A 230,686-nucleotide genomic window follows, 5' to 3' on the forward strand; every position below is an offset into this window, starting at 1 on the left:
TAGAAAAATAAAGGCTGCCGGGCGCCCGGCAGCCTTTATTTTGCCTAAACCGGTACAGCTTCCGCTCTCGCCTTAGAAGTTAGCCAAATATATTTGATTAATCAACTTACGTCAATTATTATATAAACAAGTCGTTTATTTTCAATAGTTAAAGAAACGCGATATGTCGATCTCTCAACACTGTACTCGAAAATGTTAATCATCTATGAAAGTTTGGTGGGTATTTACGATGGCAAAAGTGGATCGGAGAATTCTTAAAACACAGGAAGCTATGAAAAAGGCTGTCATTGAGCTGATGACTGAAAAAAATTTCGATGAAATTACAATTCAGGATATTGCCGACCGGGCAAACATAAACCGTGGAACCATTTATCTTCATTACCAGGACAAATTTGATTTATTGGATAAACTCATAGAATCTCACATTAACGAATTAGCGGAGATGGGTGAATGGGCATGCAAGCTGGATTGGAGCAATGCTCTTTTACCTTTTTTCGAATATTTTGAGAAAAATTATTTATTCTTTTCGACCATGTTAGCGAGTAAAGGGGCCCCTTCTTTTAGAACACGGCTGCTTGATTTTATTACGGAAGGATTCAAAGGAGAGATTGACAGAGAAAGCGGAAGAAATACGGATTTAAGCGAAGACGTTATGTTGCAATATTCTGGGACCGCTTATGTAGGTATAATTGAATGGTGGATCAGAAATGGAATGCCATACCCTCCTCAAGCAATGGCCAAACAAGTTGGGGCCTTATTAGAAAGAAGTCTATAGTCCATGTATAACAAGAGCGTCCTGCTTCATTGTCAGGACGCTCTTGACGCGTAATATTCCAATAACACCCATTTATGTATTTATAATTCCGAAAACTCCAATGGTCAAAATAAATATAAGTAAATTATTTCGTTTAGCCCCCAAAAAAACCTCCTGGATAGTTTACCTCCACTTGCCAGTTAATACCTCTGTTCGATCTGTAGCGGGGCATGGCGTTCTTGATAAATTCGAAATTTCAACGTACATCTCTGCTGTCATTTTAAAATCGGCTGCCGCCAACGAGTCCTCCAATTGGTTTAAATTGCGGGCACCTATGATCGGCGCAGTAACAGCAGGGTTTGCCATAACCCAAGCAACAGCTAAAGTTGCAGGATTCACATGATGTGATTGCGCATACTTGGTGATTTCTTCAGCCGTAACAAAATCCTCATCGGCACCATAACGATCTTTGTAGCGGGCATCCTCTACAAGACGACCCTGTTCAGGACGTTTGTTTACCCCATATTTACCGGTTAATAACCCCCCGCCAAGCGGGTTGTACGTAATGACTCCAATTTGTTCGGACTTCGCCATGGGTAAAATTTCGACTTCAGCCTGACGCTTAACCAAGCTGTACATCGGTTCGATTAATTCGAAACGAGCCAATTGCTCTTTTGCAGAAATTCCAAGAGCTTTGGTGATTTGCCACGCTGCCCAATTGCTTGCAGCAGGGTAAAGAATCTTGCCTTGCCGCTGCAAATCGTCCAATGCTCGTAACATTTCTTCCATTGCTGTACTTTCATCGAAGTCGTGAAGAAAATAAAAATCAATATAGTCCGTTTTTAAGCGTCTTAGGCTGGCTTCAACATTTTGTATAATGTTTCGTCTTGAGGTGCCCAATGCGTTGACATCAGGACGGAATGACCAAAAGACTTTCGTAGTTATAATGACGTTTTCCCGCTCGTGGGCGATACATTCCCCTAAAATTTCTTCAGAACGTCCCTCACCATAACCATAGCTGTATCAAAGAAGTTGATACCCGCTTCCCGGCAGCGTTTATACATGTCTTTCGATGTTTTTTCATCGGCATTTGCACCAAAAGACATAGTACCGAAACATAAATTAGAAACCTTGATTCCTGTTTTTCCTACAGTACGATATTCTATAATAACATCTCCTTTTTAGGGGATAATTTCATTTATACAATGTAAAGCGTTGAGTGTTCTCGGAAATCCCATATAAGGAAGGCAGTGTGTAATGGCGGTGATCAATGTTTCCTTGTCATTGCCCACATTTTTGTTACCCTGCACATGTGCTTTAACTTGACCATCAGCACCACCCAATGCACTAACAATGCAGAGTGTCAGCAGCTCCCTTGTTTTCAAGTCAAGCCCGCTACGAGTATAAAAGTCCCCGAAACAGAAAGCAGAAAGATAATCCTGTATGTGTTTTTGGTTTGCCGGAGCACTTTCGCGCATTTTTGCAATGATATCACCAAAAATCTCTGCCTGCACCGCAAGTCCCTTGTCAAAACGATTCTCTTCACCAGCACTCCATCACCAAATAGCTGTTTGTATTTTTCCTTGCTCTTTTCAATTCGATTCATGACTATGCCTCCTTCCTGCATTCATTAGATATTATCATGTAAATTGATTAGTTGCTTATAATATTCGACAATGATTGATTTTTCAACTCATGTCTATATTTTAAACGTAATCAGGACAATTGCAATCGTCAAATCCGCGTGATGTGTGGATTACTCAACAAGCCATCAACAATTGTTGAATTAAAACCATTCCCCACCCCAAAATGCCGAAAACATTGATTTTCCGGGCGTTTCAAGGTGGGTTTCTGAAGGGAACCTCAATTGTAAAAACAAAAATACCATTCTTATGCGTTAGTGTTAAAGTTCCTCCATGCAGTTCGATAATATTTCTGGCGATGGAAAGTCCTAATCCGGTCCCGTTCTGAATGCCTTCACTGCTCCGCGAATGATCAACTTTATAAAAACGATCAAACAGTTTGTCTTCTTGTTCTTGCGTAAGGGGTTGTCCTTTATTTTCGACCTCGATGTAAAATCGTTGATTATCCGTCCTTAATAATATGTGAATAGTACCCGGCTTAACGGAATACTTGAGAGCGTTCATCAGCAGATTATCGATAGCTCTGGCAAATTTACCACCGTCAATCAAGGCAATAACAGGGGAATGACCTGTCTTTTTAACGATTTGAATTCCGTTTTCCTGAGCAAGCGGTTCGAATTCAAACAGCATCTGGTCGAGTAGTTGATGTACATCAATCGTTTCCAAATGTAATTGGATGTCGGAAGTTATAAGACGCGTATATTCAAACAAATCATCGATTAGCTTTTTTAAATGAACGGCTTTGTTGTACGTGTTTTGAACAAACCGTGTATATTCAACTCTGTTTTGAAATGAATCCGTTCTTAACAGTTCCAAATAGCCAATAATACTCGTAAGCGGCGTGCGCAAATCGTGGGAAACGCCCGTAATCAGCTCCATTTTGGAGCTTTCGATTTTACGTTCCTTTTCGATCTGCCGCTGCAACCGTTCCGTCATCAAATTGATGTTAAGCGCGACCCGTCCGAGTTCATCTTTGCGAATGACAGGAACCCGAAATGACAAATTACCTTCGGAGATGGTTTGAAGCCCATCAGCCAAAGCAATGATGTACTTAACCATGCGACGGGTCAGTTTATAAAAAGAAAAAATGAAGGCTATTACAAAAGAAACAGGGGCAAGATTAAAAAAGTAGTATCCCGTTTGAAATCGATTTACAAAAAAACTGACACTAATGTCTACAATGACGAAGCAGAATATTGCAATGACAAAACTAAATGCGGACGCCCAAAATAATTCAAAGCGAATGCTTCTTTTACCGCTTATCAGATGGGACCAATTATTTTTCAATTTTGTACCCAACTCCCCAAACGGTTTTAATATATCGCGGCTCTCTTGGGAGATCCTCTATTTTTTCGCGCAAATTCCGAATGTGAACCATTACCGTATTATTTGTATATCCGGACGGTTCATTCCACACGCTTTCGTAAATTTTATCCGCGCTAAATACTTGCCCCGGGTGGCTTACGAGTAATTCCAGTATGGAAAACTCTAGCGGCGTCAGCGAAATTTCGGTTCCTTTCATCGTTACGGAATGCTTAGCTTTGTCGATAACGAGGTCTTGGATACGGATTAGAGAATCGTTTGGTTCGTTTGGTTCTTTCTCCGCGAACGTTTGCCGCCTTAGCTGAGCTTTGACTCGCGCCAGCAGTTCTAATGGATTAAAGGGCTTCGTAACGTAATCGTCGGCACCGGTAGTGAGACCTGTAATTTTGTCAATATCTTCTTCCTTTGCCGAGAGCATGATTATAGGGAGCTTTGAAGTTTCCCTGATTTTGAAGCAAGTTGTAATGCCATCCATTCGGGGCATCATCACATCCAAGATCACCAGATGGACAGAATTTGACTTTAATACCTCTAACGCTTCCAGACCGTCTGCAGCCTCTAGAACGCAATATCCTTCGTTTCGTAAATATACATGAATAACATCCCTAATTTCCGAATCGTCATCGACGACAAGCACTGTAATCATTACGCTTTGCTCCTTTTACGGCATATATAAACAAAAGCCGGAGGGAAATTGAGCGGCACGAAATCGATTTTATCAATAATGAAATTTTGGGATAAATGTTTCTTCATCTGGAGGGAGTATTGAAAAGCGATAAAATAGCCCCCCGGTTTTAATGCTTCGGTAATTTGATTAATTAAAGTTTCTCTTAGATCGCTCGTAAAATTAAAAAAGGGTAATCCGCTAATCACGCAGTCCAATTGATTGATGCCTTTCTGCTTCATGATTTCAGTTAAATGGCAGGCGTTTGAATGACATCCGAAATTGGGGTAATTTGTTTGCAAATCGCTCTTCATCTTATCGTCCATTTCAAACAATAATACCTTAGTAGATCCATTTACTCGCGGTTTGATAAAGCGTGTGATAGCTCCTGTGCCGGAACCGAGCTCAGCGATTGCGGTTACATCATTCCATGGCACAGATTGAACCATTTTACCGGCCAGAAACCGTGAACTGGGAATGACACTTCCGACTCGCCTTGGATTGTTAATAAATCGTTGGAAGAACGTTACATACTGATTTGAAGTCAAATGACTCCCCCCCATTTCCCTTATTTTCTTCATTTATGGATTAGCTCATGCAGCAAAGAACGATTTAAAACTTTTATGTGATTATATTAATGGATAAATCTAAGGAACCTGTGGGGATATTTTTTAAGAAAATCTGAAGAAATGCATACAAAAATCTCTTTGAACTTTTTGTCACGCAGAATGCAGGAAAGGCCTGGTTAGCTTTTAAGCAAGCTAATCAGGCCTTAACTTTTCCATCCTAAGAATTTCTTTAGAAAGATCCCCCTGGAATCTTCAATAGTTCGCCCTATACTCTACCTATACATTTAGGGACTGGGGGGCATGCCGTTGAAACGGGTAGGGTTTGCCTTTGTTGTTACACTGGTGCTGTGTATCAGCTATTACATCAGCAAATAGACGCAGCACGTTTTATATGGGTATCGTATTAACAAATCATTCAGGAGGAATTCAACATGAATATACAACGGATCAAACCGCTTTTGCTTACTTTAAGTTCGCTATTGATTATTCCGCTGATCGGCACGATTTACGTTTATCTCAATCATGCCGGAGGAGCCGCGCATAGCTTGGTTACCGATTTGGATCGTCAGCTTCCTTTTTTGAAAATTTTCATTCTTCCCTATATGGGTTGGTACGCTTTCCTTATTCTTGCCTTCATCTATTTGGCTGTGAAGCAGCGCGAGGCTTATTACGAAACATTGCTCCATTTCGTCTTCGGCCTTCTTGCGTGCTATGCCATCTACGCTCTCTATCAAACTTATGTACCGCGGCCTGAGCTTGTCGGAGACGACTTCCTGACAAAAGCTGTCCGCTACGTATACAGCAAAGATGAGCCAATCAACTGTTTTCCCAGCACGCATGTGCTGACGTCTTACTTGATGATGAAAGCCTATCTTCGATCTACATCGGTCGCTAGGCCCATCCGCATTGCGGTTGCCATCATGTCTCTGCTGATCATCGCCTCCACCCAATTCGTCAAACAGCACGTCCTGCTTGACATTGCAGGCGCCATTGCCGTAGCCGAAACGGTGATCTATGCGCTAGGCCGCGTACGGCAGCTTTGGTTCGGCAGTACCTATACGCCAGGTATGTTGAAGCAAAGCGAGGTGCTTAAGTAATGCAGCGCGAAAAAATATTGCTGTTGACAGGATCCCTGGGCGACGGTCACATCCAGGCCGCGAAAGCCATTATGGAGGCGGCGAAGCTGCGCTGCCCGGAAGCGGAGATCGTCACCGTCGATTTTATGGAATGGGTCCATCCGCGTCTGCATGCAGTCGGCCAGTTCTGCTACTTGCAGTGGATGAAGAACCTGCCTTCCATGTACGGATACTTATACCGCAAAACGCGCAGTGACAACAAATGGTCCACCTTGTTCAAAAAAATCCGCTCCTTCCGTACCTATCGGATGATGGAGCTGCTGCGAAGCGTGCAGCCGACGAAGGTTGTCAGCACGTTCCCTGGAGCCGCGGCCGCGATGTCCTTCCTCCGTTCCAACGGGCTTACGGGATTGCCGACAGCCACTATAATAACTGATTATACCGATCATAGTTATTGGGTCCATCCTTTTACCGACCGCTATCTGGTAGGAGCCGAGCATGTGAAGGAAGCGCTTCTGCAGCACGGAGTACCGGGATCCCAGATCGAAGTGACCGGCATTCCGATCCGTCACTCCTTCTCCAATGCTTATGACCGCGATCAACTTCGCGGGAAATATGGGTTACAACCGAATCAGTCTGTCGTTCTTGTCATGGGAGGAGGCTGCGGTTTGATCGGCAAAGAATTGTTGTCTCAATTGCAAAGCAGCGGTCTTCCGGGAAATGTACAGTTCGTTATTGTCTGCGGACGCAACAAGAAACTGCAGACGACGCTGGAGGAAGAAGTACAGCGGCTGGAAGAGTCGGGAGCTAATCTGCACAACTATCGGATTACCGGCTATGTGAACGAAGTCCATGAGCTTATGGCCTTATCCGATCTGATCGTGACGAAGCCGGGTGGCCTCACCGTTACCGAAGCGCTTTCGCTGGAGCTTCCGATGCTGCTGTTTAAACCGCTGCCGGGTCAAGAGCGGGACAATGCCGCTTACCTTGTCGGTGCCGGCGCCGCGCTGGAGGCATCCGACGAGAGCGAGTTAGCGGATTATCTGCAGCTGCTGTTGGCCAACAGATCGCATCTAAGCCGCATGAAGCTGGCAGCCCGGCGGATCAGCCGTAAACATAGCGCCGCGACTGCCTTGGAGGCGATTATGGAGATGGAAAACCAATACGTTCCCACGCAAAGCGGCGGCAGGCCGTTAATCGCTGCTGCGAATGCGTAAGAGCCGCCTTTGAAAGGATGAAGCTTTCCTTGATAAATATAAATAGACCTGTTTTTATAATTATTACCGGTATCCTTATTTTGTATGTGATCGTCCCATTCGTTCTTACCCGCATCCTCGGCATAGGCGTTATCCGCAAAGGCGCAGTTCCGCGGGAAGTCGCTTTCACCTTTGACGACGGGCCGAATCCGGTTTACACGCCGTTCCTTCTCGATTTGCTGCACAAATACGGGGTCAAAGCCACTTTCTTCGTGCTCGGAGAAAAAGCTGCAGCCCACCCGGACCTGATCCGGCGCATGTGGCGTGAAGGGCATCTCATCGGCATCCATAACTACACACACCGGATGAACATCCTAATGCCCCCATGGGCGGTACGACGCGATGTTGAACGGTCCGCAGACACAGTCGAGTCCATCACCGGCGTACGCCCCTGCTATTACCGTCCTCCATGGGGGCTCTTCTCCCTTTGCGATCTGTTTCTCGCCAAACGGTATACATTCGCACTATGGTCTGTGATGGGCTTCGATTGGCGCCGAAACACTGCGGAGAACAATCTGAAGGACAAGCTGATGCGCCAAATAACCTCCGCTTCCGCTCCAGACGGAGAAGGCGCCATTGTGCTGCTTCACGACTGCGGAAATACTTGGGGTGCAGATCCCGAAGCGCCGAAATACATGCTTCTCGCCTTGGAGGGAGTATTATCCGAGCTCAAGGACGCCAATCTTCGTTACGTCCGGCTGGAAGAGATGACATTGGCTTCAAGCATAGCGCACTCCGCGGATGACTCAGGTTGATTCAAAACACATTTACCTATACGTCGCGTAATCTAAAAATCTCTGTGCTAGCCTTTTTGAGAAATCCTTCATTAACTCCGGGTGTTCGGCAGCGATGTTGATTGTTTCGTCTGGATCGTTAAGTAAGTCATACAGCTCCGGCTTATCGTTAATGTTTTGAATATACTTATATCGATCTGTACGGATACATTTAAAGTTCTCTCCGCAGGTTACGGCATCTTTGCGGTGCGTCTCTCCTTTTCCCTGAAGAACGTGCAAAAATGATTGGGAATCGTACAATCGTCCATCTGGGGGGAGATTAGCCAGTTCGCAACACGTGGCGTTAAGATCGATCAATTCAATCATCGCGTCAGAAATTTTGCCTGCTTCGATTCCAGATCCCGATATAATTAGGGGTACATGAATCGATGACTCATACGCCAACGACTTCGTATACATCCCGTGATCACCGAGCATCTCGCCATGGTCGCTAGTGAATATCATATATGTGTTATCCAGCATCCCTCTCCTCTCCAAGCTATCCAAAATCAGCCCGATCTGGTCGTCTATCGCTTCCATGGATGCACAGTATTGGCGGCGAGTTTCGGCTATTTTTTCCGGATCCTCCGTCTTCACACGTCCTTGAACCCAACCCGGCTTACCTTCGCGAACCAGCTTAATTGCCTCTGGCATTACCGCGGCTCTATACCGATTAGCATACTTTGAGGGGGGATCATATGGATCATGCGGACCAACAAAGCTGACAAAATGAAACCATGGAAAGTCATCGGGCACATTGTCTATCCAGGCAGCTCCCCGTCTCCCGATATAACAATCTGCGAAGGCTTCGGTAGGAAGCACCGAGTCTCTACAATCAAGCGCAAACCCATTTTTTCGGCGTATATGGTAATAGTCCTCGTGGAACGCATCGTACAAACCTAATTCTTGCAAATAGAAGCCGTACGGTCCTTGCGGTTGTGGGTATAAGCCGGCATGCATCTTTCCTTCCACTTCCTCAGGATGCGTGAAACCCCATTGATAGACGCACGGTCGGTCCCCATAACGCCCGTTATACGGATCCGGTTTTGCCAAATCAAGTTTCCCGACACAGCCAACGCGGTAACCGTTGTCGCGAAATCGTTGGTAGAATGTCGGAGTATGCGGTTGCAGATAGGATTCATTGTTCAAAGCACCGAGACGGCCGGGGTGCACTCCTGCGGCCAGACCTATCCGGGAAGGCACACAAAGAGGAGAATTTGTAAAACAATTTGTAAATAAAGTTCCCCTCGAAGCGATTCGATCCACGTTTGGCGTACGGATAAAATCGGCTCCCGCACATCCTAAATAATCAAAACGCAGCTGGTCTACCATAATAAATAAAAGGTTTGGTTTCACTTCAGAAGTCCCTTCCTTTTTCCTCAATTAATCCGCTATCCTAACCTCTGCAAAAAACTCTCTGTCATTCCCTACAACCGTCCGTTTCCCCACAATTTCAAAGGTATCTTCCAAGCGGATATCTGTTGAGGAAGAACCTATCATAAGAGACATCATTCCGGGCTCAATGATCCATTCCATCTTACGATCCAAGAAAGATAGCTGACTCATTGCTATATGGAAGGTTACATGCTTCTCTTCCCCGGCTTGAAGATGAATTCGCCCAAATCCGGCCAGTTCTTTGACAGGGCGTGCGATAGACGCAATTAAATCTGCAATATATAATTGGATAACTTCATCCCCGGCTTTAGAACCGGAGTTTTTAACCTTACACGAAACCGTCAGAACCTCTTCAGGCCTCACCTCTTTACTCGACAATTCCAGATGCGAGTAGGAAAATTGTGTATAAGACAGGCCATGGCCGAAAGGATAAAGCGGATCCAAAGATTCGTTTACGTATCCCTCCTTGGTGACAAACATGTCCACCCCGCGTCCTTCGTAACCGCTCCCGTTTCGATGGGCATAGTAGACTGGTATTTGCCCCGCGCTTCTGGCAACGCTGACCGGCAGCTTTCCTCCTGGAGTATAATCGCCGAGGAGGATGTCCGCGATGGCACGTCCCCCTGATTGCCCGGGATGCCAAACTTCTAAAATCGCAGGAATATGCTCGGCTATCCAAGGACTGCTGAGCGGACGGGCACTCATATGAACGAGAACGATAGGCGTACCGGAAGCATAGACGGCCTTCACAAGGTTTTCCTGTATTCCGGATAGGCCGATCTGGGAGGAATCATTCCCTTCTCCTGTAGTACACGGCTTACCGAAGCCATCCTTCCCGCCGATTGCCATGATGACGATATCTGCTTTTTGTGCATGCCGAACCGCTTCTTCAACATCCGTTTGATTATGGCTGTCGAGATCGCAACCTTTGCTGTACGTTACTTCCGCATGTTGCAGCCTGTTTTTCAGTTCGCTGTAAATCGAAGAAATATAAGGATAAGCTTTTGGTAAATATGCCGTTTCCAGCTCATGCAATTGTTCTTCGTAAGGTACGTTGGAATTCCCTGTTACTTCGACGCCAACCATTTTCGCCATGCCAAAAAATAACTCTTTACTTGCAGGATGGGAGTAGCCGCCGAATAAATTACGCAAGGTGTGAGCGTTGGGACCAATGACGGCCACCTTGCTGCAGTTTTTGGCCAAAGGCAACAATTCCCCTTCATTCTTGATGAGAACCACCGATTCCCGCGCCATCTTCAGCGCCAACTCTTCGTCACCCTGTTGATGAAAAACAGATTCAATCCGTTCCATTTCAGGGTACGGGTTCTCGAATATCCCTAACCGGAACTTGATTTCGAGCACTCTTCGTACGGATCTGTCTACGTATGACATCTCTACTTCTCCGGCTATTATCGCCTCAAGTAACAGGGTGCCGTATCCGTTTGTGTGCGGAAGCTCCATATCCATACCCGCTTTAATCGCCTGAATGCCTGCGTCCTGCATATCCTTCGCCGTTTTGAAAGAAGTGACCAGCTTATCGATAGACCTGTAATCCGATACGGTAAGCCCCGGGAAGCCCAGCTCTCCGCGTAAAAAGTCCGACAGAACGGCCTCCGATGCAATAATCGGTTCTCCGTCCAGCGTACTGTAGGAGTTCATGACGGAGGCGATATCCGCTTTGCGGATTACGGCTTCAAACGGTTTGGCATAGACCTCGCGAAGAGTGCGTGGAGGAATTTGTTCCTCCGTCATATTGAGTGCGCCCTCTGTCATGGAGTAGCCCAGGATCGCGAAGAGTGCGTGGAGGAATTTGTTCCTCCGTCATATTGAGTGCGCCCTCTGTCATGGAGTAGCCCAGGAAATGCTTGGCTGTAGCCGCGACGCCTTCCTTTAGGTTTTGTCCCTGTACTCCCGTAACATAAGCGACCCCCAAGCTGGAAATTAACGTCGGGTCCTCGCCGTATGTTTCACCTATCCGCCCCCAGCGCGGATCGCGTCCCACATCCAGAACTGGCGAAAGTGCTTGCCGGATTCCCAGGGATCGGAGCTGCTTCTTAACTACCTCTGCCATCCCGCGCATATTTTCCGGATTCCATGCAGCCCCCAAACCGATAGCTAACGGGAAGCTTGTAGCGCCCGGAACCATGGCCCCGGACAACGCCTCTCCATGAAAAAGGGCCGGAATCCCCAGTCTGTTTGTTTCCACGCAAAGGTTCTGAATCCATGTAATGAGCTCCGCAATAGTACGGGGGCTATCCAATTTTCCAAATAAAATGGTTGATATTTGTCCGATTCCGTTACTTATCGCCTGTTCCTGCCGATCATCGGTAAGATGTGGATTCCACATGATACAGCCTAATTGTGCGATTTTTTCTTCAAGCGTCATTCTTGACAGTAAATCGTCTATCCGTTCTTCAACAGGCAGACTGCTGTTTTGATAGGGAAGATTATTGGGATTCATATTGATTTCTCTCCTAATGGGCTCGAGGCGTACATTCCGGAATACGCCGCGGTTACTTCCTTGCTGTCTTTATATCCGATGCGGGATGCTCGCGCTCTGATCATTGTCTCTCCATTTTTCAATAGGATGGGTTCGGTATAGAGCTTCCAACGCGGCTCAGTAGCCCCCTCTGTTTCTATAGAATAGGCAATGGACGCGCCCTGCGTTGCGCAATGAAGCATAATAACCGTTGGCTCGGAAAATTCCCCTTCCGCCGAGGCATCCGTACCACGTAATTGATTGTTTATCGGAATGAAGATCGGAGCCGCTGTTTGAGGCTGTACCCCTCCGGGCCACATTCCTGCCACCATCCGGTCTTCAGGGATATCCCCCCACTTATCATACATTTCCCGCCATTCATCCAGTGCATTGCTCAAGCGCTCCAACTCATCCCGATAATCAGGGTCATCGGCCAAATTGTGCAATTCGTAAGGATCATTCACGCAGTCATACAGTTCTTCCGCGGGACGTTTGTTTGCCATTAGCAGCTCCTGCTCCGGGCTTAGAGTTCCATTCAACTTCAGTTGCCATAGATCATGATACATCGGATGCGAGTGGCTGAAAGGAATCCAGAGCAGATATGGCTTCTCAGGGTAATAATTGCGAATATATTTATATCTTTGATCTCGCACGGCACGCACCATATCATAGGACTCGTCATAACGGTCGCGAGTGGCGTATATATATTCCCGGCGTTTCGATCGCTCGCCCAGGAACACGTTCCCCTGAAGATGCTGCGGTGCAGGGGCGCCGGTCAAGGATAGGACCGTTGGCGCTAAATCAATAAGGCTGACCATTTGTTCATCAATCCCATGTTTCGGCCCATTAGGCTGCCGAACAATGAGGGGAATACGAATTCCGGCATCGTAAGGCCAGCGTTTGGCACGCGGGAGTCCCTCGCCGTGATCGCTCCAAAGGAACACGATCGTGTTTTCCGCCAATCCGTCCTCATCAAGCTGACGAAGCAGTTCCCCTACATAAGCATCGGCCTCTTCAATAAGATCATAATATTTGGCGAGTGCCAGCCGGGACTCAGGCGTGTCCGGCAGGTATGGAGGAATCACCACCCGAGCAGGGTCTGTCCTAACCTCTTTATCGAAATCCCCGTTCGGATAATACTTTTTCCTGATCATTTCCGACCACATCATGCTTTCATGAGTACAAATGAAATTAAAGACTGCGAAGAAGGGCTGATCAGGCTCCCGGTTCCTCCAGTGAGCTTGCATACCGTTTTCGTCCCAGGCGGTTAATGGCGGATCAAACTGATAGTCTGTCTTGAAATTATTCGTACAATAATACCCTTCCGCGCGTAAATATTCCGTAAAGGTCTTCACATAAGGCTGTGGAACCGCTTGATAAGGAGTAGGCAATTCTGGCGTATATTCATTCGTATGTTCTGTCCTCATATGGTGCGTTCCAATAAAAGTTTGATACATGCCGGTGATAATAGCCGAGCGGCTTGGTGCGCATACACCGGCCGTGCAGTATGCGTTAGTATAGACGATCCCGTCTTCCGCAAGCTTATCGATGTTTGGAGTTCTTGCTAACCGATCGCCATAGCAGCCGAATCGCGGGCTGGTGTCCTCAAGAGAGATCCACAAAATATTAGGTTTTCTGGTTCCCGTTTGCATTCACTTCAACTCCTTCATTAGTGTAATAAATCAAGCTGCTCAAGAAGACAATTTAAACGTTCTTCCGCTTCTCTTCCTTTCATTTGTCTAACTTCGTTGATCACTCTTCTGGCTACCGGGGCTTTGATCTTTTGCGTGTCCAAGCGGTTTAAAGTAGCATCCGCGTATTCGTGATAATACTGAACATCCATCAAATCCGCCCGCCAGGTTAACAATGCTTGCAGCATGCGATTGCGAATCTCTGCGTAATTCTCGTCATCAAAAAGACTGTTTCTCTCCAATGGATCAGACACGCGATCGAACAACTGCCCCGCCGCCTCGTCAAAATAATACGTAAGCTTCCAACGATTTGTCGCGATCGCAGCCGATTTGAACAAAGTTGCCGCCGCGTACTTGCGTGGCGATGCTTCGCCTTGCTTCAGCGGGCTAAACAAATCGAAACCCTGCATCGTTTCAGATTGTATACCTGCGGCCCCTAATATCGTTGTCGGTATATCGTTCCACGTCACAAAGTCTCGAACTTCATCCGCCGGCAAGGTACCCGGCATACTCATAATAAAAGGTACGCGCCATGAAGCGTCGAAATAATTGTGCTTATCATTAAATCCGTGGTCGAACAACTGCAATCCATGATCGGAAGAAAAAATAACGAGAGTGTTCTCGCGCAGCCCGGATTCGTCCAGATATCGCAGCAGTCGTCCGACCTGTTCGTCACAATAAGCGGCTAAACCGTAGTAAAGTTTGCGAAGCTGATCCACCTTTTCTTTCAATTCTTCCCGGTATACGACGCCTTTTGCTGTCTCTAGCTGTTCAAGCGCATGATTAAAGTTCTCATTTTGATAAGAGACTGAGTCCCTCAATCCGAGAAGAGCCTTCATTTGCTTCGGAAACCCGTCGATTTCTCCCGGAACGAAGTTGGCCTCAGGCAAACTTATGTTTTCGTACAATTCCGCCCACTTGCCCGGGGGATCTATCGGTTCATGCGGACTCACCATGGAGCAGTAGGCAAAGAACGGCTCACTCTGCTCTTGTTCCCATCTATCCAACTCCTGGATGGTCTTATCGACCAAAAAGGCCTCCATAAACAAATGGTCCGGCACCGGATTCGGATGATGGCTTATCCGACTGTAACCGTGCTTTGCAATATGCTCCGCATAACAATCGGAGGCATTAACCATTTTTTCAGTCACAATATGCTTGACATCAAAAGAGTCAGGCACCGGTCCGAAGTGGGCCTTCCCAATGATCATATTGTAGTACCCGGCTTTTTTCAGCAAATCCGGCAGCGTTGGAAAATGTGTTCTTCTTTCCACACCGTTTTCAATGCAGCCATGGACAGGCGTATGTAATCCCGTGATCAGGCTGCATCTTGCCGGCATACACACAGGCGAAGATGTGTGCCCTTGTTTAAAAAGCACGCCTTCCTTGGCAAGTTTGTCCAAATTGGGCGAAACGGCAAATGAGCTGCCCATGCAGGCTAACGTATCCCATCGCTGGGAGTCCGTCGTAATCAACAAAATGTTCGGTTTACTCATGTTCTCACCCTCACGAATCCGTTATATACCGCTATACCATACTTGCTCCGGAAGTTCGAACTGATCCCCGGTTTTGGCAATCCAATCCTTCAACATTCCGTGAAGCCTCTCCAAATGCCTGCGATTAAACTTACTGTAAGCAAGATTGACCATCTCATACGGATCAGAGTTCAAGTTGTACAGCAGCCATGGTTGATGCTCCAAAGCGATGTACTTCCAACCGTCGCGGGTAACTACACCTCTAAAAGGGCGATCGATCCCTTCCTCGAAGGGCCCTGGCTGCATGGCTTGCGGCAGCGGCAAGCTGATGTAGGCGCTTTCAGGCATAGCTGCCGAATCGGAATTGAGAGCAGGATCCAAAATAACGGATGAATAATCAAAGCCCTCCATATCCTCAGGCACCGGAATGCCGCACAAACCAAGTGTTGTCGGGGCTATGTCAACGTGATTGACCAGCGCATTCGACCGCTTTGGCTTGTAGCTTCGGCGGGTCGGTCCGCTGACCAGAAAAGGAATGCGGATGGATTCCTCCCAAGGCGCCATCTTTCGAAATTGACCGTGTGCTCCATGCATATCTCCGTGATCGCTGAAAAAGATCACATACGTCTCTTGATCGATGCCAAGCTTCAATAACGCATCTCTTATTCGCCCGACGTTGAAGTCAATCCGCTCAATGGCTGCATAATAACCCGCCAATTCTAAACGGGCGCGTTCCTCGATGTCTTTGACGGCGGGGACGTTGGGATTCAGCCGAATGTTGGCAGGGCGGTGCCTTTTCATATCCTCCTCAGGCGCAACATAGGGGTCATGCGGAGGTTGTACGGATAGAACGCCGAAGAAAGGCTTTTTTGCATAATCTTGTGCGCCCCCTGCCTGCCGCTTCATCCACTCGATGAACAAATCGGTCAACGCATCGGTCTCATAACCGGGAAGCCTCAATGATAAAGGCCGTCCGTCTTCCCCGTCCGTATGAACATAGCCGTGAAAAGGCTGATTATTATTCTCGTATGCCCACCAATCTTCAAATCCTCCTCTTCTTTCCGGGGGGATATACCGGGTGCTGGCGTGATTTTTGGAATCTTTAAGATCCAGCTCCGGGCGGTTTCCATCCAGATGCCATTTTCCAAACCATCCGGTCCGGTATCCATGCTCCCGAAACGCATGCGCTACCGTTTTAGCTTCAGTTGACATTGGCGAGTGAAGAGCAGGAACGGTGGAACGGTGCGGATACTTTCCCGTCACAAGAGAACCTCGAAACGGCGAACAAAGAGGAGTTCCCGAGATCGCATGTGTAAAGTTGACCCCTTCAATCGCCATTCTGTCGAGATTAGGTGTGCTGACATTCGGATCTAAGCGGTGGCTCATCGCTTGGGCACGCATCTGATCGACCAAGATCCAAATTACATTGGGCTGCTTCAAGGTACCTCCATCCTTTCAACTCTCGTCCGCAATCAGCAGTCTTATTTCACTTCTTTAAAGTTGCTGCTTCCGTCCCATTTCGGGAAATGGAAATCCTCCATATCTACTTTGGCGCCCTCAGCTTTTGATTTATTTATGGCATCTTGCAGGTTTTTATTCAACTTATCGGAATGTTCCTTCAGCGTTGCTTCCACATTGGTTGCTTTACCGTTCAAAATCATCTGAAGCACTTCACCCGTGTTCGGCTTCATCTTGTCTTGCACCAAATTGCCGATTTTATTGGATACAGGAACTAATTCCGGATTGCGGGCAATGGCGTCAGGTCCGAGTATCCAAGCATCGTTATGAACTTTGACAAACTCCTTTAATTCGGGGAACGGATAATTGCTTTCGTCCGCGTTTACATCCGGCATAGGTGTTAAAGAGATCCCTTTTTTCATGTATAAATTATAATATTCTTTGGAAGTAAATGCTTCCTCGATAAATTTCCCCACCTCTTTGGCGTGCTTTGTGTTCTTGGAAACGACATAGCCACGTTCGGGAACAGCCAACGTATATCCAAATTTAGGTGTGCTTCCATCCGGCGTAGGTACATAGGCCGAGCCGAAATTAAGCTTTGGATTCAAATTTTTTAGATTAGCAAGCGACCAGCGGCCGTTTAAAAGAAAAGCCGCCTTGCCTTCCGCAAACAACGCCTCGGATTCTGATGTTTTAAACATAAAGGAAGATGGCAGAATGCTCCCTTCCTTCTTTAAAGTTAACAAGAAATTGACCGAATCTACCCAAGCCTTGGAGGCAAGGTCATATTTACCTTCAATAAAATTGAATCCGTCGAAAGGACTTTCCCCTTTACTGGCTCCGACAGCGAAGCCGGCTACAACGAGTTGAGTAAAGCGTGCCGGCGTTCCGCCTGCAAACGTTACTCCGTAAACATCCCCTTTTCCTTGCGCTGTAACTTTTTGAGCCATTTCTCTTAGCTCATCCCACGTTTTTGGGGCTTTAGGCTCCAGCCCGGCATTTTTCAAAACATCTTTATTGTAGTACAGCATATAACTGAGAGACGGACCTGAACTCGGCCAAGTATAGATTTGACCATTGAATTGGTTAACCCCTTCTTGGAACGACCCTTCATAAAAATTCTGTTTCCATTTATCTGATACTAATCCTGTAATCGGTTGAATTAAGTGCTTATCTACATAATCGGAAACTTGAGAGCCTAACGGCAGTTGGAACAAATCGGGTTCATCCCCGGAAGCAAAAGCTGCCTGTACCGCTGTGTTATGTCCTTCCCACGGAGTATATTTGGCCTCTACTCGAATTTGCCCTTTATACTTCTCGTTAAAAGTTTTGACGACCTGCTGTCCCGGACTGTCTTCCCCATCCCAACTAGATTGGTCAGCGCCCCAAACCTTTAACACGACCTCTTTGGCTCGGTTATTAGCGCTTCCATCTTTCGCTCCTTGTTTGCTGCTTTCTTGCGAACATCCGGAGAGCGCAACCGAAAATGCCATTGCTGCTGCAATCGTGACTGAACCTGTACGTTTTAACATGTTAGTTCCCCCTTGTGAAATTGCAATATCCGTTTTTACATCCTTATTGTAAACGCTTACTCTATGCATATTAAGACGCCCATTTTTTACTTTAGAGGGTCTATTTTTTACTTTGATGCTTATCGCGGTATTCTCCCGGCGTCATCCCAAAATCCTTTTTAAAGGTTCTTCTAAAATGTTTTTCGTCCCAATAGCCAACCTGTTTAGCAATTTCTATATTTGTCAAGCTTGTCTCCTTAAGCATTCTGCATGCGTGCCTCATCCTCACATCTCTCAAATACTGGACAAAGCCTTTACCTGTTTCTATTTTAAATAACCGGCTAAGATAGGAAGAGTTAAAGCCTGCCTGATCGGCCAGCAGGGAAAGTGACAGGTCTTCCATATACAAACGCTCCATCGTTTTCAAGACCGATTGAACAAGCTCTACGCCACCGACCAAACCGGTGAGACCGATAGCCGTTTCCTTCTCAGTTGACGGCGCTTCCGTACGCCGGGACAATAATTCCTGCAGGTTGGTCAATACGGCGGAAAGCTCCTCGTTGTTGACAGGCTTTATCAAGTAATCAATCGCACCCAAGCGCATAGTCGTCCTGGCATATTCAAATTCGTCGTATGCTGAAACAATAATTACCTGCTGCTTGAACTGCCGCTCCCGCATTTCCTTCATCATCTCCAGCCCGTTCATGCCCGGCATGTTGATGTCCGTAATAATCGCATCAAAATTCCCTTGTTCAAGCTTGGCCAGTGCCTCCCTGCCGTCCCGAGCCGAATCCGTAACCGTAAATTGAACGCCTAGCCGGGCTATAATTTTTTTCAGCCCTTCGCACATCCAAAACTCGTCATCCACTACTAATAAGTTATGCATAGCTGCCGTCCTCTCTGTCTTCATCCAATGGTATACGAATTTCTGCAATCGTTCCGGTTAACGGACTATAATCGATTCCAAGCCTTCCTTGCCCGCCATAGTTTAAAAATAATCGTTGGCTCACATTAAACAACCCGACATGGCCGGCCAACGGCTCCTCACCGTCGACAGCTTCGTCTGCTTGTCTGGCAAGCCTGCGCTTAATCTCCTGCAAACGCTCAGCCGCAATACCTACTCCGTTATCCGCAACACGTAAAACAAGCTCGTTATCATCCGCTTCAACGGCTGTTATCCAAATATCCCCTACTGACGACTTGGGGATCAAGCCGTGTTCGATCGCATTTTCAACTAGAGGTTGAAGGATTAATTTAAGCACCGGCTGTTCTTCAAGGTGTGCCGCAATATCAAAATGGCAGCGAATTCGTCCGGGATACCGAACTTGAATAATTTGTATATAGGCTGCTACATGATCAATTTCTTGCCGCAGCGTTTTATATTTCTCGGTATCGATGCTGTACCTGAACATTCCTGCCAGGCCCTCACTCATAATCGCGACTTCCTTCACGTCATAGACTTCACCGACACACTTTATCGTATTTAACGTATTGTGCAAAAAGTGCGGATTAATCTGCATTTGCAGCGCTTTCAATTCGGACTCCCGCTTTAATAACTGGAGCCTGGTCTCCCTAATTTCCGACAAATACACTTCTTCTTTTAATTCCTGAACTTGTTCTAGCATACGGTTAAAGCGCCGTGTCAATAAGCCCAGCTCATCCCCTCTATCGATAGGCACCCTGGCGGATAAATCTCCTTTTTCGACACGCTTCATATATTCGGCAAGCCGGATCATAGGGTTAGTGATAGCTTGACTCAAATATTTGGCAAAAAGGACGATAAACCCAAGAGCTACGCAGACGATGATCAAGATGGCCCATTTGAGGGCTTCAATCTTTCCAGACACCTCTCGAAACGGGACAGCCGCGACAATTTTCCAACCCGTCGCCTTAGAGGTTGAGAAGCCTACAAGCGTATTTACTCCATGAACCTCAGTAAACAAATAGCCTTGGTCCTGCTTAAATTCCGGCAGCAAGTTGATTTCCTTGATCAGGTCTTCCGATTCGCCCTCCCCGCTTTGATTAACGACAGACTTCCCTTCCTGTGAAATCATAAATACGGAACCTGTATTCCCAACCTGGATGGTATCAATCATACCGGATAAAAATCTCGCATCATAATCCAGCAGCAGCGTACCGCTTTCCTTCAGATCGGAAACTTTGAATATTCTGCCTGCAAACGTAACAACCGATTCCCCTTGGGCATAGTTTTGCGCATGCGCGGGAAATAAACGAAAGCCCTTTTGCTTGATGACCTCGCCATACCAAGGGTCGTTTAGAAAATCAAACCCTATTTTCGAAAAATCCTTACCGTCAGAAATGAAATTACCGTGATCGTTAACAACATAAACACCGCGTATATGAGTGTTTTGATTTGAAATGGTAGAAATGAGGTTTCTAAGGGCCTGAAGATTCGGAATCAGGGACAAATCGGCGGGATCTTTCCAATCCAGGAAAGCCTGGGTATCCGAATCAAACTGTATTAATTTGATCAAATGGGTCGTTTCTTCCGTAAAAGAACTTATTCGTTCATCAACTTGCCTAGTTGTTTGCACCATAGATGCCCCTACCTCTTCCCCAAGCGATTGAGTTAAGGTCATATAAAAGAAAGCCGCTGTAACAATAAGCGGCACAATACTTATAAAATAAAAAGTGATCAACAATTTAGGTCGAAGCTCAATATGATTCGTCCATTGATCCAACATATCGACAAATCTATTCACATGCTGTCTCTCCTATCCTTTTACGGCACCGGCAATCCCCTCTACGAAATAACGTTGAAAGAAGACGAATATGAAGATGATTGGAATGAGGGAGATGCTCGCCGCTGCAGCGGCTCCGGTCCAGTCGACGGAATGCTCGCCGACAAACTGATACATTCCGACACCAAGCGTTCTTAATTCCGGTTTATTTAAAGTAAATACTAACGGAATTAAGAAGGAATTCCAAGAGTACATAAACTGTAAAATTCCGGTTGTCGCGATCGTCGGCCTCGAAAGGGGCAGCATGACCTGAAGAAAGGTGCGCAGAAATCCCGCCCCGTCAATCTGCGCCGCCTCTTCCAACTCTCTCGGCACTCCCCGAAAAAATGCTGTAAACAATAAGATAAATAACACATGCGCTCCGCCGGCTTCTGCAAGTATAACCCCTGCAAGCGTATTATTTAATCCGAGTGAATTAACTAACGTATAGACTGGAATAATCGTATAGCCTTTAGGCAAGAACAACGTTGCCGCAACTAATACTAATATCAATTTCCGCCCCGGGAATTCGAACCGCCCTAACACATAGCCTGTCATGGCACATAGTAAGATAACAACTAGAACAACGGATACCGAAATGATCGCGGTATTGTAAAAATAAATGGAGAATTTAGCCGTCTCCCAGGCTCTAACATAGTTTTCAAATTGAAACGATTTCGGCAAGACGGACAATCCGCCCGAAATGTACTCGGAGTTCGTTTTAAACGACGCCGTTACCATCCAAATAAATGGATAAATCCAAATCAGGCCTACACCAATTAACAATAGGTGTGTAATGGGAATAACCAGCTTTTTCACAGATTTTGCAGCTTCCATATCTAATCCCTTCCTCATCAAAGATGTATGAACTTGCAGTTCTAGTGCTGCGCTCCTCGCTTTTTCCCGCCCGCCATACGGGAGAGTAAACCAAAGGCCAGCGATACGAACAAGATAGCAAAGCCGTATACGACCCCGGCTGCCGAAGCGAATCCGATTCTAGATTCCCCGCCGCCGCCGAAAGCATACCGGTAAATATAAACGTCAACCATATCCGTTGAGAAGGATGGGCCACCGCCCGTCATGGACTGGACCAAATCGAACACATGTAGCGCATTCACCGCTGACAAAAGAACAATCACGGTTCCTACAGGAATCAACAGCGGGATCGTAATGAGCCGGAAGCTTTGGAATGCCGAGGCACCGTCCACTTTTGCAGCTTCGTATAAATCTTTCGGCAGCGTGGAAATGCCCGATAACCAGTAAATCACTTTAATCCCAAAATACTTCCAGATCCCTACAAATGTCACGATCAGCAGTGCCGTATCGGCGCTGCCAAGCCAGTCGATCGGAGCATCAATCAATCCGATTGCTATAAAAACTTCGTTAACCAATCCTTTATAAGCTCCGAATATAAACTTCATAACAAGGCCAACGATAGCTGTCGTCGTAACCACAGGCAAAAAAAAGATCGTCCGATAAGCAGCGGAGCCTTTCAACCAGGAGGCACTTAATAACAGAGCCAGCAGCAATGCAAGCGGTACTTGAATAAGAACGAGTGCCCCCATGAATATAAAGCTGTTTTTAAAAGCGTTCCAAAATAACGGGTCCAAGAGGGTTTCCTTAAAGTTGTCAAGACCGACAAATTCATCTATAGGACCAATGCCGCTCCACTCGTAAAAGGCATATACATAGCTCATAATCATAGGATATAACGTAAAAGAAACATACAATAATGCTTGTGGCAGTAAGAATAAATAACACCATAGCCACCTTTTTGTTTTTAATGAATTGTTTCTTGTTGTCTTCATTACAGCCGCATGACTTATCCTGTTAGCAATCACTACAACCCCTCCTCTTTGTAGTTTAAATTGTAACCGCTACCACGAAAGCCTTAAACGCTCCATTTTTGACTTTTGAAAGGGCTTTTTTTGATGTTCGGAAACGAGACGGGTAAGGAAAAAGACAACTCTCACGCCCATACATCGGGAATGGTAGTTGTCTTTAGTGTCCTCGGGACCTCGGGAAGATTCCGCCGGAACTTTGTATGGAAGGATCGTTTGCCGCTATGGAGCTTTAGTTGATCTCCAAATAATCAATGTAAGCATCCCATGTCCCGTTATCGGCTGTTACAACGAGCTCGATCTCTTGATTTCCGGTTCCATGGCTGACATTGTTTAGGGTATAGACCGCAGGACTGCTCCCGCCGAAGTAGAAGGCGCCCTTTGTCTGGCCGCCGATTTTCAAATCGACTCTGGCCATGTTGGAGTTGTTCGAAGCACCGCGGAGTGAAAAATTATGGGTGCCGCTCGCGAAATTCTGTGTATATTTCACCGAATCATTGTTGGCGTATAAAGCGACTCCGTTGAACGGCGAGCTGATATTCCCGGTGTACTGGCCGCCTTTGGTCATACTCTCGGCTTCTGTTTTCGCACCTGTGTTACCACCGCTGCTTCCGCCGTCAGGCGCGACCGCCCGGCCGGTGCCCGGCGAGATCATGCCGGAGCAAAGATTCCGGCTCTTGAGGTTCTGCGCGATCTGCGGGATTGCTTGGAGCGTAGTCTGGTATTGGTCGTGCATCAGGATCACATCGCCGTTTTGCATCCTGCCCGCGGCGGCTGCGATCTGGGCGGCGGTAGCGCCGTTCCAGTCCTGGGAGTCAACGCTCCATAGCACTTCGGTAAGACCGTTCTGGGCCTCGATGGACTTCAAGGTCGCGTTGGTCTCGCCGTACGGCGGACGGAACAGCTTCGGCGCCGTGCCGGTAATGGACTGCAGCGTTTGCTGCGTGCGTGTAATTTCCGATGACATCTGCGAGGCGCTCAACTGCGTCATGTGCGGATGCGACCATGAATGGCTGCCGATCCACATGCCTGCCGCCTGCTGGTCGCGTACGAGTGACGGGTAATTCTGCGCATTCTGCCCAACATTGAAGAACGTCGCGCGCAAGCCGTTTTGCTTCAGTGTGTTAAGCAGCGTTGTCGTATTGTTGGGATTCGGACCATCGTCGAAGGTTAATGCTACATAGCCGTTCGAACAATCGGCCGCAAGCGCCTCGCTGCCCAACATCACCAGCGAGCCCGTGAACAAAGATACGACGAGCGACCCGATCGCCGCCCATTTTCCTGCTTTCGCTTTAAACATGGTTCTACCTCCTTCCGCTCTTTTAGTTGATCTCCAAATAATCAATATAAGCATCCCATGTCCCGTTATCGGCTGTTACAATGAGCTCAATCTCTTGATTTCCGGTTCCATGGCTGACATTGTTTAAGGTATAAACCGCAGGACTGCTCCCGCCGAAGTAGAAGGCGCCCTTTGTCTGGCCGCCGATTTTCAAATCGACTCTGGCCATGTTGGAGTTATTCGAAGCGCCACGGAGTGAAAAATTATGGGTGCCGCTCGTGAAATTCTGTGTATATTTCACCGAATCATTGTTGGCGTATAAAGCGACTCCGTTGAACGGCGAGCTGATATTCCCGGTGTACTGACCGCTTTTGGTCATACTTTCGGCTTCTATTTTCGTACCTGTAGTACCACCGCCACTGCTTCCGCCGATCGTAAGTGTATTGCTAGTCACATTAGCGCTCCCGCTGCTTTGATACCCCTCTATCGTAAGCGAAACTTCATTCATTTTCCCCATTTGCATTCCCATGTTCTCCCACGCATTAAAGTGTTGGCTAACAGATATGGTTCCGCTCGTGCGTTTCGACGTCCGGACACTCCAATACTGCTTAAAAGTTGTATTGCCTTTAATGGAAGGTTGGTTGACTCTGATGGTCTCATAAACGTCATATGTCCCCCCGTCAACGGTAATGGTGCCTTTTGACGTTGCTCCAGGCGGACGCCAGCTGCCCCAGCTATCGACGATGTAATATTCGACTAGCGGGTCAACCATCCACCCATAGACGCATAAATACGAATTGCCGTTTGGCTGGTAGTCGGCACTGTAGTTGACGGATATGTTTCCGATTTGCTTGTGTGTCTGGGTCTCGTCGAATTTCTTGCCTTTACGGAATAACGCATTTCCGATGTTGCTCCACTGTGCGCTGAACGCGCCGCCGCTATTGAGCGTCATACTCGTCGTTCCGGAATCCTTCCACAGTTCATAATAGTAGCCGTCATGGGTGCCGGTTTCATTGGAAGTGATCGTTGTTGCCGCTTGCGCGGTTACTGCAGGCAATGTAAGCGTAAAACAAATTAAAATCGCAAAAAATAACCTCATTCTTTTTTGCTTCATTTCGCATTCCTCCTTATTAGGTTAAATTGCATGTAGTTTTACTATGATGCTGTGCTGCTCGTAGCAGGCCGTCGTCTCCACTTCCTTCCAATATTAAAATTGTAAGCGATTACATTTACTATTTTATCAAACCATTCCTTCATATTTCACCCGAAAAGATTTAGTTTTTACTGTAAAAAGCTTAGTTCTTTTGGAAACGGAAATAGCATCAGGGATAGCGGTTCGTTTAAACGAAAAAAACAAACGCCCCTGTTTCGAAAGCGAAACAGGGGCGTTTGTTCATAATCGGGACGGTGCCGACCGCGCCGTTCTTTGCGGATTCATGCGGCGCCACACTGCGAGTTGGGAACTGCGCGCGTTGCGACCGAAGCTATTTAAGCTTGACCACGATATTTCCTTTCCTACTATCGTCTGTCTCGTCAATGACATTTACTTTGATGCCATACAACGGCAAAATAACTCCTGCATCCGGCATTTCCTGCGTAAAATAAGTCCGTTTATCCTCGAAAGTAGGATTTTTGGAATTGGTGGTGTCTGTTATGGTGCGCACTACAGTATCCGTACTGTAATCGATGAACATTTTCTTGTCCTTATTTGTGCTAAAGGTTGCATCGTGAACTTGGTACCTGGTGGCCGCTGCGCTGCCGTCGTTCCACCTCATCAATTTTTGCTCCGCATCGACAACATTTAAAAAGCCGTGACCGGGATGAACAGCTGTCCAGTTATCGGTGTACTGTTCGTCCGCGTACCAGATCAAGAGGCCCGGTTTATAAGCCATAAGGCTTTTGCCGCGTAAAATATGGCTGAGTCCTGCGTCAACACCGGAATGGTTCCTCATCTCGAGCAAGTAATAGTGATCCGAATACTTGTAACCATCGTCTTTCGTGAAGCCGTTCAATGTGAAGCTGGAGGCAGTTCCTTCCGCGTCATCAAATAAAGACACCTTGCCGTCTGTTACTAACGAAATGTCATCTACATATAAGCCCGCCATTGCAGCGGCAACGTCGGTCCAATAGTTGATTTTCAGGTTGACCTTTTTACCCGCGTAATCGTTCAGGCTAAATTTGGCGTCAATCCAGCCGTCGGATTTGCCGGTTATGCCGTTTCCGGGATTTTGCTGATTGGGATTGGCAGCGGTTGTAATGTTGCCGGGGATGCTTGACCAAGTATTCGTGCCGTATACCTGCACTTGCACAGAGCCATAATCCCAATCCTTTTCGATATCGTACCAAGTCTTGAAGTTCAGGTCTGCTGAGGTCGCATTGGTCAAGTCGATGGAAGTAAACATGGAATTATTCAAATTATTGCCTGAGCCGCTAAAGTAAGCGTATTTACCGCTGGGCGGCGTGGTTACGAGCGTTCCCTTTTTCGGAAGAGTGATCTTGACTACGTCGTTGTTGGCTGCTTTGATGCTGGCTGCGTCCAAAGTGTATTCCTTGCCTTTGGTCGTCAGCTCCGACAAGTCTACTGTATTGCCGTGGAGCCAGTTGCCGCCATAGGTATTTTGGAAAAATTGCTTGGCGTACGGACTGAAACCTACAGGCTCGGTTCCCGGTATAGTTCCCGCCCAGCTTCCGGCTGACATAATGGACCAGTAGGCGATGGAATCGCCTTGGCCGGTATATTCCGTATCGTATTCGTCAGGAAGTCCGAGATCGTGGCCGAATTCATGGCTAAACACACCGGCCGCCCCATCCTCGGGCATAACAGTATAGGAATAAGCGGAAATTTCCGTGCCCGGTATTTTCCACGGAATGGCGGAACCGTTCACGATGTCATAGACCTTTGAGCTATGGGACCATATTGCGTCCGTTCCCAGCGTGCCGCCACCCGCCTCCTGGCCCATTCCCGAGTGGATAATCATGAGGTGATCAATAATGCCGTCTGGCTCGTTAAGGTCACCGTCACCGTCCAAATCATTAGGGTCCTTCAGGTCGTAGTCTTGAAGATTCACATCCTTGGAAGCGGCAATTAAAGCCTCCTTGACAAGCTCTCGAATGTTCACATTTTTGCTGCTGCCGCTGTCTGCGCCATAGTAGGCCGCCGGTTTGGAGGCTTTGTACCAGCCCAGAGCTCTGCCTTCCACGTCATAACTGCCGCCGGATTGCTGGTCATAGAATTGCTTTAAGGAAACGAAATTTTCGCCGTTAGGGCCGGCATATCCGTTACTCCCAAATATCATATTCTGATAATGCGACGGGGTGTAATCCTTGTAATACATTGCCGTTTCTTTCGGTGCTAGCGAATTATGCGGAAAGTCCGGGAACTCGATCAAAAGAACAAGCGCTTTATCCTTGGTAACACTTCCGTCCCAAGAGGTTTGGGGATCATTCTTTTTCTTCTTGTGGGTGTCTGAGTTTTTATTCAAAAATCCTCTGGCAGCGGCGGATTTGCCGTACTTCTTCAAGTCTTGGGCCGACTTGATATCGGATTGGGAACGGTTCTTAATGTCCTTATCCGCATTTTGGCTTAAGTACTGCCTGATAATTTTTTCGGCTTGTTCCGGCGTTGCATCCTTTGGAATCGTTCCATTCTTCGTCAAAATTTCATTCAGCTTTTCATCGTTGGCGACTATCAGATGTTCATCGATGCCGAGCGTAGGGTCGGCATTTGGGTATTGTGCGCCTGCTGCAAAGGCGCTGGTGCCAAAGCTTGCAGTTGTCATGACCGCGGCTGTTAATAAGCCTATGATTCTACTTTTTCCCATAATTAATTACCTCCTTTTGGTATAGGTTATACATAAACTACCATATAAAGGATTAAGTGTAAATACATATTTTCCATAATTTATATGAAATTAGTTTGGTAGAATAAAACATAATTAAAAGAAAAAAGGGCCGCTCATAAGTCATAAAATAACTTACGGGCGGCCCTAAAAAAAATTGTTGAACAAATGAAGCTCATCCTATTTTAAATTGGAAGTGTCGAGCGACCGTTCAAAGGAGTGCTTTTGGGGGACATTCGCGCCAGTTCCCCTTCTCCCCGCTCTGAAGTCAAACCTCTTCGGCGCCGGAAAGATCATCGAATCCGACAATGCGCGCATAGTGGAAATTCACCATCACGCCGTAAGGCTCACAGATATCCAGACTCCCCTCGGCGAACAGGATGGACCAGTCCAAGCCGCCCCAGAATGTGAATTCCGGGTCGGCAATAAACGGTACCTCGCCCTCCGCTTCGGGATCAAGGCCCAGCTCGGAGATTAAGAACTCCCTAGCCATATTGGTATAGGCCTTAATCCCGGCGATCCTCGTACGAATGAACTCGAAATCGACTTCTCCCAGACGATCGCGAGCGGGCAACTTGATGGAGAAGAACACAGAATTTCCAGAAGCCGCATATCGCCCCTGGGCGAACACTTCGCCTTCATCGCTCTCGTTGATACGCAGATCGCCGATAGGCGAATTCAAAATCTCTTTCATCATTTCCCGCCCCCTCGTCCGGCGATAGAAACCGGCATCCGATTATTTACCTTCATTTGCCGCATCACAAAATTGTTTCAGCGCCTGCTCCAATATCGATCTGGGGCATGCAAGGTTAATACGCAGCCATCCTTCGCCCTCGGTTCCGAAAATCGACCCTTCATTAAAGGCCACCTTCGCCCGATGGTACATCAAATCCTTTAACCCGTTACGATCCAAGCCAAGCTGACGGCAGTCTATCCATAACAAATACGTACCCTCCGGCCGCAGCGGCTTGACTTCCGGTAAATGCGATGCCAGGTACTCAATTGCATATTCAAGATTGCCTTTCACATACGCCATCATCTCGTCAAGCCACTCAGCCCCTTCACGATAAGCAGCCTCCACTGCGTCCTGAGCGAAATGCTGAGCCATGTCTAAGCTGAGCGTTTTGAGCCGCTGCTCCATTTTTCTTCTTAAGCCCGCATTGGAAGCAACGATGAACGATGTATGTAACCCCGGCAAATTGAATGTTTTGGTCGCAGCCAAGCAGGTAACTGTTATATTAGCGAGTTCAGGAGATAGCGTGGCGAACGGCGTATGCGCATGTCCCGGGAAAGTTAAGTCGCAATGGATTTCATCGGAGATGACAGTGACTTGATATTTCAAGCAGAGCTCGCCAAGCTTCAGCAGTTCTTCCCGCTCCCATACGCGTCCGCCCGGGTTGTGAGGACTGCAAAGCAGCATAAGCTTGGCGCCGTCTTTAAATAAGGACTCCAAATGCTCGTAATCCATCTCGAAGCGGCCGTTGCGCAACAGCAGCGAATTTTTGGCCACTTTCCGGCCGTTGCCTTCGATCACATGATAAAACGGATAGTAAACAGGCGTCTGTATAACAACCGGTGCGCTTGGCTCGCTGAACAATTCTACAGCCAAACTTAAGGAAGTGACTATACTCGGCGAGTCCGTGATCCAACCGGGTTGAATTTCCCAGTGATGACGGTTACGAAACCATTGGATAATGGCGTTAAAATAATCGTCTGTACGAATGGCATAACCATAAAGCCCTAATTCGGCACGTTTCTTCAAAGCTTCCGCAACTGCAGGCGGACTTGGAAAGTCCATATCTGCAACCCATAAAGAAAGTACATCCGCTTGGCCGAACAGCTTTTCGTTTTGATCCCATTTGTAAGAACGGGTGTTGCGGCGGTCAATGAAACGATCAAAAGAGTAACTCAAGACTTACCACCTCATATTATTTTCTGCGAGTTCAGTAATATATGGAATCGTACCTTATGATGAACTTTTACGACGTATTTGTCAATTCATCGGTACATAGCAAAGCACATGCCAACGACAGCATGCGCTTCTAAAAGTTTTTTATTCTTCTCTAGTATTTTCCACATATTTTTTGAAATTGTTTAAAATCGCTTGCCATCCGGACTGCTGCATCTCGATGGCGTTGGTCTCTTCCGCTTCGAACGATTCGATGATTTTCGTGTTGTTGTCTTGACGTATAAAAACGATCTTCACTTTTCTACCGTCGGCGATCGTATAGGAGATGCTCTCGTTAACGCTCACTTCGTCGTATACTCCGCCGAAATCAAATCCAAAGCTACCGTCTTTGGCTTCCATTCTCGAGGCGAATTTACCGCCGACCTTCAGATCATTCTCGGCGTATGGCGTGTGCCAGTCATCGGAAGCCGTACTCCATTGCGTGATATGCTTCGGATCCGTCCAATACTTCCACACGCTTTCAACGGGAGAATGAACGATCGTTTCTACTGTTATCGTTACCGGTTTACCTGTTCCCATTACATAACCTCCATAAATGAATATATTATTCTCAAATATTGCCGTCAGTCATTCGCTGAAAAACGATTTACCTACAACTATTATATCATGTAAGTGGCGACTAGATTTCTTTTAGATTGCTATTGTACAAATCTGCCAGTTTTAAACCTCATGCCTTAGAATCGCACCCGGATACCATCCTGAATCGGTTCGCTACTGTCGACGATAACTTGGTCGTACTCGCAGATACCGCTGCTTACAGCGATGGTATGGTCATCGGGGTGTCCATTGATTCGATGCTTGTAATCCGGGCAGTGATCAAACATTTATCCGCCGCGGCCAGTGCTTTTCCCGTGAAATTAATACCCCGCAAACGATCCAACGGCCGAGATCTTCGGATGAAGATCTCGGCCGTTGGAAGCCAATGCTATGGGAGGGTGTTTCATGATTGAAGCGCAGCCTTCAATCAAACTAGCGGGCGATTCCCGTCACTTTCCACTCCAGAATTCCGGTCGAAGCCGGATTCTTCGCTACGATTTCGAGACGCACCGCCGTTGTGCTGACCGGATCGAAGCGAGTTGTGTTATACGCATCGGCTTTCGTGCCCAAGCCCTGTGCATTGGGAACATTCCTCCAGGTTGTGCCATCCAGGTATTGGACCCGGTACGAAGCCGGTACGTCGATGCCTCCGCCATCCTTGAACCAGTACACGTCCGTCTGCGAGACGGTATACGCGCGGTCAAAATCGTATTGGACCCATTGTGTCCCAATTTGCGGCCAGTTGCCGTATACCGACTGGGTGCGGTCATTGGAATGGGCGGGGTCCAGTCCGTCATTCAGTGCTTGAATGGTCTCCCATGGAGACACATAGCTCGTAGTGGCTTTGGCCGTCAAAGCCGCATTCACGGATTCATTGCCCGCCGGAGTCGTAGGGAAACGTCGGGTATCTTTCTTAATCTGGCTCCATGTGTAGCGAAGCAGCCATACATCCCAATTGGTTATGGTAGCTGAGTTGCCCGCCCACATAATAGTTGGCTGAGGGAAACCACCCGGCGGCCGGTCCTTATCTTCGTAGAAATCGGGCATGCCGAATCCATGGCCAATCTCATGTTCCGTAATATGAACTTCATTGTTATTGACGGTGCTCAGAATATAGTCGTCCGATACACGCTGTCCCCAGTCGCCTCCGGCGCCTCCGCCAAAATTGGTCGTCCCCCACAGATACATGTCAAACCGCTTATCCAGTCCGCCGGGATAGGCATAGTTCGGATTGCTGAAGTGCTCGAACCGGGACAGCTCATTCGGAGCGACAGGCAGTGCGGCCGGAATGCGGGGATCGGTTTTGCTGAGATCATCCACGATGGTCTGGGTATATACGATTTCACCCGGCTGCCTGTCCAGAATCTGGGACGAATTGGCCACAGCCCAACCTACAACTTTGACAGAAATATCACCGTAAGGCCAGCCGTCATACCCCTTGAGATTCTTCGTCCAGTTGTTCAACTGGCGACCCAGCATCTTCTCGATATCCTTGCGCTGCTGCAGGGTCAGATTTTTGGAAGACTGCCAGCGGACCACATAGTTAATTGTTCCTTTACCTGCAAAAATTTGATCGTAGATCAAATTTTTACGACTGACGGAGCCTTCCTTGACCATGCGGTTGTTGTACACCCATTCAATGGAGGATTTGAATCCGGCAGGCATATCGGACACAGCGGCGTTTATTGCCGCTTCTGATCCCGCAGTCGCCGTGATTGCAGGCTGTTCTGCCAAAGCAGACCCGGTTCCGATTACGGATGTTGATAAAGCCATGAACATTGTTATTGCTACCCATTTTCGACGTTTTGATATCACTAATTCATCTTCCTTTCCTGATTGAAATTTGAATTTCTTAAAACTTAGTAGAACTTAGTAGACTACTCACCTCCTTTTCGATTAATAGAATTTCCCTCCCCACTCTATTAACGGGAATTCTCTTCTATTATTTTATATTAAAAAGAAAATAAAAGAATATTTTCCTTTATTTATATGAAAACAACCGGGTTAAGTGAACTTTATCGGGACAATTCCCGTATCATCGCGGGTGTCGGGTGCCCTCTCCTGGTTCATAAAGAAATCCCCTCCAAGCAAACTGTAAGGTCCTAACCTTTACAGTCTACTTAGAGGGGACACTATTAGTGCATGACACCAGGGTTCCTGCTCACCTCAATCATCCGTCTAATCTGATCGCTCACCTTTCGGGAGAACGCCCGGTCAAATGTCTCAACGGGAATCTCTTGGGCTAGCAGCGGTCTGAGCACATCCTTTTCAAACTCATCCCAACGATCCCGAGTATAAATAAAGGTGCCAAATCCTTTGCCGGGAGTAAAGTACATATACTCTTGGCTATCGCCATCAATTTGTGATAAGCCGCAGATCAGACAATGAACCTCCAGCCAGTGCATTTCTTTCCGCGTCAAACGCTCTTCGAACTCCTTGCGCACTCCCCACACTTCTGCAAGCAGCGAAAACATCCCTTGAATTTCTATAGGAGGCACAAGTTCCGGATGTATCCCGTGTACAAGGCCAGGCACCAACATAAATTGACGAAGTGCATCCGGCAAGGTAAAACCTAATTCCTCTTCAGCTTTCGCAATCATGTCCTCCCTAAACGAAAGGGAGATAATGGGCCCAAACTCCTTTTCCACTTGCGAGTTGAATTGGCTGAATGTTTCGTAGGCCTTGTGGTAACGGATCACTGCCTCCATAGCTGTTTCTTGCACAGGTGCCTGTATATACTCTCTATCGACTTCATGGCTGCTTTTCAAAAATGCCTGATACTCTACTGAATTTATCGCTTTAGTCAGTCGAGGCTCTTCCCTCAGATAATGCGACCCCATAGTTTGCATCCGCTGAAGAAAAGCAAATGCCTTGGCTTTCTCATTTGGATCAAATTCACTCAGTTTTAACAGCACAAGCGCTCTGGTGTCATAGAAATATTCAAGTACCGCTTCGCCCTCGACCGGTTCCACCGCTTTGAAGCAAGCCTTTACATGTTCCCAGGCCGATAGGCATTCTTCTTTGGATGCAGCGTGTTCCATAAGCTCCCGTGCGAGCATATTGTGGCAAACGCGCAGCGTTTGGCGGGGCTCCGATCGGTAGTTGAATAACATCCTCCGGTTGATATAGTCAATCGCTTCGCGGCAGGACTCGAGCGATTCTTCTACTCGGCCTAATTGATAAAGCGCATTCCGCTTAAAGTCATAGATACAGCTCATTTGTGCGACATCCACATCCACAGAATTTGATGCCAGTTCCTCCATTTGGGACACCAAATTCAGAACTTCATCATATGCTCCCTCATCCATACGAGACTGAGCCTCTTTTATTAGCTTTTCAAACTGATGGAGATCAAATGTTTGGCTATTTTCTTGGGGTTCTTCATTGTTCGTACTGTATTCGTTCTCGTCATCCTCCTGGTCGTCATCCAAATCCTCTCTGTATCCTGCAGCAAGCCACAACTGGTGAGCAAAATCACCATCACCATATTGATTGAACCATTCCAGCACCAAATACTTGCCGTTCACTTCCCATACTTTGCTAACGTTGTTATGACCCCAGCGCAGCATGATTGACGCATCGGGCAGCGGGTCGCCGAAAAAATCGGAAATACGGTCAGCTATCACTGTAAAATACTGTTCAAACGCATCGCGCACCCATTCTGCGAGAAAATGGTAATGCCCATGATGCTCCTCGCTTACATAGGTTCTTGCCAGAACCTCCATCGCGCCTCTTTTTTTATACTCGTCAATCTCATCTTCTTCCGATAGATCGTATACATCCCGTTCATACCAATCATAGGGATAAAAATCTCTAGGCTCTGCATCCAAAAGGGCTCGTGCAGCAGCCGCAATATCTCCTTCCCAATACTTGATATCCTTAAAATGCTGAGCAGGCTGCTTGCGAAAAAACGGACTCTCCATAAAAAATGTATCCCGCCCTGCTTCGTTTTGCCATTCTATTCTTCCATCAGCATTGAAAAGTCGCAATACACGCTCCTGAGGATTATCCGTCTCCCCTACCTGCAGTTTGCAAACTTCCCTTCCAACTGCGTCCACGTAGACGACTTCGCCCTGCCGGATAAGAAATGGAGCAATTCCTTTGCAGCTATTAAAGCCTAGCATCCAGCCTTCATGATCCGTCAGCGGCTCCAAATAAGGCATCTCCCGGAACCGGCCATCCATCGTAAGAATCCCCCACGTATCATTGCGAAGAACGATACTGGCTCCACACTCATGAAAAGGATCGGCCCAAGCGTACTGTGCCGGGATCACCATCGTACCGGTACGATCAAAGAAACCGATACCTCCGCCATAAGGTACAACTTCTTTGGCCAGCCCGCACACCATTTGGTCCGAGATCGACGTTCCCTCGATGACCACATCGCCTTTTGTATTGAGGTAACCGTTTCTCATATTCATATTGGTGTAATCACTGAAAAAAGCGAGCCCCTCTTCGTTGAACTCTTCGATACGAGAATAGGTCGGCTCCATGATCCAGTTGCCTTGCGCATCGATTAATCCCCATAATTTACGTTTCTTTGCAGGGGCTATTCCATCATTTGTGTACATTCTGACATCTGTAAATTGGGGGGCAATCACCATTTCTCCCTTCATATTGATCATTCCCCAAGAGGAGTCCCCCCGCTTTTTCACGGCAGCCAGACCGTTCGGCGAAAAGTAGCCTGCCTCGGCAATCGGCCCGTCGATGACTACTTGTCCCGTACAATCGATATAAGCATAACCATTGTTCAATTGAACCGCCGCCAAGCCTGTACTAAATGGCAGTGCCTCCTGAAACTGTGGTTGGATTTTGATCTCCCCGTTTAAGTCTACATAGCCCCATAGCCCCTCTTTTTTGAATCTGGCGATGCCCTCCTCGCCAAAAATGCGCGCATCCTCCAAAGTCGGCTCGATCAGCCATCTGCCGCTTTGATCCAGGTACCCCCATTTTTCGCTTAAGTCTTGAGCAGCAGTTATGTAGCCTCCTTTACCATTCGGAGTAAAATTATGTACTTTAAGCAAATTCGGCTCACGAACAAGATTTCCGTTAACATCAATCAATGCATGACGTAGTCCGAGCGATTTTTCAAATGGAAACCGTACTACGTATGGTGGATGAAATGCGTTACTATTTTCCGTCATGACAAACTTCTCCTCTGGTTATTTTTTCGTCGGGTCCCCTTGCGATTTTTTCTTCCGGGTCGGCGGTTTTTCCACAAACAATCTTTCCTGATTTTCCTTGAGATAGTAATTCTGCTTCCCGACCATCAAGCCAATGCCGTCTGCCGGCGTCAATCCATAGCTTTGCGCAGCTGCGGCAATTTGCTGCAACTCCTCCGCATCGGATATATTAAAATCATGCGGAAGCATGACAACCGCTTTGGCGGCCGCATGAGAATCCTTAAGCGGTGTAGTCCGGACCCAGAAGGTAAAGCGGCCTACAGTTGTTTTGACATATCCGCTTTTTTCGTAATTACGATCGGATTCCTCTACATTCGAAGCGCCTTTCGTTTTTTCTATTGAGCCCTCCCCGGGTTGCTCCGCTTGCTGATTGACAAACGGAAGCATCCATAGCGGTTGGGCCCCGCGAGTTGGACCGCCGTTCTGCTGGTTTGTATCGATATCATCGACAAAGGGATTGTCCTCTTGTACAAAAATCGGTTCGTAATGGACTCCGGTATTCCACAACCTAATGACATTGGGCGCGCCGGCATTAACGGTCTCACGGTGCTGGCGGGAGCCTCTTGCCGTCCATTCGCTTCGAACCTCGTAATCATGAGGATTTACGCCAATTAATTGCAGAATCCTTATAATATGCTCGTCGCCAAACAAGAAATCTCTCGGACCGGTTCTTCCCTCCTGCACCAACTGATCACGGATGAACCTCGCTTCGGTCATCCGTTCCTCAGCACTAAGTGTCGTTGTGTGCTGCAGCAGCGAATCAATCAGGCAATTGAATCCCATACCCGAGGCTTGCCCGCGCTGCCAGGTTTCAGGCATGATTCCCCATTGATTGGAGGGCATATAGGCTTCCAGCAAATCCTCCAAGCTTTCGTATTCTGCAAGCTCGCCTTCCAGCTGACTGAGCTTCTCCCGGGCATTCTCACGCTTGTCCTCATCCTTGTGATACAACCCGTCCAATGCTTCCTGCAGCAGCTCTTGAAGCCCTGCATTATCCGCCTCTTCTCTCTTTTTTATGGCGATTAACACCCGGTTCATGCGTCCTTCAATTGATTCCCCGGACGCCCGCCTGCCGGCACGTTTGTCCGCTTGTGACGCTTTATGCTTTGCTGCTTTCTTCTCCTGGAAGCCCTTGTCGTCAACTTGCTCCGTTTCACCGACCCAGTCCTGTCCTTCCCAATGATTCCCTTGCAGCTTATCCGTACCGCTGTTGGAAAGCTTCAGGTGAGCTCTACCGTATGTAATGGCTTTGCCAACTTTCATTGCGACATCGTAGATTGTTGGGCTGCGGAACACCGCATTGAAATTATGGGTGCTTAATTCTAAAGCGAGACGTGCACGTTCCTCCGGCGTAAGCAACACAATACTTGAATTGTCTGCGGATCGGTCTGGGAACTGCTGATCATCCGGAAAATGCTTTTCCAGCATTTCCGCAGTCAAATGGGCCTCCAGTTTGGGCGCACGCTTCCACTCACTCTCGTAGGATGTCTCAGATTTTTTCTTGTCGGTCGCCGATTTATTGATCACGTAAATCAACATGTCCGACAAATCCTCTGCAATCTTCTCCGGATCTGTACCTGCTTCCAACTGCGATTCCACATAAACCTGTGCATCCAGTTGCAGCGCCGGACCCGATAAGGCCGCCCGTATGATGCCACCTTCTCGAATCGCCGCCGGCTCGGTCGCGCGGAATTCGTCATCCTCCCGCTGTTTCTTGAATGCTTCGCGCCGATCGATATGTTTCCCTGACGTAGGATCGGTGCTGCCCGTAGTCATCGTTAACGCTGTGGTGAACAAACTGTCGTGCTCATCCATTTCCTGCGTTGCCCCGGTCATGGCCAGCGCTACGGAGACGAGCTGCGGTTCGTAGCGGGTAATTTCAGCTGCGACCGAGGCGATAAAAATCGTCAATTGATCAAGCGAAGCATTCGGTTGTTCACCGTTGAGCATGGCTTCGATGATCGAGCGAAACATCGGATGAGACATTTTCTGAAACGGGTAGTCATAATTTGCAAAAAGGCTGTCCGGCGTCGGAATCACTTGGCCGCTGTCGCCGATGATATTATCGGAAAGAGGGGCCACATACCTCTTGGGGCTCACGACAAAGTCATATCCCCAATACGTGAACACGTTGGCACCCCGCGGATGAGGTGAGGCTTGCAAAGCAGCTAACTGAAACGCATGAATGAGATCGCGGACGACAGCCAACATTTCCTGAACCTGCACATCAAACCGCTGCGGTTTGAGCTCAGCCTTCTTCTCCTGCTCATTCCCCGAATGCTCATGTTTAGCGGACTTTGCTTCGCCTTTGTTCTTGCCGGTTGATTTCTTCGCTTGTTCCTTCATTTTTTTCTTCTGCCCGCGTTTCGATTCGACAGGTACCTGTTCCGCATTGCCCTTGAGCTTGTTTACGTCTATACCGGAAAGGTCGGCGGGTACTTCTTCTTGCATCTGCTGGGTCACACGGACCGCCGTTCGATGAAGGATCCAGTCCACGATATTGCCCTCGCGAGCCAGATCGTGTCCCTGTGTCATCGTAAGCGGTTCACGCTTCGGAAGTGAAGTTCGCGCCGGTTTGGATGTACTGCCTTTGCCTTGATTATTGCCTGGATCAGAACCATCCTTTTCTCCTTTGTGCCGCTGAATGACGCTTGTCCCTCCACCGCCGTGTACCGATAGCAAGAACTGACCCGTTGCCCGATTGCCGAACTGCCGCTGCAGCTGCATGAACTGCAAATACGGATGCCCCGAACCTACCGTGCGTTTCGCGCTTTCGGCTGCTTCCGAACGTTCCGGATCCCTTCGTTTTATCCGCTGAAACGCATCCATCCGTTCACCTGCTTTCACATTCATCAATTAAGCATGAATTCGACATTATCCCGCTCTTTCCTCTTTGAACAGTCTGCCGCGCTCTATCGCTCTCATTCGGCCATCTCCCTCAAAAGAAACAACCACCGCCGACTTGAAAGAATCGGCAGTGGTTGTACTCAAACATCAGTCGATCAAGTTCTTGGATTGCAGTAATCTTCTCATTAACGCCGCTGCTTCCGCGCGAGTCATGTTTTCTTGCGGTTTCAGCAGCTTTCTAACACCCGATCCATCTGTTTCATAGTCGTACCGGCTATGGGTGTTTGGTAAGCGGTACTTTTGCTGTCGCCGTTATCGCCGAAGATTAGAAAATCTCCGTCGGCAATGCTGCCCGCCGCAATGTCTTGGTTGGATGCTTGAATGGCATTGCCAGCCGCAAGCGTCACAAACGCTCCCGAATCTTGGGACTTGGACTGCCGCTGGTTCAGCGTGCTTCCGGAATCGCTGCCGATGCCGGTAATACGGCTGCCGTAACCATTATTGGCGGCTGCAGACCAAACCGTCATTCCTTGGCTGTTCACGTAGTCCGTTGCTCCATGATTCAAGGTCAATCCGTACTTCAGCGCCAGATAGCTTTGAATCTGCCCCCGATAAGCGGCGGTGCTTCCGGAAAATAAGATAACTTCCGCCATTTCTCCGTTATAGTTGTAGTAATTTCTACCGCTTGCTCCCTCTTTCGTCCCGCCAATCATTGGCGTAAAGGAGAACGTCGAATAGTCAGGGGTAGGGAAATTTCTTTGCTCACCGGTTACTGTTACTGTATCTGTCGTCCCGCTAGTATCGTACTCGGCCAATTGGTAGCGGGTTGACTCGGCAATGGGATAATTGATCGATTTATAACGACCATCGATATTACCCAAGTAAAGCCCGTCGCTGTCTACTGCAAATAAGGCCGCTCCGTGCCCGCCAGTCCGCGTTGTGGAGCCGACGAGCGCCCCTCCGTTTCCGGAATTGGCTTTAAAGACTGCATACGCATCCGTAAAAGTGATCTGCCCGTCGCCGCGCAAGTATTGGCTAAGTGCACTGTTCGTATTGCCCGTGTTGGCAAACGTCACAACCGGATTGAAGTTTGCTCCCGCTGTTTTATAACCCGGACCTCCATAAACGTCAAAACGAACCGTTCCTGCCTGATTGTCCCATTTCCCGACACCAATACCTGCTGAATACGTCGCCGTAGTGACACCTTCATCTGCCTTCAGCCAAAATTCGGCGTCGTTTTTCCACACAGGTAGAGGAACGCTAGGATTCGCTGACGCTTTACGCGGCGCCGCTATGTTGGAAAAGCTGCCCACAGCCATCGTGAGGACCAGCATCGCCGAGAGCTTCCTTTTCCAACTACGTTTCATACCTCTCAATGCCATTTTCTCCATCCTCCTGATTCATTACCGGATCAAAGTGCGACCCTTCTATAACTATCTAACCCTTCCATGCATCTCCTCTAACTGTCCGATTCAAACTTTTATGGGCATCCTATCCCCCTTAATGAAAAGAAATTTCGCTTTGCAACGTTTGCGACAACAAACGCCACAATTCGATTCTTTAAACCCCAACTGAGTATACAAGTCCCAACTATACAAAAAATATACAACTATTTCCTCGAGTTCCCATGTCCTCAGACTCATCAATTCATCTCTCGCATACGATGGCGCCGACCATAGCCACCCGTTACATAAGCGGGAGAGATCGTACCCATGCCGGGAATAACGCAAAGAGCCGACCGGCTCCTTATCGGAATTCGGACGGTTTACGAGCCGGAAGAAAATTGACCCGACTGAGTGCTGTCAGTGCCAGCCTTTCGTCATGCGAACGTTAACTGAGCCTCCTCATGATAAGCTCAACAGGCCCTCTGCCAACTCGTTCTCTCCAAAATATCGAGAAGATAACAGCTGCAATATAATACAGCAGTGCGTAGATGCTGGAAAATATCAGACTCCCGTTTTCCAGTACACCGGCCAACTCGAGCGTGACAAGTCCAATGACCACATGTCCGATATAATGTGACAAGGATAACTGTCCAGTACTGATCAGCGCGCGTACAAACATGGCGTTTGGAAATTTTTCGGTGAAATACATACACAACACAAGGACTGCCAGTGCAGAAGAGGCTGCGGATAAAACATATAGAAGATTAGGCGGCATAGGCTTAGTTGTGAATAAATGATAGTAGGTATTATTTTGATCCAAGACGGAAGGGGTCCATCGTGTAAGTACCCAGGATACCATTTCGAAGAACAGAGTTCCGGACATGGCAAACCACAGCAACCGGCGACGAGCTTTCTGCTGGAAAAACCATTCTTTCCTGCCGAGCCATAGACCAAACAGAAAAAAACTCAGCCAGGGAAATACAGGATGAAAGCCGTTAAATAGCAGGTTGCGGAAAAATCCGGGTAAGGTCCAAAGCTCTGTGTATTCATGGAAGTCTTGTGACCACCCTTGGTCATAATCCAGTAATAATAATTGAATTTGCGTTGTCAGAACAATAACAACAATGAATCCTGCTATCTGTTTATCCGATACACCAATCAGTGCAGCTCCAACTATCATAAATACGGCATAATAATGCAATATATCTGCGCTCCATCCTATTAGCAATAGCAAAATTCCTGCTGCAAACAGGAACATCGCCCGCCGGTACAAACTGCTCCGGCTTTGACGGATAAGCTCGCTGCTGCCCGAGCTTCTGGCCTTGGCGGTCATCAGGGAAACACCGATCCCGGCTAGTATCACGAATAATGCGGAGGCTCTGCCTTCAAATATTTCTGTAAACCCTCTTAGCCATCCGGGACCTGTGTTCTCTGCCCCCATTGCGAGTTTGTAATTGACGATGATCATGCCCGCGATCGCCAGTGCTCTGGCAACATCCAGCCCCATGACGCGCGATTTTGATTGATTCATTCTTCATACCTCCTTAGAAAAGAGCTAGCTAAAGTCCGCCCCTGCCATTCTTAATCTTTCTTTGCGATTCGGGCGAACATCTCGTAATGCAGGCTATCCTGACTGAAGAGGGACAGATACGACTTTTCTGCCAGCACAAGCGGGCCTGTGATATTCAGCGAATGCCCTTCAGCATAAGTCTGAAATTGTTCCATGTGCTGTGCAAGTTCATTTTCATCCCGGGCAAGGAAGCGACAGGATAGATACTCGCCCGCCGGCAAAAGCAGGTCTGGCTCCCCTTCCCACGCTTCGGTATAAAGAGCAACACTGTCGGGACCGTCGTAGATATAATGCAGATCGGCTTCGAACAGGTTCGATACCGATCCACCCTGCTGCGCAAACATTCTTGCATGAAGATCGGTCAGGCTGTCCGTCTCGAACCAAAACGCCAGAGGCAAAGTCTCCCTCCACTGGGTACGGTAAGCTCCGATCTCCCGTCCGAAATCCTCATGCTCGCCCAGCACTTTTCGGATAAACTGACTGAGCTGCTGGAGCCGTACAATTTCGGCATCGATCTTCACCAGGGAATTGCGGAGCAGTGGCTGCATGCTGTCCGAAGCTTCGCCATCAAGACATTCTCGAATCGACTGCACAGACAGTCCCAACTTCCGCAGCAGCAATACATGAGCCAGTTGATAGACCTGATCCATGCCGTACATCCGATATTGGTTGTCATCGATGTAAGCTGGCAGCAGCACTTCCTTTTCCTCAAAATAACGAATCTGATGAACAGACACCTGCATAAGCCTCGCTAGCTCACTAATCGTAATTTCATTTTTCAAAGACAATCTCTCCTTAGCTGCCATTGGATTTAACTTAAGGATACACCCTGGGTCTGACCTAAGGTCAACATTCTTTGAGTGATTCCGATTTTGCTCCACAATGTATGCCCAATTTATTTTGCTTGACGTGAGCTGTCGATCTTGCTGGAAAACACCGCCAAACCACTGGAGCTGCTTCCCGTAATCCGCAAGCTGCCGCGGCGTCTCGACAATCTCGGAGCGATGCTGGAGAAAAGAGCGGTTTCGGTCAAGGTCGGTTTTTTCTCCGACAAAGCCAACGCCTCGTTCGTAAGCAAATTGATTTCGCAAGTTCTGCTTGCTTTCGTCGGGATGGCATTCGGCGGCACAAGAAAAAACGCCGAGCCTGTACGATTCATGGCTTGGCGTTTTTGCGTTGAAATATCAATGGAAAATACATTATTTTCCGAAACCATTTAGCTTTGTAATTCCGGGTATAAGGAAGAAACCCCTCCTGCAAGACCATTCTGCACCTTCCGACTTAGATCGTCGGCAACAATCTCATAGAGATCAGCTTCGATTCCATCTATCGCGATTCTTGCGATATCCTTTGGGTCTGCCTTAGGCGTTTGGATGTGCGTTGCCATGTCCGTGTCCATGAACGCTACGTGTAGTCCGGCAACCCTAATGTTGTTAGGGGCTAAATTTAAGCGTAAAGCATTCGTCATTCCCCATTCGGCGGATTTTGCAGCCGAGTACGCTCCTATCCCACCCACACTGAACCAAGATAATACGGATAAAATATTCAGTATCGTCCCTCCTCCATTCTTTTCAATAATTGGTGCGAAAGCGCGAATCATAGATAGTGTGCCGAAGAAATGAGTGTCGAATTCCATTTGTATATCGTCCAGCTTACCTGTAAGTAGAGAGGCGCCCGTTGACGTACCGGCATTGTTGATCAAAAGGGTCACATCCCCAGCCGCCTCCACTGCAGCAGCTACGGATTTGGGATCTGTAATATCGAGCTGCAGCGGGATTGCCCCCGGCAGATCGATTGATGCCGGGTTCCTTGCTCCGGCATATACTTTGGCTCCCCTCGCCAGAAGTTCCTGAGCTAAATGCTTGCCAAAACCTCGGTTTGCCCCACTGACAAGAGCAATTTGTTTAGAAATATCCATTTTTCACTACTCCTTTTTTGTATCTAAATATGATGAGCACAATATATTATAATCATCATATTTTGAAATAGTCAATAGTGCCACATATTCCTTAGCGGAAGTTTCGGATGCAACCGGCAAATTGACAAAGTTTATTATGATGACTATAATTTTTTAAAAGCAGATTTCGAGTAAAGGAATGATAGTAATGCCTTATCCTGAAGGACATAAAATAAAAGTCCGAGGCCGTATCATTGAAAGTGCCGCCAAAGCCTTTCGTACCAACGGAATTCGCGACATAAGCGTTCCGTTCATTATGAAAGGGGCGGGACTGACACACGGGGGGTTTTATGCGCACTTTACAAGCAAAGAACAACTGGTCTCCGAAGTTTGCAGTTATGCCATCGGCGCTACGATTGCGTTACTTCAGAAAGCGGTGGAAGAGGAGCAAAACGAATCCAAAATCAATGCAGTTATCCATTATTATCTAAGTCCGCACCATCGTGACAATACCGAGATGGGCTGTATTCTCCCTGCCCTTTCCGGCGAAATATCCCGGTCATCGGAAGAAGTTCGTCAGGTTTTCACCCGCGAGTTAGAACGAGTCATTGATTTTATCTCCGATTTGGCGGGAACCGATAAATCTACTGGCAGCGCTCTGCTCAGCATCATGGTTGGAACGCTTATACTGGCACGTTCCGTTGATGATTCCAAGCTAAGCGACAGCCTCCTTGCTGCTGGAAAACAGCATGCCAAAGATTTACTGAAGTCCTAGCTTTGCTGGAAGTCTCGTTGGATTGCTCCCAAGACTTTTTTGCATATATGAATGAGCTTGCTTACAATATCCTGTATACTCATGGACATGACCACTAGCGAAAACTACACAAGAGGGTTCAGGCATCGTTGCAGCCTGAACCCTCTCTTTTTGCAATCCGCGCTTCCTCTCCGCTAAAAAGCGACAGGCAGAGCGGCTAACCCCTGTGAGGACAGCTTGAAGTGCCAGATGACGCTCTCCCGTGGGATGCTGAGCCGCAGATTGGGCATGCGCCTCAGCAGGGTGGTAAACGCAATGTCTCCTTCCACACGGGCCAGCGGCGCCCCCAAACACATATGGATACCGTGTCCGAAGGCGAGATGACGATTAATTGTACGTGTAATATCCAGATCCTCTGACTCGGTAAACTGGCGCTCATCCCGATTTGCTGATTTCAATACGGGAATGACCATGTCCCCCTTCTTGATCTGCCGCCCGGCCAGCTCGATATCTTCTATGGCAAAACGCGGTCCCGCAATTGTAGCGGGCCCATTGAAGCGCAGCAGTTCTTCGACTGCCGAGGGGACCAAACTGTGGTCGGCTTTGAGCTTCTCCAGCTGCTCGGGATGATCCAGCAACATCAATGTACCGGTGGCGATCAGGTTCGAGGTGGTCTCATGGCCGGCAAATATCAATAACGAGATCATCGAGAGCAACTCTGCTTCTTCGAGCCGGTCTCCCTCCTCTTCGATGGCGATCAACTGGCTGATCAAGTCATCAGCAGGATGCCGGCGTTTGTCCGCCACGAGCTGTGCGGTGTATTCGCCGAAGGCTTGTATGTGCTCCGTTACCCCTGGTTCTCGCCTTCCCAGACCCAGACCGTGCGCGATCGCATCAGACCAGACATGGATCTGTGCCCGGTCTTCTTTAGGCACCCCGAACATGTCGGAAATGACGTTGATCGGTAAAGGATAAGCATAGTCCTTGACGAGGTCCATCTCGCCTTGAGCTTGCACCCGGTCGAGCAATTCGTCAGCAATCATCTGTACCCGGGGGCGTAAGCTTTCCATATATCTGGGCGTGAAGGCTTTAGACACCAACCCGCGCAACCGTCGATGATCGGGCTCATCGACAGAGAGCATGGAATTGGCAAAGAAGTTAGGGGGAGCCGATGGATCAGCGTTGCCGGTGAAAATTTTCCGAATGTCGCTGTTGCCATCGATAGAGCTTGGGTCTACAGTAAAGCGGGCATGATCTTTGAGCACCTGCATCGCCTCTTCCATACGCGTGACCAGCCAGGCTTGACGATCCGTCCCACCCATCGGAAACTGAACAGGAATAACGGATCCCACCTCCCGCATCTGTGCGAATAATGGAAATGGGTTTTCACCGCTGTCACCGCTAAACAGGCTGAATGCTGCTTTCACAATTTGGTCCGAAGTATTCATGACGACCTTCCTTTCCCATAATAGGCTCTATACTTTCGTTAAAATCACTGTTGTTTAGGTTTAACATCGGCACAAAATTCCATACCTGCTCATCAATTGCATCGAGTATCTCGTAATTAACCCCCAGGTGTTATGATAAGTCAACGATAACCTTTATAGCCCCTTTGGCTTCGATTGCGACGTTGAATGCTTCTTGGATATCGTCCAGTGCATAGACTTGTGTCACGATATTCGCAATATTTGTTTTTTGATTTGATTTGATTACAGCTTTAAAATTTTCAGCAATAATTGGTTCATTTCATCAATAGGTTCTTCAAAATTGTGATAACACCATTCCATGACTACACCCAGGATTGCATTTGCTTGATAAGATATATGAAACTCACTGACCTCCTCAAGCATGGCCATGGAATCCATTGATTTTTTTACAAGTCTTTTTATCCGTATATAAAACATCTCATAATAAACAAAATTTGAATTTGCACTGAATATGAAACGATAAAAATCTTTATTATCGTATACATGTTGGAAAAGATGAATCATTTGGGGTTGTAAACGATGATAATCCGCCTCTTGACGATACTTGGAAGTTGCCAATAAGGATGCCTCTAAATCTACCAAAAGCTGCTCAATTTGTTCTTCTAACAATTTAGAAACACTTTCATAATGTAAATAAAAGGTTCTTCTGGTGATACCAGATTCCTTACATAATTCGGAAACGGAAATTTTGTCTAACGATTTTTCCTTCAATAAAAAAATCAATGCGTTTTTCAAATTGTTTTTTGTTTTGATGACGCGTAAATCTTGCTCATTCATTATTCACCTCCGAAAAGATTTTTATTACTCATGTGTATAATAACTTTAAACCCATTATTCTGAAATGTCAAATTATTCCTCCGTTTGAAAGCTTCCCATAATAAAAAAGACCGCAAATAAATGCGGTTCATAATAAATTTAGACATATGTACAAGCAAAAGTTAAATCGCCGACGTATAAATAAGACGTATCGAAAAATGGATTGTGAAGGGAGGAAATGAACATGGGCGCTAGTTGTGCAGGTTACGGCATGGGAACAAATGTGGCTGCTATCTTGGTTCTTTTTATTCTTTTGGTAATCATCTCGGTAACTTTCGTTTGGTAATCTAAAACTCAAAAAAGTTACTATTTCGTTAAGAACATGGAGATGATTTTGAGTGAAGAGTCCAAAAAAATTAGCTAAACACAAAAAATCCGTTAAAACAAGTGCATTTTTCACACCCTTCAGTCCATTCGGATTCTTCCCGTTCGAAGAAAGATTCGAGCGTTTTGAGCCATTCGAATTTTTTGAGTCCCCGTTCTTTTTTAGAAGAGGTTTCTTTTAAAACAAAATCGCATAAGTTGTAAAGAGCAAAAGGAGCTGCCGAGGCAGCTCCTTTTTAAGTTCTGACGGACTGGAACAGAACACACGTTCTCCAATCAACTTAATCCGTTCCTGTGAGCAGACTCCCGGGGTTAAAAAGGTTCTGAATGTTTATTGTAATTTTGGTCGTAATTGGCCCTAGCCTCTTTGACCTGAGAATCATAGATCCTTACCCATTGCCTTAACTCTCTCATTGGCTGAAGCAAAGCTTCCCCCATAGGAGTAAGCGAATATTCGACGATCGGGGGCACGACCGGTGTAATACGGCGCTGAACCAACCCATCCCTTTCCAGCTTTCGCACCGTCTGGGTCAGCATTTTTTTGGAAATGCCCTCGATTCTTCTTAATATTTCTCCATAACGAATACTTCCGTTTTCCAATGCATAGATGATTAGTGCTGTCCATTTATCGGAAATCAGCTCAAGAACTCTGCTGTAACCGCAACTTGCCAACGAAATATCGGGCTTTATTGTTTTTCCAGAAGATGACAAACGATCTCCCTCCTCTACCTGTGCACCTTAAAGTACCCAGGGAACAATAAAGTGCCTACTTATGTCATCTTAATTTATATATTATTGTATGTCTATATTCTGTTTAATTAGGAGGAAATGAACATGACGAATATTATTAAAGCCCGCCCTAAGCTGTATGTAATGGATAACGGCCGAATGAGCATGGACAAAAACTGGTTGATCGCCATGCATAGTCCGGCTACGCTCGGCAATCCTAACGCCCGGACGGAGTTTGTGGAATTTCCGATCTATACGGTATTGATTGAACACCCGGAAGGGAAAATTTTGTTCGATACGGCCTGCAACCCGAATTCGATGGGTATTGAAGGGCGCTGGTCCAAATCGACCCAGCATGCGTTCCCCTGGGTGGCGAGCGAGGAATGTTACCTGCATAACCGGCTAGAGCAGCTGAATGTTAGACCGGAGGACATCAAGTATGTGATTGCTTCGCATCTGCATCTGGATCATGCCGGATGTTTGGAAATGTTCACGAACGCTACGATTATCGTGCATGAGGATGAGTTGAACGGCGCGCTGCAGAGCTATGCCCGCAACGAAAAAGGAGGCGGCTATATTTGGGCTGACATCGATGCTTGGATCAAAAACCATCTGCAGTGGAAAACGGTCAAACGCAATGAAGATAACCTGGAGCTGGCCGAAGGCATCAAAATCTTGAACTTCGGAAGCGGCCATGCCTGGGGCATGTTAGGCCTTCACATTGAAATGCCGGAAACGGGTGGGATCATCCTCGCTTCCGACGCAATCTACACAGCGGAGAGCTACGGGCCTCCGGTCAGGCCGCCCGGTATTATATACGATTCGATAGGTTACCGGAACGCGGTTGAGAAAATTCGCACTCTGGCGACCCGAACGAACTCCCAAGTGTGGTTCGGGCATGATGCAAATCAATTCCAACAATTCCGCAAATCAACCGAAGGTTACTACGAATAAAGAGTTCGTAACCCTGCCCAACCATGTAGTTCTTGTCATTCAATTTGGGTAAGAACTTGCATGGTTAACCTAAAAAAGCCGCATAAAATGCGGCTCAGACCGTTGAGAAAGGCACGGCACTTAGTTAGAAATAAGGAAACCAAAGGGGTACTAGTTTGGGGGCAACCGTTTTTCCTAACGCGCACCTATCCCGGTACAGATCGTGGAACCGCACAACTTTGCATGAGGCAACCTGGCAGAAAAAAAACCTGCGAAAGTGCAGGCTTTTCCTCCGAAATTGGCTTGTTTTAGCGAAATTCCTGCAAAAGTGCAGGAATTTTCGCTGAAAGTGAACCTTAGCCCCCGTCCCCGCTGAAAAGCCTGCACAATTGCAGGAATTGTTCGTGGGCAGCGATCATGGACGCAAATTCATGTACTTTTGCAGGTTTTCTTCGTGCGCCGGGCTGATTGTGGGCTATCGCCTCTGACGTGCGGCTTTCACCTCTATTATTCCATCCATTGAAAATGAAAGCTTCCCTTTTGATCAAGCCGTTCGAAAGTATGCGCCCCAAAATAATCCCTTTGCGCTTGCAGCAAATTTGCCGGCAGTCTTTCTGAGCGGTAGCTGTCATAATAGGCTAAAGCCGAAGCAAACGCAGGAACCGGAATCCCCCTGGTTACGGCAATAGATACGACATTTCTCCAAGCTTCTTGATAGTTTTCAACGATCTCTCTGAAGTAATCGTCCAAAAACAGGTTTTTCAGAGCCGGGTCACGGTCGTAAGCATCCTTAATGTTTTGTAAAAACCGTGCGCGGATAATGCATCCGCCGCGGAAGATCATCGCAATGCCGCCATAGTTCAAGTTCCATTCGTACTCGTCGGAAGCGGCTCGCATTTGTGCAAAGCCTTGCGCATAGGAAGCTATTTTGCTTGCATATAACGCTTTTCGAACAGCCTCGATAAATTCCTTAGGATCACCGTCATAGCTGGAAACTGCAGGTCCGTTCAAACGCTTGCTTGCGGCTGTGCGTTCTTCTTTCATGGCGGAAATAAATCGCGCGAACACGGATTCAGTAATTATGGACAAAGGGACTCCCAGATCCAATGCGCTTTGACTTGTCCATTTCCCGGTTCCCTTTTGCCCTGCCGAATCCAGGATGACATCCACCATGGGTTTGCCTGTTTCAGGATCTGTTTTTGCGAAAATGTCGGCCGTTATTTCAATCAAATAACTGTCCAGTTCACCACGGTTCCACTCGGAGAAAATGTCATGCAGCTCGCTTGTATTCAGGTTCAATACATCCTTCAGCAATTGATACGCTTCGCCAATAAGCTGCATATCTCCGTATTCGATGCCGTTGTGGACCATTTTGACGTAATGGCCGGCGCCGTCTTCTCCGATATAGGTTGAGCAAGGATCGCCGTTAACTTTGGCCGATATGGCAGTCAAAATGGGCTCAACCAGCTCATAGGCGTCTTTTTGTCCTCCCGGCATAATCGCCGGACCCTTCAGCGCCCCTTCTTCACCGCCCGAAACACCTGCACCGATAAAGCGGAAGCCTTGAGCTTGCAGCTCTCTATTTCTTCTTTGCGTATCAGGGAAATAAGCGTTTCCGCCGTCGATTAGAATATCTCCCGGAGCCAGGTAAGGAACAAGCTGATTAATGGTATCGTCCGTCGGCTTGCCCGCTTTGACCATGATTAATATTTTACGGGGCGTCTCCAAAGACTGGACAAACTCTTCGACACTGAACGTGCCGACGAAGTTTTTCCCCTGCGCTTCCGCCAATAGTTCGTGCGTTTTTTCAGGTGAACGATTATACAAAGCAACCGAGAACCCTTTACTTTCTATATTTAAGGCCAGGTTTTTACCCATGACGGCTAATCCGACCACACCGATTTGCTGTTTTTTCATCGTAACGCCCTCCTGCTGTTCAAATCGAATTTGTTCGTGTCATTTCTCTGCAGATAAACGCTTCAGGAGTTCGGCTTGCTGCGCTTCATAACCAGGCTTGCCCAGCAGCGCAAACATATTGTTCTTGTACGCTTCCACGCCGGGCTGATCGAACGGATTCACCCCAAGCAGCAATCCGCTGATGCCGCATGCCTTCTCGAAAAAGTACACCATTTCGCCGTACGCATATTCATTGAGCTCATCCAGTTCAACAATCAGATTAGGGACGCCTCCGTCAACATGGGCAAGCCGCGTGCCTTGAGCCGCCTTTTTGTTCACTTCATCCATTGTCATGCCGGCGATAAAATTCAATCCGTCCAGATTGCTTTCGTCTTCTTGAATGATCAGCTCTACGCGCGGCTTTTTCACCGAAAGCACTGTCTCAATGAGGTCTCGCCGGCCCTCCTGGACGTATTGTCCCATGGAGTGCAGATCGGTCGTAAAATCGACGGACGCGGGATACAGCCCCTTCAGATCTTTCCCTTCGCTTTCGCCGAACAACTGTTTCCACCATTCGGAAACAAAATGCAAAGACGGTTCAAAGTTAACCAGCAGCTCGATCGTTTTTCCCTTGCGGTAAAGAGCATTGCGAACGGCTGCATACTGATAACTTTCATTGACGGCGAGATCAGCATTGTTATATTTCCGTGCAGCCGCGGCGGCTCCCGCCATCATTTGATCGATGTCGAGTCCGGCAGCGGCAATCGGCAGCAGCCCCACGGCTGTAAGCACCGAATAACGCCCGCCTACATCGTCGGGAATAACGAAGGTTTCATAGCCTTCTTCGTCGGCAAGTTTTTTTAATGCGCCCTTAGATGAATCGGTTGTAGCAAAAATACGTCTTTTGGCTCCGCTTTTCCCGTATTTCTTTTCCATATATTCACGCAGAATTCGAAAAGCGATAGCCGGTTCTGTCGTTGTGCCTGACTTGGAAATGACATTCAGGGAAATATCCTTACCCTCCAGCAGCTCCAATAGATGAGTAATGTACGTAGAACTGATGTTCTGGCCGGCAAAATACAACTGGGTTTTACCGTTCATCTGGTTATGAAACGTGTGGGACAGCGCTTCAATCGCAGATCTTGCCCCCAAGTATGAGCCGCCAATGCCGATGACAATCAAGGCATCGGAATGGCTGCGAATGCGCTGTGCGGCATGTTTGATTCTCGCGAACTCTTCTTGATCATATTGAAGCGGCAGATCGACCCAGCCCAGATAATCGGAACCGGGGCCTTTTTTTTCATGAAGCATATGGTGAGCCGCTTTTACAAAGTCACTGAAATAATCCACTTCATGCTGTCCGACAAAGGACAAGGCATTGGAATAATCAAATAAAATAGCCATCCGGAGCGTCTCCTTTAAACTCGTATTTCGTTGCCTTTTAATGTTGAGCCGCTTTTTTCCAATCAGCAGCGAATTTTTCCATCCCTTGATCCGTTAAAGGATGTTTGGATATTTGTTCGATAACTTGGAACGGAACCGTGGCAATATGCGCGCCTGCCATCGCTACGCGAGTTACGTGATCCGGATGACGAACGGATGCCGCGATAATTTGCGCGTCCAGGTTATGAATGCGGAACAGTTCGGCCACTTTGGACACCAGCAGCACGCCATCTTCAGAAATATCATCCAAACGGCCTAAAAACGGAGAAACATAAGTTGCCCCTGCACGCGCAGCCAGCAAAGCTTGGTTGACGGTAAAGATCAGCGTAACGTTTGTTTTCACGCCTTTTTTCGACAGGTAGCGGCATGCCTCAAGACCGGCCAACGTCATTGGAAGCTTGATCGTGATGTTCTTGTCTCCTCCGTTGATTTTGATCAGCTCTTCAGCTTGCGCGATCATATCTTCCGCCGTCTCGGCATCCGGAGTAACTTCAGCGGATACCGATTCGACTTCAGGAACAGCTTGCAAAATTTCAGCAATACGGTCTTCGAACTTCACGCCTTCTTTGGCAACCAAAGAAGGGTTTGTTGTCACGCCGGACAGAACGCCGATTTTATACGCCTTTTTAATATCCGCAAGGTTAGCAGTATCAATAAAAAATTTCATAGTTTTTTGCCTCCATTTTTTTAAATATTTATTAGTTTATTTACTAAGCAATTCTTTAGTCAACCGAATCACATTGCTTTTGGAGAAACCGAAGTATTCCATGACCTCATTGCCGGACCCTGAAGCGCCGAAGGTATCGATAGACAATATTTTTCCGTGTGGTCCCACGTATCGCTCCCAACCTAAAGAAATGCCGGCTTCAATCGCTAAGCGCTTCGAGACGGAAGCAGGAAGAACAGCCTCTTTGTATGCATCGGATTGGCGGTCAAACAGCTCCCAGCTCGGCATGGCGACGACGCGTACAGAGAGGTTTTCCCGCTCAAGCTCCGTTTTGGCGCTCACGGCCAGAGAAACTTCAGACCCGCTTCCGATCAGGATGACATCCGGCTTATTATTGGTTTCTATCAGGACGTAAGCTCCTTTGGTTACCTCTGCAACATTACCCTTGGTCGCTTCGTACACAGGAAGGTTTTGCCGGCTTAGCACAAGAGCTACCGGACCTTCCTGCTGCTGTAAGGCATACGCCCATGCACTCGCCGTTTCGTTCGCATCCGTTGGCCGAATGACGGTAAGTCCCGGAATGGTTCGCAGTGCAGCGAGGTGTTCGACGGGCTCATGAGTAGGACCATCTTCCCCAACGGCAATCGAATCATGGGTAAATACATAAATAACAGGCAGCTTTTGCAGAGCGGCCAAACGTATGGACGGCCGCAAATAATCGCTGAATACGAAGAAGGTGCTTACGAACGGTTTTACGCCGCCGTGTAAAGCCATGCCATTGCCGGCTGCGCCCATCGCATGCTCGCGAACGCCAAAATAAATGTTGCGTCCCGCATAGGATTGAACGGCAAATGCCGGCTCTCCGCTTATATCCGTCATCGTAGAATGCGATAAATCCGCGCTGCCTCCGAATATGGAAGGAACCGATTTGACGAAATGATTGATGGCCTCGCCGCTTGCCACGCGGGTTGAAATGGTTTTGGAGGAGTCGAACGTCACAATATTGGCCGGGTCAATCACGACAGAACCGCCGATGACCTGCTCAAGCTCCTTGCCCAGTTCAGGATACTGCGCTTGATAGGAAACTAACAACCGGTTCCACTCTGCTTCTTTTGCCTCGCCGTTAAGTTTAAGCTGATCAAAGTGGGCTTTGACTTCTTCCGGAACGGTAAACTCGTCCTCATACTGCCAGCCATACGCTTCCTTGGTCGCCTTTGCCTCTTCTTTGCCGAGCGGAGCACCGTGCGCTTTGTTCGTTCCTGCTACTTTTTTGCTGCCATAACCGATGATTGTCCGTATTTCGATAAGAGTCGGCTGCGAAAGGTTCCGCTTAGCCGCTTCAATCGCTTGAACAATTCGCGAAACATCGTTGCCGTCTTCGACCCTTAGATATTCCCATTGAGCCGATTCCGCTCTTTTTTGCATATTTTCCCCAAAGGACAGGTCAAGTTTCCCGTCCAGAGAAATATCATTGGAATCATACAATACGATTAATTTGCCCAGCTTCATATGTCCCGCCATGGACATCGCCTCGTAAGAGACGCCCTCCATCAAACATCCGTCTCCAACGAGCGCATACGTATAATGATCGATAACCGGAAAATGATCTTGATTGAATTTCGAGGCCAGGTGAGCTTCCGCCATCGCCATTCCGACAGCCATGGCAAGCCCTTGCCCCAATGGTCCTGTAGTAGCTTCTACACCATCCGTATGCCCGAATTCGGGGTGCCCCGGCGTTAGGCTGTTCAGTTTGCGAAACTGCTTCAAATCTTCAAGCGACACGTTATATCCTGACAAATGCAGGAGACTGTACAGCATCGCCGAACCGTGACCCGCAGATAGAATGAAGCGGTCGCGGTTGAACCACTTGGCGTTGCGGGGATTGTGATTTAACTGCTTGGACCAAAGCGCATACGCCATCGGTGCGGCTCCCATGGGCAGCCCCGGGTGACCTGAATTGGCACTGTTTATGGCATCGATGGACAAGGTACGGATCGTATCGATCGCCAACTGATCAATGGTTTGTGTGATAGGCATATTGTTCTCCTTTGCTCGCTTCTATTTCTTGTTCGGGCTTGGAATCAAACCACCAATGATAACCGTCTTTCGTGGGCAGATCATCGGATTCGGCAGGCCCGTATGTGCCCGCTGAATAAAGATGAAGCGGAACAAGATTTTCTTGGAACGCATCCAGGATCGGCTGCACCCATTTCCAAGACAATTCGACTTCATCCCAATGGGCAAAAAATGTGGGATCTCCGTGCAGAGCGTCGTAGATCAAGCTTTCATAAGCCTCGGGCATATCCTTGTGACTCTCGTGAAAGTCAATGTGAATGGGCTTGAACTCCCCTTTATGCTGAGGATCGCTCGCATTTAACTGCAGCGTGATGCCCTCGTTCGGACTGATCTCAAACACCAAAAGATTAGGAATCGGATGATCGTCATTTGTTGAAGAATGCTGATTTAACGGCTCTTTGAACTCGATAACGATTCGCGTCGATTTCTCCTTCATCCGCTTGCCCGTACGGATATAAAAAGGAACGTCCCGCCAAAAAGCGGTATCCAACTGCAGTTTTGCGGCAATAAACGTATCAGTCCTTGAAGTTTCAGGAATATTAAGTTCGGAAGTATAACCGACAACCGGCTTTCCTCCGATCGTTCCTGCTCCGTACTGCCCGCGAATAACGCTGGATACTACATCCTGCTTTTGCAGCGGCTCAAGGGATTCCACCACTTTTTTCTTTTTGAAGCGCACCTCTTCGAAGGTACTGTTCTTCGGCACTTGAATCGCCAGCATCATTAGCAATTGCAGCATATGGTTTTGAAACATGTCCCTTACAGCGCCCGCATGATCGTAATACCCCGCTCTTTCTTCAACACCGACCGTCTCGTTTGCCGTAATCTGCACGTTGGCAATATAACGATTGGTCCATAAAGCATAAAAGACCGGATTCGTCTGCTGCAGCACCCCAAGCTTCTGTACCATAGGCTTGCCCAGATAGTGATCAATGCGGAAAATTTCATCCTCCGTAAAAGCTTTGCTCAGCTGTTCATTCAACTTCCGGGCCGATTGCAAATCGCGGCCAAAAGGCTTTTCGATCATCAGACGCTTCCAGCCTTCGGTAGAACCAAGCCCGCTTTCCTGGATATTGGATGCTATCGTTTCAAAAAATTCAGGCCCAACGGATAAATAAAACATCCGATTTGACGGAATGTTCAATTCTTTCTCCCGCTGTTCAACCAGCTGCAGCAGTTTCTGATAATCCTCTTTGTGGCCTATATCCAAAACACTATAACGAAATGTGCTCAAGAAATTTTTCATTAAGGCACTATCGTTCGCCTCGCGTCTGGAAAAGTTGTGGAGAGATTGCTCGACACTTGCCTGAAAGGCTGAATCGGATAGCTCTCTTCGCCCAAGACCAATCACGGAGAATGATTGCGGCAGCTTTTGATCGGCAAATAAATTATACAAAGCAGGGTAAATTTTCCTTTTGGCTAAATCTCCTGTCGCCCCAAACAAAACAAACGTTACAGCCTCCATGTGTATCTCTCCTTCCAGTGTAGTCTCTTTGTAGTATGGTTTCTCTTTCTGAGTTCAACTATAATACGAATATGACCTATACAGGTAATTCATATATTTCACAGGAGCTATAGACCACATCTATGAACAATTATGAGCTGTACAAAGTTTTTTATTGGGCCGCGAAAACAGGCAGCCTATCTCAGGCCGCAAAATCCCTTTACCTTACTCAACCGAGCGTCAGCCACGCCATCATGCAGCTTGAAAAAAGCTTTGGCATCACCTTGTTTTACCGCAATTCCAAAGGTGTTGTTCTGACGCAAGAGGGCGCCATCCTCTACTCCTATATTGAGAAATCCCAGATACTCATTTCGCTGGCGGAAGAAAAAATGGTCGCTCTTAAAAATCTGGACAACGGCGAGCTGCGGATCGGAGGAAGCGACTCGCTGTTTAAGCATTATTTGCTTCCTTACCTGGAAGATTTTCATGAGGAGCATCCTAACGTCAGCCTTCGTCTGATTCACGGCACTACGCCGGAAATCATTTCTTTCTTAAAAGAAGGCCGAATTGATTTGGGCGTTGTCCGCATGCCTATCGTCGATGCCCAACTTGAAGTGAGGGAAGGTATTCAGCTGCAGGATTGCTTTGTCGCGGGGGCCCGTTATGCGGAGCTTAAAGACACGGTGTTGTCGCTTGAGATGCTGCTTCAGTACCCCGTCATCCTGTTCTCGCGCAATAGCCGGGCACGAATGGCCATTACGGAATTATTTCGAGGCTACGGCTACACACTCAACCCCGAAATCGAGGTCGGAAGCGTAGATCTTCTCATCGAGCTTGCCCGGAAAGGACTCGGAATCTCTTACGTTACTAGAGAATTTGTATCCAAAGAGCTGCAGGACGGCTCTCTTTTCGAGATCCAGTTGGACGTGAAGCTGCCGCCCTCTAAAGTGGGGATTATGATTATGCGAAACATGCCGCTTTCCAGTGCGGCGAGCGAGTTTATAGAGCGTATCAAATAGCTGGGGAAGAGATCGTGTGTCGGAATCATCGGCGGCCCTTTTGGACGATATGCCAAAAAAAAGACTATCCCAAAAGTCATCCTAGATGACGGGGATAGCCTCTTACGTTCGCTGCGGGCGACTCGCGACTCGCCTACTCGGTCACCGTACCGTAAATCAGCACCGGCGCCTGAGCCTCTGCCGTAATTCGTATGCTTCCATAAATTTTGTTAATAACCTCGTCTACTTGTTCCTCATTGGTATGAATGGTTACAAGCGACTCGCCGGCTTTTACGGAATCGCCGATTTTCTTGTTCAGCATCAAACCGACCGCCAGATCGATCACCGATTCTTTGGTCGCACGCCCCGCTCCCAGCAGCATCGCAGCCGTTCCGATTTCGTCGGCAATCATCTCCGCCACTACGCCGCCCTCTTTGGCCGGCACTTCAATGCGGTAGAGGGCCTGGGGCAGCTTTTCCGGCTGGTCCACTACGGAAGGGTCGCCTCCTTGCGCCGCGATGAATTCCTTGAATTTCTCCAGCGCCTTGCCGTTGCGGATCACTTCTCTCAATTTCCGCTCCGCTTCTTCAAGCGTCGCCGCTTTTTCGGCCAGGACCACCATCTGGCTGCCGAGCGCCATACACAGATCCTCCAAATCCTTCGGACCGTGGCCGCTCAGCGTATCGATCGCTTCCTTCACTTCCAATGAATTGCCGATTGCCTGGCCAAGCGGCTGGCTCATGTCGGAGATGACCGCCATCGTCTTGCGGCCGACGTTGTTGCCGATGCTGACCATGGCATGCGCCAGTTCTTTGGCAGCCTCGGCTGTTTTCATGAAAGCGCCCGCTCCGGTTTTCACGTCCAGTACGATGGCGTCAGAGCCGGCGGCGATTTTTTTGCTCATGATGGAGCTGGCGATAAGCGGGATAGAATTTACCGTGCCGGTCACATCACGCAGGGCGTACAGCTTTTTGTCTGCCGGCGTCAGGTTACCGGATTGACCGATGACGGCGATCTTCTGCTCGTTTACCTGCTGCACGAACTGCTCCTTCGTCATTTCCACGTGGAAGCCTTCAATGGCTTCCAGCTTGTCGATAGTGCCGCCCGTATGTCCGAGGCCGCGGCCTGACATTTTGGCAACCGGTATGTCTAATGCTGCAACAAGCGGCGCCAATACCAAAGTCGTCGTATCGCCAACGCCCCCGGTGGAATGCTTGTCGACCTTAATGCCTTCGATGGCGGATAAATCAATCGTATCGCCCGAATGCACCATCGCCATCGTCAAATCCGCACGTTCACGGTCGCTCATATCCCGGAAAAAAATCGCCATAGCCATTGCGCTGGCCTGATAATCGGGAATGTCCCCATTCGTATATCCGGTAACGAAAAATTGGATTTCCTCTGCTGTCAGCTCTTTACCGTCACGTTTCTTTTCAATCAGATCTACCATTCTCATTATTGAAACACTCCTGTTCGTAAAATGGATAAGTGCATGCTATGAATCGGCCAAGCGCAAAATTTCTTTTCCGCAACTGTGCCGCGTATCTCATTGCCCCGTCCAAGGTTATAGGAATAAGCCGGCAATGGTGGCAGACAGCACACTGACCATCGTAGCGCCGTACAGAAGCTTCAGACCAAAGCGTGCAACCAGATTCCCCTGCTTCTCGTGCAGGCCTTTAACCGCACCCGCTATGATGCCGATGGACGAAAAGTTGGCAAAAGAAACAAGGAACACCGAGACGATGCCCGTCGTACGGGCAGACAAACCGGTATGCTTGCCCAGGTCCAGCATAGCTACGAACTCGTTGGATACCATTTTGGTTGCCATAATGCTTCCGGCCTCCACCGCTTCCTTCCACGTCACACCCATAAGAAAGGCAAATGGAGCAAAAACGTAACCAAGCAGTTCCTGAAAAGAAATACCCATAATTCCTCTAAAAATGCCGTTGATCATCGCAATCAAAGCAACGAAGCCGATCAGCATCGCGGCGACGACGACGGCAACCTTGAAGCCGTCCATAATATATTCGCCGAGCATTTCGAAGAACGTCTGCTTCTCCTCCTGCACCTCAAGAATATCCTCCTCCGCCGGAACGGTGTACGGGTTCAAAATCGATGAAATGATAAAGCCGCCGAACAGGTTAAGCACCAGCGCGGTTACTACATATTCCGGCTTGATCATCTGCATGTACGCACCGACAATGGACATAGATACGGTCGACATGGCGGAGGCGCAAAGCGTGTACATCCTTTGCTTCGGCAGCAGGCCGATCTGCTTTTTCACCGAAATGAAAACTTCGGACTGTCCGAGAATCGCGGAGGCAACGGCATTGTACGATTCCAGCTTGCCCATCCCGTTGACCTTGCTCAGGGCAAGTCCAATATACCGAATAACGAACGGCAAAATTTTGGAATACTGCAGAATCCCGATCAACGCCGAAATAAATACGATAGGAAGCAAAACGTTCAAAAAGAACGGCGCCGAATTGGCGTTGGCTATACCTCCGAATACGAAATTCACACCCTCGGCGGCATAGGAAAGCAAAAAGCCGAATACCGACACGAATCCTTTGACCAGCGTCTCGCCTATGCTCGTGTTAAGCAGGGCGAACGCTAACAACGCCTGCAGCAAAACCATGACGATCAGCGGCCGGTAACGAATGTTGCGACGGTCACTGCTTGCTATATAAGTAAGGCCAAAGATGACCAGAATGCCCAAGATCGCAATCAGAAATTTCATGGTGTAGTGTCTCCTTTTTGCAAAATCTTGATGTTAAGCGCTTACATTCGATGCGGAAAGGATCAACCTTTACAGGTTCAATCCTCATCTTTCGCTGAATGAATTACTTGTCCATGTCCGTTGAACGAAAAAAGCCGGGCAGCAGTTGATCCATCGTCCATTCTGTCGTATTGCCGTGCAGATTCGTGAGGTAAATCCGGGTGTCAGGTGTGCTGAACTCCGCGATAACTTGCCTGCAAGCACCGCAAGGAGACACCGGCCCTACCGTATCGGCGACTACTGCAATCGCTTCGATGCTGCGGCAGCCTTCCGACACCGCTTTGAAAATCGCCGTGCGCTCTGCGCAATTGCTCAGGCCGTATGAAGCATTTTCCACATTGCAGCCGCGGTACACTTTGCCGTCTATTTGAACGGCTGCGCCTACTTGAAAATTTGAATACGGCACATAAGCCTGTTTTCGAGCCTCGATGGCTTCCTGAATGAGCAAGTCCTTCAGATCGGTTGTATCTTTCATATTGTTTCCTCCTTCGCGGCGAAATACTCCGAGTTTAATACGAAGCCGCCGACCGTCCGCCCTCCATAATTTTGACGCCGGAGCTAGCCCCGATCCGGGTTGCGCCGGCTGCTACCAATGCATCCAAGTCTTCCTTGCTGCGTATGCCGCCGGACGCTTTGATACCGATGTCGGAACCGACTGTTTTTCGCATCAGCGCTACATCTGCCGGAGTTGCTCCATGCGTAGAAAAACCTGTGGACGTCTTGACAAAATCCGCACCCGCCTGAACCGCCAACCGGCTTGCCGCCACCTTTTCTTCATCCGTAAGCAGGCTGGTTTCAATGATCACTTTCACGAGCGCTTTACCGGATGCGGCCTGCACAACCGCCCGAATATCATTCTCGACCAGCTCATGGTTCCCGTCCTTCAAAGCGCCGATGTTGATAACCATATCCACTTCCTGTGCACCGTTTGCGATCGCATCTTGCGTTTCAAACGCTTTAACGGCCGAAGTTGTCGCCCCGAGAGGGAAGCCGATGACGGTGCATACTTTTACATGGGTACCCGCAAGCGCTTTGGCCGCATGGGCCACCCAAGCCGGATTCACGCATATCGATGCAAATTCGTATTTTTTTGCTTCTTCGATCAGTTTGTTAACTTCCGCCAATGCTGCATCCGCTTTCAAAAGCGTGTGATCAATAAGTTTTGCAATATTCATGCTGACACTCCTCAATGATTAAAATGGGTTCGTTTGCTTCTTGTCTCCGAAAAAATATTCATCTTTTTTTGTAATTATGTTCAAATAAGTGAAAGAAAAGATTCCAAGCTGGTAAGAGCCGGTTGTTATTTATTGCTTTTCATTTACTTCTCATGGATGAAAAATACATTTTCACTCATTTTTAGTTTTCAAAGAACGAATTCTCTTTCTTGCCCACCCTGCACTTGCTCCCGGGCACAAAACGAGTATATCATAGGTTTGAAATTAATTTCAATATTGTAGTATCATATGTGCAAAATAGCGCGCCAGACTTTCGGAATCTAAGGCAACGTCTCAACGAATTCGAAGCTTGTCCAATCGTCGTTAGGCAAATAAAAAAACAGCCATTATCTGGCTGTTGGGAAACGACCCGCCAGAGCTGGCCGGTCGCACAAATTCGCCTCGTTGCGTGAAGAAAACCTGCAAAAGTGCAGTTTTTTGCAGGGTTGATACGCTAGCCACCAAAAATTCCTGCAATTGTGCAGGCTTTTCGCCGCGAACATGGGTGCAGATTCACATTCATCGAAAATTCCTGTACAATCGCAGGCTTTTCGTCAAAATGAGGTGCTTTCATGGAAAAAGCCTGCACTTTCGCAGGTTTTCTCCCTACCAAGCGTCTTGTGTCCCACCGTTTCAGCTCCGCAACCGTGTAGAAAGATCGGCTCTGCCCCCGGCCCCTCTCCTATCCGGCGTGTTCGCCCGGGTGCTTTCCGGAACGGGACAGCGAAGCGGCCAATCCGAGCAGCGTGGCGATCATCAGAGCGGCTAGCGCCCAGCGGTAACCCCGGACGATCAAGGCCAGATCGGGACGGGACAGGACGGCGTCCGCGCCCGAATACAGCACATTTTTCAATCTCGGCGGCAGCCCGATTCCAACGATCATCAGCGTAACGGCCGTGCTCAGCACTTGGCCCATATTGCTCAGCATGGAACGGAGCCCGTTGGCGACACCCCGCCGACTGCCGGGCACGGAGTTCATGATGTCAGTCGTATTCGGCGTCAGGAACAGCCCCGCCCCGCTCCCTACCAGCAGCATAGCCGCGGCGATAAGGCCATACGACAGCTCCGGTCCGATGGAGAGCAGCAGCAGGACCAGGCCTGCCATCGAGACGATTAGCCCGGTCGAAGCAAGCAGCTTGGTGCTGAAACGGCGGGTCAAAAAGCCCGCTATCGGCGATATGACGAGCATGCCGATAACCGTCGGCAGCACCCGCAAACCGGCTTCGAACGCGCTCATTTTGTAGGCGAACTGAAAAAACAGCGCAAAAAGAAGCACCACAGCGGAACGGGCAAACGAATTGAGAAAGTTAGCCACATTCGCCATCAGGAAGCTGCGGCTTTGAAGCAGACGCAAATCCAGGAGCGGAGAAGCGGCGCGGCGTTCCCGCCATATAAACAGCGGAGCAAAGACGGCAAACAGCGCCAGTCCGGCGACCACCGTGCCGCTTTTCCATCCCAGATCGCCGCTTTCGGAAAGCGCCATGACCAGACCGCCGAGCGCGATGAAGAGCAGCACGCCGCCAAGCCCGTCGATTCGTTCGCGGACAGGCCGGGCCGGAGCGGACCGCAAAATCCAAGTGCCCCACAGGACGGCGATGACGCCGATCGGCACATTGAACCAGAATACCCACCGCCAGCCCCAGCTTGCGGCAATGAGGCCGCCAACGACCGGCCCGAGCAGCTGCGCCGCGGAAGCCGTCAAAATATTGACGCCTAGTCCGGTACCGAGGCGGTTGGCGGGAAAGGCGTCGGTGATGAGCGCAGTCGTATTCACGACTACAAACGCCCCGCCCACCGCCTGCAAAACTCTAAGCGCAATCAATATAACGGCGTTGGGAGAAAAACCGCTCGCCAGACTAGCCAAGGTGAAGAGCGCCATCCCGCCGAGATACAGCTTTTTGCGGCCGAAAATATCGGAAATCTGACCGAAAACAAGGATCAGAATCGTATTGACCAGCATGAATGAAAGCAAAATCCAACTCGAAGTTAACGCGTCGGCATGAAAATGTTTGCTTACTTCAGGCAGCGCGACATTGAGGGAGCCGATGCTCACCACCACGAGAAAAGCTCCCAGGCTTGTAACCGTCAGCACCAGCCAAGGGTAAAGTCCGCTCTTTTCGCCAGGTTCGTCTGCCGGCCGCGGCTCCCCGGAACGGACAACAGGGTCGTCGTTCATCGCTACTCACCAGTTGTCTGCAAAATTTGCTCCGTCGTGCGGATGCGGCCAATACGCGGAAAAATAAATTGCCGGACATAATCGTGCTCAGCTTCGGAAATACCCGAAATAGCGTCGATGGCGAAAACCAGCTGGTAGCCATGCTGGAACGCTTCCCGCGCCGTCGTGTCGACGCCGATTCCGCTGGCGACGCCGCACAGCACAATCGTTTCGATCTTCCGGCGGCGCAGCTGCAAATCCAGCTCCGTGCCGTGGAATGCGCCCCACTGTTTCTTCGTAATAAAACAATCGCTCTCCTTCACGCCGATTTCGGGCACGATCTCGTCCCAGCCGTCGGGTCTGACCGGCTGCGGCTGCTCCTGATCCAGCTTGGGCCTCAGCATATCTTTGCCGTCCTTGCTCGATACCCGCACAATTCCGACAAAAGCGCCTTTTTCCCGAAAAGCTTGAACCAGCGCAGCCGCCCGACTCACGACCTGTTCGCCGGTGTATGGCGCCAAATTGTACCCGACAATACCTTTTTGCAAATCGATGACAACCAGAGCAGCCGTCTCCCAATTGAACAATGATTCCATGTTCCAACACTCCTCCCAATTCGTTTAGCCATCATGACCGCAAGTCTCGTTAACTAAACTATAGGTCATTATTGACTTAATGTTTATTATTATGTACTATGAGTCATAACGTGTCAAGACATGTGAAGGAGTGAATGATCATGAGCATGACGAAACAGGAGATCACCCGGTCGGCGGCCAAACTTTTTTCCTTGCGCGGCTTCACTGCCGTCTCGATTCAGGATATAGCTGATGACTGCCGGATTGCCAAAGGGTCCGTGTACAAATATTTTCCGTCCAAGGAAGACCTATTTAACGAGATTATCGAGCAATTCCTGAACCGGTATTTCGATGAAGTCGAGCGGATCAAGCGGCTGCCGGGTCTTTCCCCAAAGGAGCATTTTCTGAAGCAGGTGATTTTTCGCTTGCAGTATTTTATGGAGCACAAGCACATTCTCGCAGAATATAACATGTCGGTTCGCCAGGACGATAAATTCATCCCGCTTCGGGTACAGACGAGAGGACGGATGTTGACCTGGCACAAGGAATGTCTGCTGCGCGCCTACGGTCCGGACATCGAACCGTACGTATGGGATCTGGTATTTGTTTATAAGGCGCTGTTGAAGGAATTTTTGAATTGGGTGACGTATGAGCGGGAGCTGTTGTCGATGGAGGAGACGGCCGCATTCATCATCGAGAGGCTGGATGGAATGACCGCGCAAATGATCGCCGCAGGCAAAAAGCCGCTGTTATCCGCCTCGTCGTTTATGCAGTACACCCATTATGGAACGATGAATGATCAACAGCCGCCAACAACCGGCGTTCTGCTGGACAGGCTTGCCGCCGCGGTCATGGAACTGCCGACGGGCGAAGCCGAGCGAGGGGAACTGCTCGAACTGATCCGCCTGCTGCGCGAAGAAACCGCCAAAGAACAGCCGAACGGACCGCTCATCCAGGCCCTTCTCGCCTATCTGGAACGTGAAGTCGAGCTGAAAAGCTTAACCGCACAATTTAAAAACATGATCGCACCGTAACCGGTGTCATCGGACGAATACAAAAAGAAGGCCTTGCGGTTGGCAAGACCTTCTTTATTATGATTTTCAACTTCCGGATAGATTCAGATTGACTTTCATTAGAGAGGCGATCTTTTGCTCATCCGCATTTGGTATCCGTTCCAGTTGACTGATAACCAGCTCCTGCCGTTGTAACGAATGGTTTTGGCTTAACTTTGCTTTCCCCTCCATGCTGCTGATTTTTATTTTGAATCCTTGAACCCCCTTATTCATACCGGCGAGAAACTCAGCGTCCACATCTTGCAATTTGTATGAGCTGTCAGGAGCTTCATATTTCAATACCAAGTCGCGCAAGGAAGCCATTAACTCGGCCTCGTCCTTCACAAGTTCGACTTCTCCGTAGACATGAACGGTCACATAATTCCATGTCGGCACGGCTTTATTCGTCTCATACCAAGAGGGAGAAATATAACAATGAGGACCGTGAAAAACGGCCAAAACGGTTTGATTCTCCATATCTTTCCACTGAGGATTCGGGCGGGCAAAATGGCCATATAAATACTTGTTCTCCTCGTCCAACATTAACGGTAAATGAGTTGCGAACGGCATTCCATCGTGCTGAGAAAACAGAGTGGCGAAACTATGTTCTTTTATTATGTGATGAACGATTGATGCATCTGTAATTTGAAAATGCGACGGAATATACATAATTTTTTTCTCCCCTACGCCAAGAGTTATTTATAGTTATTATGATAAACAGGCTAATGGTAGAGGAAAAGTGCCAATTTCTTTGATTATTAATGGACCAATTCTACTGTGACGGGTTAAAAGGACTGGAGGAGCACAGCACAGCCCTCTTCGTCAATCCATGCCTCTCCTACACGGATTGCGGAGCTGAAGTGAGAGTGTAACAAAAAAAACCTGCGATTGTGCAGGTTTCTTCCATAAAAATCGTTCGTTTTGGCGAAAAACCTGCAATAGTACAGGAATTTTCGATGAAAATGAATCTAAGCCCATGTTCACGGCGAAAAGCCTGCACATTTGCAGGAATTTGTCGCGGCCAGCGTATCCATCGAGTAAAAACTGTACTTTTGCAGGTTTTTTCCGCGCAATCAGGAGGGTGCCTTAAAACCCGGCACGCAGGGCATCCTGATTAGCCTCCCTTTGGCGCGATTCATTTTCGGTCAGGCTTGTTTATGAATGAAAGTCTTGCCCGGAACGAACTTCTTTGACATAGCCCGCGCGAATGACAAAATCGCCGAAATGCTCGTTTCCACGCCGTTCCTTCGCATATTGAGCGATAATCGGCCGCAGCGATTCCAGGATCTCCGCTTCGCCAATGTTTTCCTTGTACAGCTTGTTCAGCCGGTTACCGGAATGGCCGCCACCCAAATACATGTTGTATTTGCCGGGCGCCTTGCCGATGAACGCGATTTCCGCCAGCATCGGGCGGGCGCATCCATTCGGACAGCCGGTCATGCGAATGACGATCTCCTTGTCCTGCAATCCGGCCTCCTGCAGCATAGGTTCGATCTTATTCAACAGATCCGGGAGGTAGCGCTCCGACTCGGCCATCGCCAACCCGCAAGTCGGAAGAGCGACGCAGGCCATGGAATTTCTCCGCAATGCCGAGTAATTGTGTCCGTCGGTGAGCCCGTAATCCTTGATCAGTTCTTCAATCTTTTTCTTTTTCTGTTTGCTTACGTTCCCGATAACCAGGTTCTGGTTTGGAGTAAGCCTGAAATCCCCAGTGTGAACCTTGGCAATTTCCCTTAATCCCGTCATCAAAAGGTAATTGTCGTCGTCTTTGACCCGTCCGTTTTGGATAAACAAGGTGAAATGCCAGTTTCCGTCATTCCCTTTCACCCAACCATACCGGTCCCCATTATGATCAAAATGGTACGGACGCGCTTCCTCCAGTTTCCAGCCCAGGCGAGCGGTAAGTTCTTCAATGAACCAATCGATACCGCGGTCGTCGATCGTGTATTTAAAACGGGCATGCTTGCGCACCGAGCGGTCGCCATAATCCCGTTGAATCGTAACCGTCTTCTCCGCCAAGTCAATCATTTGTTCAGGCTTGATGAATCCGATGACTTGCGCGACCTGCGGGTACGTCAGCGGATCGCCGTGGCTCATCCCCATCCCGCCGCCTACCGAAACGTTGAAGCCCTTCAGACGTCCTTCTTCTACGATCGCGATGAATCCAAGATCTTGCGAGAATACGTCTACGTCGTTGGAAGGCGGTACAGCCATGCCTATTTTAAACTTGCGCGGCAAATAAACGGGCCCATAGATCGGCTCTTGCTCTACTCCGTCCCGGCTGTCCACCACTTTTTCGCCGTCAAGCCAAATTTCGTGATAGGCTTTGGTCCGCGGATCAAGATGATCGCTGACACGGCGGGCCCACTCGTACACTTCGGAATGAACGTCCGACTGGTACGGATTCGGGTTGCACATCACATTGCGGTTTACGTCGCCGCAAGCGGCCAACGTGCTTAGCATCGCATCGTTTACTTCCCGAATCGTCTGCTTCATGTTCCACTTGATTACGCCATGAAGCTGAAAAGATTGACGGGTCGTCAGGCGGATCGTTCCGCCGGAATATTTCCGTGCGACCCGGTCCATCATCAGCCACTGCTCTGGCGTGACAATCCCGCCGGCGGCGCGTACGCGGAGCATGAATTGATAAGCCGGCTCCAGCTTCTGCTTTTGCCGTTCATTTCGCAGATCCCTGTCGTCCTGCATGTAGCTTCCGTGGAATTTCATCAACCGGTTGTCATCCTCGGGAATGGACCCGGTGATGCGATCCTCAAGCGTCTCTTCTAGGCTGCCGCGCAAGTAATTGCTTCTGATTTTGATATGTTCTACGTCGCTATGCGGCGCACTGTTCGCTGAAAGTAAATTATTTTCTGACATATTGCCCTCACTCCTCTTGCGATCTTTGGGATGCGAAACTTAATATACATCCCGTTGATAACGTTTTTGCTGCTGCATCCGGGTCAAATATTCCGCAGCTTCTTCCGCGCTGAAACCGCCCTCTTGTTCAATGATCGTTGCCAAAGCTGCATGGACATCGTGCGCCATTTTCTTTTCGTCGCCGCAAACGTAGACGCATGCCCCTTCCTGAAGCCATTTATAAAGCTCAGTGCTCTTTTCAAGCATTCTGTGCTGCACGTAAACTTTTTGGTCGGTATCGCGGGAGAACGCGACGTCCATGTGCGTCAACACGCCGTTTTTGAGCCATTTTTGCCATTCGATCTGATACAGAAAATCTGTGGAGAAATGCTGATCGCCGTAGAAAAGCCATGTTTTCCCTTCGGCTCCGCTCTCTTCCCGTTCGCCTAAAAAAGCTCTGAACGGAGCAACGCCGGTTCCGGGTCCGATCATAATGACCGGCGTTTCCGGATTGTCAGGCAGCTTGAAATTCGGGTTGTTTTGAATATAAACCGGCAGCGTATCGCCAGACTTGATGCGTTCCGCGAGCTGCACGGAGCACACCCCGTAACGCTCTCTTCCGCGCAAATCGTAACGTACCGTGCGCACCGTAACGTGAACCTCGCCGGGGAAAGCTTTGGAGCTGCTTGCGATCGAATAAAGCCGGGCAGGCATTTTTCGCAGGATCGATACGAATTCGCCGGCGGATACGCCCTTAAAGGAGTAATCTTGAACCAGATCCAAGAGATCCCGTCCGGCAAGATACGATTTAAGATCCTGCTCACGTCCTGCAGCCAGCAGTTCTTGCAGCCCATTATCCGGACTAAGTTTCGAAGCTTGCTCAAGCAGCGGCTTCGTCAGTACGGTAATTTCATAATTACGAAGCAGCGCCTCTTGCAGCGGACGCTTTTCGCCATTTTTATTTATGGCAACGGGCTCGTTGGCGCTCCACCCCATAGCTTCGATGAATTCGTCTACAAGACGAGGGTGATTTTCCGGATAAATGCCCAAGCAGTCGCCCGGTTCATATTGAAGATCGGACCCCTCCAGCGAGATCTCGATATGGCGAGTTTCACGATCCGAACCGCGGCCGTTCAGGTTCAAATTTTCAAGAACTTCGGCTTGAAACGGGTTCGTTCTGGAGTATTGCGATTCGCCCCCGCTTTCAACCGCCGCCGCTCCCGCTCCGCTTGCAACGACTGAGGCTGCTGAAGCTTCGCTTAAAGAGCTTACAACTTGATTCATCCACTCCGCGGCAGGCTCATCGAAATCCACGTCGCAATCGACGCGCTGCGTAAGCCGCTTGCCGCCCAGTTCTTCCAGCTTTTTGTCAAAATCTTTGCCTGTTTGGCAGAAAAACTCGTAAGACGTATCTCCGAGCGAGAGTACGGAAAAGCGCAGATCCTCCAGCTGCGGCGCTCTTTTGCTATGAAGGAATTCATAGAATGAAATCGCATTATCCGGCGGCTCTCCTTCCCCGTGGGTGCTCACGAGAATAAGCAGGTTTTTGAGCTTTTTCAAATTATTCGGTTTGAAGTCTGCCATTGAGGAGAGCGCCACCTGAAATCCGAGCTCTTCCAGCTTCTTGGACACCTTTTTGGCTAGCCCCTGGGACTTGCCGGTCTGTGATCCGAAGAGTACGGTCACTTCTTTGGGAATCGCCGGGGCACTCGCTGCCGGAGCCGCTGCAGCTGCCGAAGGCGCCGCGCCGGATACCGCTGCAGATGCCGATCCTTGAAGAGCCGCGAAATAACCGGTCAGCCAGATTCGCTGGGTTTCCGTTAGCGTAGAAAGCAGACGATTTAGCAATTCTACCTGTTCCTGATTAAAGGGACTGTTCATGACTTGAAGTTCCAAAAAATATCCACCTCTCATAACATGCAAAAAATGATGAATTCCTAGTATGCGTATCAGCTTTTAATTTACTCTCTTGAACCTATCACAGGTAGAGCAGCGGGTCAATTAGAATGATCTTATATAATTTATCAATAATATTGATAAAAGGATCAAACGCTTGCGGAGACCCCATCATTTGGGTTCGTCCGCCTGGCTACTGACAGGATGGGGGATGTTCGGCGCATGTACACTGGCGTGCTCGATCTCGAATCAGGCTGCGTCGGGTGGATGCTGTAACCGGTTGCAGTCCCTTCTGCGCTATTCTGTTTGATTTTTTGCATACAAAAGTCATTTTTCCCGCTCAAGGAACGATTCTGTTCGATTTTTCATGCCTATTTTTCGATTTTACGAAATCAGTACAATTTCTGTATGAAATTTCAAGCAGATTTCCACAATTCGCAAGTGGTAGCGGTTTCCAGTCCGGCTCCCAACTTATTATTCGAGTTCAAGGGATGAGTACATTTAGATCGTCGAACAACAACCATACGGCAGGATCGATCAAGCTTGTTCGTATAGCTGCCGGCGGCTGTCGTAGGCATCCATTTCGCTTGAAACTGCAAAGCGGCTATGTCAGCGGCGTTGCGATGCGTTCAAGCATACGGTCCCCGTATACTTCCGCCATGCGAAGATCCGGCAGATGAATATAGCCGATGTAGCAGCCGCAGCTTTTCATCCTGCACGTCTGCGGGCCGGACAATCGTTCCAGGCCGTCCCGGTACAGATGGCCGATCACCTGGCGGTCCTGATAACATCGTTTCACCAAGCCGGAGCCCTGCACATAAAATACCGACTCCCCTGCCGCACAGCGCCTGCCGGCGCTCTCGTAATCGATTAGATTGCGTTCGAAGTGCGGATCGATCCCGCGCAAAAATGCGCGGTCGGCTTCGGTATAATAGCCGCTTTTATCCTTAAAAGCGTTGACCCACACATACACGTCATCCGGCAAAGCCCGGCGCAGCGAGGCAATCGCCTCAAAGGCCGTTTTTACCCCGACAGTCCCGACGCTGAACGGTATGCCGCGGCCATGCAGCTCGCCGCACTGCGCCAGGAAAGCCGATTCGCCCGTCTGTCCCGGATGGTAAGTGGCCCAGAAGGCCGCTTTGTGCGGATTCAGCTCCGCCGTCCATGCCAAAATGGCCGACAGATTCGTCTGGATCACCACTTTATCGACATGCTCCATATGCGACAGCTCCGTGATCGCCTTCCTGTACCAGCGGTGGATCAAACCCTCGCCGTACGGGTTGAAAAACACCGACAGCCGGTGCCCCTCACGCGCTTGCCGGCGCACCCAGTCCACAAACACGTCCACTTGCATCCGGTCCTTGGCAAGCGTCTCGGCGCTATCCTTGTTTTTGCTGAACGGGCAGTACGGGCAATCGTAATTGCAGGAGGACAGGCTGCCCCGGTAGTATAACGTCGCCTTCATGTGAACACGTACCCTTCCATCCGCTCGCGTACCTCTGGTGAAATAAGCCAATCTCCGATCGCGTCGGAATATGCCAAACCTTCATCAGTCAACCGAAGCACCCCTTCCGACAGCACAGCCCACTCCGTTCTCAGCAGCACATCCAGCTCCGGAAAATCGCCAAGCGGATCGCTTGCGAACCGCGCTTTGTAGGAGTGAAGCGGCAAGCCTTCACGATGCAAAATCGCTTTTAAAATGAAGCGCCGCTTCTGCTCCCGTTCGCCAAGAACAATGCCGTAATCCGCAAAATCGTACCGCGCGGCGGCAACGTAATCGGCAATGATGCTCTCCGTCGCCTGCCGGCTGACGCCGTAGCGGGACGAGTAGTGAACGCGCCGGGTGTACGAACGGGCCCCGCAGCCCAACCCGACCATGCCTTCCTCCTGGCAGCCGTAGGGAAGCGGATGTTTGCGGGAGCCCGCCCGCTCCTTGGCGAACCTGCGCATCGAATACTGCGTATACCCTTCGGCCAGCAAACGTTCGCGCGCGGCGGCATAGCAGTCCATGCGCACGTCGTCGCCGCTCAACCGGCGGTCCCCCGGCTTCACAATCGTGTGCTCCCGGGTGTACAGCGGATAAATAAAAATTTCCTCCGGTTCAAAAGATAGCGTCCGCTCCAGCGAATACAACCATGATCGAACCGTCTGTCCGGGCAGGCCGTAAATCAAATCCAGATTCAATATCGGAAAATCGTACCGCTTCAACACATCCAGCGCCCGCTCCGCCTCCAGCGGATTTTGCGGACGGTAAATCGCGGCGGTTTCCTTTTCGACAAAGCTTTGGATGCCCATGCTGATCCTATCCACTTGCCGCTCGCGAAGAATGCCCAGCCTCTCCGGCGTCACCGTCTCGGGAGACGCTTCGACGGAGATGGACGCCTGCGCCGCATCCAGTCCCATCACCTCTTCGGCGATGCCGAACAGCCGTTCCAAAAGCGCAGGCTCAAGCAGCGTAGGCGTTCCGCCGCCGATGGCAAAACGCGCAAACGGCTTGCGGCTCACATAGGGCGCCCACTGCCTCGCCTGCCGCTCAAGCGCGTCCACATATTGCCGGTGCGCATCCGTACGCTTGTCCGGCAGTGTAAATAAATTGCAGAAGCCGCACCGGGCGCCGCAAAACGGAATGTGCATGTACAGGAAAAAAGTTTCCGCCTCTTCGTCCCGCCACAGCTCTTCCAAAGACAGCTCTGGCGTCAGCTCGCGGTAAGCCGTTTTGTGCGGATAAGAATACAAATACGAGCGGTACGGATCTGCTTGCATGCGCTCTTTCCAACGAGCATCGTCAGGATCGGGCATACGGGAATTTGGCACCTGTAACCACATCCTTTCCATATAAATCTACAAAATAAATTCGCGGTAAGGCACGGTCCAGACGACCTCATGAGCCAGCCGGTGCCCTTCGTATCCATCTTCTCCATAAGCCGTTCCGTGATCGGAGAACGCAAGACACAAAACCGGGCGCTTGCGGGCGCTCATCGCCGTGAACAAACGGCCGAGCTGCCCGTCGACATAGCGCAGCGCCGCACGCTGCGTCTCCACCGAATCTTTCCGGGCGCCCGGCACATAATAATGGTTCGGTCCATGAATGGCCGAAACGTTCAAAAACAAAAACAACCGCTCATCCTCGGAAATTCCGCTGAGCAGCTTTATCGCATGGTTGACCTGGTGCTCGGTGGAGCGCGGATTGGTCACTCCGAATGTCATGCGCCAGTAGCTGTGCTGAAAATATCCCGGCAGCACGCGCGCCAAAGGCACTTTCTTCGTGAAAAAGATGACGCCGCCTATGCAGACGGTCGTGTAGCCTTCGGCCGCCAGCCCGGACACGATGTCCGGTGCATCGAACAGCCATGTGCGAGGATGTGTCTTCAGTCCGGTATGCTTGGAATGAAACAGCCGGATGTGCTCGGCTTTGTTCGTGGTGGCGGGAGTCGGCAAAAATCCGCCAAAAAAAGCGTGATGCGCCGCATAAGTGAAGCTGCCCGGCGTATGCCTCTTCTCCCAATGCCCGCCGCCGCACAAATTCGGGCAGTTTGCCTCCTCCAGCACCGCGGCATCGTAGCGCAGCGTATCCAGCGTAATCATCAGGATGTCGTGGCTGCCCACAATCCGGTTCATATCCATCAAGTCGTTGTCACCTTCCTGTTTTGAACCGCTTCATTCTCGATCGAAACAGCCGTCAGCCGCTTCAGTTCCCAAGTGTATGTATCATAGCCCTTGTGCAGCACGCGGTATAACAGATCGCCGAACGGATTCACATCCGCCACAAAAGGCGTCAGCGTGCCGCTGCGCAGCAGAACGTCGATCCCCGCCACCCGGGAATGCGGGAACGCGAACAACGCCCGCTCCGCGCATTCCCGCACAGCTTGCTGCACATCGGCCGAGAGTCCGATCTCGTCAAGCCCCATCCGCTCGCTCCGCAAATGCAGATTGGTGATCGGCGTACGGCTCACCCGCGCTACGCTGTGGCAAGCCTCGCCTGCGACCACCAACTGCCGGATGTCGAACGCCCGTCCCCCGACGGAAGCTTTCGCGATCCACTGCTCGACATGCGCTCCGTGCTGAAGCAGCCAGTTCAGCACCTGTCTTATCGTTGCCGGATCGCTGTAGCGGCGCGGCTTGACGGCGTTATAATAGACGGGCGGCGTGGCGATATAATTTTCCACGCCGATCGTGGTAACGGCAAGCTCTTCGCCGGTCCGCGGATTGAGCTGGTAAGCCACCACGCCGCAGGCGCCTGAACCGGCGGCCAGCTTCACGAATACGCGGTGCATCCGCCCCTCCAGCATCTCAGCCCGCAGCGCCTCGTAATCGGCAAGCGCCTCTGCGGGCGCAAGCAGCCGTGGCACGGGGACGCCGGCTTCCGTCAGCGTCCGGTGAGTCTGCCGCTTGTCGAACATGCCTGCGATATCGGCAGGCGCATTCAACCAGCGGGGCGCAGACCACAGCTCCTGCGCCTCGCGCTCAAGCCGGGCGAGCAGCCGTCCGAAGCCGCGAAACCATTGCGAGGGATGATAGATGCGCCCCCGCTGCTCTTTGATCGCCAGCGCGGCTTTCATCGAGACGGGCTGGCGATCGGGTCTGCCGCCGAAGGGCAGCAGGCGGTCATCACGCCATTCCGCCCTGGCATCCGGCGCCCCCAGCGCGATGATTTCGCGCTCCACCTCGAAATGCTCGCCGGGCGCATCGATGCGCAGCAGCGGGGAGCTGTCCCCTTGCCGGGCGGACTGCTCCGCAGCTTTGGCAAGCGCATGCTCTCCCCGCAGCAGCTCCAGATACGATACAACGTGCGCAGGCGGAAGCCCGAGTTTTTGCCGGGCTTCCTGCAATCCCGCCGTTCGCCGGTTATCCGGATTGCCGATTACGATCATCGGCTCCATGGCTATTCCGTTAAGGACGGATAACGGTAATCGTCATCAGACGCATCCTGGACGTCGCTAATATCGACATTCAATCCGGATTGCTTCCAGCGCTCCATCATTTCTTCGGACATATAATGGTAGCTTAAATCAAGAAATTGCAGCTTTTTCACCCGCTCGCTGTTCAGCAGTGCCTCCGCCCCGGCATCCGACAGCGTTCCCTGCGATAAATCCAGCGTGTGCAATTGGTCTAGAATCGGAGACTCGGCGAGTGCGATCGCAATCTCATCCTGAATTTCGCTGTCTTTTAAGCCTAAATAAGTCAGTTCAGGGAATTTGCCCGGCTGAGCCACCTGCAGTACATCCTCCAGGTTCCCGTCGAATCCGTACCCTTCCACGCCGAGATACAGCTCCAGCTTTTTCAGCTGAGGAAAATGGCCCCCCGCGATGCTGTCAAGCACATTTTTGCCGAGGCCGCCGCAAATAATGACCAGTTCTTCCAGCTTCTCGTGGCTGGCCGGGGTCAGCTCCAGCTCCGTACTTCCTTTAATGATCAGCGAGCGAAGCTCCGGATAAGCGGTTAACAGCGGCGCCACATTGGATTGCCTGATCCAGGACACTTCGCATTCGTCAAACTCCATATCGCCGATAAACAGCTTGCGCAGCTTCGGAAAGCTGTCCTTTAACCGGACAAGCGTCTCCACGACAGAAGCGGAATCGTTCTCGTAAGAGCCGCCCCAATCGCCGATAATTAAGCTTTCCAGCTCTTTGCTTTGCGGGCCCTCCGCCAATTGTTCAATCAATTGCGTTATTTTCACGCCATCTTCATAATCGTCATAGCCAATAACCAGCTTAGTTTCGGACATATGTATTCCTCTCCATTCGAATGAAATCGATATGTTTGATTGTATAATGACGAATCAAATCGCGCAATCGTTCAAACCTTTGTCCATATGCACCGTTTCATAGGAATCAAATGACTCCAGACGCAGCACAAATCCCTGCTTCTCCCAAAAACGCACCGCCCCAGGCAAAAAACGATGCGTGTGCAGGTACATGGTCTCATACCCTTTGACGCGGGCGAGCTGGAGCACTTCCCTTACTAATTCGGAGCCCAGCCCTTGGTGTCTCAGCTCCGGTTTCACGTAGCATTTCACCAATTCCGCCGTCTTCCGGGATGAATAACGGCCTTTCATGTCTTGAATGCGATCGTCATAACGCAAAAATGCCGCTGTTGCGGCAATCGCACCGTCTTTATCGAAAGCCGCGAGAAATGCAGCCTTCTCCGACCGGTCATATACGTTTTGAAAATCCGCCAAATCGGACGGCAGCGTATAGGGATCCAGCATGGGAAAAACTTCTCTGCGGATCCTCATAGCGAAATCCACCGCCGCAGCCGCCTCCTCCAATTCGATTTCCCTGATTTCGTAATCTTTTAACAGCAAGTTCATTCGGCTCCCCTCCGGTTCATGCAAATATCGATTGGAACAACAAACGTGTATAAGGATGTTTAAAATGCGAGTCGTCCCAATCCGTGAATGTCTCCACAATTTCTCCCTGATACATGACAGCAACCCGGTCGCAGAATGATTGGGCGGAAATAAGATCATGCGTAATAAACAAATAAGATAATTGTGATTGCTTTTGCACGCGTTTTAACATTTGCAGCATGGAAGTTTGCGACGACGGGTCCAGGCTTGCGACGGATTCGTCAAAAATGATCGTTTCGGGCCGTACGGCCAACGCTCTGGCGATACAAACGCGCTGCTTCTGTCCGCCGCTTAATTGATGCGGATGCTTGGATAAATACGAGTCATCGAGATCGACGAGCTTTAATAGGTCTGAGCACCGCTCTTGAACATTTGCTTTTTCTTCCGGAAAATAATTGCAGATCGGTTCTTCCAAAATTTCACTCACCGTCATGCCCGGATGCAAAGAGGAAGACGAATCCTGCAGCACCAGTTGAATACGCCTGTAAATATCGAGATCGTTCGTCCGTTTGCCGGAAATCGGCTGCCCGTCAAGCAGGATTTGCCCCGAAGATACCGGCTCCAGCCGCATGATCAATTTGGCGAGCGTGCTTTTGCCGCTGCCGCTTTCCCCGATTAAACCTAGGCATTCTTCCTTATGCAAAATCAAGTCAACCTGCTTCACCGCCTGGACGCCGGTTGTCTGTGCCTTAAAGCGCGATCGATGCCTTGTTCTAATCGGATATGACTTTGTCACCTGCCGCAATTCCAGCTTGATCATTGAAGGATTCCTTCCGGTTTCATTTGGATAACGCGATCTGAAATCCGCCTCACGCTTTGCCTGTCATGCGAAATCAGCAGGATGGTCAGCGCGTAATCGTCTCTCAACTGTTTGAACAAGGTCAACACCTTGTCCCTGTTGATCGCATCAAGGGCCGTTGTCGGTTCGTCGGCAATCAATAGTTTAGGCCTCAAACTTAACATCATGGCCACCAGCACCCTTTGACACATCCCCCCGCTCAATTCAAAAGGATAGGCGGATAAAATATGCTTCGGGTCCGAAAAGCCGACTTGGCTCAGAAGCTCGCACAGGTAAGGTTCGATATCTTTTTTTAAGTACGTTTTCCTGTGCCGCAAAGTTTCCGTCATCTGTTTTTTTACCGTCAGGATCGGATTCAGCCCGTTCAACGAGTGTTGGATCAGCAGGGCAATTTCTTCCCGGCGGAGCTTTTGCCATCCTCGGTCATCGTTGCCGGCGATATTTTGACCGTTATACATCATCTGGCCCCTCGTTACTTTCAATTCCGGTTCCAACAACCCGACGATCGCGTGTGCAGTTAAACTTTTGCCGCACCCGCTCGGCCCTGTAAGCGCGACAATTTCACCCGGATATAATTGAAACGATACTTCCCGGACAAGCGGTTTTGGCGGATCGGATGCCATTTGTGAAATCGTTAACTTCTCGACACTTAACAAAGATTTCCGGTTCGCTGTCACGCTGCACCTCTTTCGGAACGGTCTCCCATAAGCTGGCAAGCCCATACAAACAGCATAATCGCCAGCCCCGGAAACAGCATGACATGTGGAGCCAATTGGAAATATGCCGTCGCATCGTGCAGCATGACTCCCCATTCGGGTGTCGGCGGCTGCGCGCCGAGACCGAGAAACGAAAGACCGGCAATCATGAGTACGACCCTCCCCATATCCCATGCGCCGAATGCGGCGAGCGGGGAAACGATTTTCGGAAAAATATAGCGCCTCATAATGCGAAAGTGCGAATTGCCCGACAGACGCGCATACAAAATATAATCTTCGCGGCAAGCTTTTTGAACGAGGGTGCGAATAAAACGAACATAGGTTGCCCAGCGAACCATAATGATAGCTGCAACCATATTCGTCAGACTCGGGCCTAGAATGCCGACGGCCGCAACCGTGATCACCATGTCGGGAATGGCAAGCATGCCATCAATCGCACGCATCAAAATGCGGTCCGTTAGACCGCGCAAATACCCGATGAAAAGACCGATAGGCAAGCTGATGCATACCGTAAACACCATAATCATACACGCAACCGTTACAGTCGTTCGTATGCCGTACATCGTTCGCGACAATACGCAGCGTCCCAAATGATCGGTACCGAAAGGGTATTCCAGGCTGGGGACGGCCAGCCGGTTCAATAGATCAATTTGCAGCGGATCGTGAGGAGCGAGCCAGGGCGCGGCCACCCCGATGATGACGATAACCGTCAACAACCCAATTCCGGTTAGTAGACTCCCGTTGAAAGTGAACCGTGTTGTATTCAATCCGTGTTTCCCCTCTCCTATTGGGCCGACAGCCGCGGGTCCAGAGAAACTTGTACAGCCTCCACCAGCAAATGAATCGACACGATCAGGAAAGTCGCGAAGATCACATACCCCTGAATGACCGGATAGTCTCTAAATGCAATCGCGTCAATCAAATATTTGCCCAAACCCGGCCAGGCAAATATCGTTTCGACAATGACATTGCCGCCCAGCATAAACGCAAAATTCGTACCCATGATCGTCAAAAGAGGCAGCACTGCATGTTTAAGCACATGAAATATAAAAATACGGCTTCTGGACAGCCCTCTCGCTTTGGCAGCTTTAATAAATGGCATATCGTGCAATTTCAACATATTCGCGCGCAAAACCCGTGCATACATAGTACCTAGCCCAAGACCGAGCGTAACTGCGGGTAAAACCAGATTGGACGCGCCGCTGCGGCCCATGGAGGGAAACCAGCCGAGCCGGACGGAGAACAAATAGATCAAAAGAAAGCCGAGCAAAAACGAAGGAAGAACAGACCCCGCAAGCGCCAAAAACCTGCCGGTTCGATCCAGCCATCCGTTGGAAAAAATAGCTGTCGTAATTCCCAAGCCAAAAGTAAGGAATACCATGATGGCAAATCCGGCTGCAGCCAATTCTAAAGTTGCGGGCAACCTTTTGACGAGTTCGTCCAGTACCGGTTCTTTGGAAACGTAAGATTGACCCCACTGCCATGTGAAAACGTCGCGCAGCCAATGGATGTACTGCATCCATAGCGAATCCGTGAGCCCCAGCTGCCGGCGCAATGACGCCAACGCTTCCGGGGAAGCGGGCACATCGTGCGCCTTCAGCAGGATGGCAGCCGGGTCTCCGGGAGATACCCGCATCAAAATGAAAGTCAAAGTAGAAACCATAAATATAACGATGACGAGTTGGGCCACACGTTCCAACCAAAAGCGAATCATTGAATGCTTCACCTGTTATTCCGTCATATCGACTTTAGAATGAATGTAATAGTACTCGATCGGATGAGGAGTAAATCCTTGCACGCCTTTTTTAGCGCCAAATACATTATTGGGATGAACGATAAACGACTGCGGCAGATCGGTGTTCACAATTTCCTGGGCTTGTACGGCCAATTGATTTCTTTGAGCCGGATCCGACGCCAAAAGAAGTTGATCCAGAATCTGTTCCAACGGCTGCGACGCGTACCGGCTGACGTTGGACTCGCTATTCGACCGGTAGAACGTGTTCAAAAAATATTGCGGTTCGCCTGTATGCGCCGTTAACATGCTGTACATCGATAAATCCCAATCATCCTTCAGCAAAGCGTCATCGATATTTTCCACTTTGCGAATGTTGATCTTAATGCCTTCTTTTAATAACTGGCTTTGGATGACCTCGGCCATGACGGACAGCTCCGGCCTCTGCGGAAAAGTTAACAGTGTCGCCTCGAACGGTTTCCCCTGTTTTTCCCAAATCCCTTGCGCATTTTTCTGCCAGCCGCCCTGTGTCAGCAATTGCCCGACAGTGAGGTTTTGCGCCGCACGTTCTACTTTACCAAACGGAAGTACGCTTGGAAATGGGCCTTTTGCTGCAGTGCCGTAACCCTTCATAACGGTACCTGCAATAGCCTCCCGCGGAATCGATTGATCTACCGCCCTCCGGTTAGCCGCATCCTGGAACAAGGGGGATTTCATATTAAAAAGCATCATGTGTGTCCGAAGCGACGGGGCCGACAGCACCTTGGTCTTGTTGTCCTTTTCCAACAAGGCCGCACTGTCGATCGGAATATCGGTCGCGACATCCGCTTGACCCGACTGCAGCGCCATCAAACGGGCATTGCCATCCGTTACGAATTTCATCGTGACTTCGGACAATAAGGCCGGTTCTCCCCAGTAATTCGGATATCTCTCGACGACAAGCGACTCGTCTTTGTTAAACTGTTTGATTTTAAACGCCCCTGTCATGGCGGGGTAACCGCTTTTCGCATCCATCGACGCCGTATCCAAGATAATCGTGGACGGATCTGCCAAATTAGATACCAATGCGGCATTCGGCTTGTCCGTTACGATTTTCAATTCATGCGGCGCGACGACCTCCACGGATTTCAGCTGCAGCAAATCTTTGGCTAAATGGCTCTTCTCGATCGAGCGCTGCAGCGAACTTTTGACACTTTCCGCGTCCATCGCCTTTCCGTTATGAAAAGTGGCGTTTTCCTGCAGTTTAAACACCCATGTCGTCGGATTTACCTGCTTCCACTCTTTGGCCAGCCAAGGAGCGGGCTCCAACTTTTCGTTGAGACGAACCAGTGTTTCACCGGCGCCGGAACGCATAACGTCCCAACTGTCCGCTCCGTGGGGGTCTACGCCGGAAGGCTTCCACGTGTAAGCTACGGTCAGCTTTTTGGCTGCGGACGATTGCTTTGTGTCCGTTCCGCTCGTTTTGTCCTGCGTAGAACATCCCGCCAGCGAAAGCACAACCGCTGCAATCACTCCCCATTTAATCAGCGAAAATCTGTTTTCCATTGTTCTCATCTTGCATCCCCCTTTTAGTAAAAAACAAAAAAAGCACACCCGACCCAAGACAAGCAGTCGGAAATGCTTTTTATACGCGTACATGGCTAGACAACGGCTAAAACCGCTTCAGCATGAAGGGGTTCATGGACTTAGACATTTTACAAATGAGCACATCCAACCACCTCCCTAATATCCCGTAGATCTAACAGTGATGTTGAAACAGGCAGGTCTCCTGACTAAGAGTATGACTTCCGGACCTTCCCGGGTTTATGGCCCAGTGGCTTTTCCGAAAGAAATCAGCCGGCATGGCTGAACCTCATGTACAGTGGCGGGTCCGTGCCGGAATTAAACCGGACTTCCCTTTTAAGCGATTAAAGCTTAGATACAAACTTTAACTACACCTATTTCCAAAATATGAAGTTGTGAGAAACTCTCTTAATATTAGTTATGAAACCCGAAAATGTCAATGTACGAAAGTTCGCACGCTTAACCGATCATTTGCTGCGAAATGGAATGAGTTTGCGCACGCGCTCGTCTCTCAGCCAAACTCCACCCCAAGCCAGGACAGCAAAATATACCGGAAATAAAATATGCGTAAAAAGCGGCGCGTCCATTCGAATATGCGTGGCAACCACCCCGCCAAAATAAGCGGTCAGCAGCAGCGCACCCAGAAAAGATGTACGAGGAACGGCGTACAGAATGGTAGAAATCAGCCCGAGTATGCCAATTACGGCGATATGGTGCTCGGCATAGCCGAGAGCAACTGTGCCTTCTACAACGGGTACGGGTTGAATGAACTTAAAAATGCTATCGAACAGCATAAACAAAATAACCAGCCAGCTCATGATTCGCGCCGTCCAGAGCCTGCCTCTTGATATTTCGGTTCTCATGATTTCCTCACCCTTCTAGGCTATGTCATGCACTCATATTATCATAAACACAGGGGCAAGATTTCTTCTTAATTGCTATATTCTAAAAAATTCCTCTCCCGCATTGGCAGGAAAACGGTCGGTCATTCCGGCATTGCCGGGCGTTCCCTGCCGTCCATCGGATACCATCGGATTACTTCGCGCGGCGGTCCAGCCAATCCTTCCTCCGCCAAAACGCCCTGCCAACGGACCCCGCCCGGCCCGTCTGTCGTATCGCCATTTTTAATAACGGGGCCGCTCTCGTATACATAATTCGATATGTTTCTTAGAAAGTTGGCGACTTCGGCAGGGTCGTAAACATGACGATGAAAAATCGCCTCATGATCGGTCACATCCAATTGAAGCATGCCGACCGAATCCATCAATAGCCAGTTTTCATCGCTGGGAATGTTAAACATCCTGACATTGGACCACAGTTCCAGCGGAGGCAGCGCCGTCTGTTCATAGCGTTCATACAGTTCATGAAACATCTCTGTAGAAGCGAGGCACTCCCCGCTCGGGTTGAAATAGCAAAGCGCTTCGGGCAGTTGAAGCAGAACACCAGCGATGTCGGTCACGGCCAAAAGCTCAGGAAGCGATTCATAATCCTCAGGCAAAAGCGGCGCTTGATCGTCCATTTGACCAAACGTATACGTGGAACGGATGCGGATGAACGCCTCGTGATCGGCGCAAGCCTGCCGTCCTTCGGGATATCCCCACGCCTGCTGCGCCGCGCGCTCCAAATTGTTCGGGAACGTATAAGGCCCGAAAAAGCCCATTGACCAGGCCCCGAATATCATGGCCTCCTCCGACGGGTCGCCCATGTCGTCCGGCCAGGGCCTGTCGACGACGTCAACCTGAATATACCCGTTGACTTCCGGACGGTATGGAACAAGCAGGCTGGGGCCGCCGAACACCCACTCTTCATAGGTTTCCTTTATACTTACAATTTCGAACCGCCGATTAAGCATCTCTTCTATTTTGCGGATCGAAACGGCCTCCGACAAGAGCACCATAACTCCCTGTGAAAAAAATCCTTTAGGCATATATCGCACCTCTATCCTCTCATTCTTCTTTCCATATATCGGCAAATTATACTGCGTTCTGGATAGGTCTAAAGCCTCGTTCTGCCGCCTTGACATGCACCCAAAAGGCTGCATATAATAGTTGCCGTTGAATGGCAAGGACGAAATAAACTGCATGATTTGAACGCCGCCCCTATCGGGGAAATTTACGATCGCTGGATTGGAAAGTATGAGCGGCAGCGGATCGATGCTTTGCGCGAACTTAAAGAAAAACTGGAGGAGAATAAAAATGACTGATACGACCTTTGTTTATGTTACTTACATCGCCACGACACCGGAAAAACTGTGGGAAGCTCTGACAAGCGGCGATTTTACCAAAAAGTATTTCTTTGGAAGCGATGTTCAGTCCGATTGGCAGGAAGGCTCAAGCATCACCTATTCCCGTAACGGAGAAGTCTCCGATCACGGAATTATCCTGAAGTGCGAACCGCATCGATTGCTTTCCTTTACGTGGAATTACGTGAATGATCCAATCGTCCGCGAGCAGCCGTCACGGGTCACTTTTGAGCTGAGACCGATGAAAGAAGCTGTAAAATTAACGCTTAAGCACGAAAACCTGCTGCCCGCCGACTTGCTGGATAAAGAGGATACGTTCGAAGGATTGAACAACGGATGGCCGGCCGTCCTAAGCAACTTGAAAAGTTTGCTCGAAACGGGAAAAACGCTGTCCCCCATTTCCATCTAACCCTGAATCGAATAGGGATGTCACTCGTTGAATAGGCTTCCTTTCCGGTTGGCGGCTTAGCCGTTCCCAGCCTCGCTTGGCAATCGCGACACTCTGTGAGGGTTAGGGGAACGAGTGTGACTAATTTGGGGGACAGCCGCTTTTTCTGAGCGCGTGCCTCACCCGGTGCAGGTCGTGGAATTGCACGAATGGGCAGAAATCAGCTTGCTAGGGAGAAAACCTGCGAAAGTGCAGGTTTTTTTCTCGAAATTGGCTTATTTTGGTGAAAAGCCTGCAAAAGTGCAGGAATTTTCGCTGAAAGTGAACCTGAGCCCATGTCCCCGCTGAAAAGCCTGCACTTTTGCAGGAATTCTTCGTGTACAGCGATCACGGGCGCAAATTCATGTATTTTTGCAGGTTTTCTTCGTGCAGACGGGCAGATTATGGCTATCTCCTCTAACGTGGGGGTTTTTGGGCAGCCTGCACTTTCGCAGGTTTTCTGTTTACCAACCCGCCGGGGACGTTTTTTGGGCAAAAAAAGAAACCCTTCTACCGAAGGGTGTACCAAGCCTAAGCATAGCTCTTCTTTTCTAACGCTTTTACTTGCCGCCGGCAATGCTTTCCCCTGCTAACGACCTTTCAAACATCTCAATTATTTCCAAAAACCGCTCCGCCTCGCGGAATACATGATCCGCCAATAGCGGATGAATAATGCTTTTTATTTTACATTGGTCGATTAAATCTCTGGCCGTCTTTTTGAAATCGCGCAAAGATTTTACGGATACCCTGTTCTGATCAAGGAATTGGTTTAACAATGGATCTGTCTGGGACTGAGGCCGCATGGAGGATAAATCCCTGGCTTGAAACAATAATTGATCGAAATCATGGCTAAAATCGCGGGCTTGATCGACAAGTTTTCGCTCGGACGGATCCAACAAGTGGCCGATGAACTTCGCATGGTCGGCCATGATCCGCAGGAAGAACACATTTTCATCAATAATGGCATCTTGCAGCGGTTCAAGATTGCCTTGGTTTAATTCTTCCAGCCGATTGCGGAAATAATTCGCTTCCCGGCTGGTATGATCCACCAATAGCGGAAAATTCGTTTGCCCCGGCAGTTGGCAGGTTAGGATAAGCCCCAATATTTTTCTTTTAAAAGCCCATATATGCGATGCAGCCGTATGTACTTCCGTATTAAACTGCAGGATCGTCGTCGGATCCGTATGTTCATCCAAAGCATGCGACTGCGCTTCAATTCCTTCAAAAATATGATAAAAATGGTGAGCCTCCTGGATGAGTTGAGTATCCTCTTGGCGAAATCCCAAGCTCAAGAAAAACGAATGTTCCTTCATAATCCGGGACCAAAAACGGATTTCATCCAAAGATCGACCGACAAATCCATCACTCATGAGCAGCCCTCCATTAGCTTCCTTTCTGTTTACTTTTATATATGATCAGGATGTTTGGCTTCATTACCATAAATTGAAAAACGCATGGGAATTTTGATGAAACGATATTCCATACGGCCAATATCCAACATAATATATAAAAAAAATTTGCAAAGGAGCTGCTAATTTGAAAAGAATACCAGTGGAGGGTTTTGTCGTTCATTCCAACGAATCAGGAAACGAACATGCTCATGGACTTTATATTACATCTTGGGACGGTCGGCCCGTTTATCATGTACACCCTTATTCCGGCGTTACTTCTTATGATGACGGGCATGTCCATCAATATGCCGGCGTAACCGAGCCGGCTCTAACCGGAGTTCCGCACGTGCACAGATACCATACCATGACGTCAGTCAATCAAGGTCACACTCACACGATTCACGGTGTAACGGGTCCGGCGATCGACATTCCCGGCGGCGGTCATTATCATTATTTTGAAGGGTATACAACCCTAAATGGAAGGAGGCCTCATGTGCATCATTACCAGGGAGCTACCGGCCATCAAGCTTAAGAAATGCCTTTGCCTCCGACAGGACGCAGCTTGATAGGCTCCGCTCCCGCGATCAAAGGCCTGCCGCGCTGCAAGAGCGCCAATACTCCCTCATTGCGGAGGGAAGCGTCATGGGCTTCCGAGCTTCCCCACAATTCCGTTACCCATACGACATTCGGATCGTCCTCCGATTCGTTAACGATATAAAGCGCGCAGCCCTCTATCGCGTTCATCAGTTCGGCTCCTTCGAGCAAAATTTGCACAAGCGCGTCCCTTTGCCCCGGATGGGCCGTTATTTTAGCATACATTGCGAAATTATTCATAGTCGCCACCTCTTTTAGGAATGATTTCCGATTGCATCTTTTTATAATGCGCCACAATTTCAGAGCTTATTTCCGTCATTTTCGCTATGAGAAAATCCGGTTCGAGAATGGTCAGCGATTTTCCGTATGGGAGCAGAAAATAAGGCACGTAAGTTTTCAACGAGTCGCTGCCTAACCGGAATACGGCTTCTCCGCCGCTGCGTTCGGCCAGCGTATGGCCAAACAACCAATGCCGGACCAGTTCGTTCAGCGCAAGTTCATGCCCTCGAATGCGCACGGTTACAAGAGAGCCGGCATCCATGGAACCGGGCAGCAGGCTGCTCATAAGGAAATCTTTCGCGGAAAAATGATCGGGCCGCTCGAAATGACGGCCGGTTGGTTTCAAAGCGGCGATGCGGTCTGCACGAAAGCTGCGCAGCTCCCGCCGAAGGCAGCAATAGCCTACGGAATACCAGCTTCCTTTCCAATGTATGAGTCCGTAAGGCTCGAACTCGCGCGTGCCCGGCGTTTCTTGCTTGCCGCTAAAGTACTTCATCTCCACCGCTTCCCCGCGAGCTGTCGCCTCCTCCAGCACTTGAAGCAGAACCTGCAGCTTCCCGTCGACCGGCGGGTGAATGACTGAAATCCCCGCGCTATGCCGCTCCATTTGATCGAGCTGCTTGTCGTTCGCATAACGTTTCAGTTTGTCAACCGCCCGGTTCAGCGCCTCCGTAAACGGATATCCGGCCTCCCTGGCAAAAACCGATGCATGCATCAGCGCCTTCTGCTCCTCGACATCGAACATCAGCGGGGCGTCGGTAAAATGGTCGAGCAATTGATAGCCGCCGCCCGGACCCGAGTCAGCAATGATTGGCGCACCGCTGGCACATAACGAATCGATGCTGCGGTATACGGTTCGAATATGGATTTCCAACTCGTCTGCCAGCTGTTGGGCGGTCATTCGCTTGCCGGACCGGAGCAGCCATAAAATGGACAGCATATTGTCCGCTTTTGACATTGCAACGCTACCTTTCTGTTATTCGCATAATTGCATGATGTAACATTCTAGGCGGGATGCCCTTAACCCTTCTCTGTACGCGGAACGCTACAATCGGGGACACGGTTATTTTATACTGCTCTGTAGGTAGTATACAAAATAATCACTGACACATTCGGTCAGTGATTATAATTTTCTTCTACTCCCCTAAGCAGGCGAAATCCGTTACAAGGCGGACCACTTGCCCGTTTTCGTTCAGTGCGAAGTAGGAAGCATAGAACCCGTCGCCCCAGCCCGATCTGAATACGGCGGCATTGTGCGGTTTTTCCGGAAAAGGGACAACATTGCAGTAATCCGGGCTTACCGCTTCATCGCCTTCCAGCAGCTCGCTGAGGTAATCGTCGTAATAGTTGTCATATTCGCCGTCCAGCTCTGCCGCCAATTCCCGCTCGTGCGCCATTAATTGCTGCGCGCTCTCCGCGTCCATGAAGCAGCCCAGTCCGGCATCGACCGGATACCCGAATATTTCGCCGGGCTTTAATTGGCGGACATCTTGCCCGGGAAGCAGCGCCAGCTCCCAAGCCGCTATCTCCTCTTCGGAGAAGCGGATTTCAGCGCAGCAAACACGGCCGTACTGACGGTCGATATATAAATAGACCGGGAACGTCCCGACAGGCGTCCGGCGGGTAAAAGCCGGCCTTTCCGCATTCGCGAGCGGATCGGCGGCCACTATGCTGCCGGAAGGCACATACAAGTCAGGCAACCGCACGACTTGCCGAACATCGGGATGGCTTTCCCCCGTTCTCAGGACGTCAAGCAGCTTGTCTTCCGGCCGATTCACCAACGCCGACCTGCTTCGCTCGTACCGCAGAGCTTGCAAAGCTTCGCGGAACCTTTTTTTCACCGCCAGCGTTGACGTATATTCGTTTTCCGGAGCGGTCTCGAATTGGCACAGCAGCTCCCACTGCTCGTTATGGACATCGTACAATAGCTGCCACCGGTTCTCTTGCAAGTACCAAACGACCCGCAGGCTGTAAAAGTACGTGCCGTCCATGAACCCGACCTGCCTCCACTCCGGTTCGTGGCTCTGGTAGTAGAAGCAGCTCCCCGCATCGTCCAGTTTGATTTTGTACAGGCTCTCGCCTTCAGGACTCCCGACGCCATCGCGGAAAATCTCGTCAAACGCAGCCGGAAGCTCCTCGGCAAAAGACGCATAAGTTTGCTGCAGCTTGTCCTGATCGATCACCGATTTTCCTTCGTCAAACCAGCGCAGAAGCAGGCTCTGATCCGGCCATAGGCCGTCCGTTCCGGCACTCGCCGCAACCAGTTCGTCACGCAGGACGTCCTTGGCGAGGTGTGTCGACGGGTACAGCGTCCAGCGCTCGATAATCCCTCCGTCCTCATCCCTGAGCTCGTCGATACCGTAAATATGATCGTCGGAGATGAGCACATTGCTGCGGATTTGCCCGATATGCACATCAAAGTCACGGGCAATAACGGCGCCGGCCGCCAATTGACCGGCCACGATCAACTCGCCGTGATTGTAAAATCCGTACAAGCATTCGCAGCTTACATTCCCGCCTACATAAAAGGTGGTGCCCCATAAAGCGATGTGCCTTGCGGTCAGATCGCCCAATACGACCAGAGGCGGCGAATAATCGATATCGTAAGCTTCGATAAAGCCATCCACCGTCAAATTCGCGGCAAATATGTAACCCGCAATCGTAAAATGAAGCCGGTCCGCCTCCTCGGCCAGCTGCGTCATATCCAGCCGCTCCAGATGCGCGCTTTCTTCGGACAGCAGGAAATAAACCGGCTTCTCATCCATGCCATGCAGCCAGGCGTCGTTAAGAACATCGTACAAAATGGCGTCGTGACGGGGATGTTCGATGCCGTTCAGCAGATTGTCCGCCTGCTTGACCGTAATCAGACGGAACGTATGTCCAAGAAGCGTGCATGTCTGTGTGAGCAGGTCCTCCTGCTGCGCGAGTGCTTGCATAAACTGTTCCTTGCTCAACGAAAGCGCCGCGCTTTCGGCAAGCTCCCGATCTCTCTCCTGCACGTACCCTTTGTTATCGTACCGAACCCTCGCGACGAGGCGCTCGAAATAGCGCAAAGCCTTTTTCAGCTCATTCAAATCATCGGTAGATAGCGGCTTCAGCGGCTTTTCATATCCGTTGCCTTCCTGGGAGTATAGGCCGACCATTTTTTCTCCCTGTTCGTTCACGGCGATATCGTAATGGAAAAAGCGGAAATCTTCCTCATCGTTTGCGCCCGCGAACTCTTCCCCTACAACGAGCCGGGCCGTTCGGCCTTGTTCCGGCAGGCGGAAGCCGAAAAACAGATTCCCGTGCCAATAACCGCCCTTGTCCAAATCGTAATAGTCGTAATACTTCTCATGAACGATCGGGAAAGCCAAAATCTCTTCGATCGCTTGCACGGTAACTGCCGCTCGCAGCTTCTGCAAATAAGATTCGGGCTGAAGCGGAGGTTCGCCGGTTTGTTTTTTCAGCAGCGGCTTCCCGGCTTCCAGCAGTTGCAGCACTTCGCTGCTGCGGATCAGCATGCATTCGCCGTCATCCTCGTCATACAGTTCCTCGGCCAGCCACCTCTCCAGCATTTCACTATCCAGGTCCTGCCAATCCCCGCGACTATCCCATTGCGTTATATGCTGCGTACAATTCAGCGATCCCGCGATGTTCACGTGATACTCGTCCGTTTCGGCAAAGACTGCGGCGCTCACGTCTCCTTTTACGGTAAGATCGCCGTGATTGTAGTCTCCCCAGAACAGCTCCTGCACCGTCAGGCTGCCGCTCACATAAATTTCTTGACCGCCCACAAGCATGTTCCGTGCGGAAAGCTGCCCGTTCACGATCAGTCCGGCAGCGCCGTCCGTATTTTCGTTGTAAATGTAATTGTCTACGATAAGATTGCCGTCTATCAGGATGAGTCCTATCCGTTCGTCGCCGAACGGCTCGTCCAGATTCAAGCTCTCCAGACGGGTATCCCCCGAAAAATAAACGGCGATCTCGTTTTCCAACCCTTCCCTACCCCGCTCGATCCGGGCAAAATTCCAGCTGTCGCTTGGCAGCTTGTCCTTCAGCTGCAGCAGCGGAACAATTTGATGGTTAATATTCATAGTCCGGTACCTCCACGCTGATTTGGATACATGGCTACGCCTGATTCCGTTTCTCTGCGTATTCATCCTACCATGAACGAAACAAATGTCATAGTTGCTTTTGCCCTAGTACATCCGGCCGACTCCCGAATGCAAAAAGGGCTTGCCCGCCAGCATCGAACACTGCTGAAGGGACAGCCCCTGCGTCCTCAATAATACGGTGAGCCTTCCGTCCTCCTAGCCATATGAGGGTGCGATAATGCCCGGGTAAACGGCGCGTTTGTTTATTTCAAGACCGTTGCCGATATCGGCGATCTCATTTCCTTTTACCGTTACATGCCGCTCGCAGCCTTCGTAAACGACAGTTCCTTCCACCGTTCGCACGCTCATGCCGATCAGCGATTTTAACGTTCCTTGCCGGTCCGTTACCGCTCTCAAGCCGTTCGGAAACTCCAAAATCAGCTCGCCGTTTCGATAAACCGTACTTTGTTCGCGCGTGTTGACCAATTCAAATACGGCTCCATCCACGATACGGCTGTAAGCGGTCCCGTTCGCAATCTCCTCACCGTGATCGACCGCGTAAGGCAGCAGCCCGGTAAACCAAAGCTCGTCTTCCGGTCTGGGCATAATTCCGCTCAGCCGCTCCACATAGTCCAGCACACACAGAATGGCGGGCGAATACGCTTCCGTAAACCCTTCCTCGCCGGTCCACGGGCTTACCGCTTGGGAAAACCGCGTCATTTTATGAAAAGCGGCCATAAGCGGATATATCACATAGGTCAACTCCACAAAACGGCCATGATGCTCAAAAGCGTACGGTGCGCGGATCAGGCTGAGGAAGTTGGACGGGCCTCCCCAGCTGTTGTAACTGGAAAAAGGGTCAAAGCGCGGGTCGTCCATCGCAATGGACGTAAACGGATATTTGGCAAAAAATTTCCGCGTATTCAACAAATAGCGGCGCAGAGCCTGATCAAAGAACGCCCGGTCCCCCACTTCGCAAGCAAGCACACGCAGAAGGACGTCGGATTGCACGCGCACCAGGTTATCGTTCTTATCGAGATCATAAAAGAAGCCGTCCGCCTCATCGAAGCAATACCGGAACAAGCTGTCCAGGCTTTGTTCGGCCTTTTCCCGCCAGATCTCGCCGCTCTCCCCCAGCTCTTCCGCCATCCGCGCCAAATAAAGCCGCTGGCAGTATACATGGGCCGTTAAATCAGGGGCCACGAAAGGCAGGATAGGAGAATCCGGGTTGCACAACCTTGCATCGTTGTCATGCGGAGTATCCGGCACGTGCCAAAAGCGCGGCGACAAGTCATGGCCCGTATCAAACGTACAAAACGCCTCCACCCCGTTCGTTCCGCGCGTATTGCGATATGTGGACAGCCACTCGTCATAACGCTGCATCGCTTTGTACATTTTTCGCAAAAACGGCCGGTCCCCGCCATGCAACCGGTAATGGTTCCATACGCTTCTGGCCAGCGGCGTTACGAGCTGAATTTGCCTGTAGGACGGCCCATTCGCCGTCAGCTTATAAGGCATTAATCCGTCCTCGCGCTGATAATCGGCGAACAATTCATAGGTCGACCGGGATACCGACGGTATGAAACGCGACAGCAGCTCGGCGTTGATCGTCCCTGTGCTTTCCAGCCAGCAGCCCGAATAAATGCCCCCTTCGTGCAAAACGGGCTTTTCGCCGCCTGTCGGCACTATGCAATCGAGCAGTTTGCGCAGCGCTTCGTAATAGACGTCTTCCAATTTTACGGAAGAAGCTGCAAATTTCACTCCCGAGTGCAGCCATTCGGCGAGAACCGGACCGTCGGACGGCTTTTTCAAAGCACCAATTCGCGCCTCCGTTCGAACCTCGCGCAGCTTGCGCAGCATTGCTTCTCTCATCCATTTGTCCTCCAGCCGTGTGTCGTATTGCCGTTGCGGCTTATTGTCATTTATTATTGTTGAAAATTTTAGTCGCCCCGGCGTAAAAATCTTCAACGCCCTTTTTCACGTCTTTTTTGCCGAATCCGATTTCCTGCACGGTTGTTTCGATCAGTTTCGTATATTCCGTAAAGCCCGGAGGATTGTAACTGATGGCAAACGGCTCTTTGTTCGTCGCCGCCGAAACGCGGTTCGTGTAATCGTAGATGATTTGCTCCACCGGGTTGGCGTCTTTTTTCAGAAGATCCCGCATTTTGGAAGTGACGGGAATGCCGCGGTCGTTGCCGAGAATTTTCGCCGCATCGGGATCATTGATCCAATAGTTCATCAGCATGGCGGCTTCCTTCGGATGCTTCGTTTTCGCGTAGCCGGACAGCCCTTGGCTCGATTCGAACACTACGCCGGTTCCTTTCGGTCCGCGGGGCAGTTGCACGAGCGTCAGTTTGTCCTGCGTCAAATTTTGATGAGCGCCCAACTGGTTGGAAGCGAGCAGGCTCATAGCCACTTTGCCTGTTACAACGAGCGATTTGCTCGTGTCCGACGGCGGGCTCGCCACCTGCACGGCCGGCGGTACGACGCCGCCCGCTTTCGACATGTTCTCCCATAAGGCGAACCATTCTTCCGCATCTTTTTGCTCGAAGCCGAGTTTGGCGTTCTCCATATCGTAAAGCTGTTTGCCTCTTTGCTTCAGGTAAATGTCCATGCCGTCAACCGTAAAATTGTACGTACCGTATATATCTTTGCCCAGCTTATCCGTTATTTCCTTGCTGATGCGGCCGTAATCATCCCAGGACCAGCCATCCTGCGGAACGGGAATGCCCGCTTTCTTGAACAGTTCCGTATTGACGACGATGCCGCGCGCATTCGCTCCGGCGGAGATGTGAAGCAGCTTTCCTTTGAGCGTGCCGTATTGATTCATCGATTTGTCCATATCGGTTAAATCAAGCTCTTTGCCGACATAGGGGTCCAGTTCGAGCAGAACGTTTTTATTCGCGTAATCGACGACATTGCCTCCCAGGAAAAACACGTCGGGCGCCGTGCCGGAAGCCAGCTGCGTGTTCAGTTTGTCGAAATAACCGGAGCTGGGCGCGAATTCGCCGACAACTTTAATATTCGGATATTTCTCCTCGAATTTGCGCAGCGCTTCGTTGGTGCGGTCCGCCCGCTTCTGGTCGCCCCACCACATCATTCTCAGCTCTATCTGTTGCGCTTTGGACGGTTCTTTGGCTGTGCTTGGAGCGCTGCCTGTGCCTCCGCTCCCGGCTCCGGTGCCAGATGAGCAAGCGGCCATAACGGCCATCAACATGGCCATCGTTGTCAATGCCAAACCTTTTTTCATAGAAAGTCTCCCCCTAAGTTCGTTATGGTAATCGCTTACAAAATAGCTGCAAATCGTCGGTTGACCCGGTACTTTTTGCGGACTATTTCAGTCCTGTAGTTGCAATGCCCTCCAGAAAGTACTTCTGGCAAGTAAAGAAAATCGTCATGATCGGCACGAGCGACAGCACGGACATGGCGAGCAGCGCCCCCCAATCGGACTCGCCGGACGGATCGAATAAAGAGCGAATCCCGAGCTGGACCGTAAACAGTTTAATGTTATTGAGATAAATCATCTGCGAGAAAAAATCGTCCCACGTCCAAATGAACGTAAAGATGGCCGTCGTAATTAAAGCCGGAACAAGCAGCGGCATGATGATGCGAAAATAAATTTGACCGTGCCCGCAGCCGTCGATCGTCGCGCTTTCGTCCAATTCCTTCGGAATTCCCCGGATGAACTGAACCATGAGCAAAATGAAGAACGAGTCGTGCGCCAGCCATTTGGGAACGATGAGCGGCAAATACGTGTTGATCCACTCGAACTTGTTGTAAATGATATACTGCGGAACGAGCGTTACGTGGTACGGAAGCATGATCGTCACCAGCATAAGGCTGAACCAAAGCTTTTTCAATCTGAAATGGAGGCGCGAAAACGCATAGGCGGCAAACGAGCACGTGACGATGTTACCCAGGACGGAAAGCACCGAAATTTGCGCGGAATTCAGAAAAAACCGGGCAAAGGTCGTGCCCTGCAGCCCCCTCCATCCGTTCGCGTAATTGACGAGCGTCATTTGTTTGGGCCACAGGCTCGTATCCGAGAAAATCAACTGATTCGGCTTAAAGGAACTGCTGAGCAGCCATAAGACGGGATAAAGCATGAGCAGGCCGAAGGAGATAATAAGCAGATGCTTCAACAGTTTGGCGTAGTTCGTATGTACAATCATCCGGCTATCCCCTCTCATCCTTGCCGTCGCCATAAAACACCCAATACTTCGACGTAACGAACACGACGGCTGTCAGCGCACCGATCACGACGAGCATAATCCAGGCAAGCGCCGAGGCGTAGCCCATATCGAAAAAAGAAAACCCTTTCAGATACAAATACAAGGTGTAAAATAAAGTCGAATTCAGAGGCCCCCCGCGACCGTCTCCGATGATATAACCGGGTGTGAACACTTGAAACGAATTGATAATGCTCATCACCAGGTTGAAAAAAATGACCGGAGACAACAGCGGAAGCGTAATTTGAAAAAACTGCCGCACTTTGCCCGCACCGTCCACCTGCGACGCTTCATACAGATCGGCAGGCACCTGCTTCAGCCCGGCCAGAAAAATGACCATCGCCGACCCGAACTGCCAGACCGACAACGCAATGATCGTCGACATGATGTAGTCCGGATGCGCCGCCCAGGCCGGTCCCTGAATGCCGAAACGGCTCAGCAATTGATTGAACAGACCGTCGCCGTCGAATATTTTCCTCCATACGACGGCAATGGCAACGCTGCCGCCAAGCAAGGACGGGATGTAATAAACGGTCCGGTAAACGCCAAGCGCACGAATCCCTTTGTTCAGCGCCAAAGCTACCCCCAGCGCGAAAACAAGTTTGAGCGGGACGGACAATAATGCGTACTGGAAAGTAACTCCCATTGAGTGATAAAAGGAATCGTCTTCCTTAAAAATTTGCGCATAATTGTCCAGCCCCAGCCATTTGGGCGCATTCAATAAATTGAATTTCGTCATGGAGAGATACAAGGAGCCCAGCATGGGCCCCAGCGTCAAGCAGAAAAACCCGGCCAGCCATGGCAGCAAAAACAAATAAGCTGTACGATTTTGCCGTGAAAGAGCCGTTTTGCCTAATGATGTCAAAAGAGCGCCCTCCTCCTTTCGTGATCGTTTCGATGAAGATTCATCGTTTGTACCATCATCATAAGGATTCGCAGCGCTGCTTTGAATGTTATTTTTTCGGCTCTTGATTATTAAATTTTTCAGATTGTTTGCGCAGACGATAGTCGGAAGGCGGCATTCCGTACAACCGCTTAAATTTCGAACTGAAGTAACTGGCATTCGAAAAGCCGGCCAGTTCCGCGATGTCCCATAAGCTGAGCATCGTTTCATCCAGCAGTTGCACAGCTTTGGCCATGCGGACATCGGTCACATACCGGATGAACGTCTTCCCGGCCTTGGACTTGAACATTTCGGAAAAATACGATGAATTGTAATTAAAGCGTTCGGCAAGCATGTTCAAATTGATATCGTACATATAGTTGTCCTCAATGAATTGCTTGGCGGCCTGGATGATGGATTGCTCCGACTGGCCGGGACCAGTTTCCGGGCCGCGCACGATTTTATGCGCCAGCTTGTTAAGAAACAGCTGCGCTTTGGCAGGGGTATCGAGCCCCCATACTTGCTCGGGGCGAATCCACAGCTGCTCTCCGCTGTCCAGGGCGATACCGGCGGAATAGGCCGCGGCATCCAGCATAAGATACAGCTGGAAAATGAGTTTCACGAATTTCGCTTGCGAAGCGGCGAAAGCTTCATTCAGCTCTTTGGCCGCGGCCTGCTCAAAAGCGGCAAGCTCGCCTCTGGCTAGGTAAAGCCGCATAACCTTCGCCGTTTCTTCCGAAAGGGCGGCCTCCGTCGCAGGTGGCATATGCATGGCTTGCGGCTCTTTATCGCCTTTCAAATTCCATGCCAACAGCGAAGACAAGTAACCGGCCTTCCACTCTCTTAAGCCTGCGACCGGCTTGCCGGCGGCGATCTCCGGCCGGAAGCCCAAATGTTCGCTCACCGCGCTGCTGAGAGCTTCGACGAACATATCCAGATCCGTCTCGGACATCACGACGATAACATGCATCAAACCCGCATAATTCCCGTCGCGGAATACTTGACACGGATGCTGCGAAGTTTCCGCCACTTCCCGGCATACCATTTCAAAGGGAAGCCGCAGCTTGTCCGGCGTGCGCCCAGGCTGCCCGGCATCATCCGCGCGTTCCGGCAAACCTGCCGTTAGGAACCGGACCTGCCGCTCCTCCCAGTCGTCCAGTTGGAACATCTTCGCCCTTTCCTTGACCGCCGCTTCCCGCTCCCACTCTTCTTTGACCAAATGCACGATAAAATGTTCTTTCATTTCTTTGTAATACTGCGATAGCCGCCACTGCATCACGGCTTGCTGATCGCGCTCACTGCGCTGCTCGTCAAGCTCGCGGACGACCTTGAGCAGCGCCTCCTTCAGCTCGCCCTGTGCGACGGGCTTTAGCAAATAGTCCCTCACGTGATTGCGGACAGCCGCCTTGGCATATTGAAAATCTTCATAGCCCGTAATGACAATGAGCCGCAGCGCGGGATAGCGTTCATGGCAAGCTTCCAAAAACGAGACGCCATTCATCACCGGCATATTCATATCGGTAATGACGATATCAACCGGATGATCAGCCAGAGAGTCTATGGCTTCCTCCCCATTCCCCGCCTCGCCCGCGATGCGCAGCCCCAAGCTCGCCCAATCGACCTTGAGCCGCAATCCTTGCCGTATTTCGGGTTCGTCATCGACGATGAGCACACTATACATCTGTCTTTCCTCCTTGCAGCGGCAGCATGATCGTTATGCAGGTTCCTTGCTGCGGCGCCGAATCGATTTCAAAAGCAAACAGCACCCCATAGTACAGCTGGCATCTGGCCAGCACATTGCGCAGTCCGATCTGCTGCGACCGGCTGTTCAAAACGTGCTCGAATTGCGAAGCCGACGATTCCGCCCGCAGCTGCTGCGCCAATTCTGCAGCGATTCCGGGGCCGTTATCCGCAACGGCAAGAAGGAGCCGGTTGCGATCCCGCCTTACCCGGACGACGACGTTCGCTGCCGCCTGCTCCGCAAAGCTGTACTTCACCGCATTTTCGATTAAAGGCTGCAAAATGAATTTGGGGATGACGCACGGTCCCGCCGGTTCGTCCTGCTCAATCCGAATATGAAGCCGGTCGGCAAAGCGCACTTGCAAAATGGATACATAATGGCGGACATAGGTCAACTCCTCTTCCAACGGGATGAGATCGTCGCTGATTTTCAACGAGAAGCGCATCATTTTTCCCAGCGATTCGATGACTCTCACCGTATCCTGCGTGCGATGCTGCATAGCCAGGCTGCTCAGCAATTCCAACGTGTTAAACAGAAAATGAGGATTAATTTGCATAAGCAGCGCTTTGTATTCCGCTTGCTGCCGCAGCAGCTTCAGTTCGAACTCCGTCTTGATATGATGCCGCAGCCGTATCAGCATGTTCCTGAACGTCGTCGTCACATAGCCAACTTCGTTGCGGACTTTTGCTTCTTCGGGGATCCGATTCTCTGCACCGTGAAAATCGCCCATCTGCACAAAACGCATCGCGGACGCCAGGCGCGAGAGCGGTTTGGAAATCCCGTGCGAAAGCCATATCGCAGCGGCAATTGCGGCGGCAAGCAGCAGCGAGGCAAATATGAGGATGCTCGTCCGAAGCTTGTACAGCTTGCCGTATAAGTCCGCTTCAGGCACGATGCCGACGAGCAGCCAATCGTTCAGCTTCAGCTTTTTATAGACTACAATGTTCGTTCCGCCATGCCCATTATCCAGGGAGATCGCGCCATTCTGGAGACGGCTGCCGGATATCGCCTCAATCTGCTTCACAGCTTCCGGGTATGCGGCAAATTCCCCCTGGCCCAAAATCGGGTTTCCTTGGCGGTCCAGCAGGAAAATCGTGCCCTTTTCTCCAAGATGAATCCGGCTCAACGGCTCCAGAAAAAAATCGGATTTGACGTTGATCTTCATCATGCTTTTGGATTGGGACGGCTCGAACGTGCCGATGGGCAGCAGCAAACTCACTACGTCAAAAGACTTCGCCCGTCTGACCTCAATCGGGTCCTGGTGAGCGGACACCCATTGGATTCCCTCCGCTTTGAACCGGTTATACCATGGATCGCTCTTGAAAGCAGCCTCGTTCATGATCTGGTTATCTTCCGAAACCCACATTCCCTCCTGCCGGTACAACGTGATCGACGACACAATCGAATAATTGTTCGCCGTCTGCGTCAAAAACTGGCTTAAATGAATGTTCGCCAGCATTTTCTCGCCGTCAGGCAAAGCGGGGTCGGACAGCGCAGTGTCCCAATTTTTCGTCGTGCTGCTATTGAACACAATCGAAGAAACATCGTATATTTGCGCGAGTGCCATGCTGACGAACGACCCGTATTCGTCCATTTTTTCGAACGCGGACGACTCAATATACGAGCGGATGGTCGAACGGGATTCCGTAAAAAACAAATACGACATCGTCCCCAACGAAACGAGCAGCAAAACGATGAAAATAACGATCAACCGGCTTTTGAGCGAGTAGAAAATGAGCAAGTCCCCCCTCTGTTTGCGTGATGATTTGTTACATCCATATAAAACCCGGGGATCGGAATTTGTCAACCGGCCTATGCAAGAAAAAAGGGCAAGCCCTCCAGTAAGACGTCCAACTGCAAAATAAAAGGCCGCGCTGGAGCCTGTTGCCCCAAAGCGGCCTTGACGACGCTATTGCCATTCCTATCTATTCGTTCCGTCTGTGTCCGACCGGGCCAGGATTAGCACATATCCGCGGGTTCCGTCCAGCCGGATCCGATCGCCGCTCTTGATCTTCCCGGTTGCGCCGTCGATGCCGACGACTGCCGGCAGCCCGTATTCGCGGGCGACGACGGCGCCATGGGTCATCAGCCCCCCGACCTCCATGACCAAACCGACAGCCGAATGGAATAGCGGCGTCCAGCCCGGATCGGTAAAAGGCGCGATCAGAATTTCGCCTTTGTTCAATTTGGCCTCTTCCGGACGCAGCACGACGCGGGCAATGCCTTCGACGACTCCGGCGGACACGGGCGTACCGAGAAGTGCGCCTTCCGGAGCGGCTTGCTGTTTGCGCTGCCCGGTAATGATTTCTCCTTCGCTGGACATAAGACGCGGCGGTGTCAGCGTGCGAAAACGCTCGTAGTCGCGTTTTCGTCTTTCCAGCAGCCGCTCCAAGTCGTCCAGCGGCTTCCCTTCGCTCAGCGCAAGCAATTCGTCGAGCGTCAAGAAAAATACGTCGTCCTCGTCGCGCAGCACTCCGGCGCCTGTGAGCAGGCGCGCTTCTTCCTTCAGCGCTTTACGGATGATGCCGAATACTTGCATCAGCAAATATTTGGGATGCTCGCGAAGCCCCATCATGCCCCGGAACACGTGCAGCAGGCGGGTCATCAGCTTTGCCTTCAACCAGCCGAAAGGCTGGCCGCGGAGACGTTCAACAAGATCGCGCGCAGCCGCTTCCGCTTCCCGCGCTCCTTGCGCGAACTTTTCGCGATGCTCGCCCGGCGCTACGCTGCGCATATGGCTAACGATCGACGGCAGCAGCGTGCTCGCGTCTTCCAGCCATCGCGGGCGCGTAATGTCGATTTCGCCGGGACAGCGCATGCCGTATATGTCCATGAACCGGTCCCATTCCCGCGCAAACGCCTCTCCTCCTTGCACGAACTGCAGCTGCTCGCGGAAGCCGCGAGGGTCGCCGTGACCGATCAGTTCGGCAACCTGCGAATGCTGTCTTGCGATATCGGCCAAATCGCCGATCATCAGCCCCATTTCACTCGTGACATTGCCGGGCAGCGATTTGTTCAACACGTGCACTGTGTCACGATCGCCAAGCCATTTCTCCGCGAGCGCCTGGACCATTTTTAATGCAATTATGCCCGGGAGCGGATACGGCAGCAGTTCGCGAAAAAAACGCCGCAGCAAAACCCCGATTTGCTCTTGTATGCGAACGATCCGCTCAGGCCCTGTAACGCCAAACAAACGTTCCTCATTCGTCTTCACGAATGCTTCGACCTTCTTGTTCAGTCTTTCTGCCGCTTCGGAAGGGCGGGCAAAAAACAAGTTTCGGATGGCCCTGAACACGATGGGACCCGCGAATTCAAGCACGGCTCTCTTTTGCCCGGGCTCGGGAGGCAAATGTTGAATGAATCCTTCCCGCTCAATGAACTGGGCGACTCCGCTGCTCATTTGCTCATCCACAATGCGCAGGGCAATCGGAAACAGCTTGCGCGCCGGTTTTAGCAAAAACAGCTTCGTGATATCGGCGTACAGCCTTCCTCCCGCTGTATACATCAACCCGCTTTCCGAGCAAAGCGACGTCTTTCCAAAAGGAAACATGGTGCGCCATACGGTCAATGCCATCGGCTTCATCGCATCGGTCATCATTTGCTGGTGACCGAGCGACAACAGCAAATGCGGAGACTCTCCCGGCGCCGTGGGAACGTGCGGCAGCGGATACAGCGACGCAATCGGCCGGCTCTGCACAATATAGAAACGCCCGCCCTCATAGCACCACTCGATATCCTGCTCCGTGCCGTAGTGCTGCTTGATTTTCTCGCCTAATGCGGCCAGCCGGACGATCTGCCCGTCGTCGAGCGCCTGCTGCTCCTGCATGTCCGCAGGCAAATCCTGCACTGCGGTGCCTCCGTCCGGCAAAGCGAAGATCGCGATTGTTTTCCGGGCAATCTTTTTCCCGATCAATGCTCCCGAACGCACCTGGTACAAATCGGCCGATACAAGTCCGGATACCAACGCTTCACCCAGCCCGTAGCTGGCGTCGATCGATATCGTGTCCCGGCGGCCGCTGACCGGATCGGCGGTGAACATAATGCCCGACACTTCGGGAAATACCATCTGCTGCACGACGACGGACAACAGCACGGAACGGTGGTCGAAATCGTTTTTCGCCCTGTACGAAATCGCCCTGTCGGTAAACAGCGACGCCCAGCATTTGCGAATGGCCTGAAGCAGCTGTTCTTCGCCGCACACGTTCAAATACGTATCCTGCTGCCCGGCGAACGAAGCCGTCGGCAAATCCTCCGCAGTCGCGCTCGAACGGACGGCGTATGCCTTGTCCTCGCCTGTCCGGCGCCAGCTTTCCGCAATCGCCATGCGGACCGGTTCCGGAATCGGAAGCGCTGTCAAATGATCGCGTATTTGCCGCCCGAGCCCGGCGATTTCATCCAGACGGTCCGCCTTAACGGATGCCAGCCTTCTAAAAAACTCCGGCATCTCACCGCTTTGCCCGATAAATGCGCCATAAGCGCCGGTTGTGACGCAAAAACCGCCCGGAACCGGGAAGCCTGCTCGCGTCATTTCGCCCAGGTTGGCGCCTTTGCCGCCCACAAGCGGCAGGCTGCCCTTATCGATCCGCTCAAAATCAAGCACATACCCGTCCATCGTACAGCCCCCCCCTTTTGTCATTGGCAATCGGTTTCGCATGTCTAAGCCCCCAAAGCTTCCCAATGCCTTAATGAAGTCATCTATCGCTTAAGTTTGCGCAGTACGCAGCCGTATGGCCTCTTCTATCCCAGTTTAGGTACTGCAAGACTTAAATATTCATGTTGAACTAGCCTTCAGCCTTCAAATATATTTACATCATTAATATTTAATCATATTAATTAATGTCATTAAATATCGAAAACTGGCGCTTTTCGCGGATTTTCAGAGTCAAAAAAAGCCCTGATCCTTCAGTTCAGGGCCCCTTCATTTCCAAACAGCTTATGAATCCAAATCTTTCAGCTCGATCGCATACGATTGCCTTATTAAATGAACAAATGAAATAATCACTAACGGCAGCGCCACATACAAGAGCATGCCGGAGGAGATGAAAAACGAAGCGATGGAAAGGGCGAGCACACAGCCGGTAATAATTAAGGATAGCGACAGCTGATTTTCATTGTTCACCTTTTTGTATCTGTTAAACGGATGAAACGAGATAAAGGAGAAGCCCAGGTTTTTCTTCTTCAAAATCCATGCGAGAGACAAACCTACCAAGACGGTTACGACCTGAAGCAGCAGCGAGCCGGAACTGGTAGGCATTTGGTCATCGTCATAATTATACAAATTGCAGCCTTGCAATGCGATCACAACTATAATTTGCAGCAAAAAGTATAACGACAATCCGGATAGCAGAACGATGCCGATGCTGATCCACTTCATTTTAAAAATGAAGCGAATAAACAGAAACGTCAGCAGCGTTTGAAAAGCCGTATCATAAAACGAAAAGCCCAGTTTCACTCTCAAAACATAAGAAATGACGGCCAAAACCATACCAAACAGCCCAATATGGAGAAGCTGCATCATCGTAGAGCGATGACGGTACAATGTAAAAAACAGCATAAAAATGGTGATCGTCTCAAATGTGGAAAACAATACGGATAAAAGGAACTCCACGCCAACTCCTCCATCAGTTCGTGCTTGATCTTTATATTCGGCATGTTATTCTTTCTACGATCCCTTGTACGATTCCTCCATTTTTGCGCGCTGGAATTTACCCCCTTTATTTGGCAGCGGGAAGCACCCAAATACGTTCGTCCCTGAGCACGGCCTCTACCGGAGATTCGAAAAACCGGCTTAAATGCCCGCTCGTGAGCAGCTCCCTCATCTCGCCCTTCATGAACACTTCGCCCCGGCGCAGCAGCAGTGCATGGCGAAAGATCGGCAAAATCTCCTCCGTATGATGGGTCACATACAAAAGCGTCGGCGCCCCTTCGGCCCGGGCCAACTGCTCGATGGCTTCAAGCAGCCGCTCCCGCGAAAAGAGATCGAGCCCGTTGCAGGGCTCATCAAGAATGAGCAGCTTCGGAGAAGCCATAAGCGCCCGGGCGATGAGCAGCTTTTGCTTCTCCCCCTGGGAGCACGACTGGTACGTGCGGCCTGACAGGTGCAAGCAGTGAAGCTGCTCCATCAGCGCATAGGCGCGCTGCCAATCGGCCTCATCCGGCTTCTCATACAAGCCGATCGTGGCATATTTGCCGCTGACGACAATATACTCCGTTTTATCGTTGGCATACAGCTTCTCCTGCAGCGATGAGCTTACCCAGCCGATGGAAGTGCGAAGCTCGCGCAAATCGACCGTGCCAAAAGCGTTCTCCAGGACGGAAACCGTCCCGGAAGTCGGCCATAAATAGCCGGTGATGATGTTCAACAGCGTCGTTTTCCCGGAACCGTTCAGTCCCAGAATGGCCCAGTGCTCGCCTTTTGCCACTTCCCAGTCAATCTCGTTCAAAATGACGCTCTCACCTCTGCGAAAGCTCGCCTGCTTGATACTGATCACCTGCTCCATGAGCACTCACCTCTTTCCTCGACTCTCCCGATAAGATGCGGTCCGACGGCAGCAAAATCGCCAGCAGTCCTAACAGCGGCAAAAATGCGCACAATTTGATGACGAAATCCACGCTTGTCGCATCCGCCAGTGCGCCGAGCACGGCAGATCCAATTCCGCCCAGGCCGAACGCCAGGCCGAAGAACAACCCCGCTACCATACCAACGCGCCCCGGAAGCAGTTGCTGCGCATACACGATAATGACCGAGAAGCCGGACATCAGAATCAAGCCGATGAAGATGAGCAGCACAATGGCCACCCCCGGACTGACATAAGGCAGAAGCAGTGAAAAAGGCGCCGTTCCGAGAATGGAGAACCAGATCATATTGCGCTTGCCGAAACGGTCTGCGAGCGGTCCGCCGAAAAAGGTGCCCGCCATCCCCGCAAAGAGCAGGATAAATAAGTAAAGCTGAGACTGTTTAATAGAAATGCCGAATTTTTCGATCAGGAAAAAAGAATAATACCCGTTCATACTCGCCAAGTAAACAAATTTGGAGAACAACAGCATGATCAGAATCGTAACGGACAACCCGACAATTTTTTTGTCAAGCTTCAGCTCGCTTTGGCTTTGACTGCGGTCAGCCTTTTTCCGCTCCCTTTGACTCAAATCTTGCCGGTACCAGCGGGCCACCCGGAATTGCACGATAACCGCCACGGCCGCAAACAGCGTGAACCAGATGATGCTTTTTTGACCGAATTGCACAAAGACGAATGCCGTCAGCACCGGCGCCATAGCTTGTCCGGTATTTCCCCCCAGCTGAAAAATCGATTGGGCCAGTCCTTTGCGCGTCCCTGAAGCCAAATGCGCCACGCGCGACGATTCCGGATGAAGCACGGCCGAGCCGATGCCGATCAGAATGACGAACAGCAGCACCAATGCAAAACTGTTGGCATAGGCCAGACCGGCAACGCCGACCAGCGAGAACAGCACTCCTGCAGGCAAAATATACGGCGTCGGCTTGGCATCCGTATATGTACCGATTATGGGCTGAAACAAAGACGCGGTAACATTCAAGGCAAAACCGATCCAGCCGATTTGGCTAAAAGAAAGGTTCAGCGTTTCATGCAGCAGCGGAAACATCGAAGGAATAACCGACTGAATCAAATCATTCAGCAAATGTACGAAACTTACGGCAAACAAGATGGATAACGCCATCGTATTCGCCTGTTTGTTTATCGTCTGACTTTCCATGCGGTATACCACTCTCCCAAATTCGTAATATCATCTGACGTTTAAATCGACAAAAAAAGAGTTATGGGAGCACTTGCTCCAACGCTCTCTTTGTTCCTTCCAAATGCCGCAGCGTGTAAGTTACAGCCGCCTGCTCATCCTGATCGCAAATCGCCTCGTACAGCTTCACATGCTCCTCCGTGTATTCGTCTTGATGCGCAGGATCGGCATGCAGTTTCTCCAAAGCGACGCGCAGCACTTCGCTGAACGTCCGGTACAAATCCATCATGACCGGATTTTTCGCAGCGGCGGCTACCGCCAAATGAAACGCGATGTCCGCGTCCAGGTACTTCTGCTGCTCTCCGGCCGCAAGCGCCCGATTCCGCTCCTCCAACTGGCTGCGAATGTGCGCCAGATCCTTCTCATCGCGGCGCCGCGCGGCAAGCCGGGCGATCTCGGACTCGAGGGAGAATCTCACCTCGTATACATCAAGCACCTCGGCTCGGCGAAGCCGGATATCAAGCGGCTCCTGCGTGCTGGCCGTACCGATGACGAACGTGCCGTGCCCCTGCCGCTTCTCCAGCATTCCGGCGTGAGCCAGCACGCGCACCGCTTCGCGAATCGTCGAACGTCCGACGGCGAACTGCGCCATCAGCTCCGGCTCTGTCGGAATTTGCGTTCCGACGGGAAGCTCGCCGAGCGAGATTTTTTTTTCCAACTGCTGAACGACGTCATCGACAATTTGCTTGCGCCGGACAGTTTGGAACGATATGCCGCCAGAATTCATCTGATCATCTCCTTTATCAGGCATTGTACTAAATCCGTTGCCTAAAAGCCAGCATTTTTTTTCATTGCGGCATATTAGTTACATAACAATTATTATGTAAACAAACAACGTGAAAAACATCCACTATATGTGGAGGACTATGTTCGAATCGGGCCGCGATGGAGCCCCCATTTCTATCCATGAGGTGAATTCCATAGGGCCCGACATCCGTTTCTCCCGTTTTTCGCTTCGTTTCAACTGCTTTTCGCAGAAATCATGAGCTTAAGCCCGAGATACTGCAGACCGTACAAATAATCCTGCTTCCAGTCGCTGGTTGTGAGCTTGGGCAGATGTTCCGCCGGAATATAGTCTGCGCTCCTTGCCGCGATCCGGTTAACGAGGGTTGAGTCCACTTCGTCATGACAAAAAATAATCGCATGCGGGTTTATAATAGCCGTGCATGCAGCTACAAGCCGGCTGACCGCATCGATGCCGTCCTCTGTCAAGGATGCGTCCCGCGATTCATTGCCTTTTTTTAAAGCTTGTTGAAAATTCCGGTCATCGTATTGAGGAACGAACGAAACTTCCCCCGAGAAAAACGTGCTTCCCCTCACCACATCTCCGTTGATTAAAATGCCGGCGCCAGGGCCGTTTTGACCGAAATATAAGTAAAACAGGGATGGATTGTTTTCATGGTTCCTTTTGTTGTAATAACCAAGGACCGCAGCGTTCATATCGTTCTCAACGACGACAGGAATGGCGAACCGCCCCTCAAAGTATCCCTTCAAATCAAAATTGTGAAACTGCTTGTAGGTCGGGATAAAAATGACGCGGCCATTATTGACCGAACCGGGGACACCGATCGCAAGCGAGCGGATATTCGGATATTTTACAATTATTTGTTCGATATGCTCCGCCAGTCTTGAGACATCTTCCATAAGGACACTCGATGTGCTGCCTTGTTCTTTCACTTCACCCAAGCAATTAAAAACCGTGTAGTTCGTTTCCGTTTTTTCTAAAAATAGCGCTAAACCAAGCATATACTCCGGGTTATAAGCGTACCTTTTCGCCCTTCTTCCACCGTTGGATTCATCGATGCCGGCTAATAGAAGCTCCCCGCTCTTCTCCAATTGAGCAATGAATTTGCTAATCGTCGGAAAGCTGATTCCCAGTTTAACGCTCAGCTCAACTTTCGTTGCGCTTCCAAGCTCAAGCAGTGCCGTACGCAAACTGCGAACAATGATATGCTTCATATCTTTTGGGGTTGCAGGCTGCCCATTCATTATGTTCACCACCCTGTAACACATCTTATTAAACAACTTTAATAAAACACAACGATACTATATCAAAAATTTCAAGCAATGGAAAGCGAATTCATTTGCTGCCGCTCCCGCTCTTTCGCGTTGATTTGTCCTGACAAAGTGACAGTTCGTCTACCTTTTTTTCAGTCACACTGCTATACTTACTTCAAGAACCCGCCTGAGGTGATTGCTATGAACATCATTAAAGTCAAGGACCGCAACGAACTGGAAAAAAAACTGCCGACTATGCCGTGGTATGTGGAGAAATTCATTAATTACAAGCTGCCCGATCTTTCGCCTTCGTCGCTGCTGGAATACGTCAGAGATTACGAGACGTTCTTCTCCTGGCTGCTTGCGGAAGGCCTCTCCACGGCAGATTCCATCGCCCATATTCCGATCGAGGATCTGGAAAAAATTCATATGGACAGCGTCGATAACTTCCGCATGTTTCTCGCTACGCGCAAGGAGCAGGCTAACGTGAAGACGACGATTAACCGCAAGCTGTCCGCCCTCCGCTCCCTGTTTCATTATTTGAGCCAAATTGCCGAGGATGACAATTTTTACCCGCTTCTGAAGCGCAATGTGATGGCCAAAATCGAGATCAAGCGTTCGCACAAGCCGAAAGATACCGCGGCGAAGCTGGAGGGAAAGCTGCTGCAGGAGCAGGAAATTATCGAATTTATCGATTATGTGCATAGCGGTTACGAGTACGATGTCGCCACCAACAAGCAGGCTCTTTATTCCTATGAGCAAAATAAAGTACGCGACGCCTGCATCATTACGTTAATTTTGAACTCCGGTCTGCGCGTTTCCGAGGTGTTCAATCTGAATGTCGACGACATCGATCTCAAAAAAAAGCTGACTTACGTTTACCGCAAAGGGAAAAACGACGATACCTTCAAGACGCCGGTCTACTTCCGCCAAAATGCGATTCAGGCGCTGACGGACTACCTGACGATCCGGCAAACCCGCTACAAGCCGGCGAAAAAAGAAAAAGCCCTCTTCCTTGCCATAGCCAACGGCAAAAAAGAAGGCGAGCGAATGACCAAACGGGCCATTCAGGAGATGGTCATCAAATACGCCAAGCGCTTCGGCAAGCCGTATTTGTCCGTGCACAAGCTGCGGCACTCGTTCGCGACCGATTATTATTTGCTCAACGATCTGTACAAAACCCAAGAGCAGCTCGGCCATGCTTCGCCGGAGACGACGCAGATCTACGCGCATCTCACCGACAAAACGATGGCCGAGGCCATCGACAAACGGGCGGAATCCTGAAGATTACTTCAGGATTTCTTCAATTTGCGCGAGCTCTTCGGCGGAAAATTCGAGATTTTTCAGCGCCGCGACATTTTCTTCGATTTGTGAGACACGGCTGGCCCCAATCAGCGCCGAAGTGACGCGTTCCCCTCTCAGCACCCAGGCAAGCGCCATTTGCGCAAGGCTTTGACCGCGGCTGCCGGCGAGCTCGTTCAGCTTGCCTATTTTGACCAGCTTGTCTTCGGTAATGTCCTTCGCGTTCAAGAACACACTGCTGCCGCCGGCACGGGAGTCGGTCGGGATGCCGGTAACATACTTGTTCGTCAGCAGCCCTTGTGCCAGCGGACAAAAGGCGATGCTGCCCACGCCGTGCTCGTCAAGAACGTCCTGCAAACCGTCTTCGATCCAGCGGTTCATCATGCTGTAGGAAGGCTGGTGAATGAGCAGCGGCGTGCCCAGCTCCTTCAAAATTTTGACCGCCTGTTCCGTCTGTTCGGCCGTATAGCTGGACAATCCTATGTACAGCGCTTTTCCTTGGCGGACAATTTGATCCAGAGCTCCCATCGTCTCTTCGAAAGGCGTATTCGGGTCAGGTCTGTGCGAATAAAAAATGTCGACATATTCCAGCCCCATCCGTTTCAAGCTTTGATCCAGACTGGAAATTAAATATTTTTTCGAACCCCACTCGCCATAGGGGCCTTCCCACATGTAATAGCCCGCTTTGGTCGAGATGATCATCTCGTCCCGGTAAGCGGCCAAATCGCTTTTCAACACTTTGCCGAACATTTCTTCGGCCGATCCCGGAGGCGGTCCGTAATTGTTCGCCAAATCAAAATGCGTGATGCCCAAATCAAAAGAACGCAGCAGCATTGCCCTTCCGTTCTCATGCGTATCCACGCCGCCGAAGTTATGCCACAGGCCCAGCGAAATCGCCGGAAGCTTGAGTCCTGATCTGCCTGTCCGATTATATTTCATCTCTGCGTACCTGGTTGCGCTTGCTTGATATTTCATAAGCTTACCTTCCTCCCTTGGCTTCAATCCTTTTTAGTATAGGCTAACGGCCGCAACAAAAAAAGAACTGAAAAAAACGTGTCTAAGTTACCTGAAGGTTAGTAAACACTTTTTTTCCAAATTTCCGTCACTCGCGCGCCGTGCTGTTCCAGCCATTTCGTTTTCTCCCACGTACTCCGAACGATCCCTGCCAATACTTCACGGCCATCGACGCCGTCCAGAAACCGGCCGAGGAAATGCACGAATACATCCAGCCTGCGAAGCTCGACCAGCAGAGGCAGCGCCTGAACCTCTTCTTCCTCCAAAGCGGCATAGCGGCGGTAGCCCGATAGCAAAGCTTCGATATTTCCCCACATTTCGGCCTCGGGAATCGCCGGGTCAATTAGATCCGATAGGCAAACGGCCAGTTCCATAACCCGCAAATCCCGCGTGACAAATTCAAAATCGAGTATCGCTGCGATACGGCCCTCCGCATCTACAAGCATATTCGAGCCGTTGATGTCGCCATGGACGAGCTGGTGCGGCAGCCGCTTCAAATCCGCGATCCGCTCAAAAAAAGCTTCGAACCGTTTCTCGATGTACAAAAGCGCCGTCTGCAGCGGCAAAAAGAAATCCGGAGGCATCCGGCAAAATTGCGAAATCGCTTCCGGCGTACAGCGCGGATGGATGTCCTCAATTTCGTAATAAGGCCTGTACGCCGGCGCGGAGGCGATGTTCAGGCGCTGCAGCGCGTTGGAAAGCTGTCCAACGGCTTCCCCGACCCGCCCGATCTGCGCAGGGCTCATCCCGTACGGATTCGTTCCCTCCGTATAGCTGAACAGAGCCGCAAGCTTCCCGGAAGCGCCATTCGTCTCGGCTATCGTCCCGCCTGACGGCAGACTAACCGGAACAGGCGTTCGAAAAGGAAGCTTCAGCCCGGATAAAGCGAGCAGCACCTCGTGCTCATAGGCGATCTTGGCGCGATCCCGATGCGTTTCATAGATGCGAAGCACATACTTGTTTCCGCCGGTTTCGACAAAGCGGGTCGTATTGTTCATGCCGCCTTCGCAGGCAGTCATCGACCATTTCTGACCGGGAAACCAGCGCTCTGCCAATGCTTGCAAATTTTGTTCCACAATTGCATTCATACGCTGCTTTTTACTCCTCTTCGCCTGGCTAGACCAGAAAATCTCCTTCAACCGCAAACTCAAAATCTTCCACATCAAAAGCTTCCGCCGGAACTCCAGCTTCAACCATCCGTTCCAACATGTCCAACTGGTCCGTCAGGAGAGCAGCACTCTCTTTAATCGCAGTCAAAATAAGCTCCGTCTCAATCGGATCGAACTGCTCGCCGTATTCGGCATTATCGATCGCATAAACGACAGTCAGGGAGACATTCTCATTGATCGGCAGCGGCGGGCTTTTTTTCCAGGGTACGAGTAAAGCCCTTTCAATTTTCTTCTTATTGAACGATTCCTCGAAAAACGCAAGCAATTCGCCGATTTTTTGCTTCACGAAAACGTCGTCCTCGCTATTTTGCATAATCGGTTCGTTGGTTTCCTGTATTTCGTACAATTCTTGAATACTGGTATAAGGGATCACAAATGTAACCGGGCGCCCAGGATGCAGCAATTGCCCGTGAATGGCCAGCATAACGGCTTCAATAACGAAAACTCGGGACATGCTTCACCCCTCCTTCTTTTGTTCTAAATAAAACGATACTTCCATCTATCATACATAATTCCTTATTGGCATTTCAATGGAAAAACAAAAAAACGTTCGTTCTCCGGATCCTGAAGGACCAGAAAGAACGAACGCGCGGCTGAAACCTTATAAACTTCCATCTGTCACCTCATGGGCATGATAAGTAGCTTGGTAAGAAACGGGCTTTTTGGAAAACCGGTTGGCGTACGACGAAGCCACATAGCAATCCGGTTTAATGACGGGCACCATGCCCACCGACTCGACTCTGCGAACCATTTCTTCGACGAACTTGGCCGTCTTGTTCTTGGCTGCGTCTTCGCCGGCGTCGATATGAATGTACATCTCGAACGAGGCGCCCTGATAAATATGCGGCAGTATCACATTTTCCATATCTCGCCGTTTGGTCTCATCAAAGTATAATGCGATTTCTTCGCTCAAGGCCGTCTCCGTCGACAGCTTTTCTTTGACCGATGTCAAAGCGCGAGGAACCAACACTTGGCGGTAGCAAGCCCACGCGCCTTTCCCCATCCGCTGGATGACGACACCGGTAATAAATTTCGTGCATCCTGCATGCACCTGGCAATCGGTGCCGATGATGAACTTGTACGCTGCCAGTGGTTCGAGCCGCATAAAGCGAAGAATTCTCTCATGAACGTCCTCAATCGTGAGTCCACTTTCGGTCGTATTCCGAAACTCCAGTTGCTGCTGCACGGTTCTCCGATGTCCCAATGATAAGGCGCTTCCTTTCTCTTTAAGATTCGGATGAAGCAAAGGCGGTATATCCCAACCGCCTCTTATCTATATTATATGGCAAAAACGTCAAGATCGAACCGTCGTTATTTGCAAAACCCCGGTCCGGCTCCGAAATGTCAGGAAATGTCCCCTTTTCGCGCTTCCGGTTTGCCCGCTTCATTCTCGAACAACACGTAAGCGGGATCATTTTTCAGCCTGACGTTGCAAAGCTTCATTTCCCTCTCGTCCATCTCTCTCACATCCCATTCGGCCGGTTCCGCTACCCCCGCGGCCTGCAAAAAAGGCCGGGCCTCTTCCTCCGCCTCCCTGGCTTCCGCCCAATACTTAACTCCATAATACGCCAGTTGATAATGATTGACCAGCATGCATGTATAGATTTGCTTCGTTGCCGAGTGCTGAAGCACATAGGGCATATTCCTGTTCCATCCTTCCCGCCGCCAGCAACAAAGGCACTGTCCCGCGAGGGGAAAGTGCCCGTGCCTGTTCGTTATTTACAAATACGGATTGTCGTGCTTGGCTTTCAACATGTTCCAGCGGCGCTCCACTTCGAGCTCGAACGATTGTAACGATTCCGCGTACTCCGGCTTCGTCATATGCTTCGTTTTGCCCATCGTTTTGAGCCAGTCGGCCAAAGGAATTTTCTTTCCCTTGTCTTCCGGGTTGTACGTGAGCGTCGTAACGCCATGCTCCACTTCATACAGCGGGAAAAAGCAGGAATCTACCGCAGCGCCGACGATATTCGAGCCTTCCTGGTCTTCGGACAGCCAGTTGAGCGGGCAGGCAATCAAAATTTTGCCGTACACCATGCCTTCATGCTGGGCGTACCACTGCGCTTTGGCCGCCTTTTTCACCAAATCCTGCGGATATGCCTCCGAGCCTGTGAACACGTAAGGAATATGGGTCGCCGCCATAATTTGCGCGGTGTCCTTGTGGTGGAACACTTTGCCGCCCTGTTTCTTGCCGACGTTCGACGTCGACGTCCGGTGACCGAGCGGAGTCGAGTACGACAGCTGCGCGCCCGTATTCATGTAGCCTTCATTATCGTATTCAAGGATAATCATTTTATGATTGCGCAGCGCAGCGCCGATGGCCGGCCCCATGCCGATGTCCATGCCGCCGTCGCCGGTGATCATGACGAAGGTGAAATCGTCCTGCAGCCCAAGCCCGTCGAGCTCGCCGCGGCGCTTGCGCTCCCAGAACATTTCGACGACGCCGGAAAGCGTTGCCGCCCCGTTCTGGAACAAATTATGGATATACGTCGCCTTATGGGCGGAGTACGGATATCCGGTCGTGACAACCATCGCGCAGCCCGTGTGGAACAGTGCGACGATATCGCCCTCGATGCCTTTGAAGAACATCTCCAGGCCCGAGAAAATGCCGCAGCCCGGACAAGCGCCGTGCCCCGGAGCGATGCGCTTCGGCTTCTTCGTCAGCGAGCGCAGCGGCGGAATGCGGACGTTCAGCTTGCCGGAAGCTTCGTCCGGAGTGACGGTAATGAGGCCCGTCTTGAGATCCTCATATTTCATTGGCGTCAGCACGCGCTTCGGCGCCTTCGCCGGATCTCCCGCCGTATGGCCGTAATAATCGAAAGGTACTTCCACGTACCCTTTGTTCATCGCGTCGATCGCAAATTGGAACAGGTTGTGGCCGTCTTCCGAGTAAAAATCTTTGCCGCCCAAGCCGTAGACACGGCTAATCACAAGCGTATCGTGATTTCTGTGCGTGAACAGCGCGGCTTTGATCTCGTTGACCATATTGCCGCCATGCCCGCCGTAAGAATCGGCGCGGTCGCCGACCGTGACCGCTTTGACATGCTGCAAAGCTTCGGCAATTTGCTTTGCCGGGAAAGGCCGGATCATGTTCGGCGCAATCGAACCGGCTTTGATGCCCTTCTCGCGCAGCTGGTCGACTACGTCCTTGATGATCTCCGACGAGGAGTTCATCAAAAACACGGCGACTTCCGCATCGTCCATCCGGTACAGATCGAGAATCGGATAATCGCGCCCTGTCAAGTCCGCGTATTCCCGGCGGATCCGGTCGAACACTTCCTCCGCGTTGTACATGGCGACCGACTGCTGATAGCAGTTGTTAATATAGTCCGGCTCGTTCATATACGGGCCTACGGTTATCGGATTGTTGCGGTCCAGCGTATTCGGGAATCCTTGCGGTTGCTCGCCGATGAAAGCATGCACATCCTCACGGTTGGCGAACGTCTGCACTCTTCGTTTTTGGTGCGAGGTGAAGTAGCCGTCGGACGCGACGAGCACAGGCAGGCGCACCGCAGGGTCTTCGGCCAGCTTCAAAGCCATAATATTCATATCGTATACGGCCTGCGGATCGCGGCACATCAGGATCGGCCAGCCGGTATTGAGCGCATAATACAGATCGGAATGGTCGCCGTGAATATCCAGAGGGCCGGATACCGAGCGGCATACCAGATTCATCACCATCGGAAACCGGGTGCCGGACTGAACCGGCATCTGCTCCAGCATGTACAAATAGCCGTTGGCGCTTGTCGCGTTGAATACGCGGCCGCCGGCGGTCGAAGCGCCGTAACATACGCCCGCCGAGCCGTGTTCGCCGTCAGCCGGAATGAGCACGATGTCATGCTGGCCGTTCGTTTTCATCAAATCGAGAAATTGGGCTACTTCCGTGGACGGAGATATCGGAAAATATCCCATGATATGATAATTGATTTGATGAGCGGCATATGCGGCCATCTCGTTACCGGATTCGTACACAATCCGCTGCTCGATTTTGGCCTGCCCCAATTCCTTTTTGATATCAATGGCCATACGTTTGTATCCACCCTTCTCCCATGAATGATCCTATAGCGGATGTTATGCCGTGCGCGGCTAGACGCCTGCGGCCAAATTGAACCGGTGCGGCATCCGGTGCGAATCCGCGTAGCCGTCCTCTTCTCTTTCGCTGGACAGCGCTTCGGTCGGACAAGCCTGTACACATTTCAGGCAGCCCTTGCAGTATTGATAGTCGATGCCCTGCAAAAACATTTGCGGACGGCCCTTTTTATCCGGAAGCTCATCCCACACGAAGCAGAAGTCCGGACACACATTGTCGCAAGAAGCGCAATGTATGCACTTGTCTTCGTGAAAATGCGGCATCATCCCCGCCCGGGAAATGCTGAGATCTTTCAGAATGCTGTTGCCCGGATTCGTAATCACGCCGCCGATCGGCTGCGTCGCATATCCGAGAACAGGCGTATCGAAGCGCACAAAGTCGGGCATCGTCTCCCCTTCGGGCAGTGCGTACGTTTGGAATTGCACTTCGTCGTAGCCGCGGTCAAAAGTGCGGATGGCCGGAGCTACCGCCTGCGGATACTTTTTCTCCAGCGATTTGCGGATGACGCCGCGCATCACTTCCGGGTCCAGAAAGTCGCAGAGGCGGAACAAGGCGCCAAGCATCGCCATGTTGACTCTGTTCTTCTCCTCCAGCGCGATGCCGATCGCATCGATAACCGCAATGGTGCCGCCTCTGAGCTTCATCTTTTCCTTCAGCTCATCTGGCGTTTTTGTCGAATTTACCAAAACCGTGCTGTCTTCATAAATTCCGCTGATAACGTTTACAGTTTTTGAAAGAGCTTCATGAAAAACACCGACTACATGCGGTCGTTCGACCGGAGACGTATCGCGAATATTCGTATTCATATCGCAAAAACGGATGTGTGCCTTTACGGCTGAACCCTTCTTCTCCGAACCGTATGAAGAAAAGCTGACACCGTTAAGCCCTACCCCTACTACTCCTGCTTCTGCGAGCATTTTACCGGCCAAGTTCGCACCGAGTCCGCCAATGGATTCCAGCCTAATCTCGAAAAAGCCGAGATCGTTCACTTTGGGTAAAGTTACCATTCCATGTCTCCTTTCAAAAATGTGCTGCGATTGAATTTTATGAATTGTTAATCTACTTTCATTGTAACAATAAATTTCCCGTAAGCAACAGTTTTTTACAATGACTAGGATTATAACAAGTAATCCATAATCAATCCGCACGAGCCCATATAAAAGCTCTCCTGTTTTTCATCCGCTTCATTCGGACTTTCCTCCGCACAACCGTCCATACACTGTTCGCAAACATCGACATATCCTTCGTCAAGCGGATCAAAGACAACTCCACAAACATGCGGGCAAGCCCTCATCCTTATCGCTCTCCGTTCTATCGCAGCTCATCATTTGAAAACGCTTTCTCTTATTATACAGCGATGCGCTGAAAATGTCTCACATCACTTTGTTAAATCTTTATCATTTGAAACGTATCCAACCTATTTGAAGTACTCGTAATTTGTGAGATAATGTAGAAAAAAACCATATTCTGTCGTACGTTTAGAAAGGACGGTTCGTATTGCTCCATTCCGTCATCACCCATGAACTTCATGGTCTTTTATACATGATGAGTGCGCTGTTGATCTACTTGGTTCTTACTCCTATATATGTATACAAAGAACAAAAGCGTAAAATTCTTTTCGTCCTCATCCTCTTCGTGCTCACCTATTTCTATTTGGGCTATGAAGATATAGAGCCGATTGTCTATACTTTGCATCTGATTCCCGTCTCACTTACGCTAGCGATCCTCTTCGAGGGATCCGTACCCGGCATTTTTACGTGGATCGCATTCAACTTCGGCAATCTGGTCATTTTGCAAAATGAACTGCTTCCCGTACTGCTCGGCAGCACCTTCATGCTCGCGGCGGGCCTCTATTTGAAGCGGAAGATGGTCGCCGACAGCTTCAAAGCCAAATTTATATTCGTATCCGTCCTGATGTTCGGTTACTTGGCGCTTTATTTGGCGGCAGGCCCCGCACTGCTTGACCAAAACTACGTGTATGCCGCTTACGCGGTATCGCTGTCCTTCGTTTCGAGCTGGTTCGTGACCTTTCTTTTTTTCCACGTCAAAAAGCAGGAGATCAATAAAGAGAAATTGCTGCATCTCGAAAAAGACCGCATGATCGGACAAATGGCCGCTTCGGTCTCCCATGAAATCCGCAATCCGCTGACGACGACCCGCGGCTTTTTGCAAATGATGGAACAGAAGGAATTTTCCGAGGAAGAGCGCAAACGCTTCATTTCGCTCGCTTTATCCGGCATCGATCAGGCCAATGCGATTATTAGCGACTATTTGCATTATGCGAAGCCGAACAGAAGTCAGCAGGAAAAGCTGAATATCAAGGAAGAGCTTGCTTCGATGCTCCGATTTATGAATCCGATCGCTGTCTCCAATCAAATAACGGTCGACATCTCGCATAGCAGCGACTCCCCTCTCTACATATGGGGAGAATCGAAAAAATTGCGCCAGTGCCTGATGAATTTGATCAAAAATGCGATCGAATCCATGCCTGACGGCGGAACGCTTACCGTACATACACACCTAACCGAATCTACCATTCATGTTTGGATATCCGATACCGGGGTCGGCATGAGCAAAACGCAAATCAATTCGTTAGGAATGCCGTTCTATACGACCAAAGCGGATGGAACCGGCCTGGGCCTCGTCGTTGTCATGAGCATCATAAAGTCGATGAACGGCAAAATTTCCTATTCCAGCAATCCGAATAAGGGCACCGTCTGTCTGATTCAATTTCAGGCCGGATAACGATTGACAAGCTTCCGTTAACAAGTCCGCCGGATTGTGGTATTCTGATAGAATAGCGATCAGCAGAATAGCGAAGGAGGCTGTCCCATGAATCCGGATTTTATTCAGATCAAATCGCTTGAGGGCGATCTTAAGATGTCCCACAAAAAGAAGGATTACGGGCTGACGGTTTCCACGAGAGAACTGGTCCTTCATAAGCCGCACGTGAATTATTACTTCAAGCTTGAAGATATGATCAGCATCGTGCCCTATGACGTGGGAGCTATGAAAGCAATCACTTTTGTCAATGCGCGATCCAAGAATCAGGAGTCCGCTTCACTCACTCCCGGTTCGGAGCACTTTAGAATTTATGTTCACAAAGCGACCGTTCATAACAGAAGCGGAATTTTCCTTCTGGGACCTACGGATGTTATCATTCCGATTCATAAGAGTATGCTTCAGGCGATATCCGAGTGCGTGCAGAACGCCGGGTTAACAGCACTGTAAATACTCATGCGTGCGAAAAAGGCAAAAAAGGCATCTTCCCCTCATCCGGCAGGGTAAAGATGCCTTTTCGTCAACGGCGGTTTCCGCGGAACGTTCCGCAGCCGTCGCTAACTGAGCGAACGCGATTCCTGTTTGGCACGTATCGTGACGAACACGAAGCAAAGCAGTAAAAATACAAAGATGCCGATGCCGACGATTTCGAAATCGAGTTCGGCCCACGGATTGAAAAACGTAAAAGCTTCGTAGAACGAAACCCCGTAAGCAAGAATGACGATCACCCATCCGATCAGCCTTGAAGCCGACTGCCCCAGCTTTCCGGAATGATGAATCATCCGGTAAGCAATCAGCGAATCCAGCGTATCGGTCAGCATCATCCCGAACATAAACACAAGCCCCAAAATAACGGGCATGTATTCGATTTTATTGCTTGCGGCAATCGCCCAAACGGACGTTTGGCTAATCGTTTCGGCAGCCAATGCGAAAATCGCGCCTACCAAAATAATTAAAAAAGGATTGGTTGTCCCTTTGGCGACTTTATCGATAAATTTCCCTTTGTATCCTTTAATTTGAAAGCTCTCGTTTTTGTATTTCGAACGCAGAAGATTATAAATATTGATCGTTCCAATGAGGAAAAGCGACAATATCGAAATCCATGTTGCGAAAGTATCGAAGTAATCGGGAAACTCAAAATCTTTGATGAACATCCCCAAAACAATCGCCATACTGGCCACTACCGCCCCATGGCCAAAAGAAAACAAAGTGCCTACCCATCTGGCGATCGGGCTTCCCATCCGCCAATTATAACGGGTTTGTCCGTCAATAAAAGCCAAATGATCCGCGTCCAAGCCATGACGCAATCCCAAAGCAAAAACAAGAAAAATAAGCGATACGGTTGACAATGTACTCACCATTCCTTTTCTCCGAAGGCATTTTAAGGTGTACGGATAGGTAGGTCTTCTGGCTCCCGGATCAATGCTTCTCTTCAGTCTTCCCCAGCATGCGGCTGAGTGACGTTATTGAAGAAGGCTCCCCGGTTACAGCGGCGGGACCGCTCGGGAGTTGCACCCGATTCCCTGTTACCCCTTGCTTGGCAAGGGCACCTGGCCGTAAACGTATTTGGTTGTGAGATAAACCTCTATCGAGGTCTTTCGAAGATGAGCGACCGCGTTTAGAGGTAGGTTTATTCGCCAATAAGAATGTGTTCTACGCGCTTTAGCGCTGTAAAGAACTTATACATTCTTATGTGGTAAAAAACGCGCAATTTTCAGGACGTCCGAGGCTAGGCTATATGCCTTCCCTGCTTCGGATAAAAGCGAAAAGGCGCTCGCAGCTGCTGTCGACCATCTCGTACACTTCTTCAAAATTGCCTGTGTAGTACGGGTCGGGGACGTTGCCGCCGCCCTTATCCGGGGCAAACTCCAACAGTTTATGAATGGAGGCGCCATGTGCATCCGGAGCAAACGATTTTAAATTCGTTATGTTGCTGTCATCCATGGCAATGATATATGTAAACTGTTCAAAATCGTCTGCCTTCACTTGCCTTGCGGTCAGTCCGTGATGATCGATGCGGTGACGGTCCAAAATTCGTCTCGTTCCCTGATGCGGCCGCTCTCCGGTGTGCCAGTCCCCCGTGCCCGCGGAATCAACAACGATACGCCCATCCAGGCCGGCCTGCTTCACTTTATGGCGAAAAACAGCCTCAGCCATAGGCGAGCGGCAAATATTGCCCAAGCATACGAATAGCACTTGAATCATGGCGCACCGAAAATAAGCTGTTTTTCTCGCATCGTAAGCCCTCTGGCAGGGATGTCAAGTACGATTTTGCCTTCCGCCAATCCCCAAATCCGCGTTGCGTACCGCTCCGCGAGCTCGACCTGGTGCAGCGCGGCGATGACCGTCAAATTGCTTTCCTTGCATAAGGATCGCAAGTCGTTCATGATGTATTCCGTCGCTTTCGGATCCAGGCCCGACACCGGCTCGTCGGCGACCAGCACTTTAGGTCCATGGATGAGCGCTTTCGCGATCGCAACCCTTTGCTGCTCGCCGCCGCTTAATTGGCTAATTTTTTTATCGCCTTTGTCGAGCAAGCCTACTTTTTCCAAATAGTCCATCCCGATAACATGCTCATCGCGTGAAACGGCTCCCGTTAAAATACGGATCGGCGTTTGATAAAATTTCCCCATCATGACATTCTTGATAGCGCTTTTATTTCTATTCAACGCCGGCTTTTCCTCAAGAAAAGCGAAATCTTTGCCGAGCTTCCATCGATCCAACAGCCCTGGCGTCGTAATATCGTTCGACTGGTAGATGAGCTGGCCGGACGTCCATTTTTCCTGGTGGCTGATGCAGCGCAGCAGCGTCGTTTTCCCGCTGCCGCTCCCTCCCACCACTGCGATGAATTCTCCTTCATCGACGCGAAAGCTGATCTGAGACAGCACTTTATTGTCCGGCGGATAAACTTTGCTTAAATTTCGTACCGTGATCATGACACCGTCTCCTTAACATTGTGCTCAACATGAACTTGAACCCGTAAGCTATTGGCAAAAATCGCCCATCTAGCGGCATCTGGCCTGACAAGAGGGCGATTTTCGGTTTCATTCACTTTATTCGCTGCAGCTGCTCGGACTCGACGCTTGGCCCGCTTCCACGTTGATTTTATCCGAAATCGTATCGCGGACGACCGACATGACAAGCTGAAGCAAATAGTTAATGTCTTCCTGAGACTGTTTAAATTCGCTCACGATAGGAATCCCGTCCAGCTCATCCTGCAATTCATCGATCTCTTTCTCGATTTTATCCACCATTTTGGCGTTTTGAAACTTCTCGAAAGCGACGATTTCCTTTTGCTTTTTCTTGATTCCGCTGATCAGCTTTTGAATATGCTCATTACCGGAAATTTTTTTCTCCGCTTGCTGGTAAAACTGCACCTCGTTCGAAGTCGTCAGCAGTTCCGCAAGCTCTTTCGCTTTGGCCAAAATATCCTCACGAACAATTAATTCCGTATTCGTATAATGCTCCATTTCAAACGCATGGGGATGATGGTGACTATGTTCCGACACGACTGCACGCTCCAATCTTCAACCTCACTATTGACAAATCATTTTATATGGACATCTTTAGCGGCGCTTCCACGATTTCGCCTTTCAGCACCCAAGTCTGCGCATGAGTGATTCGGACATGAATCAATTTACCGTACAAATCCTTAGATCCCGTAAAATGAATCAGCTTATTGGTCCGGGTGCGTCCGGCAAGGACGTCCGGGTTGTTCTTGCTCTCCCCTTCGACCAATACTTCCACAATTTCACCCTGCAGCTTCTCGTTGCTTAATTTGCTGTATGTGTTAAGCAATTCGTTCAGGCGGTACAAGCGCTGTTTCTTAACGTCCATTGGCACGTTATCTTCCATGCCCGCCGCCGGCGTACCTTCGCGAGGCGAGTAGATAAATGTGAACGCGGAGTCAAACTCCACTTCCTTTACCAAGGAAAGCGTATCCTCAAACTGCTCGTCCGTTTCGCCGGGGAAACCGACGATAATATCCGTCGTCAATACGGCACCCGGTATCGCCGTTTTAATTTTGCGAACCAGTTCCAAATATTGTTCCCGGGAATACTTGCGGCTCATTTTTTTCAAAACTTCCGTATTCCCCGATTGGACAGGCAAATGAATGTGCTCGGCCAAATTGCCGCCTGTGCCCAACACTTCCACCAAATGATCGTCAAAATCCCGAGGATGCGAAGTCGTGAATCTTATCCGTGGCACGTCGATCTTCCGGATATCGTTCATCAAATCGGCAAACGAATACGACATATCCTCGAAATCTTTGCCGTATGCGTTCACATTTTGACCGAGCAGCGTGATCTCCTGAAAACCGAGACGTGCCAGATCCCTCACCTCGGCAAGGACGTCCTGCGGCTTTCTGCTTCTCTCTTTACCGCGTGTATAAGGAACGATGCAGTACGTGCAAAACTTGTCGCATCCATACATGATATTCACCCAAGCCCGGATTCCTTCCCGCTTCTTGGGCAAATTCTCGACGATGTCGCCTTCCTTGGACCAAACCTCAACAACCATTTCTTTGTTGAAAAAAGCGTCCCTCAGCAAGGTCGGCAGGCGATGAATATTGTGCGTGCCAAAAATCAGATCGACAAAAGCGTGCTTTTGCATAATCCGGTTGACAACCGCTTCCTCTTGAGACATGCAGCCGCATACGCCAAGAACAAGTCCCGGCTTCTCAGCCTTAAGAGCTTTCAAGTGCCCAAGCTCGCCAAACACTTTGTCTTCCGCGTTCTCTCTGATCGCGCAGGTGTTGAGCAAAATGACATCGGCCTGGTACTTGTCTTCGGTAGATTGGTAGCCCATTTGCTCCAGCATGCCCTTCATCACTTCGGTATCATGCTCGTTCATCTGACAGCCAAAGGTGCGAATCAAATAAAATTTATTTGTGCCGAACTCCTGCATCTCCTCAGGAATGGTGAAATCATAATGAACGGCGATCTCTTCTTTTCCGCGCTTCTTGGCATCTGTCAATGAAGGAGGCTGAAAATATTGGGAATAATCCTTGACGGATTTCGCATTGTTAGCCATTTTCCTTACTTCCTCCTAAGAGCTCCCCTAGTGGAAAGCTTTCTTCGTAAGCTTGCACTGCACATGCTCTATAAATGTAAACATGTAGATATTATTATACCATTATAGATGTGCATAGACAAAAGGAAAATGGCGTATTCGTGAAAATGACGAATTTTCCTAATCCAGCAGTTCCGCAAAATCGCCGGTCTTGACGCCCGATGCATTTCCTTCGTCCGTGTCAATATGCATATCGAGCGCAAATTGGTCGGAAACTCTGGCAATGACGTCTTCGAATATTAAAGGGCGCTCCCCGTTCATTTTGACGCGCAGCAATTGCTTGTCCGCGATGCCCCATTTTTCCGCATCTGACGTATGTAAATGAATATGTCTCGCAGCTACGATGACACCGCGTTCCAGATCGACTTCTCCCTGCGGTCCTACAACTTTCAGACCCGGAGTTCCTTCAATATTTCCCGACTCGCGCACTGGAGGGTTGACTCCCAGAGAGAACGCATCCGTACGCGATACTTCGATTTGAGTTTGGCTGCGCGCCGGACCCAAAATGCGCACTTTATCGAATTTCCCCTTCGGACCGATCACCGCAACGGTCTCTTCCGCCGCGTACTGTCCGGGCTGGGATAAAGGCTTCATGCTTGTAAGCTGGTAGCCTTGTCCGAACAAAAGTTCGATATGCTCTTGGGATAAATGAATATGGCGAGCCGAAATGCCTACGGGAACTAATTTACTCATCGAAATCGTCCTCTCTGTTTACCGCCCAATAAAAAGGACACACGGAGGATCCCCGTATGCCCTTAAGGTGCAGTTGTTATTTAAATTCTGCAAGCAGCTTTTCGAATTCCGCTTCGGAAATCTTCATATTCTGTTTCGCAAGACCTTCCTGCGGGAAGTTTGGAACCATATCTTCATAGCTCTTTTTAGCTGTGTTCTGATATATTATACCAGTCAACATGCTGTGTGTTTCCATGATTTTTGTCATAGCCATAACGCGGTTCGTCGGATCGTAGTCCGGAATTTCGTCCAGGTCTACGATGTTTTCTTTGAACCAGTCATAAGTATTTACTTTATTGAACGTTACGCAAGGGCTGAATACGTTAATCAAAGAGAAGCCTTTGTGATTCAATCCCGCTTCAATAACGGCAGTCAACTGTTTCAAGTTGCTGGAGAACGATTGCGCTACGAATGTCGCTCCGGCAGCCATCGCTACTTCAAGCGGAGACAGCGCGGACTCAATGGAACCTTGAGGCGTGCTTTTCGTTTTGAAGCCTTCGGCGCTTCGCGGCGAAGTTTGGCCTTTGGTCAAGCCGTAGATTTGGTTGTCCATGACGATGTAAGTAAGGTCGATGTTACGACGGATAGCATGTACGGTATGTCCCATACCGATTGCGAAGCCGTCCCCATCGCCGCCCGAAGCGATAACCGTCAGATCGCGGTTCGCCATTTTTACGCCCTGCGCGATTGGCAGGGAACGTCCGTGAATACCGTGGAAACCGTATGCGTTGATGTAACCGGAAATACGTCCGGAGCATCCGATACCCGAAACAATCGCCAAGTTTTCCGGCTCTAAGCCTACGTTAGCCGCCGCTCTTTGAATCGCCGCCTGTACGGAGAAATCTCCGCATCCCGGACACCAGTTTGGCTTTACATTGTTGCGAAAATCTTTTAACGTTGCCATGCGAGGGTCAACTCCTTACATTTTTGTTCAATTTCGGCCGGCAAGAACGGATTGCCGTTATATTTAAGAACGTTTTTAATTTTATCGGCGTAACCGACATGCAGCTTGATTTGATCTGCCAATTGACCTGTCGCGTTGTTTTCTACGACGATAACGGTTTTTGCTTTCTCGAGATAAGGAGCAAGCTCAGCCGCAGGGAACGGATGAAGCAGACGAACCGTAGCATGGTTGGATGTGATGCCCTCTTTGGCAATACGGCTTCTTGCTTCGTCGATCGTACCGCCTGTGGAACCCATGCCGATAATCAGCAGGTCCGGATTCTCGTGCGGAGCATCGACTTTGATCGCGTCCGTTACTTGAATGTTTTTCAGCTTCCCAAGACGCTTATCCATCATTTTTTGACGGTTGTCGGTGCTTTCCGAAGGGCGGCCCGTTTGATCGTGCTCAACCCCTGTAACGTGGTGAAGACCGTGTTTCGTTCCTGGAAACACACGCGGCGAAATGCCGTCAGCGGTAAATTCATAGCGTTTGAACAATTGATTTGCTTCAACCTCAGGAGCATCGGTAACAAGATTTCCGCGATCGATCACGATGCGGTTGTAATCCAACTGCTCGGCGGACTGCTTGCCCAAGGACAATTGCAGGTCCGTTACCAGAATGACCGGGCATTGGTATTTCTCAGCCAGGTTGAAAGCTTCAATCGTATCATAGAAGCATTCTTCGATCGTGCTTGGAGACAGCACAATTTTCGGAATTTCGCCGTGAGTTCCGTAAATCATAGCGTTGATATCGGATTGCTCTTGTTTCGTAGGCAGACCCGTACTTGGACCGCCGCGCTGCGTATCTACGATAACGACAGGCGTTTCGGTCATGCCGGCAAGACCGATTGCTTCCATCATCAAGGAAAGACCGGGACCTGCGGACGCAGTCAGAGCGCGCACGCCGCCGAAGTTGGCGCCGATAGCCATCGTACAAGCTGCGATCTCGTCTTCGGTTTGAATGACGGTACCGCCGAATTTAGGCAGCGCTTTAATCAAGTACTCCATAACTTCCGAAGCAGGCGTAATCGGGTATGCAGGCATAAACCGGCATCCGGCTGCCACAGCTCCGAGCGCGATAGCGTCGTTGCCGATCATGAACAGCTTTTGCTTGCCGTCCGCAGGCTCCAATTGGAACTCTGGAAGCGGGCCCCCTGCCAGTTGAAGAACGGATTCAGCGCCTTTGCGGACAGCTTCAATGTTCTTCTCGACTACAGCAGCTCCCTTACGGCCAAATTCTTCCTCAACCGCTTTATTAAACACATCGAGCGGCAATCCCAACAATGCCCAGGATGCGCCGGATGCAGCCATGTTCTTGAACAGGGATGTTCCCAGCTCTTCCGCAATTGCAGTGATCGGAACAGGGAACAAACGAGCGTTAATTCCTTCCGGTAAAACCGGGTTGAATTTGGCATCCGCCACGATTACTCCGTTGTCACGAAGCTCGTGTGCGTTGAAATCGATACTTTCTTGGTCAAAAGCGACCAGAATATCCAAATCGTCCGAAATTGCGCGAATCGGCTTGGTGCTGATGCGAATCTTGTTATTTGTATGTCCCCCCTTAATCCGCGAAGAGAAATGACGGTACCCATACAAATAGTAACCGAGACGGTTCAACGCTGTAGAGAAGATGCGGTCTGTACTTTCGACCCCTTCCCCCTGCTGACCTCCGATTTTCCAAGATAACTGACTAATCACCGTGCGTCCACTCCTTTTGATTGTAGCTGCATGAAGACAACAAAGGGTAATACATCATTAAAGTTGAATAATGCTATAAAAAAAATCTTTCAGTTGTCAACCAAATTTTATGCCTTTGTAAAGGAAAAAGCAAGTGGTTTGAACAAATCTAAAACATAGAGTTTTTAGATGAAATCCATATCAATAATAGAACGTTTATTTCGCCGAGCCAGGCAGGTTCGAAACCAGGAAATTCCGCCAATTCCCATACAAAAACCGCTCGACTTGAGCCGCGTTATAGGTTTTGCATAAAGCTTCAATTATATTTTCATATTTGCCTGCGTGCTCCAATCCGGAAACCCATTGTTCAATACCGTCGAAGTCCGAGCCGAAGCCAACGTGCCGTTCGCCGCCAAGGGAACAAATATGGTCGATGTGCATCAAAAGCTGGCTAATCGTCACTGGCGAACGTTCATTCACAAAATAGGGTACAAACGTAACCCCGATTTGTCCTTTCTTTTGAATGATGGCGGTGATTTGATCGTCTGATAAATTTCTTGGATGGGGACAAAGCTTGACAACATTGGAATGAGAAGCTATGAAGGGCTTCCCGTACAGTTCAGCCAATTCCCAAAAGCCTTTTACCGACAAGTGGGATACATCAGCTATTATGTCCATTGTTTCTAATTCTTTGAGCATCGTTTTTCCTCTCCACGTAAATCCGCCTTTGCGCGGCTCCATCACCCCATCTGCCGCCCAGTTTGCATAATTCCATGTAAAACCGATACTTCTTACGCCCAAATGATACAAAATACGCAGGTATGTCATATTGCCATGCAGCGCATCCAAACCTTCCAGCGTTAAAATTGCCCCGATCCGGTTGCCCTGTTCCACTTCCAGCAAATCATTAACGTTGTTAATAAATTTCATTTGCGGGTTGTCGGCAATTTTTTTGTGAAACAGGTCGACCATCTGCAAAACATGATCAAATGTAGGGTGCTTGATTTTATCCGTCATATACATGGCAAAGCACTGGATCTTGACTCCGGCTTTCAAGAGCCGCGGATAACTGACGTCCAGTTCCCTCTCTTCTTTGAAAAAATCGAGCTTCGGGTTCAAAAACAGCTTCGTAATTGCGTCGCAATGGCCGTCGATAATTCTCACCGTTCTCATCCTCCTTCGTTTGTAAACATAAAAAAACCTGTCTACGATGTAAACAGGCGTTGGTTTGTATGTAATGAAACGATTTTACCGAGGCTCTACAATCAATTTGATGGCTGTCCGATCTTCCCCGTCGATCACGATATCAGTGAATGCTGGAACACAGATTAAGTCAACCCCACTAGGCGCAACAAATCCTCTTGCGATAGCTACAGCTTTAATGGCCTGGTTGAGCGCGCCTGCGCCAATAGCCTGAAGCTCCGCCGCTCCACGCTCGCGTAACACGCCAGCCAATGCACCTGCTACGGAGTTTGGATTGGATTTTGCTGAAACTTTTAATACTTCCATGAAAAGTACCTCCTCGGGAATGATGGATAGATTCCAGTAACCATCATATTCTAGAGGTTCTCTAAAAATTCCTCCTGCTGTAGACGGAACTTTCGAAAGATTTAGAATTTTTCGTCAATCTAAGAAAATTTGATCTTCGTCATAGCGGATAAGCTGAATACCGTTAGCAAGTCCGGTTTGATCGTTGAGTTCGATAACGACGGCATGGAAATGCCACTTTCCTTCATCCGTCACAAACCGAACGGGAAGCTGCGTTTTAAACTTTTGCAGAACAGCGTTACGTTCCATACCTAATATACCGTCCCGCGGGCCAACCATGCCGACGTCCGTCACATAAGCGGTCCCTTGCGGAAGGACACGGTTATCGTTCGTTTGCACATGCGTGTGGGTCCCGACTACAGCGGATACCCGGCCATCCAGGTGCCAGCCCATCGCAATTTTCTCCGAAGTAGCTTCCGCGTGAAAATCGACAAAAATAAATTTATGTTTCTTTTTGCTGTTTTCAATAATTTCATCGACTTTGCGAAACGGACAATCGATGGGCGGCAGAAACGTTCTTCCTTGAAGGTTGATAATAAGCAGTTCCTGATCCTTCACCTTGATCACCGTATGCCCCCGACCGGGCGTTCCGGGCGGAAAATTAGCCGGTCTGACCATTTTTTCATCCCGGTCGATGAAATCGAACACTTCTTTCTGATCCCAGGTGTGGTTGCCCATCGTAAGCGCCTGAATGCCCAGCTCATACATATCTTTGGCGATAGCCGCCGTAATCCCTTTGCCTGCGGCCGCGTTCTCTCCATTCGCTATAAACACTGCGTTCGGATGTGCGCTTTTCAGTCTCGGCATGACCGCCTTGATCGCTTTTCTTCCAACAGATCCAACGATATCTCCTATGAATACAATTTTCATATCCGTTCTCCTCTTGTGCTCAATAAAATAAGAAAAACCTCTAGGGAGTCGTTCAAAGATGAGCGATCCCGATAGAGGTATGTTAACCCAATATTATTTTGCGTACTCCACAGCTCTCGTTTCACGAATAACCGTAACCTTGATATGACCCGGATAATCGAGTTCACCCTCGATTTTCTTCGTAATATCGCGGGCTAAGCGGAACGCTTCGGTATCATCCACTTTTTCCGGTTGAACCATTACGCGCACTTCACGGCCTGCTTGAATCGCGTATGATTTCTCAACGCCTTCAAACGACTCGGAAATTTCTTCGAGCTTCTCCAACCTCTTGATGTACGTCTCCAGCGTCTCTCTGCGCGCCCCCGGTCTTGCCGCAGACAACGCATCCGCCGCTCCGACCAGCATGGCAATGACGGAAGTAGCTTCCACATCGCCATGGTGGGATGCGATACTATTGATAACAACTGGATGTTCTTTGTATTTCTTCCCGATTTCCACGCCGATCTCAACATGAGATCCTTCGACCTCATGATCAAGCGCTTTACCGATGTCATGAAGCAGCCCGGCACGTTTCGCCAAAGTTACGTCTTCCCCGAGCTCTCCAGCCATCAGACCGGCCAGATAAGCTACTTCCATTGAATGTTTCAGCACGTTTTGGCCGTAACTTGTTCTGAATTTCAGTCGACCCAAAATTTTGATCAAGTCCGGATGCAGTCCGTGGACACCTACTTCAAACGTTGCCTGCTCTCCGTATTCACGAATGCGCTCGTCCACTTCTTTGCGCGACTTCTCCACCATCTCTTCGATGCGTGCCGGATGAATACGTCCGTCTGCAACTAATTTTTCCAAAGATGTGCGGGCAATCTCACGGCGAATTGGATCAAAACCCGATAAAATGACCGCTTCCGGCGTATCGTCTATGATGAGGTCAATACCCGTCAATGTTTCGAGAGCGCGAATATTACGGCCTTCACGTCCGATGATGCGGCCTTTCATTTCTTCATTCGGCAAAGTAACCACGGAAACCGTCGTCTCCGCCACATGATCGGCAGCGCACCTTTGAATGGCGAGCGTAATGATTTCTCTAGCTTTCTTATCGCCGTCTTCTTTGGCTTGCTGTTCGATTTCTTTAATCAATTGCGCCGTTTCATGGCGGACTTCCTGCTCTACGTTGGTGAGAATGATGGTCTTCGCTTCTTCCATAGTGAGACCGGAAATTCGCTCCAGTTCGGCGACCTGGCTTCTATAAAGCTGATCGATTTGTCCTTGCGTATCCTCGATTCGCTTCTCCTTGTTGGCTACTTGCTCTTCTTTACGCTCGAGAGATTCTAATTTTTTATCCAGCGATTCCTCTTTTTGCAACAATCGTCTCTCTTGTCGTTGTATTTCGTTTCGACGTTCACGAATGTCTTTTTCAGCTTCGGACCGCAACTTATGCACTTCGTCCTTCGCTTCCAGAACCGTTTCTTTTTTCAGCGCTTCCGCTTCCTTCTTAGCAGCTTCCCGAATTTGTTCTGCCGCTTGTTCGGCGCTGGAAATTTTCGCTTCTGCAAGAGATTTGCGGATAAAATAACCAATCCCTAAGCATGCAGCTCCAACAAAGAGAACGATCGCGATCCAGATGAAAGGCTCCATCTTGTTCACCTCCTCGTTGGTTTCTCCAAGGTGTTAGCTTGGGATTCCTTCGGTTTTTTAATCCGATTTTTAATTGTTAGGCAAAGTACGTACACCCCATACTCCCTGAAAAGCATGGCTCAAAAGTAATGCGCACTGTGTGTATGCGGCACATTAGTGCTCATCATTCATAACCAACAGCGTATAAATTGGCGATTTCTACAGCTGCTGCATCAAAACCAAACAATTTCTTATGATTTTGAATCCTTATGAAAATATACAATAGTTATTGTATCTTTTGTCAAAGAAGCTTGTCAAGCGATTGTCCATTAAAGCTTACATAATCCTGTTTGATATAAGGAAACCGAGATATCTTTTTAACTACATTAACCATGCGATCATTCATGCAGCTAAATATCTTCCTCCCATACTTCATATTCTTCTTCCTCCGTCTCCTCCTCATGATGATTTTGTGAGAGCACGGCCAGCGTCCTGCTGACGATCGAATTCGTAAAGCCTCTGCGCAGCAAGTAAGCTCCCGTCTTCCTTTTGCGGTCCAATAGCGTGCCTGATGTTTGCTTCCATTTATTTTGCCCGAGCTTCAGAGCCCCCTGGAGTTCCTCATCCGGATCGATAGCCTCCATAGCGTCCTTGACCAATTCTTTGCTGACTCCTTTTTGCTGGAGCTCCTGACGAACGAGATTGCGTCCCTTTTTCTGTGAATAGATCCGATGTTCCGTCCACATTTTGGCGAACTCTTCATCATTTATATAATTTTGCTGCTTTAGAAGCTCGCACGTCCATTCAATCACGGCCTGTTCAATGCCCTGCTCTTTCAGCTTGCGCTTCACTTCACTGGTGGAATGCGGACGTCTGCCTATCATGCGCAGCGCTTTCATATAGGCCTGGTTCCGCTCCTCGTCCTCAAGAATCGAGGCCGTTTGCTCGGGATGAATCGGCTCTCCTTTGAGAAGGCGATGCTTGATCATGATGTCCTCATGAACTGAGAACGCATATTCATCGTTAATAAAAATATTGTATCGATGCCTGCTCCGCTTCTGCTTCTCCACCATTGTAATTATAAATAGCTGCTGTTCCCCGCCGTTCAACTTTTAACCCCCTGACTAAAAACGAAAGCACCTTAACGCGAGGTTAAAGGTGCTGCCGTTAAACGCTTCATTATTCGAATGCCAATTCGGCTTCTTCCTCTTCATCATCTTCGTTGGGCCCGGTCACTTTAATCAAGTTGCTGTTATCCCGGATTTTCAACTCAATGCTGTCGGCAATGGCTTTGTTCTCCTTGAGGAACTGCTTCGCATTCTCGCGTCCCTGGCCAAGTCTTTCACCCTCAAAAGAGTACCAAGCTCCGCTTTTGTTAACGATATCCATTTCCGTTCCGATATCGATAATGCTGCCCTCGCGGGAAATGCCTTCACCGTACATAATATCAATCTCCGCTTGTTTGAACGGCGGAGCCACTTTGTTCTTAACCACTTTGACCTTGGTCCGGTTGCCGACCATGTCGTTGCCTTGTTTGATCGTCTCAATGCGGCGAACATCCAGACGAACGGAAGAGTAGAACTTGAGTGCGCGCCCCCCCGGAGTCGTTTCCGGGTTCCCGAACATAACCCCCACCTTCTCGCGAAGTTGGTTAATGAAGATCGCGATCACCTTCGACTTGTTAATGGCGCCAGACAGCTTGCGAAGCGCCTGGGACATCAAACGGGCTTGAAGCCCTACGTGAGAGTCGCCCATCTCGCCTTCGATCTCGGCTTTAGGCACGAGAGCGGCTACGGAGTCAATGACGATGATGTCTACGGCGCCGCTGCGCACCAGCGCTTCGGCGATTTCCAAAGCCTGTTCGCCCGTATCCGGCTGGGAGAGCAGCAGTTCATCTATGTTGATGCCTAATTTGCTTGCATACAGTGGGTCCAAAGCGTGCTCGGCGTCGATGAACGCTGCTTGTCCGCCGACCTTTTGCACTTCGGCGATAGCGTGCAGAGCAACCGTCGTTTTACCGGAAGATTCGGGTCCGTACACTTCGATAATTCTTCCGCGCGGAAATCCGCCGATTCCGAGTGCGATATCAAGAGCAAGCGATCCGCTCGAGATCGTCTCGACCTGCATATGTGTGGATTCTCCGAGCTTCATGATGGAGCCTTTTCCGAATTGTTTTTCGATTTGACGCAATGCATTTTCAAGTGCGGCGCGACGATCTGTCAAAACACTCACTTCCTTTTATCATTATAGGTATATGATAACTTGTTTTGGAGTGTTTGCCAAGCATTTTTTCGAACATACATTCGTTTTTTCTGCGAGCAAACAAAAAACCGCAACAAAGTTATCGCTTTGCTACGGTTCTTCCGTTAACGTATTCTTACATTATACGCGAAACCTAGCTCTCTTTCAACAGTTTCCATAAGTGGTAAAGCGCGCTCTTCGCCGCCCTCAGCTTGATCATTTCCCGATTGCCGGAAAGCTTGAGCGGAACGACCTGGGTTTCGCCTCCCTTGCGGGCCACGCCTACGTAGACGAGCCCAACGGGCTTGCCTTGGGAAGGGGAGGGCCCGGCAACTCCGGTAACCGCCACTCCCCAATCGCTGCCTGCCGCATCGAGCAGATTACGGGCTAACAAAGAAGCCGTTTCTTCGCTTACAGCGCCGGGAGCGCCGTCGCCCTCCAGCACCTCCACCGGCACGCCCAGCAGCTTGTGCTTGAGCTCATTGGAGTAGCAGATGATGCCGCCCATGAACGATTGCGAGCTGCCCGGCACAGCCGTAATCAGGTCGCTCAGCAAGCCTCCTGTGCAGCTCTCCGCTACGGCAAGCGTCATTTTTTTCTCGCCCAGCATCCGCAGAACGACCGCCTCAAGCGGCACATCCTCCTCGGCGTAAATGAACTGCCCCAACCGATGCCTGATCTCCCGTTCGACAGCCTGAAGCTTGCGCTCGCCTTCCGCCGCTTCCTGCGCCCGGGTCGTCAGGCGGATCGTCACTTCCCCTTCTTTGGCATAAGGGGCGATCGTCGGGTCCGTCTGATTGGCGATCAAATCAAGCAGTTGGTGTTCCAGGTTCGACTCCCCGATCCCGGCAAAGCGGAGCATTTTGGAATACAAAGGCACTTCGTCCGTCATGACGTTCCTGAGCCAGGCTGCGGCGTAGTTCGAGAACATCGGCTTCATTTCTTTCGGAGGGCCGGGCAGCAGGATGAAATGCGTGCCTTCGTGCGTCAGCGCGACACCGACTGCGAGCCCGGCATCGTTCTGCAGCGGATCGCTGCCCTCCGGCATGAGCGCTTGTCTGCGGTTGCTCTCAACCATCGGTATTCCCCTGGAAGCGAACATCTCCGATATTTTATTCATGGAAGGTTCATGAAGAATAAGCTTACGTCCTATGTATGCGGCCAGAACATCCTTGGTCAGGTCGTCCTGGGTCGGGCCCAGTCCGCCCGTACAGATAACGACATCAGCCCGCGAAGACGCCAGCTTGAGCGTATCCAGCAATCTCTGTTCGTTATCGCCGACGACCGTTTGATAATAAATATCGATCCCCAAGCCGGCGCATTCGGTAGACAAAAATTGGGCGTTCGTATTGACGATTTGCCCCAGCAAAAGCTCGGTTCCAACAGCTACGATTTCAGCTTTCATAAGCCATCCTCCCAAATGGAAAAAACAATAGGTTCCCCTATTGCGTCTTTTCCGAAAAGTCTATGACATGTTTGTTCTTGACAAAATATTCAATGCCGGAGTACAGCGTAATGATCGCTGCAACCCAACTGGCAATCACATCAAAGGGGAAATCCAAAAACGTGAATGGAAAATTGTTGATAAGCAAAGCAATAATGGCCGTGATTTGCGCAGCCGTCTTGGCTTTCCCCCATTTGCTGGCCGCCATCACCGTTCCTTCCAAAAGCGCAATCTGGCGAAGGCCAGTAACTGCCCATTCGCGGCTGATGATCACGATGACGATCCAGGCGTCCACCTTGCCCATTTCGACCAAAGAGACGAGCACCGCTGTGACCAGAAGCTTATCCGCGAGCGGATCGAGCAGCTTGCCCAGATTGGTGACCAGCTTGCGCTTTCGGGCTATATAACCGTCCAGGCTGTCCGTGCTTGCCGCAATAATGAAGATCAGAGCGGCAATAATCTGATTGTAGGTAATGCTGAATTCCTCAATCCGAATATGCGGAAACTTCACCTTGATCAGCAAAAAAAACATGATGATCGGAACTAGTAATATCCTCGCCACAGTGATGCGATTGGCCAGGTTCATGCAATAACCTCCCCGGACAAATCAAACTCAAAGGAATGCGTAATACGAACCTTGGTCATTTCTCCGATGTTCAGTTTAGCATTGGCAACGAAAACCTCGCCATCAATTTCAGGAGCGTCAAATTGCGAACGGCCTACATAGACATCGCTTCTGCCGTCGTAACGCTCGATCAGCACTTCAAGCTCTTGACCGATCCGGCGTCCGCCGCGGAGATTCGATATTTCGCGCTGAATTTCCATCAGCGTATTCGCACGATATTCTTTCACATCATCAGGCACTTGATCCGGCAACCGGGATGCAGGCGTATCTTCTTCCTTGGAATACGCGAACACGCCGAGCCGGTCGAATTCCATCTCGCGGACAAACTGCTTCAGGTTCTCAAAATCCTCATCCGTTTCCCCCGGGAATCCGACGATTAGAGAAGTCCGCAGCGCCACGTCCGGGATGCGCGCGCGGATTTTGCGCACCAGCTCGCGGGTATCCTTTTGGCGGCCCGGTCTGCGCATCCGTTTCAAAATCGAGTCCTCGCTGTGCTGCAGAGGCATATCGATATATTTGCACACTTTGGGATTGCTTGCAATCGTTTCAATCAGTTCATCCGTAAAAAATCCGGGATACGCGTAGTGCAGGCGCACCCATTCGATGCCGGGTACTTCGCTCACTTTGTCCAGCAGCGCAGGCAGCATAAAACCATCGTACAAATCCGTACCGTAGTTGGTCGAATCCTGGGCGATGAGGCTGATTTCTTTAACTCCCTGGGAAGCCAGTTGGGCTACTTCGGCGAGGATCGATTCGATGCTTCGGCTGCGGAACTTGCCGCGCATGATCGGGATGCTGCAAAACGTACAGGCGTTATCGCAGCCTTCCGCAATTTTCACATAAGCGGTGTATCGGGGGGTCGTCACTTGTCTTGGCAAATCGGCATCATAGTTGAAAACGGGATTGCCGACCATAATGGGCTTCTTACCGCGGAGCGCTTCGTCTACAATGTGATTGATTTTATCGAAATCGCCTGTGCCGACGATGCCGTCAATCTCCGGCATTTCTTCCATCAGTTCTTTTTTGTACCGCTGCGTCAAGCATCCCGAAACAATCAAAGCCTTCAACTTGGCGGTCTGTTTCAACTCGGCCATATCGAGAATCGTATTGACCGATTCTTCCTTCGCCGCATCGATAAAACCGCATGTATTGACGATAATCACCGTGGCTTCTTCCTTGTTATCAACGAGTTGAAAACCGCGGCCGTGAATTAATCCAGCCATAATCTCGGAGTCGACCAAATTTTTCTCGCAGCCGAGTGTCACTACTTTAACCTTTTCCGTCATGAAAGAAACAACCTCCAGATAGTCCTAACCATTCTTTACAAGTATAATACATGCCCCATAGGGTGTCAAAAAAACAAACCCCCCTTGCAAGGGGGGCGTTCCGAGGCTGCGCCGAGCACGCGCACGTCTATTTGAGATTCACGAATTGCAGATCGAGCGGAATCTCCGCCTTGCGCAGCAGCGCTATGACGGCCTGCAAATCGTCTTTGCTTTTTCCCGTGACCCGGATTTGGTCGCCCTGAATTTGGCTTTTTACCTTCAGCTTGGAGTCGCGGATCAAAATGTTGATTTTTTTGGCGTTCTCCTGATCGACCCCCTGCTTCAGGCTGATGCGCTGCCTTACAGTTGAAGACGCCGCAGGCTCGACTTTGCTGTAATCGAGGTTTTTGATCGAAATACCGCGCTTCGTCATTTTAGCATGTAAAATATCCAGCACGTTCTGAAGCTTGAATTCGTCGTCCGAAACGACGACAAGCTGGTCTTTCTCCAGCTTAATGCTGCTCTTGCTGTTTTTAAAGTCAAAGCGGGTTCCGATTTCTTTCTCCGCTTGCTGAATTGCGTTGTTAAGCTCCTGCATGTCCACCTTGGACACGATATCGAATGAACTTTCCGAACTCATACCTGCAACATCCTTTCCATGAAATTACATAAGCATTATAGCAAGAAGCGGTATAAAAAGAAACATCCTTCAGCCGATTGGGCAAAGGATGCTCGCGTTGGATTCATTACCCGGGAAAGCGCAGGAAGCGGCAAAAAGCTAGCTTTTTTGCAGGTTGAGCTGCACTCTCTTCGGATTCGGCGTATCGCCTACAGGGATAACGGTTCCATTCACGGTCAGCTCGACGGCGCTCGCGGCTCCAATATTCAAATAGGCGGAACTGTCGATTTCAAAGGAATCGGTGTCGTTATTGTTGTAGGTTTTTTGTCTAAGCATGTCTCTTTTGCTGCCGTCGGTGAGCGCATCGACGCGAATCCAGCACTGCGCGCCGGTGATTTTCAATTGGATGTTCAGCTTGGGGCTGTTCGTGATCGTATAGTTGTCTACGCCCTTCTCGTTGCTGCTGAATTTGACTTGGGCGACTGCCGGCGGAGTCTGAACAGGCGTGGGCGTAGGCGTGGCAATCGTCTGTACGGGAGTGTTCGCCGCGGCATTGGCGCCTGTGCCTCCGGACTTCGTTCCGGCTGTCGGATCGGAAGAATCCGTAATTCTCGGCGATTGTGTCTGAGCCGGATTGTTTTCCGTAGGCGTTGTTTTATGATTCTTATAGGTGTAATAATAGACAATCCCGGAAATCAAAATGATAAAGCTGACAAACATAACGCTGGACGCCCAGCGGCTGATCTTCTCCGTTTGGCGAACATTGGAACGTCTTTTCCGTATCGTATCGACAACAGGCGGTTCGGATTCGGGGGAGGGATTTGTAGTCTGGTACATCTTCAGCACTTCGTTCGGGTCAAGTCCGACCGCTTCCGCGTAGCTCTTAATAAAAGCGCGAACATAGAAGCTGCCGGGCAGTACTTTGTAATTGCCCTCTTCAATCGCTTCCAAATAGCGCTTGCGTATTTTGGTAACTTCCTGTAAATCATCCAAAGATATTTTTCTGTCCATGCGCGCTTTGCGCAAAATAAATCCTAGATCGGACACAAGTTCACCTCCCCGTAACTGTTGTATGTATGTTTGACGTTCATTCCGCTAAAAAGGTTCTATATTGTAGGTAAAGGAATCATAGTTAATCTCTTCGTCAGGACTGTTGCGAAGCTCGATAATATAGTCAAAATGATTATAAGTATATTCGGATTCTTTGATAAATATATCCGGGTGTTCAATGACTTTCGTCGAAGGCATCGCCATAATTTCCTGCAGCAGGCTGTAGTGCTTTTCATTGGAACGGATCGTGGATACGATTCCGTCAATAATAAAGACGTTGTTCGGCGTCATTTCATCTTCGGAAAGCTGGCTGCGGACCGTCTGCCTAAGCAGCGTGGAAGACACGAAAGTCCAGCGCTTGTTGGAGCATACGCTTCCGGCGATGATCGATTCGGTTTTGCCGACCCGGGGCATGCCGCGAAGACCGACCACCTGGTTGCCTTCTCTTTTGAAAATTTCGCCGAGAAAGTCGACCAGCAGCCCTAATTCGTCGCGTGTAAAGCGAAAAGTCTTGCGGTCGTCGGAATCTCTCTCGATATAGCGGCCGTGCCGAACCGCCAAAATATCAACGAGCTTCGGCGGCCGCAGCGCCGTAATAGTAATATTATCTACTTTTTTCAACATTTTACCCATCAAATCGATTTTCTCTTCATCGTTCGTTTGCAGCAGCATGCCGCGGGTTCTGTCTTCAACACCGTTAATGGTAACGATATTAATATCCAGCATCCCCATCAAGGATGCAATATCGCCCAGCAAACCGGGACGGTTCTTATGAATCTTATACTCCATATACCACTCTTTGACGTCCAATCGTTCCACCTCATCACAAAGTCAGTAACAAATCGTTACTCCGTTAAAATATATTTCTACAATATTCGATAAAATCCTTCTAAATACCTGAATGAATATAATTTTTCATTTCATCTTTAGTTCTTTAAGCTCTTGTTGATTATATACAATGGTTCCATTTTTCCAAGTTCGTTGGGTCATCGCCGCCAAACGGTCAGCCATGATCACATCCCAATTCAGCTCGATTGACCAAGCATTCGTTAAATCCATCACTTGAACTTGCGATCCGATCGATTTAGCTTTTTGCACAAAAGTTTGATCCACCGGTGTGTAATAAACGACCCAATTGGAGCCGTGATGCCTGACTTGATAGGATAACTGCTGATACCATTGCTCATTGTTGTCAAGCAGCACGATATGGTCCGCTTCTTCCGAAGGCGCCCATTCCGAAGGAATCGGACTGTCGGCGCGCGTTACCCATTCGATCGACGAACGCTGCAAGAGCAGATCGTTAACCCATTTATTTTTGAGTGAATCCACTTGATTCGGATCGACGGTCAATAGCGCAGCTTTGTCGGAACTGACGCCCGAAGCGCCACCGACGAACAGATTGTCTTGGAGCAGCGTCCATTTGCCGGACAATTTGCTTGGATCCATAACAGCAGGCGCCGTTGCGATCAAATCGTTTCCGGCTACATATATGTAATCATAAGTCCTTGATTTCAATTTATTAACGACTTGATCATCCAATGCCGGCAAATCTTTGACCCACTCAAAAGCGATGCCATTCGTTTCTCTCCATTGCAAAAGCGCGGCGCCGATCGATTGCTTGGCGGCATCCGATAAGCTTGGGCCCGTAAGCATAAGCACGGACAGCTTCTTGTCCAAAAGCTCCTGCTTAATGACGGGCATTCCCCGGTTTCCGCAGCCGGTCAGCCATACACACAGCATAATCATACATAAAGCATACCTTCGAAGTAACATACGCTAACGGTCCTTTCTTATCAATAAAGCATGCAAAAGCCTCCGAAGCGGGAGGCTTTCACACGGTGCATCCTATTGAATTGTAAATCGGTTGTTAGCCTTTGTCCACTAGTTTTACCATGAGGCGGGCAAGCGTGCGTTTTTCCTCTTCGTTCCCCGCATCCCACAGCTCTTTCAACACGCGTTCTTGCGTATTTTCCGGATCAATTTTGTTGGACAGAAACTCGCCGATTTGAAAAGCAAGCTTGCTGATGGTCTCTTCGCTCATCCCCGCATGCTCGGCCTGGTTTACGCGTTCAGCCAAAAATTCTTTCCACTTATCAAATACTTTAAGTACAGTAGCCATGTTTTGAGAGCCTCCTTTTATCGATGAGAATAGGTCATTACAAGAAGTAATATGCCTTTCTCCTCAAGGAAATATACGCGAGGCTCCGGGCGCGTCCGAATGGTAAAAAGATGATGAATAAGTGCGTTACGTCAGCCAGCCGCCGTTGGGACTAATGATCTGTCCTGTAATGTACCCGGACTCGGGGAGTGCCAAAAAGTACACCAGAGAAGCGATCTCGCCCGGAAGCGCGAACCTTCCGGCGGGAATTTCACTTTCCAGCGCCGCCTTCTCTTCGGCTTGAAAGCCGGACATCATGACCGTGTCTACGGCCCCGGGAGCAACCGCGTTCACCGTAATGCCGGAAGGAGCCAGCTCCTTGGCCAGCGCCTTCGTAAAAGCGTTCATCCCGCCTTTGGCCGTCGAATACACGACCTCGCACGAAGCTCCCGATATCCCCCAAATGGACGAAACGTTAATGATCCGGCCGTATTTTTGCCGGATCATCGACTGCATGAACGACTGCGTGCACAGGAACGCGCCCTTCAAGTTAGTATCCATGATCATATCCCAGTCTGCTTCGCTAATATCGGAAAGCAGCCCGTAATGAGCGATTCCGGCATTGTTTACGACAATATCGGGAACCATCTCCCGCCGATCCAGCTTTTCTTTCATTTTCGAGATTTGATCTTTGGAGCGAATATCGGCTGATATTGTCAGCACTTTAGCCCCGTGTTTCATGCACGTTCTTGCGACTTCGTTCGCCGCTTCATGCGACTCTTTGTAATGGATGACGACATTCATCCCTACCGATGCGAAGCGTTCGGCGATCGCCGCGCCGATGCCTCTGCTCGCTCCGGTAATCAAAACCGTTTGTTCGGTGAACGGTTTTGCCATGTTCACGACTCGCGGCGGCGCACAATCGAAATGGCCAGCCTGTTCCAGTCAAAATGTTCGCGGAACCTGCGGTTAACATCTTCCAGCGCAATGCTTTCGTAAGCCGGAAGAATGTCGAACAGGTCGATTCCTTTGAAACGGTATTTCGTAAATTCGTTGGCGATCGCTTCCGGGGAGTTCATCGTGCGGAGGAAGCTTCCGATCTTCTTTTTCCGGCTCCGCTCGAACGCCGCGCTGTCCAATCCCGCTTCTTTGCGCTTGTCGACTTCCTCCCGAACGCGGGCAACGAGCAGTTCCGGATCTTTCGTATCGCCGCCCAAAATCGAAAACGCGTAATCTTCGCCGATGTTGTACTCATGGCCGAAATTATCCGAAATCAGCTGTTCGTCGTATAAGGACTGGTAAATGTCCGAGCTTGAGCTGAACAAAATATCGAGCATCAGCTTGGTCGTCAATTCTTTGACCAACAGCTCTTTGCCGTTCACTCCCGGCGCCGGCTCTTTGAGGCCGAACAAACATTTCGGTAGCGAAACAGGCAGCCAGGTAACTTTTTGCCGTTCGTTCACCTGCAAAGGTTCTTCCTCAAAAAAGCGCCGGATCTCGCCTTGGGGAGGGAACGTTTTCCCGGCTTGATTTTCCTTAACCACGTTAATGATTTCCTGCGGATCTACGCCTCCGACGATAAACAGGCTCATATTGCTCGGATGGTAGAACGTGTTATAACATTCGTACAGCGTTTCCTTCGTTATTTGCGCAATGGATTCCACGGTGCCTGCAATATCGATATGAATCGGATGCTTCGCATACATCGCTTCGATGAGCCCGTAGTAGCTTCTCCAGTCTGGATGATCCCGGTACATGTTGATCTCCTGGCCGATGATTCCTTTTTCCTTTTCCACATTTTCATCCGTGAAATAAGGGTTTTGCACGAAATTAATTAATGTCGTTAAATTTTTCACGATTTGATCGGTCGATGAAAACAAATAGGCTGTGCGGTCAAAGCTTGTAAACGCATTGGCGGAAGCGCCCTGCGTCGCAAAGCTGGCAAAAACGTCCCCTTCGGGCTCCTCGAACATTTTATGCTCCAAAAAATGAGCGATTCCGTCGGGAACTGTGACTTCGTCTTTACCTTCCACCTGAAAATGGTTGTCGATCGATCCGTACTTCGTCGTAAAGGTTGCATACGTTTTCTGGAACCCTTCTTTCGGCAGTATGAACACACTCAAGCCGTTCGGAAGCTGTTCGTGATACAACGTTTCATTCAACTGTGGGTAAGGAATGGCTTCCATCGCTTACTCTCCCTTCTGATCCCGCAAAAAGTATATCGTGTCAAGCTGCACCTGTTTCGCTGCCTGGGCGATCGCCGCAACGTCAACCCCTTCCACCGCTTCAATAAGCGAGGGAACCGTGCGCTGTTTGCCCGAAAGAATCGCATTGAAATCGAATGAAATCAGCTCGAACGCCGAATCCTGCAATTCGCGCAATTGATTGGAGATCATCGCCCGCGTCTGGCTCATCTCCGTCTCGCTGATGTCCCCTTGTTCCATCCCATGAAGCTGCTTCCGAATGATGTCTACGGCCTTTTCATAATTCTGGATTTCAATCCCGGATTGGAGGGTAATAATTCCTTTATGCCCGTCAAACCGGGACGATGCGTAATACGCCAGACTCGCTTTCTCGCGGACGTTGATAAACAGCTTCGAATGCGGATAGCCACCCAGCACTCCGTTGTACATCAGAGCTACGGGGTACTGCTCATCTTTGTACGAAATGTTGGCGCGCAGCCCCATGTTCAGCTTGCCTTGGTTCACATCCAGTCGCTCCACAACGGTTCGCACTTCGCGGGATGAAGCCGTGGAAGCGTTCGTCACATACCCGGCATCCTGGCTTCTTTCCACCTTGAACGCCTGCTTGACGATAGACTCCACTTCTTCCAAAGTCGTATGTCCGACTACGTAAATGTCCATTGGCGCATTTTGCAGCCACTGCTTATATTGTTCGTATAAAGATTCCGCAGTAATACCGTGCAAATCATCAATTTTGCCAAGCGCATGAAGGCGATAAGGCTCGCCTTGGCACATTTCCTCGATACAACGCTCTGCCGCGTAGCGGATTTTATCGTTGATAACCGCTTCGATCCGCTTTTGCAGCGTCTGTTTTTCGGAATCGACATATTTGCCGCGGAAACGCCCGTTCTCAAGCGCCGGCTTCGTCAGCGTCCCGCCGACAAATTCAAGCCCTTTCTTCAGTAAAGATTCATTCGAGGAAACGAACCTGTCGTTGATGATGTCCATGCGAAGCTGCACGATCTGGTAGTCGCCTCGCTTGTAGATGTCGAAGCCGAAGCCGGCTCCGTACAATTCGTCCAAATACTCGCGAAATTGCTTCGTTTCCGGGTGAAGCTCCGTCCCCCTTCTCAGCACAAAAGGAGTCAAAGCCGTATCCGTCACCGTATCTTCCGATAGCGGGCGGCCTATGTATACCGAAATGGCAAACGTTTTGAATTGATCTGTAGGCAGCACATGAAGACGAATGTGGTTCCAGGTGCTCCGCTCAAATTGTACACGCTTCAAAGGTCCCTCTCCCTTCCAGTTTCCAAGATATGCATCCATTATATTCCGATACAAACAGGAGAAGCAACCGCAGCCGGCTCCTTCTCCTCAGTCACACCTATTTGACTACACCCGCTCAACTTCGAAACACTTCCTAGAGGTTTATCTCATTTGCAAAAAATGTGCTTGCCGATCCGTTTTACCTGCGGTCTGCTCCAAATCCAAGCGGACGTCGCCGTATCCGGGTTAAAGTAGTAAAGGCAGCCCCCAGAAGGGTCCCATCCGTTAATGGCGTCTTTCACCGCTTTTTTCGAGGACTCGTTGGGCGTCAGCCAAATTTGTCCGTCGGCAACGGCTGTAAAAGCGCCCGGCTGGAATATGACACCCGATACCGAGTTCGGGAAGCTCGCGGATTTGACCCGATTCAAAATGACTGCGGCCACCGCCACTTGACCGATGTAAGGCTCGCCCCTGGCTTCGCCGTTAACGGCATTGGCCATCAAGTTGATGTCCTGCTGCGAGAACCCCAAATTATTGGACGGCGTCAAATTGGCCGGTGCATTGCCCGCTCCTGCGTTTCCGCCGCCTCCGCCACTGTTTGCTGTGCCTGCCGGAGGCGCTGAAGACTTCCAGTCCTTAGTAGCTTCCCACAGCTTAAGCTTTGTTTTGGGACCGACAATGCCGTCAACCTGCATGCCGAATTCGCCTTGAAATCTTTTGACGGCGGTTAACGTTCTGTATCCGAAGTCCCCGTCGATATTGCCACCGTAAAAGCCGATGAACTTCAGCCTTCCTTGCAGTTCATAAACATCCGTTCCGGTAGCTCCATATCTGATTTCGTTTTTGCTGAACGTCTCCTCGGAAGGCGGGCTGGACTGGTTCTTTAATTGCAATGCGGTAAACAACACGAAAACGATGCAGAATGTCAGAACGATTAGCCTTTTGTTCATTCCCCTACTCAACCTCTCTTTTCATATAGCAGCCTTTTCTTGCTTATTATGAGAAAGAGAGTCTGCGATTATGCACAAAAAAACACTCCCGGTTAAAGGAGTGTTCATCCGTACAGCTAGGAACTGATCCGGTTATGGTGGTACTGCTCGATCGACATCAATACTTCCCGCGGCTTGCTGCCCTCGTACGGCCCGACAACGCCCTTTGCTTCCATCGAGTCGATCAGCCGCGCCGCGCGCGTATAGCCGATTCTCATGCGGCGCTGCAGCAGCGAAACGGAGGCCTGCTTCGCTTCCAGCACGATTTGCACCGCCTGATCGTAAAGTTCATCCTCGAACTCGGCCTGCTGTTCCGGTTGATCTTCAATCTGCGGCACCATTTCCTCCTGGTAATTGGCCTGTTCCTGCGTACGCACGAAGTTGACCACATGCTCGACCTCCTGATCGGATAAAAAGGCCCCCTGCACGCGCACCGGCTTGGACGAGCCTACCGGCAAATACAGCATGTCGCCGCGGCCCAACAGCTTCTCGGCCCCGACCATGTCCAGAATCGTCCGCGAGTCGACTTGGGACGATACGCCGAAAGCGATCCTGGACGGGATGTTCGCTTTGATGACACCCGTGATGACATCGACCGATGGGCGCTGTGTGGCGATAATCAGATGGATGCCCGCTGCACGAGCCATCTGCGCAAGGCGGGTAATGGAATCTTCCACATCGTTTGCCGCCACCATCATCAAATCGGCAAGCTCGTCCACGATGACGACATAATAAGGGAGCGGAGCTTCCGTGCCCGTCTCGGTCAGCATCGCGTTATAACCTTCGATATTGCGTGTTCCGCTTTTGGAAAAAAGCTCATACCGCTTTTCCATCTCAACGACGATTTTTTTGAGCGCCAGAGATGCGCGGCGCGGATCGGTGACGACCGGCGCCAGCAAATGCGGAATGCCGTTGTATACGTTCAGCTCGACCATCTTGGGGTCGATCATCAAAAATTTGACTTCGTTCGGCTTTGCTTTGTACAGCACACTCGTAATGATGCCGTTGATACATACCGACTTCCCGGACCCGGTCGCACCGGCGACGAGCAAGTGAGGCATTCTGGCCAGATTACCGACGATCGGCTGACCGGAAATGTCCCGTCCCAACACGACGGACAGACGTGAGCTCGACTCCTGAAAAGCTCCGGTCTCCATGACTTCCCGCATCGTAACAATCGATACTTCCATGTTCGGCACCTCGATGCCGATGGCCGATTTCCCCGGAATCGGCGCTTCCATCCGGATATCCTTGGCGGCAAGCGCCAGCGCAATATCGTCTGTCAGACTGACGATACGGCTTACTTTTACCCCGACATCCGGCTGGATCTCGTAACGGGTAACGGCCGGCCCCCTCACAACCTCCAGCACTTTGGCGCGGACGCCGAAGCTCTCCAAAGTCGCTTCCAATTTTCTCGCGTTCGCTTTGTAATCGGACATCTCGCTGCCTTTGCCGACGGCAGGTTTGGCCAGCAGGTCAAGCGCCGGCATCACATACGGCTTGCTGCTCACGGCAGGTTTCTCTGTCTGAAACTCAAGCGTAACCGGCTCTTGATCGGCATCCGTCTCCTTCGGCGCAGTCTTGGCGGCAGGTTTAGCGGGAGCCTGCTGCACGGCAGGCGGCTCGACCACTTGCTGCTGCGTTTCCTGGTACACCTGCTCTTGGAAATCGCGGATAATCGGAATGACAGATTCGTCCTGCTGCTGATCGTGAAGGGAAGCTTCTTTATCATCGTCTTCGGCGTGATAAACCGTTTTCGGCGCCGCAGTTTTGGAAGAAGTGGAATCCTCCTCTTCTTCCTCCTCACGGGCAGATACGGGAGCCGCTTTGTTTTTTCTCGCCTCTTTGATCGGACGCAGCAGTTCCATGAACACCGGCGTTTTTTTCGCTCGCTTGACGGGCTGGAACACTTCTTCGTCGAACTCGTCGTCAACCGGGACGTACGCCGCTTTCTTCGCCTTGGCCGCTCCTCCACCGGACGGGGTGCTTTGCGGCTTGGCGGCGCTTCGATCCTGCAGCCATTCATGCATTCTGTCCTTGATGTTATCGCCGACGTTTTTAAAGCGTCCGCGAACCACATTGCCTACATCCACATAAGAAATGCCGGTCGCAAGAATGAATCCGATCGCAAAAAGCGCATATTGAATGAGCCGTGCTCCCAAATTGTCAAACAAAAAATACAAAATACTGTACAGGAACGCGCCGATCATACCGCCCCCGACGCCATGCTTGAGGGCTTCCTGTCCCGCTTCCGTAGGCTTCAAGCCTTCCATCATCGCATTCCAGGTCGATGAAATTACTTTGCCGGACGTGAAGCCTCCGTCGGGATACAGCTGCAAAAACAAATCGATATGATTTTTAATCAACAAAGCCAAAATAAACAGCAAAATTCCCGCTTTTTTGGTTGTACGCAGCGGCGGCCATGCTCTCTTGATCATTGCATATAAAGCGACATATATGAAAATCAGAGGAATGATGGAGTACCACGTTCCCACAAAAAAACGAAAAAGGTACATGAGCGAGTTACCGACATGCCCCTGCTGGGCGAGCGTGATAACCGCAAAAATTAAAATAACGATGCCATACAGTTCGAATAACAAGCTGTTTTTCAAATTCTTGTTTTTCCTCTTGCGTTTGGCCACGCTTGTCACCCCCAAGAACCACATTATACCATAGTTTGCTAGGGGGAGATACTGCCAGATCGGATAGCGTTTACTTGGCCGCTTCGTCTTCGCCAAAGCCCGGTACGTACGGGATGACGGTTCCCGGCGCATAACGCACGTTCAAATAATCCTGCGGATTGCCGCTGTGCAGCCGGACGATGCGGGCTTGCTTCCCGTTCATCGGCTCGACCTGCAGCGTAATCCCCTGATGCTGAATCTCCACATATTCTGGCTCGTAAGATTCGATCCCTTGAAAAATCACATCCATCGGTATGACCGAATAATGTATCATTGTACCATACCTCCATGCAGCTGTGATTTCCTTTGCTCAATTTGCTGATTCAGCTCTTGAATCGCTTCTCCCACGCCGCCGACTCTGTCAATCAGCCCGTATTTGACGGCGTCGGGGCCGATAACCGTGGTACCAATATCGCGCGTCAGTTCGCCGGTTTTGAACATCAGCTCTTTAAATTTCTCGTCCGTCACATTGGAATGCTTCGTTACGAAGCGAACGACGCGCTCCTGCATTTTATCCAAATATTCAAATGTTTGCGGAACGCCGATAACAAGCCCGTTCAAACGGATCGGATGAATCGTCATCGTAGCCGTCTCGGCAATGATCGAATGATTGGCGGATACGGCGATCGGCACCCCGATGCTGTGCCCTCCGCCGAGCACGAGCGTCACCGTCGGTTTCGACAAGGTCGATATCATTTCCGCAATCGCCAGTCCGGCCTCCACGTCACCGCCAACGGTGTTTAAAATAATCAATACCCCTTCTATTTTCGGATTCTGCTCGGCCGCCACCAACTGCGGAATAATATGCTCGTACTTGGTCGTTTTGTTTTGCGGCGGCAGCACGACATGCCCCTCTACTTGACCGATAATGGTCAAACAAAAAATGTTGGACTCGCCCGATGGCGTGTTCGTCTGTCCCAACTGCTGAATGTTTTCAAGCGCTTCATTTTTTTTGATTTCCTCTGTCGTGCCCGTTTCCTTTGACTGTTCCGATGTTCCCATATGCGTTCCTCCCTTTTCATAATCTTCCCTAGTATGAATAGTCAGGAGCTCTTTCATTCATTTGCACATTGTCTGGCGAATGAAAAAGCTCTCCCCGCAATCGGGGAGAGCTCGTCATTATTTGCATAGGTTCAAGTGACTAGTTGAAGACTAGACTTCCATAATAATCGGAAGAATCATCGGTCTTCTTCTGGTTTGCTCATATAAAAAACGTCCTAGCGCATCTTTAACATTTGTTTTTAACGATGCCCATTCATTTACATTTTCATTCATTAACTTCGTTAATGTATTTGTTACGATTCGATTGGCTTCTTCCAACAGACCTTCGGATTCACGGACATACACGAACCCTCTGGATATGATATCCGGGCCGGAAAGTATGGTGCCATCCTGCTTGCTGAGCGTTACCACTACGACCAGGATCCCGTCCTGAGACAGCAGCTTCCGGTCGCGAAGCACGATGTTGCCTACATCTCCTACACCTAAACCGTCAATCAAAATGTTGCCGCTTTGTACTTTGGAGCCTTTGCGGGCAACTCCGTTCTGAACTTCAACCGTATCTCCAATATCGCAAATGAAAATATCGTCTTTGTCAATGCCGACGGACTCTGCAAGCAAACCGTGCTGGCGCAGCATGCGGTATTCACCGTGGATCGGAATGAAATATTTCGGTTTCATTAAATTCAGCATCAGCTTCAGCTCTTCTTGGCTGCCGTGGCCTGATACGTGAACTCCCGTTACAGAACCCGGACCGTAAATGACATTCGCGCCAATGCGGAACAGTTCATCTACCGTACGGCCGACATAACGCTCATTGCCCGGAATCGGAGTCGCCGCGATAATGACCGTATCTCCCGGTAAAATATCGACTTTGCGATGCGTGGAACGCGCCATCCGCGTTAACGCGGACATCGGCTCGCCCTGGCTTCCCGTCGAAAGGATAACGACCCGGTCGGCGGCAAGCTTATTCACTTCCTCAGGCTCGATCAGCATACCGTCCGGTATGTGTAAATAACCGAGCTCGCTGGCAATCGATACGACGTTCACCATGCTTCGTCCGATTACCGTTACTTTGCGGTTTGTCGCCGCAGCGGCATCGAATACTTGCTGAACGCGATGAATGTTGGAAGCGAACGTTGCAATCACGACTCTTTGCTTCGCTTTGCGGAAAACCTCTTCGATTTCCACGCCGACACTTTTCTCGGAACCTGTGTAACCCGGCTTTTCTGAATTCGTACTGTCTGAAAGCAAAGCCAGTACGCCCTTTTTCCCGATCTCCGCCATACGGTGCAAATCTGCATATTGATCATTGACCGGCGTTTGATCGAATTTGAAGTCGCCTGTATGAACGACTACGCCTTCCGGCGTATCCAGGGCAACCCCGACGGAATCCGGGATACTATGGTTTGTCTTGAAGAATGAGGCCGTGATCGTACCCAGCGGAAGAACCGTATCCGAATTGATTAAAATGCGTTTGGTCTCCCCAAGTAAGTTAGCTTCCTTCAACTTTGCTTCAATCAGTCCGAGTGTCAGCTTCGTAGCGTACACAGGCACATTCAGATGCTTAAGCACATACGGCAAGCCTCCGATGTGATCCTCGTGTCCGTGAGTGATAATAATCCCTCGAACTTTATCACGGTTTTCCGTTAAATAGCCGATATCAGGTATGACAATGTCAATGCCGAGCATGTCCTCTTCAGGGAACTTCAAACCGCTATCAATCACTACAATATCATTCGCATACTGCACGCAGTACATATTTTTTCCGATTTCGCCCACGCCGCCAAGAGCGAAGATCAAAAGTTTGTCATTATTTTTTTTGGACAAGAATATACCTCCTTCTAAGATTGGACGACGAATTTTAAATGAGAAACCGAACCAGTCACTTGCCACCATTATACATGAAGAAAAACAGCAATTACAAGTCGCTATCCTTTAAGCGCTAGTGTCCCCAAAAAAAGAAAACCGATGCTGGAAGCACCGATCCTTTAGGCGTTATCATTCAAAAAGAGATTGGATGAATTGTCCTTCTTGCTCGGATACGTTTACTAGCGGCAGTCTGACTCCACCTGTATGCATTCCTTTCAAAGCCAAAGCATGCTTGATCGGAGCAGGACTCGGAACACGGAATATACCTGTAAATACAGGATGAAGCTTGCGATGCAGCTCCGCCGCTTGCTGTATGTTGCCTTCCAAATAATACTTTATCATAGATTGCATGTCTTTTCCAATCACATGACTGGCCACGCTGATAATTCCATGACATCCGACGGCCAGAGCGGGCAGCCCGTTGCTGTCGTCGCCGGTATAGACCGTAAAACCGGACGCCGCTCCGCTCACGATACGCGTAAGCTGATCCGTGCCGGCGCAATCTTTGGTCGCTACGATATTCGGTATTTGCGAAAGCCGGATCGTCGTATCCGCATCTATATTCACTCCCGTGCGCCCTGGCACGTTATAGAGTATGACCGGAAGCTCCACGGACTCGGCAACCGCTTTGAAGTGCTGATACAGCCCTTCCTGCGAAGGACGGTTATAGTAAGGAGCTACGACGAGCAAAGCGTCGACTCTGAGCTTTTCAACCTTTTGGGACAGATGGATCGTATGCGCTGTGTCATTACTGCCTGTACCTGCGATAATTTTGCAGCGTCCTCTGGCGTAACGGACGGATGCTTCGATCAAGCGCAGCTTCTCCTCTTCCGTCAATGTCGGCGACTCCCCCGTCGTTCCGCAAATGACGAGGCTATCCGAATGCTGCTCCTCGATCAAATAGTCGATCAGTGGCTCTACCTGGCTCCAGTTGACTTCTAAATTCTCGTCGAACGGAGTTACCATCGCTGTAATTAATCTTCCGAAATCCACCGTATTATGCCTCCTACGTGTAACGATTTACATGTTCAAATAAAACTTATGATGAAGCGCTCTCACCGCTTTTCTCATATCGTCGCCCTGCACAAGCACCCAGATTGTCGTATTGGAATCGGCCGATTGCAAAATACGGATATCTTCTTCGGTCAACGCCTCTACGATACGGGCCATAATGCCCGGCACGCCGTTCATGCCTCCGCCGATGACGGAAACTTTGGCGCAGCCGCTTAACGCTCTCGGTTCATAGCCTTGGCTTCGCAGCAGCTTGACGGCCCGCTCCGCTTCTTGATCAAAAACGGTATAGACAACCCCCGAAGGGTTCACATTGATAAAATCGACGCTAATCTGATTTTGCGCCATCGTTTTGAATACTTTGAGCTGCAAATCAAATTGCCCGTCTACAGCGGCGACCTGAATTTGCGTAATATTCGTAAACTGCGCGATGCCTGTCACAAAGCGGTCATCCACTTTGCTGTCCTCATGCGCCGCATTGTCCACTGCCGCCACGAGCGTCCCTTCTTCTTTGGAAAATGTCGAACGGACGCGAATCGGGATATTCGCCTGCATCGCCACTTCCACGGCGCGGGGGTGAATCACTTTGGCGCCGTTGTGCGCCATGTTGCATATTTCCGCAAAGCTGACTCTTACGAGCGGCTTCGCATCTTCCACGATTCTCGGGTCCGCCGTCAAAATCCCTTTGACATCGGTAAAAATATCGACAATTTCAGCCTTGAGAGCAGCTCCCAGCGCCGTGGCGGACGTATCGCTGCCCCCGCGGCCGAGCGTTGTCAATTCGCCTTGGCCGGTTTTGCCCTGGAAGCCGGCAACGATGACAACGAAGCCCTGCTCCAGATGTTCGACAATCCGGTTCGGTTGAACGGATACGATCTGCGCGTTGCCGTGCACATCGTTCGTCTGAATCCCGGCTTGCCCGCCTGTCAGAACCGTGGAACGGATTCCTCTGGCTTGCAGCAAGCTGCACAAATGGACTGCGGATATCAATTCCCCGCAGCTCATCAGCAAATCGAGCTCCCTGGCCGGAGTCCCTTCCCCGTTCTGGCGTACCAGATCAAGGAGGGTGTCCGTGGCGTAGGGCTCGCCTATTCTTCCCATCGCGGAAACGACTACGACTAATTTATAGCTGTCTGCTAATGCGTCTTGAATGTGTCCGATGACATGTTCTCTGGCTTGAGCGGTGGAAAGCGAAGTACCTCCAAATTTTTGCACAAGGATTCGCATGAGTTTCCCCCATATTCATGTCCATCTGCATAAATCAAGCAGCTGGTGCGATTATTGTTCTATAGCAATATATTCAGCAATTTGCACGGCATTCCAGGCAGCGCCTTTGAGCAGGTTGTCGGAGACGATCCAGAGGTTGAGGCCTCTCGGATTGCTCAAGTCGCGGCGCACGCGGCCTACGAAGGTCTCCAGCTTGCCTGCCGCGTCCGTTGCGAGCGGATACTGCTGTTCGGCCGGATTGTCGACAAGAACGATGCCGGGGGCGTCGGCCAGCAAGCTCTTCACTTCCTCGATATCGAAGTCATCTTTCAACTCGACATAGACGGATTCGGAGTGGCCGTAAACGACCGGAATGCGCACGCATGTAGCCGTCACTTCAAGGGACTCGTCGCCCATAATTTTTTTCGTTTCCAAAATCATCTTCATCTCTTCGTTCGTAAAGCCGTTGTCCAAAAATTTGTCGATTTGCGGAATCGCATTGAAGGCGATTTGGTGCTTCACCGGTAAAGAACCAACCGGCAAAATGTCGGGATTCGCCGCTCTTCCTTCAAGAACTTCCTTGGACTGTCTCAGCATTTCGTTGATCGCTTTGGCGCCTGCGCCGGAAACGGCTTGATAGGTCGAAACGATAATACGCGAAATGCCGAAACGGTCATACAGCGGCTTGAGTGCCGCCACCATTTGAATCGTCGAGCAGTTCGGATTGGCAATAATGCCTTTGTGTTCGTTGATTTTGTCAACGTTCACCTCGGGCACGACGAGCGGAGTTTCCGGGTCCATACGGTACGCGCTCGTATTGTCGATACAGATCGTGCCGGCCTGAACGGCATGCGGAATCAGCGCCTTGGAGACGTCCCCTCCGGCGCTGAACAAGGCAATATCGACCCCTTGAAAACTTTCGGGAGCCGCTTCCTGAACCGTGATTTCCTGACCTTTAAAAGCAAGCTTGACGCCTGCGGATCTGGCGGATGACAACAGCTTCAATTCCTTAATGGGGAAATTTCGCTCTTCCAATAGACGGATAATTTGTTCTCCGACGGCACCGGTAGCGCCGACTACTGCAACGTTAAATAATTTCTGGTTCGACATGTCCTGTCCTCTCCCCTGTGAAGAATATATATTTATTGATATAGAAATCTCTCAATGATCATTGGCTGCAGCTGCTTGCCTTCCAATGCGGATTCGCAGGCTTCCATGATGAGATCCATTCTGGCTACTAACGAATTGGGCTTCGCTCCGGGAGCGTCCTGACCGAAAGGGACGAAGTAAATATTTTTCGTAATCAGAAGCTTTGCGATGTTCATCGCATTAAGACCAAGCCCGTCATTCGTGGAAATGGCCAGGACAAGCGGGCGCTGGTTTCTCATTTGAGCTTTGGCCGCCATGAGCACAGGGCTTTCCGTCATCGCATTGGCAAGCTTGCTTGTCGTGTTGCCTGTGCAAGGCGCAATGACCATGACGTCAAGCAGCTTGGAAGGCCCTAGAGGCTCGGCTTCGACGATCGAGGATATAATCTCGCTGCCTGTGATTTCCTTCAATTGCCGCTGCCAATCCGCCGATTTGCCAAAACGCGTATCCGTTGTCAAGACCGAATTCGATACGATGGGGACTACGCGAGCTCCCGCATCTACGAATCTCTTAATCTGCGGCATAACTTCCTCCAGCGTACAATGAGAGCCGGTTAAAGCATAGCCGACCGTTTTCCCCGCCCAATTCATTTCACATCGCTCCTGTCTTTGAAGTCTTCCTCAATCAGTTGGCTTAGCGTGTTCGCCATGATGCGGCCAGCTGTTTTCGGTGCGACAATGCCAGGCAGTCCGGGTGCGAGCATCGCTTTGATCCCCCGTCTCTCGGCAAACCGGAAGTCCGTTCCGCCGGGCTTGGAGGCCAAATCGATGATCACCGCGCGATGCGGGATATTGGTAATAACTTGCGCTGTGACTATCATAGTCGGAATTGTGTTAAAAAGCAAGTCAATATTGGCCACTTCCAAGTACAACTCCCTCGTATAGAAGGGCTGAAATCCCATCTCCCACGCTCTCGCAAAATGCTCCGCCTTGCGCACGCCGATTTTGACTGTCGCACCTAGTCCCTGCAGCGTTCTTGCCATCGTAAAACCCGTGCGGCCAAAGCCCAGAACCATGCATACGGAACCGTGAATCGTAATATCCGTATTTTGAATGGCCATCATGAGGGCGCCTTCGGCCGTCGGAATCGAGTTATAAATGGCAACGTCATCCCGGTCAAACAATTCAATCAATCCGATACCGTGTGCCGCGCAAAGCTTCTTTAAATAACCTTTGGCCATACCCGTATATACTTTGGCATGTCTTGGCAGAGCGGTCATATGATCATCGGTCAAAATCAATTCTTCACTGGAAAAGATGGACTCCACTTGTCCCGAATCGTCTGTACCGACGGCAGGCAGTATCAGTACATCGATCGTTTCAAACAGTGACGGACGAAGCCTGGCGTTGGTCACTCCGCTGAATTGCCGTCCCAAGTTGTCGAAGCCGATTAAAGTAACCGCGGCGTCAAGCTCGGTAAATTTCTGAATCACTTCTAGCTGCCGGGCGTCGCCGCCCATGAAAGCAACCGAAATACCAGTAAGCATTCCCGCTTACACCCCTTTCTCGGTCGTTACGATAAGTTATAATATGCTTACGCCTAAGGATGCGTTACTTGTCGCAAGGAGTTTCGTCAAGCGTTTCACCGGGCTTTGCCGTACTTCCCGCACATTGAAATTCTTACACAATCGCAGGCTTTTCGCCTACGCGTGTAAAACCTGCAAAAACTCTCACGACGCCGTAGCCGTCACTCCACAGCAAGAAAGTAATCAGCTCTACTGCGGTTAAAGTGCGGTTTTTTTCTGTGCATGCGGCCATTACGAGAAAAAACGTGCGATTGTCCGGCTGTTGAGAAAATCGTGTAGGGAGGCTCTCATCACGAAGAGGAAAAATTGATTTAAACCGATTTGAGAGGGATATTTAGGCCATAAAAGTGGGTTTCTCAACAGCCCGGATTATGCAGAAACTCCCGATAAAAGAGCTTGAGCTCATTTACCCGCGGAAAAACTCGCACAATTGTAGACCGTTGAGAAAAACGTACATTGTAGAGGCGCATCTCTATCAACGTGTAGAAAACGTGCAAAATCGGATTGTGGATAGAGTGAGGGGCTAGTGGAATCGGAGGGGGTGCGGTCGCTCTTCCCCAACCCACGCTCTCCTGCAAGGGTTGTGGCGCTGAAGTGGGAGCACGAGGCGGCTTGGCAAGGAGAAAACCTGCGAAAGTGCAGGTTTTTTCCGTAAAAGTGGTTCATCTTGGCGAAAAGCCTGCGATTATACAGGAATTTTCGATGAAAATGAACCTAGGCCCCTGTTCGCGGCGAAAAGCCTGTACATTTGCAGGAATTTTTCGACGGCAGCGTATCCGCGGGCAAAAAACTGCACTTTTGCAGGTTTTCTTCGCGTAATCAAGTAGATTGTGCGACCGCGGCTCTGGAGTGTTGGTTCTGGGCAACCCGTGAAATTGCAGGAATATTTCGCTGCGGTCGACCAATCGCCGTCATGCAGCGCAACACCGCGCGCTGAGAGCCGCGCGGCCAGCCCATCCGTTGAGCAAAAACTGCATTACGAAAATAGAACACGGCAGACCTGAGTTATTTCACCATGTGGGGTGACGTTCGCGACCTCATGAGAGCTTTTGTGGGCTTTCGCTTTCGCGCCCCGGAGCCGGCACAATTGAAAAAAGACGCCATCCAACCGCTTGATACAGTGGTTGGATGGCGTCAGATCGTTGCGGCTGACGAGGACAGCCGCTTTATACCGGAACGCGCCGGCTTCGCCGTTAGCGTCCCGTATGCCCGAACCCGCCCGAGCCGCGCTCGGTCTCGGTCAATTCCTCGACCTCGGTGAGCCGGATCTGCGGGACGAGCTGGAACACCATTTGCGCGATCCGCTCCCCGCGCTGAATCGTGAACGGCTCCTGCCCGTGGTTGATCAGGAGCACCTTGATTTCGCCGCGGTAGTCGGCGTCGATCGTGCCCGGCGAATTCAGCGAAGTGATGCCGTGCTTGTACGCAAGGCCGCTGCGCGGGCGGATTTGCGCCTCCAGCTCGGGCGGCATGCTGAGCGCAAAGCCGGTCGGTATGAGCAGGCGCTCGCCGGGCTGCAGCACGACGGGCTCGCTCACGGCGGCGTGCAGGTCGAAGCCGCTGGCGGCGGCGGACATTTTGCGCGGCAGCTCGATGTCTTCATGACCGGGGAGCCGCTTGATTTGTACGTCAAAATCAGGAATTGACAAGCTGATCCCTCCTAAACTCTTTCAGCGCGGCATCGGAATGCCCGACCATGGACAAAGCGAACGGCGTGGCGAACAACGTTTTCGTCAGTTCCCGGACATGATCCATCTGTACGCTCTCGATGCGCCGGATCATTTCGTCCAGGCTGTAATGCTTGCCGGTCATCAGCTCGTTTTTGCCCAGCCGGTTCATGCGGCTTCCCGTGCTTTCCAGACTTAGGATCAAGCTGCCCTTCAGCTGTTCCTTGCCTTTTTTCAGCTCGGAGTCCGTGATTCCGTTTACGGCGATGTCGTGCAGCAGCTCCAAAGTCACTTTAAGCACTTCTTCGGTCTGCTTGGGGGCCGTTCCCGTGTAAATGGTAAACATGCCGCTGTCGATATGGGAAGAATGATAGGAATAGACGGAATACGCCAGTCCGCGCTTCTCGCGAATCTCTTGAAACAGCCTCGAGCTCATTCCCCCGCCGATAGCGTTGTTCAGCAAAACGATCGGATACAAGTTTTCCTCCTGCAAGGATAACCCCGGGAGCGAGAGGCAAATGTGATTTTGCTCGGTTTTCTTTTCGTGAAAAACAAGCTCGCTCAAAAAGTCGGGAGCATCGTAGCCGGTTTCTTGGCCGGTTTGAGTAAAGCTTCCAAAATGCCGCTCGATTAATTCGCGCGCGCTGTCGTCGATGTTGCCGGCGATGCTGATCACGGTATTTTCCGTGTTGTAGTACTGCTTCATGTAGCGGCGCAGGTCGTCGGGCTTCATTGCGGACAAATTGTCCTGCGTTCCAAGAATCGTGTAGCCGAGCGAATGGGAGCCGTACGCCGCTTTAGCGAGCAAATCATGGACCAGATCGTCCGGCGTGTCTTCATACATCGAAATTTCCTCGAAGATGACGTTCTTCTCTTTCTCCAGTTCGGTCTCGTCAAAAGTCGAATGGAAAAACATATCGGCAAGAACGTCCATAGCCAACGGCAGATGATCGTCCAGCACTTTGCAGTAATAGCAAGTGTATTCTTTGGAAGTGAACGCGTTCACATTCCCGCCGATGCCGTCGAAAATTTCGGCGATGTCTTTGGCGGAATGGCGTTCCGTGCCTTTAAAGAGCATATGTTCGATAAAATGCGAAATGCCGTTATTGTCCGGCTTTTCGTTGCGTGAGCCTGTCTTGACCCAAATTCCGAACGATACCGAACGGCACGTCGGGATTTGTTCCATAACTACTCTTAACCCGTTATGTAAGCGGTAGTTGATCACCAATGTTCCTCCTCGAATGAAACGCCTAAAATGCTGCTCCCCCAATTATACTTACTTAGTCTAACAAAAATGTTCCATCGACTCAACTTTGCAGATTCGGTTCGGGAACCCGGCTCGGGGAAATGAGCTCGCTTACCGTCCCCAAAGTAAGTCCTTTATTTTTAATGGTGCGGATCATCCCGGCAAGCGCTTCGCTGGAAGACGCCGTCGGATGCATCAAAATAAGCGAGCCCGGCTCCACATTTTGATTCAGCCGCTGGATGATGCGATCCGCCCCCGGATTTTTCCAATCAATCGTATCGAACGTCCACAATATCGTTTTGAGCTTGTATTCGGCGGCAACCTGAACGGTCTCTTCGTTAAAATAACCGGACGGCGGTGCAAACAGCTTGTTTTCGACACCCAGCCGTTTCAGCAGTTCCTCCGTCTTGCCGATCTCTTCCGCTGCTTTGGCCCGGCTAACCGTCCTCATATCCTTGTGGGAATATGCGTGATTGGACAGCTCGTGTCCTTCGTTTAAAATTTGCTTTGCCAGCTCCGCGTTTTTGCTCAGCCACATGCCGTCGAGAAAAAAAGTCGCGTGCACGTTCTCTTTCCGGAGCGTCGCCAGCATGCTGTCCAAGTATTCGTTGCCCCAGGCGACATTGATCATAAAAGAAACCATCGGTTTCTTGGGATTGCCTTTATATATCGGATTCGGCCCCAAATCGTTCAATTGTACGTTGGGAGGCGTCTCTTTCATCACATAATGGATTGTTCCCGGAGTCAGCCGGTGCTCGGCTAGCTTGAGCGTCTCCTCGACGTCGACCTCCAAACCGTTGTAGCCGGGTATCGCTTTCCAGACGCGGTCCAATTTGGCGTCAATGGGCGAGATTTTGCGTTTCTCCGCTTCGACTTTGATCGTCTCAAGCAGATGACCGGGCTGCTCCCGGACCGGATCAAACGTTTGGGCGGAAGCCGGGCTGTTCGTACGGCCAGCCGCTGCATAAGGCTTAGAGCCGGATTTTACAGCATCTATGAAGGCGTCTATGCTTGGGACAGCTTCGATACCGGTCAACATCGCCAGAAAGAAGCTTCCGAGCAGCAGCCATTTTTTGTTGACCATTCTCTTGTCCTCCTCTACCCTATGTCCTGAGCTTATGCCTGCAAGGACAAGAATAGAACGGCGCAGAAAGCCCTGATAAAAAGCAAAAAAGAGACAGACTGATCTGACTCTTTATCCTGGCGCATATGAAATTGTGACTGCGCAAGTCACACGGCTTTAGGTTTGAGCCGGGACTTGCGAAGTTAATGTAGCTTTGCGGGAAAGATTGACACGGCCTTGCTGGTCGATTTCGGTCACTTTTACCGTAATTTGATCGCCGACATTCACGACATCTTCCACTTTCGCCACGCGCTCGGTAGATAGCTGCGAAATGTGCACCAGCCCTTCCTTGCCTGGCAAAATTTCCACGAAGGCGCCGAATTTTTCAACGCGTTTCACCGTACCGAGATAAGTTTCGCCGACGACGACTTCGCGGACGATGCCTTCGATGATCGAACGGGCTTTCTCGTTCATCTCTTGGTTAGAAGAAGCGATAAATACGCGGCCATCCTGCTCGATGTCGATTTTCACGCCGGTTTCTTCAATAATCTTGTTGATGATTTTACCGCCTGCGCCGATGACATCGCGGATTTTGTCCGGATTGATCTGCATCGTAACGATTTTCGGAGCATAAGGCGAAAGAGCTTTCTTGGGCTCGTCAATGCGCGCGAGCATTTTGTTCAAAATGTGCATGCGGCCTTCTTTGGCTTGCTCCAAAGACTGCTGCAAAATGCTGCGGTCGATGCCGTCGATTTTGATATCCATTTGCAGCGCGGTTACGCCTTTGGCTGTTCCGGCCACTTTGAAGTCCATGTCCCCGAGGTGGTCTTCCATGCCTTGAATGTCGGACAAAATCGAGAAATGGTCGCCGTCTTTAATAAGACCCATGGCGATACCCGCTACAGGAGCTTTAATCGGCACTCCGGCATCCATTAATGCCAGTGTGCTGGCGCAAATACTTGCCTGGGACGTCGAACCGTTTGATTCCAGCACTTCCGATACGAGACGGATCGTGTAAGGGAAATCGGTCTCATTCGGGATGATCGGCTCAAGAGCCCGTTCGCCAAGCGCACCGTGACCAATTTCTCTGCGGCCCGGCGGACGAAGCGGTCTGGCTTCCCCTACGCTGAACGGCGGGAAATTGTAGTGATGCATGAACCGTTTGGTTTCCGTCAGGTCGAGACCGTCGAGAATTTGCACATCGCCTAATGCGCCCAATGTACATATGCTTAATGCTTGCGTTTGTCCGCGTGTGAACAGTCCGGAGCCGTGTGTGCGCGGCAGCAGCGTGATGTCGCACTCGATCGGACGAATTTCTTCGAGCTTGCGGCCGTCAGGTCTCACTTTGTCGTGAGTGATCAGTCGGCGTACTTCTTCCTTGACGATATCGTACAGCGTTTCTTTCACATCGTCCATGCTGTCCGGCGTTTCCGCATATACCCCAGTGAAATGCTCGACGGCGTCGGCATTCACGGCGTCAATCGCTTCCTGTCTGGCATGCTTCTCGGCAATTTTGATCGCTTCCACGAGGCGCGCTTGCGCAAAGTCGCGAACAGCCTTGCTCACTTCCGCATCGACCGTGTGAAGCTTCACTTCCATTTTCGGCTTGCCCGCCTGTGCGGTAAGCTCTTCAATGACCGCAACGATTTTGCGGATTTCGTCATGGCCGAACATAATCGCTTCCAGCATGACTTCCTCCGGAACTTCGTTCGCGCCCGCTTCCACCATCATGATCGCGTCTTTGGTTCCTGCGACGGTCAGGTGAATGTCGCTTTTCTCGGCTTGCTCCGTCGTCGGATTGATGACGAATTGACCGTCGACGCGGCCGACGATAACGCCGCCGATCGGACCGTTGAACGGCACGTCAGAGATGCTCAGCGCAGCGGACGTACCGATCATCGCCGCGATTTCGGGAGAGCATTCCTGATCGACGCTCATGACGATCGATACGATCTGTACGTCGTTGCGGAAGCCTTCCGGAAACAGCGGACGGATCGGACGGTCAGTCAGACGGCTGGCCAAAATCGCTTTCTCGCTCGGGCGTCCTTCCCGCTTGATGAATCCTCCAGGGATTTTGCCTACGGAGTATAATCTTTCTTCATAGTTGACGGTTAACGGGAAAAAATCGATATCCTTCGGCTCGCTGGACGCCGTAACCGTACATAGCACGACCGTATCGCCGTAACGTGCGGTAACGGCGGCGTTGGCCTGTTTGGCGAGCCGGCCCGTTTCCAGAATAAACGGTCTGCCGCCGAGGTCCATTTGTACCCTTGTCTCCATAATATCCTCCTTCAAGTTTGGCTTTTCAGTGCGCAAAAACAGAGTCAGGCCCGAAAATATGTACCTAACATATGTACCTAACGTTGAGTCTTCCTCTATTTCTGCATACTCACCAGTATTTCCTTCTTTTACGGTTTTAAAAATAACAATGGTGCATCCGATTGTCCGGTCCCGGTCCCGGAACGCACATTGTCCGTGTACACAAGGATAAACGACTCCGTCGTCCTTCTGGGACGAACGCGTTTATCAAGGTAGATGCGAAGCAAAAGTATAAAACATATACTTTCTTATCTACAGAAAAAGCAACCTTATGCCGCTCTTTCGCTCGGCTCTTATCGAGCCCAGCCATGGAGCGGCAGGTTGCTTCTCGTTGTCGGTTTTTATCGACGCAAGCCGAGCTTTTCAATCAAAGCACTGTAACGTTTCACATCTTTGTTCTTCAGGTATGTCAGCAGCTTACGGCGTTGTCCGACCATTTTGAGCAAACCGCGGCGGGAATGATGATCTTTCTTGTGCGTCCGCAGATGATCCGTCAGGTTAACAATGTTTTCCGTAAGGATAGCGATTTGTACCTCTGGAGAACCCGTGTCGGTATCGTGTACCTTGTGAGTTTGAATCAGTTGAGTTTTGCGCTCTTGTGTTAATGCCATCCTTGTTCACCTCCTGTTTCAAAGTATCCCCTGTAGCCCAGAAAACGCCGGTGATAGCGTGGTTCCAAGCTAAGGTTCCAGCCAAAACGATGCTTCGCTTTGACAACGTTCATCAGTATATCATATCGAATAGGCAGATGTAAATGCCTGGATTATAAAATGGCTGAGAATATTTCTTTCGCAGCCCCGGCATCTTGACCGATTTGCGCAATCAATTCATCGACCGAAGCGAATTTCCGTTCCTGCCGGAGATAAGCGACCAGTTCGACTGCAACTTCCTCGCCGTAAATATCACCGGAAAAATCGAACAAATGAGCCTCCAAAGTCGGTTTCAGCTCCCCGGTTTCAAAAGTGGGCTTTACTCCGATATTCATAACCCCTTTGTAATGCTCCCCTTTAACATGGGCTTTAACCGCATATACGCCGTTGGCCGGTATGACAAAAGGCTCTTCCAGCCGAATATTGGCCGTCGGAAATCCGATGGTGCGCCCGCGCTTGTACCCGTCTACGACTGTGCCCCGCAGGCTGTAATAACGCCCCAGGAGCCTGCTGGCCGTTCCGATGTCGCCTTGCTGGAGGGCGTCCCGCACCGATGTGCTGCTCACTTTTTCTCCATCCATATGAAAAGGGCGAACGACTTCTACGGCGAATTTGCCGTGACTCAGCTCGCAAAGCGAATCCGGATTCCCCCGCCCCTGAAAGCCGAAGGTGAAATCAAAGCCGCAAACGACGCTTTCCACGCCCAGCACGTGCAGAACTCGGTCCACAAAATGTTCGGGAGACAACCGCATGAGCGAAGCATCGAAAGTGACTATGTAAACATGATTCACGCCAAGGGAAGCAAAAATTTCCATCTTCTTGCTCATCGGCGTTAATAGTTCGACATATTTGTCCTGGCCCATCACGGCTCTGGGATGAGGATGGAACGTCATAATGGAAGCGGGAAGTTTCAGCTGCTCTGCGGTATGGATCGCGCGGCCGATCACTTCCCTATGCCCCAAATGAACGCCGTCAAAATCACCGATCGCGAGTACCTGCTTGCCGACGCAGAGAGGAGCCGATTCCAGATCAATCGGATATGATAGCTGAATAATTTTCATAAAAACTGAATTCACCTGCCTATTTCAGCCCGTCCGGTCATGAATCATACGGAAAATTATAAAAATATTTTTACGGGAACAAGCGTTTGATCCCCTTTATTCCATTCAAATAAACCCAGAAAACGCCCGTCCGGCGAATAAGCGCGGAGCAGCGGCTGCAAAGCGCGAACATGCGGAATGCGTCCGGCCTGGCAAGCGATTCGTTTGCCCTGGAGCGCATGCTCCGCTTCCTTGGCTGAAAGCCGCACTTCGGGAATATGCGAAACTGCTTGATCCATGGGGATCATTTTTGCTTGCAGCGTGCCCGCCGCCTTCAGCTGCTCGATCTGCTCAAAGGTCAGACACTGCTCCTGGCGGATATTTCCAGTTGAGGTGCGGATCAAGCTTTTCATCACCGCCGGATAGCCCAGTGCCTTGCCGATATCGACACACAATGTGCGAATGTACGTCCCCTTGGAGCAGCTTACCCGAAAATGGATCTCAGGGTGCTTCGCGTCCGCATCGATGCGCAAAATCTCGATGCCGTGAATCGTTACTTTTCGCGACTTGCGCTCGACTTCCTTGCCTTCGCGGGCCAGTTCGTAGAGCCTCTTTCCGTCCACTTTCACGGCCGAAAACATCGGAGGAACCTGTTCGATCTCCCCCACGAACGACGCCAGAGCGGCGCGGATCTCGTCCTCCCGAAGCGAGACTTGTCCGGCCTCTTCGAGGACGGTTCCCGTCATATCCTCCGTGTCCGTCGCCAGACCGATCAGAAGCACGGCCTCGTATTCCTTCGGCAGATCCTGAATGTATTCCACCATCCGCGTAGCTCGTCCTACGCATAAGGGCAGCACACCCGTAACCTCCGGGTCCAGCGTCCCCGTATGGCCGATCCGCTTGACGCCCAGCAGGCGCCTGGCTTTGGCGACAACGTCGTGCGACGTAAAGTTTTTCGGTTTCCATACCGGCAAAACGCCTTCTAACGTCATATCAGTTCTGTCCCTACTTCCTGAATCATGGTTGCCACCGCTTCATCCAGCGTTCCGTGAATCGTACAGCCCGATGCCCGGACATGGCCGCCGCCGCCCAAAGCTTGCGCGATGCGGGCTACGTCCACTTTGCCTGCGGAACGGAGACTCACTTTGATGACACCGGCGGCTTTTTCCTTGAACAGCATCCCCACCTCGACGCCTTCCACATTGCGCGGGTAGTTGACCAGCCCGTCGAGATCTTCGCCGGAAGCCCCGGTTAACTCGAGATCCTCAAGCGAAACGGCAAGCCAGGCCAGCTTGCGGTCGCAAGCAAACGAAAGCGTCGGAAGCGCCTTTTGCAGCAGTTCGATCTGGGCAAATGTCAACCGCTCGAGCACCTGCTCGGCGATGTCCGCGCCCTTCACCCCTAGCGCCAACAAAGAAGCGCCTATTTGCAGCACCTCCGGCGTTGTGTTCGAATAGCGGAAACCTCCCGTATCGGTCAAGAGTCCCGTATAAATGCATTCCCCAAACGCCAGAGCGGGCTTGAGGTTCATATGCAATGCCAGATCGTACAAAATTTGCACGGTAGCCGCTGCGTCATCCTTGATCAAATGACACTTCCCGAATTTGTCGTTCGTAGGATGATGGTCAATGTTGAGCAGTTCCGCCTGATCGTCAAAAAGAGTGCTGATCTTGCCTATTCTGGAAAAATCAGCACAATCTACGCTTATGATCGTTTGAAAACTGCGGGCCGGACGCTCCTTGCCGAAGTCCAGCACCCTATCGCTTCCCCACAAATAAGCGAATTTGGATGGCATGGGACCTTCGTTGATCATTGTGAAACATTTCCCAAGCTGCTGCAGCATCCACCCTGTCACATATGTAGAGCCGGCGGCATCCCCATCCGGCTGGATATGGGATACCACCAGGAAATCGTCATGCTGCTCGATAAACTTTGCAGCGGCATCAAGCTGCTGCCTGTACTCGGGTGCATGGTTCATTCCGCTCGTCATAAGTTCGGATTTCCTTCCTCGTTGAGCTTGTGCAGCAGTTGGTCGATGCGGCTTCCATAGTCAATGGAGCTGTCAAACTTGAATTGAAGTTCGGGAATTTTGCGCAAACGAATTCGCTTGCCGAGCTCCGAACGGATATACCCGGTGCCGGAGGCCAACGCTTTGAGCGTGGCTTCCTTCTGCTCGTCGGTTCCCATAACGCTCAGGAACACGCGCGCAAGGGATAAATCGTTCGTAACTTCTACGCCGGTTACCGTCAAAAATCCGATACGCGGATCCTTCAATTCGGATTGTATAATTTGGCTGAGCTCTTTCTTGATTTGCTCGCCTACACGTCCTACTCTTACTCTGGCCATACGTCAATCACCTCTCAACAGTTTCCATGATGAAGGCTTCGATAACGTCCCCTTCTTTAATATCATGATAACGCTCCAGAGATATACCACATTCGTAGCCTTGAGCGACTTCTTTTGCATCGTCCTTGTATCTTTTCAGGGAATCGATCTTGCCTTCATGCACGACGATGCCGCCGCGGATCAAGCGAGCCTGAGCGTTGCGCGTAATTTTGCCGGAGGTGATCATGCAGCCTGCGATCGCCCCGACGCCGGTAATTTTGAACACGTTGCGCACTTCGGCTTGACCGAGCACGTTCTCTTTGAAGATCGGATCCAACATGCCTTTCATGGCCTGCTCGATTTCTTCAATGACGTTGTAGATGATGTTGTGCAGACGGATATCCACTTTTTCCTGATCGGCCGTCGCTTTCGCAGCAGGCTCAGGACGAACGTTAAAGCCGATGATGATCGCATTCGAAGCGGAAGCGAGAATAATATCCGATTCCGTAACCGCGCCGACGCCGTTATGAAGAATTTTTACGCGTACGCCTTCGACTTCAATTTTCTCCAGGGAGCTTTTCAGCGCTTCGACCGAACCTTGAACGTCCCCTTTGATGATGACATTCAAATCTTTGATTTCGCCGTCTTTAATATGTTTGAAGAGATCATCCAGCGTAACGCGCGCGTTGGCGCCCATTTCGGACTGGCGAAGCGCGGTCGCGCGTCTTTCCGCGATGTCTCTGGCTTTGCGCTCATCCTCGTAAGCAAGGAACGGATCCCCTGCTTGAGGCACCTCGGTCAGACCGGTGATTTCGACCGGTGTAGAAGGACCTGCTTCTTTCAAACGTTTGCCTTTGTCATTGACCATCGCTCTGACGCGGCCGAAGCATACGCCGGCTACGAAGCTGTCGCCGACTTTGAGCGTGCCGTGCTGAATAAGAATACGGGCCACGGGACCTCTTCCTTTGTCCAGCTCAGCCTCGATGACTGTTCCTCTTGCCCGCTTGTTCGGATTCGCTTTGTACTCCTGAACTTCGGCGACAAGCAAAATCATCTCCAGCAGGTTCTCAAGTCCGATGCGCTGCTTCGCGGAAATTTCGCAGAAGATCGTGTCTCCGCCCCATTCTTCCGGCACGAGTTCAAATGCCGTAAGAGCCTGCTTGATTTGATCCGGATTAGCGCCTTCTTTATCGATTTTGTTCACAGCGACGATGATCGGGCAGCCGGCCGCTTTGGCATGGTTGATCGCTTCAACGGTCTGAGGCATAACGCCGTCATCCGCCGCAACGACGATAATTGTAATATCCGTCACTTGAGCGCCGCGGGCACGCATCGTTGTGAACGCTTCGTGGCCCGGAGTATCCAGGAACGTAATTTTTTTATGGTTCACTTCGACCTGATAAGCGCCGATATGCTGCGTGATGCCGCCTGCTTCGCCTTCCGTCACATTCGTTTGGCGGATAGCGTCGAGCAGGGTCGTTTTACCGTGGTCGACGTGACCCATGATCGTAACGACCGGAGGACGCTCCAGAAGATCGGCTTCATCATCGACTTCTTCGAATGTCTCAAAGCGGTCTTCTTCGACTTTGATCTTAACTTCGACCTCAACTCCGAATTCGTTTGCGATGAGTTGGATCGAATCCAAATCAAGCTCCTGGTTAATCGTCGCCATGACGCCCAGGAAGAGCAGCTTTTTAATGACTTCCGAAGCGTCTTTATGAAGCAGTTTGGCCGTTTCGCCGACCGTCATGCTGCCGCGGACGATGATCTTCTTCGGCGTATTGTCGATTTTCTCTTTCTTCACTGGTTCCTGCTGGAATCTGCCTCTTTGATTGCCTCTTTGGTTGTTTCTGGAATTGCCGCCTGGGCCGCGGTTGCCGCCTTGTTTGCCATCGTCGAAACGTTTGGTCGTCGGCTTCGTTTTCTTCGTCGTTTTCACGCCGGCTTTAGCCGCCGCTTCATCCAATTCCGCTGCCGTCGCGCCGACGTGGAACTGCGGCTTCGCTTCCTGAATGACCGGTCTGCTGCTCTGATTGTGGCGGTTGTCAAACTGACGGGCCGGACGGTTCGACGAAGTGCTGCGGTTCGGAGTGCCTCCGCCTTGTGGACGGTTGCCGCCTCCCGCATTCGATCCGCCGGACGAAGTATTGCCGCCCTGATTCGGGCGAGGGCCGGAATTGTTGAAGCCGCCGCTGCGGTTGCCGCCGCCTTGACCCTGACCTTGGCCTTGCCCGCCTGAGCGCCCATTAAAATTGCCGCCGCCGGAAGGACGCTGATCGTTCTGACGGTACGGTCTTTGATCGCCGGAACGCTGCTGGCCGCCTTGACGCTGGTCTCCGCTGCGATTGCCGCCGCCTTGACCCTGGCCTTGACCTTGACCTTGACCTTGACCTTGATAATTCGTGCGTTGACCCTGGCCCTGGCCTTGCCCGCCTTGGCGTTGGTCGCGCTGCGGCTGAGCCGGACGGCTGGCCACATATTGATCGTCGGAGCGTCGGGATTGCCCGCCTTGATGGCCCTGTCTTTGGCCTTGCGATGCTTGATTATGCTGTTGTTGAGGCGCGGATGGTTTTGTTCCGCTGCCGCTGTTTGCTTGCTGCGATGCCGGTTTCGAAGCCGAGTTCGCAGCTCCTTTATTTTCTGGTGTAGAACCCTGTCCTGCAGGCTTCTGATTAGTCGTCGTTGAGTTCACATTTCCTCCGTCCGTAGCTGCCCGCTTGGCAGCCGCATTTGCTTTAATATCGCGAAAAAATCTTTCCACACTATCCACCGCTTCATTCTCCATGACGCTCATGTGATTGTTAACGGGAATATTTAAACGTTTGAGAATCGTAATGATCTCTTTGCTGCTCATATTGAGCGATTTGGCATATTCGTAAACGCGAAGTTTGTCCTTATTATCCTGTTTATTTGTCAATACTTTTCACCTCCGCAGTAATTATACTGAAAGCGGACTGCATCTAACTTCTTTTAAACATCGGAGCCGGCTTTCAGTCTACCTGACACTTCAGCAGCATCTGTGCGAAGCCTCCGTCCAAGACGCCGAGAATGACGCGCATTTCCTTGCCAATGCTGCCTCCCAGTTCCGCCTTGGAGCCCATTTCCATGAGCGTAACCCCATAGAATCGGCATTTATCTTGAAACTTTTTGTGCGTATTGGCGGAAGCATCCTCTGCGATAATGACCAGTTTGGCCTCGCCCGAGCGAATGGCCTTCATCACGCCTTCGTCGCCGGTTACCAACTTGCCTGCCCGCATGGCTAAACCCAAATGAGATAAAAATTTATTCTTCATCGTCCGTCATCTCCTCTTTCGAAGAGATAAACTCGTCTTCCACTTTAATGAAATCCTGCTCCAACTGGTCGTAAATTTCAGCGCTCACCGTATGCTTCAGCGCCCGGTCCAGCGCCTTGCTTTTCTTGGCCAGCTTAAAACAGGAAACTTTGCCGCACAGGTAGGCACCGCGCCCGGACTTTTTCCCTTTCAGATCGATAAGAATCTCGCCGTCAGGCGTTTTGACGATGCGGATCAGTTCCCGCTTCGGCATCATCTCCTGGCAGGCCACACATTTTCTCAAAGGGACTTTTCTTTGTTTCATTCCCCGGTCACCCCCTTGATTTCGGCAAACTTAAGCGCAGTCCGGCTTAATCGATGCTGACGGAATCCTGATGCATCTCTTCCGTCGATGTCCTCGGTCTGCCGTATTCTTGTTCCGCTTGCGATTCGCTCTTGATATCGATCTTCCAGCCGGTCAGTTTAGCCGCCAGACGGGCGTTCTGACCTTTGATGCCGATCGCGAGCGACAATTGATAATCCGGCACGATCACGCGGGCCATTTTCTCCGTTTCATGCACTTGCACTTCGAGCACTTTAGAAGGGCTGAGCGCGTTGGCAACGTACTCTTCCACGCTCTCCATCCAGCGCACGATGTCGATTTTCTCGCCTCGCAGCTCGCTGACGATCGTCTGCACGCGCATTCCTTTCGGGCCTACGCAGGAGCCGACGGGATCCACTTCGTCATTGCGGGAGTGCACGGCGATCTTGGAACGGAAACCGGCTTCGCGCGCTACGGAGCGAATTTCAACCACGCCGTCGAAAATTTCCGGAACTTCCAGCTCAAACAGCCGTTTGAGCAAGCCCGGATGCGTTCTCGACAAAATGATTTGCGGACCTTTGGTCGTATTTTCCACTTTCGTAATGTAAGCCTTGATCCGGTCGCCTTGCTTGAATTTGTCGGTCGGCATCAGTTCGGTAAGCGGAAGCACGGCTTCTACCTTGCCCAGGTCCACATAAATGTTGCGTTGATCCTGGCGCTGCAAAATGCCTGTTACGATATCTTCCTCTTTATCGATAAAAGCGTTGTAGATCAAGCCTCTCTCCGCTTCGCGGATACGCTGGGTGACGACCTGCTTTGCCGTCTGGGCGGCAATACGGCCGAAATCGCGCGGCGTAACTTCAATCTCCACGATGTCGTCAAGCTGATAGTTCGGATTGATTTCCCGGGCCGCGTGAAGCGAAATTTCCATTCTTGGGTCCAGCACTTCTTCCGTCACGTTTTTGCGAGCGTAAACTCTAATCAAACCCGTTTGGCGGTTAATGTCTACGCGCACATTCTGCGCGGTGTTGAAATTTCTTTTATAGCTCGAAATCATCGCTGCCTCGATCGCGTCAATCAACAGCTCCTTGGAGATGCCTTTCTCACGTTCAATTTCCGACAGCGCTTCGATAAAATCCATGTTCATTTGAACCGAGTTCCCCCTTTCAATAAATAGCAATCGCTAAAAGACTATGGCCAACCTGGCGCTGGCTACTTTTGCGAGCGGAATCGTGCTCTTCTTTTTGCCAGCTTCAACGACAAGCTGCTCACCGTCGTAAGACAACAGCAACCCTTCGAATTCCTTCGCACCGTCAATCGGCTCATAAGTCGTAATAAATACATGACTGCCTACAGCCTTCTGATAATCTTGAGGCTTTTTCAGCGGACGCTCCGCCCCCGGCGAAGATACTTCCAGGAAATAAGCGTCGGCGATCGGATCCTTCTCGTCGAGCTTGGCGCTTAAATATTCGCTGATACGGCCGCAATCATCTATATCAATGCCGCCTTCTTTGTCTGCATAGACGCGAAGGAACCAGTTGCTGCCTTCTTTGACGTATTCGATATCCACGAGCTCAAATCCATTCTGCTCGATGAAATCTTTCAGCATGTCCTCAACGACGGATTTGATGTGCGCTTGTGTAACCACGTATTGATATACCCTCCTAAATTGAACTTTCGCATTCTGAGCAGCTTCATAAGCCAACCTACCCGCGCCGGCTACACCCAGCGCGAAAAGTCCTATATCAAAATGTAAAGAGTGGGTTTCCCCACTCTTTAATCACAAGATGATATCCTCATTATTGCCAAGAAAAATTATACCATAACCGTTAACGGCTTTACAATAGGAAGATTGGTAATTCATGCTGTTTTGCGGATTAGAATAAGGACAACTGATTCGATTCCGGCAAGCCGCGGAAACAGCCCATGGAAGCGAGCAGTTCGACGATCGTCTTCGAAGCTTTCGAGCGGTTTTGGAAATCTTCCACAGACAGGAAATCGCCTTCCTCTTTGGCGGCGGCGATATTTTTCGCAGCGTTCTCCCCGATTCCCTGCATCGCGGCAAACGGCGGAATCAGCGCAGTGCCGTCAATGAGAAAACGCGTCGCATCGGAACGGTACAGATCGATCGGCTTGAAGCTGAAGCCGCGGGCCGTCATTTCCAGCGCCATCTCGAGGATGGACACCATCGCTTTTTCCTTCGGCAAAGCCTGGAAGCCCTTCTCCTCGATTTCGATCAGCTTCTTCAAGATGGCGTCATAGCCCTGGCACAAAATTTCCAGGTCAAAGTCCGAAGCGCGCACGCTGAAATAAGTCGCGTAGTAAGCAAGCGGGTGATACACCTTGTAGTACGCCGTGCGCACGGCGGAGATGACGTAGGCGGCAGCGTGTGCTTTCGGGAACATGTATTCGATCCGTTCGCACGACTCGATGTACCAGGCCGGCACGTTGCAGCGCTTCATTTCTTCCTTCCACTCGTCCGTCAGCCCTTTGCCTTTCCGCACGCTCTCGGTAATTTTGAACGCAAGTCCGGCATCCATACCGGCTTTGTAGATCAAATAGAGCATGATATCGTCACGGCAGCCGATCACCGTCTTAATGTTGCATATGCCTTTCTTGATCAGCTCCTGCGCATTGCCCAGCCAAACTCCGGTGCCGTGGGACAAACCGGAAATTTGCAGCAAGTCGGCAAACGTGCTCGGCTGCGTCTCCTGCAGCATCTGCCGCACGAACTTCGTTCCCATTTCGGGAACTCCGTACGTGGCGACGGGCGAGCGAATTTGCTCCGGCGTAACGCCGAGAGCTTCCGTCGAGTTGAAGATGCTCATCGCCTTCCGGTCGTTCATGGGCAGCGTAGTCGGATCGATGCCGGTCAAATCCTGCAGCATCCGCATCATCGTCGGATCGTCGTGCCCGAGAATATCGAGCTTCAGCAAGTTCGCGTCGAATGCGTGATAATCGAAGTGCGTCGTCTTCCACTCCGCGCTCGTATCGTCGGCCGGATACTGCACCGGCGTAATGTCGTCGACCTCGATATAGTCGGGGACGACGACGATGCCGCCGGGATGCTGACCCGTGCTCCGCTTCACGCCGGTGCAGCCGGCCGCAAGCCGGTTCAGCTCGGCGCCCCGCCATTTTCGGCCGTGCTCCTCTTCGTACTTCTTCACGAAGCCGAAGGCCGTCTTTTCCGCGACCGTACCGATCGTGCCCGCCCGGAATACGCTTTTCTCGCCGAACAGCACCTTCGTATAGTTATGGGCGACAGGCTGGTATTCGCCCGAAAAGTTCAAATCGATATCGGGGACTTTGTCCCCCTTGAAGCCAAGGAACGTCTCGAACGGAATGTCGTGTCCGTCCCCGCGCATATTCGTGCCGCAGTGCGGGCAAATTTTGTCCGGAAGATCGAAGCCCGACGGCACGCTTCCGTCCAGAAACCATTCGCTCTGCTTGCAGGAATGGCAAACATAGTGCGGCGGCAGCGGGTTTACCTCCGAGATGCCCAGCATCATCGCGACGACGGAGGAGCCTACGGAACCCCGGGAGCCAACGAGGTATCCATCTTCGTTGGACTTTTTCACGAGCCGCTCGGAAATCAAATAGTTCGCCGAGAAGCCGTACTTGATGATCGGCACAAGCTCTTTTTCCAAACGAGCCACTATAACTTCCGGCAGTTCGTCGCCGTAGATGCTTTTGGCCGTGCTGTAGCAGGTGCTGCGGATCTCGTCATCCGCGCCTTCGATAATCGGCGTAAACAGCTTGTCCGGAAACAGCTGGATTTCCTCAAACCGGTCAGCGAGCTCGTTAGTGTTACGGATCACGACTTCGTGCGCCTTGTCCTCGCCAAGGAATTTGAACTCTTCCAGCATCTCTTTTGTCGTACGGAAATGGGCGTCCGGCTTTTTCATATCTTTAAGCGGGCTAAAACCTGTGATCCCGTGTATAGTGATGTCCCGGAACAATTTTTCCCTTGGATGCAAATAATGGACGTTGCCCGTCGCGATGACCGGCTTGCCCAGCTTACTGGCGATCTGGCACACGCGTCTTACCGCACCCTCCAAATCTTCCTTGCTGCCGACCAGTCCTTTGTCTACCAGATGCATATTGTAACTGACAGGCTGGATTTCCAGCACATCGTAAAACTCGGCCACCTGCTCGGCCTCTTCCACCGATTTATTGAGCACAGCCTCGAAAAACTCGCCTTTTTCGCAGCCCGAGACGACGAGAAGCCCGTCCCGCAGCTCTACGAGCTTGCTTTTGGGAATGCTGGCCACCCTGTGAAAATATTCGGTGTGAGAGAGGGAGACAAGCTTGAACAAATTTTTCTTGCCGACGGCGTTCAGCGCATAAATATTGCAGTGAAACGGCCGCTGAGTCCTTAAATCCTTACCGACATATTCATTCAATCCGGCAAGATTCGTCATGTTGCGTTCACTGGCTTCATTGATCAAATGAAACAGCACGTATCCCAAAGCGATCGAGTCGTCGACCGCACGGTGATGGCTTTCCAGGCTGACTTTGAATTTGTCGGTCAATGTGTTGAGACGGTGATTTTTTAATGTCGGGAACAGCAGGCGTGCAAGCTCCAGCGTGTCCAGAACCGGGTTCGGCAGCTCCGGCAAGCCCATCTGTTTCAAATTGGCCTGAATGAAGCCCATATCGAATCGGGCGTTATGTGCAACAAGAATCGCGTCCTCGACAAACGCTACAAACTCCGGCAGCTTGTCCTTCAGTTCGGGAGCGTCCTTGACCATGTCGTCGTTAATGTTCGTCAACTGCTGAATATTGTAAGGAATTCGCTCATGCGGATTAATAAATGTCGCAAAACGGTCGATTTCTTTGCCGTCCTGCATTTTCACGCCTGCAAGCTCGATAATTTTATTATTCGTCACGGACAAGCCCGTGGTCTCAATATCGAAAATAACATAAGTCCCTTGTTTAAGATCGATGTCCTGCGCATTCATCGCGATCGGGACGGAATCGTTCACGACGTTCGCCTCGATGCCGTAAATCACTTTGATCCCGTGCTTTTTGCCGGCTTTTCCCGCCTCGGGGAAACATTGAATGTTGCTGTGATCGGTAATGGCGATCGCTTTATGCCCCCATTTGGCGGCCATTTTAATGTATTGATCGACCGGCGTCAAGCCGTCCATCGTGCTCATCGCCGTATGTAGATGAAACTCTACGCGCTTTTCGGCTGCGTCGTCCATACGATCCTTGGGTCCCATCACTTCGTTGAGGTCATTCGGAATCATGACCAATTCGGGAATTTGCATGAAGCGGTCGTATTCCACTTTGCCCCGGGCTCTAATCCATGTGCCGTTCGCCAGCAGGCTGAGAATTTTGACATCGTCCTTCGTTTTGGCAAAAACCTTCATGGACATCGAGTCCGTAAAGTCCGTTAAATTAAACGTGAACAGCGTGCTGCCGTTCCTTAATTCCTTGACATCAAGGCCGAAAACGGTCCCCTGCACCGTCACTTTCTTTTCCTCTTCCACAATATCTTTCAGCGGCGTCGGCACTTCCTTGATATCGTAACCGATCATCAGCTTAAGATCCGTATCCGGCAGCGAAGACTCCTCTTCCTGCTCGATGGACATCATGATCTCTTGCGTTACGGTTTTCTCTTCTTCTTCGATCAGTTTGGCAAAACGTTCCTTCTCCGCCTCCGCGTCGCTCGAATCGCTCAGCCCGTACTTCACGGTGAAATCCGTCTGAAAATAGTTCAGGAAAAAGTTTCTCGCGTACATATCGATATTTTTCTTCTTGGCCAGTTCCAAACCGATCTGGTCCAGCATCATTAAAGTGAGGTTATGCCCCTGCACTTCAAACTTCGCCCTGCTCATCCAGCCGTTGACGGTAGCGGCTTCCCGCTGCAGCCATTCGATAAACAAAGACCAGTATTCGGCGACCAAATCGGCCGGGTCGGCTTGTTCGAACCGCCAAATAAAGCGAATTTTGGCGATATGGGCGAATTTTTCCTGAATCGTTTTGCAAAAAGAGCGGTATATGTTCTGAGGCACTAATTCGTTTTTGATCAAATAAAAGGTCCAATCCCGATTCTTGCGGCTAATCTCCACCTGATCGATATACCCTTCCGAAAAAAACGAGCGGATCGTCTCGGCCGGAATCTCCGCTTGCTGCATCAATAGCTCAAAGCGATTCCTTTTGTCAGCCAGATTACTCATGAACATCCTCCCCAAGAAAAATACGAAGGGCAAAGGAGATGGTGCATTCCGTTTGCCCTTTTATAACACCTGCTATTAGTAACTGCGGCCAAATACGACGGTGTGTTCGGCAGCTTCCCCGCATACCAGACAAGTCGATTTCGTCACGGACGGCGAGAACGGAATATTGCGGCTTGTCGCCCCCGTCTCTTCCTTAACCTGCGATTCGCAAGCTTCCGAGCCGCACCAGCCCGCTAGCGCAAAGCCGCGCTTGCCTTCGAGGAACGTCTTGAATTCATCAAGCGTATCGACGGCGACGAAGTGTTCGTCTCTGAACTGCTTCGCTTTATCATACATCTGCTGATGAATCTCAGCAAGCAAATTTTGCACTTCCTGAACAAAATCGGCCTGGGCCACCACTTTTTTCTCGCCGCTGACTCTGGATACGAGAACGACTTGGCCGTTCTCCATGTCGCGGGGACCGAGCTCGACGCGAATCGGCACGCCTCTCATCTCGTATTCGTTGAATTTCCAGCCCGGACTTTGATCCGGACGGTCGTCCACTTTCACGCGAACGCCGGCTTTTTTCAGCTCCGCGTACAGCTCGTCCACCCGCGCTACGACCTGCTCTCTCGTTTTCGGAGGACCGATCGGAATCATCACCACTTGCGTCGGAGCCACCTTTGGAGGAAGCGCCAGTCCGCGGTCGTCGCCGTGAACCATAATCAAAGCGCCGATGAGCCGCGTGCTCACGCCCCACGACGTCGTATGGGCGAATTGGTGCTGATTCTCGCGGTCCAGATACTTGATATCGAAAGCTACGGCAAAATTCGTGCCCAGGTAATGCGATGTTCCGGCTTGTACCGCTTTGCCGTCTTTCATCATCGCTTCGATGGAGTACGTAGCGACCGCCCCGGCGAATTTCTCCGACGGCGTTTTCTGACCGACGATAACCGGTATCGCCAGGAAATTTTCGGCAAAATCGCGGTAAACCTCCAGCATTTGCATCGTTTCGCGGCGGGCATCCTGCTCGTCCTCATGCGCCGTATGGCCTTCCTGCCATAAAAATTCGCTCGTGCGCAGGAACGGCTGCGTTCTTTTTTCCCAACGGACGACGTTCGCCCATTGGTTGATCAGCAGCGGAAGATCGCGATACGAATTGATCCATTCCGAATACATATGGCCGATCATCGTCTCGGAAGTAGGACGAATCGCGAGACGCTCCTCCAGCTTCTCCCCGCCCGCTTCCGTCACCCAAGGAAGTTCGGGATTAAAGCCTTCGACGTGCTCTTTCTCTTTCTGGAAAAAGCTTTCCGGGATGAACAGCGGGAAGTATGCGTTGCGGTGCCCCGTTTCTTTGAAGCGGGCATCCAGCTCGCGCTGAATGTTCTCCCAGATTTCGTAGCCGTCCGGCTTGAAAACGATGCATCCGCGCACAGGCGAGTAGCTCATCAGGTCGGCTTTTTTTATTACATCTATGTACCAGCGGGAGAAATCTTCTCCCTGTGGGGTAATTTCTTTAACAAACTGCTTATCGTTCGACATGTTCTCCTCCTCAGAACTTCCATACGGAAATCTTCCCTCGCGCTACCCTTTAATCAATCTTAAAATGTCGTTGTACGTCACGGCTACCATCAGCAGCATGAGCAGCGCGAAGCCGATGAAGTGCACCATGCTCTCGCGGTTCGGATCGATCGGCTTGCCGCGCAGCGCCTCAAGCCCCATGAAGAGCAAACGGCTTCCATCCAGCGCCGGAATAGGCAGGAGGTTGAATATGCCCAAGTACAAGCTCAGCGTCGCCGCCCAAGAGATCAAGTAGCTCATGCCCATCTTGGCGAATTCGGCGGAAACCTGCGCCGTCCGGAGGGGACCTCCCAAGTCGTCGAGCTTGAACTGGAGCATGACCAGCTTTTGCAGCCCGGTCATGATCCCGATCGTCGTGCCGACCACCTGATCATAGGTTCCCTTGATGACTTCGGTGAAAGTAGCGCTGCGCCGGTCTCCCGAGATCACAACTCCGAGCTTGCCTGCTCCGGACTCCATTTCCGGTGTAACTTGCAGCGTCAATGGACTGCCGGCGCGGTTCACAACCCAAGTCATCGGTTTGCCTGCGGACTGCTGGATAGCCGTCACCAGCTTCTCCCGGTCGTCGCCGATAGGTTGATTATCGATCGAGATAATGATATCTCCGTTTTTGAGCCCCGCTTTATCTCCCGCCTTGCCGGCCACAACCGAATCCAACTTCACATTCGTGAAGACGCCCATCATAATGACCAGGATCAAAAACAGGACAATTGCCAGCACAAAGTTCATCACAGGCCCCATTACGATGGCCAGAGCCCTTTGCCCTACCGTCTTGCTGCCGAACTGGCGGTCATAAGGAGCGATCTGCGTTTCCGTTCCTTTGGTCACGAGCAGCGCTTTCGGGTCGATCGGATACGTGACCGATTCCCCGTCAACGTCCAGCGTAACGCTCAGGCTGCGTTCCAGATCGATTTTGTCGACGACGCCGACGATCACGTTGGAGCGCCGATCCAGTTGATCGAGGTACAACGCGGAGACCTGGTTTTGCTTGTTCAAGTTGACGGCGATCGTCTGCCCGGCATTGATCTGGACAATTTCCGGATCTTCCCCGGCCATCCGTACGAACCCTCCGATCGGAAGCATGCGCAGCGTATACCTGGTTTCTCCTTTTTTATATGAAAAAAGCTTTGGCCCGAAACCGATCGCGAACTCCCTGACCAAAATGCCGGCGCGCTTGGCAAAATAAAAATGGCCCCATTCATGTATCGTCACGAGAACGAAAAACAATAAAATTACTTTTAATCCAACTTCAATGGCTGACAAGTCGTACCTTCCTCCTTAGAGCCTTTGTGCAAAAAGGCTTTCAACGTAAGCATGTGCCTAGCTTCGCAAATGGGCATTATTTTCAGAATAGCATGTTCTTAGATTACCATTATTGAACGACTGAATACAAGCTATCCCTACTTGCACAGTATACGGCAAAAGAGGACGGTTTAGACTCCGGCGTTATTCCAAAAAAGAGCCGAGCCAACGGATTGACCTGAGCTCCCCCGGCTAAAAATGAATCGACGACGCATGAGCCCTTGCCCAGGCATCCTGTTCCTGAATCGTTTCCAGCGACGGCGCGGAGACCGGCTCGTGCTTTCCGACGGTTTCCTCGATCACCCGCTCGATTTGCAAGAACGTGATTTCCCCTTGCAGAAAACGAGCTACCGCCATTTCATTGGCGGCATTGAATACCGTAGTCGACGTGCCGCCCTGCCGGCCGCACTCGTAAGCCATCCGTAGACAAGGAAAACGGTCGAAATCCATTTCGCTAAAATGCAATTTGCCGACGGCCGCCAGATCCAGCTTTTGAGTCGGGGTCGGCAGCCGATGCGGGTACGTAAGCGCATACTGGATCGGTACGCGCATATCCGGGTTGCCAAGCTGGGCGATCAAGCTGTTGTCGGCGAACTCCACGTAAGAATGGATGACGCTTTCGGGATGAATCAGCACGCCGATTTGGTCGTAGGATAATCCGAACAACCAGTGAGCTTCAATGACTTCCAGCCCTTTGTTCACCATTGTCGCGGAGTCGATCGTAATTTTGGCGCCCATGGACCAGTTCGGATGCTGCAGCGCTTGTTCGACCGTAACTCCTTCGAGTTCTTTGCGTGTACGGTCGCGGAACGAGCCCCCGGAGGCGGTCAGCGTGATCTTCGCGACGTCGCTGCGGTTTTCGCCGTTCAGGCATTGAAAAATAGCCGAATGCTCGCTGTCTATCGGCAGCATGTCCACACCGCTGCGCTTGACCGCTTCGGTCACGATATGCCCCGCGCTGACCAGCGTTTCTTTGTTCGCCAGCCCGATATGTTTGCCCGCGGCGATGGCCGCCAGCGTCGGTCTGAGCCCCTGGCTGCCTACCAGCGCGGTAACCACCATCTCGGCTTCCGTCGCCGCGGCGGCTTCCATCAAGCCTTCTTCGCCGTAGACGACTTTCGTTCCGGCCGGAACATGCAGCGCAACTTCATCGGCCAGATGTTTGGCGGCAACGGACACAAGTTTCGGACGAAACTGCCGGGCTTGTTCGATAATAAGCTTGCTGTTATATCCGCCGGATAAGGCCTCAACCGAAAAACGATCCGGCGCGTGCGCAATAACGTCAAGCGTTTGCGTGCCAACCGATCCGGTCGATCCAAGGATCGCAATGCGTTTTGTCATCAATACACCTCGTAAACGGCTAGGATTGCGGGAGCAACCCTAACAATTGAATGAAAGGAAAAACAATTAGCCAGCTGTCGGTCCGATCGAGCACTCCGCCATGACCCGGCAGCAGGGTGCCCGTGTCCTTAATGCCTTTGACCCGTTTGTAAGCGGACTGGATCAAATCGCCGATTTGACCGACTACCGCTATGACAAGGCCCAAATAAATCGCTCTCCCGTAGGAAAGCAGCGATGGAGCGTACCATGCGAACACGAGCGCGGCGATAACTGCAATGACGATGCCGCCAATGGAGCCTTCGATTGATTTTTTCGGACTGATTTGCGGCCATAGCGGATGTTTCCCGATTACGGATCCTACGAAATAGGCCCCGGAATCCGATGCCCAAATGCATACGAACACAAGCACCGCCCAAAACAAGCCATTCTCAGGCATCCGCGCCGAAATCATATAATGAAAACCGAGGCCGATATAAACCGCGCCTAATAAAATGACCGATATTTGATCGATCGTAATTGTATTCTTGGAAGCTACCGTGATGAACAGGAGGACAAACATGGCAAGCCATATGACAGCCGTAAAATTGACGGGAAGCTCCACATGCAGCATTTCCCAAGGAACGGCCAGCAGCAGCATAGCGGCCAAACCAATCAAGGAGGATAGCTTATATTTGCCGTAACCGTTCATTTGGATGTACTCCCGATAGCCGATTATCGAAAGAAGGACAATCAATCCGGCATACCAATAGCCGCCAAGCACTAACAAGGTAATGAATACGAGTCCGGCAATAACTCCTGTGATGATTCGTTGCTTCAAAGTGACTCCTCCTCAGAGTTTTGCGGGCAGGATGAACCGCCTGTGCAAGCATTCGCTGAGTGTTACGGCAGCTGCCAGCATTAAATACCGCCGTATCTTCTTCCGCGGCGTTGGTATTCGGCTACCGCCTGCAAAAACAACGATTCCGTGAATTCCGGCCAGTAAGCATCCGTGAACCAAAGCTCGGAGTAGGCCAGCTGCCACAACAGGAAATTGCTCAGCCTCAGTTCCCCGCTCGTTCGAATCAAAAGATCGGGGTCCGGCAAGTCGGAAGTTAACATATAATTGGAAAAACGGGCTTCATCCAGTTCATCCGGGTTTAATTTCCCGCTCTGCACGTCGCGGATAATATCCTTCACGCCGGCGATCATTTCCTTGCGCCCGCCGTAATTCAGAGCAAAGTTAAGGATAAGTCCGGAGTTGTCTTTCGTGCGGTCAATCGCATCTTCGATCGCTTTGAGCGTGTAGTCCGGCAAACCTTCTTTCCAACCGGTCATGCGGATGCGGACATTTTTTTCGATGAGCTCCTCAATCTCCATTGGAAAAAACTCCTGGGGCAGTTTCATCAGAAACTCGACCTCTTCCTTCGGTCTTTTCCAATTCTCCGTTGAAAAAGCGTACATCGTCAGCACCTTCACGCCGATATCGTTAGCCGCCATCGTGATTTTCTTGACATTTTTCATGCCTGAATGATGTCCCGCTACACGAGGCAATCCCCGCTTTTTTGCCCATCGCCCGTTGCCGTCCATAATGATGGCAACGTGCGCAGGCACATTATCCAAATCAATGTCAGGAAATTCTGCCGAGGTCGCATCTCTTGAAGCACTTCCTAGCCATTTCTTTATCGGTTTGAGCATCGTTGTTCCCCCACCTATGGAAAGATGAAAAACCCCCAGCGAATACCCGGGGGGCTGGCTCTATGTTACACTTCCATAATTTCTTTTTCTTTGGCCGCCAATACTTTCTCAACTTCGGCAACGAATTTATCGGTAAATTTCTGAATATCTTCCTGATGCTTGCGGGATTCGTCTTCAGAAATGCCTGCTTTCTCCAGCTTCTTGATTTCATCGTTGGCATCGCGGCGAATGTTGCGGATGGCAACCTTCGCTTCTTCGCCGTATTTCTTCGTCATTTTCACAAGCTCGGCGCGGCGTTCTTCCGTCAAAGCCGGAATAACGATCCGGATCACACTGCCGTCGTTCGATGGCGTCAGGCCGAGATCGGATTTCATAATCGCTTTCTCAATCGCGCCCATCGAGCTCTTGTCCCACGGCTGAATCAGAAGGGAACGGGAGTCCGGCGTCGTCAGATTGGCAAGCTGATTGACAGGTGTCATGGCACCGTAATATTCGACTTGAATGCGGTCCAATAACGCAGGAGTCGCGCGGCCAGCGCGCAGCGAAGTCAGATCTCTTTTCAAAGCTCCGATCGCTTTTTCCATACGGTCTTCTGCGTTCTTTTTAATAGATTGTGGCATAGGTTAGACACTCCCTTTAACTGTAGTCCCGATTTTTTCGCCAAGGACAACGCGTTTGATATTCCCTTGTTCCGTGATCGAGAACACCACTAATGGGATGTTATTATCCATACAAAGGGAGGAAGCGGTGGAGTCCATGACGCCCAAATTGTTGCTGATAACTTCCATATAGGTCAGCGTTTCAAACTTTTTGGCAGACGCATCCTTGAACGGATCTGCAGAGTAAACACCGTCGACTTTGTTCTTCGCCATCAAAATAACTTCAGCCTCGATTTCGGCGGCTCTGAGTGCCGCCGTCGTATCTGTGGAGAAGTAAGGATTGCCCGTACCCGCCGCGAATATAACGACTCTCCCCTTTTCCAGATGGCGCATCGCTCTTCTTCGGATATACGGCTCAGCGACCTGCTGCATCGTGATCGAAGATTGCACGCGCGTAGGAACGCCGATCGTTTCCAGCGCATCCTGCAGCGCGAGCGAATTCATAACGGTCGCAAGCATGCCCATATAATCGGCCGTCGCCCGGTCAATGCCCTTGGCGCTGCCGGCGATGCCTCTCCAAATGTTGCCGCCGCCAACGACGATAGCAACTTCTACCTTTAAATCGACAACTTCCTTCACCTGTTCTGCGATGGAGGTAATGACTTCAGAATCAATGCCGTACCCCTGTTGTCCAGCTAAAGCTTCCCCGCTTAATTTTAGTACGACCCTCTTATAATAAGGTTGCTCCAACTTGTATAACCTCCGTTTCAATAGGTGAGCAGGATACCCGAAATTCACTAAAAAAGAAGGAACACCAAGTGTTCCATTCTTTTAGGGAATTGCGTATTAGAGTTTTACTTGGGACATAACTTCTTCGGCAAAGTTTTCTTGCTTTTTCTCAAGCCCTTCACCCAGCGCGAAGCGAGCGAAACGACGGATCGTGATGTTTTCGCCGATGGTTGCGATTTTTTCATTCAGCAGTTGTTCGATCGTTTTGTCCGGATCTTTAACGAATGGCTGTTCCATCAAGCAGAACTCTTCGTAGTATTTGCCGATGCGGCCTTCAACCATTTTATCAACGATTTTTTCCGGTTTGCCTTCGTTCAAAGCCTGGTTGCGAAGAATTTCTTTTTCTTTTTCCAGCGCTTCGGCAGGAACTTCTTCGCGGCGCACGTAAGTAGGGCTTGCTGCAGCAATGTGCATTGCGATGTCTTTGCAGAATGCTTTGAATTGATCGGTTTTACCTACGAAGTCGGTTTCACAGTTGATTTCCACGAGTACGCCAACTTTACCGCCGGCATGAATATAGGACTCGACAGCGCCTTCGGTTGCAATGCGTCCCGCTTTGTTTGCAGCGGCAGAAAGACCTTTCTCGCGAAGAATTTCGCCAGCTTTCGTCAGATCGCCATTTGCCTCTTCAAGCGCTTTTTTGCAGTCCAGCATGCCTGCACCAGTTTTTTCGCGTAATTCTTTTACCATTCCAGCTGTAATAGCCATTGAAAGGTACCTCCCGATTGTAATTATGTAGATATTCTTTAAAAAAAGGGTGATGACAGGCTGTTACACCTTCCAACCACCCTTTTTTCTCATTCCTATTAATTAAGCTGTCGTTTGCTCGCCTTGGTGAGCTTCGATAACAGCATCCGCAATTTTGGCAGTCAGCAATTTCACAGCGCGAATCGCATCGTCGTTACCAGGAATAACGTAGTCGATTTCGTCCGGATCGCAGTTCGTATCAACGATACCAACGATTGGGATACCCAATTTGCGAGCTTCCGCAACTGCGATGCGCTCTTTGCGAGGGTCGATAACGAACAAAGCGCTAGGAAGACCTCTCATGTTTTTGATTCCGCCCAGGAACTTCTCAAGGCGATCTTTCTCTTTGCGGAGAATGATAACTTCTTTCTTAGGAAGCACGTCGAATGTGCCGTCTTCTTCCCATCTTTCGAGCTCTTTCAAGCGATCGATACGTTTTTGAATCGTTTGGAAGTTTGTCAGCGTACCGCCCAACCAACGTTGGTTGATGTAGTACATGCCGCAGCGTTCCGCTTCTTCAGCAACGGAATCTTGAGCTTGTTTTTTCGTACCTACGAAAAGAATCGTTCCGTTCTCTTCGGAAACGGATTTCACAAAGTTGTAAGCTTCCTCAACTTTTTTAACCGTTTTTTGCAGGTCGATAATGTAAATGCCGTTTCTTTCGGTGAAGATGTATTTGTCCATCTTTGGGTTCCAACGGCGTGTTTGGTGACCGAAGTGTACCCCAGCTTCTAAAAGCTGTTTCATGGAGATAACTGCCATCTCCAATCCCTCCTCTGATTTGGTTTTTGTGGTATCCTCCGCATGTCGCATCTTCGGGCAAAACTTACGAAAGTAAGCACCATTGCGCGAATTGACGTGCGTGCGTTTTTAACACCGAGAATAAATATACCATATCTCATATAAGCTTTGCAACCTTTTATCCTGTCCCATGCATTCCCTATAGAAAGGGCCGGCGGGAGACGACGGCAAACGCAAAAACAGACCTCACAAAGACCTTGTTCAGCCTGTTTGCTGTTTGCTGATTAAGTTTTTGACGATTTGCTCCATCGTGAGGACGCCCTGAAATTCGTGAAAGCCGATTTGAATTTTGTATGCCCCGCCCTGCTTGTCCAGCTCTGCGGCAAACGCCTTTTGATCGGTAATAACGCCCGATTGCATAAGCAGCTCGCTGACGGCCGTCGCATCCAGATGCGGCTGCACATAAAGAACGGTGCGGCTGGGCGCCGGAGGACTCGTCTGCTCAGCGGGTTTGTCGGACGGAATGGCGGCGGCAAGCTTGTCCGTCTCTTCCTTGGCTTTCTTTTGCACGCCGGCGTCGAATTCATCCTGCGTGTACACCTTCACGTTTTTCTCATACACTTGATAAAACTTCGCGGCTTGTTCCTTCAGCTTCTGGGGCTCCATCTCCTCGATCGGAGTACCGGCGGGGGCCGCAGCCGGCCTCTGGGCTGCCAGCATAACCTGCAGCAGCAGCGCTCCGACAATGATGCCTGTCCCTATCCCGTATACGTAAGAGCGGTTTCTAAACACGAGTCCGTTCCTCCTGTCTGGAGAGCTGCAGTATCAGGTTGACCTCTCCTTTATTCATGCCCAGCTTCCTGGCTATAGCTTCGACGCCTTTGCCTTGATCGTACAAAGCGAACAGCTCCGCATATCTGCTTTTCATGCTGAGACCTGTGTATGCGGGCGTCTCCGCAGCCGCTTCGGCAGCCGTCTCCGCCGGCGCGGGACCCGCTTCAGGCGTTTGCTGCGCCGGGATCGGCGCTGTTCGCTCAACGTGCCGAACGAGTTCATCGGAAGCGCTGCCTGCTTCTTCGGCAGCCTGGAACGCGCTCATCGCTTTCAAATTCAGCTGCTGGTTTACATGCGCTTTGTTAAGCTCGTGCGACAGCTCGTTTCGCTGCTTTTCCAACGATTCCAGCCTGCCGGACAACTTGGCCAACTCGACCTCGTAATCCTGCTTCGTCTTGGAAAACAGATTGAGAATAGCCTGGTTCTGCTCGTCCATTTCGGACGCGAAGTGTTCAATCGTCTCTTCGATCTCCTGAACGACGTTGGCCTTGGAAGCGGACGTTTCTTTTTTCGGTAAAAATCGTGCATATACAATGAGGAACAAACCTAAAAGCACGACGTACATCCAAGGATGCAAAGTCAAAAGGCATCACCTTTTTCAATATACTTTTTCGAAATATTTTCGATATATAATAAGGAAAGCTTCTTCACAGCGTCAAGTCGATATGATGACCTTTGTACGGATGCTCGTGCGAGGAAGCGGACTGGGAGACACCTTTCTCCGGCTCCTGCTTCTCCTTCGCGCTTCCGCCTTCCTCCCGCTGCTGCCGGTGGCCCTGGTCCCTGATCTCCGCTCCTGCGCTCTCCTCAACCTTCGCGCTTCGCTGCCTGTCTCTCTCCGTCGTTTGCGAAGCTTGGTTTTCCAACACAGCCTCATCTTGCCGCGGCTTCTGCATAAGTTGATTTTGCCGTATGCCCGCTTCATCGTTCTTATGAACCGCAAACTGCATATCTATCGCTTTCAGACTCATACGCGGCATCTCCTTCTCGGCTTGTTATACGTAAGCGATCATCGCGATATCGCCGCCGCTCAAGCGGAAAGTCACGCGGCTCGTAGGGTCCTTAATGAATTTTGTGTACCGGCCGATGACGATTTTCACTCCGCCGTAAATGGTCGAAAGGATTTCGATTTTCGCCTGCTCGGAGTCTTCCAACGACTTCTCGATGTCCAAAATCCGCTCTTTAATGCCGTTCTGCTCTTCCAAAGCTTGTCTTTTCGTATGGTTCAGCTTGACCCGCATCGCCACCTTATCCGGTCCGAGCTGTCCGGCAGCAGCCAGTTGGTCCAGCAAAGTCAGCGCTTTTTCGGTTTTATCCATATTTTCCATATGAACCTTCAATTGGCTGCGCAGCTGAAGCATTTCATTTCTGAGCTCGGGCAGCACGCCGACTTCAATAACCGTTGTGGTCGACATGGAATTGCCGACGGTTCTGGCCGTAACCCGTTCCCCGGCTTGTATCGTGCCTCCGACGATCAACCCTTTGGCCCCGTTGCAATTGACGGCTTTCGCCGCCCTGATCGTCGAATGCATAATGCTCTGAGCTACGTGCAGTTCCTCACCGACTTCCACGGTCGCATCCTGGATGAACGCGCTTTTGACGTCTTTCCCCGCTTTGACGAAAGCTTTGCTCTGCCCTACGATTCCGGCGTTGATTTCAATGGAACCGTCGGCTTCAAGCTCAGCGGCTTCGACGCCTCCTGTAACGCGGATGTCGCCGGACGCGCGGATTTTAAAACCGGGCAGCACATTGCCGCGAATGACGACGGTTCCGATAAAATCGATGTTGCCGATGTTGTAATCGACATCCCCGTTAACTTCATAGACAGGGAAAACATTGACTTTGTCGCGGTCGGTTTTGACGACCATGCCGTCAATAGCGGCATAAAGGGCTAACTGTTCGGCATCTGCAATCACGTTTTTGCCGATTTTGAACCGCGCTTCTTTTCCCGCTTTGGTGAAAAGCGTTTCGCCTGTCACGGCTCTGCCCGGAGTTCCTTCTGTCGCGGCAAATCGCTGGCCGATCAATTGCCCCTTTTTCACATTGTTCAGCGAAATCACTTCTTTATAGTCTACCTTGCCGTCTTCCAGCTCCAGCGGTTTTTTTTCCGATTTATCGAGGTTGTAAATATATTTAATATAGCCGTTCTGACCTTCGATCGCTTTGGTCCCTTTGGCAATAACAACCTTTTGAAACAAAAAAGGGTTGGGATTAGCGGCAATCTGTACAAGCTGTACGTGATCCAGTCCGTGTACGATATGATGGGCGTTCAACAGTTCTTCCAATTGATTCACACTGACTGTAAAGCCGTCTTCCACATTGCTAATTTCCATAAATGCCGATAGTTTATCATCGGAGACGGAGATCGTGATATAGAAGTCTAAAGGTATGTTCCTCTCACCCATTGACCTTACCACCTTTCGTTCTCTCTCATTAAATTATGTATCTTGAAAAAGCTGCGACTTAAAGCGGCCAAGCGCGCCTTTCAGACGAAGAATCGCCTTGGAGTGCAGCTGGGAAATCCTTGATGGAGACAGGCTCATCACTTCCGCGATTTCGCTAAGGGACAACTCTTCATAATAAAATAAAGAAACTACAGTTCTTTCTTTTTCCGTCAAACGTTCAATCGCTCGCGCCAAAGATTCTTTGAGAAAAAATTCGTTTACTTTTGATTCGGGATTTTTCGCCTTCTCATCGATCAGCAGCGATAGACGGGTTTCGGCGTCTTCCTCGCGGATCGGGTCATCGATCGAACATATCGACGTAATCGAAATATCTTGAAGCATCTGCTGAAACTCCCCCACAGAAACCTGGAGGTAGCTGCTGATCTCCGAATCCGTTACAGAGCGAAGATATTGCTGTTCCAGCTTTTGGTAAGCGTCCTCCACTTTTTTGGCTTTTTCCCTTACGGAACGGGGCACCCAATCCCCTTGTCTGAGCCCGTCGATAATAGCCCCCCGGATGCGCCACGACGCATAGGTCTCGAATTGCAGACCTCGCGAGTAATCGAACTTCTCCACGGCATCGATAAGACCCATGACTCCGTAACTCGACAGATCTTCTTTGTAAACATTTTTCGGAAGCCCTATGGCAAGACGTCCTGAAACATAATCAACCAAAGGTAGGTAGTTCTCGATGAGCGCTTGCTTCGCAGGTACCCATCCTTGCTCTTTCCACTGCTGCCAGAGCTCGATATTAGCCAGCTGAGGTTGCTTTTGTACGATCATGGATTACGTTTCACCATCCTTAATCTTCTGACATTCGCCTTAATGCACCAGCCAGTTGTTCAGGGTCCAAATTAGTTTTGGTAGCGAGTTTGGGCGGATTCAGCGGTGCGAACTGCAGCTCGTTCGGATCCGCCGGCCTGCCGGCCGCCTCGTCTTCTGGAGTTGACAAATCGAGATTGTTGCCAATGTGCGATTCCGACGACGCTGCATCTTCATGCGGGAAAACGGTTTTGGATTGTTCAAACTGGACCAACAGGCCAAGCACCCATCTGAATCCGAAAGTCAGGACAAACAGGATTACAAAACTGTACAAGCTTTTTAAACAAGTTGTCAGCAGCAAATTATTAGCAATAGACAATGCAAAAGTTACAACGGCCGCTGCGGCAGCGACGATCAGATTGATTCGAATTGTTCCTACCATGGCTTAAATTTCCTTTACTCCTTGTTGGACACTGCGGATCAGCAAAATGCCGGACTCGCAATTGAACTCAATCGTGCGTCCGAAATTTGCACCCGTGTCCTCAGCTTTAATAGGAATTGCGAACTTCTTCAACATTTCTTTGCAAGATTCTACATTTCTCGGCCCAATTCTCATCGTGTCGTTATTGCCCGCAAACGCGAACATTTGAGCGCCCCCGGCCAGCTTGGCTTCAAGCCGGCTAATGCTTGCGCCGAGCTTCTCCATTCTGGCAATGAGTTCCGGAATGGCGGTGTCCGCATATTTAGCGATGTTGACGGAGCCTTCGCGGGCGATTTCCGATGATGGAAGCATGACGTGAGCCATACCTGCGACCTTGACGCGGTTGTCGAACAGGGTAACGCCCACGCAAGACCCAAGCCCTGTCGTCTTCAATACGCCCGTCAAGTGCGCGACGTTCAGGTCAGCCATTCCTACTTTGATCAAATTGTCTTGAGTCATGGAGAGTCTACCCCTAAAGCTACGAATATTTTCCCAAACGATTCCGGATCAGGGATTAGGAAAAAATGTCCCTGTACTTCATTTTCCCCTTCCAAAAATTTAGTATCGATTAATAAAGCCTGATCCCCCATTTCGCCAAACTGCAACAAGCCGTAACTCAGTATAGCTCCAGCCATATCGATAGCGAGCGAAGGTACGGTCGGCTGCATGTTCAGATGCGTGAAATCCGCCAGCGAAGACAAGTAAGAGCCGGCCAAAATGTTTCCTATTTCGTTCAAAGCGGAAAGTTCCAATTCGGAATATTCGTCCTCATTTTGAATTTCGAGTCCCACCAGGTCTCTCAAAATATTTTTAGCTGATTCCAAATGGAGGATGAAGAACATATTTCCCGGCGCATCGCCTTCGACACGCAAAAAGATGGCCAAAACGACAGTCTCCGCTCCACCGACGCTTTCGCAAATTTCCTCAAAGGGCAGCATTCTCACCTTTGGCACCAACATATCGATCGGCTTGTCCAGAAGAGTGGAAAGCGCGGTAGCGGCATGCCCCGCGCCAATGTTCCCCACTTCTTTAAGCACGTCCATTTGAAAATCGGCTAAATCCTTAAACACATCCACTTGTTATTCCTCAACTCTTTCCAATTGTTGGATTTCGTGGCGATCCAGCACCTGCTCCAAATTAAGCAAAACGAGCAGCCTTTGCTCACCGACGCGCGCGATGCCGTCCAAATATTTGGCTTTGATGCCGCCGACGATTTCAGGCGGGTTATCGATGTTGTCCGTATCGATATCGATAACATCGTTCGCGGAATCGACAATCAGCCCGACTTCAAACTCGCCCTGGGATACGATAATAATCCGCGTCGCATCCGAATAATCCTGCGTTTCAAGTCCGAACCTGGATCTAAGATCGATAATCGGAATAACGACGCCGCGCAAATTGATGACGCCTTTAATAAACTCCGGCGCTTTGGGAACGCGGGTCATGGGCTGCATTCTTTCAATCGTACGTACCTTCTCTACTTCAACGCCATACTCTTCCGTGCCAAGAGCAAATACGATAACTTTCTTTTCTTCTCCCATTGTGAAACCCTCCTTAGAGTTTACCGGCTCTATTCCGGCTAATTGATCTAATTGATCACTATTTGATCAATGCATTCGGATCGATGATCAGGGCTACCTGCCCGTCTCCCAAAATCGTTGCGCCCGAAATCGCGAACAGCCCTGTCAAATATTTGCCCATCGTCTTCAACACGATTTCCTGCTGACCGATAAATTCGTCCACCATTAAGGCAACCTGCTTGTCTCCCTTGCGGACTACGACAATTTCGGTTTCCTCTTCCTGTTCCTCCAGGAAATCGGGAACTTCGAACAACGTGCTGAGCGAAACTAACGGAATGACGGAATTGCGGTAGTCGATCATTTTGTTCCCGTGGATGTTGCGAATCTGGCTTCTTTGAATCGCCGCCGTTTCAACGATAGATGAGAGCGGAATCGCGTACTTCTCGCTGCCCAGACGGACCAGCATCGCCGAAATGATCGACAGCGTCAGCGGAAGCTGTACGGAAAATTTGCTGCCCAGACCCGGACGCGAATCAACCTGTACGTGGCCGCCAAGCATCTGGATCTTCGTTTTTACGACATCAAGACCTACCCCGCGTCCGGAAATGTCGGAAATTTTATCGGCCGTGCTGAAACCTGACTCGAACAGCAGGTTGTAAACTTCTTTGTCACTCAGCTTCGCCGCCTGGTCTTGTGTAATCAGGCCGTTTTTCAGCGCCGTTTTCAATACCTTCTCGCGGTTGATGCCTCTTCCGTCGTCTTCGATTTCAATAAATACGTGGTTTCCGCTGTGGAACGCGCGCAATTGAACCGTGCCCTGTTCGCTTTTGCGACTGGCCAAGCGGTCGTTAATCGGCTCTATGCCGTGATCGATCGAGTTGCGGAGCAGATGCACGAGCGGATCGCCGATCTCGTCAATGACCGTGCGGTCAAGCTCCGTCTCGGCTCCGGTAATGACCAGATCGACCTTTTTGTTTAACGATTTTGCCAAATCCCGGATCATGCGCGGGAACCGGTTGAATACCGAATCTACCGGAACCATGCGCAGTTTCAGGACGATATTTTGCAAATCGCTGCTTACCCTCGACATATGCTCGACGGTTTCCGTCAAATCGTTGCGCTTCACTTCGCTCGCCAACTGCTCCAATCGAACCCGGTCGATCAGCAGTTCGCTGAACAAGTTCATCAGCGCGTCCAACCGCTCGATGTCCACGCGGATCGTCCGATTGGCGACGGGAGCTCCTCCAGCCGCAGCCGGCTTTGCTGGCGCCGCAGGACCCGGCTTGGCCGCCGGCGTCTCGGAAGCCGCCGGAACTGCCGCCGCTACCGCAGCCGCAATCTCCTGTGTGGCGGCTTCCACCTCGCTGATCGGACGCGACATCTCGGCCAGCGACTCCGAATCGACGGTAATGATGACGGCCGATTCGATCTCGGAAACTTTCAAAATCTCTTGTTCCAGCGAAGCCTGATCGATTTTCGAAATGTAGTAAACCGAAAAAGAACGGTCGAATTTCTCTTGTTCGATATCTTGAACCGAAGGCGTCGCTTTGACAATTTCGCCGTTTCTTTCCAAAGTATCGAATACCATATAAGCGCGGGCCGCTTTTAGAACGCAATCCTCGCGCACGCTGACCTCGATATAAAAGACGAGGAATCCGGCATCGATCGACTGCTGCAAAATGGAGTATTGATACTCATCGACCTCAATCCCTTTGGCTCCCTCTTTCTTCGGCGCAGCCGCCGCAGCTTGCGGCTTTTCGTAATCGCCCGTGACTATGGAACGGAGCGAAGCTACGATTTGGGTCACGTCCGCTTTGCCTGTCCCGCCCTGAATGATGTCTTCCACCATGGACTCCAGGGAATCCAGACTTTTGAAAATACAGTCAAAAATGAACGAATTCATCGCCAGCTTGCTGTTGCGCACCAAATCAAGGACGTTTTCCATTTCGTGAGTCAGAGAAGCGATATCCTCAAATCCCATCGTAGCGGACATGCCTTTCAACGTATGGGCGGAGCGGAAAATATTGTGCACGATGCTGATGTCCTGCGGGTTGCTTTCCAGACTGAGCAAGTTCTCGTTCATCGCTTGCAAGTGTTCTCTCGATTCATCGATAAACATGGATAAATATTGACTAAGTTCCAAACACACACACCTCCGGGTAGGATCAATAAGTAACCTGCTTGTCACAGCCTTCTCAAGTCAGCACGGCTTGGGACAGCTTCAATGCAATATCCTGTTGAGGCAGCACGTGCATCGCGGCCTTCAATTCGACAGCCGATCTCGGCATGCCGTAGACTACACAAGTTTCTTCACACTCTGCGATCGTGGTAACCGCTCCATGCTGCCGCAGAGCGAGCATCGCCTTTGCTCCGTCGCTTCCCATGCCGGTCATCAGGACGATGTGCCTCCTCAACTCGTTGAAAGCGAGCAGGGATTCAAACATGACATCCACCGAAGGCCGGTGGCCGGAACGGGGATCTTCCTTCGTCAAGCGGATTTTGTAAGTTTTGGACGTATCCCGGTATGCTGTCATGTGCCAGCCTCCCGGAGCTACATAAGCAGTAGCGGTCTGGAGCACTTCGCCTTCCTGGGCCTCTACGACCTTGATCTGCGAAATGTCGTTCAGCCGCTGCGCGAGCGATTTCGTAAAGTTGGGAGGCATGTGCTGAACGATTAGAATCGGCGCCGGAAAGCCGGCAGGAATTTGCGAAAGCACCTGATGCAAAGCCCGCGGTCCTCCCGTTGAAGTTCCGATCGCAACCAGATGCTCGAACTGGCTTACCCCCGCTGCGGGAGCTGCGCCGCCTTTCTGGTCAGGGGGCTTCATCATCGTCAAGCCGCTTTTCATCGCGGGAGGATGCATCACCCTGGTCGCAAGCGGTTGTATCGCCCGCAGCTTTGAGCGGACCGCGATTTGCAGCTTCTCGTGCAGCAGCTGCTTCACTTTGTACAAGTCGAGAGAAATCGAGCCCGACGGCTTTCGGATAAAATCGACGGCGCCCAATTCGAGCGCACGGATCGTTTCGGCGGCGCCTTCCTGCGTTAACGAGCTTAGCATGATAACCGGTGTCGGCTGTTCCGCCATAATCCGCTGAAGTGCGTCAAGACCGTTCATCTCGGGCATTTCCACATCCATCGTTACAGCGTCGGGACGCAGCAGCTTCACCTGCTCGATGGCTTCTTTGCCGTTTTTGGCGGTGCCGATAATGCGATACTGCGGGTTTTCAGAAATAAGATCGCTTATTATTCTGCGCATAAAGACGGAGTCGTCTACTACAAGTATGTTATAAGACGCCATGCTGCTTCCCTCCCTTTATGGGCTTCTTTGAAATTTGCCTCTCTAAGAATCCCTATTTCATAAGCCTTATCATTTTGTTCAAAAAGCCTCTCACACCTGTTGCCCCAAATTCGCCGGCCTGGGAGCCGCTGATAAACCGCTCGGCCAAAGCGTGGACGCTTTTGGAAGCTGCAGAGTTTGGAAAAGCGACCGTAAAAGGAATTTGCTTTTTCACGGCTTTGGATACCGAACTGTCGTCATCTACGAATCCCAGCGTAGGAATATCGAGCTGTAAAAATTGTTTGGCGACCATACTTATTTTATCGGCAGTTTGCTTGCCTTCTTTGAAATCCGTTACGCGGTTGATCACCAGTTTGAACGAAACCTTGTGGCCCATCGCATTCACCATTTTAATAATCGCGTATGCATCGGTAATCGAAGTCGGCTCGGGAGTTGTAACAACGATCGTTTCCTCGGCGGCAAGAATGAATCTCAGTGTCTCCTTCGACAAGCCTGCGCCGGTATCGAATATGATAAAGTCGACATATCCGTTCAACTGAGCTACCTGCTCCGCGAAGTAATCCAGTTCCTCTTCCGTCAAACGAAGCAAATCGTTAAAACCCGATCCTCCGGCAATAAACTCAAGGCCGCCGGCGCCTTTTTGAATAATGTCCCAAATGCTTTTTTCCTTCTTCAACAGATGATACAAGCTGAATTTGGAAGAAACGCCCATCAGCACATCGATGTTGGCAAGTCCGATATCCGCGTCAAAAACTAGAACCTTGTAACCCAGAGACTGCAGCGTTAGAGCGAAGTTAAGCGTAAAATTCGATTTTCCGACGCCGCCCTTACCGCTTGTCACAGTGATAATCCTGGTTGCTCTGGTGCCTTTTTCATTTTGTATTTGTACCAGGTTCCGCAGCTCTTCTGCTTGGTCAGTCATGCTCCCGGTTCCTCCAGTAACAGATCGATGATTTGCTCTTCACTTATTTCCGATATATCGTCAGGAACGCTTTGACCGTTAGTCACGTAGGAGAGCTGCAGCGAAAATTCATGGACGAGGTTGAGGATCGCGCCAAAGGAGTCGGTCTCGTCCAGCTTAGTAAACAGAACTTTGTCCAGCTTGAATTTATTAAAATTAGTAGTAATTGCTTTCATATCCCGATACTTCGTCGTCATGCTGAGAACAAGGATCGTTTCGCTGTTTCCCTGTGTTTTGAGTAAGGCGTTCAATTCCGATACATACATTTCATTTCTGAAATTCCGGCCTGCCGTATCCATAAAAATAACGTCGCAGCCTTCCAGGTTTTGAAATGCTTTTGCCAAATCCTGCGGGGAAAATACGACTTCTATTGGAACGTTGAGAATCGTTGCATACGTCTTTAACTGCTCGATCGCCGCGATCCGATACGTATCTGAAGTAATGAAGCCGACTTTCCTTTGGTATTTCAACACCTGTTCGGCGGCAAGCTTGGCTATCGTCGTCGTCTTCCCCACGCCCGTCGGCCCTACGAAATGAACGACCCGGGTATCCGAAGAAATCCGCTTGCACTCGCCGGATCGAAGGATACCGTCAAGCTGCGAACGCATCAGCCGGAAGGCGGATTCCTCCGTCACCGTCTCGCCGCTTTGCTGCGCATCGAGCATGACTTGTTCGGTCAATTGCTTCGCCAGCAAAGGATCCACTTCCTGGTCGAGCAGCCTTTGCTCGAGTGCTTGCAGCGGCTCGGGCAGCACCTCCGCCGCAGCCGAGGAAACCGTGAGCTTGCGCATCATTTCCTTCATCTGCTTGATTTCATCGAGCAGCAGCTCTTCCTTCTCCTTGACGCTTGCGGCCGCCGGCGCGCTGTGCGGCGCATAAGTTTGCTGCACAGCAGAAAAAACCGGAGCAGCCTTGGCAGGGACGGCTGCAGCTTCTCTCCGTGCCGGAACGGCTGCAGCCAGAACGTCAGGTACTTCCGGGAAGTCGGAACGATAGACCGGCTCTTTCGACGGAGCAGACGCCGCCGCCGGCATCGATGGAACGGCCAAAGGCTGCGGCGGTCTGGCAGGTTGAATTTTAGGCTGAGGCACGGCTGAACCTGTGCCGCCGGCATTCACATCGATCGCAGCGATGACCTCGATTCTTTTCTTGCCGAACATGCCGAGAAAACCGCCGGTTCGAATTTCTTTCGTATTCAATATGACGGCATCCTTGCCCAAATCGGAACGAATCTTTTGCAGCGCATCAGGCATGGAATCTACGACATATCTTTTTACTCTCATAAATTGACAACTCCCATGCTCTGAATTTCAACGCTCGGTTCAAGCTCGCTATAAGACAGGACAGGAATATCCTGCAGCGTGCGTTCCAGCATCTGCCGCAAATACATTCTGATCGTAGGCGAAGTCAGGATGACCGGCTGTTGGCCGGATTGAATCAGCTTGGACACTTGTTCGCTGACTCTGTGAAAAATAATTTGCGACGAAGACGGATCAAGCGCCAAATAACTGCCGTGCTCGGACTGCTGAACCGAATCGGCGATCTTTTTCTCAACGGAAGGGCCTACCGTAATCACTTTGAGCGAATCTCCGGAAGTTGTATATTGCTGGGTGATCTGCCTGGACAGCGCCTGCCTTACATATTCCGTCAATATTTCCGGGTCTTTCGAATACGAACCGTAATCGGCGAGCGTTTCTAAAATCGTGACCAGATCGCGGACGGAAATTTTTTCTCTCAGCAGCTTGGCCAGCACTTTTTGCACGTCCCCGATCGACAGAACGGCAGGAATCAAATCGTCGACAAGCGCAGGATAAGATTCTCTGACATTTTCGATGAGCGCTTTCGTTTCTTGACGGCCCAGCAGCTCATACGAATGTTTCTTAATAATTTCCGTGAGATGCGTCGCCACGACGGAAGGCGGATCCACTACGGTGTAACCCGACAATTCGGCCCGTTCTTTGGCGGCTTCGTCGATCCATAAAGCCGGCAGGCCGAACGCCGGTTCTGTCGTTTCAATGCCCGAGATGGAATCGTCGTCAATTCCCGGACTCATGGCCAAATAATGGTTAAGGAGCAGTTCGCCCCGCGCAACCGTATTCCCTTTAATTTTGATGATATACTCGTTAGGTCGGAGCTGAATGTTGTCGCGTATCCGAATGACCGGTACGACAATCCCGAGCTCCAGCGCGCATTGGCGCCTGATCAGGATGATCCGGTCAAGCAAATCGCCGCCCTGCCCCGTGTCCGCCAGCGGAATTAGACCGTAGCCGAACTCGAACTCGATCGGATCGACCTGCAGCAAGCCGATAACGCTTTCCGGGCTGCGCACTTCCTCGATCTGCTGTTCTTCGACCATCTGCTCTTCCTTGATCGCTTTTTGATCGAGGTTCTTCTGCATCTTCATCGCTGAATAAACCAATACGCCGGCAATCGGGAACGTCGTGTACCAATGAATCGGCGTGAAAATGCCGAGCAGTACCAGCGTCCCAGCAACGATATATAGAAGCTTGGGCTGTGAAGTGATTTGGGAAGTGATGTCGTGGCCCAGGTTGCCTTCGGAAGAAGCCCGCGTCACAATAATACCGGCAGCGGTAGAAATGAGCAGCGCTGGAATTTGGCTGACCAGACCGTCGCCGATCGTCAAAATCGAAAATGTTTGCAGCGCTTCCTGAAAAGACATCCCTTTCATCGTCATTCCGATAATAAAACCGCCGATCAGGTTGATGATGAGAATGATGATGCCTGCGATAGCATCCCCTTTTACGAATTTGCTGGCACCGTCCATCGCTCCGTAGAAATCGGCTTCGCGTTCAATCTTTTGCCTGCGCTCGCGCGCCTGCGTTTCGTTAATCAATCCTGCGTTCAAGTCGGCATCGATACTCATCTGTTTCCCCGGCATCGCATCGAGCGTAAACCTCGCCGCAACTTCGGCAACACGCTCAGAACCTTTGGTAATAACGATAAATTGAACCAGGACAAGAATGAGGAATACGACGAATCCAACGACAATGTTGCCCTCGGCTACGAAAGAACCAAAAGTTCGGACCACGTTACCTGCTTCGGCGTGCGCCAAAATGTTCCGCGTAGTAGAAACGTTCAGCGCCAACCGGAACAAGGTCGTAATCAACAGCAAGGAAGGAAATATCGAAAACTGAAGGGCCTCCTGTGTGTTCATGGCCACCAAAATGATCATTAATGCGACTGAAATATTAATAATCAGCAAAAAATCCAACAAAGGAATAGGAATCGGTACAACCATCATTAGAATGATTCCGATGATTCCTACCAGGACGATTAAATCTTTGATTCTCAACAGTATGTACCTCCATTCCTTGTTTATCTAGTCTTGCCTTTCATTCTGTATACGTAAGCCAGCACTTCGGCAACGGCTTGGAACAATTCGGCGGGAATCGCCTCGCCGATCTCTACCTGCGCGTGAAGCGCGCGTGCCAGCGGCTTGTTTTCCATCGTTAAAATTCCGTTTTGCTTCGCGACTTCCCTAATTTTTAGAGCGATATGATCGGTACCTTTGGCAATGACGGTCGGCGCCTGCATATTGCTCGAATCATATTTCAGCGCTACGGCAAAGTGCGTAGGGTTCGTAATAATAACATCGGCTTTAGGCACCTCCTGCATCATCCGCTGCATCGCCATCTGGCGCTGCTTGGCGCGGATTTTTCCTTTAATGAAAGGATCGCCCTCGCTTTTCTTGTACTCATCCTTGATGTCCTGCTTCGACATCCTGATGCTTTTTTCAAATTCATATTTTTGATATATGTAGTCGAGTATGGCCAGCACGACAAGAATGGCGCCGATCTTGATTCCCAGCTTAATCGTAATCGAAGCGATGAACGAAAACGCGGTTTCGATCGGTGCATGCCCGAGCCCGAGCAGCTTCACTTTCTCAGCCATCAATGTGGAATACACGACATACCCGATGATGCTCATCTTCAAGCTGGATTTCAAAAATTCGACGATGCTGCGAAGCGAAAAAATCCGTTTAAATCCGGAGAACGGATTGATTTTATTAAACTTCATCATCAGCGGCTCGCCGATAAACATAAATCCGATCTGCAAATAATTCCCCATAACTGCGATCACTAACGCCAATAAGAAAAGCGGGGCCAAAATGATCAGACCTTGCGTGACAAGTTCGGCAAATATCACTTGCACATTGCCTTTCGTGACGTCCATCGTCAGCTGATGCTCAAATATGTTGCGGCAAATGCCGACAATCCGCTCTTTCATAAACCCGCCGAACATGAGAAAAGAAACAAAAGAAAACAGCAAGATGAGGGCCGCGGGCAGTTCCATCGACTTGGCGACTTGCCCCTTCTTTCGCACTTCCTGTCTTTTCTTCGGTGTCGCGGGTTCCGTCTTTTCTCCAGCAAACCATTGCAAATCCAACTGCAAACGAAGTTTGTGAGACACAACTTTCCTCCTGGCTTACGGCGCTTGCTTCTGTGAGCCCGCAATGAGCTGAAGCATTTTCTCCATAGACTCGAACATGGCAGAAAACAATCCCTGAAACTGCGAGATCAGCTCCGGAAACAACAGAACTAGCAGTATAAAACCCAACATCATTTTAAGCGGTGCTCCAATGACGAAAATGTTGAACTGAGGCGCAACCCGGGTTAAAAGACCGAGCCCTAAATCGGTTAAAAAAAGCGCAGCGATAATCGGCGCCGCAAGTTGAAAAGCCAGGTAAAACATTTTGCCGAAAGATTGGAACAAAAAATCCGAAATTTGTCCGCCATAAATTCTGTCAAACAATTGGTTATCCAGCGGAACCCAGCGGTAGCTTTCCATGATCGCTTTCAAGAAATAATGATGCCCGTCGAAAGACAGGAACAGCAGAATGGCAACCATGTACTTCAAATTCCCCAGCATCGGGGAAGACATCCCGGACAAAGGATCGATAACATTCGCCATGCTGAAACCGATTTGCATATCCATGAAAGAACCGGCCGTTTGGACGACCGTAAAAAATATGTGAGCAAGAAACCCCAGAAGAATGCCGACCAGCATTTCCCTAATAATTAACAGTATGTACTGCCCGTCGATCGCTATCGAATGATCCATCCCCATGCCAGAGAAAACAATCAATGAGATAAAGATGGATAACCCGATTTTGAATACCGTAGGCACATTGCGCGAAGATAGGACCGGCACCACGACAAAGAATGATGTAATTCGACAAAAAATAAGCATAAAGCTAGGCAAAAGCTGAATAAAGAGTCCCATTTCCCTCACAACCTATCCAACAAATTTGTAAAGGTTGTTCAGCAAATTATAGGTGAAGTCGACCAAAGTATTCATAATCCACGGACCGAAGATGAGTATCGACAGCAGCACGGCTACGATCTTTGGCACAAAAGCAAGGGTCTGCTCTTGAATCTGTGTTGTCGCCTGAAAAATGCTGACAATCAAACCTACCACCAGACCGATTATCAGCATGGGGGCGCTCGCTTTGAGAACCGTATACACGGCTTCGCCCGCTATGCGTATTATGAATTCCGAACCCATTTAAAAGACCTCCGTCATCTTGATCATGTGCTGTAGCTGAGTAGTAACGATTTCACAACAAGATACCAGCCATCTACTAAGATGAACAGCAAAATCTTAAACGGCAGCGATATCATGACCGGAGGCAGCATCATCATCCCCATTGCCATCAGGGTGCTTGATACGACCATGTCGATGACCAAAAACGGAATAAAGATCATAAAGCCCATTTGAAAAGCAGACTTCAATTCGCTGATTGCATACGCAGGAACCAAAGCCGTAATGGGAATGTCGTCTACGCCCGTAGGCTTCGGCGCCTTGGTGTAATCAAGAAACAGCTTGAGATCCTTTTGACGCGTATGGTCAAACATAAACTTCTTCATCGGGCCCGCAGCTTTTTGAAAGGCCTCCGTCTGATTGATCTGGCCGTTCAAATAAGGCTGCAGTGCCGTTTTGTTCACCTCGCTGAGCGTAGGCGACATGATAAAGAAAGTTAGAAATAAGGCTAGCCCGATGAGCACCTGGTTCGGCGGCATCGATTGTGTGCCTAGCGACGTACGGACAAAACCGAGTACGATGACAATCCGAGTAAAGCTCGTCATCAAGATGAGAATGGACGGAGCCAGACTCAAAACGGTCAGCAATAGCAAAAGTGTAACTGTACTGGACGATCCGCCGGCACTGCTCGTTCCGATGTTCAAGTTAATTCCGGGGATCGGATTGTTGGGATCAGGGTCCGCAGCAGCGGCTGTCAACGAGCATGCAAAAACGGACACTACAGCAATAAGTACAATGAGTGCTAATTTGTTTCTTTTCATTCGCCATTCAACCGATCTTTTTGTTTTTGATCCGACATCCATTCTTCCACGCTTTTGTTGCGGGTTGTTACACGCTGCAGCTTATCCTGAAATACCTGATGGAAGGAAGCGGTAATCTCCTCTTCCTCTTCGACCGCTTTCTTGCCGAACGGAGTCTTGCTTAACCATTTGCCTACAGGAATGAATCCTTGCTGCTGAGCTTGCGACGAAGTAAGCAGTTCCGTTATGTAAGCCACTTCATCGGCGTCATTGATTTTATCCAGCAGCTGGATATTGTCACCGACGCCAACTACAAAGAGCGAATGACCGATTTCGACGATTTGAATCGATTTGTTTTGTCCAAGCGGCACACCGCCCAGAGAACGAATCGAATTTCCGAAGAAAGAGCCCTTGTTTTTTTTGGCTAAGTATTTAATAAGAACCAAGAACAGCAAAATAATGAATATGAGAAAAAATATGACCTTGCCGATCATTTTAAACGAATCCAACGTACTGCTTCCCGCCGTAAAATCAGGCTCAGGCAAGCTTTGGCCCGGCTCGATTTCGGCAAAACATACAGTTTGGGCGTACAGCATGAGGACAAGTCCGAATATCGCGGCTAACGGCAGTTTGGCTAGGAGTCTCCTCATGGTCACATCCCTTTCGGTTTACGTAAGACTCTACCGAACGAGAACGTTATCCGAGAGTCTTTTTGATCGCTTCAATAACGCGGTCCGCCTGGAACGGTTTCACGATGAAATCTTTAGCGCCGGCTTGAATTGCGTCAATAACCATCGCTTGCTGGCCCATCGCGGAGCACATGATGACTTTCGCGTTAGGTTCCATTTTTTTAATCTCTTTTAATGCTTGAATACCGTCCATTTCAGGCATCGTAATATCCATCGTGATCAGGTCCGGCTTCAATTCCTTGAACTTCTCGATCGCTTGCGCTCCGTCATTCGCTTCCCCGCATACTTCATATCCGTTTTTGGATAAAATATCCCGAATCATCATTCTCATAAAAGCAGCATCATCCACGATAAGAATTCGGTTAGCCATTAGTAAACAGTCCCCCTAGGAAATTAAGTTATTGTAACTTTTGGATTCTTTCCCACTGATTCACGATGTCAGTGACGCGAACCCCAAAGTTTTCATCGATGACGACGACTTCGCCTTTGGCAATTAGCTTATTGTTCACCAAAATATCTACAGGCTCCCCGGCCAGTTTGTCCAATTCGATAATCGAACCTTGAGACAGTTCCAGAATATCCTTGATCACCTTATGGGTTCTACCCAACTCAACGGTTACTTTAAGCGGAATATCGAGCAGCAAATTAAGATTCGTATCATCCGCAAGCGCCATGGAACCGGATTGCAAGTTGCCAAATTGAACCGGCTGCACGTTTACATTGCGATTCGGCATTCCGCCGTATGCAGCTGCCGGAGGTTGTCCGTACATCGGTTGTTGAGGCGGATACATCGGCTGTTGAGGCGGGTATGTCGGATGCCCCATTGGCGGCTGCTGATACATCGGCTGCTCATACGCAGGCGGTTGTTGATACATCGGCTGATTATGCTGCGGAGCAGCGGGTGCCGCCGGCGGCGTTTGAACTTCTTGCCGTGCTGGAGCGCTAGGCTCAGCAGGAACGTGCGTCGGCGCAGAAGCTTGTGCCGCAGGTGCCGCTTCCATGGCCGAATCGGAGCCTCCGCCCATAAGAGTGGATACCATTTCTTTGGCAAACGGCACTGGAAGGAGCTGCATAATATTGGAATCGATCAAATCGCCAATCGTCAGTCGGAACGATATTTTAATAAATACGTCCTCATCCGGTAATTTTCCTTCTCCTTTCGACAAATTTAATATGTCGATTCCAGGAGGAGAGATATTGACAAACCGGTTGAATATGGTAGACATCGAAGTTGCCGACGAACCCATCATTTGATTCATCGCTTCCTGCACGGCGCTAATATGAATCTCGCTCAGATTCTCATCTCCGCCGGTGCCGTCCCCGCCCATCATCAAGTCGGCGATAACTTGGGCATCCCTTACTTTAATAACAAGCAAGTTAATGCCGTCGAATCCGTCCACATAATTAACGTGAACGGCAACATGCGGTTTTGGAAACTGTTCTTCCAATTGCTCTTTCGAGATGACCGACACTAGCGGAGTCGTAATGTCCACTTTTTTACCTAACAAAGTCGAAAGCGCAGTCGCAGCACTGCCAAACGTAATGTTTCCGATCTCCCCAAGGGCGTCCTTCTCAAGTGAAGACAAATATTCTTCAATTTTGGGAGCTGTATGAATGGAAGCGTCAGAACTGTCATCCGAAGTCTGCCTTAACAAAGCATCAATCTCTTCTTGAGACAAATAATCTTTATTATTCGTCATGATCTTCTTCTCCTTCATTCACGATATCCGTGACTTGCACGGCCATTTTTCCTCTAACGGTACCAGGGCTTCCAAGATATTTGAGCTTCTCGCCCACTTTCACTTGGAGCGGAGCGTCAACAGTTTTTTGCAGCGGGATGACGTCCCCGATCGCCAGGTTCAGGAAATCCCGAACCGAAATTTCCGATGTTCCCAGCTCTGCAATCAAGGGCAGCTTGGCTTTCTCCAAACGTGACTGAAGTGCTTCGACTTCTTCGGGAGCTCTCGATTTCTTTTGCGAGACGAACCAGTGATGCACGGATAGTCGAGGCATGATCGGTTCGATGACGACGTGCGGAATACACAGGTTAATCATCCCTGTCGTATCGCCGATTTTGGTGCTTAGCGAAATTAACGCGATCGTTTCATTGGGCGAGACGATTTGCATAAATTGCGGATTCGTTTCCAGAGCTTCCAGTCTTGGCGATATGTCAATAACCGTTTTCCAAGCCTCTTGAAGGCTATCGAAAGCTCTGCTGAAAATTCGCTCCATGACAATCGTTTCGATCTCCGTCAACGTATTGATTTTTGTGGGGGATGTACCTGCTCCGCCCAGCAAACGGTCCAACATGGCAAAAGCTACATTGGGATGCACTTCAAGCACCATTCGACCCTCTAAAGGTTCTGCTTCAAAGATGTTCAAAATGGTCATTTTAGGGATCGAACGAATAAATTCATCGTAAGGCAGCTGTTCAACCTGCACCACGTTAATTTGCACGAACGTACGAAGCTGAGCGGAAAAATACGTCGTTAAAAAGCGCGCAAAGTTCTCGTGAATACGGGTTAAGCTTCGAATATGATCTTTGGAAAAGCGCACTGCGCGCTTAAAGTCATAAGCCCTAACCTTCTTTTGCGTCTCCTCTTTCTTGAGCTCTTCCGCATCCATTTCTCCGGAGGATAGAGCGGCAAGCAAGGCGTCGATCTCATTTTGCGACAACACATCAACCATAGAGTCACCCCCTTAGAGCCAAGTTCATATGCGAGCTATTGAAGCACTTTATCGGTGATCCAAATCTGCTTGATTTTACCTTCTTGCAATGACGGATTCAGTTTATTCATCAAGTTGGAAGTCAGAAGATCGTTTCCTTTGCTTCCTTGAACCTGTTCGGTGGTCATGTCGGCGAGCGTTTGAACAATCGTTCCTTTCACCGCAGAATCAAGCAAATTATCGAATTCGGCTTTCCCCTTGCTGTTTTCGAGTTCAAAAGCCAAGGTCATTTTAATGAAGCCGCCGCCTGAAAGGTTCGTCAAAATATCTTTCACGTAAGCGGTATTGGCCTTAACTTGTTCAGCCGTCGGCGGTTTCGTCGGTTTGACCGATGCAACTGCCGCTTGAGCTTGTCCGGACGGATCTTTTGATTCGTTATTTTTTTCCATGTAATTCCACAGTACAAAGGCAGCTGTCAAAATCAGCGTAATGGCGATAAGTATGGAAACGATAAGTATAAAAATTTTATTCTTGAACACCTACGAACCCTCCGCATCCCTGGACAATATTGTCGCTCGAATCGAACCAATTTCCTGCATGTAGGTTCGCACTAAGCTTACCACAACCTCGGCCTTTTCGAGAACCGTGATTTTCTTGCCTGTTGTCAAGGTAATCATGGTATCCGGGGTTTCTTCAACCATTTCTATCAAGAGTGCATTGATGATTACGAGCTTGCCGTTTAACCGAGTGAGAGAAATCATTATTCTCCTCCTGCACAAGTATGGGGGGAGGCTGCTTGTAAAGGCCTCTCCTCCCCGCCCTATCTTACATTCAAGCTAAAGCCTATCGTTTCAGGTTGACGACCTCTTGAAGCACTTCGTCAGAAGTTGTAATAATTCTTGAATTCGCCTGAAAACCGCGCTGCGCAACGATCATTTCCGTGAATTCGCCCGTTAAATCTACGTTCGACATTTCAAGCTGGCCTGAAATCAGCGAACCTGCCCCCGAACTCCCTGGCGCTATCGGAGCTATTTCCGTCGTTGCGTTGGCGTTCGCGGTCATCTGGTACAAGTTCCCGCCTACTTTTTGAAGACCGGCAGGGTTCGTTACTTTCATAACCCCGATAGTCGCTACGGTTGAAGTCGCACCGGCCGCATCCACGCCGATAATGTCGCCGTTCTTGGCGATCGAGAACGAAAGGATGGTGGCAGGATCGATGTTAATCGGCGCGCCACTGGTATCGAAAACATGAAGGCCGTCGGCCGTAACAAGATTGCCGTTAGCATCCAAAGAAAAGTTGCCCGCTCTTGTCAAGTAAGTTTGCTCACTTGTGCCCGCAGCGTTTCCGACAAGGAAAAATCCGTCCCCGTCAATCCGCAAATCCGTGGCCACATTGGTTGTTTGCGCACTGCCTGCCGTATGAACCGTATCGATGGCCGCCAGGCTAACACCAAGACCTACCTGCTGGGCGTTCACTCCACCGCGAGTATCGTTCGGAGCGCTGACACCTGCGACCGTCTGGCTTAAAATATCTTTGAACATAACCCGGCTCTCTTTGAAGCCGATCGTGTTCACGTTAGCGATGTTATTGCCGATAACGTCTAATTTTGTTTGAAAACCACGCATACCAGAAACGCCTGAATATAATGACCTTAGCATGTAGCAGCCTCCTATTGTTCTTGCAAATATTGATGCGAGCCGCTTCTATCGTTCGGCGGCTCCAGGCCTCCTAAACGGTCCGGCCTGACTGTCAGGAAATAATTACAGCACTATCGATTTGCGTAAAAACATGTTCATTCATCGAATTGCCGTCCAGCGCCGTCACAACAGTCCGGTTCGGCACATTCACAATGAGAGCATTGCCATTCAGCAGCATCAACGCATCTTTGGCCCCTTTTGCTGCGGCCTTGTCAATCGCCGAGCTAAGCTGATCCAGCTGTTCGGGCTTTAATTGAATACCCCGTTCTTTAAGCCTGACTTCGGCATGATGGCTAAAATGCACCATCTGATCCTGAAGAAGCTGCTGAAACGTAGGCTTGCCGGAAGTAGACGCCTGCTGCTGTACCGGCACTCGCTTAGCTGACGCCGGTGGAAGCGCATTGGGATACAGCTGTCCAATGGATATCCGCTCCGTCATTTGGTTTCTCCGGCATTCTCGATTTTACTGAGCTTGTCCAGAGAAATTTCCTCTCCTTTCACGTTGGCATATTGATTGCCGTCTTTCATCGTGATGGAGTCGACAATACCCGTTTTTTGAGTGGAGGAGCCCGAGGAATCGGTGCTTGTCCAGGTGACGGATTTGCCGATCAGACCGGAAACAAATCCAATCGACTGCCTCATTAATTTCATTTCCCCGGCCATGTTGGTCAACTGTTCGACGGAAGTAAACTGCGCCATTTGCGCAATGAACTCCTTATCCTGCAGCGGTTGGGTCGGGTCCTGATTTTGAAGCTGTGTAATCAAAATTTTGAGAAAATCGTCTTTTCCAAGCGTGCCTGTATTTTTTTCTTTTGTTTGCTTGGTCTGCCCGGTGTTTATGATGTCCTTAACATTGCCCGAGACTGGATTCGTAGCCATAATTCACCTCCGTTTGCCTGGCATTCATCACTGTTAGGCAATTACATCGAAGGAATTCCCATAGACAGCGGTACGAGTTTGAGCGGCTCCGGCTATTTCCTGGTTAAAATCAATCGCTTCCTGCTCGTAATTTCCGGAGCGGTTTTTGTTTTGACGAAACGTTTGATTGGGTGACTGCTGCTGGCGCTGATCCTGGAACATGCCGGATTGCATGCCCGGGCTTTGCGTCACTTCCAGCTTCTCAACCTGCAGACCTTGAGATTGCAGTGCTTGACGAAGCTGTGGAAGCTGGCTTTCCAGCATTTGTCGGCCTGCTGCGGTATCAGCGGCAAACTGTGCGATCAACTGCCCTTCGTGCATTGTGATTTTCACGTCAACATGCCCGAGGTTTTTCGGGAACAGGGATAGCTTGGCTTCGGAGATTCCTTCGGCAAGCGTGATTTTCATGTTTTTCATCACATGATCCGTCATCTCTTCGGCAAAATTAGCTGCATGCAAAGTTTGCGTAACTAATTTCTCGGCAGGCGCCGTTCCGAACTGGCTCTTTTGCACGTCGGCCAAATTAATGAAAGGGTTCGCATGCTCTTCTGCTTCTGTCGGAAGCGGCTGTAAAACATCGGCCGAATCGTCGGTTTCGGTTTTAGTCTGGAATATAGGCGCGATCATCGCATTTTTGACCGCCAGCAGTTCAAGCTTCGACTTGGCAGTCTGTACCGTCTGCACAGTTTCTTCTTTACTTGCCGGTTTTACTTCGGCATGCTTCGCTGCGGTGCGCTTGTTCTGCGCATGAAGGGGCGCAACCGGAACGGCCGGCGTTTCTTCACTCGCTGCGGCTTCCGCGACGGCCGGCTGTTGAGCTGCTGCCTGCTGTGCTTTCAGCTGCGGCTGCTGCCCGGCGACAATCGCAGGCAAGATCGGTTGAATGACGTCCTGCAACTGCTGGTTCACATATTGCAAAATCGGATTGTCCGGCTGCTGCTTGGTCAAAGTGGCCAAGGTCAACAGCGTATTTTGCGCCTGCAGGTTGACTGAGCTTACCGCTTGTCCCCCGCTTGCAGCAGGCAAAGACGCCGTTTTACCAGCCTGGTTCTCGGTCAGCGCGCCCAGAATTTGCTCTGCTTGCTCAAACCACTGCTTCATCTTCGGATCCTGCAAAAGCTGCTGCGCCAAACCCGGATTGCTGTTCATCGCTTGAACCAGCGTTTCGGGCAAAGTTTCCGTCTGTTCACTCGGGCTTTGCACCACATTTTGCACCGGGATGATCAAGCTTTGCAGCATTTGCAAAAGTCCTGCCAATGCGACGGCCGGATCAGTCGGGTTGGTCGAATCAGCCTGGCTTCCTTGCACAAGCTGCCCATCCAGGACTTGGGTAAAAGCGCCCGCGCTGCTGCTGCCTGCTGCCGTTTTGCCTCCGGAAGCGGAAGTTTTCGTGCCGGCAGACGGTGTAATCGACATCTGTACGTCCATTTATTTTCACCTCCCTTCATGGAGTCTGAAGGTTACTGGGCAAGCTTCGCTGTAATCGAAGCAGCCATTTCCTTGTTGGCATCAGACAGAGCAGACATGACTTTGGAACGCGACGCGTTGTCCATCCCGCTCAAAATGGCCAGCACTTTGTCAGAGTTGGACTTGTTCATTTCAATCAGCACATTGGCTGCGCTTTTCGGAGTCATATTCGCAAAGGTTTGACCCAAGTCGGTTTTGCTGACCGAAGTCGCGGACTTCGCGGCATCGGCTCCGTTCAGCTTCAGTCTCTCTTGAAGAGCGGCGATTTCTTTGTCCTTGACAGTCGTTACGTCTTTAAGTCCGATTGAAGCGTCTGCGGCTTTCTTCGGATCCATTTTTTCAAGAATAGCTCCCCGGGCGTCAGGCTTCATCATCGAGAAGACGAGCACCATTTCTTTGGGCGTCAAATTTTCCATAATCGGCGCCGCTTTGCCTGGCGTCATCTTCCCATAAAGATTGGCGAGCTGTGTAATCTGGTTGTTGTATTCTTCTTCGGTTTGCGTCTTATCCTTCAGCTTCTCCTCCAGATCGGCCGCCTTGGCCTCCGAATCCTTCAAAGACTGATCCTTTTGCGCGGAGGCGGTATCCGACTTCTGCAAAGCTGCTTCCAGTTCTGCAACTCTGGCGTTCAGCTTCGCAATCTCATCGTCCTTCGACTTCGCGCTTTGGTCCGACGTCGGCGTTTTGCCGGAGCCTGCCGTCGCAGCCGCCTTTTCTTTCGGCGCAGGAACGATACTGCCAATTACCGGTGTATTATGCAGTGCTTTCTGGATACTGCTCTTGATGTCGTAATCGAAGATAGACAGCAATACGAAGAGCAGAACCGCCGTAAATACAAACGGAATGACAAACCATATCAGAAATCGTTCCAACGCACTGTAGGAAGTGCCCTCCGTGGTCGTATCGGCCATCTTCTCTCTCCCTCTCTAAGGCATTTCAATACGATAATCGCTTAAAGCGGTTGGTAGCCATCTCATCAAGAGCTTCCTGCTCTTTCTTCGCAACGAACGATTGAAATTGATGGAAGGCCTTCTCTCTTGCTTTCGTCCACACTTTTTCATCTATCATGCGTTCCGTCAAATGCTCCTGTTTCTTTTCGACGACCCGCTGCGCGGCCGCAATATCCTGGTGCTTGCGCACGATTTGCTGATCCAGATGATTCATATAATTTTGCAAAAGCAGCACTTCGGAAATGGAAACCGACTGGCCGGAAGCGTCTGCAATTTGATGCTGAAGCTGGTCTTTTTGCACAAACAATTCATTCAAGCTCGTTTCCACATTCCGCAATTCGCCGATCGCTTCCGACAATCCCCATTCTGCCTGGGATCGCTCGCTATTTTTCAAATCTACAATTTGCTGAAAGGAATACCTGAACTTCATTCAGCTCCCTCATCCCTTGTAAAATTCTTGAATCAATCGCTGCTGCGCTTCGTCAAATGTAAGCTTTTCTGACGTTTTTTGTTTCGTAAAATCCCATATCGTTTGAATATTATCGATCGCGATGTCAATATCCGGGTTGGAACCTTTCTGGTACGCCCCGATATTAATGAGGTCTTCCGAATCTTTATAAATGGAAAGAAGACGCTTCAACTGGTCAGCCGCTTCCATATGTTCCTGCGGTACGATTTCTTTCATGACGCGGCTTACGCTTGATAACACATCGATAGCCGGATAATGGCCCTTGTTCGCGATGCTGCGGTTCAACACGATGTGGCCGTCCAAAATACCGCGAACTGCGTCCGCGATCGGCTCATTCATGTCGTCGCCATCTACCAGCACCGTATAAAATGCGGTGATCGAGCCTTTGGGCCCCGTTCCCGAACGTTCCAGCAAGCGGGGAAGCATCGCAAAGACGGAAGGCGTATAACCGCGGGTCGCAGGCGGTTCGCCGACGGCCAGTCCGACTTCCCTTTGCGCCATCGCAAAGCGGGTGACGGAGTCCATCATCATCATAACGTTAAGGCCGCGATCGCGAAAATATTCGGCAATGCTGGTGGCGATCATCGCCCCTTTGATCCGGATCAATGCCGGCTGGTCGGACGTCGCTACGATGACTACCGAACGGGCGAGCCCTTCCGAACCTAAGTCTCTTTCGATAAAATCGAGCACCTCGCGGCCCCGCTCGCCTATAAGCGCGATGACGTTCACATCGGCAGAGGTGTTGCGGGCAATCATGCCCATCAGCGTGCTCTTGCCGACGCCGGAACCGGCGAAAATACCGACGCGCTGCCCTTTGCCGATCGTCAACAATCCGTCGATGCAGCGCACTCCAACGCTGATCGGATTCAATACGCGCGGGCGAATCAGCGGGTTGCTCGGCGCGTTGTTCGTCGAGTACTGGGCCATTCTCGACGGCAAAAACGAACCGTCCAGCGGCTGTCCCAATCCGTCCAGCACTTTACCCAGCAGTTCATGGCCGACCTGTATGGTAAGCGGCTTGCCGGTGCCGACAACATCGCAGCCCGGACCGATGGCATCCAGCTCGCCCAGCGGCATCAGTATCACTTTATTGCTGCGAAATCCGACCACTTCCGCTTTGAGCGGCTTGTTGGATTTCAAAGGATAGATGTAGCAAAGATCGCCGATGCTGACATCCGGACCTTCCGACTCAACGGTAAGGCCGATCACTTGCGTAACTTTGCCGTTCACGCGAATCGGATCGATTTGGGGCAAATGTTCTATGTATTTGGCGGCAGAAGGTATACTGTAGCTCATGAATCCGATCCCTCGCTGCGAATGGCCATTTCCTGCAGGGCCGTCTTAATTTCTTTAAGCTGTGTATCGATTCTGGCGTCGATGCTGCCGAATGAAGAACGTATAACGCAGCCGTGATCCTGAACCGTAGAATCCGGAATAATTTCCAGCTCGGCCTGCGAATCAATGGATGTCAGCAGCTCTTCGCGCGCCTCCTGAATGTAGGCAAATTGTGACGGTGAGACACAAAGCGTAATAATGCCTTTTTCCCGTCTGCGCGACAATACTTTTCGGATCAGATCTACGCTCCATTGCGGCTCCATGCTCAACTGCCGGGCGATCACCTTCTCGGCGATCGATGTGCTGAGCTCGATCAAGAACGGCTCGGATTCCTGAATGATCTGCTGTTTTAACGTATAGGCTTGCTCCAAAATGGAACGTGCATCCGCCAGCATTCCGGTATACTCCTGACGAAGCGCTTCTTCGGCTTGCATGACGCCTTGCTGGTAACCGGCCTCGAATCCGGCCTGCTGAGCTTCAGCCACATGCGCTTCATCCTGGGCCCTGCGTTCCGACCACCATGAATTAATTTCAGCGTTAACTTGTTCGCGGAGCGCAGCGCATTCCTGCATCGCCAACTGAATTTGTTCTTCGGCGAAAGTCTCGGCATCCTGGATGATTTGGTTTTTCATGCTATTAGCGTCATGAAGCTCCTGCAGTTGTTCCGGTGTCAGTTGCTGTTTGGCCGCTTCTTCGTCATCAAGCAGACCGGCGCGTAGCAATTGAACGGGAGTGATCACTTCCAACTGCTTTTTATCATCTAAAGACACGTATGCAAAAGATTTAATGACATTAGACAATAATATCATCTCCTCCGCCGCGAGCGATGATAATTTCACCGGATTCTTCTAGGCGGCGAATCGTGGCGACAATTCGCGTTTGAGCTTCTTCAACATCGCGCAAACGCACTGGACCCATATATTCCATTTCTTCTTTGAACGTCTCGGCCATACGTTTGGACATGTTTTTGAACAAGGCGTCGCGAACTTCTTCGCTCGCCACTTTAAGCGCAAGCTGCATGTCTGAATTTTCGATATCGCGGATAATTCTTTGGATCGAACGGTTGTCGATATTGACGATATCCTCGAAGACGAACATCCGCTTTTTGATCTCTTCCGCAAGCTCGGGATCTTGAATCTCCAGAGAGTCGAGAATTGTACGCTCCGTTCCGCGGTCGACGCCGTTCAGAATCTGAACGATCGATGCGATACCGCCTGCATTTGTGTAATCCTGGGTCACAGTAGATGAAAGCTTTTGTTCAAGCACGCGCTCCACCTGACTGATAACTTCAGGAGAAGTGCTGTCCATTAACGCGATCCGTTTAGCAACATCGGCCTGCTTCTCTTGGGGAAGCGACGATAAAATAATTGAAGCTTGATCGGCTTCCAAATACGAAAGAACGAGCGCAATCGTTTGTGAATTCTCATTTTGAATAAAATTGAGAATTTGTGCCGGTTCCGCCTTGCGAGCGAAATCGAACGGCCGAACCTGCAGCGTGGCGGTCAAACGATTAATAATATCCAGCGCCTTTTGAGAACCGAGCGCCTTCTCCAAAATATCCTTAGCGTAAGCGATACCGCCCTGAGAGATAAACTCCTGCGCTAAGCAAATTTGATGAAATTCCGCCAAAATGGATTCTTTTTCGAGCGAATCCACTTTTCTAACGTTTGCAATTTCCAGTGTTAACTGTTCAATTTCTTCTTCCCGCAAGTGTTTGAAGATTTGAGCAGAAACTTCAGGGCCTAGACTGATCAAAAGAATAGCGGCCTTTTGTCTTCCCGTTAACCCTTGCAGAGCTGTTCTCGCCAAAAAAGTGCACCTCTATTCGTCTGCTAACCAAGTACGCAACAGATTGACGAAATCCTCCGGTCGCTTTTTCGCAAGAGTTTCCAATTGTTTGCGCACTTGACTATCATTAGATACAGTTTCTAAATCGACTGTAGGAAGCTCCGCTTTCGTCGCCGCCGGCATAGCTAGTTCTTCCTCCAGCTGAGCTGCTTTCCTACGCTTTCTGATAATAAGTCCGGCAACAAGCCCTAACGCTAAAGCGGCAAGAGCCAAACCGCCGTAAGTCAGGTAAGTTGTTGTTTTGGATGCGGCCGTATCGGCTTGTGTTACAAAAGAATGTGGAATAATTTTAACTTTATTTTTCAATTCAACGTCAGTATAAGTAATTTTATTATCAGCCAGCGCAGCTCTGACAATATTCACCAAAGCATCCTGGATGGCATCCTTCGTTTCCTGCGTCAAAGACTTCGGATCATCCTTAACCGGAGGCTCGATGCCTACGTTAATGCTCAAATCTTTGACAACATAAGGAGACGAAACGATATCGTTGGTAATCCGGTTCACTTCGTAATTTACAGTCTTGCTGTTTTCTTCGGAAGTAGATTTGCCGGCACCGGAACTTCCAGGGTAGCCGGGCACATCGGTTGTCCCTGTTCCCGGGACTCCTCCGTTTTGCGCAGCTCCATCGCTTTGATACGATTTGGATGCTTCCTGCAACGAAATTTCCAAACCTTTTTGGTCCACTTGATTCGGAGCCGTTACAAGCTTCTCTTGGCTTTTCTTCTGATCGAAGTTCATCGTCGAGAACACGCTGACGATGACTTTGTCTTGACCGAGCATCCGGCCTAGCATGCTGCTAATGTTTTTTTGCAAATCGTTGCGGAATTGATTATTGATATCGAACTGGTTCGCAACCAAGCTGGCCGACGATTGCCCGCCGAGTTTGGAAGAAACCAGGCTTTCGCCGTATTGATCGGAAATCGTTATGTTTTCCAGCGGCAAATTTTTCACACTGTGCGAGACCAGGTTGTAGATCGTATCCACTTTGGCCTGATCAAGCCTGTATCCCGGTTTGATCTGCAGCACGACGGAGGCGGATGCCTTTTCTTGCTGCTGCTGCAAAAACGGTCCTTCCTCAGGAAGGGAAATCAATACTTTGGAACTGCTGATCGCTTGATTCGAGTTAATCAGCTGCTGCAGTTCGCCTTGCACTGCGTTTATGTACTTGACTTTGAATTCGTTGTCCGTAATGCCGAAAGAACTGTTTTGGCTGAATGAGCCGAATCCTAACGAACCGTTCTTGTTCAGCCCTTGCGACTCGACTGCAAGCTTCACGTTAGCCACCTGATTGCTCGGCACTTCGATGCTTTTGCCGTCAGCGCTAAGGTTGTAAGGGATCTTGGCCGTATCCAGGTAGCCTTTTATGGAAGCTGCATCGCTGGGCTGCAAGTCTGTAAAAGCTAACGAGTATTCGGTTTTGGATAAGTTATAGCTAATTATTGCCGCAGTAAGAACTAGAAGGAAAACCGTGGCTATGAAAGTGATTTTCGTCGTTCTACTGTATCGATTCCAATATTGTTTGACTTTGTCCCAATACTGGAGCAGGTTCTCGTTCACTTTCTCACCTCATTGAAACTTGGTTTCATTTTTCAACTTTTAGTCGTATATGTATTACAACTGCATCCTCATAACTTCCTGATACGATTCAAGAATCTTATTTCTCACTTGAACCGTAAGTTCCAGTCCCAGAGACGCTTTCTCTGAAGCTATCGTCAATTGATGCACATCCGAAAGTTCGCCTTTAATGAAGCTTTGGTTCAATTGGTCGACTTGCTGCTGCTGATTGTTCAGGTTTGTAATCGCATCGTTCAGGAACGTTCCAAACTGCTTTCCCAAGTCCGCCGCACCTTCGCCCGAACGGTCTTTCGGCTGAACAGTGCTCATAACATTCATCGGACTGTAACTAATTTTGTCGATCATGAAGCCGTTTCCTCCCTATTCTGAATTATCTACCGATTTCCAAAGCTTTCGTAATCATCGATTTGCTGGCATTCAGCGCTGTGACGTTAGCCTCATAAGATCTCGTTGCCGAAATCATGTCGACCATCTCTTTCAGCACATCTACGTTAGGCATGTAGACGAATCCGTTCTCGTCCGCATCGGGATGGGTCGGATTATATACTTGCTTGAGCGGCGACGTATCATCAAAAATTTTGTTGGCCCGGACCCCTTCGCCTGTTCCGTCAGCCATAGCTGAATTCAGCGTTTGCGCGAATGTCGGCTGCGGTTTCGTTTCAAAGGATACCAGCTTCCTTTGATACGGGACCCATTTGCCGTTGACCATTTTAGCGCGGGTCGTATCGGCGTTGGCGATGTTGGAAGAAATAACATCCATCCGCAACCGCTGTGCAGTAAGTGCAGACGAACTAATGTCAAATCCGTTTGTCAGTCTCATCGTTTATTATCTTCCCCCCAGTACGGTTCGCATTTTTTTGAACTCGCTGTTCATTTGCTGAATCAACGTATTATATTTAAGCTGGTTTTTTGCCATCAGTGACATTTCATAATCCATGTCGACGTTGTTCATATTGTTGTTGATCGCTGTCGTTTCGTCGACTTTTATTTCCGGAGTTATCCCATTGGTCGATTTACCTATAAAAAAATGTCTCCTATCTGTCCGATATCCTTCTATAGGGGGGGTAGCGGGACTCATTTGACCTTCCAGTATTTCCTCGAAAACGACGTCGGATCGCTTGAAAAACGGCGTGTCGACATTTGCGACATTATTTGCTATCACTTTCTGTCGAAGCGCTGAAGAATCCAGAGTTCTCTCCATCAGATTCCAGCTTGGCTTATCCAAGAAAGACATCCTTAATACCCACTTTCACTAGAATGTTTTTGTTCTTATTCAACAAGTGAAACATTGATTCCTTCTTAAATCGACATTATCCTGCATTGCTTTATTCGAAGCAGAACCTCAATGTAGAAATATGTAAAATTGGTTATCACAGTTCTAATGATGGAAGATAATGACCTAACTTACAATAAGAAAAAAGCCCTATCTTTTTTCAAAAGACAGGACTTTCGTATTTATGCCGTAGTTCTGTGAAAAAACTCACACTTTTCAAGCTACAGCTTTGTTTTCAACTGTTCGATACTTTGTATCAACTGGTCATTCAAAATGCGAATGTATGTGCCTTTCATGCCAAGGGAACGCGTCTCAATGACTCCGGCGCTTTCCAGTTTGCGGAGCGCATTGACAATAACGGAACGTGTGATGCCAACCCGGTCGGCAATTTTGCTGGCAACCAAAAGCCCTTCTCTGCCTTCTAACTCCTCGAAAATATGCTCAACGGCCTCCAATTCGCTGAAAGACAACGATCCGATTGCTACCTGCACAACCGCCTTGCTCCTTGCTTCCTCCTCAATCTCTTCAGCGCGTTCCCGCAAAATTTCCATTGCCACGACGGTCGAACCATATTCTGCCAAAATCAAATCGTCATCCACAAAAGCGGCATCGTTGCGCGTGAGCACCAACGTCCCCAATCGGTCCCCCCCGCCAATAATTGGGACTATTGTCGTGTATGCATACCGGAAAATCGAAACCATCTGCTTCGAGTATGGGGTGTCTGGACCGATATTGGAAGAGGTTTCATCGATTTTCAAAAGAAGGCTGTTAAACTCCGATCCGAACCGTCGCTCCGACAAAATCGTTTGATCCATTTCGGATGGCCCGGAATCAAGCCTTAACGCATAGCCAAGAATTTTGCCCTTCCGGCTGATGACAAAAATGTTGGCGCTGACGATATCCCGCAATACGTCAGCCATATCCATAAAGCTGACCGCATTGCCCGCTTCCTTTTGCAGCAGCCGGTTCAGACTTCTTGTCTTGTTTAATAAAGTCATCTTGCTTCCTCCTACTAATGTGACGGCGCTATCTTATAAAATATATTGGCTTAAATCGCGATTTTGCACAATGTCGCTCAATTTGTCCCGCACATATTCCGGCGTGATCTCGATGCGCTCCAAAGTAATTTCGGGAGCTTCAAACGATAAATCCTCCAGCAGCTTCTCCAGGATCGTATGCAATCTGCGCGCCCCGATATTTTCCGTGTTCTGGTTCACTTCAACGGCGATCTGGGCAATTTCCCGGACGGCTTCATCCGAAAAATCCACCTCGATGCCTTCGGTTTGCAGCAGCGCCGTATATTGTTTGGTAAGCGCATTTTTCGGCTCTTTCAAAATGGAAACGAAGTCGTCCAGCGTCAAGTTGCTCAGCTCTACGCGGATCGGGAACCGCCCCTGCAGCTCCGGGATGAGATCCGACGGCTTGGCGATGTGAAAAGCTCCGGCGCCGATGAACAAGACGTAGTCCGTTTTGACGGGACCGTATTTGGTTACGACAGTCGAACCTTCCACGATCGGCAAAATGTCCCGCTGCACGCCTTCTCTGGAAACATCCGGGCCTCCGCCGCGGCTGCTGCTTGCAATTTTATCGATCTCGTCTATAAAAATAATGCCCGACTGCTCCGCGCGGCCGATCGATTCCTGAATGACTTCGTCCATATCGATCAGGCGCTGCGCTTCTTCCTGCGTCAAAATTTTGCGCGCTTCCTTGACGGACAGCTTGCGCTTTTTCGTTCGCTTCGGCATGAGGCTGCCGAACATCTCCTGCATGTTCATGCCCATTTGCTCGTTTCCTTGCCCGGAAAGCATATCCAGCATCGTCGGAGAGCTGTCCTCCACTTCGATCTCGATCGTTTCCTGCTCCAATTGACCCGAGGCTAATTGCTCGGCGATTTGCGCTCTGCGCGAAGCCAGGGAAGGATCGGCGGGAGCCGCTTCCTCTTGATTCTCCTGGTTCTGGCCGCCAAACAGCATCTCCAGCGGATTGCGCTGCGTCTTGGCGCGAGCGGGGCTGGGCGCAAGCAGTTGGACGATGCGTTCATTAGCCAATTTTTCCGCGCGGTCTTTCACCTTCTCCGTACGTTCGGCCTTCACCATTCGAATCGCGGTTTCAACAAGGTCGCGCACCATCGATTCCACATCACGGCCGACATAACCGACCTCGGTAAACTTCGTCGCTTCAACCTTTATGAAAGGAGCTCCGACAAGTTTGGCCAATCTCCGGGCAATTTCCGTTTTGCCGACGCCGGTAGGACCGATCATCAAAATATTTTTCGGCACGATTTCATCGCGCAGCGATTCCTCCAGCAAACTTCGCCGATACCGGTTTCTCAGAGCGATGGCTACGGATTTCTTCGCTTTCTTTTGTCCGACAATATATCGATCCAACTCCTGTACAATCTGCTTGGGCGTCAGGGAACTGTTTTTCATGTGGAATCCTCCTAAGAGCTTTCCGGCGGGAAAGCCAACTTTCGTATTCATCGGTATGAATGCGGTTCATGCACCAATGTATGCAGCGGATTATTCAATCTCTTCTACTATAATATTATGATTCGTAAACACGCATATTTCAGCGGCTGTAGTTAATGCGGCGTGAGCGATTTCCTTGGCGCTGAGATGCGCGGCATGACGGTGCAGCGCGCGTCCCGCGGCCAATGCGAAGCTCCCCCCCGAACCGATGGCCAATATGCCGTCGTCCGGCTCAATAATCTCGCCGTTGCCGGAAAGGAGCAGCAGCCCGGATGCGTCCATGACGATCATCATCGCCTCCAGCCTTCGCAGCACGCGGTCCTGACGCCAGTCCTTGGTCATTTCCACCGCAGCCCTTTGCAAATTGCCGTGGTGCTCCTCCAGCTTTCCTTCAAACTTCTCAAATAGCGTAATTGCGTCCGCAACGGAACCGGCGAAACCGGCCACTACTTTGCCCCTATATAAACGCCTGACTTTTTTGGCGCTGCCTTTCATAATCATGCTGTTGCCGAAAGTGACCTGACCGTCCCCGGCAATAGCGCCTTTTCCTTGATGACGAATCGCAAAAATCGTTGTCGCATGAAACGCTGCATGCTGCGGATCCATCCGTCTCACCTCTTTAGTGGAATCTTGATTTCTCGACAAATAAGAAACAGCACCAAAAACAGTGGTTTTGCTGCTGCTTCGAGAGGTCTATTCAATAAAAACATATTAATAGTAACACAGGCGCAACTTTACTTACAAGTTCATTGACGCTCAATTTGTGAAAAATTCTGAATACTTTCCAATGCGCGGTTTGCCAGCATCTCGTTCTTTTCATTTTTGTTGCGGATGCGCTGCGAAAGCGGCGGAAGCAGACCGAAATTGGCATTCATCGGTTGGAAATGTTTGAAATCCGCGGTCGTGATGTAATTCGCCATGCTGCCGAGGTTCGTATCCTCCGGGAAAACGAGGCATTGCTCTCCTTTGGCAAACCGCCCTGCGTTGATGCCTGCGATCAGACCGGAAGCCGCGGATTCTACGTAGCCCTCAACGCCCGTCATTTGACCGGCAAAGAACAGATCCGCTCTGCGTTTGAATTGGTATGTAGGCTCAAGCAGCTTCGGAGAGTTGATGAATGTATTGCGGTGCATAACGCCATACCGTACGAACTCGGCATTCTCCAGTCCCGGGATCAGCGACAGTACCCGTTTTTGCTCGCCCCACTTTAGATGAGTCTGGAAGCCGACCAGATTGTAAAGCGTGCCGGCGGCATTATCCTGGCGAAGCTGGACGACCGCATGCGGCATTTTGCCGGTGTGGGGGTTAATCAGACCGACCGGCTTCATCGGACCGAACAGCACGGTTTGCTTGCCTCGCTTAGCCATCACTTCGAGCGGCATGCAGCCCTCGAAATAAATTTCTTTTTCGAATTCTTTAAGCTCGGCTACTTCCGCGGTAATCAGCGCCTCGTAGAAGACGTCGAACTCTTCCTCCGTCATCGGGCAATTCAGATAAGCCGCTTCGCCTTTATCGTACCGCGATGCCAGATACACCTTGCTCATATCGATGGAGTCCTTCTCCACGATAGGCGCCGCGGCGTCGTAGAAGTAGAGATACTCTTCGCCCATCAGCTCCTTGAGCTCGGCGGAAAGCGACGGGGACGTCAGCGGTCCGGATGCGACGATCGTAATCCCTTCCGGCAGCGTTTGCGCCTCCTCATTGCGCACTTCAATGAGCGGATGGTTCCGCAGCGTGGAAGTCACTTCCTGCGAAAAGCCGTCGCGGTCGACGGCCAAGGCGCCACCCGCAGGAACGGCATGCTTGTCGGCGCACGCTAAAATGAGCGAATCCATGCGCCGCATCTCTTCTTTCAGAACGCCTACCGCGTTGGACAAACCGTTGGCGCGGAGCGAATTGCTGCACACGAGCTCGGCGAATTGATCGGTAATATGCGCCGGCGTTTTGCGCACCGGCCTCATTTCATATAACGTGACGGGCACGCCTTGACGAGCGATCTGCCATGCGGCTTCACTCCCGGCAAGACCTGCGCCGATAACGGTTACTCTAGGGAAATCGGACAAAATCGGCACACCTCTAATCCTTCAGTTCATCGTTGTTTTCTTCGTTGGCCTCTTCTTTGTAATCGCACTGTATGCATTGATGGGTAACGCCGCTCTTGCTTCTTTTTTCAATCAGCATGGAACCGCACTGCGGACACGGCTTGCTGACGGGTTTATCCCACGAGACGAAATCGCAGTCCGGATAACGGTCGCAACCGTAAAAGACGCGGCCTTTTTTGCTGCGGCGCTCGACGATTTTGCCTTGATGGCAGGTCGGGCACGTCACGCCGATATCTTTGACGATCGGCTTCGTGTTGCGGCAGTCGGGGAAACCGGAGCAAGCCAGAAATTTGCCGAAGCGGCCCATTTTATACACGAGCGGCTTGCCGCATTTTTCGCAAAGCTCATCGGAAACTTCGTCCTGGATCTCGATTTCCTTCATTTCTTCTTCCGCAACCTCGAGCCTCTTCTCGAACGAAGCGTAGAAGGAGTCCAGTACCTTGACCCAATCTTCTTTGCCCTCTTCGACGAAGTCAAGCTCTTCTTCCATGTGGGCGGTAAATTCGACGTCCAGTATTTCCGGGAAAAACTCCTGCATCAGCTGAATAACTAGCTCGCCCAGCTCGGTCGGCACGAATTTCTTTTCCTCAATGGCGACGTAGCCGCGCTTTTGAATCGTCTCCAGCGTCGGCGCATAAGTACTCGGACGTCCGATGCCCATCTCTTCAAGCGCCCGAACGAGGCGTGCTTCCGTATATCTCGGAGGCGGCTGGGTGAAATGCTGCTTCGGATCGACGTTTTGCCGTTTCAGCTGATCACCTTGCGTGAGCGGCGGCAGCAGCTTATCCTCTTCGGTCGTGCCGTCGTCGTTGCTCTCCACATACACTTTCATGAAGCCGGGAAACTTCATTTTGGAACCCGCTGCGCGGAATAGGGTCTCGCCTGCTGCCAGATCGACAGTCATCGTATCCAGCACGGCCGATGCCATCTGGCTGGCGACAAAACGCTCCCAGACAAGCTTGTATAGGCGGTACTGGTCTTTGCTCAGGAACTCCTTCACTTGTTCAGGCTCGCGCATCACCGATGTAGGCCGGATGCCTTCGTGAGCGTCCTGCGCGTTAGCATTCTTTCTCACATATTGGCGAGGCGTTTCCGGGTAATAAGCAGCCCCGTATTTGCCCAAAATGAACTCTTTCGCTTCTTCCTGCGCTACAGGCGAGATCCGGGTGGAGTCGGTACGCATATAAGTGATTAAACCTACGGTGCCTTCCTTTCCCAAATCGATCCCTTCGTAAATCTGCTGGGCTACGGACATCGTTTTGGAAGCCCGGAAATTCAGCTTGCGCGCCGCCTCCTGCTGCAAGGAGCTCGTAATAAAAGGCGGGGACGGATTGCGTTGACGCTCTTTCTCCTTGATCTCCTGAACGGTAAACAGCCCGCTGCCCATAGCTTCTAACACAAGTTTAACTTCGTCTTCGGAATGAAGCTCTTTCTTCTCGCCGTTGATGCTGTGGTATTTGGCTTCGAAAACGCTCTTGCCCGATTCCAGTTGGACCGTGATCGACCAATATTCTTCCGGCTCGAACGCTTTGATTTCATTCTCGCGGTCCATAATCAGCTTGACGGCTACGGATTGCACCCGCCCTGCGGAAAGGCCTTTCTTGACCTTTTTCCACAGCAAAGGACTGATTTTGTAACCGACGAGACGGTCCAAAATGCGTCTTGCCTGCTGCGCGTTCACCAGGTCCTGATTGATGCGGCGCGGCGTTTTGAATGCGTCTTTGACCGCGTCCTTCGTAATTTCGTTAAATACGACGCGGCACGCTTCATCGGCTCTGACGTCCAAATAATGAGCCAGATGCCATGCAATCGCTTCCCCTTCACGATCCGGGTCAGCCGCGAGATATATTTTTTTAACCTTTTTACTGGCATCCTTCAGCTCTTTGAGGACAGAGCCTTTGCCGCGAATCGTAATGTATTTGGGCTCAAAGTTGCGTTCCACTTCTACGCCAATTTGGCTTTTCGGAAGGTCGCGAATATGACCCATCGAGGCTTTAACGATATATTTGCTGCCCAGATATTTACCGATGGTTTTGGCTTTTGCTGGTGATTCGACGATGACTAAAGAATCCGCCATGGATCGTCCTTCCTCCCCTCATGGTCTCCGAATATAGTCTATTGGCGAGATGAATAGCTTCTTGAGCAGCCTATACTAATATGTAAGAAGATCCAGGAAGCTGTTTAATCGCCTTTTTCAATAGTAAAGATAACAGAACTGCATGCAAATGTCCAAACGTAAATTGACTGCGTTCCAAAAGCTCGTCAATGCCGACCGGGCTGTTCGACAGCAATTGAGTAATTTTACGCTCCTCATCGCTCAGTTCGATGCTTGTCGAAGGCTGCTGCAGCCCCCTTAATTCGGCACTGCTCAGCAAATAACGATAATCCTCTATAATATCCTCAACGCGTGTGACTATTCTGGCGCCTGTGCGCAGCAGCTCGTACACGCCCTGGCTTTGATGCGACGTAATCAGCCCCGGGACGGCAAAGACGTCCCGCGATTCATCCGCCGCAAAATTCGCGGTAATGAGCGAACCGCTGTCGGCTGCCGCCTCCACGACGATAACGCCGAGCGACAAGCCGGCGATGATCCGGTTCCGCTGCGGAAACATGCCCGGATGCATGCGCGTGCCGACGGGATATTCCGAAACGATAATGCCTTCCTTCTCGATAATGCGGTACAAATGCGCATGTTCCCGCGGATATATTTGATTAATGGCGCAGCCGAGCACCGCCACTGTCTTAGCTTTCCCAAGAAGCGCTCCTTGATGAGCCTGGCTGTCGATTCCCCGAGCCAAGCCGCTTACGATGCCGAAGCCTGCCCTGGACAAAGCGGCGGACATTTCCACGGCCACCTTGCTCCCGTAAGGAGTCGGCTTGCGTGAGCCGACCATGCCGAGCAGCCGCTGATGCAGGCAAGAGACGTTTCCTTTGTAATAAATAATCCAAGGGGGTTGGGCGATTTCTTTGAGGGCGGGAGGGTACGCTTCATCCAGCAGGGTCATGAATTGAATGGAATGCTTCATATACATCTGAAGCCTTTGTTCGATAAAGGTCGGAGTAAATTGCTTAGCGATTTGTTCGGCGATCTGCCGTCTGATGCCGAACGATGCGATCGCTCCCGCCGAAAGCCCGAACAATTCCCCGGGTTCCGGAAAACTGTTCAAAAGCTTGTAAATCGTTTGCCAGCCAACGCCTTCCATCTCGTGAAGACCGAATATAATGAGACGATTATCCATTAGTATATCACTCCTTGACCATCTGACAAATGTTAAAGCCTTCGGAAAAGAAAAAAAAACCTTTCAAATCCCTGTCCGGGAAATGAAAGGTTGCTTACCTTTACGCAAAAAAACTTATTTTTTTGTGATGCATTTTTCAAGGATGCCTTTTTCTTCGAGGACGCTTACCAAAGTGGAGCCCATCTCGGATGGAGTTGCCGCCACCTTGATGCCGCATCTCTCCATTGTCGCCACTTTCTCGGAAGCCGTTCCTTTGCCGCCGGAAATGATCGCACCGGCATGACCCATACGTTTGCCCGGAGGCGCCGTTTTGCCGCCGATAAAGCCTACGACAGGCTTTTTCATGTTGGCTGCGATCCACTCGGCCGCTTCTTCTTCAGCCGTTCCGCCGATTTCACCGATCATGATAACGGCATAAGTGTCCGGATCTTCATTGAACAATTTGAGAATATCGATGAACTCGGAGCCTTTAACCGGGTCGCCGCCGATACCGACTGCGGAGGATTGTCCGATTCCGCGGGTCGTCAGTTGGTGCACCGCTTCGTAAGTAAGGGTTCCGGAGCGGGAAACGACGCCGACGTGTCCAGGAGTGTGAATGTATCCAGGCATGATGCCGATTTTGCACTCGCCGGGAGTGATAACGCCTGGGCAGTTCGGCCCGATCAGGACGGTTCTTTTGCCTTCCATGTAACGGCTCACTTTGACCATGTCCAGAACCGGAATGCCTTCCGTGATGCAAATAACGAGATCAAGATCGGCGTCTACCGCTTCCATGATCGCATCGGCCGCAAATGCAGGCGGTACGTAAATAACGGATGCGTTCGCGTCCGTCGCTTTTTTCGCTTCAGCGACTGTGTTGAAAACAGGCAGTTGAACGGTCGTGCCGTTTTCCAGCGTAATATCCAGATTCGTGCCGCCTTTGCCCGGTGTGACGCCGCCAACCATTTGCGTGCCGTAATCCAGCCCGCCTTTGGTATGGAACATGCCCGTAGCACCAGTGATCCCTTGAGTGATAACTCTTGTATTTTTATTGACCAAAATACTCATGATCTATGGTTCACATCCTCATATATGATTTAAGAAACCGCACGGGTTCCGATTATTTCACAAGTGCAACGATTTTTTGCGCACCGTCGGCCATGGAATCAGCCGCAACGATGTTCAAGCCGGACTCGTTAAGAATCTTTTTGCCTAGCTCCACATTCGTTCCTTCAAGACGCACAACGAGCGGACGGGAAAGTCCGAGCTCTCTTGCTGCCGCGACAACGCCTTCGGCGATAACGTCACAGCGCATAATGCCGCCGAAAATGTTAACGAAAATCCCTTTAACCTGCTCGTCGGACAAAATGATTTTGAAAGCTTCCGTAACTTTGTCTTTCGTAGCGCCGCCCCCTACATCGAGGAAGTTCGCAGGCTCGCCGCCGTAGTGCTTGATGATGTCCATAGTAGCCATGGCAAGACCGGCTCCGTTCACCATGCAGCCGATGTTTCCGTCCAATGCGATGTAGCTCAGGTCGAATTTGGACGCTTGAATTTCTTTTTCGTCTTCTTCCGCAAGGTCGCGCAGCTCTTGAATATCTTTGTGGCGGTACAACGCGTTCGAGTCAAAATTCAGCTTCGCATCCAGCGCCATTACGTCTCCGTCCCCTGTAACTACGAGCGGATTGATTTCGGCGATTGAGCAGTCTTTGTCGACGAAAGCAGAATACAATGCTGTCATAAATTTAACCGCTTTGTTAACGAGCTCAGCAGGGATGTTGATGGCATAAGCCAATTTACGCGCCTGGAACGCTTGCAATCCGATGGCAGGATCGACCACTTCTTTGAAAATTTTCTCGGGAGAATGCTCGGCCACTTCTTCAATCTCTGTGCCGCCCTCTTCCGATGCCATCATGACGACGCGGCCCGTACCACGGTCAACGACGACGCCGACATAATATTCTTTTTTAATGTCACAACCCTGCTCGATCAAAAGGCGCTTAACTTCCTTGCCTTCCGGACCGGTTTGGTGAGTGACGAGCACTTTTCCTAATATTTCGCTAGCGTATGTACGCACTTCATCGAGGTTTTTGGCTACTTTAACACCGCCAGCTTTACCGCGGCCTCCGGCATGAATTTGCGCCTTTACGACAACTACGCTCGTTCCGAGTTCTTTTGCCGCTTCAACCGCTTCGTCAACGGTAAAAGCAACTTTACCTTTAGGAACGCTGACTCCGTACTGTCTCAGGACTTCTTTGCCTTGGTACTCATGGATATTCATTTCCTAAAATCCTCCTATCAGTATGGACTTTCTTTACATGCTATACATGGGGAAAAGTGCGATTCCCATTCCGCGCCGCACAGGAGAAAACCCTGGCAGCACCCACTAGTATCACACTTCTTCACAAGCCCTAACCATTGTATCATTTTTTTTCGACAGTTTCCTTAATTTTTTCTGCAAATCAGTAGAAGTTTCCTTTCACAGTGAAAAACATATGCTATCACCGCACGCGCAAAAAGACGCATATTCCGATTGGGAAAAATGCGCCCTTCAGACCGGCCGGGATGCCAAACCCGCCGCCAAATTTCGTCGGCACCGCTCAATAAAATGTCGTGGCCGACGTATTCATTCGCGGTTCTCTTTCCGCTTGTTTAATAAAACGAAGCTCATTCCCGACAAAATTGCACACCAGGCATTGAATCGTAGGCTCCGGTTCCGCAATGGCATCCGGCTCCTTGAACTCCTTGATGCTTCCGGAAAGAGCATCTTTCACAAACGATTGCGTGTAGCTCGTAATTACGCTGAATTTGACCCGGTTGGAACGGCAGTTCGGGCAAAAATACGGCTTCTCCTGCATCATCATCACCTCTGTTTTCCAGTATGTGCACATTGGCGTGATTTTATAATGCAGCCGATTGCAAGTTCCGTCGATTTCCCGGATTTTTATTTAATGATATTAATTATTCGCCTCATTAAAAATCTACAAAATCCGACGAAACCCGCCTATACCGTATGAGCTCCGAGCAATTTTCGATCAACCGAACCTTTCTGACTTCACTCCTTCTTATGAATAAGCGGCCGAAAATTTCATAAAAGAGACTATGTCGTCATATACCTCATATTTTCCTTCACGGGTCACGATGATCGTGTTTTTTCTCCGGAAATTAAACTTTTCGGCATCGATAACCTGATGACCCTTCCACTTCTTTTCCTTAGTGATAATCAACCAGGCAGGGGCGCGAAACACAACGATGAATCGCCCGATAGTATCCGAGGCCAGCAGGGTATCGGTTTCCTTAAACGCCGGATCCGAATAATCGACAAACACGATTCTCATCTCCTCTTGCCCTTTGAACAGCCCTCTTACTTGATCGACCTCTGCTGCTATTTCCCGGCTATCTTTTCTTCTTTTGACGACCAGGGCGGTCAGACAAACAAAGAACCAGAGCAAGTTACAAAGCATTAGCAGATTGCTCACGCTTCTCCCTCCCTTTCCTTTTGCCCCATACGGATTGCAAAATCTCGATCGCAAACGAAGCCGCCATTACAAAAATAAGCGAGTTAAACATCGTGTATAGGTCACGCGCATCGGAGCGCAAAAAAAGACCTGGCAGAAGCAGCACGATCAGCACCAAATTCCGGATAACGGGCGATCGATTAAGGAAACCGATCTCCCCGTAGCAGGAGCAAGCATCGACGCCGGTAAGCTTTGTCTTCCGCCAGGAAAAGAAAGCAAACACGGCGAGCAGAAGTATAGAGGCAAGCTCCTTCCAACCGTCGAGCAGGCCGGCAGCAAACAAAAGGAAAAGCGCGAATTCCGCTGCCATCACACCTATCCCCGCTAATGTAATCAGGGAAGCCGGCAGGACGCCATAGGCGTAAATGTCAATCCGGAAGCTTGAAAAACGCAACAATTTGTTGTAAAACGGAATGAAAAATAATATCGACATCGTGATGTCCAGCATATAGGCCAACCAATGAAACATTAAATATCACCCATTTCGTCGTCGTAACCATTATCGTTCAGGAGACTCGACATTCCTGCAACCGCACCGTTAGCGGGTACCAAGCGGCCTCTTCCCCGTTCACTTTACACCGGATATGAAGAATACCCGCCTCCGTGATAACCAGCGTGAGGGTCATATTTTGATCTACGCCCGGAACTTGATCTTCCGACCTGTAATTCCGAAGCACGCTTACCGGAGTTTGTCCGATGACCTCGCCGTTAGCATGCGTAATCGTCAAAGACGTATCGACAAATGCCTCGCGAGGCAAATCAAACAGTTTGACCAGAACGTGCAATTCTATGACAAAAGGCAGCGCTGGGACGGTCAGGTGGTTCAATACGGTTCCCAAAACGTGACCTTTCATTTCTGCGTTATGCGCAATTCGATCGCAAATGATCAATTGGGCGTTCAATGTCGTTCACTCCCCCATAAATGGATAAAAGAGAAGGGGCTGTCCCCTTCTCTTGGTTTTTGCTTAGGTGCAGCAGCCGGCAGTAATTTGGCAAACTTCAGTGCTTCCATCCGGGCAGCCTACCGTTTTGGTTACCGACAGGATTTTGGGATAGATTTTTCCGCTATAAGTGCAAGTTCCTACAAGACAAACCAATGGGGACTGATCCAGTACAACTCCATCCGGGCATTTTGTGCAAGCCATCTTTTTCACCTCCTTTCGTAAGCAATTCGTTTTAGACTCAAAGCTCGACAAACTCCATTAATTGATCAAAATCATCCGCATTATAGATAACTCCTTTGGCCGCCACCGCTCCGGATTGATTTACGAGCATCATAAAAGGCAGGAACGTGACTTCAAAGTAGGCCTCCATATCGCTTTGATCCATGGAATAAACGCCGAAATTCCACCCGAAATATTCGGACATACTCCGATGATCCTCCTCGTCTCCTGTAGAGAACAGGTGAAAAGAGAAAGAAGGGTAGTTCTCGAACATCGTCTGAATGTGCGGCAGCAGGTCAATACAATGAACGCAGTGCACGGATGTGAACAAAAGCACGCGAACCTTACCGGCTTGGGCGCAAATATCCGTCTCAATTTCTTGCATATAATCCGGCAGTTTAGGCATTGCCGCACCCAAAGGTAAGCCGCTATCGGAAGATCGCGTTGGTTTCGTTAACGTCGACACAAGCATTCCCTCCTCAATGATGTTGTTTTAGACATACCATTGCTTTTGCTGATTCCAGATTTCGCTGTATAATCCCTGCCGAGAGAGCAGTTCGTCATGAGCCCCGCATTCGGCGATTCGTCCATGCTCCATAACGATAATCCGGTCGGCATTCCGGGCGACTCCTACCCGATGGGAAATAAGCAGGACGGTTTTGCCTTTAAAATAGCCGAGAATGTCATTCATCAATCGGACTTCACTAAGCGGGTCAAGCGCAGCGGTCGGCTCGTCGAAGACGACAAGCTCATCTTCATCGCGGACAAACGCCCGGGACAGAGCAAGTCTTTGCCACTGCCCGCCCGACAGATTCACCGCATCATCTTCCAGAAAGCCAAGCGGATTGTCCAAGCCGTGCTTAAAGGTATCCGCCAGGCCCACTCTGGCCAGCAGCAGATTCAGCTTTTCCGAATTGTTAATTTCGTCGATGTTACCGGCGGCTATGTTATCTCTTACGTGAGTCATGTACCGGATAAAATCTTGGAAAACCGCGCTGCTTTTTTTCCACATTTGCAACCGGTCGATCCGGTTCAGGCTGACTCCATCATAGAAAATAGCGTCTTCATCGCTGCGGTACAAACCGAGAAGCAGTTTGATCAATGTCGATTTGCCCGACCCGTTCTCTCCCAGGATGGCAACAACTTCTCCTTTTTTGATTTGCACATTAATTCCCGCAAGCGCCGGTTGAGCCTGGTTCGGATATCGAAAGGTCAGATTCCGAATCTGAATCTCATTTTCGAAAATAAACGGTCTGGCCTGAATCTGCTTTTCCTCGCTAACAGCCACCTGCGTCCTGCCCTCAATGAGCTTAAGCCGCTCGATATGCGTGCAGTATTCCGTCAACCGCGAAAAAGACGAAAACATGAAGCTTATATTGCTTTCTGTCATATTAAGGGCCATAATAATAGCCACGTAATCCCCGATACTTAGAGAACCCTTATAAATCAAATAAGCGGTTATTACGGTGACCAATCCGGTGTTTAATATCGAAAGAAGCTCGCCCCGAAAAGACCTCTGATGGTTGATCTTGTCGACTTTGATTTGAAGTTCCACCGATTCCCGCTTCTTGATCCCCCACCATTTCCTGAAATAAGGATACAATTGAAACAGCATCATCTCTTTCTGGGTCTCGGAGGTTGTCAGCAGCTCGTAGTAATAATGGTGACTTCTGGCATTTCTCATTAGCTGCTCATCAATCTCGACGCGGCTGCGAACGGCTCGCAGATCGTAAAGCCCTCTCCATGTTCCGACCAAAAGAGCGAGCAGCCCGGTCACCCAATAGGAATGAAGCAGGTAAAACATGCTTAAACCGGCGATGACGATCTGCTTGACCAGACTAATCGCAATACTGTAAGTATCGTAATACTTGCTATTGCTGTATGACCAATAAGAGAAATCGCCTCTAAATTTAGGGTGCTCCTTTTCGATCAAATCTGTCTTGGCCACCAGATCGATGAGTTTCTCTTCACACTGCATAGAGAACTCCAAGCTCATCTTTCGGCTCTTCAGTTGAGCGTACGAGTCCAATACGGCGCGGGACAGTTGAAATAATATAAGAAGGACGATACCGCCTATCAGCATGCTTAAATTTTTAATCGTTAACTGATCGACGATGAATTTACTCACATACACGCTGAAATTCGTTTGCAAGGCGGATACGACATAAGCAAAAAGCGACAGCAATACGACAGCCTTGTTAAATACGTAAACCTTGGTAAAAGCTTCCCATGTCGTTTGGGCGGTTCGAACTAACAATTTCATGTCTGAACTTTTCCATTTTGATAAACACGGATCAAAGGGGAGGCTACCTTTTGCAATTTGGCCAGATCGTGAAAAATATCCGCGCCTACAGCTTGTCCTACTTTATTAAGCACAATGACGTAGGGTACTACATTTACTTTAAGCCGGGCTTGCAATTTAGTCGTCTCGCATCGATACATCGCTACCTTGGGAGCAAGTTGGCTGCGCTGCTCTTCACAGGCCTCCGGGCTTCCTTCGAAAAGAAGGCAGTAGTCGAAATCGGGATAGAGGTCCATAAAGGATATCGCCGGTTCCATCTTGCATGCCGTACACGTCGCACTCATTAAAAATACGATCGTTCCGTGTTCCGTGCGCCTCAGCCATTCGAAGCAAACGGGATCCGTTTTTGCAAGCAAGACGAGATTTTCGGGAAAAAAGGCCCCTAACTTGTAATGTTCAATGGTTTGTTTCAGAAACCGTCTGTGATCCTTTTCCTCTTGTACCGCCTCCACGTTCTTCCCTCCCGGTAAAATGGATTCATGATCCTTGAATTAAGGATACCTTTTATTCAAAATGAATTTAAGAAGGCAATGATTACTTTTTTTGGTAATTTAATGACTTGCTGCCGGAACCTTGTGTCGTCGCACAAAGAACGAAAAAAAATCGAACAAGCCGGCTAACCATGCTTGTTCGATCTTTATACGAAGATTATTCCCGCTACTATCTGGAAACGTTAATTTTCACTGTGCTTCCCGATATCGTTACCGTTGCGTAGTCTTCAGCTGCTTTCGTAGGAGTTTGAGTTGCTCCGTCTACATTAACATTTTTAAATTCGGCATAGTTGTGACCTGTTACGCTTTCCGAACCTGCGATCGTGGCCAGCATTTTCCAGCTGCTTACGCTCGTGACGGCCGTATTAGCCACCTCTAGTATAGCCGTTAAATAAGTATCGGCTGTCTGCGTGCAGGACGAATCCGGGCAAACCGCATAACCGCTTATGGAAAGTCTGGTATTGCCGTTCAAGTTCCGATAAGCGGTCAGATTTACGTCCGACCCGCCCTTGAACCCGTTTTTGTACTGCACTTTATCATAGCCTGACAAAACGGATCCATTGCTCTTGACGCCATTATAGAACCCCAAGATAGGCGTCCATTTCACATAACCGTAGGCATTGCTGTACTGCAGCCCCATATCCGCCTCTACCGGAAAGCTGTTATTCGTTCCGTCATATTTCCGGCCGGTGCCGCTGAATCCTGAATAAATGTAGGTTGCGCCCGACGGAGCGCCCGTAAGCTGACTTTGCGTAGCTAACGTCACCGTTGCATTAAGATAGGAACCGTTTTTGTTTACAACAGCCTTCCCGCCGATACCATCCGGGAGATTCGTCGCCACCGCTGCTGCGGCCGCGTTCACAGCTGCGGTATTCTCGGAAGAAGAAGCTTGTACTTCATAGATGTACACCTTCTCTTTGTCAAGAACAGGGCTCTTCTCATAGAAATATCCGGTATTGCCGTCAATGTAAACGTAGTTCACTGCCGATGTGTCCGCGGCCAGGCTTCTTGCTCCCTGGGCGATCCGGGTTGAACCGCTTTCCGCCGCCGCTTGACGCGCTTTGCTCAGAACGGCCTCCACTTGCCCAGGATTTTGCGAATTCGTGTAATCCGTCACTTCCGCTCCACTTGCTTCATAAATGGCCGCTTTTGCCCCTTCCAACGATGGAACCGCGGGCGTATCCGCAGCCATAGCTGTCGACATGGACGACAGGAGTGCTGACGCTACGACAAGCAATGCGAATTTCTTTTTCATAAATACACGCTCCCTTATATTGAATTGTCTGTACATCTGTACATCTTCTTCAGTATACAAGCGGGCGTCGAACAGAGTTACCCTACAATCAATCCTTCTTATGGTAATTTGATGACTTTATAGCTTGCAGCTTCCCGGCGTAACACCCCAATATTTACGGAACACCTTGGTAAAATAGCTGACATCCCGGTATCCGACTGCCAGAGCGGCATGATAGACTTTGGCTCCCTCTAATAAAACGGATCGGGCCCGCTCCATTTTTCTTTCCAACACATAGGTCGAGAACGGCTTGCCGATCTCCTGTTTAAATAGCCGGCTTAAATAAGAGGCGTTCACATAGAGTCTTTCCGCGACTGTGTGAAGGGTAAATTCGGTGTCCAACTCCTGCTCCACAAGATCGAGAATCTGCTTGACAGTTTGATGAATAACCGTCTGCCTTTGTGCGCGAGCGTAAGCCAACATGTTGCGTATCGAATTTTGCAGCCAGTTATAAATTTGTTCGGCCGTATTGAGCAGGTGGATGTTTTGAAAAAAGACGAAGTCTTCGCCCGTCACTTCTTTGACAGGCCAGCCCTGCTTTCTGATCAAACGGATCAAACAACTGCTTAAATGAAGGACATATTCATGCATATCATCCAGGGTTATCAACGCGCTCTGTCCCTCTTGCCACATCGATCTCAAAGCTACAAGCGCTTTGTTCTCGTCCCCTGTCTGCAAAGCCATTTCCAAATCTCTCTCGTAGGCAAGCTCCGGATAAAGAAC

211 protein-coding genes, 1 pseudogene and 2 riboswitches (1 of these 214 only partly in view) are annotated in these 230,686 nt (G+C 50.2%); of the genes and pseudogenes, 15 read left to right on the plus strand and 197 right to left on the minus strand.

The window, feature by feature from the left end; translation table 11 throughout:
* Nucleotides 1-229 precede the first annotated feature (229 nt).
* A complete protein-coding gene (locus AC0LWT_RS20115; protein WP_474683048.1) occupies nucleotides 230-775 on the plus strand; it encodes a TetR/AcrR family transcriptional regulator in 546 nt (181 codons plus the stop codon).
* A gap of 162 nt (nucleotides 776-937) precedes the next feature.
* On the opposite strand, the pseudogene AC0LWT_RS20120 reads toward AC0LWT_RS20115, so the two are convergent.
* The 5 genes and pseudogenes from AC0LWT_RS20120 to AC0LWT_RS20140 form a co-directional block, all read right to left on the minus strand.
* Nucleotides 938-1,860 (minus strand): annotated as a pseudogene (locus tag AC0LWT_RS20120) (aldo/keto reductase).
* Nucleotides 1,861-1,935: 75 nt separating this feature from the next.
* Entirely contained in the window at nucleotides 1,936-2,268 is a 333-nt protein-coding gene (locus AC0LWT_RS20125; RefSeq protein WP_474683049.1) for a carboxymuconolactone decarboxylase family protein, read from the minus strand.
* A gap of 324 nt (nucleotides 2,269-2,592) precedes the next feature.
* Entirely contained in the window at nucleotides 2,593-3,684 is a 1,092-nt protein-coding gene (locus AC0LWT_RS20130) for a sensor histidine kinase (protein WP_474683050.1), read from the minus strand.
* Entirely contained in the window at nucleotides 3,674-4,366 is a 693-nt protein-coding gene (locus AC0LWT_RS20135) for a response regulator (protein WP_474683052.1), read from the minus strand. Before AC0LWT_RS20135 ends, AC0LWT_RS20130 begins: the two co-directional genes overlap by 11 nt.
* Nucleotides 4,366-4,947: a class I SAM-dependent methyltransferase gene (locus AC0LWT_RS20140; RefSeq protein ID WP_474683259.1), complete on the minus strand. Its 582-nt coding sequence runs from the start codon at nucleotides 4,945-4,947 to the stop codon at nucleotides 4,366-4,368. Before AC0LWT_RS20140 ends, AC0LWT_RS20135 begins: the two co-directional genes overlap by 1 nt.
* A gap of 437 nt (nucleotides 4,948-5,384) precedes the next feature.
* Here AC0LWT_RS20140 and AC0LWT_RS20145 point away from each other — a divergent pair, with 437 nt between their 5' ends.
* Genes AC0LWT_RS20145 through AC0LWT_RS20155 form a run of 3 tightly spaced genes read left to right on the plus strand, consistent with a single transcriptional unit; the run spans nucleotide 5,385 to nucleotide 8,040 of the window.
* Complete coding sequence (locus AC0LWT_RS20145) at nucleotides 5,385-6,050, plus strand: phosphatase PAP2 family protein (protein ID WP_474683053.1); 666 nt, start codon at nucleotides 5,385-5,387, stop codon at nucleotides 6,048-6,050.
* Nucleotides 6,050-7,246 carry an MGDG synthase family glycosyltransferase gene (locus AC0LWT_RS20150; protein ID WP_474683054.1) on the plus strand — a complete coding sequence of 399 codons (1,197 nt, stop codon included), beginning with the start codon at nucleotides 6,050-6,052 and terminating at the stop codon, nucleotides 7,244-7,246. Before AC0LWT_RS20145 ends, AC0LWT_RS20150 begins: the two co-directional genes overlap by 1 nt.
* Nucleotides 7,247-7,275: 29 nt before the next feature.
* A complete protein-coding gene (locus AC0LWT_RS20155; protein ID WP_474683056.1) occupies nucleotides 7,276-8,040 on the plus strand; it encodes a polysaccharide deacetylase family protein in 765 nt (254 codons plus the stop codon).
* Between the two features lie 12 nt (nucleotides 8,041-8,052).
* On the opposite strand, the gene AC0LWT_RS20160 is transcribed toward AC0LWT_RS20155, so the two are convergent.
* The 23 genes from AC0LWT_RS20160 to AC0LWT_RS20270 form a co-directional block, all read right to left on the minus strand.
* On the minus strand, nucleotides 8,053-9,441 hold the full coding sequence (locus AC0LWT_RS20160) for a sulfatase family protein (protein WP_474683057.1): 1,389 nt from the start codon (nucleotides 9,439-9,441) through the stop codon (nucleotides 8,053-8,055).
* Complete coding sequence (locus AC0LWT_RS20165) at nucleotides 9,442-11,112, minus strand: glycoside hydrolase family 3 C-terminal domain-containing protein (RefSeq protein ID WP_474683058.1); 1,671 nt, start codon at nucleotides 11,110-11,112, stop codon at nucleotides 9,442-9,444.
* A 34-nt stretch (nucleotides 11,113-11,146) separates the two neighbouring features.
* Nucleotides 11,147-11,914: a glycoside hydrolase family 3 protein gene (locus tag AC0LWT_RS20170; RefSeq protein ID WP_474683059.1), complete on the minus strand. Its 768-nt coding sequence runs from the start codon at nucleotides 11,912-11,914 to the stop codon at nucleotides 11,147-11,149.
* The gene (locus AC0LWT_RS20175; protein ID WP_474683060.1) at nucleotides 11,911-13,584 is read right to left on the minus strand and encodes a sulfatase-like hydrolase/transferase; all 1,674 of its coding nucleotides are present in this window, start codon (nucleotides 13,582-13,584) and stop codon (nucleotides 11,911-11,913) included. The genes AC0LWT_RS20170 and AC0LWT_RS20175 overlap by 4 nt, the downstream gene beginning before the upstream one ends.
* A gap of 17 nt (nucleotides 13,585-13,601) precedes the next feature.
* A complete protein-coding gene (locus AC0LWT_RS20180; RefSeq protein ID WP_474683061.1) occupies nucleotides 13,602-15,119 on the minus strand; it encodes a sulfatase family protein in 1,518 nt (505 codons plus the stop codon).
* A 21-nt stretch (nucleotides 15,120-15,140) separates the two neighbouring features.
* A complete protein-coding gene (locus AC0LWT_RS20185) occupies nucleotides 15,141-16,538 on the minus strand; it encodes a sulfatase family protein (protein ID WP_474683062.1) in 1,398 nt (465 codons plus the stop codon).
* 41 nt (nucleotides 16,539-16,579) lie between these two features.
* Nucleotides 16,580-18,088 (minus strand): ABC transporter substrate-binding protein, encoded by a 1,509-nt coding sequence (locus AC0LWT_RS20190; RefSeq protein WP_474683063.1) that lies wholly within the window; start codon nucleotides 18,086-18,088, stop codon nucleotides 16,580-16,582.
* Between the two features lie 100 nt (nucleotides 18,089-18,188).
* A complete protein-coding gene (locus AC0LWT_RS20195; protein ID WP_474683064.1) occupies nucleotides 18,189-18,953 on the minus strand; it encodes a response regulator transcription factor in 765 nt (254 codons plus the stop codon).
* Entirely contained in the window at nucleotides 18,946-20,790 is a 1,845-nt protein-coding gene (locus AC0LWT_RS20200; RefSeq protein ID WP_474683065.1) for a sensor histidine kinase, read from the minus strand. The genes AC0LWT_RS20195 and AC0LWT_RS20200 overlap by 8 nt, the downstream gene beginning before the upstream one ends.
* A 12-nt stretch (nucleotides 20,791-20,802) precedes the next feature.
* A complete protein-coding gene (locus tag AC0LWT_RS20205) occupies nucleotides 20,803-21,645 on the minus strand; it encodes a carbohydrate ABC transporter permease (RefSeq protein WP_474683066.1) in 843 nt (280 codons plus the stop codon).
* 41 nt (nucleotides 21,646-21,686) lie between these two features.
* Nucleotides 21,687-22,511 (minus strand): carbohydrate ABC transporter permease, encoded by an 825-nt coding sequence (locus AC0LWT_RS20210; RefSeq protein ID WP_474683067.1) that lies wholly within the window; start codon nucleotides 22,509-22,511, stop codon nucleotides 21,687-21,689.
* Between the two features lie 370 nt (nucleotides 22,512-22,881).
* On the minus strand, nucleotides 22,882-23,949 hold the full coding sequence (locus tag AC0LWT_RS20215; protein ID WP_474683068.1) for a polysaccharide deacetylase family protein: 1,068 nt from the start codon (nucleotides 23,947-23,949) through the stop codon (nucleotides 22,882-22,884).
* Between the two features lie 22 nt (nucleotides 23,950-23,971).
* Entirely contained in the window at nucleotides 23,972-25,042 is a 1,071-nt protein-coding gene (locus tag AC0LWT_RS20220; protein ID WP_474683069.1) for a glycoside hydrolase family 11 protein, read from the minus strand.
* A 370-nt stretch (nucleotides 25,043-25,412) separates the two neighbouring features.
* Nucleotides 25,413-27,749 carry an immune inhibitor A domain-containing protein gene (locus tag AC0LWT_RS20225; protein ID WP_474683070.1) on the minus strand — a complete coding sequence of 779 codons (2,337 nt, stop codon included), beginning with the start codon at nucleotides 27,747-27,749 and terminating at the stop codon, nucleotides 25,413-25,415.
* A 286-nt stretch (nucleotides 27,750-28,035) separates the two neighbouring features.
* Nucleotides 28,036-28,464: a hypothetical protein gene (locus tag AC0LWT_RS20230; RefSeq protein ID WP_474683071.1), complete on the minus strand. Its 429-nt coding sequence runs from the start codon at nucleotides 28,462-28,464 to the stop codon at nucleotides 28,036-28,038.
* A gap of 39 nt (nucleotides 28,465-28,503) precedes the next feature.
* Nucleotides 28,504-29,679 (minus strand): MalY/PatB family protein, encoded by a 1,176-nt coding sequence (locus AC0LWT_RS20235; RefSeq protein WP_474683072.1) that lies wholly within the window; start codon nucleotides 29,677-29,679, stop codon nucleotides 28,504-28,506.
* A 141-nt stretch (nucleotides 29,680-29,820) separates the two neighbouring features.
* The gene (locus AC0LWT_RS20240) at nucleotides 29,821-30,255 is read right to left on the minus strand and encodes an SRPBCC family protein (protein WP_474683073.1); all 435 of its coding nucleotides are present in this window, start codon (nucleotides 30,253-30,255) and stop codon (nucleotides 29,821-29,823) included.
* A 450-nt stretch (nucleotides 30,256-30,705) separates the two neighbouring features.
* Nucleotides 30,706-32,052: a discoidin domain-containing protein gene (locus tag AC0LWT_RS20245; protein ID WP_474683074.1), complete on the minus strand. Its 1,347-nt coding sequence runs from the start codon at nucleotides 32,050-32,052 to the stop codon at nucleotides 30,706-30,708.
* Between the two features lie 356 nt (nucleotides 32,053-32,408).
* On the minus strand, nucleotides 32,409-35,417 hold the full coding sequence (locus tag AC0LWT_RS20250) for a WG repeat-containing protein (protein ID WP_474683075.1): 3,009 nt from the start codon (nucleotides 35,415-35,417) through the stop codon (nucleotides 32,409-32,411).
* Between the two features lie 18 nt (nucleotides 35,418-35,435).
* A complete protein-coding gene (locus AC0LWT_RS20255) occupies nucleotides 35,436-38,285 on the minus strand; it encodes a hypothetical protein (protein ID WP_474683076.1) in 2,850 nt (949 codons plus the stop codon).
* A 245-nt stretch (nucleotides 38,286-38,530) separates the two neighbouring features.
* Nucleotides 38,531-39,685 (minus strand): DUF8202 domain-containing protein, encoded by a 1,155-nt coding sequence (locus AC0LWT_RS20260; RefSeq protein ID WP_474683077.1) that lies wholly within the window; start codon nucleotides 39,683-39,685, stop codon nucleotides 38,531-38,533.
* 448 nt (nucleotides 39,686-40,133) lie between these two features.
* Nucleotides 40,134-41,219, minus strand: a complete 1,086-nt coding sequence (locus AC0LWT_RS20265) for a DUF418 domain-containing protein (RefSeq protein ID WP_474683078.1) — start codon at nucleotides 41,217-41,219, stop codon at nucleotides 40,134-40,136.
* 50 nt (nucleotides 41,220-41,269) lie between these two features.
* Nucleotides 41,270-42,040 carry a MerR family transcriptional regulator gene (locus AC0LWT_RS20270; protein ID WP_474683079.1) on the minus strand — a complete coding sequence of 257 codons (771 nt, stop codon included), beginning with the start codon at nucleotides 42,038-42,040 and terminating at the stop codon, nucleotides 41,270-41,272.
* A 141-nt stretch (nucleotides 42,041-42,181) separates the two neighbouring features.
* On the opposite strand from AC0LWT_RS20270, the gene AC0LWT_RS20275 reads away from it, so the two are divergent.
* The gene (locus AC0LWT_RS20275) at nucleotides 42,182-42,478 is read left to right on the plus strand and encodes a hypothetical protein (protein ID WP_474683080.1); all 297 of its coding nucleotides are present in this window, start codon (nucleotides 42,182-42,184) and stop codon (nucleotides 42,476-42,478) included.
* Here the strand turns inward: AC0LWT_RS20275 and AC0LWT_RS20280 are convergent.
* The gene (locus AC0LWT_RS20280; protein WP_474683081.1) at nucleotides 42,475-43,176 is read right to left on the minus strand and encodes an SDR family oxidoreductase; all 702 of its coding nucleotides are present in this window, start codon (nucleotides 43,174-43,176) and stop codon (nucleotides 42,475-42,477) included. The two genes, AC0LWT_RS20275 and AC0LWT_RS20280, sit on opposite strands and share 4 nt — an antisense overlap.
* Nucleotides 43,177-43,363: 187 nt before the next feature.
* Here AC0LWT_RS20280 and AC0LWT_RS20285 point away from each other — a divergent pair, with 187 nt between their 5' ends.
* Nucleotides 43,364-43,930, plus strand: a complete 567-nt coding sequence (locus AC0LWT_RS20285) for a TetR/AcrR family transcriptional regulator (protein ID WP_474683082.1) — start codon at nucleotides 43,364-43,366, stop codon at nucleotides 43,928-43,930.
* Nucleotides 43,931-44,103: 173 nt separating this feature from the next.
* Here the strand turns inward: AC0LWT_RS20285 and AC0LWT_RS20290 are convergent, their stop codons facing one another.
* Nucleotides 44,104-45,357: a cytochrome P450 family protein gene (locus AC0LWT_RS20290; protein ID WP_474683083.1), complete on the minus strand. Its 1,254-nt coding sequence runs from the start codon at nucleotides 45,355-45,357 to the stop codon at nucleotides 44,104-44,106.
* Between the two features lie 261 nt (nucleotides 45,358-45,618).
* A complete protein-coding gene (locus AC0LWT_RS20295; RefSeq protein WP_474683084.1) occupies nucleotides 45,619-46,173 on the minus strand; it encodes a TetR/AcrR family transcriptional regulator in 555 nt (184 codons plus the stop codon).
* A 223-nt stretch (nucleotides 46,174-46,396) separates the two neighbouring features.
* On the opposite strand from AC0LWT_RS20295, the gene AC0LWT_RS20300 reads away from it, so the two are divergent.
* Nucleotides 46,397-46,498 carry a YjcZ family sporulation protein gene (locus AC0LWT_RS20300; RefSeq protein ID WP_474683085.1) on the plus strand — a complete coding sequence of 34 codons (102 nt, stop codon included), beginning with the start codon at nucleotides 46,397-46,399 and terminating at the stop codon, nucleotides 46,496-46,498.
* Nucleotides 46,499-46,848: 350 nt separating this feature from the next.
* On the opposite strand, the gene AC0LWT_RS20305 is transcribed toward AC0LWT_RS20300, so the two are convergent.
* Nucleotides 46,849-47,247 carry a winged helix-turn-helix transcriptional regulator gene (locus AC0LWT_RS20305; protein ID WP_474683086.1) on the minus strand — a complete coding sequence of 133 codons (399 nt, stop codon included), beginning with the start codon at nucleotides 47,245-47,247 and terminating at the stop codon, nucleotides 46,849-46,851.
* Nucleotides 47,248-47,370: 123 nt separating this feature from the next.
* On the opposite strand from AC0LWT_RS20305, the gene ahlS reads away from it, so the two are divergent.
* Nucleotides 47,371-48,219, plus strand: coding sequence for an AhlS family quorum-quenching N-acyl homoserine lactonase (gene ahlS / locus AC0LWT_RS20310; protein ID WP_474683087.1), 849 nt, complete (start codon nucleotides 47,371-47,373; stop codon nucleotides 48,217-48,219).
* 486 nt (nucleotides 48,220-48,705) lie between these two features.
* On the opposite strand, the gene gndA is transcribed toward ahlS, so the two are convergent.
* The 5 genes from gndA to zwf are packed head-to-tail and all read right to left on the minus strand — an operon-like array spanning nucleotide 48,706 to nucleotide 55,745.
* Entirely contained in the window at nucleotides 48,706-50,115 is a 1,410-nt protein-coding gene (gndA, locus tag AC0LWT_RS20315; RefSeq protein WP_474683088.1) for an NADP-dependent phosphogluconate dehydrogenase, read from the minus strand.
* Between the two features lie 39 nt (nucleotides 50,116-50,154).
* On the minus strand, nucleotides 50,155-51,498 hold the full coding sequence (locus tag AC0LWT_RS20320; protein ID WP_474683089.1) for a glucose-6-phosphate isomerase: 1,344 nt from the start codon (nucleotides 51,496-51,498) through the stop codon (nucleotides 50,155-50,157).
* 37 nt (nucleotides 51,499-51,535) lie between these two features.
* Nucleotides 51,536-52,204 carry a fructose-6-phosphate aldolase gene (gene fsa, locus AC0LWT_RS20325; protein WP_474683090.1) on the minus strand — a complete coding sequence of 223 codons (669 nt, stop codon included), beginning with the start codon at nucleotides 52,202-52,204 and terminating at the stop codon, nucleotides 51,536-51,538.
* A 36-nt stretch (nucleotides 52,205-52,240) separates the two neighbouring features.
* A complete protein-coding gene (gene tkt / locus AC0LWT_RS20330; RefSeq protein ID WP_474683260.1) occupies nucleotides 52,241-54,235 on the minus strand; it encodes a transketolase in 1,995 nt (664 codons plus the stop codon).
* Nucleotides 54,219-55,745 carry a glucose-6-phosphate dehydrogenase gene (gene zwf / locus AC0LWT_RS20335; protein WP_474683091.1) on the minus strand — a complete coding sequence of 509 codons (1,527 nt, stop codon included), beginning with the start codon at nucleotides 55,743-55,745 and terminating at the stop codon, nucleotides 54,219-54,221. The genes tkt and zwf overlap by 17 nt, the downstream gene beginning before the upstream one ends.
* A 122-nt stretch (nucleotides 55,746-55,867) precedes the next feature.
* On the opposite strand from zwf, the gene AC0LWT_RS20340 reads away from it, so the two are divergent.
* Entirely contained in the window at nucleotides 55,868-56,743 is an 876-nt protein-coding gene (locus AC0LWT_RS20340) for a LysR family transcriptional regulator (RefSeq protein ID WP_474683092.1), read from the plus strand.
* A gap of 133 nt (nucleotides 56,744-56,876) precedes the next feature.
* On the opposite strand, the gene AC0LWT_RS20345 is transcribed toward AC0LWT_RS20340, so the two are convergent.
* The 6 genes from AC0LWT_RS20345 to AC0LWT_RS20370 form a co-directional block, all read right to left on the minus strand.
* A complete protein-coding gene (locus tag AC0LWT_RS20345) occupies nucleotides 56,877-58,178 on the minus strand; it encodes a pyrimidine-nucleoside phosphorylase (protein WP_474683093.1) in 1,302 nt (433 codons plus the stop codon).
* Between the two features lie 108 nt (nucleotides 58,179-58,286).
* Nucleotides 58,287-59,462 (minus strand): NupC/NupG family nucleoside CNT transporter, encoded by a 1,176-nt coding sequence (locus tag AC0LWT_RS20350; protein ID WP_474683094.1) that lies wholly within the window; start codon nucleotides 59,460-59,462, stop codon nucleotides 58,287-58,289.
* Nucleotides 59,463-59,565: 103 nt separating this feature from the next.
* The gene (locus tag AC0LWT_RS20355) at nucleotides 59,566-59,958 is read right to left on the minus strand and encodes a cytidine deaminase (RefSeq protein WP_474683261.1); all 393 of its coding nucleotides are present in this window, start codon (nucleotides 59,956-59,958) and stop codon (nucleotides 59,566-59,568) included.
* Nucleotides 59,959-60,010: 52 nt separating this feature from the next.
* Entirely contained in the window at nucleotides 60,011-60,676 is a 666-nt protein-coding gene (gene deoC, locus AC0LWT_RS20360) for a deoxyribose-phosphate aldolase (protein WP_474683095.1), read from the minus strand.
* Between the two features lie 721 nt (nucleotides 60,677-61,397).
* Nucleotides 61,398-62,891 carry an MFS transporter gene (locus AC0LWT_RS20365; protein ID WP_474683096.1) on the minus strand — a complete coding sequence of 498 codons (1,494 nt, stop codon included), beginning with the start codon at nucleotides 62,889-62,891 and terminating at the stop codon, nucleotides 61,398-61,400.
* A gap of 2 nt (nucleotides 62,892-62,893) precedes the next feature.
* Nucleotides 62,894-63,466 carry a hydrolase gene (locus AC0LWT_RS20370; RefSeq protein WP_474683097.1) on the minus strand — a complete coding sequence of 191 codons (573 nt, stop codon included), beginning with the start codon at nucleotides 63,464-63,466 and terminating at the stop codon, nucleotides 62,894-62,896.
* A 140-nt stretch (nucleotides 63,467-63,606) separates the two neighbouring features.
* On the opposite strand from AC0LWT_RS20370, the gene AC0LWT_RS20375 reads away from it, so the two are divergent.
* The gene (locus tag AC0LWT_RS20375; protein WP_474683098.1) at nucleotides 63,607-64,479 is read left to right on the plus strand and encodes a TetR/AcrR family transcriptional regulator; all 873 of its coding nucleotides are present in this window, start codon (nucleotides 63,607-63,609) and stop codon (nucleotides 64,477-64,479) included.
* Nucleotides 64,480-64,545: 66 nt separating this feature from the next.
* On the opposite strand, the gene AC0LWT_RS20380 is transcribed toward AC0LWT_RS20375, so the two are convergent.
* From AC0LWT_RS20380 to AC0LWT_RS20455, 16 genes are all read right to left on the minus strand, one after another.
* The gene (locus AC0LWT_RS20380) at nucleotides 64,546-65,166 is read right to left on the minus strand and encodes an FMN-binding negative transcriptional regulator (protein WP_474683099.1); all 621 of its coding nucleotides are present in this window, start codon (nucleotides 65,164-65,166) and stop codon (nucleotides 64,546-64,548) included.
* Nucleotides 65,167-65,652: 486 nt separating this feature from the next.
* The gene (gene cysI, locus AC0LWT_RS20385; RefSeq protein WP_474683100.1) at nucleotides 65,653-67,374 is read right to left on the minus strand and encodes an assimilatory sulfite reductase (NADPH) hemoprotein subunit; all 1,722 of its coding nucleotides are present in this window, start codon (nucleotides 67,372-67,374) and stop codon (nucleotides 65,653-65,655) included.
* A gap of 39 nt (nucleotides 67,375-67,413) precedes the next feature.
* The gene (locus AC0LWT_RS20390) at nucleotides 67,414-69,249 is read right to left on the minus strand and encodes an assimilatory sulfite reductase (NADPH) flavoprotein subunit (protein ID WP_474683101.1); all 1,836 of its coding nucleotides are present in this window, start codon (nucleotides 69,247-69,249) and stop codon (nucleotides 67,414-67,416) included.
* A 604-nt stretch (nucleotides 69,250-69,853) separates the two neighbouring features.
* Nucleotides 69,854-70,714: an STM4011 family radical SAM protein gene (locus AC0LWT_RS20395; protein WP_474683102.1), complete on the minus strand. Its 861-nt coding sequence runs from the start codon at nucleotides 70,712-70,714 to the stop codon at nucleotides 69,854-69,856.
* Nucleotides 70,711-72,048, minus strand: coding sequence for an STM4012 family radical SAM protein (locus tag AC0LWT_RS20400; protein WP_474683262.1), 1,338 nt, complete (start codon nucleotides 72,046-72,048; stop codon nucleotides 70,711-70,713). Before AC0LWT_RS20400 ends, AC0LWT_RS20395 begins: the two co-directional genes overlap by 4 nt.
* A 42-nt stretch (nucleotides 72,049-72,090) precedes the next feature.
* A complete protein-coding gene (locus AC0LWT_RS20405; RefSeq protein ID WP_474683103.1) occupies nucleotides 72,091-72,876 on the minus strand; it encodes an STM4013/SEN3800 family hydrolase in 786 nt (261 codons plus the stop codon).
* Nucleotides 72,873-74,129, minus strand: coding sequence for an STM4014 family protein (locus tag AC0LWT_RS20410; protein WP_474683104.1), 1,257 nt, complete (start codon nucleotides 74,127-74,129; stop codon nucleotides 72,873-72,875). Before AC0LWT_RS20410 ends, AC0LWT_RS20405 begins: the two co-directional genes overlap by 4 nt.
* Nucleotides 74,130-74,131: 2 nt before the next feature.
* Nucleotides 74,132-74,974: an STM4015 family protein gene (locus AC0LWT_RS20415; RefSeq protein ID WP_474683105.1), complete on the minus strand. Its 843-nt coding sequence runs from the start codon at nucleotides 74,972-74,974 to the stop codon at nucleotides 74,132-74,134.
* A 54-nt stretch (nucleotides 74,975-75,028) separates the two neighbouring features.
* A complete protein-coding gene (locus AC0LWT_RS20420) occupies nucleotides 75,029-75,559 on the minus strand; it encodes a GNAT family N-acetyltransferase (RefSeq protein WP_474683106.1) in 531 nt (176 codons plus the stop codon).
* Nucleotides 75,560-75,575: 16 nt separating this feature from the next.
* Nucleotides 75,576-76,358: an ABC transporter ATP-binding protein gene (locus AC0LWT_RS20425; RefSeq protein ID WP_474683107.1), complete on the minus strand. Its 783-nt coding sequence runs from the start codon at nucleotides 76,356-76,358 to the stop codon at nucleotides 75,576-75,578.
* The gene (locus AC0LWT_RS20430; RefSeq protein WP_474683108.1) at nucleotides 76,355-77,074 is read right to left on the minus strand and encodes an ATP-binding cassette domain-containing protein; all 720 of its coding nucleotides are present in this window, start codon (nucleotides 77,072-77,074) and stop codon (nucleotides 76,355-76,357) included. Before AC0LWT_RS20430 ends, AC0LWT_RS20425 begins: the two co-directional genes overlap by 4 nt.
* Nucleotides 77,071-77,880: an ABC transporter permease gene (locus AC0LWT_RS20435; protein WP_474683109.1), complete on the minus strand. Its 810-nt coding sequence runs from the start codon at nucleotides 77,878-77,880 to the stop codon at nucleotides 77,071-77,073. Before AC0LWT_RS20435 ends, AC0LWT_RS20430 begins: the two co-directional genes overlap by 4 nt.
* 17 nt (nucleotides 77,881-77,897) lie before the next feature.
* Nucleotides 77,898-78,827, minus strand: a complete 930-nt coding sequence (nikB, locus tag AC0LWT_RS20440) for a nickel ABC transporter permease (RefSeq protein WP_474683110.1) — start codon at nucleotides 78,825-78,827, stop codon at nucleotides 77,898-77,900.
* Between the two features lie 15 nt (nucleotides 78,828-78,842).
* Nucleotides 78,843-80,399: an ABC transporter substrate-binding protein gene (locus AC0LWT_RS20445; protein WP_474683111.1), complete on the minus strand. Its 1,557-nt coding sequence runs from the start codon at nucleotides 80,397-80,399 to the stop codon at nucleotides 78,843-78,845.
* 187 nt (nucleotides 80,400-80,586) lie between these two features.
* Nucleotides 80,587-80,801: riboswitch (cobalamin riboswitch) on the minus strand.
* 74 nt (nucleotides 80,802-80,875) lie between these two features.
* Nucleotides 80,876-81,271, minus strand: a complete 396-nt coding sequence (locus AC0LWT_RS20450) for a DoxX family protein (RefSeq protein ID WP_474683112.1) — start codon at nucleotides 81,269-81,271, stop codon at nucleotides 80,876-80,878.
* A 122-nt stretch (nucleotides 81,272-81,393) separates the two neighbouring features.
* On the minus strand, nucleotides 81,394-82,335 hold the full coding sequence (locus AC0LWT_RS20455; protein WP_474683113.1) for a DUF4261 domain-containing protein: 942 nt from the start codon (nucleotides 82,333-82,335) through the stop codon (nucleotides 81,394-81,396).
* 268 nt (nucleotides 82,336-82,603) lie between these two features.
* On the opposite strand from AC0LWT_RS20455, the gene AC0LWT_RS20460 reads away from it, so the two are divergent.
* Nucleotides 82,604-83,059 carry an SRPBCC family protein gene (locus AC0LWT_RS20460; RefSeq protein WP_474683114.1) on the plus strand — a complete coding sequence of 152 codons (456 nt, stop codon included), beginning with the start codon at nucleotides 82,604-82,606 and terminating at the stop codon, nucleotides 83,057-83,059.
* A gap of 199 nt (nucleotides 83,060-83,258) precedes the next feature.
* Here AC0LWT_RS20460 and AC0LWT_RS20465 read toward each other — a convergent pair whose 3' ends face one another.
* A complete protein-coding gene (locus tag AC0LWT_RS20465) occupies nucleotides 83,259-83,654 on the minus strand; it encodes a hypothetical protein (RefSeq protein ID WP_474683115.1) in 396 nt (131 codons plus the stop codon).
* The gene (locus AC0LWT_RS20470) at nucleotides 83,638-84,447 is read right to left on the minus strand and encodes a DUF2935 domain-containing protein (RefSeq protein ID WP_474683116.1); all 810 of its coding nucleotides are present in this window, start codon (nucleotides 84,445-84,447) and stop codon (nucleotides 83,638-83,640) included. Before AC0LWT_RS20470 ends, AC0LWT_RS20465 begins: the two co-directional genes overlap by 17 nt.
* Before the next feature lie 166 nt (nucleotides 84,448-84,613).
* On the opposite strand from AC0LWT_RS20470, the gene AC0LWT_RS20475 reads away from it, so the two are divergent.
* Nucleotides 84,614-85,000, plus strand: a complete 387-nt coding sequence (locus AC0LWT_RS20475; protein WP_474683117.1) for a YmaF family protein — start codon at nucleotides 84,614-84,616, stop codon at nucleotides 84,998-85,000.
* On the opposite strand, the gene AC0LWT_RS20480 is transcribed toward AC0LWT_RS20475, so the two are convergent.
* The 15 genes from AC0LWT_RS20480 to AC0LWT_RS20550 all read right to left on the minus strand — a co-directional run bounded on the left by AC0LWT_RS20480 (nucleotide 84,997) and on the right by AC0LWT_RS20550 (nucleotide 106,029).
* Nucleotides 84,997-85,302, minus strand: coding sequence for a putative quinol monooxygenase (locus AC0LWT_RS20480; RefSeq protein WP_474683118.1), 306 nt, complete (start codon nucleotides 85,300-85,302; stop codon nucleotides 84,997-84,999). The genes AC0LWT_RS20475 and AC0LWT_RS20480 overlap by 4 nt on opposite strands.
* A complete protein-coding gene (locus AC0LWT_RS20485) occupies nucleotides 85,295-86,299 on the minus strand; it encodes a helix-turn-helix transcriptional regulator (RefSeq protein WP_474683119.1) in 1,005 nt (334 codons plus the stop codon). The genes AC0LWT_RS20480 and AC0LWT_RS20485 overlap by 8 nt, the downstream gene beginning before the upstream one ends.
* A gap of 178 nt (nucleotides 86,300-86,477) precedes the next feature.
* Nucleotides 86,478-89,417 carry a DUF4241 domain-containing protein gene (locus AC0LWT_RS20490; protein WP_474683120.1) on the minus strand — a complete coding sequence of 980 codons (2,940 nt, stop codon included), beginning with the start codon at nucleotides 89,415-89,417 and terminating at the stop codon, nucleotides 86,478-86,480.
* Between the two features lie 216 nt (nucleotides 89,418-89,633).
* Nucleotides 89,634-91,289 carry an MGH1-like glycoside hydrolase domain-containing protein gene (locus AC0LWT_RS20495; RefSeq protein ID WP_474683121.1) on the minus strand — a complete coding sequence of 552 codons (1,656 nt, stop codon included), beginning with the start codon at nucleotides 91,287-91,289 and terminating at the stop codon, nucleotides 89,634-89,636.
* A 46-nt stretch (nucleotides 91,290-91,335) separates the two neighbouring features.
* Nucleotides 91,336-92,667, minus strand: coding sequence for an ABC transporter substrate-binding protein (locus tag AC0LWT_RS20500; protein ID WP_474683122.1), 1,332 nt, complete (start codon nucleotides 92,665-92,667; stop codon nucleotides 91,336-91,338).
* Nucleotides 92,668-92,749: 82 nt separating this feature from the next.
* The gene (locus AC0LWT_RS20505; RefSeq protein ID WP_474683123.1) at nucleotides 92,750-93,589 is read right to left on the minus strand and encodes a carbohydrate ABC transporter permease; all 840 of its coding nucleotides are present in this window, start codon (nucleotides 93,587-93,589) and stop codon (nucleotides 92,750-92,752) included.
* A 4-nt stretch (nucleotides 93,590-93,593) separates the two neighbouring features.
* Entirely contained in the window at nucleotides 93,594-94,511 is a 918-nt protein-coding gene (locus tag AC0LWT_RS20510; protein WP_474683124.1) for a carbohydrate ABC transporter permease, read from the minus strand.
* An 88-nt stretch (nucleotides 94,512-94,599) separates the two neighbouring features.
* Nucleotides 94,600-96,210 carry a response regulator transcription factor gene (locus AC0LWT_RS20515; RefSeq protein WP_474683125.1) on the minus strand — a complete coding sequence of 537 codons (1,611 nt, stop codon included), beginning with the start codon at nucleotides 96,208-96,210 and terminating at the stop codon, nucleotides 94,600-94,602.
* Nucleotides 96,203-98,011: a sensor histidine kinase gene (locus AC0LWT_RS20520; RefSeq protein WP_474683126.1), complete on the minus strand. Its 1,809-nt coding sequence runs from the start codon at nucleotides 98,009-98,011 to the stop codon at nucleotides 96,203-96,205. The genes AC0LWT_RS20515 and AC0LWT_RS20520 overlap by 8 nt, the downstream gene beginning before the upstream one ends.
* A 180-nt stretch (nucleotides 98,012-98,191) precedes the next feature.
* Entirely contained in the window at nucleotides 98,192-100,882 is a 2,691-nt protein-coding gene (locus AC0LWT_RS20525) for a phosphoenolpyruvate synthase (protein WP_474683127.1), read from the minus strand.
* Nucleotides 100,883-101,203: 321 nt separating this feature from the next.
* A complete protein-coding gene (locus AC0LWT_RS20530; protein ID WP_474683128.1) occupies nucleotides 101,204-101,878 on the minus strand; it encodes a hypothetical protein in 675 nt (224 codons plus the stop codon).
* Nucleotides 101,879-101,984: 106 nt separating this feature from the next.
* Nucleotides 101,985-102,770: an ABC transporter ATP-binding protein gene (locus AC0LWT_RS20535; RefSeq protein WP_474683129.1), complete on the minus strand. Its 786-nt coding sequence runs from the start codon at nucleotides 102,768-102,770 to the stop codon at nucleotides 101,985-101,987.
* A complete protein-coding gene (locus AC0LWT_RS20540; protein ID WP_474683130.1) occupies nucleotides 102,724-104,001 on the minus strand; it encodes an MFS transporter in 1,278 nt (425 codons plus the stop codon). The genes AC0LWT_RS20535 and AC0LWT_RS20540 overlap by 47 nt, the downstream gene beginning before the upstream one ends.
* 61 nt (nucleotides 104,002-104,062) lie before the next feature.
* The gene (locus AC0LWT_RS20545; protein ID WP_474683131.1) at nucleotides 104,063-104,767 is read right to left on the minus strand and encodes a FadR/GntR family transcriptional regulator; all 705 of its coding nucleotides are present in this window, start codon (nucleotides 104,765-104,767) and stop codon (nucleotides 104,063-104,065) included.
* Nucleotides 104,768-105,000: 233 nt separating this feature from the next.
* Nucleotides 105,001-106,029: an ROK family transcriptional regulator gene (locus tag AC0LWT_RS20550; protein WP_474683132.1), complete on the minus strand. Its 1,029-nt coding sequence runs from the start codon at nucleotides 106,027-106,029 to the stop codon at nucleotides 105,001-105,003.
* A gap of 210 nt (nucleotides 106,030-106,239) precedes the next feature.
* Here AC0LWT_RS20550 and xerS point away from each other — a divergent pair, with 210 nt between their 5' ends.
* The gene (gene xerS / locus AC0LWT_RS20555; protein WP_474683133.1) at nucleotides 106,240-107,322 is read left to right on the plus strand and encodes a tyrosine recombinase XerS; all 1,083 of its coding nucleotides are present in this window, start codon (nucleotides 106,240-106,242) and stop codon (nucleotides 107,320-107,322) included.
* A gap of 3 nt (nucleotides 107,323-107,325) precedes the next feature.
* Here xerS and mgrA read toward each other — a convergent pair whose 3' ends face one another.
* From mgrA to AC0LWT_RS20595, 8 genes are all read right to left on the minus strand, one after another.
* Complete coding sequence (mgrA, locus tag AC0LWT_RS20560) at nucleotides 107,326-108,315, minus strand: L-glyceraldehyde 3-phosphate reductase (RefSeq protein ID WP_474683134.1); 990 nt, start codon at nucleotides 108,313-108,315, stop codon at nucleotides 107,326-107,328.
* Between the two features lie 98 nt (nucleotides 108,316-108,413).
* Entirely contained in the window at nucleotides 108,414-109,442 is a 1,029-nt protein-coding gene (locus AC0LWT_RS20565; RefSeq protein ID WP_474683135.1) for a phosphotransferase, read from the minus strand.
* A 28-nt stretch (nucleotides 109,443-109,470) separates the two neighbouring features.
* Nucleotides 109,471-109,977, minus strand: a complete 507-nt coding sequence (locus AC0LWT_RS20570; RefSeq protein WP_474683136.1) for an ADP-heptose synthase — start codon at nucleotides 109,975-109,977, stop codon at nucleotides 109,471-109,473.
* Between the two features lie 147 nt (nucleotides 109,978-110,124).
* The gene (locus AC0LWT_RS20575) at nucleotides 110,125-110,727 is read right to left on the minus strand and encodes a ribonuclease H-like YkuK family protein (RefSeq protein WP_474683137.1); all 603 of its coding nucleotides are present in this window, start codon (nucleotides 110,725-110,727) and stop codon (nucleotides 110,125-110,127) included.
* Between the two features lie 140 nt (nucleotides 110,728-110,867).
* Nucleotides 110,868-111,164 (minus strand): hypothetical protein, encoded by a 297-nt coding sequence (locus AC0LWT_RS20580; RefSeq protein ID WP_474683138.1) that lies wholly within the window; start codon nucleotides 111,162-111,164, stop codon nucleotides 110,868-110,870.
* A gap of 78 nt (nucleotides 111,165-111,242) precedes the next feature.
* On the minus strand, nucleotides 111,243-113,546 hold the full coding sequence (locus AC0LWT_RS20585; protein ID WP_474683139.1) for a thiamine pyrophosphate-dependent enzyme: 2,304 nt from the start codon (nucleotides 113,544-113,546) through the stop codon (nucleotides 111,243-111,245).
* 60 nt (nucleotides 113,547-113,606) lie between these two features.
* Nucleotides 113,607-114,617: a 2-oxoacid:acceptor oxidoreductase family protein gene (locus AC0LWT_RS20590; RefSeq protein WP_474683140.1), complete on the minus strand. Its 1,011-nt coding sequence runs from the start codon at nucleotides 114,615-114,617 to the stop codon at nucleotides 113,607-113,609.
* A 110-nt stretch (nucleotides 114,618-114,727) separates the two neighbouring features.
* Complete coding sequence (locus tag AC0LWT_RS20595) at nucleotides 114,728-114,904, minus strand: hypothetical protein (RefSeq protein ID WP_474683141.1); 177 nt, start codon at nucleotides 114,902-114,904, stop codon at nucleotides 114,728-114,730.
* A gap of 203 nt (nucleotides 114,905-115,107) precedes the next feature.
* On the opposite strand from AC0LWT_RS20595, the gene AC0LWT_RS20600 reads away from it, so the two are divergent.
* Both AC0LWT_RS20600 and AC0LWT_RS20605 read left to right on the plus strand, forming a co-directional pair.
* A complete protein-coding gene (locus AC0LWT_RS20600; RefSeq protein WP_474683142.1) occupies nucleotides 115,108-116,355 on the plus strand; it encodes an ATP-binding protein in 1,248 nt (415 codons plus the stop codon).
* Between the two features lie 87 nt (nucleotides 116,356-116,442).
* Nucleotides 116,443-116,841 carry a hypothetical protein gene (locus AC0LWT_RS20605; RefSeq protein WP_474683143.1) on the plus strand — a complete coding sequence of 133 codons (399 nt, stop codon included), beginning with the start codon at nucleotides 116,443-116,445 and terminating at the stop codon, nucleotides 116,839-116,841.
* A 107-nt stretch (nucleotides 116,842-116,948) separates the two neighbouring features.
* On the opposite strand, the gene AC0LWT_RS20610 is transcribed toward AC0LWT_RS20605, so the two are convergent.
* From AC0LWT_RS20610 to AC0LWT_RS21170, 113 genes are all read right to left on the minus strand, one after another.
* Nucleotides 116,949-117,752, minus strand: coding sequence for a HoxN/HupN/NixA family nickel/cobalt transporter (locus AC0LWT_RS20610; RefSeq protein WP_474683144.1), 804 nt, complete (start codon nucleotides 117,750-117,752; stop codon nucleotides 116,949-116,951).
* A 19-nt stretch (nucleotides 117,753-117,771) separates the two neighbouring features.
* A riboswitch (cobalamin riboswitch) is annotated at nucleotides 117,772-117,960 on the minus strand.
* 165 nt (nucleotides 117,961-118,125) lie between these two features.
* Complete coding sequence (locus tag AC0LWT_RS20615) at nucleotides 118,126-118,596, minus strand: low molecular weight protein-tyrosine-phosphatase (RefSeq protein WP_474683145.1); 471 nt, start codon at nucleotides 118,594-118,596, stop codon at nucleotides 118,126-118,128.
* A complete protein-coding gene (locus tag AC0LWT_RS20620; RefSeq protein WP_474683146.1) occupies nucleotides 118,593-119,327 on the minus strand; it encodes a phosphonate ABC transporter ATP-binding protein in 735 nt (244 codons plus the stop codon). Before AC0LWT_RS20620 ends, AC0LWT_RS20615 begins: the two co-directional genes overlap by 4 nt.
* A gap of 117 nt (nucleotides 119,328-119,444) precedes the next feature.
* The gene (locus tag AC0LWT_RS20625) at nucleotides 119,445-119,861 is read right to left on the minus strand and encodes a YlbF/YmcA family competence regulator (RefSeq protein WP_474683263.1); all 417 of its coding nucleotides are present in this window, start codon (nucleotides 119,859-119,861) and stop codon (nucleotides 119,445-119,447) included.
* A gap of 82 nt (nucleotides 119,862-119,943) precedes the next feature.
* Nucleotides 119,944-121,425, minus strand: coding sequence for a tRNA (N6-isopentenyl adenosine(37)-C2)-methylthiotransferase MiaB (miaB, locus tag AC0LWT_RS20630; RefSeq protein WP_474683147.1), 1,482 nt, complete (start codon nucleotides 121,423-121,425; stop codon nucleotides 119,944-119,946).
* A 159-nt stretch (nucleotides 121,426-121,584) separates the two neighbouring features.
* Nucleotides 121,585-122,157 (minus strand): phosphate propanoyltransferase, encoded by a 573-nt coding sequence (gene pduL, locus AC0LWT_RS20635; RefSeq protein ID WP_474683148.1) that lies wholly within the window; start codon nucleotides 122,155-122,157, stop codon nucleotides 121,585-121,587.
* 76 nt (nucleotides 122,158-122,233) lie between these two features.
* Nucleotides 122,234-123,100: a 2-oxoacid:ferredoxin oxidoreductase subunit beta gene (locus AC0LWT_RS20640; protein WP_474683149.1), complete on the minus strand. Its 867-nt coding sequence runs from the start codon at nucleotides 123,098-123,100 to the stop codon at nucleotides 122,234-122,236.
* Complete coding sequence (locus AC0LWT_RS20645) at nucleotides 123,088-124,836, minus strand: 2-oxoacid:acceptor oxidoreductase subunit alpha (protein WP_474683150.1); 1,749 nt, start codon at nucleotides 124,834-124,836, stop codon at nucleotides 123,088-123,090. Before AC0LWT_RS20645 ends, AC0LWT_RS20640 begins: the two co-directional genes overlap by 13 nt.
* Before the next feature lie 195 nt (nucleotides 124,837-125,031).
* Complete coding sequence (locus tag AC0LWT_RS20650) at nucleotides 125,032-125,988, minus strand: dipeptidase (protein ID WP_474683151.1); 957 nt, start codon at nucleotides 125,986-125,988, stop codon at nucleotides 125,032-125,034.
* Between the two features lie 75 nt (nucleotides 125,989-126,063).
* Nucleotides 126,064-126,324 carry a stage V sporulation protein S gene (locus AC0LWT_RS20655; RefSeq protein ID WP_005550495.1) on the minus strand — a complete coding sequence of 87 codons (261 nt, stop codon included), beginning with the start codon at nucleotides 126,322-126,324 and terminating at the stop codon, nucleotides 126,064-126,066.
* 114 nt (nucleotides 126,325-126,438) lie between these two features.
* Nucleotides 126,439-127,233, minus strand: coding sequence for a TIGR00282 family metallophosphoesterase (locus tag AC0LWT_RS20660; RefSeq protein WP_474683152.1), 795 nt, complete (start codon nucleotides 127,231-127,233; stop codon nucleotides 126,439-126,441).
* A gap of 93 nt (nucleotides 127,234-127,326) precedes the next feature.
* On the minus strand, nucleotides 127,327-128,868 hold the full coding sequence (rny, locus tag AC0LWT_RS20665; RefSeq protein ID WP_474683153.1) for a ribonuclease Y: 1,542 nt from the start codon (nucleotides 128,866-128,868) through the stop codon (nucleotides 127,327-127,329).
* 389 nt (nucleotides 128,869-129,257) lie between these two features.
* Complete coding sequence (locus AC0LWT_RS20670) at nucleotides 129,258-129,956, minus strand: regulatory protein RecX (RefSeq protein WP_474683154.1); 699 nt, start codon at nucleotides 129,954-129,956, stop codon at nucleotides 129,258-129,260.
* A gap of 70 nt (nucleotides 129,957-130,026) precedes the next feature.
* Complete coding sequence (gene recA / locus AC0LWT_RS20675) at nucleotides 130,027-131,070, minus strand: recombinase RecA (RefSeq protein WP_474683155.1); 1,044 nt, start codon at nucleotides 131,068-131,070, stop codon at nucleotides 130,027-130,029.
* Nucleotides 131,071-131,242: 172 nt separating this feature from the next.
* The gene (locus tag AC0LWT_RS20680) at nucleotides 131,243-132,493 is read right to left on the minus strand and encodes a competence/damage-inducible protein A (protein ID WP_474683156.1); all 1,251 of its coding nucleotides are present in this window, start codon (nucleotides 132,491-132,493) and stop codon (nucleotides 131,243-131,245) included.
* 37 nt (nucleotides 132,494-132,530) lie between these two features.
* A complete protein-coding gene (gene pgsA / locus AC0LWT_RS20685; protein ID WP_474683157.1) occupies nucleotides 132,531-133,118 on the minus strand; it encodes a CDP-diacylglycerol--glycerol-3-phosphate 3-phosphatidyltransferase in 588 nt (195 codons plus the stop codon).
* Nucleotides 133,115-134,443: a 30S ribosomal protein S12 methylthiotransferase RimO gene (gene rimO, locus AC0LWT_RS20690; protein ID WP_474683158.1), complete on the minus strand. Its 1,329-nt coding sequence runs from the start codon at nucleotides 134,441-134,443 to the stop codon at nucleotides 133,115-133,117. Before rimO ends, pgsA begins: the two co-directional genes overlap by 4 nt.
* Nucleotides 134,444-134,570: 127 nt before the next feature.
* Nucleotides 134,571-135,062, minus strand: a complete 492-nt coding sequence (locus AC0LWT_RS20695) for a YajQ family cyclic di-GMP-binding protein (protein WP_474683159.1) — start codon at nucleotides 135,060-135,062, stop codon at nucleotides 134,571-134,573.
* 138 nt (nucleotides 135,063-135,200) lie between these two features.
* Nucleotides 135,201-136,088: a helix-turn-helix domain-containing protein gene (locus tag AC0LWT_RS20700; protein ID WP_474683160.1), complete on the minus strand. Its 888-nt coding sequence runs from the start codon at nucleotides 136,086-136,088 to the stop codon at nucleotides 135,201-135,203.
* Between the two features lie 48 nt (nucleotides 136,089-136,136).
* Nucleotides 136,137-136,880 carry a DUF3388 domain-containing protein gene (locus AC0LWT_RS20705; RefSeq protein ID WP_474683264.1) on the minus strand — a complete coding sequence of 248 codons (744 nt, stop codon included), beginning with the start codon at nucleotides 136,878-136,880 and terminating at the stop codon, nucleotides 136,137-136,139.
* Between the two features lie 126 nt (nucleotides 136,881-137,006).
* Nucleotides 137,007-137,837 carry a hypothetical protein gene (locus AC0LWT_RS20710; RefSeq protein WP_474683161.1) on the minus strand — a complete coding sequence of 277 codons (831 nt, stop codon included), beginning with the start codon at nucleotides 137,835-137,837 and terminating at the stop codon, nucleotides 137,007-137,009.
* Between the two features lie 121 nt (nucleotides 137,838-137,958).
* Nucleotides 137,959-138,210, minus strand: a complete 252-nt coding sequence (locus tag AC0LWT_RS20715; RefSeq protein WP_474683162.1) for a DUF3243 domain-containing protein — start codon at nucleotides 138,208-138,210, stop codon at nucleotides 137,959-137,961.
* A gap of 126 nt (nucleotides 138,211-138,336) precedes the next feature.
* A complete protein-coding gene (gene ymfI / locus AC0LWT_RS20720) occupies nucleotides 138,337-139,086 on the minus strand; it encodes an elongation factor P 5-aminopentanone reductase (protein ID WP_474683163.1) in 750 nt (249 codons plus the stop codon).
* A 2-nt stretch (nucleotides 139,087-139,088) separates the two neighbouring features.
* Nucleotides 139,089-140,375, minus strand: coding sequence for an EF-P 5-aminopentanol modification-associated protein YfmH (yfmH, locus tag AC0LWT_RS20725; RefSeq protein WP_474683164.1), 1,287 nt, complete (start codon nucleotides 140,373-140,375; stop codon nucleotides 139,089-139,091).
* 3 nt (nucleotides 140,376-140,378) lie between these two features.
* Nucleotides 140,379-141,659 carry an EF-P 5-aminopentanol modification-associated protein YfmF gene (yfmF, locus tag AC0LWT_RS20730; RefSeq protein WP_474683165.1) on the minus strand — a complete coding sequence of 427 codons (1,281 nt, stop codon included), beginning with the start codon at nucleotides 141,657-141,659 and terminating at the stop codon, nucleotides 140,379-140,381.
* 146 nt (nucleotides 141,660-141,805) lie between these two features.
* Nucleotides 141,806-142,588, minus strand: coding sequence for a spore cortex-lytic enzyme (gene sleB, locus AC0LWT_RS20735; protein WP_474683166.1), 783 nt, complete (start codon nucleotides 142,586-142,588; stop codon nucleotides 141,806-141,808).
* 116 nt (nucleotides 142,589-142,704) lie between these two features.
* On the minus strand, nucleotides 142,705-145,269 hold the full coding sequence (locus AC0LWT_RS20740) for a DNA translocase FtsK (protein WP_474683167.1): 2,565 nt from the start codon (nucleotides 145,267-145,269) through the stop codon (nucleotides 142,705-142,707).
* A gap of 70 nt (nucleotides 145,270-145,339) precedes the next feature.
* Nucleotides 145,340-145,582 (minus strand): YlzJ-like family protein, encoded by a 243-nt coding sequence (locus AC0LWT_RS20745; protein WP_474683168.1) that lies wholly within the window; start codon nucleotides 145,580-145,582, stop codon nucleotides 145,340-145,342.
* Entirely contained in the window at nucleotides 145,579-146,310 is a 732-nt protein-coding gene (locus AC0LWT_RS20750; protein WP_474683169.1) for a ClpP family protease, read from the minus strand. Before AC0LWT_RS20750 ends, AC0LWT_RS20745 begins: the two co-directional genes overlap by 4 nt.
* A gap of 150 nt (nucleotides 146,311-146,460) precedes the next feature.
* Nucleotides 146,461-148,137, minus strand: a complete 1,677-nt coding sequence (locus AC0LWT_RS20755) for a ribonuclease J (RefSeq protein ID WP_474683170.1) — start codon at nucleotides 148,135-148,137, stop codon at nucleotides 146,461-146,463.
* A 171-nt stretch (nucleotides 148,138-148,308) separates the two neighbouring features.
* Nucleotides 148,309-149,172 (minus strand): 4-hydroxy-tetrahydrodipicolinate synthase, encoded by an 864-nt coding sequence (dapA, locus tag AC0LWT_RS20760; RefSeq protein ID WP_474683171.1) that lies wholly within the window; start codon nucleotides 149,170-149,172, stop codon nucleotides 148,309-148,311.
* A gap of 27 nt (nucleotides 149,173-149,199) precedes the next feature.
* Nucleotides 149,200-150,417 (minus strand): aspartate kinase, encoded by a 1,218-nt coding sequence (gene dapG / locus AC0LWT_RS20765; RefSeq protein WP_474683172.1) that lies wholly within the window; start codon nucleotides 150,415-150,417, stop codon nucleotides 149,200-149,202.
* A gap of 51 nt (nucleotides 150,418-150,468) precedes the next feature.
* The gene (locus AC0LWT_RS20770) at nucleotides 150,469-151,506 is read right to left on the minus strand and encodes an aspartate-semialdehyde dehydrogenase (RefSeq protein WP_474683173.1); all 1,038 of its coding nucleotides are present in this window, start codon (nucleotides 151,504-151,506) and stop codon (nucleotides 150,469-150,471) included.
* A 32-nt stretch (nucleotides 151,507-151,538) separates the two neighbouring features.
* Nucleotides 151,539-152,135 (minus strand): dipicolinate synthase subunit B, encoded by a 597-nt coding sequence (locus AC0LWT_RS20775; protein ID WP_474683174.1) that lies wholly within the window; start codon nucleotides 152,133-152,135, stop codon nucleotides 151,539-151,541.
* The gene (dpsA, locus tag AC0LWT_RS20780; protein WP_474683175.1) at nucleotides 152,132-153,031 is read right to left on the minus strand and encodes a dipicolinate synthase subunit DpsA; all 900 of its coding nucleotides are present in this window, start codon (nucleotides 153,029-153,031) and stop codon (nucleotides 152,132-152,134) included. The genes AC0LWT_RS20775 and dpsA overlap by 4 nt, the downstream gene beginning before the upstream one ends.
* Before the next feature lie 1,232 nt (nucleotides 153,032-154,263).
* Nucleotides 154,264-154,719 carry a dUTP diphosphatase gene (gene dut / locus AC0LWT_RS20785; RefSeq protein WP_474683176.1) on the minus strand — a complete coding sequence of 152 codons (456 nt, stop codon included), beginning with the start codon at nucleotides 154,717-154,719 and terminating at the stop codon, nucleotides 154,264-154,266.
* Entirely contained in the window at nucleotides 154,706-155,962 is a 1,257-nt protein-coding gene (locus tag AC0LWT_RS20790; RefSeq protein WP_474683177.1) for a M16 family metallopeptidase, read from the minus strand. The genes dut and AC0LWT_RS20790 overlap by 14 nt, the downstream gene beginning before the upstream one ends.
* Before the next feature lie 82 nt (nucleotides 155,963-156,044).
* Nucleotides 156,045-157,067, minus strand: coding sequence for a polysaccharide deacetylase family protein (locus AC0LWT_RS20795; protein WP_474683178.1), 1,023 nt, complete (start codon nucleotides 157,065-157,067; stop codon nucleotides 156,045-156,047).
* A gap of 156 nt (nucleotides 157,068-157,223) precedes the next feature.
* Nucleotides 157,224-159,326 carry a polyribonucleotide nucleotidyltransferase gene (gene pnp / locus AC0LWT_RS20800; protein ID WP_474683179.1) on the minus strand — a complete coding sequence of 701 codons (2,103 nt, stop codon included), beginning with the start codon at nucleotides 159,324-159,326 and terminating at the stop codon, nucleotides 157,224-157,226.
* A gap of 380 nt (nucleotides 159,327-159,706) precedes the next feature.
* On the minus strand, nucleotides 159,707-159,976 hold the full coding sequence (gene rpsO, locus AC0LWT_RS20805) for a 30S ribosomal protein S15 (protein WP_474683180.1): 270 nt from the start codon (nucleotides 159,974-159,976) through the stop codon (nucleotides 159,707-159,709).
* 152 nt (nucleotides 159,977-160,128) lie between these two features.
* The gene (locus tag AC0LWT_RS20810) at nucleotides 160,129-161,076 is read right to left on the minus strand and encodes a bifunctional riboflavin kinase/FAD synthetase (protein WP_474683181.1); all 948 of its coding nucleotides are present in this window, start codon (nucleotides 161,074-161,076) and stop codon (nucleotides 160,129-160,131) included.
* 56 nt (nucleotides 161,077-161,132) lie between these two features.
* Nucleotides 161,133-162,047 carry a tRNA pseudouridine(55) synthase TruB gene (gene truB / locus AC0LWT_RS20815; RefSeq protein WP_474683182.1) on the minus strand — a complete coding sequence of 305 codons (915 nt, stop codon included), beginning with the start codon at nucleotides 162,045-162,047 and terminating at the stop codon, nucleotides 161,133-161,135.
* Nucleotides 162,044-163,045: a DHH family phosphoesterase gene (locus tag AC0LWT_RS20820; protein WP_474683183.1), complete on the minus strand. Its 1,002-nt coding sequence runs from the start codon at nucleotides 163,043-163,045 to the stop codon at nucleotides 162,044-162,046. Before AC0LWT_RS20820 ends, truB begins: the two co-directional genes overlap by 4 nt.
* Complete coding sequence (gene rbfA / locus AC0LWT_RS20825; RefSeq protein WP_474683184.1) at nucleotides 163,042-163,401, minus strand: 30S ribosome-binding factor RbfA; 360 nt, start codon at nucleotides 163,399-163,401, stop codon at nucleotides 163,042-163,044. Before rbfA ends, AC0LWT_RS20820 begins: the two co-directional genes overlap by 4 nt.
* Before the next feature lie 7 nt (nucleotides 163,402-163,408).
* Entirely contained in the window at nucleotides 163,409-166,297 is a 2,889-nt protein-coding gene (gene infB, locus AC0LWT_RS20830; RefSeq protein WP_474683185.1) for a translation initiation factor IF-2, read from the minus strand.
* Between the two features lie 73 nt (nucleotides 166,298-166,370).
* On the minus strand, nucleotides 166,371-166,673 hold the full coding sequence (locus AC0LWT_RS20835; RefSeq protein ID WP_474683186.1) for a L7Ae/L30e/S12e/Gadd45 family ribosomal protein: 303 nt from the start codon (nucleotides 166,671-166,673) through the stop codon (nucleotides 166,371-166,373).
* Nucleotides 166,663-166,977, minus strand: a complete 315-nt coding sequence (rnpM, locus tag AC0LWT_RS20840) for an RNase P modulator RnpM (protein ID WP_474683187.1) — start codon at nucleotides 166,975-166,977, stop codon at nucleotides 166,663-166,665. Before rnpM ends, AC0LWT_RS20835 begins: the two co-directional genes overlap by 11 nt.
* A gap of 46 nt (nucleotides 166,978-167,023) precedes the next feature.
* A complete protein-coding gene (nusA, locus tag AC0LWT_RS20845) occupies nucleotides 167,024-168,121 on the minus strand; it encodes a transcription termination factor NusA (protein ID WP_474683188.1) in 1,098 nt (365 codons plus the stop codon).
* A gap of 36 nt (nucleotides 168,122-168,157) precedes the next feature.
* A complete protein-coding gene (rimP, locus tag AC0LWT_RS20850) occupies nucleotides 168,158-168,622 on the minus strand; it encodes a ribosome maturation factor RimP (protein WP_474683189.1) in 465 nt (154 codons plus the stop codon).
* 229 nt (nucleotides 168,623-168,851) lie between these two features.
* Entirely contained in the window at nucleotides 168,852-173,159 is a 4,308-nt protein-coding gene (locus AC0LWT_RS20855; protein ID WP_474683190.1) for a PolC-type DNA polymerase III, read from the minus strand.
* 75 nt (nucleotides 173,160-173,234) lie between these two features.
* Complete coding sequence (proS, locus tag AC0LWT_RS20860; protein WP_474683191.1) at nucleotides 173,235-174,683, minus strand: proline--tRNA ligase; 1,449 nt, start codon at nucleotides 174,681-174,683, stop codon at nucleotides 173,235-173,237.
* A 42-nt stretch (nucleotides 174,684-174,725) separates the two neighbouring features.
* Nucleotides 174,726-175,985 carry an RIP metalloprotease RseP gene (rseP, locus tag AC0LWT_RS20865; RefSeq protein WP_474683192.1) on the minus strand — a complete coding sequence of 420 codons (1,260 nt, stop codon included), beginning with the start codon at nucleotides 175,983-175,985 and terminating at the stop codon, nucleotides 174,726-174,728.
* 231 nt (nucleotides 175,986-176,216) lie between these two features.
* Nucleotides 176,217-177,365 carry a 1-deoxy-D-xylulose-5-phosphate reductoisomerase gene (locus tag AC0LWT_RS20870; RefSeq protein WP_474683193.1) on the minus strand — a complete coding sequence of 383 codons (1,149 nt, stop codon included), beginning with the start codon at nucleotides 177,363-177,365 and terminating at the stop codon, nucleotides 176,217-176,219.
* 19 nt (nucleotides 177,366-177,384) lie between these two features.
* Nucleotides 177,385-178,182 carry a phosphatidate cytidylyltransferase gene (locus AC0LWT_RS20875; protein ID WP_474683194.1) on the minus strand — a complete coding sequence of 266 codons (798 nt, stop codon included), beginning with the start codon at nucleotides 178,180-178,182 and terminating at the stop codon, nucleotides 177,385-177,387.
* Between the two features lie 80 nt (nucleotides 178,183-178,262).
* Nucleotides 178,263-179,039: an undecaprenyl pyrophosphate synthase gene (gene uppS, locus AC0LWT_RS20880; RefSeq protein ID WP_474683195.1), complete on the minus strand. Its 777-nt coding sequence runs from the start codon at nucleotides 179,037-179,039 to the stop codon at nucleotides 178,263-178,265.
* A 65-nt stretch (nucleotides 179,040-179,104) separates the two neighbouring features.
* Entirely contained in the window at nucleotides 179,105-179,659 is a 555-nt protein-coding gene (frr, locus tag AC0LWT_RS20885; protein ID WP_474683196.1) for a ribosome recycling factor, read from the minus strand.
* 3 nt (nucleotides 179,660-179,662) lie between these two features.
* The gene (gene pyrH, locus AC0LWT_RS20890; RefSeq protein WP_474683197.1) at nucleotides 179,663-180,388 is read right to left on the minus strand and encodes a UMP kinase; all 726 of its coding nucleotides are present in this window, start codon (nucleotides 180,386-180,388) and stop codon (nucleotides 179,663-179,665) included.
* A gap of 96 nt (nucleotides 180,389-180,484) precedes the next feature.
* Nucleotides 180,485-181,135 (minus strand): translation elongation factor Ts, encoded by a 651-nt coding sequence (gene tsf / locus AC0LWT_RS20895; protein ID WP_474683198.1) that lies wholly within the window; start codon nucleotides 181,133-181,135, stop codon nucleotides 180,485-180,487.
* Between the two features lie 102 nt (nucleotides 181,136-181,237).
* Complete coding sequence (gene rpsB, locus AC0LWT_RS20900) at nucleotides 181,238-181,936, minus strand: 30S ribosomal protein S2 (RefSeq protein ID WP_474683199.1); 699 nt, start codon at nucleotides 181,934-181,936, stop codon at nucleotides 181,238-181,240.
* Nucleotides 181,937-182,176: 240 nt separating this feature from the next.
* The gene (locus AC0LWT_RS20905; protein WP_474683200.1) at nucleotides 182,177-182,707 is read right to left on the minus strand and encodes a hypothetical protein; all 531 of its coding nucleotides are present in this window, start codon (nucleotides 182,705-182,707) and stop codon (nucleotides 182,177-182,179) included.
* Complete coding sequence (locus AC0LWT_RS20910; RefSeq protein ID WP_474683201.1) at nucleotides 182,700-183,332, minus strand: DUF6115 domain-containing protein; 633 nt, start codon at nucleotides 183,330-183,332, stop codon at nucleotides 182,700-182,702. The genes AC0LWT_RS20905 and AC0LWT_RS20910 overlap by 8 nt, the downstream gene beginning before the upstream one ends.
* Nucleotides 183,333-183,396: 64 nt before the next feature.
* Nucleotides 183,397-183,720, minus strand: a complete 324-nt coding sequence (locus AC0LWT_RS20915) for a hypothetical protein (protein WP_474683202.1) — start codon at nucleotides 183,718-183,720, stop codon at nucleotides 183,397-183,399.
* 24 nt (nucleotides 183,721-183,744) lie between these two features.
* Complete coding sequence (locus AC0LWT_RS20920) at nucleotides 183,745-185,154, minus strand: flagellar assembly protein A (RefSeq protein ID WP_474683203.1); 1,410 nt, start codon at nucleotides 185,152-185,154, stop codon at nucleotides 183,745-183,747.
* 33 nt (nucleotides 185,155-185,187) lie between these two features.
* Entirely contained in the window at nucleotides 185,188-185,976 is a 789-nt protein-coding gene (locus tag AC0LWT_RS20925) for a FliA/WhiG family RNA polymerase sigma factor (RefSeq protein WP_474683204.1), read from the minus strand.
* Nucleotides 185,977-185,995: 19 nt separating this feature from the next.
* A complete protein-coding gene (locus AC0LWT_RS20930; RefSeq protein WP_474683205.1) occupies nucleotides 185,996-186,397 on the minus strand; it encodes a hypothetical protein in 402 nt (133 codons plus the stop codon).
* A 3-nt stretch (nucleotides 186,398-186,400) separates the two neighbouring features.
* Nucleotides 186,401-186,895, minus strand: a complete 495-nt coding sequence (locus tag AC0LWT_RS20935; protein WP_474683206.1) for a chemotaxis protein CheD — start codon at nucleotides 186,893-186,895, stop codon at nucleotides 186,401-186,403.
* Nucleotides 186,892-187,479, minus strand: coding sequence for a chemotaxis protein CheC (locus AC0LWT_RS20940; RefSeq protein ID WP_474683265.1), 588 nt, complete (start codon nucleotides 187,477-187,479; stop codon nucleotides 186,892-186,894). Before AC0LWT_RS20940 ends, AC0LWT_RS20935 begins: the two co-directional genes overlap by 4 nt.
* 36 nt (nucleotides 187,480-187,515) lie before the next feature.
* Nucleotides 187,516-187,977 (minus strand): chemotaxis protein CheW, encoded by a 462-nt coding sequence (locus AC0LWT_RS20945; RefSeq protein WP_474683207.1) that lies wholly within the window; start codon nucleotides 187,975-187,977, stop codon nucleotides 187,516-187,518.
* A gap of 58 nt (nucleotides 187,978-188,035) precedes the next feature.
* Nucleotides 188,036-190,099, minus strand: coding sequence for a chemotaxis protein CheW (locus tag AC0LWT_RS20950; protein WP_474683208.1), 2,064 nt, complete (start codon nucleotides 190,097-190,099; stop codon nucleotides 188,036-188,038).
* 52 nt (nucleotides 190,100-190,151) lie between these two features.
* Complete coding sequence (locus tag AC0LWT_RS20955) at nucleotides 190,152-191,255, minus strand: protein-glutamate methylesterase/protein-glutamine glutaminase (RefSeq protein ID WP_474683209.1); 1,104 nt, start codon at nucleotides 191,253-191,255, stop codon at nucleotides 190,152-190,154.
* 52 nt (nucleotides 191,256-191,307) lie between these two features.
* Nucleotides 191,308-192,177, minus strand: a complete 870-nt coding sequence (locus AC0LWT_RS20960; protein ID WP_474683210.1) for a MinD/ParA family protein — start codon at nucleotides 192,175-192,177, stop codon at nucleotides 191,308-191,310.
* Complete coding sequence (flhF, locus tag AC0LWT_RS20965) at nucleotides 192,174-193,499, minus strand: flagellar biosynthesis GTPase FlhF (RefSeq protein WP_474683211.1); 1,326 nt, start codon at nucleotides 193,497-193,499, stop codon at nucleotides 192,174-192,176. Before flhF ends, AC0LWT_RS20960 begins: the two co-directional genes overlap by 4 nt.
* Nucleotides 193,496-195,529 (minus strand): flagellar biosynthesis protein FlhA, encoded by a 2,034-nt coding sequence (gene flhA / locus AC0LWT_RS20970; RefSeq protein WP_474683212.1) that lies wholly within the window; start codon nucleotides 195,527-195,529, stop codon nucleotides 193,496-193,498. Before flhA ends, flhF begins: the two co-directional genes overlap by 4 nt.
* A gap of 23 nt (nucleotides 195,530-195,552) precedes the next feature.
* Complete coding sequence (gene flhB, locus AC0LWT_RS20975) at nucleotides 195,553-196,647, minus strand: flagellar biosynthesis protein FlhB (protein WP_474683213.1); 1,095 nt, start codon at nucleotides 196,645-196,647, stop codon at nucleotides 195,553-195,555.
* 15 nt (nucleotides 196,648-196,662) lie between these two features.
* Entirely contained in the window at nucleotides 196,663-197,460 is a 798-nt protein-coding gene (gene fliR, locus AC0LWT_RS20980; protein WP_474683214.1) for a flagellar biosynthetic protein FliR, read from the minus strand.
* A gap of 12 nt (nucleotides 197,461-197,472) precedes the next feature.
* Complete coding sequence (gene fliQ, locus AC0LWT_RS20985; RefSeq protein WP_474683215.1) at nucleotides 197,473-197,742, minus strand: flagellar biosynthesis protein FliQ; 270 nt, start codon at nucleotides 197,740-197,742, stop codon at nucleotides 197,473-197,475.
* A gap of 23 nt (nucleotides 197,743-197,765) precedes the next feature.
* Nucleotides 197,766-198,539: a flagellar type III secretion system pore protein FliP gene (gene fliP / locus AC0LWT_RS20990; protein WP_474683216.1), complete on the minus strand. Its 774-nt coding sequence runs from the start codon at nucleotides 198,537-198,539 to the stop codon at nucleotides 197,766-197,768.
* Nucleotides 198,536-199,168 (minus strand): flagellar biosynthetic protein FliO, encoded by a 633-nt coding sequence (locus AC0LWT_RS20995; RefSeq protein WP_474683217.1) that lies wholly within the window; start codon nucleotides 199,166-199,168, stop codon nucleotides 198,536-198,538. Before AC0LWT_RS20995 ends, fliP begins: the two co-directional genes overlap by 4 nt.
* Nucleotides 199,169-199,214: 46 nt before the next feature.
* Nucleotides 199,215-199,577, minus strand: a complete 363-nt coding sequence (locus AC0LWT_RS21000) for a response regulator (protein ID WP_474683218.1) — start codon at nucleotides 199,575-199,577, stop codon at nucleotides 199,215-199,217.
* A 28-nt stretch (nucleotides 199,578-199,605) separates the two neighbouring features.
* Nucleotides 199,606-200,907, minus strand: coding sequence for a flagellar motor switch phosphatase FliY (fliY, locus tag AC0LWT_RS21005; protein ID WP_474683219.1), 1,302 nt, complete (start codon nucleotides 200,905-200,907; stop codon nucleotides 199,606-199,608).
* Nucleotides 200,897-201,895 (minus strand): flagellar motor switch protein FliM, encoded by a 999-nt coding sequence (fliM, locus tag AC0LWT_RS21010; protein ID WP_474683220.1) that lies wholly within the window; start codon nucleotides 201,893-201,895, stop codon nucleotides 200,897-200,899. The genes fliY and fliM overlap by 11 nt, the downstream gene beginning before the upstream one ends.
* 35 nt (nucleotides 201,896-201,930) lie before the next feature.
* Nucleotides 201,931-202,413 (minus strand): flagellar basal body-associated FliL family protein, encoded by a 483-nt coding sequence (locus AC0LWT_RS21015; RefSeq protein ID WP_474683221.1) that lies wholly within the window; start codon nucleotides 202,411-202,413, stop codon nucleotides 201,931-201,933.
* Nucleotides 202,414-202,635, minus strand: a complete 222-nt coding sequence (locus AC0LWT_RS21020) for a flagellar FlbD family protein (RefSeq protein WP_474683222.1) — start codon at nucleotides 202,633-202,635, stop codon at nucleotides 202,414-202,416.
* Nucleotides 202,636-202,717: 82 nt separating this feature from the next.
* Complete coding sequence (flgG, locus tag AC0LWT_RS21025) at nucleotides 202,718-203,533, minus strand: flagellar basal body rod protein FlgG (RefSeq protein ID WP_474683223.1); 816 nt, start codon at nucleotides 203,531-203,533, stop codon at nucleotides 202,718-202,720.
* Between the two features lie 91 nt (nucleotides 203,534-203,624).
* Entirely contained in the window at nucleotides 203,625-204,011 is a 387-nt protein-coding gene (locus AC0LWT_RS21030) for a TIGR02530 family flagellar biosynthesis protein (RefSeq protein ID WP_474683224.1), read from the minus strand.
* A complete protein-coding gene (gene flgD / locus AC0LWT_RS21035) occupies nucleotides 204,008-204,451 on the minus strand; it encodes a flagellar hook assembly protein FlgD (RefSeq protein WP_474683225.1) in 444 nt (147 codons plus the stop codon). The genes AC0LWT_RS21030 and flgD overlap by 4 nt, the downstream gene beginning before the upstream one ends.
* 33 nt (nucleotides 204,452-204,484) lie before the next feature.
* Complete coding sequence (locus AC0LWT_RS21040; RefSeq protein WP_474683226.1) at nucleotides 204,485-205,918, minus strand: flagellar hook-length control protein FliK; 1,434 nt, start codon at nucleotides 205,916-205,918, stop codon at nucleotides 204,485-204,487.
* 32 nt (nucleotides 205,919-205,950) lie between these two features.
* On the minus strand, nucleotides 205,951-206,868 hold the full coding sequence (locus tag AC0LWT_RS21045; RefSeq protein ID WP_474683227.1) for a MotE family protein: 918 nt from the start codon (nucleotides 206,866-206,868) through the stop codon (nucleotides 205,951-205,953).
* 25 nt (nucleotides 206,869-206,893) lie between these two features.
* Complete coding sequence (gene fliJ / locus AC0LWT_RS21050) at nucleotides 206,894-207,337, minus strand: flagellar export protein FliJ (RefSeq protein ID WP_474683228.1); 444 nt, start codon at nucleotides 207,335-207,337, stop codon at nucleotides 206,894-206,896.
* A 9-nt stretch (nucleotides 207,338-207,346) separates the two neighbouring features.
* Nucleotides 207,347-208,672, minus strand: coding sequence for a flagellar protein export ATPase FliI (gene fliI, locus AC0LWT_RS21055; RefSeq protein ID WP_474683229.1), 1,326 nt, complete (start codon nucleotides 208,670-208,672; stop codon nucleotides 207,347-207,349).
* Nucleotides 208,669-209,511, minus strand: a complete 843-nt coding sequence (locus AC0LWT_RS21060; protein WP_474683230.1) for a FliH/SctL family protein — start codon at nucleotides 209,509-209,511, stop codon at nucleotides 208,669-208,671. The genes fliI and AC0LWT_RS21060 overlap by 4 nt, the downstream gene beginning before the upstream one ends.
* Nucleotides 209,504-210,520 carry a flagellar motor switch protein FliG gene (fliG, locus tag AC0LWT_RS21065; protein WP_474683231.1) on the minus strand — a complete coding sequence of 339 codons (1,017 nt, stop codon included), beginning with the start codon at nucleotides 210,518-210,520 and terminating at the stop codon, nucleotides 209,504-209,506. The genes AC0LWT_RS21060 and fliG overlap by 8 nt, the downstream gene beginning before the upstream one ends.
* Before the next feature lie 12 nt (nucleotides 210,521-210,532).
* Nucleotides 210,533-212,116, minus strand: coding sequence for a flagellar basal-body MS-ring/collar protein FliF (fliF, locus tag AC0LWT_RS21070; protein ID WP_474683232.1), 1,584 nt, complete (start codon nucleotides 212,114-212,116; stop codon nucleotides 210,533-210,535).
* Between the two features lie 54 nt (nucleotides 212,117-212,170).
* Nucleotides 212,171-212,479 (minus strand): flagellar hook-basal body complex protein FliE, encoded by a 309-nt coding sequence (gene fliE / locus AC0LWT_RS21075; RefSeq protein ID WP_474683233.1) that lies wholly within the window; start codon nucleotides 212,477-212,479, stop codon nucleotides 212,171-212,173.
* Nucleotides 212,480-212,504: 25 nt separating this feature from the next.
* Complete coding sequence (gene flgC / locus AC0LWT_RS21080) at nucleotides 212,505-212,954, minus strand: flagellar basal body rod protein FlgC (protein WP_474683234.1); 450 nt, start codon at nucleotides 212,952-212,954, stop codon at nucleotides 212,505-212,507.
* Between the two features lie 6 nt (nucleotides 212,955-212,960).
* Nucleotides 212,961-213,368: a flagellar basal body rod protein FlgB gene (gene flgB / locus AC0LWT_RS21085; protein ID WP_474683235.1), complete on the minus strand. Its 408-nt coding sequence runs from the start codon at nucleotides 213,366-213,368 to the stop codon at nucleotides 212,961-212,963.
* Nucleotides 213,369-213,628: 260 nt separating this feature from the next.
* Complete coding sequence (gene codY, locus AC0LWT_RS21090; protein WP_474683236.1) at nucleotides 213,629-214,405, minus strand: GTP-sensing pleiotropic transcriptional regulator CodY; 777 nt, start codon at nucleotides 214,403-214,405, stop codon at nucleotides 213,629-213,631.
* Nucleotides 214,406-214,438: 33 nt separating this feature from the next.
* The gene (hslU, locus tag AC0LWT_RS21095; RefSeq protein ID WP_474683237.1) at nucleotides 214,439-215,836 is read right to left on the minus strand and encodes an ATP-dependent protease ATPase subunit HslU; all 1,398 of its coding nucleotides are present in this window, start codon (nucleotides 215,834-215,836) and stop codon (nucleotides 214,439-214,441) included.
* 90 nt (nucleotides 215,837-215,926) lie between these two features.
* Entirely contained in the window at nucleotides 215,927-216,481 is a 555-nt protein-coding gene (hslV, locus tag AC0LWT_RS21100) for an ATP-dependent protease subunit HslV (RefSeq protein WP_474683238.1), read from the minus strand.
* A gap of 140 nt (nucleotides 216,482-216,621) precedes the next feature.
* Entirely contained in the window at nucleotides 216,622-217,938 is a 1,317-nt protein-coding gene (trmFO, locus tag AC0LWT_RS21105) for an FADH(2)-oxidizing methylenetetrahydrofolate--tRNA-(uracil(54)-C(5))-methyltransferase TrmFO (RefSeq protein ID WP_474683239.1), read from the minus strand.
* 13 nt (nucleotides 217,939-217,951) lie between these two features.
* Nucleotides 217,952-220,054, minus strand: coding sequence for a type I DNA topoisomerase (gene topA, locus AC0LWT_RS21110; RefSeq protein WP_474683240.1), 2,103 nt, complete (start codon nucleotides 220,052-220,054; stop codon nucleotides 217,952-217,954).
* Nucleotides 220,055-220,124: 70 nt separating this feature from the next.
* Nucleotides 220,125-221,216 (minus strand): DNA-processing protein DprA, encoded by a 1,092-nt coding sequence (gene dprA / locus AC0LWT_RS21115; protein WP_474683241.1) that lies wholly within the window; start codon nucleotides 221,214-221,216, stop codon nucleotides 220,125-220,127.
* Between the two features lie 114 nt (nucleotides 221,217-221,330).
* A complete protein-coding gene (sucD, locus tag AC0LWT_RS21120) occupies nucleotides 221,331-222,263 on the minus strand; it encodes a succinate--CoA ligase subunit alpha (protein ID WP_474683242.1) in 933 nt (310 codons plus the stop codon).
* Between the two features lie 52 nt (nucleotides 222,264-222,315).
* Entirely contained in the window at nucleotides 222,316-223,476 is a 1,161-nt protein-coding gene (gene sucC / locus AC0LWT_RS21125; protein WP_474683243.1) for an ADP-forming succinate--CoA ligase subunit beta, read from the minus strand.
* 319 nt (nucleotides 223,477-223,795) lie between these two features.
* Nucleotides 223,796-224,059, minus strand: a complete 264-nt coding sequence (locus AC0LWT_RS21130; RefSeq protein ID WP_474683266.1) for a hypothetical protein — start codon at nucleotides 224,057-224,059, stop codon at nucleotides 223,796-223,798.
* A 201-nt stretch (nucleotides 224,060-224,260) separates the two neighbouring features.
* The gene (locus tag AC0LWT_RS21135; protein WP_474683244.1) at nucleotides 224,261-224,674 is read right to left on the minus strand and encodes a hypothetical protein; all 414 of its coding nucleotides are present in this window, start codon (nucleotides 224,672-224,674) and stop codon (nucleotides 224,261-224,263) included.
* Nucleotides 224,649-225,182 (minus strand): MauE/DoxX family redox-associated membrane protein, encoded by a 534-nt coding sequence (locus AC0LWT_RS21140; protein ID WP_474683245.1) that lies wholly within the window; start codon nucleotides 225,180-225,182, stop codon nucleotides 224,649-224,651. Before AC0LWT_RS21140 ends, AC0LWT_RS21135 begins: the two co-directional genes overlap by 26 nt.
* 37 nt (nucleotides 225,183-225,219) lie before the next feature.
* Complete coding sequence (locus AC0LWT_RS21145; protein WP_474683246.1) at nucleotides 225,220-225,615, minus strand: DUF6941 family protein; 396 nt, start codon at nucleotides 225,613-225,615, stop codon at nucleotides 225,220-225,222.
* A gap of 280 nt (nucleotides 225,616-225,895) precedes the next feature.
* The gene (locus AC0LWT_RS21150) at nucleotides 225,896-226,342 is read right to left on the minus strand and encodes a TlpA family protein disulfide reductase (protein WP_474683247.1); all 447 of its coding nucleotides are present in this window, start codon (nucleotides 226,340-226,342) and stop codon (nucleotides 225,896-225,898) included.
* A 27-nt stretch (nucleotides 226,343-226,369) separates the two neighbouring features.
* A complete protein-coding gene (locus AC0LWT_RS21155; protein WP_474683248.1) occupies nucleotides 226,370-228,139 on the minus strand; it encodes an ATP-binding cassette domain-containing protein in 1,770 nt (589 codons plus the stop codon).
* Nucleotides 228,136-228,630 (minus strand): hypothetical protein, encoded by a 495-nt coding sequence (locus tag AC0LWT_RS21160; protein WP_474683249.1) that lies wholly within the window; start codon nucleotides 228,628-228,630, stop codon nucleotides 228,136-228,138. The genes AC0LWT_RS21155 and AC0LWT_RS21160 overlap by 4 nt, the downstream gene beginning before the upstream one ends.
* Nucleotides 228,631-228,838: 208 nt before the next feature.
* On the minus strand, nucleotides 228,839-229,924 hold the full coding sequence (locus AC0LWT_RS21165) for a YrpD family protein (protein ID WP_474683250.1): 1,086 nt from the start codon (nucleotides 229,922-229,924) through the stop codon (nucleotides 228,839-228,841).
* Between the two features lie 117 nt (nucleotides 229,925-230,041).
* Nucleotides 230,042-230,686 carry the 3' portion of a response regulator gene (locus AC0LWT_RS21170; protein WP_474683251.1) on the minus strand. The gene runs 957 nt beyond the window's last position, so 645 of the gene's 1,602 nt are visible here — the last part of the coding sequence; the start codon falls outside the window, past its right edge — the gene reads right to left on this strand; the stop codon is at nucleotides 230,042-230,044.

This window comes from Paenibacillus sp. sgz302164, from assembly GCF_056120505.1.

Bases quoted from the DNA above. Each gene is read 5' to 3' on its own strand.
- AC0LWT_RS20115 (WP_474683048.1), top strand. From the start codon at position 230: ATGGCAAAAGTGGATCGGAGAATTCTTAAAACACAGGAAGCTATGAAA.
- AC0LWT_RS20135 (WP_474683052.1), bottom strand. From the start codon at position 4,366: ATGATTACAGTGCTTGTCGTCGATGACGATTCGGAAATTAGGGATGTT.
- AC0LWT_RS20140 (WP_474683259.1), bottom strand. From the start codon at position 4,947: ATGGGGGGGAGTCATTTGACTTCAAATCAGTATGTAACGTTCTTCCAA.
- AC0LWT_RS20145 (WP_474683053.1), top strand. From the start codon at position 5,385: ATGAATATACAACGGATCAAACCGCTTTTGCTTACTTTAAGTTCGCTA.
- AC0LWT_RS20150 (WP_474683054.1), top strand. From the start codon at position 6,050: ATGCAGCGCGAAAAAATATTGCTGTTGACAGGATCCCTGGGCGACGGT.
- AC0LWT_RS20165 (WP_474683058.1), bottom strand. From the start codon at position 11,112: ATGAACTCCTACAGTACGCTGGACGGAGAACCGATTATTGCATCGGAG.
- AC0LWT_RS20170 (WP_474683059.1), bottom strand. From the start codon at position 11,914: ATGAATCCCAATAATCTTCCCTATCAAAACAGCAGTCTGCCTGTTGAA.
- AC0LWT_RS20175 (WP_474683060.1), bottom strand. From the start codon at position 13,584: ATGCAAACGGGAACCAGAAAACCTAATATTTTGTGGATCTCTCTTGAG.
- AC0LWT_RS20180 (WP_474683061.1), bottom strand. From the start codon at position 15,119: ATGAGTAAACCGAACATTTTGTTGATTACGACGGACTCCCAGCGATGG.
- AC0LWT_RS20190 (WP_474683063.1), bottom strand. From the start codon at position 18,088: ATGTTAAAACGTACAGGTTCAGTCACGATTGCAGCAGCAATGGCATTT.
- AC0LWT_RS20195 (WP_474683064.1), bottom strand. From the start codon at position 18,953: ATGCATAACTTATTAGTAGTGGATGACGAGTTTTGGATGTGCGAAGGG.
- AC0LWT_RS20205 (WP_474683066.1), bottom strand. From the start codon at position 21,645: ATGGAAGCTGCAAAATCTGTGAAAAAGCTGGTTATTCCCATTACACAC.
- AC0LWT_RS20210 (WP_474683067.1), bottom strand. From the start codon at position 22,511: ATGATTATGAGCTATGTATATGCCTTTTACGAGTGGAGCGGCATTGGT.
- AC0LWT_RS20215 (WP_474683068.1), bottom strand. From the start codon at position 23,949: ATGTTTAAAGCGAAAGCAGGAAAATGGGCGGCGATCGGGTCGCTCGTC.
- AC0LWT_RS20220 (WP_474683069.1), bottom strand. From the start codon at position 25,042: ATGAAGCAAAAAAGAATGAGGTTATTTTTTGCGATTTTAATTTGTTTT.
- AC0LWT_RS20225 (WP_474683070.1), bottom strand. From the start codon at position 27,749: ATGGGAAAAAGTAGAATCATAGGCTTATTAACAGCCGCGGTCATGACA.
- AC0LWT_RS20230 (WP_474683071.1), bottom strand. From the start codon at position 28,464: ATGATGAAAGAGATTTTGAATTCGCCTATCGGCGATCTGCGTATCAAC.
- AC0LWT_RS20240 (WP_474683073.1), bottom strand. From the start codon at position 30,255: ATGGGAACAGGTAAACCGGTAACGATAACAGTAGAAACGATCGTTCAT.
- AC0LWT_RS20245 (WP_474683074.1), bottom strand. From the start codon at position 32,052: ATGTTCATGGCTTTATCAACATCCGTAATCGGAACCGGGTCTGCTTTG.
- AC0LWT_RS20250 (WP_474683075.1), bottom strand. From the start codon at position 35,417: ATGACGGAAAATAGTAACGCATTTCATCCACCATACGTAGTACGGTTT.
- AC0LWT_RS20255 (WP_474683076.1), bottom strand. From the start codon at position 38,285: ATGGATGCGTTTCAGCGGATAAAACGAAGGGATCCGGAACGTTCGGAA.
- AC0LWT_RS20260 (WP_474683077.1), bottom strand. From the start codon at position 39,685: ATGGCATTGAGAGGTATGAAACGTAGTTGGAAAAGGAAGCTCTCGGCG.
- AC0LWT_RS20265 (WP_474683078.1), bottom strand. From the start codon at position 41,219: ATGAATCAATCAAAATCGCGCGTCATGGGGCTGGATGTTGCCAGAGCA.
- AC0LWT_RS20280 (WP_474683081.1), bottom strand. From the start codon at position 43,176: ATGGATATTTCTAAACAAATTGCTCTTGTCAGTGGGGCAAACCGAGGT.
- AC0LWT_RS20285 (WP_474683082.1), top strand. From the start codon at position 43,364: ATGCCTTATCCTGAAGGACATAAAATAAAAGTCCGAGGCCGTATCATT.
- AC0LWT_RS20290 (WP_474683083.1), bottom strand. From the start codon at position 45,357: ATGAATACTTCGGACCAAATTGTGAAAGCAGCATTCAGCCTGTTTAGC.
- AC0LWT_RS20295 (WP_474683084.1), bottom strand. From the start codon at position 46,173: ATGAATGAGCAAGATTTACGCGTCATCAAAACAAAAAACAATTTGAAA.
- AC0LWT_RS20300 (WP_474683085.1), top strand. From the start codon at position 46,397: ATGGGCGCTAGTTGTGCAGGTTACGGCATGGGAACAAATGTGGCTGCT.
- ahlS (WP_474683087.1), top strand. From the start codon at position 47,371: ATGACGAATATTATTAAAGCCCGCCCTAAGCTGTATGTAATGGATAAC.
- gndA (WP_474683088.1), bottom strand. From the start codon at position 50,115: ATGAAAAAACAGCAAATCGGTGTGGTCGGATTAGCCGTCATGGGTAAA.
- AC0LWT_RS20320 (WP_474683089.1), bottom strand. From the start codon at position 51,498: ATGGCTATTTTATTTGATTATTCCAATGCCTTGTCCTTTGTCGGACAG.
- fsa (WP_474683090.1), bottom strand. From the start codon at position 52,204: ATGAAATTTTTTATTGATACTGCTAACCTTGCGGATATTAAAAAGGCG.
- zwf (WP_474683091.1), bottom strand. From the start codon at position 55,745: ATGGAGGCTGTAACGTTTGTTTTGTTTGGGGCGACAGGAGATTTAGCC.
- AC0LWT_RS20340 (WP_474683092.1), top strand. From the start codon at position 55,868: ATGAACAATTATGAGCTGTACAAAGTTTTTTATTGGGCCGCGAAAACA.
- AC0LWT_RS20345 (WP_474683093.1), bottom strand. From the start codon at position 58,178: ATGAGAATGGTAGATCTGATTGAAAAGAAACGTGACGGTAAAGAGCTG.
- AC0LWT_RS20350 (WP_474683094.1), bottom strand. From the start codon at position 59,462: ATGAAATTTCTGATTGCGATCTTGGGCATTCTGGTCATCTTTGGCCTT.
- deoC (WP_474683095.1), bottom strand. From the start codon at position 60,676: ATGAATATTGCAAAACTTATTGATCACACGCTTTTGAAAGCGGATGCA.
- AC0LWT_RS20365 (WP_474683096.1), bottom strand. From the start codon at position 62,891: ATGAACGACGACCCTGTTGTCCGTTCCGGGGAGCCGCGGCCGGCAGAC.
- AC0LWT_RS20370 (WP_474683097.1), bottom strand. From the start codon at position 63,466: ATGGAATCATTGTTCAATTGGGAGACGGCTGCTCTGGTTGTCATCGAT.
- AC0LWT_RS20375 (WP_474683098.1), top strand. From the start codon at position 63,607: ATGAGCATGACGAAACAGGAGATCACCCGGTCGGCGGCCAAACTTTTT.
- AC0LWT_RS20380 (WP_474683099.1), bottom strand. From the start codon at position 65,166: ATGTATATTCCGTCGCATTTTCAAATTACAGATGCATCAATCGTTCAT.
- cysI (WP_474683100.1), bottom strand. From the start codon at position 67,374: ATGTCAGAAAATAATTTACTTTCAGCGAACAGTGCGCCGCATAGCGAC.
- AC0LWT_RS20395 (WP_474683102.1), bottom strand. From the start codon at position 70,714: ATGAAGGCGACGTTATACTACCGGGGCAGCCTGTCCTCCTGCAATTAC.
- AC0LWT_RS20400 (WP_474683262.1), bottom strand. From the start codon at position 72,048: ATGCCCGATCCTGACGATGCTCGTTGGAAAGAGCGCATGCAAGCAGAT.
- AC0LWT_RS20410 (WP_474683104.1), bottom strand. From the start codon at position 74,129: ATGGAGCCGATGATCGTAATCGGCAATCCGGATAACCGGCGAACGGCG.
- AC0LWT_RS20415 (WP_474683105.1), bottom strand. From the start codon at position 74,974: ATGTCCGAAACTAAGCTGGTTATTGGCTATGACGATTATGAAGATGGC.
- AC0LWT_RS20420 (WP_474683106.1), bottom strand. From the start codon at position 75,559: ATGAACTTGCTGTTAAAAGATTACGAAATCAGGGAAATCGAATTGGAG.
- AC0LWT_RS20425 (WP_474683107.1), bottom strand. From the start codon at position 76,358: ATGATCAAGCTGGAATTGCGGCAGGTGACAAAGTCATATCCGATTAGA.
- nikB (WP_474683110.1), bottom strand. From the start codon at position 78,827: ATGATTCGCTTTTGGTTGGAACGTGTGGCCCAACTCGTCATCGTTATA.
- AC0LWT_RS20445 (WP_474683111.1), bottom strand. From the start codon at position 80,399: ATGAGAACAATGGAAAACAGATTTTCGCTGATTAAATGGGGAGTGATT.
- AC0LWT_RS20450 (WP_474683112.1), bottom strand. From the start codon at position 81,271: ATGAGAACCGAAATATCAAGAGGCAGGCTCTGGACGGCGCGAATCATG.
- AC0LWT_RS20455 (WP_474683113.1), bottom strand. From the start codon at position 82,335: ATGCCTAAAGGATTTTTTTCACAGGGAGTTATGGTGCTCTTGTCGGAG.
- AC0LWT_RS20460 (WP_474683114.1), top strand. From the start codon at position 82,604: ATGACTGATACGACCTTTGTTTATGTTACTTACATCGCCACGACACCG.
- AC0LWT_RS20470 (WP_474683116.1), bottom strand. From the start codon at position 84,447: ATGAGTGATGGATTTGTCGGTCGATCTTTGGATGAAATCCGTTTTTGG.
- AC0LWT_RS20480 (WP_474683118.1), bottom strand. From the start codon at position 85,302: ATGAATAATTTCGCAATGTATGCTAAAATAACGGCCCATCCGGGGCAA.
- AC0LWT_RS20485 (WP_474683119.1), bottom strand. From the start codon at position 86,299: ATGTCAAAAGCGGACAATATGCTGTCCATTTTATGGCTGCTCCGGTCC.
- AC0LWT_RS20490 (WP_474683120.1), bottom strand. From the start codon at position 89,417: ATGAATATTAACCATCAAATTGTTCCGCTGCTGCAGCTGAAGGACAAG.
- AC0LWT_RS20495 (WP_474683121.1), bottom strand. From the start codon at position 91,289: ATGAGAGAAGCAATGCTGCGCAAGCTGCGCGAGGTTCGAACGGAGGCG.
- AC0LWT_RS20500 (WP_474683122.1), bottom strand. From the start codon at position 92,667: ATGAAAAAAGGTTTGGCATTGACAACGATGGCCATGTTGATGGCCGTT.
- AC0LWT_RS20505 (WP_474683123.1), bottom strand. From the start codon at position 93,589: ATGATTGTACATACGAACTACGCCAAACTGTTGAAGCATCTGCTTATT.
- AC0LWT_RS20515 (WP_474683125.1), bottom strand. From the start codon at position 96,210: ATGTATAGTGTGCTCATCGTCGATGACGAACCCGAAATACGGCAAGGA.
- AC0LWT_RS20525 (WP_474683127.1), bottom strand. From the start codon at position 100,882: ATGGACGGGTATGTGCTTGATTTTGAGCGGATCGATAAGGGCAGCCTG.
- AC0LWT_RS20535 (WP_474683129.1), bottom strand. From the start codon at position 102,770: ATGGAGCAGGTGATCAGTATCAAGCAGGCGAGCTTTCGCAGAGGTGAG.
- AC0LWT_RS20540 (WP_474683130.1), bottom strand. From the start codon at position 104,001: ATGGAAAGTCAGACGATAAACAAACAGGCGAATACGATGGCGTTATCC.
- AC0LWT_RS20545 (WP_474683131.1), bottom strand. From the start codon at position 104,767: ATGAATTCTGGCGGCATATCGTTCCAAACTGTCCGGCGCAAGCAAATT.
- AC0LWT_RS20550 (WP_474683132.1), bottom strand. From the start codon at position 106,029: ATGAATGGGCAGCCTGCAACCCCAAAAGATATGAAGCATATCATTGTT.
- xerS (WP_474683133.1), top strand. From the start codon at position 106,240: ATGAACATCATTAAAGTCAAGGACCGCAACGAACTGGAAAAAAAACTG.
- mgrA (WP_474683134.1), bottom strand. From the start codon at position 108,315: ATGAAATATCAAGCAAGCGCAACCAGGTACGCAGAGATGAAATATAAT.
- AC0LWT_RS20565 (WP_474683135.1), bottom strand. From the start codon at position 109,442: ATGAATGCAATTGTGGAACAAAATTTGCAAGCATTGGCAGAGCGCTGG.
- AC0LWT_RS20570 (WP_474683136.1), bottom strand. From the start codon at position 109,977: ATGTCCCGAGTTTTCGTTATTGAAGCCGTTATGCTGGCCATTCACGGG.
- AC0LWT_RS20580 (WP_474683138.1), bottom strand. From the start codon at position 111,164: ATGCCCTATGTGCTTCAGCACTCGGCAACGAAGCAAATCTATACATGC.
- AC0LWT_RS20585 (WP_474683139.1), bottom strand. From the start codon at position 113,546: ATGGCCATTGATATCAAAAAGGAATTGGGGCAGGCCAAAATCGAGCAG.
- AC0LWT_RS20590 (WP_474683140.1), bottom strand. From the start codon at position 114,617: ATGGTAACTTTACCCAAAGTGAACGATCTCGGCTTTTTCGAGATTAGG.
- AC0LWT_RS20595 (WP_474683141.1), bottom strand. From the start codon at position 114,904: ATGAGGGCTTGCCCGCATGTTTGTGGAGTTGTCTTTGATCCGCTTGAC.
- AC0LWT_RS20605 (WP_474683143.1), top strand. From the start codon at position 116,443: ATGAATCCGGATTTTATTCAGATCAAATCGCTTGAGGGCGATCTTAAG.
- AC0LWT_RS20610 (WP_474683144.1), bottom strand. From the start codon at position 117,752: ATGGTGAGTACATTGTCAACCGTATCGCTTATTTTTCTTGTTTTTGCT.
- AC0LWT_RS20615 (WP_474683145.1), bottom strand. From the start codon at position 118,596: ATGATTCAAGTGCTATTCGTATGCTTGGGCAATATTTGCCGCTCGCCT.
- AC0LWT_RS20620 (WP_474683146.1), bottom strand. From the start codon at position 119,327: ATGATCACGGTACGAAATTTAAGCAAAGTTTATCCGCCGGACAATAAA.
- AC0LWT_RS20625 (WP_474683263.1), bottom strand. From the start codon at position 119,861: ATGGAGCATTATACGAATACGGAATTAATTGTTCGTGAGGATATTTTG.
- miaB (WP_474683147.1), bottom strand. From the start codon at position 121,425: ATGGCTAACAATGCGAAATCCGTCAAGGATTATTCCCAATATTTTCAG.
- pduL (WP_474683148.1), bottom strand. From the start codon at position 122,157: ATGAGTAAATTAGTTCCCGTAGGCATTTCGGCTCGCCATATTCATTTA.
- AC0LWT_RS20640 (WP_474683149.1), bottom strand. From the start codon at position 123,100: ATGGCAACGTTAAAAGATTTTCGCAACAATGTAAAGCCAAACTGGTGT.
- AC0LWT_RS20650 (WP_474683151.1), bottom strand. From the start codon at position 125,988: ATGAGAACGGTGAGAATTATCGACGGCCATTGCGACGCAATTACGAAG.
- AC0LWT_RS20655 (WP_005550495.1), bottom strand. From the start codon at position 126,324: ATGGAAGTATTAAAAGTTTCAGCAAAATCCAATCCAAACTCCGTAGCA.
- AC0LWT_RS20660 (WP_474683152.1), bottom strand. From the start codon at position 127,233: ATGAAAATTGTATTCATAGGAGATATCGTTGGATCTGTTGGAAGAAAA.
- rny (WP_474683153.1), bottom strand. From the start codon at position 128,868: ATGGAGCCTTTCATCTGGATCGCGATCGTTCTCTTTGTTGGAGCTGCA.
- AC0LWT_RS20680 (WP_474683156.1), bottom strand. From the start codon at position 132,493: ATGAAAGCTGAAATCGTAGCTGTTGGAACCGAGCTTTTGCTGGGGCAA.
- pgsA (WP_474683157.1), bottom strand. From the start codon at position 133,118: ATGAACCTGGCCAATCGCATCACTGTGGCGAGGATATTACTAGTTCCG.
- rimO (WP_474683158.1), bottom strand. From the start codon at position 134,443: ATGACGGAAAAGGTTAAAGTAGTGACACTCGGCTGCGAGAAAAATTTG.
- AC0LWT_RS20695 (WP_474683159.1), bottom strand. From the start codon at position 135,062: ATGAGTTCGGAAAGTTCATTCGATATCGTGTCCAAGGTGGACATGCAG.
- AC0LWT_RS20705 (WP_474683264.1), bottom strand. From the start codon at position 136,880: ATGGAGTATAAGATTCATAAGAACCGTCCCGGTTTGCTGGGCGATATT.
- AC0LWT_RS20710 (WP_474683161.1), bottom strand. From the start codon at position 137,837: ATGATTATGCTGTGTGTATGGCTGACCGGCTGCGGAAACCGGGGAATG.
- AC0LWT_RS20715 (WP_474683162.1), bottom strand. From the start codon at position 138,210: ATGGCTACTGTACTTAAAGTATTTGATAAGTGGAAAGAATTTTTGGCT.
- ymfI (WP_474683163.1), bottom strand. From the start codon at position 139,086: ATGGCAAAACCGTTCACCGAACAAACGGTTTTGATTACCGGAGCGAGC.
- yfmH (WP_474683164.1), bottom strand. From the start codon at position 140,375: ATGGAAGCCATTCCTTACCCACAGTTGAATGAAACGTTGTATCACGAA.
- sleB (WP_474683166.1), bottom strand. From the start codon at position 142,588: ATGAACAAAAGGCTAATCGTTCTGACATTCTGCATCGTTTTCGTGTTG.
- AC0LWT_RS20745 (WP_474683168.1), bottom strand. From the start codon at position 145,582: ATGATACATTATTCGGTCATACCGATGGATGTGATTTTTCAAGGGATC.
- AC0LWT_RS20750 (WP_474683169.1), bottom strand. From the start codon at position 146,310: ATGGGAACATCGGAACAGTCAAAGGAAACGGGCACGACAGAGGAAATC.
- dapG (WP_474683172.1), bottom strand. From the start codon at position 150,417: ATGCGAATCCTTGTGCAAAAATTTGGAGGTACTTCGCTTTCCACCGCT.
- AC0LWT_RS20770 (WP_474683173.1), bottom strand. From the start codon at position 151,506: ATGTCGAACCAGAAATTATTTAACGTTGCAGTAGTCGGCGCTACCGGT.
- AC0LWT_RS20775 (WP_474683174.1), bottom strand. From the start codon at position 152,135: ATGAATTGGGCGGGGAAAACGGTCGGCTATGCTTTAACCGGCTCTCAT.
- dpsA (WP_474683175.1), bottom strand. From the start codon at position 153,031: ATGCTTACTGGTATTTCGGTTGCTTTCATGGGCGGCGACGCCCGGCAG.
- AC0LWT_RS20795 (WP_474683178.1), bottom strand. From the start codon at position 157,067: ATGGTCAACAAAAAATGGCTGCTGCTCGGAAGCTTCTTTCTGGCGATG.
- pnp (WP_474683179.1), bottom strand. From the start codon at position 159,326: ATGGAGACAAGGGTACAAATGGACCTCGGCGGCAGACCGTTTATTCTG.
- rpsO (WP_474683180.1), bottom strand. From the start codon at position 159,976: ATGGCATTAACACAAGAGCGCAAAACTCAACTGATTCAAACTCACAAG.
- AC0LWT_RS20810 (WP_474683181.1), bottom strand. From the start codon at position 161,076: ATGAAAATTATTCAGCTATCATATCCGATTGATCTGGAATCGGCTCCT.
- truB (WP_474683182.1), bottom strand. From the start codon at position 162,047: ATGACGTTAGAAGGCGTTTTGCCGGTATGGAAACCGAAAAACTTTACG.
- AC0LWT_RS20820 (WP_474683183.1), bottom strand. From the start codon at position 163,045: ATGACGAGCGGAATGAACCATGCACCCGAGTACAGGCAGCAGCTTGAT.
- rbfA (WP_474683184.1), bottom strand. From the start codon at position 163,401: ATGGCCAGAGTAAGAGTAGGACGTGTAGGCGAGCAAATCAAGAAAGAG.
- AC0LWT_RS20835 (WP_474683186.1), bottom strand. From the start codon at position 166,673: ATGAAGAATAAATTTTTATCTCATTTGGGTTTAGCCATGCGGGCAGGC.
- rnpM (WP_474683187.1), bottom strand. From the start codon at position 166,977: ATGAAACAAAGAAAAGTCCCTTTGAGAAAATGTGTGGCCTGCCAGGAG.
- nusA (WP_474683188.1), bottom strand. From the start codon at position 168,121: ATGAACATGGATTTTATCGAAGCGCTGTCGGAAATTGAACGTGAGAAA.
- AC0LWT_RS20855 (WP_474683190.1), bottom strand. From the start codon at position 173,159: ATGAGTAATCTGGCTGACAAAAGGAATCGCTTTGAGCTATTGATGCAG.
- proS (WP_474683191.1), bottom strand. From the start codon at position 174,683: ATGTCGAACGATAAGCAGTTTGTTAAAGAAATTACCCCACAGGGAGAA.
- AC0LWT_RS20870 (WP_474683193.1), bottom strand. From the start codon at position 177,365: ATGACAAAACGCATTGCGATCCTTGGATCGACCGGATCGGTTGGCACG.
- uppS (WP_474683195.1), bottom strand. From the start codon at position 179,039: ATGCTCAAACCGATAAAGAAATGGCTAGGAAGTGCTTCAAGAGATGCG.
- frr (WP_474683196.1), bottom strand. From the start codon at position 179,659: ATGCCACAATCTATTAAAAAGAACGCAGAAGACCGTATGGAAAAAGCG.
- tsf (WP_474683198.1), bottom strand. From the start codon at position 181,135: ATGGCTATTACAGCTGGAATGGTAAAAGAATTACGCGAAAAAACTGGT.
- rpsB (WP_474683199.1), bottom strand. From the start codon at position 181,936: ATGGCAGTTATCTCCATGAAACAGCTTTTAGAAGCTGGGGTACACTTC.
- AC0LWT_RS20915 (WP_474683202.1), bottom strand. From the start codon at position 183,720: ATGAGTCTGAAAGCGATAGATATGCAGTTTGCGGTTCATAAGAACGAT.
- AC0LWT_RS20920 (WP_474683203.1), bottom strand. From the start codon at position 185,154: ATGGGTGAGAGGAACATACCTTTAGACTTCTATATCACGATCTCCGTC.
- AC0LWT_RS20925 (WP_474683204.1), bottom strand. From the start codon at position 185,976: ATGATCGTACAAAAGCAACCTCAGCTGGCTAATATCGAGCTCTGGCAG.
- AC0LWT_RS20930 (WP_474683205.1), bottom strand. From the start codon at position 186,397: ATGGTAGGAACAATTCGAATCAATCTGATCGTCGCTGCCGCAGCGGCC.
- AC0LWT_RS20935 (WP_474683206.1), bottom strand. From the start codon at position 186,895: ATGACTCAAGACAATTTGATCAAAGTAGGAATGGCTGACCTGAACGTC.
- AC0LWT_RS20940 (WP_474683265.1), bottom strand. From the start codon at position 187,479: ATGGACGTGCTTAAAGAAGTGGGGAACATTGGCGCGGGGCATGCCGCT.
- AC0LWT_RS20945 (WP_474683207.1), bottom strand. From the start codon at position 187,977: ATGGGAGAAGAAAAGAAAGTTATCGTATTTGCTCTTGGCACGGAAGAG.
- AC0LWT_RS20955 (WP_474683209.1), bottom strand. From the start codon at position 191,255: ATGGCGTCTTATAACATACTTGTAGTAGACGACTCCGTCTTTATGCGC.
- AC0LWT_RS20960 (WP_474683210.1), bottom strand. From the start codon at position 192,177: ATGACTGACCAAGCAGAAGAGCTGCGGAACCTGGTACAAATACAAAAT.
- flhF (WP_474683211.1), bottom strand. From the start codon at position 193,499: ATGAGAGTAAAAAGATATGTCGTAGATTCCATGCCTGATGCGCTGCAA.
- fliR (WP_474683214.1), bottom strand. From the start codon at position 197,460: ATGGGACTCTTTATTCAGCTTTTGCCTAGCTTTATGCTTATTTTTTGT.
- fliQ (WP_474683215.1), bottom strand. From the start codon at position 197,742: ATGGGTTCGGAATTCATAATACGCATAGCGGGCGAAGCCGTGTATACG.
- fliP (WP_474683216.1), bottom strand. From the start codon at position 198,539: ATGAAAAGAAACAAATTAGCACTCATTGTACTTATTGCTGTAGTGTCC.
- AC0LWT_RS20995 (WP_474683217.1), bottom strand. From the start codon at position 199,168: ATGAGGAGACTCCTAGCCAAACTGCCGTTAGCCGCGATATTCGGACTT.
- AC0LWT_RS21000 (WP_474683218.1), bottom strand. From the start codon at position 199,577: ATGGCTAACCGAATTCTTATCGTGGATGATGCTGCTTTTATGAGAATG.
- fliY (WP_474683219.1), bottom strand. From the start codon at position 200,907: ATGACGAATAATAAAGATTATTTGTCTCAAGAAGAGATTGATGCTTTG.
- fliM (WP_474683220.1), bottom strand. From the start codon at position 201,895: ATGGTTGATGTGTTGTCGCAAAATGAGATCGACGCCTTGCTTGCCGCT.
- AC0LWT_RS21020 (WP_474683222.1), bottom strand. From the start codon at position 202,635: ATGATTTCTCTCACTCGGTTAAACGGCAAGCTCGTAATCATCAATGCA.
- flgG (WP_474683223.1), bottom strand. From the start codon at position 203,533: ATGCTAAGGTCATTATATTCAGGCGTTTCTGGTATGCGTGGTTTTCAA.
- AC0LWT_RS21030 (WP_474683224.1), bottom strand. From the start codon at position 204,011: ATGACGGAGCGGATATCCATTGGACAGCTGTATCCCAATGCGCTTCCA.
- flgD (WP_474683225.1), bottom strand. From the start codon at position 204,451: ATGGCTACGAATCCAGTCTCGGGCAATGTTAAGGACATCATAAACACC.
- AC0LWT_RS21040 (WP_474683226.1), bottom strand. From the start codon at position 205,918: ATGGACGTACAGATGTCGATTACACCGTCTGCCGGCACGAAAACTTCC.
- AC0LWT_RS21045 (WP_474683227.1), bottom strand. From the start codon at position 206,868: ATGGCCGATACGACCACGGAGGGCACTTCCTACAGTGCGTTGGAACGA.
- fliJ (WP_474683228.1), bottom strand. From the start codon at position 207,337: ATGAAGTTCAGGTATTCCTTTCAGCAAATTGTAGATTTGAAAAATAGC.
- fliI (WP_474683229.1), bottom strand. From the start codon at position 208,672: ATGAGCTACAGTATACCTTCTGCCGCCAAATACATAGAACATTTGCCC.
- fliE (WP_474683233.1), bottom strand. From the start codon at position 212,479: ATGATCGACAAAATTAGTTACAGTCCGATGAATGTTATGAGCACTGTT.
- flgC (WP_474683234.1), bottom strand. From the start codon at position 212,954: ATGAGACTGACAAACGGATTTGACATTAGTTCGTCTGCACTTACTGCA.
- flgB (WP_474683235.1), bottom strand. From the start codon at position 213,368: ATGTCTTTCTTGGATAAGCCAAGCTGGAATCTGATGGAGAGAACTCTG.
- codY (WP_474683236.1), bottom strand. From the start codon at position 214,405: ATGACTTTATTAAACAAGACAAGAAGTCTGAACCGGCTGCTGCAAAAG.
- hslU (WP_474683237.1), bottom strand. From the start codon at position 215,836: ATGAAAAACAGTTCCCTGACGCCCAAGCAGATTGTACAGGAGTTGGAT.
- hslV (WP_474683238.1), bottom strand. From the start codon at position 216,481: ATGGATCCGCAGCATGCAGCGTTTCATGCGACAACGATTTTTGCGATT.
- topA (WP_474683240.1), bottom strand. From the start codon at position 220,054: ATGGCGGATTCTTTAGTCATCGTCGAATCACCAGCAAAAGCCAAAACC.
- dprA (WP_474683241.1), bottom strand. From the start codon at position 221,216: ATGGATAATCGTCTCATTATATTCGGTCTTCACGAGATGGAAGGCGTT.
- sucD (WP_474683242.1), bottom strand. From the start codon at position 222,263: ATGAGTATTTTGGTCAATAAAAATACAAGAGTTATCACTCAAGGGATC.
- sucC (WP_474683243.1), bottom strand. From the start codon at position 223,476: ATGAATATCCATGAGTACCAAGGCAAAGAAGTCCTGAGACAGTACGGA.
- AC0LWT_RS21130 (WP_474683266.1), bottom strand. From the start codon at position 224,059: ATGATGATGCAGGAGAAGCCGTATTTTTGCCCGAACTGCCGTTCCAAC.
- AC0LWT_RS21140 (WP_474683245.1), bottom strand. From the start codon at position 225,182: ATGTTTCATTGGTTGGCCTATATGCTGGACATCACGATGTCGATATTA.
- AC0LWT_RS21155 (WP_474683248.1), bottom strand. From the start codon at position 228,139: ATGAAATTGTTAGTTCGAACCGCCCAAACGACATGGGAAGCTTTTACC.
- AC0LWT_RS21165 (WP_474683250.1), bottom strand. From the start codon at position 229,924: ATGAAAAAGAAATTCGCATTGCTTGTCGTAGCGTCAGCACTCCTGTCG.